The organism is Cupriavidus oxalaticus (assembly GCF_016894385.1).
GTDB classification, from domain to species: Bacteria; Pseudomonadota; Gammaproteobacteria; order Burkholderiales; family Burkholderiaceae; genus Cupriavidus; species Cupriavidus oxalaticus.
Genome location: NZ_CP069812.1, coordinates 2,367,595 through 2,595,197 on the forward strand (window position 1 = coordinate 2,367,595; position 227,603 = coordinate 2,595,197).

The 227,603-nt window shown below is 66.1% G+C and carries 210 protein-coding genes, 14 tRNA genes and 1 other RNA gene (2 of these 225 only partly in view); 91 read left to right on the forward strand and 134 right to left on the reverse strand.

Features of this window, described 5'->3' with window-relative positions:
* The 6 genes in view from hisS to ndk are tightly spaced (at most 52 nt apart) and all read right to left on the reverse strand, a layout consistent with a single transcriptional unit that may run on beyond the window.
* A protein-coding gene (gene hisS / locus JTE92_RS23315; RefSeq protein WP_063238117.1) for a histidine--tRNA ligase crosses the window boundary here: on the reverse strand, nt 1-650 show its 5' end (the start). Its footprint begins 745 nt before the window's first position; the window shows 650 of its 1,395 coding nt (coding positions 1-650); it begins with the start codon at nt 648-650; its stop codon lies off the left edge, out of view.
* A gap of 38 nt (nt 651-688) precedes the next feature.
* Nucleotides 689-1,981, reverse strand: a complete 1,293-nt coding sequence (ispG, locus tag JTE92_RS23320) for a flavodoxin-dependent (E)-4-hydroxy-3-methylbut-2-enyl-diphosphate synthase (protein WP_063238118.1) — start codon at nt 1,979-1,981, stop codon at nt 689-691.
* Between the two features lie 52 nt (nt 1,982-2,033).
* Complete coding sequence (locus JTE92_RS23325) at nt 2,034-3,014, reverse strand: RodZ domain-containing protein (RefSeq protein ID WP_063238119.1); 981 nt, start codon at nt 3,012-3,014, stop codon at nt 2,034-2,036.
* Nucleotides 3,007-3,786 (reverse strand): type IV pilus biogenesis/stability protein PilW, encoded by a 780-nt coding sequence (gene pilW, locus JTE92_RS23330; protein ID WP_063238120.1) that lies wholly within the window; start codon nt 3,784-3,786, stop codon nt 3,007-3,009. The genes JTE92_RS23325 and pilW overlap by 8 nt, the downstream gene beginning before the upstream one ends.
* Nucleotides 3,783-4,937 (reverse strand): dual-specificity RNA methyltransferase RlmN, encoded by a 1,155-nt coding sequence (gene rlmN, locus JTE92_RS23335; RefSeq protein WP_063238121.1) that lies wholly within the window; start codon nt 4,935-4,937, stop codon nt 3,783-3,785. The genes pilW and rlmN overlap by 4 nt, the downstream gene beginning before the upstream one ends.
* A gap of 37 nt (nt 4,938-4,974) precedes the next feature.
* A complete protein-coding gene (ndk, locus tag JTE92_RS23340; protein WP_063238122.1) occupies nt 4,975-5,400 on the reverse strand; it encodes a nucleoside-diphosphate kinase in 426 nt (141 codons plus the stop codon).
* A 372-nt stretch (nt 5,401-5,772) separates the two neighbouring features.
* On the opposite strand from ndk, the gene JTE92_RS23345 reads away from it, so the two are divergent.
* Nucleotides 5,773-6,477 (forward strand): Bax inhibitor-1/YccA family protein, encoded by a 705-nt coding sequence (locus tag JTE92_RS23345; RefSeq protein WP_063238123.1) that lies wholly within the window; start codon nt 5,773-5,775, stop codon nt 6,475-6,477.
* A 67-nt stretch (nt 6,478-6,544) separates the two neighbouring features.
* On the opposite strand, the gene rlmD is transcribed toward JTE92_RS23345, so the two are convergent.
* Complete coding sequence (gene rlmD, locus JTE92_RS23350) at nt 6,545-7,849, reverse strand: 23S rRNA (uracil(1939)-C(5))-methyltransferase RlmD (protein WP_232353363.1); 1,305 nt, start codon at nt 7,847-7,849, stop codon at nt 6,545-6,547.
* Nucleotides 7,850-8,085: 236 nt separating this feature from the next.
* Here rlmD and JTE92_RS23355 point away from each other — a divergent pair, with 236 nt between their 5' ends.
* Nucleotides 8,086-8,940, forward strand: a complete 855-nt coding sequence (locus tag JTE92_RS23355; RefSeq protein ID WP_063238125.1) for an endonuclease/exonuclease/phosphatase family protein — start codon at nt 8,086-8,088, stop codon at nt 8,938-8,940.
* A 30-nt stretch (nt 8,941-8,970) separates the two neighbouring features.
* On the opposite strand, the gene JTE92_RS23360 is transcribed toward JTE92_RS23355, so the two are convergent.
* The 5 genes from JTE92_RS23360 to surE are packed head-to-tail and all read right to left on the reverse strand — an operon-like array spanning nt 8,971 to nt 13,577.
* Nucleotides 8,971-9,810: a 3'-5' exonuclease gene (locus JTE92_RS23360; RefSeq protein WP_063238126.1), complete on the reverse strand. Its 840-nt coding sequence runs from the start codon at nt 9,808-9,810 to the stop codon at nt 8,971-8,973.
* Complete coding sequence (gene rpoS, locus JTE92_RS23365; protein WP_063238127.1) at nt 9,807-10,988, reverse strand: RNA polymerase sigma factor RpoS; 1,182 nt, start codon at nt 10,986-10,988, stop codon at nt 9,807-9,809. Before rpoS ends, JTE92_RS23360 begins: the two co-directional genes overlap by 4 nt.
* A 6-nt stretch (nt 10,989-10,994) precedes the next feature.
* Nucleotides 10,995-11,867 carry a peptidoglycan DD-metalloendopeptidase family protein gene (locus JTE92_RS23370; RefSeq protein ID WP_063238128.1) on the reverse strand — a complete coding sequence of 291 codons (873 nt, stop codon included), beginning with the start codon at nt 11,865-11,867 and terminating at the stop codon, nt 10,995-10,997.
* An 8-nt stretch (nt 11,868-11,875) separates the two neighbouring features.
* On the reverse strand, nt 11,876-12,796 hold the full coding sequence (locus JTE92_RS23375) for a protein-L-isoaspartate(D-aspartate) O-methyltransferase (protein WP_063238129.1): 921 nt from the start codon (nt 12,794-12,796) through the stop codon (nt 11,876-11,878).
* A 28-nt stretch (nt 12,797-12,824) separates the two neighbouring features.
* Nucleotides 12,825-13,577, reverse strand: coding sequence for a 5'/3'-nucleotidase SurE (surE, locus tag JTE92_RS23380; RefSeq protein WP_063238130.1), 753 nt, complete (start codon nt 13,575-13,577; stop codon nt 12,825-12,827).
* Between the two features lie 252 nt (nt 13,578-13,829).
* Here surE and JTE92_RS23385 point away from each other — a divergent pair, with 252 nt between their 5' ends.
* On the forward strand, nt 13,830-14,804 hold the full coding sequence (locus JTE92_RS23385) for an NADPH:quinone oxidoreductase family protein (RefSeq protein WP_063238131.1): 975 nt from the start codon (nt 13,830-13,832) through the stop codon (nt 14,802-14,804).
* A gap of 218 nt (nt 14,805-15,022) precedes the next feature.
* On the opposite strand, the gene JTE92_RS23390 is transcribed toward JTE92_RS23385, so the two are convergent.
* Nucleotides 15,023-16,081 carry a porin gene (locus tag JTE92_RS23390; protein ID WP_063238132.1) on the reverse strand — a complete coding sequence of 353 codons (1,059 nt, stop codon included), beginning with the start codon at nt 16,079-16,081 and terminating at the stop codon, nt 15,023-15,025.
* Between the two features lie 236 nt (nt 16,082-16,317).
* Here JTE92_RS23390 and JTE92_RS23395 point away from each other — a divergent pair, with 236 nt between their 5' ends.
* Nucleotides 16,318-17,010, forward strand: coding sequence for a response regulator (locus tag JTE92_RS23395; RefSeq protein WP_063238133.1), 693 nt, complete (start codon nt 16,318-16,320; stop codon nt 17,008-17,010).
* Between the two features lie 64 nt (nt 17,011-17,074).
* Nucleotides 17,075-18,463 (forward strand): sensor histidine kinase, encoded by a 1,389-nt coding sequence (locus JTE92_RS23400; RefSeq protein WP_232353364.1) that lies wholly within the window; start codon nt 17,075-17,077, stop codon nt 18,461-18,463.
* 94 nt (nt 18,464-18,557) lie between these two features.
* Here the strand turns inward: JTE92_RS23400 and JTE92_RS23405 are convergent, their stop codons facing one another.
* The 11 genes from JTE92_RS23405 to JTE92_RS23455 form a co-directional block, all read right to left on the reverse strand.
* On the reverse strand, nt 18,558-19,349 hold the full coding sequence (locus tag JTE92_RS23405; protein WP_063238134.1) for an ABC transporter permease: 792 nt from the start codon (nt 19,347-19,349) through the stop codon (nt 18,558-18,560).
* A gap of 29 nt (nt 19,350-19,378) precedes the next feature.
* On the reverse strand, nt 19,379-20,191 hold the full coding sequence (locus JTE92_RS23410; protein WP_063238135.1) for an ABC transporter ATP-binding protein: 813 nt from the start codon (nt 20,189-20,191) through the stop codon (nt 19,379-19,381).
* A gap of 116 nt (nt 20,192-20,307) precedes the next feature.
* Nucleotides 20,308-21,351 carry an ABC transporter substrate-binding protein gene (locus JTE92_RS23415; RefSeq protein ID WP_063238136.1) on the reverse strand — a complete coding sequence of 348 codons (1,044 nt, stop codon included), beginning with the start codon at nt 21,349-21,351 and terminating at the stop codon, nt 20,308-20,310.
* Between the two features lie 207 nt (nt 21,352-21,558).
* Complete coding sequence (locus tag JTE92_RS23420; RefSeq protein WP_063238137.1) at nt 21,559-22,590, reverse strand: Bug family tripartite tricarboxylate transporter substrate binding protein; 1,032 nt, start codon at nt 22,588-22,590, stop codon at nt 21,559-21,561.
* Between the two features lie 58 nt (nt 22,591-22,648).
* Complete coding sequence (locus tag JTE92_RS23425; RefSeq protein ID WP_063238138.1) at nt 22,649-23,617, reverse strand: hydroxymethylglutaryl-CoA lyase; 969 nt, start codon at nt 23,615-23,617, stop codon at nt 22,649-22,651.
* Complete coding sequence (locus JTE92_RS23430; RefSeq protein WP_063238139.1) at nt 23,614-24,810, reverse strand: CaiB/BaiF CoA transferase family protein; 1,197 nt, start codon at nt 24,808-24,810, stop codon at nt 23,614-23,616. Before JTE92_RS23430 ends, JTE92_RS23425 begins: the two co-directional genes overlap by 4 nt.
* Before the next feature lie 289 nt (nt 24,811-25,099).
* Nucleotides 25,100-26,005 (reverse strand): LysR family transcriptional regulator, encoded by a 906-nt coding sequence (locus JTE92_RS23435; RefSeq protein ID WP_063238140.1) that lies wholly within the window; start codon nt 26,003-26,005, stop codon nt 25,100-25,102.
* A 56-nt stretch (nt 26,006-26,061) separates the two neighbouring features.
* Complete coding sequence (gene recR / locus JTE92_RS23440; protein WP_063238141.1) at nt 26,062-26,676, reverse strand: recombination mediator RecR; 615 nt, start codon at nt 26,674-26,676, stop codon at nt 26,062-26,064.
* A 20-nt stretch (nt 26,677-26,696) separates the two neighbouring features.
* Nucleotides 26,697-27,029 (reverse strand): YbaB/EbfC family nucleoid-associated protein, encoded by a 333-nt coding sequence (locus JTE92_RS23445; protein WP_012353187.1) that lies wholly within the window; start codon nt 27,027-27,029, stop codon nt 26,697-26,699.
* 72 nt (nt 27,030-27,101) lie between these two features.
* A complete protein-coding gene (locus JTE92_RS23450) occupies nt 27,102-29,492 on the reverse strand; it encodes a DNA polymerase III subunit gamma/tau (protein WP_063238142.1) in 2,391 nt (796 codons plus the stop codon).
* 120 nt (nt 29,493-29,612) lie between these two features.
* A complete protein-coding gene (locus JTE92_RS23455) occupies nt 29,613-32,096 on the reverse strand; it encodes an adenosylcobalamin-dependent ribonucleoside-diphosphate reductase (protein ID WP_063238143.1) in 2,484 nt (827 codons plus the stop codon).
* A gap of 218 nt (nt 32,097-32,314) precedes the next feature.
* On the opposite strand from JTE92_RS23455, the gene ffs reads away from it, so the two are divergent.
* Nucleotides 32,315-32,413, forward strand: an RNA gene (gene ffs / locus JTE92_RS23460) — signal recognition particle sRNA small type.
* Nucleotides 32,414-32,615: 202 nt separating this feature from the next.
* Here the strand turns inward: ffs and JTE92_RS23465 are convergent.
* From JTE92_RS23465 to JTE92_RS23475, 3 genes are all read right to left on the reverse strand, one after another.
* Nucleotides 32,616-36,227 carry a UvrD-helicase domain-containing protein gene (locus JTE92_RS23465; RefSeq protein ID WP_063238145.1) on the reverse strand — a complete coding sequence of 1,204 codons (3,612 nt, stop codon included), beginning with the start codon at nt 36,225-36,227 and terminating at the stop codon, nt 32,616-32,618.
* Nucleotides 36,224-39,103: a PD-(D/E)XK nuclease family protein gene (locus JTE92_RS23470; RefSeq protein ID WP_063238146.1), complete on the reverse strand. Its 2,880-nt coding sequence runs from the start codon at nt 39,101-39,103 to the stop codon at nt 36,224-36,226. Before JTE92_RS23470 ends, JTE92_RS23465 begins: the two co-directional genes overlap by 4 nt.
* A 170-nt stretch (nt 39,104-39,273) precedes the next feature.
* Nucleotides 39,274-39,546 (reverse strand): hypothetical protein, encoded by a 273-nt coding sequence (locus tag JTE92_RS23475; RefSeq protein ID WP_063238147.1) that lies wholly within the window; start codon nt 39,544-39,546, stop codon nt 39,274-39,276.
* Nucleotides 39,547-39,997: 451 nt separating this feature from the next.
* Between JTE92_RS23475 and trxA the strand changes: the two genes are divergently transcribed.
* From trxA to JTE92_RS23505, 6 genes are all read left to right on the forward strand, one after another.
* Nucleotides 39,998-40,324, forward strand: a complete 327-nt coding sequence (gene trxA, locus JTE92_RS23480; protein ID WP_029046118.1) for a thioredoxin TrxA — start codon at nt 39,998-40,000, stop codon at nt 40,322-40,324.
* Nucleotides 40,325-40,504: 180 nt separating this feature from the next.
* Nucleotides 40,505-41,767, forward strand: a complete 1,263-nt coding sequence (gene rho, locus JTE92_RS23485) for a transcription termination factor Rho (RefSeq protein WP_042886485.1) — start codon at nt 40,505-40,507, stop codon at nt 41,765-41,767.
* A 91-nt stretch (nt 41,768-41,858) separates the two neighbouring features.
* Nucleotides 41,859-42,710 (forward strand): M90 family metallopeptidase, encoded by an 852-nt coding sequence (locus JTE92_RS23490; RefSeq protein ID WP_063238148.1) that lies wholly within the window; start codon nt 41,859-41,861, stop codon nt 42,708-42,710.
* Between the two features lie 228 nt (nt 42,711-42,938).
* A complete protein-coding gene (locus JTE92_RS23495) occupies nt 42,939-43,199 on the forward strand; it encodes a type B 50S ribosomal protein L31 (RefSeq protein WP_063238149.1) in 261 nt (86 codons plus the stop codon).
* Nucleotides 43,200-43,462: 263 nt separating this feature from the next.
* The gene (locus tag JTE92_RS23500) at nt 43,463-45,250 is read left to right on the forward strand and encodes an ArnT family glycosyltransferase (RefSeq protein WP_063238150.1); all 1,788 of its coding nucleotides are present in this window, start codon (nt 43,463-43,465) and stop codon (nt 45,248-45,250) included.
* 115 nt (nt 45,251-45,365) lie between these two features.
* Nucleotides 45,366-46,721 carry an MATE family efflux transporter gene (locus tag JTE92_RS23505; RefSeq protein WP_063238151.1) on the forward strand — a complete coding sequence of 452 codons (1,356 nt, stop codon included), beginning with the start codon at nt 45,366-45,368 and terminating at the stop codon, nt 46,719-46,721.
* Nucleotides 46,722-46,827: 106 nt separating this feature from the next.
* On the opposite strand, the gene JTE92_RS23510 is transcribed toward JTE92_RS23505, so the two are convergent.
* The 7 genes from JTE92_RS23510 to gltX form a co-directional block, all read right to left on the reverse strand.
* Nucleotides 46,828-46,904 (reverse strand) — tRNA-Asp (locus JTE92_RS23510).
* Between the two features lie 68 nt (nt 46,905-46,972).
* Nucleotides 46,973-47,048: transfer RNA gene (locus tag JTE92_RS23515), tRNA-Glu, on the reverse strand.
* Between the two features lie 107 nt (nt 47,049-47,155).
* Nucleotides 47,156-47,231 (reverse strand) — tRNA-Ala (locus JTE92_RS23520).
* 187 nt (nt 47,232-47,418) lie between these two features.
* Nucleotides 47,419-47,495: transfer RNA gene (locus JTE92_RS23525), tRNA-Asp, on the reverse strand.
* A gap of 68 nt (nt 47,496-47,563) precedes the next feature.
* Nucleotides 47,564-47,639 (reverse strand) — tRNA-Glu (locus JTE92_RS23530).
* A gap of 66 nt (nt 47,640-47,705) precedes the next feature.
* Nucleotides 47,706-47,781, reverse strand: a tRNA-Ala gene (locus tag JTE92_RS23535).
* 272 nt (nt 47,782-48,053) lie between these two features.
* The gene (gene gltX, locus JTE92_RS23540; RefSeq protein WP_063238155.1) at nt 48,054-49,460 is read right to left on the reverse strand and encodes a glutamate--tRNA ligase; all 1,407 of its coding nucleotides are present in this window, start codon (nt 49,458-49,460) and stop codon (nt 48,054-48,056) included.
* Nucleotides 49,461-49,715: 255 nt separating this feature from the next.
* Between gltX and JTE92_RS23545 the strand changes: the two genes are divergently transcribed.
* Complete coding sequence (locus JTE92_RS23545) at nt 49,716-50,645, forward strand: patatin-like phospholipase family protein (RefSeq protein ID WP_063238156.1); 930 nt, start codon at nt 49,716-49,718, stop codon at nt 50,643-50,645.
* An 80-nt stretch (nt 50,646-50,725) separates the two neighbouring features.
* Here JTE92_RS23545 and JTE92_RS23550 read toward each other — a convergent pair whose 3' ends face one another.
* From JTE92_RS23550 to JTE92_RS23570, 5 genes are all read right to left on the reverse strand, one after another.
* Entirely contained in the window at nt 50,726-51,406 is a 681-nt protein-coding gene (locus tag JTE92_RS23550; RefSeq protein ID WP_063238157.1) for a C40 family peptidase, read from the reverse strand.
* Nucleotides 51,407-51,805: 399 nt separating this feature from the next.
* Nucleotides 51,806-53,473, reverse strand: a complete 1,668-nt coding sequence (locus JTE92_RS30735) for an ABC transporter ATP-binding protein (RefSeq protein ID WP_063238158.1) — start codon at nt 53,471-53,473, stop codon at nt 51,806-51,808.
* Nucleotides 53,470-54,606 carry an ABC transporter permease gene (locus tag JTE92_RS23560; RefSeq protein ID WP_063238159.1) on the reverse strand — a complete coding sequence of 379 codons (1,137 nt, stop codon included), beginning with the start codon at nt 54,604-54,606 and terminating at the stop codon, nt 53,470-53,472. Before JTE92_RS23560 ends, JTE92_RS30735 begins: the two co-directional genes overlap by 4 nt.
* Nucleotides 54,603-55,652: a microcin C ABC transporter permease YejB gene (locus tag JTE92_RS23565; RefSeq protein ID WP_010814276.1), complete on the reverse strand. Its 1,050-nt coding sequence runs from the start codon at nt 55,650-55,652 to the stop codon at nt 54,603-54,605. The genes JTE92_RS23560 and JTE92_RS23565 overlap by 4 nt, the downstream gene beginning before the upstream one ends.
* A 52-nt stretch (nt 55,653-55,704) precedes the next feature.
* Entirely contained in the window at nt 55,705-57,603 is a 1,899-nt protein-coding gene (locus JTE92_RS23570; protein WP_063238160.1) for an extracellular solute-binding protein, read from the reverse strand.
* Between the two features lie 211 nt (nt 57,604-57,814).
* Between JTE92_RS23570 and fabI the strand changes: the two genes are divergently transcribed.
* Nucleotides 57,815-58,600: an enoyl-ACP reductase FabI gene (gene fabI / locus JTE92_RS23575; RefSeq protein ID WP_063238161.1), complete on the forward strand. Its 786-nt coding sequence runs from the start codon at nt 57,815-57,817 to the stop codon at nt 58,598-58,600.
* 111 nt (nt 58,601-58,711) lie between these two features.
* Here the strand turns inward: fabI and JTE92_RS23580 are convergent, their stop codons facing one another.
* Nucleotides 58,712-59,284, reverse strand: coding sequence for a TetR/AcrR family transcriptional regulator (locus JTE92_RS23580; protein WP_063238257.1), 573 nt, complete (start codon nt 59,282-59,284; stop codon nt 58,712-58,714).
* Between the two features lie 343 nt (nt 59,285-59,627).
* Here JTE92_RS23580 and JTE92_RS23585 point away from each other — a divergent pair, with 343 nt between their 5' ends.
* From JTE92_RS23585 to JTE92_RS23605, 5 genes are read left to right on the forward strand one after another with little or no spacing between them, the layout of a single operon-like run.
* Nucleotides 59,628-59,798, forward strand: a complete 171-nt coding sequence (locus JTE92_RS23585; protein ID WP_157096916.1) for a hypothetical protein — start codon at nt 59,628-59,630, stop codon at nt 59,796-59,798.
* Nucleotides 59,798-61,309 carry an efflux transporter outer membrane subunit gene (locus JTE92_RS23590; protein WP_084254500.1) on the forward strand — a complete coding sequence of 504 codons (1,512 nt, stop codon included), beginning with the start codon at nt 59,798-59,800 and terminating at the stop codon, nt 61,307-61,309. Before JTE92_RS23585 ends, JTE92_RS23590 begins: the two co-directional genes overlap by 1 nt.
* Nucleotides 61,306-62,376, forward strand: a complete 1,071-nt coding sequence (locus JTE92_RS23595; RefSeq protein WP_063238162.1) for an HlyD family secretion protein — start codon at nt 61,306-61,308, stop codon at nt 62,374-62,376. Before JTE92_RS23590 ends, JTE92_RS23595 begins: the two co-directional genes overlap by 4 nt.
* A complete protein-coding gene (gene rbbA, locus JTE92_RS23600) occupies nt 62,373-65,162 on the forward strand; it encodes a ribosome-associated ATPase/putative transporter RbbA (protein ID WP_275440515.1) in 2,790 nt (929 codons plus the stop codon). Before JTE92_RS23595 ends, rbbA begins: the two co-directional genes overlap by 4 nt.
* A 1-nt stretch (nt 65,163) precedes the next feature.
* A complete protein-coding gene (locus JTE92_RS23605; protein WP_063238163.1) occupies nt 65,164-66,306 on the forward strand; it encodes an ABC transporter permease in 1,143 nt (380 codons plus the stop codon).
* Between the two features lie 14 nt (nt 66,307-66,320).
* Here the strand turns inward: JTE92_RS23605 and JTE92_RS23610 are convergent, their stop codons facing one another.
* The 11 genes from JTE92_RS23610 to JTE92_RS23660 form a co-directional block, all read right to left on the reverse strand.
* A complete protein-coding gene (locus JTE92_RS23610; protein ID WP_063238164.1) occupies nt 66,321-67,571 on the reverse strand; it encodes an MFS transporter in 1,251 nt (416 codons plus the stop codon).
* A 191-nt stretch (nt 67,572-67,762) separates the two neighbouring features.
* Entirely contained in the window at nt 67,763-68,230 is a 468-nt protein-coding gene (locus JTE92_RS23615) for a nucleoside deaminase (protein WP_084254501.1), read from the reverse strand.
* A gap of 216 nt (nt 68,231-68,446) precedes the next feature.
* Complete coding sequence (locus JTE92_RS23620; RefSeq protein ID WP_063238165.1) at nt 68,447-69,511, reverse strand: 2-aminoethylphosphonate aminotransferase; 1,065 nt, start codon at nt 69,509-69,511, stop codon at nt 68,447-68,449.
* Nucleotides 69,511-70,704: a phosphonopyruvate decarboxylase gene (gene aepY, locus JTE92_RS23625; protein WP_063238166.1), complete on the reverse strand. Its 1,194-nt coding sequence runs from the start codon at nt 70,702-70,704 to the stop codon at nt 69,511-69,513. The genes JTE92_RS23620 and aepY overlap by 1 nt, the downstream gene beginning before the upstream one ends.
* A complete protein-coding gene (gene aepX / locus JTE92_RS23630) occupies nt 70,701-72,416 on the reverse strand; it encodes a phosphoenolpyruvate mutase (RefSeq protein ID WP_063238167.1) in 1,716 nt (571 codons plus the stop codon). The genes aepY and aepX overlap by 4 nt, the downstream gene beginning before the upstream one ends.
* Nucleotides 72,413-73,189, reverse strand: a complete 777-nt coding sequence (locus JTE92_RS23635; protein ID WP_063238168.1) for a phosphocholine cytidylyltransferase family protein — start codon at nt 73,187-73,189, stop codon at nt 72,413-72,415. The genes aepX and JTE92_RS23635 overlap by 4 nt, the downstream gene beginning before the upstream one ends.
* 27 nt (nt 73,190-73,216) lie before the next feature.
* Complete coding sequence (locus tag JTE92_RS23640) at nt 73,217-74,221, reverse strand: flippase-like domain-containing protein (RefSeq protein WP_063238169.1); 1,005 nt, start codon at nt 74,219-74,221, stop codon at nt 73,217-73,219.
* The gene (locus JTE92_RS23645; protein ID WP_063238170.1) at nt 74,218-75,045 is read right to left on the reverse strand and encodes a HalD/BesD family halogenase; all 828 of its coding nucleotides are present in this window, start codon (nt 75,043-75,045) and stop codon (nt 74,218-74,220) included. The genes JTE92_RS23640 and JTE92_RS23645 overlap by 4 nt, the downstream gene beginning before the upstream one ends.
* Nucleotides 75,046-75,052: 7 nt before the next feature.
* On the reverse strand, nt 75,053-75,721 hold the full coding sequence (locus tag JTE92_RS23650; protein WP_063238261.1) for a CDP-alcohol phosphatidyltransferase family protein: 669 nt from the start codon (nt 75,719-75,721) through the stop codon (nt 75,053-75,055).
* Between the two features lie 640 nt (nt 75,722-76,361).
* Nucleotides 76,362-76,438 (reverse strand) — tRNA-Arg (locus tag JTE92_RS23655).
* Between the two features lie 51 nt (nt 76,439-76,489).
* A complete protein-coding gene (locus tag JTE92_RS23660; protein ID WP_063238262.1) occupies nt 76,490-77,737 on the reverse strand; it encodes a GGDEF domain-containing protein in 1,248 nt (415 codons plus the stop codon).
* Nucleotides 77,738-78,144: 407 nt separating this feature from the next.
* Between JTE92_RS23660 and JTE92_RS23665 the strand changes: the two genes are divergently transcribed.
* Nucleotides 78,145-78,221 (forward strand) — tRNA-Pro (locus tag JTE92_RS23665).
* 99 nt (nt 78,222-78,320) lie between these two features.
* On the opposite strand, the gene JTE92_RS23670 is transcribed toward JTE92_RS23665, so the two are convergent.
* The gene (locus JTE92_RS23670; RefSeq protein ID WP_063238171.1) at nt 78,321-79,079 is read right to left on the reverse strand and encodes a DNA polymerase III subunit epsilon; all 759 of its coding nucleotides are present in this window, start codon (nt 79,077-79,079) and stop codon (nt 78,321-78,323) included.
* Nucleotides 79,080-79,233: 154 nt separating this feature from the next.
* Nucleotides 79,234-79,764 (reverse strand): hypothetical protein, encoded by a 531-nt coding sequence (locus JTE92_RS23675; protein WP_063238172.1) that lies wholly within the window; start codon nt 79,762-79,764, stop codon nt 79,234-79,236.
* A 652-nt stretch (nt 79,765-80,416) separates the two neighbouring features.
* On the opposite strand from JTE92_RS23675, the gene infA reads away from it, so the two are divergent.
* The 3 genes from infA to JTE92_RS23690 all read left to right on the forward strand — a co-directional run bounded on the left by infA (nt 80,417) and on the right by JTE92_RS23690 (nt 82,620).
* Nucleotides 80,417-80,638 carry a translation initiation factor IF-1 gene (gene infA, locus JTE92_RS23680; protein WP_008641674.1) on the forward strand — a complete coding sequence of 74 codons (222 nt, stop codon included), beginning with the start codon at nt 80,417-80,419 and terminating at the stop codon, nt 80,636-80,638.
* A 229-nt stretch (nt 80,639-80,867) separates the two neighbouring features.
* Nucleotides 80,868-81,344, forward strand: a complete 477-nt coding sequence (locus JTE92_RS23685) for a SixA phosphatase family protein (protein WP_063238173.1) — start codon at nt 80,868-80,870, stop codon at nt 81,342-81,344.
* A 436-nt stretch (nt 81,345-81,780) separates the two neighbouring features.
* Nucleotides 81,781-82,620, forward strand: a complete 840-nt coding sequence (locus JTE92_RS23690; protein ID WP_063238174.1) for a GNAT family N-acetyltransferase — start codon at nt 81,781-81,783, stop codon at nt 82,618-82,620.
* Nucleotides 82,621-82,681: 61 nt separating this feature from the next.
* On the opposite strand, the gene ppx is transcribed toward JTE92_RS23690, so the two are convergent.
* Nucleotides 82,682-84,214: an exopolyphosphatase gene (gene ppx / locus JTE92_RS23695; protein ID WP_063238175.1), complete on the reverse strand. Its 1,533-nt coding sequence runs from the start codon at nt 84,212-84,214 to the stop codon at nt 82,682-82,684.
* Nucleotides 84,215-84,401: 187 nt separating this feature from the next.
* Here ppx and ppk1 point away from each other — a divergent pair, with 187 nt between their 5' ends.
* A complete protein-coding gene (ppk1, locus tag JTE92_RS23700; RefSeq protein WP_063238263.1) occupies nt 84,402-86,489 on the forward strand; it encodes a polyphosphate kinase 1 in 2,088 nt (695 codons plus the stop codon).
* A gap of 10 nt (nt 86,490-86,499) precedes the next feature.
* On the opposite strand, the gene phoR is transcribed toward ppk1, so the two are convergent.
* The 11 genes from phoR to JTE92_RS23755 all read right to left on the reverse strand — a co-directional run bounded on the left by phoR (nt 86,500) and on the right by JTE92_RS23755 (nt 98,744).
* Nucleotides 86,500-87,876, reverse strand: a complete 1,377-nt coding sequence (phoR, locus tag JTE92_RS23705) for a phosphate regulon sensor histidine kinase PhoR (RefSeq protein WP_063238176.1) — start codon at nt 87,874-87,876, stop codon at nt 86,500-86,502.
* 133 nt (nt 87,877-88,009) lie between these two features.
* Nucleotides 88,010-88,717 carry a phosphate regulon transcriptional regulator PhoB gene (gene phoB, locus JTE92_RS23710; RefSeq protein WP_063238177.1) on the reverse strand — a complete coding sequence of 236 codons (708 nt, stop codon included), beginning with the start codon at nt 88,715-88,717 and terminating at the stop codon, nt 88,010-88,012.
* A gap of 27 nt (nt 88,718-88,744) precedes the next feature.
* Nucleotides 88,745-89,449 carry a phosphate signaling complex protein PhoU gene (phoU, locus tag JTE92_RS23715; RefSeq protein WP_029046387.1) on the reverse strand — a complete coding sequence of 235 codons (705 nt, stop codon included), beginning with the start codon at nt 89,447-89,449 and terminating at the stop codon, nt 88,745-88,747.
* A gap of 55 nt (nt 89,450-89,504) precedes the next feature.
* Nucleotides 89,505-90,293 (reverse strand): phosphate ABC transporter ATP-binding protein PstB, encoded by a 789-nt coding sequence (gene pstB / locus JTE92_RS23720; protein WP_063238178.1) that lies wholly within the window; start codon nt 90,291-90,293, stop codon nt 89,505-89,507.
* Nucleotides 90,294-90,349: 56 nt separating this feature from the next.
* Entirely contained in the window at nt 90,350-91,255 is a 906-nt protein-coding gene (gene pstA / locus JTE92_RS23725) for a phosphate ABC transporter permease PstA (RefSeq protein ID WP_063238179.1), read from the reverse strand.
* A gap of 5 nt (nt 91,256-91,260) precedes the next feature.
* Nucleotides 91,261-92,229 carry a phosphate ABC transporter permease PstC gene (gene pstC, locus JTE92_RS23730; protein WP_063238180.1) on the reverse strand — a complete coding sequence of 323 codons (969 nt, stop codon included), beginning with the start codon at nt 92,227-92,229 and terminating at the stop codon, nt 91,261-91,263.
* 118 nt (nt 92,230-92,347) lie between these two features.
* A complete protein-coding gene (gene pstS / locus JTE92_RS23735) occupies nt 92,348-93,379 on the reverse strand; it encodes a phosphate ABC transporter substrate-binding protein PstS (protein ID WP_063238181.1) in 1,032 nt (343 codons plus the stop codon).
* 231 nt (nt 93,380-93,610) lie between these two features.
* Nucleotides 93,611-94,954: a phosphoglucosamine mutase gene (glmM, locus tag JTE92_RS23740; protein WP_063238182.1), complete on the reverse strand. Its 1,344-nt coding sequence runs from the start codon at nt 94,952-94,954 to the stop codon at nt 93,611-93,613.
* A 79-nt stretch (nt 94,955-95,033) separates the two neighbouring features.
* Nucleotides 95,034-95,909: a dihydropteroate synthase gene (gene folP / locus JTE92_RS23745; protein ID WP_198065746.1), complete on the reverse strand. Its 876-nt coding sequence runs from the start codon at nt 95,907-95,909 to the stop codon at nt 95,034-95,036.
* A 134-nt stretch (nt 95,910-96,043) separates the two neighbouring features.
* The gene (gene ftsH / locus JTE92_RS23750; RefSeq protein ID WP_063238183.1) at nt 96,044-97,927 is read right to left on the reverse strand and encodes an ATP-dependent zinc metalloprotease FtsH; all 1,884 of its coding nucleotides are present in this window, start codon (nt 97,925-97,927) and stop codon (nt 96,044-96,046) included.
* Nucleotides 97,928-98,078: 151 nt separating this feature from the next.
* Nucleotides 98,079-98,744 (reverse strand): RlmE family RNA methyltransferase, encoded by a 666-nt coding sequence (locus tag JTE92_RS23755; protein ID WP_063238184.1) that lies wholly within the window; start codon nt 98,742-98,744, stop codon nt 98,079-98,081.
* Between the two features lie 198 nt (nt 98,745-98,942).
* Here JTE92_RS23755 and JTE92_RS23760 point away from each other — a divergent pair, with 198 nt between their 5' ends.
* Entirely contained in the window at nt 98,943-99,446 is a 504-nt protein-coding gene (locus tag JTE92_RS23760) for a YhbY family RNA-binding protein (RefSeq protein WP_063238185.1), read from the forward strand.
* Nucleotides 99,447-99,490: 44 nt separating this feature from the next.
* Here the strand turns inward: JTE92_RS23760 and JTE92_RS23765 are convergent, their stop codons facing one another.
* From JTE92_RS23765 to gloB, 15 genes are all read right to left on the reverse strand, one after another.
* A complete protein-coding gene (locus JTE92_RS23765; protein WP_063238186.1) occupies nt 99,491-99,994 on the reverse strand; it encodes a DUF4149 domain-containing protein in 504 nt (167 codons plus the stop codon).
* A gap of 6 nt (nt 99,995-100,000) precedes the next feature.
* Complete coding sequence (gene greA / locus JTE92_RS23770; RefSeq protein ID WP_063238187.1) at nt 100,001-100,477, reverse strand: transcription elongation factor GreA; 477 nt, start codon at nt 100,475-100,477, stop codon at nt 100,001-100,003.
* Between the two features lie 263 nt (nt 100,478-100,740).
* Nucleotides 100,741-103,989 (reverse strand): carbamoyl-phosphate synthase large subunit, encoded by a 3,249-nt coding sequence (gene carB, locus JTE92_RS23775; RefSeq protein ID WP_063238188.1) that lies wholly within the window; start codon nt 103,987-103,989, stop codon nt 100,741-100,743.
* A gap of 100 nt (nt 103,990-104,089) precedes the next feature.
* Nucleotides 104,090-104,761, reverse strand: a complete 672-nt coding sequence (leuE, locus tag JTE92_RS23780) for a leucine efflux protein LeuE (RefSeq protein ID WP_063238189.1) — start codon at nt 104,759-104,761, stop codon at nt 104,090-104,092.
* A gap of 47 nt (nt 104,762-104,808) precedes the next feature.
* Complete coding sequence (gene carA / locus JTE92_RS23785; RefSeq protein ID WP_063238190.1) at nt 104,809-105,945, reverse strand: glutamine-hydrolyzing carbamoyl-phosphate synthase small subunit; 1,137 nt, start codon at nt 105,943-105,945, stop codon at nt 104,809-104,811.
* Nucleotides 105,946-106,291: 346 nt separating this feature from the next.
* Nucleotides 106,292-106,702 (reverse strand): RidA family protein, encoded by a 411-nt coding sequence (locus tag JTE92_RS23790; RefSeq protein WP_063238191.1) that lies wholly within the window; start codon nt 106,700-106,702, stop codon nt 106,292-106,294.
* A gap of 57 nt (nt 106,703-106,759) precedes the next feature.
* Nucleotides 106,760-107,185 carry an acyl-CoA thioesterase gene (locus tag JTE92_RS23795; RefSeq protein ID WP_063238192.1) on the reverse strand — a complete coding sequence of 142 codons (426 nt, stop codon included), beginning with the start codon at nt 107,183-107,185 and terminating at the stop codon, nt 106,760-106,762.
* Nucleotides 107,182-108,879, reverse strand: a complete 1,698-nt coding sequence (locus JTE92_RS23800) for an AMP-binding protein (RefSeq protein ID WP_063238193.1) — start codon at nt 108,877-108,879, stop codon at nt 107,182-107,184. The genes JTE92_RS23795 and JTE92_RS23800 overlap by 4 nt, the downstream gene beginning before the upstream one ends.
* Nucleotides 108,880-108,929: 50 nt before the next feature.
* A complete protein-coding gene (locus JTE92_RS23805; protein WP_063238194.1) occupies nt 108,930-110,099 on the reverse strand; it encodes an acyl-CoA dehydrogenase family protein in 1,170 nt (389 codons plus the stop codon).
* Between the two features lie 14 nt (nt 110,100-110,113).
* Nucleotides 110,114-110,965, reverse strand: coding sequence for an enoyl-CoA hydratase family protein (locus tag JTE92_RS23810; RefSeq protein ID WP_063238195.1), 852 nt, complete (start codon nt 110,963-110,965; stop codon nt 110,114-110,116).
* A gap of 37 nt (nt 110,966-111,002) precedes the next feature.
* A complete protein-coding gene (locus JTE92_RS23815; RefSeq protein WP_063238196.1) occupies nt 111,003-111,806 on the reverse strand; it encodes an SDR family NAD(P)-dependent oxidoreductase in 804 nt (267 codons plus the stop codon).
* Nucleotides 111,803-114,157 carry a bifunctional salicylyl-CoA 5-hydroxylase/oxidoreductase gene (locus JTE92_RS23820; RefSeq protein ID WP_063238197.1) on the reverse strand — a complete coding sequence of 785 codons (2,355 nt, stop codon included), beginning with the start codon at nt 114,155-114,157 and terminating at the stop codon, nt 111,803-111,805. Before JTE92_RS23820 ends, JTE92_RS23815 begins: the two co-directional genes overlap by 4 nt.
* Before the next feature lie 168 nt (nt 114,158-114,325).
* Complete coding sequence (locus JTE92_RS23825; RefSeq protein ID WP_063238198.1) at nt 114,326-116,218, reverse strand: propionate--CoA ligase; 1,893 nt, start codon at nt 116,216-116,218, stop codon at nt 114,326-114,328.
* Between the two features lie 165 nt (nt 116,219-116,383).
* Complete coding sequence (locus JTE92_RS23830; protein WP_063238199.1) at nt 116,384-118,075, reverse strand: transglycosylase SLT domain-containing protein; 1,692 nt, start codon at nt 118,073-118,075, stop codon at nt 116,384-116,386.
* Nucleotides 118,076-118,207: 132 nt separating this feature from the next.
* Nucleotides 118,208-119,008: a hydroxyacylglutathione hydrolase gene (gene gloB / locus JTE92_RS23835; RefSeq protein WP_063238200.1), complete on the reverse strand. Its 801-nt coding sequence runs from the start codon at nt 119,006-119,008 to the stop codon at nt 118,208-118,210.
* A 144-nt stretch (nt 119,009-119,152) separates the two neighbouring features.
* Between gloB and JTE92_RS23840 the strand changes: the two genes are divergently transcribed.
* The 6 genes from JTE92_RS23840 to JTE92_RS23865 all read left to right on the forward strand — a co-directional run bounded on the left by JTE92_RS23840 (nt 119,153) and on the right by JTE92_RS23865 (nt 124,594).
* Nucleotides 119,153-119,884, forward strand: coding sequence for a class I SAM-dependent methyltransferase (locus tag JTE92_RS23840; RefSeq protein ID WP_174544850.1), 732 nt, complete (start codon nt 119,153-119,155; stop codon nt 119,882-119,884).
* A gap of 66 nt (nt 119,885-119,950) precedes the next feature.
* The gene (gene rnhA, locus JTE92_RS23845; protein WP_063238201.1) at nt 119,951-120,388 is read left to right on the forward strand and encodes a ribonuclease HI; all 438 of its coding nucleotides are present in this window, start codon (nt 119,951-119,953) and stop codon (nt 120,386-120,388) included.
* A gap of 59 nt (nt 120,389-120,447) precedes the next feature.
* Nucleotides 120,448-121,179: a DNA polymerase III subunit epsilon gene (gene dnaQ, locus JTE92_RS23850; protein ID WP_063238202.1), complete on the forward strand. Its 732-nt coding sequence runs from the start codon at nt 120,448-120,450 to the stop codon at nt 121,177-121,179.
* A 91-nt stretch (nt 121,180-121,270) separates the two neighbouring features.
* A tRNA-Val gene (locus JTE92_RS23855) sits at nt 121,271-121,345 on the forward strand.
* Between the two features lie 252 nt (nt 121,346-121,597).
* The gene (locus JTE92_RS23860; protein WP_232353310.1) at nt 121,598-123,631 is read left to right on the forward strand and encodes a sensor domain-containing diguanylate cyclase; all 2,034 of its coding nucleotides are present in this window, start codon (nt 121,598-121,600) and stop codon (nt 123,629-123,631) included.
* Between the two features lie 192 nt (nt 123,632-123,823).
* Nucleotides 123,824-124,594, forward strand: a complete 771-nt coding sequence (locus JTE92_RS23865; protein WP_063238203.1) for a DeoR/GlpR family DNA-binding transcription regulator — start codon at nt 123,824-123,826, stop codon at nt 124,592-124,594.
* Between the two features lie 169 nt (nt 124,595-124,763).
* On the opposite strand, the gene purU is transcribed toward JTE92_RS23865, so the two are convergent.
* Nucleotides 124,764-125,630 (reverse strand): formyltetrahydrofolate deformylase, encoded by an 867-nt coding sequence (purU, locus tag JTE92_RS23870; RefSeq protein ID WP_063238204.1) that lies wholly within the window; start codon nt 125,628-125,630, stop codon nt 124,764-124,766.
* Between the two features lie 87 nt (nt 125,631-125,717).
* Nucleotides 125,718-126,662 (reverse strand): NUDIX hydrolase, encoded by a 945-nt coding sequence (locus tag JTE92_RS23875; RefSeq protein WP_063238205.1) that lies wholly within the window; start codon nt 126,660-126,662, stop codon nt 125,718-125,720.
* A 52-nt stretch (nt 126,663-126,714) separates the two neighbouring features.
* On the opposite strand from JTE92_RS23875, the gene glpK reads away from it, so the two are divergent.
* The 4 genes from glpK (at nt 126,715) to JTE92_RS23895 (ending at nt 130,879) form a co-directional block, all read left to right on the forward strand.
* Nucleotides 126,715-128,289 carry a glycerol kinase GlpK gene (gene glpK, locus JTE92_RS23880; RefSeq protein WP_063238206.1) on the forward strand — a complete coding sequence of 525 codons (1,575 nt, stop codon included), beginning with the start codon at nt 126,715-126,717 and terminating at the stop codon, nt 128,287-128,289.
* 52 nt (nt 128,290-128,341) lie between these two features.
* Nucleotides 128,342-129,991: a glycerol-3-phosphate dehydrogenase/oxidase gene (locus tag JTE92_RS23885; RefSeq protein WP_063238207.1), complete on the forward strand. Its 1,650-nt coding sequence runs from the start codon at nt 128,342-128,344 to the stop codon at nt 129,989-129,991.
* A 54-nt stretch (nt 129,992-130,045) separates the two neighbouring features.
* Nucleotides 130,046-130,405 (forward strand): MliC family protein, encoded by a 360-nt coding sequence (locus tag JTE92_RS23890; protein WP_232353312.1) that lies wholly within the window; start codon nt 130,046-130,048, stop codon nt 130,403-130,405.
* 93 nt (nt 130,406-130,498) lie between these two features.
* Complete coding sequence (locus JTE92_RS23895; protein WP_063238209.1) at nt 130,499-130,879, forward strand: hypothetical protein; 381 nt, start codon at nt 130,499-130,501, stop codon at nt 130,877-130,879.
* 57 nt (nt 130,880-130,936) lie between these two features.
* Here JTE92_RS23895 and JTE92_RS23900 read toward each other — a convergent pair whose 3' ends face one another.
* The 6 genes from JTE92_RS23900 to JTE92_RS23925 form a co-directional block, all read right to left on the reverse strand.
* Nucleotides 130,937-131,230, reverse strand: a complete 294-nt coding sequence (locus tag JTE92_RS23900) for a hypothetical protein (RefSeq protein ID WP_063238266.1) — start codon at nt 131,228-131,230, stop codon at nt 130,937-130,939.
* A gap of 91 nt (nt 131,231-131,321) precedes the next feature.
* On the reverse strand, nt 131,322-131,546 hold the full coding sequence (locus JTE92_RS23905) for a hypothetical protein (RefSeq protein ID WP_029046345.1): 225 nt from the start codon (nt 131,544-131,546) through the stop codon (nt 131,322-131,324).
* A gap of 124 nt (nt 131,547-131,670) precedes the next feature.
* The gene (locus tag JTE92_RS23910) at nt 131,671-132,090 is read right to left on the reverse strand and encodes a YXWGXW repeat-containing protein (protein ID WP_063238210.1); all 420 of its coding nucleotides are present in this window, start codon (nt 132,088-132,090) and stop codon (nt 131,671-131,673) included.
* Nucleotides 132,091-132,217: 127 nt separating this feature from the next.
* Nucleotides 132,218-132,421, reverse strand: coding sequence for a hypothetical protein (locus JTE92_RS23915; protein WP_063238211.1), 204 nt, complete (start codon nt 132,419-132,421; stop codon nt 132,218-132,220).
* A 147-nt stretch (nt 132,422-132,568) separates the two neighbouring features.
* Nucleotides 132,569-132,844, reverse strand: coding sequence for a hypothetical protein (locus JTE92_RS23920; protein ID WP_063238212.1), 276 nt, complete (start codon nt 132,842-132,844; stop codon nt 132,569-132,571).
* Between the two features lie 53 nt (nt 132,845-132,897).
* A complete protein-coding gene (locus JTE92_RS23925; RefSeq protein WP_063238213.1) occupies nt 132,898-133,746 on the reverse strand; it encodes a D-amino acid aminotransferase in 849 nt (282 codons plus the stop codon).
* A 901-nt stretch (nt 133,747-134,647) separates the two neighbouring features.
* Between JTE92_RS23925 and JTE92_RS23930 the strand changes: the two genes are divergently transcribed.
* The 5 genes from JTE92_RS23930 to JTE92_RS23950 all read left to right on the forward strand — a co-directional run bounded on the left by JTE92_RS23930 (nt 134,648) and on the right by JTE92_RS23950 (nt 142,270).
* On the forward strand, nt 134,648-135,688 hold the full coding sequence (locus JTE92_RS23930) for a fimbrial protein (protein ID WP_063238214.1): 1,041 nt from the start codon (nt 134,648-134,650) through the stop codon (nt 135,686-135,688).
* 216 nt (nt 135,689-135,904) lie between these two features.
* A complete protein-coding gene (locus tag JTE92_RS23935) occupies nt 135,905-136,276 on the forward strand; it encodes a hypothetical protein (RefSeq protein ID WP_063238267.1) in 372 nt (123 codons plus the stop codon).
* A gap of 667 nt (nt 136,277-136,943) precedes the next feature.
* Nucleotides 136,944-137,909, forward strand: coding sequence for an SOS response-associated peptidase family protein (locus tag JTE92_RS23940; RefSeq protein WP_063238215.1), 966 nt, complete (start codon nt 136,944-136,946; stop codon nt 137,907-137,909).
* A 1,393-nt stretch (nt 137,910-139,302) separates the two neighbouring features.
* The gene (locus JTE92_RS23945) at nt 139,303-140,625 is read left to right on the forward strand and encodes a HEPN domain-containing protein (protein WP_147318571.1); all 1,323 of its coding nucleotides are present in this window, start codon (nt 139,303-139,305) and stop codon (nt 140,623-140,625) included.
* 91 nt (nt 140,626-140,716) lie between these two features.
* Nucleotides 140,717-142,270: a hypothetical protein gene (locus JTE92_RS23950; protein ID WP_147318572.1), complete on the forward strand. Its 1,554-nt coding sequence runs from the start codon at nt 140,717-140,719 to the stop codon at nt 142,268-142,270.
* Between the two features lie 56 nt (nt 142,271-142,326).
* Here the strand turns inward: JTE92_RS23950 and JTE92_RS23955 are convergent, their stop codons facing one another.
* Nucleotides 142,327-143,379: a phage portal protein gene (locus tag JTE92_RS23955; RefSeq protein ID WP_063238218.1), complete on the reverse strand. Its 1,053-nt coding sequence runs from the start codon at nt 143,377-143,379 to the stop codon at nt 142,327-142,329.
* Nucleotides 143,376-145,157: a terminase ATPase subunit family protein gene (locus tag JTE92_RS23960; protein ID WP_063238219.1), complete on the reverse strand. Its 1,782-nt coding sequence runs from the start codon at nt 145,155-145,157 to the stop codon at nt 143,376-143,378. Before JTE92_RS23960 ends, JTE92_RS23955 begins: the two co-directional genes overlap by 4 nt.
* 144 nt (nt 145,158-145,301) lie before the next feature.
* On the opposite strand from JTE92_RS23960, the gene JTE92_RS23965 reads away from it, so the two are divergent.
* The 23 genes from JTE92_RS23965 to JTE92_RS24075 all read left to right on the forward strand — a co-directional run bounded on the left by JTE92_RS23965 (nt 145,302) and on the right by JTE92_RS24075 (nt 163,724).
* Nucleotides 145,302-146,138: a GPO family capsid scaffolding protein gene (locus tag JTE92_RS23965; protein ID WP_063238220.1), complete on the forward strand. Its 837-nt coding sequence runs from the start codon at nt 145,302-145,304 to the stop codon at nt 146,136-146,138.
* 49 nt (nt 146,139-146,187) lie between these two features.
* The gene (locus JTE92_RS23970; protein WP_063238221.1) at nt 146,188-147,213 is read left to right on the forward strand and encodes a phage major capsid protein, P2 family; all 1,026 of its coding nucleotides are present in this window, start codon (nt 146,188-146,190) and stop codon (nt 147,211-147,213) included.
* The gene (locus JTE92_RS23975; RefSeq protein ID WP_063238222.1) at nt 147,210-147,932 is read left to right on the forward strand and encodes a phage terminase small subunit; all 723 of its coding nucleotides are present in this window, start codon (nt 147,210-147,212) and stop codon (nt 147,930-147,932) included. Before JTE92_RS23970 ends, JTE92_RS23975 begins: the two co-directional genes overlap by 4 nt.
* Before the next feature lie 117 nt (nt 147,933-148,049).
* Complete coding sequence (locus JTE92_RS23980; protein WP_063238223.1) at nt 148,050-148,517, forward strand: head completion/stabilization protein; 468 nt, start codon at nt 148,050-148,052, stop codon at nt 148,515-148,517.
* Complete coding sequence (locus JTE92_RS23985; RefSeq protein ID WP_063238224.1) at nt 148,517-148,720, forward strand: tail protein X; 204 nt, start codon at nt 148,517-148,519, stop codon at nt 148,718-148,720. The genes JTE92_RS23980 and JTE92_RS23985 overlap by 1 nt, the downstream gene beginning before the upstream one ends.
* Before the next feature lie 17 nt (nt 148,721-148,737).
* On the forward strand, nt 148,738-149,118 hold the full coding sequence (locus JTE92_RS23990; RefSeq protein WP_063238225.1) for a putative holin: 381 nt from the start codon (nt 148,738-148,740) through the stop codon (nt 149,116-149,118).
* On the forward strand, nt 149,115-149,456 hold the full coding sequence (locus JTE92_RS23995; RefSeq protein WP_063238226.1) for a phage holin family protein: 342 nt from the start codon (nt 149,115-149,117) through the stop codon (nt 149,454-149,456). Before JTE92_RS23990 ends, JTE92_RS23995 begins: the two co-directional genes overlap by 4 nt.
* Nucleotides 149,434-150,240: an N-acetylmuramidase domain-containing protein gene (locus tag JTE92_RS24000; protein ID WP_063238227.1), complete on the forward strand. Its 807-nt coding sequence runs from the start codon at nt 149,434-149,436 to the stop codon at nt 150,238-150,240. The genes JTE92_RS23995 and JTE92_RS24000 overlap by 23 nt, the downstream gene beginning before the upstream one ends.
* Entirely contained in the window at nt 150,237-150,749 is a 513-nt protein-coding gene (locus JTE92_RS24005) for a hypothetical protein (protein WP_063238228.1), read from the forward strand. Before JTE92_RS24000 ends, JTE92_RS24005 begins: the two co-directional genes overlap by 4 nt.
* Nucleotides 150,746-151,186 (forward strand): phage tail protein, encoded by a 441-nt coding sequence (locus tag JTE92_RS24010; RefSeq protein WP_063238229.1) that lies wholly within the window; start codon nt 150,746-150,748, stop codon nt 151,184-151,186. Before JTE92_RS24005 ends, JTE92_RS24010 begins: the two co-directional genes overlap by 4 nt.
* On the forward strand, nt 151,183-151,629 hold the full coding sequence (locus JTE92_RS24015) for a phage virion morphogenesis protein (protein WP_063238230.1): 447 nt from the start codon (nt 151,183-151,185) through the stop codon (nt 151,627-151,629). The genes JTE92_RS24010 and JTE92_RS24015 overlap by 4 nt, the downstream gene beginning before the upstream one ends.
* Nucleotides 151,630-151,713: 84 nt before the next feature.
* Complete coding sequence (locus JTE92_RS24020; RefSeq protein ID WP_063238231.1) at nt 151,714-152,331, forward strand: phage baseplate assembly protein V; 618 nt, start codon at nt 151,714-151,716, stop codon at nt 152,329-152,331.
* Entirely contained in the window at nt 152,328-152,690 is a 363-nt protein-coding gene (locus JTE92_RS24025) for a GPW/gp25 family protein (protein ID WP_063238232.1), read from the forward strand. Before JTE92_RS24020 ends, JTE92_RS24025 begins: the two co-directional genes overlap by 4 nt.
* On the forward strand, nt 152,687-153,601 hold the full coding sequence (locus JTE92_RS24030; RefSeq protein ID WP_063238233.1) for a baseplate J/gp47 family protein: 915 nt from the start codon (nt 152,687-152,689) through the stop codon (nt 153,599-153,601). The genes JTE92_RS24025 and JTE92_RS24030 overlap by 4 nt, the downstream gene beginning before the upstream one ends.
* A complete protein-coding gene (locus JTE92_RS24035) occupies nt 153,594-154,205 on the forward strand; it encodes a phage tail protein I (protein WP_063238268.1) in 612 nt (203 codons plus the stop codon). The genes JTE92_RS24030 and JTE92_RS24035 overlap by 8 nt, the downstream gene beginning before the upstream one ends.
* 6 nt (nt 154,206-154,211) lie before the next feature.
* Entirely contained in the window at nt 154,212-156,977 is a 2,766-nt protein-coding gene (locus tag JTE92_RS24040) for a phage tail-collar fiber domain-containing protein (RefSeq protein ID WP_063238234.1), read from the forward strand.
* Between the two features lie 345 nt (nt 156,978-157,322).
* Entirely contained in the window at nt 157,323-158,495 is a 1,173-nt protein-coding gene (locus JTE92_RS24045) for a phage tail sheath protein (protein ID WP_063238235.1), read from the forward strand.
* Nucleotides 158,496-158,532: 37 nt separating this feature from the next.
* The gene (locus JTE92_RS24050; RefSeq protein WP_063238236.1) at nt 158,533-159,042 is read left to right on the forward strand and encodes a phage major tail tube protein; all 510 of its coding nucleotides are present in this window, start codon (nt 158,533-158,535) and stop codon (nt 159,040-159,042) included.
* Between the two features lie 60 nt (nt 159,043-159,102).
* Nucleotides 159,103-159,432 (forward strand): phage tail assembly protein, encoded by a 330-nt coding sequence (locus JTE92_RS24055; RefSeq protein WP_063238237.1) that lies wholly within the window; start codon nt 159,103-159,105, stop codon nt 159,430-159,432.
* Nucleotides 159,414-159,530, forward strand: coding sequence for a GpE family phage tail protein (locus tag JTE92_RS24060; RefSeq protein ID WP_198065761.1), 117 nt, complete (start codon nt 159,414-159,416; stop codon nt 159,528-159,530). The genes JTE92_RS24055 and JTE92_RS24060 overlap by 19 nt, the downstream gene beginning before the upstream one ends.
* Complete coding sequence (locus tag JTE92_RS24065; protein WP_063238238.1) at nt 159,527-162,139, forward strand: phage tail tape measure protein; 2,613 nt, start codon at nt 159,527-159,529, stop codon at nt 162,137-162,139. Before JTE92_RS24060 ends, JTE92_RS24065 begins: the two co-directional genes overlap by 4 nt.
* 2 nt (nt 162,140-162,141) lie before the next feature.
* Nucleotides 162,142-162,567: a phage tail protein gene (locus JTE92_RS24070; protein WP_063238239.1), complete on the forward strand. Its 426-nt coding sequence runs from the start codon at nt 162,142-162,144 to the stop codon at nt 162,565-162,567.
* Nucleotides 162,564-163,724: a phage late control D family protein gene (locus JTE92_RS24075; RefSeq protein ID WP_063238240.1), complete on the forward strand. Its 1,161-nt coding sequence runs from the start codon at nt 162,564-162,566 to the stop codon at nt 163,722-163,724. The genes JTE92_RS24070 and JTE92_RS24075 overlap by 4 nt, the downstream gene beginning before the upstream one ends.
* Nucleotides 163,725-163,778: 54 nt before the next feature.
* On the opposite strand, the gene JTE92_RS24080 is transcribed toward JTE92_RS24075, so the two are convergent.
* Nucleotides 163,779-165,539 carry a P-loop NTPase fold protein gene (locus tag JTE92_RS24080; RefSeq protein ID WP_063238241.1) on the reverse strand — a complete coding sequence of 587 codons (1,761 nt, stop codon included), beginning with the start codon at nt 165,537-165,539 and terminating at the stop codon, nt 163,779-163,781.
* Between the two features lie 463 nt (nt 165,540-166,002).
* Here JTE92_RS24080 and JTE92_RS24085 point away from each other — a divergent pair, with 463 nt between their 5' ends.
* Nucleotides 166,003-166,572 carry a hypothetical protein gene (locus JTE92_RS24085; RefSeq protein WP_063238242.1) on the forward strand — a complete coding sequence of 190 codons (570 nt, stop codon included), beginning with the start codon at nt 166,003-166,005 and terminating at the stop codon, nt 166,570-166,572.
* A gap of 67 nt (nt 166,573-166,639) precedes the next feature.
* On the opposite strand, the gene JTE92_RS24090 is transcribed toward JTE92_RS24085, so the two are convergent.
* Both JTE92_RS24090 and JTE92_RS24095 read right to left on the reverse strand, forming a co-directional pair.
* Entirely contained in the window at nt 166,640-167,401 is a 762-nt protein-coding gene (locus tag JTE92_RS24090) for a hypothetical protein (protein WP_157096917.1), read from the reverse strand.
* Between the two features lie 12 nt (nt 167,402-167,413).
* Nucleotides 167,414-167,905, reverse strand: a complete 492-nt coding sequence (locus tag JTE92_RS24095) for a helix-turn-helix domain-containing protein (protein ID WP_063238243.1) — start codon at nt 167,903-167,905, stop codon at nt 167,414-167,416.
* Between the two features lie 328 nt (nt 167,906-168,233).
* Here JTE92_RS24095 and JTE92_RS24100 point away from each other — a divergent pair, with 328 nt between their 5' ends.
* The 12 genes from JTE92_RS24100 to JTE92_RS24155 all read left to right on the forward strand — a co-directional run bounded on the left by JTE92_RS24100 (nt 168,234) and on the right by JTE92_RS24155 (nt 175,357).
* Nucleotides 168,234-168,518 carry a hypothetical protein gene (locus JTE92_RS24100; RefSeq protein WP_063238244.1) on the forward strand — a complete coding sequence of 95 codons (285 nt, stop codon included), beginning with the start codon at nt 168,234-168,236 and terminating at the stop codon, nt 168,516-168,518.
* Between the two features lie 53 nt (nt 168,519-168,571).
* The gene (locus JTE92_RS24105) at nt 168,572-168,763 is read left to right on the forward strand and encodes an ogr/Delta-like zinc finger family protein (protein WP_371136914.1); all 192 of its coding nucleotides are present in this window, start codon (nt 168,572-168,574) and stop codon (nt 168,761-168,763) included.
* A gap of 79 nt (nt 168,764-168,842) precedes the next feature.
* Entirely contained in the window at nt 168,843-169,394 is a 552-nt protein-coding gene (locus tag JTE92_RS24110) for a BRO-N domain-containing protein (RefSeq protein WP_063238246.1), read from the forward strand.
* A gap of 22 nt (nt 169,395-169,416) precedes the next feature.
* Complete coding sequence (locus tag JTE92_RS24115) at nt 169,417-172,134, forward strand: toprim domain-containing protein (RefSeq protein WP_063238269.1); 2,718 nt, start codon at nt 169,417-169,419, stop codon at nt 172,132-172,134.
* A complete protein-coding gene (locus JTE92_RS24120) occupies nt 172,131-172,289 on the forward strand; it encodes a hypothetical protein (protein ID WP_157096918.1) in 159 nt (52 codons plus the stop codon). Before JTE92_RS24115 ends, JTE92_RS24120 begins: the two co-directional genes overlap by 4 nt.
* The gene (locus JTE92_RS24125; RefSeq protein ID WP_063238247.1) at nt 172,289-172,531 is read left to right on the forward strand and encodes a hypothetical protein; all 243 of its coding nucleotides are present in this window, start codon (nt 172,289-172,291) and stop codon (nt 172,529-172,531) included. The genes JTE92_RS24120 and JTE92_RS24125 overlap by 1 nt, the downstream gene beginning before the upstream one ends.
* Nucleotides 172,524-172,739, forward strand: a complete 216-nt coding sequence (locus JTE92_RS24130; protein ID WP_063238248.1) for a hypothetical protein — start codon at nt 172,524-172,526, stop codon at nt 172,737-172,739. Before JTE92_RS24125 ends, JTE92_RS24130 begins: the two co-directional genes overlap by 8 nt.
* 19 nt (nt 172,740-172,758) lie before the next feature.
* Nucleotides 172,759-173,085 carry a hypothetical protein gene (locus JTE92_RS24135; RefSeq protein ID WP_063238249.1) on the forward strand — a complete coding sequence of 109 codons (327 nt, stop codon included), beginning with the start codon at nt 172,759-172,761 and terminating at the stop codon, nt 173,083-173,085.
* Nucleotides 173,085-173,570: a hypothetical protein gene (locus JTE92_RS24140; protein ID WP_232353313.1), complete on the forward strand. Its 486-nt coding sequence runs from the start codon at nt 173,085-173,087 to the stop codon at nt 173,568-173,570. The genes JTE92_RS24135 and JTE92_RS24140 overlap by 1 nt, the downstream gene beginning before the upstream one ends.
* A complete protein-coding gene (locus JTE92_RS24145) occupies nt 173,567-174,013 on the forward strand; it encodes a hypothetical protein (RefSeq protein WP_063238250.1) in 447 nt (148 codons plus the stop codon). Before JTE92_RS24140 ends, JTE92_RS24145 begins: the two co-directional genes overlap by 4 nt.
* A gap of 10 nt (nt 174,014-174,023) precedes the next feature.
* Nucleotides 174,024-174,236, forward strand: a complete 213-nt coding sequence (locus JTE92_RS24150) for a DUF4224 domain-containing protein (RefSeq protein WP_063238251.1) — start codon at nt 174,024-174,026, stop codon at nt 174,234-174,236.
* Nucleotides 174,236-175,357 (forward strand): site-specific integrase, encoded by a 1,122-nt coding sequence (locus tag JTE92_RS24155; protein ID WP_174544849.1) that lies wholly within the window; start codon nt 174,236-174,238, stop codon nt 175,355-175,357. Before JTE92_RS24150 ends, JTE92_RS24155 begins: the two co-directional genes overlap by 1 nt.
* A 64-nt stretch (nt 175,358-175,421) precedes the next feature.
* Here the strand turns inward: JTE92_RS24155 and JTE92_RS24160 are convergent.
* The 3 genes from JTE92_RS24160 to acs all read right to left on the reverse strand — a co-directional run bounded on the left by JTE92_RS24160 (nt 175,422) and on the right by acs (nt 179,699).
* Nucleotides 175,422-175,512, reverse strand: a tRNA-Ser gene (locus tag JTE92_RS24160).
* A 60-nt stretch (nt 175,513-175,572) separates the two neighbouring features.
* Nucleotides 175,573-177,624: a sodium:solute symporter family protein gene (locus JTE92_RS24165; protein WP_063238252.1), complete on the reverse strand. Its 2,052-nt coding sequence runs from the start codon at nt 177,622-177,624 to the stop codon at nt 175,573-175,575.
* 92 nt (nt 177,625-177,716) lie between these two features.
* Nucleotides 177,717-179,699, reverse strand: a complete 1,983-nt coding sequence (gene acs, locus JTE92_RS24170; protein WP_063238253.1) for an acetate--CoA ligase — start codon at nt 179,697-179,699, stop codon at nt 177,717-177,719.
* A 398-nt stretch (nt 179,700-180,097) separates the two neighbouring features.
* On the opposite strand from acs, the gene JTE92_RS24175 reads away from it, so the two are divergent.
* The 4 genes from JTE92_RS24175 (at nt 180,098) to murI (ending at nt 184,351) form a co-directional block, all read left to right on the forward strand.
* Nucleotides 180,098-181,000, forward strand: a complete 903-nt coding sequence (locus tag JTE92_RS24175; protein ID WP_063238254.1) for a DMT family transporter — start codon at nt 180,098-180,100, stop codon at nt 180,998-181,000.
* A 102-nt stretch (nt 181,001-181,102) separates the two neighbouring features.
* Complete coding sequence (locus JTE92_RS24180; RefSeq protein ID WP_063238255.1) at nt 181,103-181,657, forward strand: TIGR00645 family protein; 555 nt, start codon at nt 181,103-181,105, stop codon at nt 181,655-181,657.
* A 193-nt stretch (nt 181,658-181,850) separates the two neighbouring features.
* The gene (locus JTE92_RS24185; RefSeq protein WP_063238256.1) at nt 181,851-183,374 is read left to right on the forward strand and encodes a fumarate hydratase; all 1,524 of its coding nucleotides are present in this window, start codon (nt 181,851-181,853) and stop codon (nt 183,372-183,374) included.
* Between the two features lie 167 nt (nt 183,375-183,541).
* On the forward strand, nt 183,542-184,351 hold the full coding sequence (murI, locus tag JTE92_RS24190) for a glutamate racemase (RefSeq protein WP_063238272.1): 810 nt from the start codon (nt 183,542-183,544) through the stop codon (nt 184,349-184,351).
* 22 nt (nt 184,352-184,373) lie between these two features.
* Here the strand turns inward: murI and JTE92_RS24195 are convergent, their stop codons facing one another.
* Entirely contained in the window at nt 184,374-186,674 is a 2,301-nt protein-coding gene (locus JTE92_RS24195) for an AAA family ATPase (protein WP_063238273.1), read from the reverse strand.
* 500 nt (nt 186,675-187,174) lie between these two features.
* Here JTE92_RS24195 and JTE92_RS24200 point away from each other — a divergent pair, with 500 nt between their 5' ends.
* The 4 genes from JTE92_RS24200 to JTE92_RS24215 all read left to right on the forward strand — a co-directional run bounded on the left by JTE92_RS24200 (nt 187,175) and on the right by JTE92_RS24215 (nt 189,670).
* Nucleotides 187,175-187,831 carry an energy transducer TonB gene (locus JTE92_RS24200; protein WP_063238274.1) on the forward strand — a complete coding sequence of 219 codons (657 nt, stop codon included), beginning with the start codon at nt 187,175-187,177 and terminating at the stop codon, nt 187,829-187,831.
* 88 nt (nt 187,832-187,919) lie between these two features.
* Nucleotides 187,920-188,648: a MotA/TolQ/ExbB proton channel family protein gene (locus JTE92_RS24205; protein ID WP_063238275.1), complete on the forward strand. Its 729-nt coding sequence runs from the start codon at nt 187,920-187,922 to the stop codon at nt 188,646-188,648.
* Between the two features lie 21 nt (nt 188,649-188,669).
* On the forward strand, nt 188,670-189,083 hold the full coding sequence (locus JTE92_RS24210) for an ExbD/TolR family protein (RefSeq protein ID WP_029046331.1): 414 nt from the start codon (nt 188,670-188,672) through the stop codon (nt 189,081-189,083).
* A 245-nt stretch (nt 189,084-189,328) separates the two neighbouring features.
* Nucleotides 189,329-189,670: a hemin uptake protein HemP gene (locus JTE92_RS24215; protein ID WP_063238351.1), complete on the forward strand. Its 342-nt coding sequence runs from the start codon at nt 189,329-189,331 to the stop codon at nt 189,668-189,670.
* 299 nt (nt 189,671-189,969) lie between these two features.
* Here JTE92_RS24215 and JTE92_RS24220 read toward each other — a convergent pair whose 3' ends face one another.
* From JTE92_RS24220 to JTE92_RS24230, 3 genes are all read right to left on the reverse strand, one after another.
* Nucleotides 189,970-190,377 carry a heme-binding protein gene (locus JTE92_RS24220; RefSeq protein ID WP_063238276.1) on the reverse strand — a complete coding sequence of 136 codons (408 nt, stop codon included), beginning with the start codon at nt 190,375-190,377 and terminating at the stop codon, nt 189,970-189,972.
* A gap of 145 nt (nt 190,378-190,522) precedes the next feature.
* A complete protein-coding gene (locus tag JTE92_RS24225; protein WP_063238277.1) occupies nt 190,523-190,780 on the reverse strand; it encodes a hypothetical protein in 258 nt (85 codons plus the stop codon).
* Between the two features lie 279 nt (nt 190,781-191,059).
* Nucleotides 191,060-191,392 (reverse strand): hypothetical protein, encoded by a 333-nt coding sequence (locus JTE92_RS24230; protein WP_063238278.1) that lies wholly within the window; start codon nt 191,390-191,392, stop codon nt 191,060-191,062.
* A 207-nt stretch (nt 191,393-191,599) separates the two neighbouring features.
* On the opposite strand from JTE92_RS24230, the gene JTE92_RS24235 reads away from it, so the two are divergent.
* Nucleotides 191,600-191,686, forward strand: a tRNA-Leu gene (locus tag JTE92_RS24235).
* 84 nt (nt 191,687-191,770) lie between these two features.
* Here JTE92_RS24235 and JTE92_RS24240 read toward each other — a convergent pair.
* Nucleotides 191,771-192,874: a YeiH family protein gene (locus tag JTE92_RS24240; protein WP_063238279.1), complete on the reverse strand. Its 1,104-nt coding sequence runs from the start codon at nt 192,872-192,874 to the stop codon at nt 191,771-191,773.
* 94 nt (nt 192,875-192,968) lie between these two features.
* On the opposite strand from JTE92_RS24240, the gene JTE92_RS24245 reads away from it, so the two are divergent.
* On the forward strand, nt 192,969-193,898 hold the full coding sequence (locus JTE92_RS24245; protein WP_063238280.1) for a LysR family transcriptional regulator: 930 nt from the start codon (nt 192,969-192,971) through the stop codon (nt 193,896-193,898).
* Between the two features lie 52 nt (nt 193,899-193,950).
* On the opposite strand, the gene JTE92_RS24250 is transcribed toward JTE92_RS24245, so the two are convergent.
* From JTE92_RS24250 to uvrC, 6 genes are all read right to left on the reverse strand, one after another.
* Nucleotides 193,951-195,180: a cation:proton antiporter domain-containing protein gene (locus tag JTE92_RS24250; RefSeq protein WP_084254508.1), complete on the reverse strand. Its 1,230-nt coding sequence runs from the start codon at nt 195,178-195,180 to the stop codon at nt 193,951-193,953.
* Nucleotides 195,181-195,593: 413 nt separating this feature from the next.
* Nucleotides 195,594-195,667 (reverse strand) — tRNA-Cys (locus JTE92_RS24255).
* A gap of 106 nt (nt 195,668-195,773) precedes the next feature.
* Nucleotides 195,774-195,849: transfer RNA gene (locus JTE92_RS24260), tRNA-Gly, on the reverse strand.
* A gap of 61 nt (nt 195,850-195,910) precedes the next feature.
* A tRNA-Gly gene (locus JTE92_RS24265) sits at nt 195,911-195,986 on the reverse strand.
* A gap of 173 nt (nt 195,987-196,159) precedes the next feature.
* Nucleotides 196,160-196,759 carry a CDP-diacylglycerol--glycerol-3-phosphate 3-phosphatidyltransferase gene (pgsA, locus tag JTE92_RS24270; protein ID WP_063238281.1) on the reverse strand — a complete coding sequence of 200 codons (600 nt, stop codon included), beginning with the start codon at nt 196,757-196,759 and terminating at the stop codon, nt 196,160-196,162.
* Between the two features lie 108 nt (nt 196,760-196,867).
* Nucleotides 196,868-198,910 carry an excinuclease ABC subunit UvrC gene (gene uvrC, locus JTE92_RS24275; protein WP_063238282.1) on the reverse strand — a complete coding sequence of 681 codons (2,043 nt, stop codon included), beginning with the start codon at nt 198,908-198,910 and terminating at the stop codon, nt 196,868-196,870.
* Between the two features lie 112 nt (nt 198,911-199,022).
* Between uvrC and earP the strand changes: the two genes are divergently transcribed.
* Complete coding sequence (earP, locus tag JTE92_RS24280) at nt 199,023-200,192, forward strand: elongation factor P maturation arginine rhamnosyltransferase EarP (RefSeq protein ID WP_063238283.1); 1,170 nt, start codon at nt 199,023-199,025, stop codon at nt 200,190-200,192.
* Nucleotides 200,193-200,408: 216 nt separating this feature from the next.
* Nucleotides 200,409-200,969, forward strand: coding sequence for an elongation factor P (gene efp / locus JTE92_RS24285; protein WP_029046321.1), 561 nt, complete (start codon nt 200,409-200,411; stop codon nt 200,967-200,969).
* Between the two features lie 89 nt (nt 200,970-201,058).
* Here efp and nagZ read toward each other — a convergent pair whose 3' ends face one another.
* From nagZ to JTE92_RS24400, 23 genes are all read right to left on the reverse strand, one after another.
* A complete protein-coding gene (gene nagZ, locus JTE92_RS24290) occupies nt 201,059-202,108 on the reverse strand; it encodes a beta-N-acetylhexosaminidase (RefSeq protein WP_063238284.1) in 1,050 nt (349 codons plus the stop codon).
* 14 nt (nt 202,109-202,122) lie between these two features.
* Nucleotides 202,123-202,545: a holo-ACP synthase gene (acpS, locus tag JTE92_RS24295; protein WP_063238285.1), complete on the reverse strand. Its 423-nt coding sequence runs from the start codon at nt 202,543-202,545 to the stop codon at nt 202,123-202,125.
* The gene (gene pdxJ, locus JTE92_RS24300) at nt 202,542-203,324 is read right to left on the reverse strand and encodes a pyridoxine 5'-phosphate synthase (RefSeq protein WP_063238286.1); all 783 of its coding nucleotides are present in this window, start codon (nt 203,322-203,324) and stop codon (nt 202,542-202,544) included. Before pdxJ ends, acpS begins: the two co-directional genes overlap by 4 nt.
* Before the next feature lie 34 nt (nt 203,325-203,358).
* On the reverse strand, nt 203,359-204,258 hold the full coding sequence (gene recO / locus JTE92_RS24305) for a DNA repair protein RecO (RefSeq protein WP_063238287.1): 900 nt from the start codon (nt 204,256-204,258) through the stop codon (nt 203,359-203,361).
* A 29-nt stretch (nt 204,259-204,287) separates the two neighbouring features.
* Nucleotides 204,288-205,223 carry a GTPase Era gene (gene era / locus JTE92_RS24310; protein WP_029046316.1) on the reverse strand — a complete coding sequence of 312 codons (936 nt, stop codon included), beginning with the start codon at nt 205,221-205,223 and terminating at the stop codon, nt 204,288-204,290.
* Nucleotides 205,220-205,990, reverse strand: coding sequence for a ribonuclease III (rnc, locus tag JTE92_RS24315; RefSeq protein ID WP_029046315.1), 771 nt, complete (start codon nt 205,988-205,990; stop codon nt 205,220-205,222). Before rnc ends, era begins: the two co-directional genes overlap by 4 nt.
* Before the next feature lies 1 nt (nt 205,991).
* Nucleotides 205,992-206,405 (reverse strand): DUF4845 domain-containing protein, encoded by a 414-nt coding sequence (locus JTE92_RS24320; RefSeq protein ID WP_063238288.1) that lies wholly within the window; start codon nt 206,403-206,405, stop codon nt 205,992-205,994.
* Nucleotides 206,406-206,456: 51 nt separating this feature from the next.
* The gene (gene lepB, locus JTE92_RS24325; protein ID WP_063238289.1) at nt 206,457-207,356 is read right to left on the reverse strand and encodes a signal peptidase I; all 900 of its coding nucleotides are present in this window, start codon (nt 207,354-207,356) and stop codon (nt 206,457-206,459) included.
* An 89-nt stretch (nt 207,357-207,445) separates the two neighbouring features.
* Nucleotides 207,446-209,239, reverse strand: coding sequence for a translation elongation factor 4 (gene lepA, locus JTE92_RS24330; RefSeq protein WP_063238290.1), 1,794 nt, complete (start codon nt 209,237-209,239; stop codon nt 207,446-207,448).
* A gap of 211 nt (nt 209,240-209,450) precedes the next feature.
* Entirely contained in the window at nt 209,451-209,684 is a 234-nt protein-coding gene (locus tag JTE92_RS24335) for a glutaredoxin family protein (protein WP_063238291.1), read from the reverse strand.
* Between the two features lie 82 nt (nt 209,685-209,766).
* On the reverse strand, nt 209,767-211,257 hold the full coding sequence (locus JTE92_RS24340; protein ID WP_063238292.1) for a DegQ family serine endoprotease: 1,491 nt from the start codon (nt 211,255-211,257) through the stop codon (nt 209,767-209,769).
* Between the two features lie 129 nt (nt 211,258-211,386).
* Entirely contained in the window at nt 211,387-212,466 is a 1,080-nt protein-coding gene (locus JTE92_RS24345; RefSeq protein ID WP_063238352.1) for a MucB/RseB C-terminal domain-containing protein, read from the reverse strand.
* Nucleotides 212,467-212,474: 8 nt separating this feature from the next.
* Nucleotides 212,475-213,098 carry a sigma-E factor negative regulatory protein gene (locus tag JTE92_RS24350; RefSeq protein ID WP_063238293.1) on the reverse strand — a complete coding sequence of 208 codons (624 nt, stop codon included), beginning with the start codon at nt 213,096-213,098 and terminating at the stop codon, nt 212,475-212,477.
* Nucleotides 213,099-213,229: 131 nt separating this feature from the next.
* Entirely contained in the window at nt 213,230-213,829 is a 600-nt protein-coding gene (gene rpoE, locus JTE92_RS24355) for an RNA polymerase sigma factor RpoE (RefSeq protein WP_010814682.1), read from the reverse strand.
* Nucleotides 213,830-213,940: 111 nt separating this feature from the next.
* Nucleotides 213,941-214,414, reverse strand: coding sequence for a hypothetical protein (locus tag JTE92_RS24360; protein ID WP_232353314.1), 474 nt, complete (start codon nt 214,412-214,414; stop codon nt 213,941-213,943).
* Between the two features lie 52 nt (nt 214,415-214,466).
* Nucleotides 214,467-215,699 (reverse strand): beta-ketoacyl-ACP synthase II, encoded by a 1,233-nt coding sequence (gene fabF / locus JTE92_RS24365; RefSeq protein ID WP_063238294.1) that lies wholly within the window; start codon nt 215,697-215,699, stop codon nt 214,467-214,469.
* Between the two features lie 190 nt (nt 215,700-215,889).
* Nucleotides 215,890-216,129: an acyl carrier protein gene (gene acpP, locus JTE92_RS24370; RefSeq protein WP_008644813.1), complete on the reverse strand. Its 240-nt coding sequence runs from the start codon at nt 216,127-216,129 to the stop codon at nt 215,890-215,892.
* A 180-nt stretch (nt 216,130-216,309) separates the two neighbouring features.
* Nucleotides 216,310-217,059, reverse strand: coding sequence for a 3-oxoacyl-ACP reductase FabG (gene fabG, locus JTE92_RS24375; protein ID WP_029046304.1), 750 nt, complete (start codon nt 217,057-217,059; stop codon nt 216,310-216,312).
* 46 nt (nt 217,060-217,105) lie between these two features.
* Entirely contained in the window at nt 217,106-218,035 is a 930-nt protein-coding gene (gene fabD / locus JTE92_RS24380; RefSeq protein ID WP_063238295.1) for an ACP S-malonyltransferase, read from the reverse strand.
* A gap of 78 nt (nt 218,036-218,113) precedes the next feature.
* Entirely contained in the window at nt 218,114-219,094 is a 981-nt protein-coding gene (locus JTE92_RS24385) for a beta-ketoacyl-ACP synthase III (protein ID WP_063238296.1), read from the reverse strand.
* Between the two features lie 52 nt (nt 219,095-219,146).
* Nucleotides 219,147-220,226: a phosphate acyltransferase PlsX gene (plsX, locus tag JTE92_RS24390; RefSeq protein WP_063238297.1), complete on the reverse strand. Its 1,080-nt coding sequence runs from the start codon at nt 220,224-220,226 to the stop codon at nt 219,147-219,149.
* A gap of 163 nt (nt 220,227-220,389) precedes the next feature.
* Nucleotides 220,390-220,569, reverse strand: coding sequence for a 50S ribosomal protein L32 (rpmF, locus tag JTE92_RS24395; protein ID WP_029046300.1), 180 nt, complete (start codon nt 220,567-220,569; stop codon nt 220,390-220,392).
* A gap of 117 nt (nt 220,570-220,686) precedes the next feature.
* On the reverse strand, nt 220,687-221,277 hold the full coding sequence (locus JTE92_RS24400) for a YceD family protein (RefSeq protein ID WP_063238298.1): 591 nt from the start codon (nt 221,275-221,277) through the stop codon (nt 220,687-220,689).
* 195 nt (nt 221,278-221,472) lie between these two features.
* Between JTE92_RS24400 and JTE92_RS24405 the strand changes: the two genes are divergently transcribed.
* Together JTE92_RS24405 and JTE92_RS24410 are read left to right on the forward strand one after the other, a co-directional pair.
* Entirely contained in the window at nt 221,473-222,072 is a 600-nt protein-coding gene (locus JTE92_RS24405; RefSeq protein WP_063238299.1) for a Maf-like protein, read from the forward strand.
* Nucleotides 222,073-222,088: 16 nt separating this feature from the next.
* Nucleotides 222,089-222,820 (forward strand): SAM-dependent methyltransferase, encoded by a 732-nt coding sequence (locus JTE92_RS24410; protein ID WP_063238300.1) that lies wholly within the window; start codon nt 222,089-222,091, stop codon nt 222,818-222,820.
* Nucleotides 222,821-222,888: 68 nt separating this feature from the next.
* Here the strand turns inward: JTE92_RS24410 and JTE92_RS24415 are convergent, their stop codons facing one another.
* From JTE92_RS24415 to JTE92_RS24430, 4 genes are read right to left on the reverse strand one after another with little or no spacing between them, the layout of a single operon-like run.
* Complete coding sequence (locus JTE92_RS24415; RefSeq protein WP_063238301.1) at nt 222,889-224,073, reverse strand: S49 family peptidase; 1,185 nt, start codon at nt 224,071-224,073, stop codon at nt 222,889-222,891.
* A gap of 56 nt (nt 224,074-224,129) precedes the next feature.
* Nucleotides 224,130-224,528, reverse strand: coding sequence for a Rieske (2Fe-2S) protein (locus JTE92_RS24420; RefSeq protein WP_063238302.1), 399 nt, complete (start codon nt 224,526-224,528; stop codon nt 224,130-224,132).
* Complete coding sequence (locus tag JTE92_RS24425) at nt 224,521-225,180, reverse strand: HAD-IA family hydrolase (RefSeq protein ID WP_063238303.1); 660 nt, start codon at nt 225,178-225,180, stop codon at nt 224,521-224,523. The genes JTE92_RS24420 and JTE92_RS24425 overlap by 8 nt, the downstream gene beginning before the upstream one ends.
* Nucleotides 225,181-225,210: 30 nt before the next feature.
* The gene (locus tag JTE92_RS24430; protein ID WP_063238304.1) at nt 225,211-226,215 is read right to left on the reverse strand and encodes an RluA family pseudouridine synthase; all 1,005 of its coding nucleotides are present in this window, start codon (nt 226,213-226,215) and stop codon (nt 225,211-225,213) included.
* 802 nt (nt 226,216-227,017) lie between these two features.
* Between JTE92_RS24430 and JTE92_RS24435 the strand changes: the two genes are divergently transcribed.
* Nucleotides 227,018-227,603, forward strand: partial view of an Rne/Rng family ribonuclease gene (locus tag JTE92_RS24435; RefSeq protein ID WP_063238305.1) — the beginning only. 2,555 nt of this gene lie beyond the right edge of the window; only the first 586 of its 3,141 coding nucleotides appear in the window; its start codon is at nt 227,018-227,020; its stop codon lies beyond the right edge, outside the window.

The window sequence follows — 227,603 nt, forward strand, 5'->3', positions numbered from 1 at the left end:
TGGAAGCCCTCCAGGTACTTGATCAGCTCCTCGCGGTGGGCGGCACGTTCATTGGCCTGCCCCAGCGAATTGATCTCCAGGCGCACGCCGACCAGGCCCAGGTCGTCCCACAGGCGCTGGCACATCAGGATGATCTCGGCGTCGACGTCCGGACCGGCGAAGCCCAGCGCCTCGGCGCCCAGCTGGTGGAACTGGCGATAGCGGCCGCGCTGCGGGCGCTCGTGGCGGAACATCGGACCGGTGTACCACAGGCGCTTGGGGCCGTCGTACAGCAGGTTGTGCTCGATGGTCGCGCGCACGGCGGCGGCGGTGCCTTCGGGACGCAGCGTCAGCTGCTCGCCGTTGAGCGCATCGGTGAAGGAGTACATCTCCTTCTCGACGATATCGGTCACCTCGCCGATGCCGCGCACGAACAGTTGCGTGTGCTCGACGATCGGCGTGCGCAGCTGCTGGTAGCCGTAGGCGCGCAGCATGGCGCGCGCGGCATTCTCGAAATGCTCCCACAGCGGCGCGTCGGCCGGCAGCATGTCGTTCATGCCCTTCACGCCCTGCAGGGCCTTGGCGGGCTTCCCCTTCTGCTCGGCCTTCAGTTCGGCTTTCGGTTCAGTCTTGGCAGCGCCCGTGGCGGCTGCGTTGTCGGATTGCGTCATTCTGTTCTTGTCAGCTTCTCGGGCCCGGCCGGTGCGGCTCAGGCTGCCACTTCTCTATCGGCCCGTGCAGCGCCCGGGCCGTAATGCGTGCGAACGTACTCGTCGACGATCGCCTGGAATTCCTCGGCAATGCGCTCGCCGCGCAGCGTCTTCACCTTGACGCCGTCGACGAACACCGGCGCGGCGGGCGACTCGCCCGAGCCCGGCAGCGAAATGCCGATATTGGCGTGCTTGCTCTCGCCCGGGCCGTTGACGATGCAGCCCATCACGGCCACATCCATTTCCTCGACGCCCGGATAGGCGGTTTTCCAATGCGGCATCTGCTCGCGCAGGTACGTCTGGATGCTTGCCGCAAGCTCCTGGAACACCGTGCTGGTGGTGCGGCCACATCCCGGGCAGGCAATCACCATCGGGGTGAAGTTGCGCAGGCCCATGGTCTGCAGGATTTCCTGCCCCACATACACTTCCTTCTCGCGCGGCGCGCCGGGTTCCGGCGTCAGCGAGATGCGGACCGTGTCGCCGATGCCTTCCTGCAGCAGCACCGACAGCGCCGCGGTGGAGGCGACGATGCCCTTGCTGCCCATGCCGGCCTCGGTCAGCCCAAGGTGCAGCGCATAGTCGCAGCGGCGCGCCAGTTCGCGGTAGACCGCGATCAGCTCCTGCACCTGCGACACCTTGCACGACAGGATGATCTGGTTGCCCGGCAGGCCGATCTCTTCAGCCTTCTTCGCGGAATCGATCGCCGACGTGATCAACGCCTCGATCATCACGCTCTGCGCGGGCCAGGGCTCGGCGCGCGACGCGTTCTCATCCATGATGCGCGCCAGCAGGTCCTGGTCCAGGCTGCCCCAGTTCACGCCGATGCGCACCGGCTTGTGGTAGCGGCACGCCATCTCGATCATCTGCGCGAACTGCGTGTCGCGCTTGGCGCCCTGCCCCACGTTGCCGGGGTTGATGCGGTACTTGGACAGCGCCTCGGCGCAGGCCGGATAGTCCTGCAGCAGCTTGTGGCCGTTGTAGTGGAAATCGCCCACCAGCGGCACGTCGACGCCCATGCGGTCGAGCTGCTCACGGATCGACGGCACCGCGGCAGCGGCCTCGGGCGTGTTCACCGTGATGCGCACGATTTCCGAGCCCGCGCGTGCCAGGTCCTTGACCTGGATCGCCGTGCCGATGGCGTCGACCGTGTCCGTGTTGGTCATCGACTGCACGCGCACCGGCGCGTCGCCGCCGATGGTCACCACGTTGTCGCCCCACACGACGCGCGCCTGGCGCGTCTGGCGGCGCGGCAGCGAGCCGGGCAGGACCGGGAGACAGAGCTGTTGGTTCATAGCATTACCACCTTGCAAAGACGCACTGCGCCGCACCTTTCGCCGGTCCGGATCAGGGCAGCGTGAGGCGCGCCACGTTGTTGCGGTTGGCTGCCTTCAGGTCGACCGGCGCGCCGTTGCGCGTCATCGACTCGACACCCTTGACGTTGCCGATCACCACCTTGTACGGAGCCTTGCCGCCACCGGCCACGGCCTGGCCGGCCCTGGCCGTGCCGCCCAGCACGACCTTGCCGCTGCTGTCGCGGATTTCATACCAGGTGTCGCCGGCGAAGCGGATCTGCAGATCACCCTCGCCTGCAGGCGCTGCGGGCGCCGGCGCAGGCGTTGCTGCGACCGGCGCAACAACAGGCACGACCGCCGCGGCCGATGCCGGCGCGGCAGTCGCGACCACGGCGGTGGCCGGTGTCGTTTCGGCCGAGGGCGCCGGCGAGTCGGCGGCGGCCATTACCGGCGGCAGCGCTGCAGTCACCGTGCCAGGCTCGGTCGATTGCGCAGCGGCGTGTTCTTCCGTCGTGGCAGTCTCGGCTGCGCTGCTGCGGGTCTCGATCCACTGGCGGATATGGTCCAGGCCGAACCAGCCACCGGCGGCCAGCACCACCGCCACCAGGGCCAGCCAGATCCAGCGTCCACCGCCTCCGCCGGTGCGGAAGCGATTGCGGTCGTCGAACGCCGCATTGAGGCTGCCCTCGCGCTGGCGTGCGATTTCGGTGACCGGTGCCACCGGAGGCTGGAAGCGCGCCAGCAGCGCGTCGATATCGACATGCAGCATGCGCGCGTAGGCCCGCATCACGCCCTTGGCGAACGTGACGTCGGGTAGCGCCTGCAGGTCGCCGGCTTCGATCGCGCGCAGCTTCGGCGCCGCCACTTTCAGGCGCGCGCTGACGTCTTCCACCGACAGCCGCTGCGCTTCGCGCTCGCGCGCGAGTGCCGCGCCAATCTCGCGTGCCGCAGCTTCGCGGTCTCCTTCGTGCGCGCCACCGCCGACGTATTGCGTCGGTACGGCCTGGCCTGCGGCGCGGTCGTGCTCACTCATCCCATGCTCCTTGTTCGTAGGCGGTCAACTCACGCGAATCGGGGAAGCGGCTGCGCAGTTGCGCGACCAGCGCATCCTGCGTGCGGCCATCGCCCTGGCGGTGTGCAATGCGCGCTCCCAGCCAGAGGGATTGCGCACTGGCAAATTGGCTGCTGTTGACGCGCTGGGCATACTGCCGGGCCTGCGCGAAATCGCCGCGCCGGTAGTAGACCAGCGCCAGATTGGTGTTCGCCACCGGGTTGTTGCGGTCGTAGCCGAGCGCGGCCTTCAGGTTCTTCTCCGCATCGGCGCTGTTGCCATGGCGCAGCTCGCATGCGCCCAGGCTGATCAGCGGCTTGGCCGGGCCGCCGGCCGACGGTGCCGATACCGCGCGCTGCAGCAGCGGCACGGCCTCGCCGTAGCGGCCTTGCTGGCACAGGAACCAGCCGTAGTTGTTGAGCAGGTCACCGTCGTTGCCGCGCATCGATACCGCGGTGCGGAAGCTGTCATCAGCGAGCGCGCGCTCGTTCATGTTCATGTAGATCAGCGCGCGCACGTGGTAGGCATCGGCCAGCGACGGATCGATGGCGATCGCCTGCTTGATCTCGTCAAGCGCGACGGTGTTCTGGCCGGCCTCCAGGTAACTGGTGGCCAGCTGCAGCCGGATGCCGGCGCGGCGCCTTGCATCGGTCTGGTCGGAAGCGGTCTGGAGATCCTGCCCCGGGGTCTGCGGCAGCTGGCAGCCGGACAACATCAGCAGCCCGAACAGGGCTGCAGCGATCAGACGGATCATGCAGGGCGAGCCTCCCGAGGCTGGCCGGCGCTGTTGACCGGCACCAGTGGCGTGATCTTGCCGAACTTGCCGCGCTCGGCCAGGCGGGTACGGTCCTTCACTTCCCCGGCCAGCTGCCCGCAGGCGGCGTCGATATCGTCGCCGCGCGTCTTGCGGATGGTGGTCACGATGCCGGCGTCCATCAGCACCTGCGCGAAGCGCCGGATCTGCTCGTTGTTGGAACGCTTCAGGCCCGACTCGGGGAACGGGTTGAACGGGATCAGGTTGAACTTGCACGGCACGTCGGCGACAAGCTTCAGCAATTCCCGCGCATGCTCGACGCCATCGTTGACGCCGTCCAGCATGCAGTATTCGAAAGTAATGAAATCGCGCGGCGCGAATTCCAGGTAACGGCGGCATGCCGCCATCAGTTCGGCCAGCGGGTACTTCTTGTTCAGCGGCACCAGCACGTCGCGCAAGGCGTCGTTGGACGCGTGCAGCGACACGGCAAGGGCTACCGGCAAGTCCTGCGACAGCCGGTCCATCATCGGCACCACGCCCGAGGTGGACAGGGTCACGCGGCGGCGCGACAGGCCGTAGGCGTTGTCGTCCAGCATCAGCCGCATGGCCGGCACCACGGCATCGTAGTTCAGCAGCGGCTCGCCCATGCCCATCATCACCACATTGGAGATGACGCGGTCGTCCTTGGGGCCGCGGCCCAGCTGCTCGCGCATGGCGAACTCCGCCATCCACAGCTGGCCAATGATCTCGCCCGTGGTCAGGTTGCGAGAAAAGCCCTGCTTGCCGGTCGAGCAGAAGCGGCAGTTGACCGCGCAGCCCGCCTGCGAGGAGACGCACAGCGTGCCGCGCGTTTCCTCGGGGATGTACACCGTTTCCACCGCATTGCCCTCGCCGACGTCGAGCAGCCACTTGCGCGTGCCGTCGGCCGACAGGTTGTCGGTGATGGCGGCAGGGGCGCGGATCTCGGCCCGGGTCGAGAGCTTTTCGCGCAGCGACTTGGCGAGATCCGACATGGCGTCGAAGCGGCTGGCACCATAGTGGTGGATCCAGCGTTGCAGTTGCCGCGCACGGAACGGCTTCTCGCCGAGCTCGCCGCAATAGGCGGTGAGCGCGTCCGCGTCGTAGTCGAGCAGGTTGACGAGATCGTTCATGGCGGCAAACTCGGCTTCAGTGTCAGTCAGCAGCCGATCAGCGGCTGTAGACGTTCATGCCCGGGAAGAAGAAGGCAACTTCCACGGCAGCGGTTTCGGCGGCGTCCGAGCCGTGCACGGCATTGGCGTCGATGCTGTCGGCGAAGTCGGCGCGGATGGTGCCCTTGTCGGCCTTCTTCGGGTCGGTGGCGCCCATCAGGTCACGGTTCTTGGCGATGGCGTTCTCGCCTTCCAGGGCCTGGATCATGACCGGGCCGGAAACCATGAAGTCGACCAGATCCTTGAAGAACGGGCGCTCCTTGTGGACAGCATAGAACTGCTCGGCTTCGCCGCGCGACAGGTGCACCATCTTGGCAGCAACGATCTTCAGGCCGGCGGCCTCGAAACGGGCGTAGATCTGGCCAATGACGTTCTTGGCCACGGCATCCGGCTTGATAATCGACAGGGTGCGTTCGATCGCCATGAAAAACTCCGAAAAATGAAGGGGTTACAAATGGATTAAACGTGCAATTCTAGCACGAAGACAATGGCCCTTTCGAGGGTCTGGGCCGCTTTGGCGCGGGTGTTACCGGTCCGGCGGCCCATGCGGGCGCCAAGTAGGATTGGCGGCACATTACATCCTTGTCATGTCCGGAACGCGACGCCCGACCCTCCGTCAAACGAAGGCGGCGCTGAACCGGCCGGAACAGCAAGGCGGGTGCGTGCTGGAATACACTTCCCTTGCAATTCGGCGGGCCAGATGCCACATTGACGATGGTTCCGTTCGCGGTCGATCCGAATATTCTCTTTCTTTCGGACAGGCCCGGCGCCTCACCGTTTCGAGACAGGAGTCACCATGGATAACAAGCTGAATACCTACGGTTTCGGCAATAGTGCATCGACCGTCACTGACGTCGTCGTTCGCAACCGGGTCTTGCGCAACACTTACTGGCTGCTGGCCCTATCGATGATCCCCACCGTGCTTGGCGCGTGGGTCGGCGTAGCCACTGGCTTCAGCTTCATGGCGGGCAGTCCCGGCCTGTCGCTGATCCTGTTCCTGGCCATTGCGTTCGGGTTCTTCTTCGCCATCGAGAAGACCAAGAACAGCAGCATGGGCGTGGTGCTGTTGCTGGCGTTCACGTTCTTCATGGGACTGATGCTGTCGCGGCTGATCAGTGCGACGCTGACGTTCTCCAACGGACCGGCGCTGATCATGTACGCCTTTGGCGGCACGGCCGCGGTATTCGGCGCGATGGCAACCATCGCCACCGTCAGCAAGCGCGATTTCTCCGGCCTGGGCAAGTTCCTGTTCGTCGGCGTGATCCTGCTGATCCTGGCCAGCGTTGCCAATATCTGGCTGCAGCTGCCGTCGCTGATGATCACGGTGTCGGTGATCGCGATCGGTATCTTCTCGGCATACATCCTGTTCGATGTACAGCGCGTGGTGAATGGCGGCGAGACCAACTACATCACCGCCACGCTGGCAATCTACCTCGACGTGTACAACGTCTTCGCCAACCTGCTGGCGCTGCTGGGCATCTTCGGCGGCAACCGCGAATGACGGCAAACGCCGCGGCATGAAATAAGCCGGCCTGTTGGCCGGCTTTTCGTTTGGACGCACGCGGCGATCACCCTCGGTCGAACACCGCGATCGACTCCACGTGCGAGGTGTGCGGGAACATGTTGACCACGCCGGCGCCGCTCAGGCGGTAGCCCGCCTCGTGCACCAGCAGGCCGGCATCGCGCGCCAGCGTGGCGGGACTGCACGAGACATAGACGATGCGCCGCGGCAGCACTTCGCTGCCTTGCTGCGCCAGTTCGCCCAGGGCCTTGCTCACCGCGAGCGCACCTTCGCGCGGCGGATCAACCAGCCAGCGATCGAAGCGACCCAGTGCGGCAATGTCGTCGGCCGTGACTTCGAACAGGTTGCGGCACGCGAACTCGGTCTTGGCGGCCAGCCCGTTGTATTCCGCATTGGCCAGCGCGCGCGTGGTCAACGCCTCGCTGCCTTCGATACCCATCACCGACTTGCCCTGCGTGGCCAGCGGCAGCGTGAAATTGCCGATGCCGCAGAACAAATCGAGCAGGCGGTCGCCCGGCTGCGCGTCCAGCAGGCGCAGCGCGCGGCCAATCAGCACGCGGTTGATCTGGTGGTTCACCTGCGTGAAGTCGGTCGGCTTGAACGGCATGCGGATGCCGAATTCCGGCAGCGTATAGGCCAGCTCGACGTCGGCCGGGTAGAACGGGTAGACCGTGTCCGGCCCCTTCGGCTGCAGCCAGAACTGCACCTTGTACGCATCGGCGAAGGCGCGCAGCAGGTCCTTGTCGGCATCGGTCAGCGGCTCGAGGATGCGCAACACCAGCGCCGTCACTTCGTGCCCGACGGCCAGTTCGATCTGCGGCATGCGGTCGCGGATCGACAGCCCCGCCACCAGTTCGCGCAGCGGCACCAGCATCGCCGACACGTGCGGCGGCAGGATCTCGCAGCGCGTCATGTCGGCGACATAGCTGCTTTTGCGCTCGTGGAATCCCACCAGCACGCCGCCCTTCTTCACCACATGGCGCACGGTCAGGCGCGCGCGATAGCGGTAGCCCCAGTCCGGACCGGCGATCGGGCGGAACACCACGTCCGGCTTCACCTTGGACAGGTGCCACAGGTTGTCTTCCAGCACTCGCTGCTTGATTGCAAGCTGCGCGCGCGAATCCAGATGCTGCATCGAGCACCCGCCGCAGACGCCGAAATGCTGGCAGCCCGGCTTCACGCGCATCACCGATTCCTGCAGGACTTCGCCGAGGTGCGCCTGCTCGAAGCTGGGCTTGCGGCGGTAGCTGCGATAGCTGACGGTCTCGCCGGGCAATGCGCCTTCGACGAAGATCACCTTGCCAGGCGTGCCGTCCTCGTTGACCAGGCGGCCGACGCCGCGCGCCTCCATGTCGAGGCTGTCGATCGACACCACCGGATCGGTGCCCGGAACATTGCCATTGGCGTTGCCACGGCCACGGGACTCTTTTGCGGCGGGAGCGGCACCCGGTGCGGCTGATTCGGGCGCGACGGCGGACGTTTCTTGTGGGGAGGACACGGCTTGGGACACCAGATAAAACCTGACGTATTGTTTTACGAAAGCGCGATTGTATGCCAGACCGGCCGGGTCAACGACGGAGGCGTTGCATGGAACTGATTTCGTGGAATATCCAGTGGGGCCGCGGCGCGGACGGGCGCGTGGACCTGGCGCGGCAGGTGGACACGCTGCGCGCGCTGGCGGATGCCGATGTGATCTGTCTGCAGGAAGTCACGCGCGGATTCGGTGAACTGCGCGGCGAGCCGGGCATCGACCAGGTAGCCGAACTGACCGCCCTGCTGCCGGGCTATCACCTGCTCTTTGCGTCAGGCGTGGACCGGCGCGACCGCAACGGCACACACAAGCAATTCGGCAACCTGATCGCCACGCGGCTACCGGTACGCGAGGTATTCCGGCACGGATTGCCGTGGCCTGCAGACCCGCAAGTGGCGTCGATGCCGCGCGTGGCGCTGGAAGTCACCGTCGAGGCCGGCACGCAGCCCCTGCGCGTGATCTGCACGCACCTGGAGTATTACTCGGCGCTCCAGCGCGCGGCGCAGGCCGAAGCCTTGCGCGACTGGCATGCCCAGGCCTGCGACCACGCGCGACGCCCGGGCCGCAGCGAGAAGTGGCCCGGGCCGTTCACACCGGAACCACGCCCGGCCGAAGCCATCCTGTGCGGCGATTTCAACAGCAAACCCGACGACATTGCCTATCGCCGCATGCTGGAGCCGTTCGACGACGCCACCACGCCATGGCGCGACGCCTGGCTGCTCACGCACCCCGGCCAGCCGCATGCGCCGACCTGCGCCATTCATGACAAGGAGCAATGGCCCGAACCACCATTCGCCTGCGACTTCATGTTCGTGACGGACAACCTGGCCGCACGGACCCGGCGTTGCGAGGTCAACGCGGATACCGCCGACTCGGACCACCAGCCGATCGTGCTGTCGCTCGACCTTTAGGGCCGTGGCACGCGCCGGGCGCCGGCGCGATCAGTCCTCGAAGTCGTCGACTTCGGGCGTGAGACGCTGCAGGCGGAAGGCCTGCAGGTACTCCATCCACTGTTCGCCGGGCAGTTCCGCCAGCGATTCCTGGACGAGCGCCATCTCCATGTCGAACTCGCGCGGCGACATGCCGCCGCGCATCAGCTGGAAACGGCAGTACATCAGGTAGGTGTTGACGACGTCGGTCTCGCAATAGGCGCGGATCTCGTCGAGCTGGCCAGCCTGGTAGGCGTGCCAGACCTTGCTGCCATCCATCCCCATCTTGCCCGGGAAGCCGCACAGCTTGGCAAGGTCATCCAGCGGCGCGCTGGCGCGCGGCTGGTACATCGCCAGCAGGTCCATCAGATCCAGGTGCCGCATGTGGTAGCGGCTGATGTAGTTGTTCCACTTGAAGTCGCGGCTGTCTTCCTCGCGGCCCTCGCCCATCTCCCAGTAGCGCGGCGCGGTGACGCCGTTGACCAGGCCGCGGTAATGCAGCACAGGGAGATCGAATCCGCCACCGTTCCATGAAACCAGTTGCGGGCTGTAGCGGGCGATCAGTTCGTAGAACTTCTGGATCAGCGTGGCTTCGTTGTCTTCGGTAGTGCCGAGCGAGCCCACATGGAACACCGCCGAGCCATCGCGATGCGTGCGCCGCAGCACGCAGGAAATCGCGGCGACGCGCTGCAGGTAGTGCGGCAGGAAATCGCTGCCGGTTTTCTCGCGGCGGGCGGCGAAGGCATGCTCGGCGACTTCGCCGTCGCTCATCGCGTCGGGGTGGTCATGCAAACGGCGCAGGCCGGCGACATCGGGAATGGTCTCGATGTCGAATACCAGCACAGGGGTCATAAAACGGCGTCCTTCCTGACACCTTGCGAAGCGAAATGCCGCTTGAGCTTGACCAGCGCCTCCTGCTGGATCTGGCGCACGCGCTCGCGCGTGAGGCCCATCTCCTCGGCGAGCTCTTCCAGCGTGGCTGGCTCGATATGGTTGAGGCCGAAGCGGCGCTCCACCACATAGCGATGCTTTTCCGACAGGCGCGCGAGCCAGAGCTTCATCAGCCCTTCCAGCTCGCGGTGCGCCACCTCCTGGTCAGGGGCGGCGTTGTGCTCGTCGGAGAGGAAATCCAGGAGGCTCGAGCCGGGATCGAGGTCGAACGGCGTATCGAGCGAGGTGGTGTGTTCATTGAGTGCCAGGACGTCCTGCACTTCGTCCGGCGTCTTGCCCAGCAGGTGGGCAATGTCTTCCAGGCTGGCGTCGCGCCCGTCGGTGCCGCCCTTCTCCAGATGGCGCTTGGCGCGCAGCACCTGGTTCAGTTCGCGGATCACGTGCACCGGCAGGCGAACGGTGCGGGCCTGGTTCATGATGGCGCGCTCGATGCTCTGGCGGATCCACCAGGTCGCATAGGTCGAGAAGCGGAACCCGCGCGACGGATCGAATTTCTCGATCGCGTGCATCAGGCCGAGGTTGCCTTCCTCGATCAGGTCGAGCAGCGGCACCCCCCGATTGAGGTATCCCTTGGCGATGCTGACCACCAGCCGCAGGTTGCGCTCGATCATGACCTGGCGCGCGGCAAAGTCGCCGTCCTTGGCCAGCGTGGAGAAATGCAGCTCCTCCGGCGCGGACAGCAGCGGCTTGATGCTGATGCGGTTCAGGTAATGCTGGACGGTGTCGGCAGCCAGTTCGGTATGCAGCACCGTGCGGAAGTCGTCGTGCTCGGCCGCTGCGCCGTCGCTGCCGTTCTCGCCTTCGCTGTCTTCCTCGTCTTCGGACTCGTCATCGTCGTCATCGCGCAGATGGCGGTCGTTGTCGTCGGCGAGCAGGTCCGCTTCGCGCAGGCCCACCGAAGTGGAGGTGGCGATCGGCTCGTCGGTCACGGGAATCAGGTCGGCAGCAAGATCCGGCTCGAACGCTTGCGCGTCGGCGTGCTCGTCGGGATGTGCCACACCAGCCTTCACTTCCGGCTGCTTGGGACGGCGAGCCCTACTGACAGTTGTTCCGGAGGAGACAGTTTTCTGGCGTGGCATGAACCCTCACTGTGGCGGCAGGTACCGCATCGGATCAACCGGTTTTCCGTTCTTGCGAACTTCGAAGTGAAGCTTCACCCGGTCGGTATCACTGTTGCCCATCTCCGCAATCTTCTGGCCCTTGCGGACCGCGGATTGCTCTGCCACAAGCACCTTTTCGTTGTGCCCGTACGCAGTAAGAAATGTCTCGTTGTGTTTGATGATGACAAGATTCCCGTAGCCGCGCAAGGGGCCAACGTGAATCACTCGGCCATCGTCGGCAGCCAGCACCGCATCGCCCTTCTTGCCCGCAATATCGATGCCTTTATTACCCTTGTCATCGAATTTGCCGACCATCTGGCCGGTTGCCGGCCAGGCCAGCTTCATCGCGCCGTCGGCGACCGGCGCGGACGGCGCGACAGCCGCTGCGGCAGGCGCCGCGGCCGCTGCCGGGGCCGCTGCCGGGGCCGGCGTTGCCGCTGCCGGCGTGCCCACCGGGCGCGCCTGGTCGATCGGCTGGGCCTGCACCGTGGCCGGGGCGATCGGCGTCGTGGAAACCCCGGGCGCAGCGTTGACGTCGGCCCCCGGAGGCACGATGCGCAACAACTGGCCAACTTCGATCTGGTTCACGTTGGAGAGGTTGTTCCAGGTGGCGACATCACGGTACGACTGGCCGTTTTCCAGGGCGATTCGATAAAGCGTATCGCCTCGCTTGACCCGATAGTATCCCGGCGGAGCCGGCTCCATCGACGCGGCGGCAGCGCCCGAGGTGGAGGTGCGGTCAACGACAGGGGCCGGCATCGGCGAATTGGCGCAGGCGGCCAGCAGGGCCGTCAGCGCAGAAGCCGTAAGAAGTTGACCGGCGCGTGCGAAATATTGCGATTTCACGATGTTGTGCATAGTTCGACTCAGATGGTGCCCGATTTTAAGGGCACAAAGAAAACGGCTTCAAGCGCGGTTCGGTGAAAGCGATGGCGGTTGCGCCGCTCGATCAGCAGCAGTTGCTGCGTCACGGTCTGGCCGGGCACGCCTGCCGGCGGCACCACGGCCACCGGGGCGATCAGCCGCCCACCTACTTCCAGTTGCTCCAGCAGCGCCTGTGGCACCTCCATGCCGGCTGCGGCCAGGATGATGGCCGAGAACGGCGCCGCCTGCGGCAGGCCGAGCATGCCGTCGCCATAGTGCAGGCGCAGGTTGGGCACGCGCAGCGGGCGCAGGTTCGCCTTGGCCTGCTCGTGCAGCGGCCGGATGCGCTCGATCGAGAAGACTTCGCGCGCCACCTGGCTCAGCACCGCGGCCTGGTAGCCACAGCCGGTGCCGATCTCCAGCACGCGCGCGAGCGGCGTGTCGGCGGCCAGGCCGTCGCGCAGCAGCTCGATCATGCGCGCCACCACCGATGGCTTGGAAATGGTCTGCTGGTGGCCGATCGGCAGCGCGGCGTCTTCATACGCCTGTGATGCCAGTCCCGGCTCGACGAACAGGTGGCGCGGCACCGTGGCGATGGCCGACAGCACGCGCTCGTCGCGGATGCCGCCGGCACGCAGCCGGGCCGCCAGCGCGGTGCGCGCCCGCGCGGACGCCATGCCGCCGCCGCCGGCCGTGGCCGCCGAGGCGCGCTGCTCCACTGCGCTCGCCGGTGCGGGCGCGGGCGCCGGTGCCGCCGTGCGCGGCAGCCTTGGCTTGGCCGGTTTCGGTGGCGGCGCGGACGTGCCCGTGCGCCGCGCGTCGACGGCGGGCATGCCGGCGGTGCGTGCCGGTGCGGGCTTGCGTTCGACGACCGCATCCAGCGGCAGGGGGAACTTGTTGTTGCGTCGGGGCGTGGAACTCATCGGGGGCGCGACACTGCGAAGCGGCTGCCTATTTCAGCCACTGGTCGAGCGCATCGAGCTGCCCGCGATGGGTCAGGTCGAGCTGCAACGGCGTGAGCGAGACGTAACCGGCGGCGGTGGCATGGAAGTCCGTGCCTTCGCTGGCATCGCGCGCATCGCCGGCCGGGCCGATCCAGTAGTTGGTGTCGCCGCGCGGATTCACCTGCGTGATCACCGGCTGCGAAGGATGGCGCTTGCCCAGGCGCGTGGCGCGATAGCCCTTGATATGTTCGAACGGCAGGCTGGGGATATTGACGTTGAGCAGGAAGGGCTCGGCAGGCGGCTGGCCGATGATGCGCTCGACCACCGTGCGCGCGATGCGCGCGGCTGCGTCGAGATGCTCCCAGCCCTTGTCGACCTGCGAGAAGGCGACCGACGGGATGCCGAGCAGGTAGCCTTCGATGGCGGCGGCGACGGTGCCGGAATACAGCACGTCTTCGCCCATGTTCTGTCCCTGGTTGATGCCGGACACCACCAGGTCCGGCTTTTCGTCCAGCAGCCCGGTCAGCGCGATGTGCACGCAGTCGGTCGGCGTGCCGTTGACGAAGCGGAATCCCTTCTGCACGCCTTCGCGCGCTTCGTAGATCGACAGCGGGCGCTGCAGCGTCAGGGAGTTGGAAGCGCCGCTGTGGTTCTGCTCGGGCGCAATGACCGTGATCCGGCCCAGCGGGGCGAGCGCAGCATGCAGAACGGCCAGTCCCGGCGCGAGATAACCGTCATCGTTGGCAAGGAGGATATGCATGGCGCGATTGTACCTGAGCGCGCGCCACACAAGCGCCCCGTGCGCCCCGTGCGCCGCGCCGGAATCGCGCCGGAATCGCGCCGGAATCGCGTCGGGGCGCACGCCGCGCGCCGGTATGCAGGACGCAAATAACCGCCCCCGCGGCTTCGGCATGGAACAGAACGACCGTGCTATTTGTACGCTACACTTGCCCTGCCCGCCCGCTTAAGCTTGACTGGCGCGGAATGCCATACCTATCGAAACGGAGACAAGATGAAAGCCGTACTGTGCAAAGCCTGGGGCCCCCCTGATTCGCTGACCGTGGAAACCCTGCCTGACCTGGTGCCGGGCGCGGGCGAAGTGGTCATCGACGTGAAGGCTGCCGCGGTCAACTTCCCGGATGTGCTCATCATCCAGAACAAATACCAGGCCAAGCCTGCCCTGCCGTTCAGCCCCGGCTCCGAACTCGCCGGCGTGGTCAATGCGGTGGGCGAAGGCGTCACCCACGTCAAGCCGGGCGACAAGGTCATCGCCTACCTGGGCAATGGCGCATTTGCCACGCAGGCCAAGGCGCCCGCCGCCTCGGTGGTGCCGATGCCGCCGGGCATCGACTTCGAGACCGCCGCGGCCTTCACGCTGACCTACGGCACCTCGCACCATGCGGTGATCGACCGCGGCGAGCTGAAGGCGGGCCAGACCATGCTGGTGCTGGGCGCGGCCGGCGGCGTGGGCATCGCGGCGATCGAGATCGGCAAGGCCATCGGCGCGCGCGTGATCGCCGCCGCCTCGACCGACGAGAAGCTGGCGGTGTGCAAGGAGCACGGTGCCGATGCGCTGATCAACTACAGCACCGAAGACCTGCGCGAGCGCGTCAAGGCGCTGACCGACGGCAAGGGCCCGGATGTCGTCTACGACCCGGTGGGCGGCATCTATGCCGAGCCGGCGTTCCGATCGATCGGCTGGCGCGGCCGCTACCTGGTGGTGGGTTTTGCCAACGGCGAGATCCCGAGGCTGCCGCTGAACCTGGCGCTGCTGAAAGGGGCGTCGCTGGTGGGCGTGTTCTGGGGCGACTTCGTGCGCCGCGAGCCCAAGGCCAACCAGGCCAACATGGCGCAGATGCTGGGCTGGATGAAGGAAGGCAAGATCCGCCCGCATATCTCGGCGCGCTATCCGCTGGAACAGGCGCCGCAGGCGCTCAAGGACATGGAAGCGCGCAAGGTGACCGGCAAGATCGTGATCGTGCCCTGAAGCGCGCTGAACCGTGGTTTCGGCCCACGCGCACGCCCGTTGGCCGAAAGAATTAGGGCGCAGGAAGTGCGGCTGCGTCCTGCGCCCTGCGGGGCAAACCGCCCCAAGCTACCAGCCGTCCTTGTCGGCGTACACCCTACGCCAGGACGACTGGTAGTTCCCAAAAGAGCCAGACCCCGCTCCGGCCGCTTTCTGGCTACGGTAAGAAACCGCCCCCCTCAGAAACGATGCTGCAGGCCGGCCATCACGCCGGTCTGGTTGTTGGCATAGCCGACCAGGTCGCGCGACACGCTGACGTTCTGCCCATTGCGCGCCTCCGCATAGCCCACCGACAGGTAGGCCAGCGTGCGCTTGGACAGCGCGTACTGGCCGCGCAGCGAGAACAGGATCGGGTCGGCGTTGTTGCCGCCCTTGATGTTCTGCTTGTAGACCGCGCCGTACAGCGTGAACGCCGGCGTGAAGCCGTAGCTGGCGCCGCCCCAGTACATGTCGCTGCGGTCGTCCGCAGCGCCGGTGGTGAAGGTGCGCTTGTAGTTGCGGTAGCCGGCGAACAGCTTCAGGTCGCCGAAGGCGTAGCTGGCGCCAGCGTGGATGCCCTGGATGTAGTCGGTGCTGTCGGCCGGCGTGGTGCTGGTGCCGGCACCGTTCTGGCGGTCCCACGTCGCCGCCGCGGCGAACTTGCCGGCGTTGTAGCCGACGCCGAGCGCGTACTTGGACGAGCTTTTGAAATCGCCCGCCACTTCGCCCAGCGCCACGGTCGCGCCCAGCTTCAGGCCGCCGAAGCTGCCGTCATAGCGGATCGCGTTGGACGCGCGCGAGAACAGCCCGTCCTTGCGGCCACCGGTGGCGGTCGACGACGTGGCCCACGAATAGGCCGGCGCATAGCCCATCGGGTCGAACGGCAGCATGAAGTCGTAAGTGGTGGTGAAGGTGCGGCCAAGCACCACCTGGCCATACCGGCTCGACAGCCCCACGGTGGCGCGGCGGTCGAACAGCGTGTTGTCGGTATCCAGCCGGCCGGTATCGATGGCGATGCCGCTTTCCAGGTTGAAGATGGCCTTGAGCCCGCCGCCCAGGTCTTCGCTGCCGCGGATGCCCCAGCGCGACGTGTTCTTGCCGCCGGAGGTCAGCTTCACCGCCGACCCGTCCGGGCCGGCATGGCTGACGTATTCGATGCCGGCGTCCACCAGCCCGTACAGGGTCACGTTCGACTGGGCGGATGCCGACCCGGCTGCAGCCAGTCCCATCGTCGCGATTGCCATGGCCGTACGCTTCATGATGTCTCCTTGGTTTCTGTGGTTGTTGTGGTCTTGATGCGGAACGGGGCGGATGGTAGGGGACGCGCACTTTCAGTTCGCTTTCGGAATCGGGGCAATTCGCGCTCGCCGGCCACGGGAGGGGTTGGGAGTTTCCCTAGCTTCTAAGCCGCGGCAGATCGCTGTATCAGTCTGGCCTCGGCCATCCGGACGGATAGCCGTGCCGTTTTGCCGATCTTTTCGCCCTATCCCGTTCCATGCGTATCCTGCTTGCCGAAGACAATGTGATGCTGGCTGACTCCCTGAGCCAGGCCCTGGGCCAGGCCGGCTTCACGATCGATTGCATGCACGACGGCCGCAGCGCCGACAGCCTGCTGTGCACCCAGGACTACGCCCTGCTGATCCTGGACCTCGGCCTGCCGGGACTCGACGGGCTGGAGGTGCTGCGCCGCCTGCGCCAGCGCCGCAACCCGCTGCCGGTGCTGATCCTGACCGCGCATGGCTCGGTGGAAGACCGTGTGCGCGGCCTCGACCTCGGCGCCGACGACTACCTGGCCAAGCCGTTCGACCTGTCCGAACTGGAGGCGCGCGCCCGCGCGCTGATCCGCCGCAGCCACGGGCATGACCACACGCAGCTTGCATTCGGCCCGCTCCACTACGACAGCATCAGCCGCGCCTTCATGCTGCACGGCGAGTTGCTGGCACTGACCGGCCGCGAGCGCGCGGTGCTGGAAGTGCTGCTGCTGCGCGACGGCCGGGCAGTCAACAAGGCAGCCCTGTCGGAGAAGATCTTCGGCATCGATGAATCGGTGAACCCGGACGCGATCGAGATCTATGTGCACCGGCTGCGCAAGAAGCTCGATGGCAGCGGCGTGGCCATCGTCACGCTGCGTGGACTCGGCTACCTGCTCGAGTCGCGGCTGGCGCCGGCCTGTGCCCAGCCGCAATGAGGGGGGGGCGCGCCGGCCGCCCAGCCTGCGGCTGCAGCTGTCGCTGTGGTTGCTGGTGCCGCTGATGGGCCTGCTCGCCTTCGATGCCTGGCTCACGTACCAGCGCGCCATGTCGGCCGCGCATACCGCCTTCGACCGCACGCTGGAAGCGTCGCTGCGCGCCATGCGCGAAGGCATCCGGCTGCGCGAGGGGCGGCTCGACGTGGACCTGCCCAACCTCGCCCTGGAACTGTTCGACGAGCAGGCCGGCCCGCACATCTACTACCGCATCCGCGACGAAGACGGCGCCACCGTAACCGGCTACGACGACCTGCCGATGCCGGCCGAAGCGCCGCTGCAGCTCTACCGCACCGTGTTCTACGACACCGAGTTCCGCCAACAGCCGCTGCGCATGGCGGCGCAGCGGCTGCCGGTCCACGACGTCGGCTCCGCACGCACGCGGCTGGTGTGGGTGCTGGTCGGCGAAACCATCGAGCCGCGCCAGCTGCTGGCGCGCGATATCCTGGTCGGATCGCTGCTGCAGGAACTGGTGCTGGTGACGCTGGCGCTGGGCATCGTCTGGTTCGGCGTGCGGCGCGGGCTGCGGCCGCTGCACCGGCTCTCCGACACCGTCGCGCACCGCGGCACCCAGCTTGACCCGATCGAGCAGAAGGACCTGCCTGCGGAGATGAAGCCGCTGGTGCAGGCGCTGAACCAGTACATGGCGCGGCTATACCGCATGGTGCAGGCGCGCAAGCGCTTCTTTGCCGATGCCGCGCACCAGCTCAAGACACCGCTGGCGATCATCCAGGCGCAATCCGAACTGGCATTGCGCGAACGCGATGGCGAACGCGTGCGCGAGCATGTGCGGCTGCTGCACGGCACCGTGCGGCATGCGTCCAAGGGCGTGCAGCAGCTGCTGTCGCTGTCGCGGCTGGAGCCGGATGCGGGCTACGCGCCGACGCTGCGGCCACTGCGGCTCGATACCCTGGCGCAGGGCGTGGCGCTGGAATGGGCGCCGGTGGCGCGGGGCAGCGAGATCGACCTGGGATTCGAGCACGACGGCCCGGTGCAGCTCGACGGGCAGGCAGAGCTGCTGCAGGAGATGACGGGCAACCTGATCGACAATGCGATCCGCTATGCGGGCCGTGGTGCGGTGGTCACCGTACGTGTTGCGCTGTCGGGCGGCATGCCGGTGCTGCAGGTGGTGGACAACGGCCCAGGCATTGCGCCGGCCGAACGCGATGCGGTGTTCCGCCGCTTCTATCGCGGCGAGAGCGGACGGTCCGCGGAAGGCACCGGGCTGGGCCTGTCGATCGTGCGCGAGATCGCGCGGCTGCACGGCGCCACCGTGGCGCTTGGCGATACGCCGAATGGCGGGCTGACGGTGTCGGTCTGTTTTGGGGCGACCGATTGTGTGCCCCCTCTCCCGCTTGCGGGAGAGGGTTGGGGTGAGAGCCTGGCGAATCCATGAAGTCAGGCCGCTGCCGGTATGCCAGCGCCTGCCCTCAACCCCTGCCCCTCTCCCGCGCGCGGGAGAGGGGAGCAAACCAGCGCGGACTCGGAGGTCAGAGCTTCTCCGTCTCCCCGCTCCTGGGCTGCCACTTCATCAGCCGCTTCTCGCCGATGCCGACCATCCAGTCCAGCATCAGCGCAAACGCGGTCAGCACCACGATGCCGGCGAACACGGTGTTGATGTCGAAGGTGCCCTCGGCCTGCAGGATCAGGTAGCCCACGCCGCGCGCCGAGCCAAGGTACTCGCCCACCACCGCACCGACAAAGGCCAGCCCCACCGAGGTATGCAGCGACGAAAACACCCAGCTGGTCGCGCTCGGCAGGTACACATGGCGCAGCAGCTGCTGCCGGTTGGCGCCCAGCATGCGCGCATTGGCCAGCACCACCGGGCTCACTTCCTTGACGCCCTGGTAGACGTTGAAGAAGACGATGAAGAACACCAGCGTCACCGCCAGGGCCACCTTCGACCAGATCCCCAGGCCGAACCACACCGCGAAGATCGGCGCCAGGATCACGCGCGGCATCGAGTTCATCGCCTTGACGTAGGGATCCAGGATGGCCGAGGTCAGCGGGCTCAGCGCCAGCCACAGGCCCACGCCTAGGCCCGCGAGCGTGCCGATGCCGAAGGCCAGCACGGTCTCGAGCAAGGTCACGCCCAGGTGCAGGTAGATATCGCGAGCGACGAAGAACCAGTTCCAGATCCGCTGCGCGACCATCAGCGGTTCACCGAAGAAGAAGGCAACCTGCTGCGAGCGCGTGGCCGCGTGCCACACGCCGAGGATCACCACCAGCACGAGCAGCTGCCACACACGCAGCATGCCCTTGGAGTCGTTACGGAAAGCCATCGGATTGAGGTCTCGTTGTGATCGGCGGCTCAGGCCACCTTGCGCTGCTGCGCGTAGCCCTTGAGCACTTCCTCGCGCAGCACGTCCCAGATCGCGGCGTGCAGCTCGACAAAGCGCGGATGGTTGCGGATCTCGGCCACGTCGCGCGGGCGCGGCAGGTCGATGGCGAACTCGCCGATGGGATGCGTGGCCGGCCCCGCCGACAGCACCACCACGCGGTCGCTCATGGCAATGGCCTCGTCGAGGTCGTGGGTGATGAACAGGACCGCCTTGCGCTTTGCGGCCCACAGGTCCAGCACCTCGTTCTCCATCAGCTGCCGCGTCTGGATATCGAGCGCGGAAAACGGTTCGTCCATCAGGATGATGTCCGGATCCAGCACCAGCGTCTGCGCCAGCGCCACGCGCTTGCGCATGCCGCCGGAAAGCTGGTGCGGATAGCGGTCGCCGAAGCCGCCCAGGCCCACGCGGCGCAGCCACTCCTCGCCCTGCCGCACGGCCTCGGCGCGCGCCACGCCGCGGAATTCGAGCCCGGCGACGACGTTGTCGAGCGCGCTGCGCCACGGCATCAGCGCCTCGGTCTGGAACATGTAGCCGGCGCGCCGGTTGATGCCGCGCAGCGGCTCGCCGAACACGCGCATCTCGCCGCTGGAGGGCTCCAGCAGGCCGGCGCCGACGTTCAGCAGCGTCGACTTGCCGCAGCCGGTCGGGCCGACCACCGAGACGAACTCGCCCGGCTGGATCGACAGCGTGACGTCCTTGACCGCGGTATAGCGCTGGCCGCGGTCATCGCGCGAGACAAAGGTGCAGGTGACCTTGTCGAGGGAGAGTGCGGGAATGCTCATGGTGCACCGTGTCGTTCGCCGTCCGTGCCGCTGGCGAGTGATGAGGGATTGGCTGCCGCTGCCGCAAAGCAAAGGCCCGCTGCGGGCAGCGGGCCGGTATCGTGCGCAGCGCGCTCTTACTTGTACTTGGCGTTGGCCTTCTGCACAAAAGCGTTGGTGTAGGTCTCTTCCAGCCTGATCGGCTTGCCCTTCAGTTCGGCGTCGAACTGCTGCAGCGTGTTCAGCGCGGTGCGCGGGCCGTCGGCCGGCATGGTGCCGTCCGGCGAGATCGCTTCCTTGACCTTGTCCCATGCCGCCAGGTACAGCGCGCGGTCGCCCAGCAGGTAGCTTTCCGGCACGGCCTTGACGATGTCGGACGGGCCGGCCTTCTGCAGCCACTTGAGCGCGCGCACCATGGCATTGGTCAGCGCCTGCGTGGTGTTGGGGTTCTGCTGGATAAAGGCCTGCGACGCATACAGGCAGCCCGACGGCATGTTGCCGCCGAACACCGCCTGCGTGTCCTTGAGCGTGCGCGTGTCCGAGGCGATGCGCACCTCGTTCTTCTGCGTCAGCATCGAGACCACCGGGTCGAGGTTGGCCATCGCATCGATCTGGCCCGAGCGCATGGCCGCCACCGCGCCGGCGCTGGCGCCCACGCCGATGAACGACACGTCCGACGGCTTCAGCCCATGCTTGGCCAGCACGAAGTTGGCCATCATGTTGGTCGACGACCCCGGCGCGGTCACGCCGATCTTCTTGCCCTTCAGGTCGGCGATCGACTTGAAGTCGGGCATGGTCTTGTTCGACACCACCAGCACGATCTGCGGCGCCCGGCCCTGCAGCACGAATTCCTGGTAGCGCTGGCCCTTGGCCTGCAGGTTGATGGTGTGCTCGTAGGCGCCCGAAACCACGTCGGCGCTGCCGCCCACCACGGCCTGCAGCGCCTTGGCGCCGCCGGCGAAGTCGACGATCTCGACGTCCAGGCCTTCGTCCTTGAAGTAGCCCTGGCGCTCGGCGATGGTCAGCGGCAGGTAGTAGAACAGGTTCTTGCCGCCGACCGCGATGGTGACCTTGGTCTTCTCCGGCTTGCCCTGCGCCTGCGCATGGCCGAAGGTGAACCAGCCGGCCAGGAACAGCGCCAGCGCGATCAGGAACTGCTTCCAGAATTTCTTGTTATACATGCTTGTCTCCTACCCGTTTTCTGTCCATCTGGATTCGGACGGCGATGCGCGAAAGCACGGCGTGCCGCCGTGCGGCAAGTTGCGATGCTACCGGGTGGATAAGGGGTCCGCATCGGTATCTATACCTATGCGTGCTGCCGGCGTGCTCCCCTCTCCCATAAATGGGTCATAAATGGGAAAGGGGAGACAACATTCGAGCTTCAATGCTTATTCAGCGTGAATATCGGCAGACTTGATCACCTTGCCCCAGCGCGCCAGTTCGGCCTTCTGGTACTGCGCCAGCTGCTGCGGATTCATGTACTTCGCCTCGGCGCCCAGTTCCTCGGCCTTCTTGCGGAAGGCTTCGGTGCGCATGATCTTCTCGATCTCGCCGGTCAGTTTGTCGACCACGGCCTTGGGCGTGCCCGCCGGCGCGTACATCGCGAACCACGACGACACGTCGAGGTCGGGGTAGCCGGCCTCGGGCGCCGACGGCACGTCCTTCAGGCTGGGCAGGCGCGTCTTGCTGGTCACCACCAGCGGGCGCAGCTTGCCCGCGGCGATATGGCCCATCAGCGGCGGCGGCGTGGTCATGGTCAGGTCGACCGTGCCGCCCAGCAGGTCGGTGATGGCCGGCCCGGTGCCCTTGTACGGAACGTGCGCGATCTTGGTGCCGGCCATCTGGTTCAGCAGCTCGGTCGAGACGTGCTGCAGCGAACCGTTGCCCGACGAGGCGTAGTTGAGCTTGTCCGGATTGGCCTTGGCGTACGCGACCAGCTCCTTCAGCGACTTGACCGGCAGGCTCTGGCGCACCACCAGCACCTGCGGTGCCGACAGGATATTGGCCACCGGCGCGAAGTCCTTGACCGGATCCCACGACAGGTTCTTCATCAGCAGCGGCGTGATCACGTGGAAGCCCGAGTACTGCAGCATCAGCGTGTAGCCATCCGGCTTGGCGCGCGCCACCAGCTGCGCGGCGATGCCGCCGTTGCCGCCGGGCTTGTTGTCCACCACCACCGGCTGGCCAAGCGCCTTGGACAGCGGCTCGGAAATCATTCGTGCCGCGATGTCGGTGGTGCCGCCCGCCGCAGCGGATACCACCAGCGTGACCGGGCGGCTGGGATAGGCGTCCTGCGCCAGCGCGGCAGGCGCCAGCCACGCGGCACCGAGCGCGGCCAGTGTGGCAGCGACGGCCTTGCGCCGGTTGGCGCAGGCGGTGGTAGCGGGCTTGGCAGCGATGCGTTGAAGGGCTTGCTTCATGAGGGTCTCCATTTGTATTGTCAATGTCTTGTTGTTGTCCGGGTGCGGCGCTAGTCCACTAGGCTTGCGCCGCGAAATGCTCCGCCATCCATGCCGGCGGCTGGTGCGTGCGCAGGCGCGGGCCGGCGCTGAGCAACTGGCTGTGGATGTCGCGGCCGACCAGCTCGGGCAGGCCGGCCACCGCGTCGAGCAGCGCACCGAGGTTGACGCCGGTCTGCACGCCCATGCAGTCGAACATGTGGACCAGGTCCTCGGTGCTGACGTTGCCGCTGGCGCCGGGCGCGTACGGGCAGCCGCCAAGGCCGCCGGCGGCCGCGTCGAAGCGGGTCACGCCGGTCTCCCAGGCCGCCAGCGCATTGGCCAGGCCCATGCCGCGCGTGTTGTGCAGGTGGATGGTCAGGCCGGTGCCGGGCAGTGCTGCCTGGAACCGCTCGCACAGCGCGGCCACTTGCGTGGGATAGGCCATGCCGGTGGTGTCGCACAGCGTGATGCCCGCCGCGCCGGCTTCGGCAAAGCGCGTGGCCAGCGCCATCACCGCGTCGGTTTCGACCTCACCCTCGAAGGGGCAGCCGAACACCGTCGACAGCGAGATGTTGACCGGCACGCCCGCCGTGCTGGCGGCGTCGATCATCGCCAGCAACTGCGCCTGCGATTGCTCGCGCGTCATGCGGAGGTTGGCGCGGTTGTGGGTCTCGCTGGCCGACATCACCAGGTTGACCTCGTCCGGCCGGCACGACAGCGCGCGTTCCAGCCCGCGCAGGTTGGGCACCAGCACGGTGTAGCGCACGCCGGGATAGCGCTGGATCTGGTGCATCACCGCTTCGGCATCGGCGAGCGCGGGGATGGCGCGCGCCGACGTGAACGAGGTGGCTTCGATGCGGGCGAAGCCGCAGGCCGACAGCGCGTCGACGAAGGCGACCTTGCCGTCGGTGGGCACCACCACCGGCTCGATCTGCAGGCCGTCGCGCGGCGCGACTTCATTGATTTCGACGCGGGCCGGGCCGCGCAGTTGAGCGGCGGCGCTCATGCGATCACCTTGCGCGCGCGCAGGTCGGCGATAGCAGCGTCATCAAAGCCCGCCTGCTTCAGCACGGCATCGGTATGCTCGCCCAGCGTGGGCGCGCGGTCGTGGATGCCGCCCGGGCTCGCCGACAGCCTGGGCACCACGCCCGGCACTTCCACGGTCAGGCCACCGGCCGAGGTCACCGACTCGATCACGCCGCGGGCCCGGTAGTGCGGATCCTCGGCGATGTCCTTGACGGTATAGATCCGGCCCGACGGCACCTGCGCCTCGCGCAGCACCGCCAGCACCGATTCCACCGTCTGCGTGCGGGTCCAGTCGGCGATGGCGGCATCGATCTCGTCGACACGTTTCACGCGGCCGTCGTTCTGCGCCAGCGCCGGGTCATCGGCCAGGTCGGGCCGGCCGATGGCCAGCATCATGCGCTTGAAGATGGCATCGCCGTTGGCCGCCACCAGCACGTATTCGCCGCTGCTGCAGGGATAGGCGTTGGACGGGGCGATGCCCGGCAGCGCGCCGCCGGCGGGCTGGCGCACCGCGCCGAAGGCGGAGTATTCCGGCAGCAGGCTTTCGCTCAGGTTGAACAGCGATTCGTACAGCGCCACGTCGATCACCTGGCCCTCGCCGCCGCGCGCATCGCGCTGGTACAGCGCCAGCAGCACGCCCATGGCCCCGTGCAGCCCGGCGATGGTGTCGCCCAGCGACAATCCGGCGCGCACCGGCGCGCGGCCCGGCTCGCCCGTCAGGTGACGCAGTCCCGCCATGGCCTCGGCCACCGCAGCGAAGCCCGGCTCGTCCTTCCTGGGGCCGGTCTGGCCGTAGCCCGACACGCGCAGCATGATCAGGCGCGGGTTGTCGGCATGCAGCACGTCCCAGCCCAGGCCCCATTTCTCCATGGTGCCGGGGCGGAAGTTCTCGATCAGCACATCGGCCTCGGCGGCCAGCTTGCGCACCAGCGCCTGCCCTTCCGGCTGGCGCAGGTCGATGCAGATCGATTCCTTGTTGCGCGACTGTGCTTCCCACCACACCGACGTGCCCTCATGCAGCATGCGCCATTTGCGCAGCGGGTCGCCCTGCCCGGGCGGTTCTACCTTGATGATGTGGGCGCCGAAATCGGCCAGGGTCTTCGCGGCAAAGGGGCCGGCGATAAGTTGTCCGAGTTCGAGGACGCGGATGCCCTCGAGGATCTGTTGCGCCATGGCGTGTCTCCGTGCAATGCGGGGGATTTGTTGCGCTGCGGAAATCCGATCTGGTGATCGATACCGCCGCGTCTGTCATTGGCACGGAGTGTGCCCGAGCGAGGGGCGAGCCAGGAATCGGCAATCGGAGAAGCGGGTTTTCTCGGAACGCGAAAGGCTCCACGGTCGTTCCCGCGCAGGCGGGAACCCAGTGACTTTAAAAAAGACGCTGGATTCCCGCCTGCGCGGGAATGACGGTGGTATTGGATCCCCTGCCTGGCAAAGCGCAGACGGCCTCGATGCAACGGCCTCAGAACGGCGCCTTGTCCCCGCACAGATGGGTGATCAGCAGACGCGCCGACACCGTCAGGCCCGCCGGGTCGCGCAGCCCGATCAGCAGCGAGCGGCGCGCCCACGCATCCTGCAGCGACACCAGCGACAAACCCATCGACTTGACATGCGGCTCGGCCGCGATGCGCGGCAGCACGCCCACGCCGAGGCCGGCCATCACCATGCGGCACATGGCGTCGAAGCTGCGCACCTGGATGCGCAGCCGGAACGGCCGGTCGAGCCGGCTGCTTTCCTCGAGCAGACGCGCCGCCAGCGAGGTTTCCTGCGGCAGGCTGACGAAGTCGAATTCGAGCGTATCGGCATACCGTACCGGGCCGCGCGCAGCCAGCGGATGGTTGGGCGGCGTGATGATGACCAGTTCGTCCTGGCGGTACTCGACCGTCATCAGCCCCGCCGCCGGCGTGCGGTCGGCAAAGATGCCGACATCGGCGCGGTTCTCCACCAGCGCGGCGACGATGTCGCGGCTGTTCTGCTCTTCCAGCTCGATGCGGATGGTGGGATGGCGCTGCATGAACGACGCCAGGTCGTCCGGCAGGAACTGCGTGATCGCCGACGTGTTGGCGCAGACGCGCACCTGCCCGCGCACGCCGGACGCATAGTCCGACATCACGCCGGCCATGCGCTCCACATCCTGCAGGATGGTCAGCGCGTGGTGGAAGCAGGCCTGCCCGGCCTCGGTCAGCTGCACGCCGGCGGCATGGCGGAAGAACAGCGGCGCGCCCACCGCGGTCTCAAGGTCCGAGATGCGCTTGCTGGCGGCCGCCACGGCCAGGTGCGACTGGCGCGCGCCGGCCGAGATGCTGCCTTGGCGCGCCACGGCGACGAACAAGCCAAGCGTGACGAGATCGAAGCGGGCCAGGTTCATGGGGCAGGCAGACGCGGAAAAGTCCGGCGCGGGCATGCCGCCCCGCGCCGCAGGGATCAGAGAGTGCGGCGGTCCATCACCGCGCGCGCGATAGTGCCGGCATCGACGTATTCCAGCTCGCCGCCGACCGGCACGCCGCGCGCCAGGCGCGACACCTTGAGGCCGCGCGCCTTGAGCATTTCGCCGATGTAGTGGGCGGTGGCCTCGCCTTCGCTGGTGAAGTTGGTGGCGACGATGACTTCGCCGACCGGGCCGCCCAGTTCCGGCTCGGTGGCGCGCGCCAGCAGCCGGTCCAGGTGGATCTCGCGCGGGCCGATGCCGTCCAGCGGCGACAGCCGGCCCATCAGCACGAAGTACTTGCCGCGGTAAGTCAGCGTCTGCTCGATCATGACCTGGTCGGCCGGCGTTTCCACCACGCACAGCAGCGCAGCGTCGCGGCGCTCGTCCAGGCAGGTCTCGCAGATTTCCTGCTCGGTGAAGGTGTTGCAGCGCTGGCAGTGGCGGATATGGTCCGCCGCGCCGCGCAGGGCGTCGCCCAGTTTGCGCGCGCCCTCGCGGTCGTGCTGCAGCAGGTGGTAGGCCATGCGCTGGGCGGACTTGGGCCCGACGCCCGGCAGCACCCGCAGCGCCTCGACCAGCGCCTGCAGCGAAGTCGGCGCGGAACCCTTCACACCGGCTTTCACGCCTGCCTTCAGAACGGCAGCTTGAAGCCGGGGGGCAGCGGCAGGCCCGAGGTCATCGAGCCCATCTTCTCCTGCGTGGTGGCCTCGGCCTTGCGCACGGCATCGTTGAAGGCGGCGGCGACCAGGTCTTCCAGCAGGTCCTTGTCCTCGCCCTCGGCCAGCAGGCTGGGGTCGATGGTGACGCGCTTGACGTCGTTCTTGCAGGTCATGACCACCTTGACGAGACCGGCGCCGGACTGGCCCTCGACCTCGATCTGGGCCAGCTGCTCCTGCATCTTCTTCATGTTTTCCTGCATCTGCTGGGCTTGCTTCATCAGCCCGGCGAGTTGACCTTTCATCATGATGGAACGCTCCTGGATTCGGTAAAAAATTCGGTGGTGGAAATTCGTGGCGGATGGCGCGGACTGGGGCCGTCAAGCCGCGCGCGGCTGGATCGAGCCCGGCACGATCTGGCCGCCAAAGTCGCGCAGCAGCCCTTGCACAAACGGATCGGCCTCGATCGCGGCCTCGGCTTCGCGCTGGCGCTCGGCGCGTGCCTGGGCATCGGCCGCCGCCGCGGTGACAGCGACCGCGCCGACCTCGCACAGCACGCGCACCGGCTGGCCGAAGTGGTCGCACAGCACCTGCTGCAGGCGTTCGGCAACGCCGTTCTCGCCGAGGGCGGCCACCGGGATGCGCAGGTTGAAGATATTGCCGACCACCTGCGTCAGTTCGCTCTGGTACGCCAGCTGTTGCGCCAGGCCCTTGAGCGGCAGGCCGACAGCCAGCGCCGGCCAGTCGCCGGTGAAGACCGGCGGCGAGCCGTCTTCGCCCGCTGCGGGCGGGCGTGGCGCGACGAGCTTCGCGCCCTCGGCCGATGCGGCAGGCGCGGCGGCCTCGGCTTCGCGCACGGGGGCGCTGGCGGGCCTGGCCGCGCCGTTGCGTGGATTGACACGTGCCGGCGGCTCGCTGAAACCGTTGTCGCCGAAGCCGTTGTCCCGCTCGTCCGCACGGAAACCCGGGTCGCTGTCATAGGGACCGATGACCGGCAAGTCCGGCGGCAGATCTTCCCATGGCGGCACATCGCTGCCGCCGGACATCTCCCACGGCGGTACCGATTCGGGTTCAGGCTGGCGCGCGGCCAGGGCCGGCCTGGCGGGCGCTGCCGGGGGCTGCGGCACAGTACGCTGCGCCGGTGCCTGGGCTTGCGCGGGCGGCTGCGGGGCCGGCCGGGCCGGCGCCGCGGCGGGACGGCTCACGGCAGCAGCACCCGGCGCGCGCAACGGCTGCGCGGGCGGACGCTGCGCGGGAGCCGCTGCGGCGGCGGGCGCGGCAGGGGGCGGGGCATTGCGCGCGCCCCCGCGCGCGGATGCGGCACGTGCGGCCGCCAGCGCGGCACGCGCCGGCGACATGGCAGCATCGGGCGCGGGCCGCGCCGGTGCGGCTGGCGCAACAGGCGCAACAGGCGCAACAGGCGCAACAGGCGCTGCGGGCTGGGCCGCTGGTTCGGAGACGGGTGCCGGTACGGCCGGCTTTGCCGCCGCCGGCATCGGCACTGCTACAGCAGCTACAGGGGCTGGTGCGGCTGGTGCGGCTGGTGCGGCCGCCACGGCGGCATGCCGGGCCGTGGCCGGATCGGCCGCCAGCGCCGCACTACGCGGCCGCGACGGCGCGGCGCCGCCGCCCTGTCCCTGCGCCACGGTCGGCGGCGTCGGCTCCGGCGATGCCGACGGCCGGAACGCCAGCATGCGCAGCAGCGTCATGGTGAAGCCGGCGTACTCGTCCGGCGCCAGCGCCAGTTCATTGCGGCCGAGGTTGGCGATCTGGTAGAACAGCTGCACTTCCTGCGCGTCGAACACGCCGGCGAGGCGGCGCACATCGTCCGCCTCCGGCCATTCGTCCTGCACCGAAGCCGGCACGGCCTGCGCCAGCGCGACCTTGTGCAGCAGCGAAGCCAGGTCCTGCAGCGCGCCGGCAAACGACAGGCTGCGGTCGGCCATGGCATCGGCGATGCCCAGCATGGCGGCGCCATCCTCGGCGGCGAGCGCATCGAGCAGCTGCACCAGGTAGCCCTGGTCGATCGCGCCCAGCATGCCGCGCACCGCTTCCTCGGAGACCTGCCCCGCGCTGTAGGCGATGGCCTGGTCGGTCAGCGACAGCGCATCGCGCATCGAGCCGTGCGCGGCCTGCGCCAGCAGCCGCAGCGCGTTGCCGTCATGGCCGATGCCTTCCTGCGCCAGGATATGGTCCAGGTGCGAGACGATATGCCCCGGCGGCATCTGCTTGAGGTTGAACTGCAGGCAGCGCGACAGCACCGTGACCGGGATCTTCTGCGGGTCGGTGGTGGCGAGGATGAACTTGACGTGCCCGGGCGGCTCTTCCAGCGTCTTCAGCATGGCGTTAAAGGCGTGGTTGGTGAGCATGTGCACTTCGTCGATCATGTAGACCTTGAAGCGCCCGGTGCCGGGGGCGTAGACCGCCTTGTCGAGCAGCTGCGCCATCTCGTCGACGCCGCGGTTGGAGGCGGCGTCCATCTCGATGTAGTCGACGAAGCGGCCGCTGTCGATCTCGGTGCAGGCCTTGCACACCCCGCATGGCTGGGCGGTGATGCCGCCGTTGCCGTCAGCGCCGGTGCAGTTCAGGGCCTTGGCCAGGATCCGCGACAGCGTGGTCTTGCCGACCCCGCGCGTGCCGGTGAACAGGTAGGCGTGGTGCAGCCGCTGCTGTTCCAGCGCGTGCGTGAGCGCGCGGACCACGTGCTCCTGGCCGACCAGCGTGGTGAAATCCCTGGGGCGCCATTTGCGCGCTAGAACTTGATAACTCATGGCGGCGATTGTAGCAAATGGCGACCGCCCCCAGCCCGCCGCAGGGCCGGAGTTTGCGGCCTGGAGCGCAGGCCTGCCAGCGGCGCCGCGCCGCTGACGGGTTTCAGGCGCGGGACGGCTTCAGCCGCATTCGCCCACGTAGCCGCAATTGGCGCATTTCGCACAGCCGTCGACCTTGTGCAGGGCGTGCGCGCCACACTCCGGGCAAGGCTTGCCGGTGCCCACGCCGGGGACGGCCACGCCGGCGCCGGCCTGGACCGCGATCCCGGCCTCGGCGGCCGCCGCCCCGCCGCCGTCGCGCTGCGCCAGCCGGGCCGCCAGCGCCGTCACCGGCACCTGCCCGCCTTCCGCATCGAGGAAGCCGCGCTTGATCAGGATGCGCTGCAGCGCGTAGCCGAGCGCCGCCACCTCCGAGTCATGGAAGCGCGGCACCTCGGTGCCGTCCTGCCGCACCAGCGAGCCATAGCGCACGGTGCCCTTGTCCCACACCACGTTGCGCATGTCGGCCAGCGCCTTGGCGACCGAGCCGCCCGAGCGCGCCACCATCGACAGCAGCCGCATGGTCGAGGTGATCCACTGCTGGCCCTCGCTGCGCTGCCCCGCCGGCATGAAGAACTCCACCGGCCGCTCGATCGCCACGGGCCTGCCGTCGGCGACGCCCGCCACGCGCATGAAGTTGACGGTCAGGTAGACGGTCTTGTGGCCTTCGTAGGTCAGGTATTCGACCTTGGAGGTCACCCCCTCCAGGTCGCCGACCGGCCGGCTGTTGAACGGGCGCACCAGCGGGTTGTCGTCGGCCACCGCCGCAGGCGCTGCCGCCGGGGCATCGACCGACAGCACCGCGCCAAGCACCGAATTGGGGCGATAGGTCGCCAGCCCCTTCAGCCCCGCCTGCCAGGCCTCCAGGTACAGGTGGCGGAAGGCCTCGTACGGATAGTCCTCCGGCACGTTGACGGTCTTGCTGATGCTGGTGTCGATATACGGCTGCACCGCTTCCAGCATGCGCATATGGTCCAGCGCCGACATCTGCAGCGCCGTGACAAAGCTGTCCGGCAACTGCGCCATGTCGGCGCCCATGTGACGGTAGAGGCGCCAGGCGTGGTCCGCCACCTCGAACGCGCGGTAGCTGTTGTCCGGCATCCGCTTGCGGCGGTTGTAGGTCCAGGAGAAGGCCGGCTCGATGCCATTGGAGGCATTGTCGGCAAAGGCGAGCGTGATCGTGCCGGTCGGCGCGATCGACAGCAGGTGCGAATTGCGCAGGCCATTGCGCGCGATGGCATCGCGCACGGCCTGCGGCAGCCGGCTGGCGAAGCCGCTCTGCAGGTAGGCGTCGACATCCAGCAGCGGAAAGGCGCCCTTCTGCGCCGCCAGTTCGGTCGAGGCCAGGTAGGCCTCGTCGCGCATGCGCTCGGCAATGCGCGCCGCCAGTTGCCGCGCCGGCTCGGTGTCGTAGCGCAGGCCCAGCATCACCAGCGCGCTGCCCAGTCCCAGGAAGCCCAGGCCGACGCGGCGCTTGGCGTGGGCCTCGGCCTGCTGCTCGGGCAACGGCCAGAAGGTCACGTCGAGCACGTTGTCGAGCATGCGCGTGGCCACGCGCACCACTTCGGCAAAGGCATCGAAGTCGAATTCGGCCTGCGGCGAGAACGGCTGGCGCACGAAGCGCGTCAGGTTGATCGAACCCAGGCAGCAGCAGCCATACGGCGGCAGCGGCTGCTCGGCGCAGGGATTGGTGGCCTCGATGCGCTCGCAGTAATAGAGGTTGTTGTCGGCGTTGATGCGCGACAGGAACAGGATGCCAGGCTCGGCGTGGTCATAGGTGGCCTGCATCACCTGGTCCCACAGCTGCCGCGCCGGCAGGCGGCGGTACACCCACTGGCCGTCGTCGCGGCGGTAGGCGCCGGCGGCGATCATGTCGGCGCCGGGCTCGGCTTCATGGATCAGCTCGACCTCGCCGTCGGCCTGCACCGCGCGCATGAATTCGTCGGTAACGCCGATCGAGATATTGAAGTTGGTGAGATCGCCCTTGTCCTTGGCGTGGATAAAGCTCTCGATATCCGGATGGTCGCAGCGCAGCACGCCCATCTGCGCGCCGCGGCGCGCGCCGGCGGATTCCACCGTCGCGCACGAGGCATCGAATACCTTCATGAACGACACTGGCCCCGACGCGCGCGAATGCGTCGCGCGCACCAGCGCGCCAGCGGGCCGGATCGCCGAGAAGTCATAGCCGACGCCGCCGCCGCGGCGCATGGTCTCGGCCGCCTGCGCCACCGCGGCGTAGATGCTGGGCCGGCCGTCGCGCGCTTCCGACACCGAGTCGCCCACCGGCTGCACGAAGCAGTTGATCAGCGTGGCCTGGATACCGGTGCCGGCGGCGGAGTTGATGCGCCCGGCCGGCACGAAGCCGTTTTCCTGTGCCCACAGGAAGCGCGCGCTCCAGGCCTCGCGCTCGTCCTCGGGTTCGGCCTGCGCCAGCGCACGCGCCACGCGCTGCCTGACGTCGGCAATGCTGCCTTCTTCGCCCTTGGCGTATTTTTCGATCAGGACTTCGGTGGAGATTTCCTGCGGCGCCATGGCACCGTGAATGATCTGGTCGTTTGCGTTCATGTCTGGGCTCACCACGCTCCGTGGTTGGGTGAATCAGGGGATCCGGGACGCGCATCGCCGGCGCGCCGCGCCGCTGCAATGCGACGGCCTGTCATGGTCGGGCCAGCGCGGCCCGCACTGCCTGCGCCAGATCAAGCCGGTGCCTTGCCGCATGCAATGACCCGTGGCGGACAAGGCAATTCGACGCGATGCCTCGGACTAGGTTACAATGCCGCTCGGACGGGCCTCCTCGCATGGTGGCGCGGTCAACCTGGTCAGGTCGGGAACGAAGCAGCCACAGCCGTTTTCCACCAGTGCCGAGGGTCAGGCTCGTCCACCTTCCCGCTATCCCTCCTGCTTCACCCTTCCACCGCTTCACCCCACGCTTACGCGAGCAGCTTTCCGCATCGGCATGCGCACGCGGCTTGCAGCGCAGTTCCTGCCACTTTAGTACAGCATGCCGGCTTGGGTGCGCCGCACACGGCGCACCCACGGCCCATTCTGCGCCGATTTGCGGAAGCTGTCCGGCGCGGTCTCCACTCAGAACAGCGAACCCTGCTGCGTCAGCATCGGCGGCGCCAGCCGCTCGGCGGGAATCCATTCGCCATCCGCGGTGGCCACGCCAGCCTCGATGCGCTTGCCCGGGAACAGCGGCGCGACCGCCGCCACGTAGCGCCCCAGCTGCGCGCGATAGGCCGCGTGCTCCTGCGGCAGCAGGCGCAGCTTGTAGTCGACGATGACGACGCGGTCGTCGAATTCCACCAGCCGGTCGATGCGCAGCAGCCGGCCGCGCGCGTCATACAGCTCGACTTCATTGCGCGCGCTGCCGGCCTCGTCCGACGACAGCAGCGGCGCCAGCGCCGGCGCGCCCAGCATCACGCGCACCGCTGCCAGCGCCTCATCGACCTGATCGCGCCACGCCTGCCGCGCCTCGGCGGTATGCGCGCGGGTGAGCGGGAACCAGCGCAGCACCGTATCGATGTCCGGAATGCCGGCGAAGGCTTCCGGATAGCGCGTCAGCCGCTCCAGCAGGGCATGCACCAGTTCGCCGTGGCGAGCCGCCGCGGCGTTGAAGACGATGCCGTCGTCTTCCGACGGCTCTTCATCGGACTGCGCGTCGTCCTCGAACGATGGCAGCGCCCCGGCATCGCGGTAGCGCAGGCGGAAGTCGGTGAAGCGCACCGGCTCGCTCAGGCGCGCCAGCATGGGCGCCTCGCTGTCGGCCGCTTGCGCCAGGTGTTCCGGGTACGCGGGCAACACCTCGCCCACACCCGCGCCCTGCAGCCGCACGTACCAGCTGCCGGCGATCTCCGCATTGTTCTCGCTGGCGCCGGCGCGGCTGGTGCGGCCCTTCACGCCGCTGACCAGCAGGCCTTGCTGTGCCCGCGTCATGGCAACGTACAGCAGGTTCCAGTTCTCGCGCTCGCCCAGCGCGGCCTCGGCCTCGAACATCGGCGCGCGCGCCAGTCCGCGCTCGCTGCGCTTGCCATATGCCGAGAAATGCCGCGGCACCGGCGACGACGGCGGCCAGTCGACCAGGATCCCGCCCCTGTCCGCGGCGGGATCGCTGTGGTTGGCATCGAGCAGCACCACGAACGGCGCCTCCAGGCCCTTGGCCGCATGCACGGTCAGGATGTGGACCGCATCGAGGCCGGCGAAGGCGGCATCGTCCTCGGCCGGCTCGATGTCTTCGGCGTTGTCGCCCATGCCGCCTTCGTCGGGGCTTTCGCCCTCGTCGCCACGGCGGATTTCCTGCAGCTCGTCGATGAACTTGGGCAGGCTCGGATAGCGGCCGCCGTCGAGGTCGAGCGACAGCTTCAGGAAAGCGTCGAGATTGGCCAGGACCTGCTCGCGGATATCCGGCGGCGCGGCTTCGGCATAGCGGCGCCGGACTTCGCCGCCGTGGAAGATCTGGTCGATCAGGTCGTGCACCGGCTGGTGCGGCGCGACGCGCAACCACTGGCGCAGCCGCGGCACGCCTTCGCGCAATGCCTCCGAGACGTGCCCGGGCAGGCCGCTGGCTTCGATGCGCGCCCACCAGCCGCCCTCGCCTTCCAGCTGCGCCAGGACCAGCAGGTCATCGTCGGTCGCGCCGACCAGCGGGCTCTTGAGCACGTGGGCGAGATCGAGGTCGGACTCCGGTGTCATCAGGAAGGCCAGCAAGGCCGACAGGTCCAGCGCTTCCAGCGTGGCCAGCAGGCCGCCGCGGCGCGGGCTCAGGCATGGGATGCCGGCCTCGCGCAGGGCACGCTCGTAGTCGGCGAGGTGGGTCTTGCGCCGCACCAGCAGGTGCATGTCGCTCCAGCGCGCGGGACGTGTGGCGCCGTTCTCGTGGACCGGCACGGTGTCGCGCACATGGCGCAGCCACGCGGCCACGCGCCGGCCTTCTTCCAGGCGCAGCGAATCGCCGGACTGGCGGCGCGGCTGCAGCAGCGTGTCGCGGTGTGTGGCGTCGTCCCCGGCCTGTGCTTCCGGTTCGTTGTCGCTGTCGCCTGCCTTGTCTTCTGCGGACTCCACCAGCGGCAGCAGCCACACCGGACCGCCACCTTCAGCAAGCGCCGAGGTCTGCGTCTCGTACAGCGGGTAGCGCCCCTCGACGCGCGCCGCGTCGAACACGGCATTGACCCAGTCCAGCACCTCGGCGCGATTGCGCCGCGTGCGGTTGGTGCGCAGCACCGTCGCCCCGAACGCATCGCGCAGCATCTCGCCGGCGGCGCCGAACAGGCGCGCGTCGGCGCGGCGGAAGCGGTAGATCGATTGCTTGGGGTCTCCCACCAGGAACACGGTCGGGCGCTCGCCCAGGCCCGCGTAACCGGCCAGCCAGCCCTGCAGGATGCGCCACTGCAGCGGGTTGGTGTCCTGGAATTCGTCGAGCAGCAGGTGGCGGTAGCGCGCATCGAGCCGCACCTGCAGGTAGGTCGCGGTCTCTTCATCGGACATCAGCTGTGCGGCCTGCCACTCCAGGTCGGCAAAGTCCATCGCGCGCTGTTCCTGCTTGTGCTGCTGGTAGCGCGTCAGCAACGCGTCGCCGATGCAGAACAGCGCCTGGTTGATGGCGAGCACCGCGGCCTCGCAGCAGCGGGCGCTGATCTCGTCGAGCATCGCGCAGATGGAAGCGTGCTGGTCGAGCAGCGTGTCGACCATGCCCTCGCCGCCCGCGGCCTTGACGAGGGCGTTGGTCCGGCGCAGCGAGCGCGGCTCGCCCGTGGTGGTGAAGAACGCCGCGCGCAGTTGCGCGAATACGCGTTCGGCGGCCTTGCCCGGCGCCGCGCCGGCTTCGCGCCAGGCGGTGATGGCCATCAGGGCGTCGGTGATGCGCGTGGCATGGGTCTGCTCGGTCTTGCCGCCGCCGCCCAGGCGCAGCGCCAGCGTCTCGCAGGCATCGCGCCAGCCTTCGTCGGCCAGCGCCTGCAGCAGCACGTCACCCTGGGCGTCTTCACCCAGGCAGTCGGACAGCGCCTGCAGCGGGCTGCCGCCCTCCTGCATCGCCCACCATTCGCTGCGGGCATGGAACATGGCGTCGAGCAGCGCGCGCGCCTGGAAGTCGCCCACGGTGTCGACCAGCGTTTCCCAGGCGGCGCGCAGGTCGGCGTACTGCGGCGTCGCCAGCGCGCGCCAGACCGGCGCCCACGCTTCGCGCTTCATGCGCAGCGCGTCTTCGCGCAGCGACGCGCCGGGCACGATGCCCGATGCCAGCGGTGCGCCGCGCAGCAGCGTGCCGAACCAGCCGTGGAAGGTATCGATCGCCATGCGTCCGGGCGCGGCCAGCACCTGCGCATGCAGGCGGCGCGCACGCGGCAGCGCCTCGCGCGCGGCTTCCGGGCTGAGGCCGCGCTGCACCAGCGCGGCGATGACGTCGTCGTCGGGATCGCGCGACAGTTGCGCCAGCGCTTCCAGCAGGCGGTCGCGCATCTCTTCGGCGGCCTTGCGCGTGAAGGTGATCGCAAGGATCTCGTGCGGCGCGGCGCCGGCCAGCAGCAGGCGCACCAGGCGCGCCACCAGCAGCCAGGTCTTGCCGCTGCCGGCGCAGGCCTCGACCACGACCGAGCGCGCAGGATCGCAGGCCGCACGCGTGAACTCGGCCTCCGACACGGGATGACCATCGCGCTGGTAGGGCTGGACCTGGGTATTGAGCGGATCGTGGACCATCATGTTTTCAGCACCGGCACGGCGGTGGATTCCCAGAAGCCCTTGCGGCACAGGCCGCGGGCGGTGCAATACACGCAGGCCGAGGCATCGCCGAACGCGGGCAGCCTGGCCCCCTGGCGCAGCCGCATCACGTCATGGCGCATCTGCCGCTCGAGCCAGGTGACGGCGGCCTGGAAGTCGGGCAGCCCGACCTCGCGTTGCGCCGCCGCCGAGGTGTCGCGCGCGCTTTCCTTCGCGCCTTCCAGCGACACCCAGCTGCCGTCCACCGCATCGGCGCGCAACAGCCCGTAGAACGGCAGCTGGCAATCCTCCTCGACCTCGGCCAGCTTGCGCTTGAGCCGCGTGGCACTCTGCGTCTTGTAGTCGAGCACGGCATGCGCGCCGTCCGGCCCCTGGTCGAGGCGGTCGATGCGTCCGGTCAGCCGCAAGGGCTGGCCGTCGGGCATGGGCAGGTCGATGCCGGCATCGAGCTCGCCGCCGCGCCAGAACCAGCCCTCGGCCTCGCGCGCCGACTGCCACGCGACATACGAGGGCAGCACCTCGCACCAGCGCCGGTAATAGGCAATGGCATTGCCGTCCTCGGCCATCAGCGCGCCGAACACATCGTCGGAGATCTCGCGCAGCCGCGCCAGGCGCTGGTCTTGCGACAGCGTCTCGCCGCGCTCGCGCCGTGCGTGCAGGTCCTTGTGGTAGCGCAGCAGCACGCGGTGCAGGTGCTCGCCGATCTCGCGCTTTTCCAGTTCGTCGCTGACGGTCTCCAGACCCGCCAGGCCGAGCATGCGGCCGGCGAAGAACTGGTACGGGCAGCGGCGCAGCATGTTGTAGGCCTGCGCGCTCCAGCGCTGCGGCACCAGCTCCGGCAACGCGGAGGGCGCGGGCATGCCTTGCGGTTCCGCGAAGGTTTCGTAGGCCTGCGGCACGGCGTTGCCGTCGATGATGACGCCGCTGCGCGCGCAGCACGCCGCCAGCCGCTCGATCCAGCCCGACACGTGGTGCGGTTCGCCGCGGCCGCCGTAGCGCTGCCAGGTCATCACCACATCGGCGTTGTTCAGCAGCACCTCCGCCAGGTCGCGTGCCTGCTGGGCGAAGCGCGCCTCGCGATCCTCCAGGTCCAGTTCGCGCCGCATCTGGTTGGAGAAGAACATCAGCTCCGCCGCGCTCGACGGCAATTGCGCATCGTCGCAACCCACGATCACCACGCCCTCGAAACGGCGCATGCGCGCGCCGTTCAGCGGCAGGATGGTGATGCGCGCCGGGCCGCTTGCCGAAGGCTCCTTGTATGCGACCGATTCGAGCAGCGCCGACAGCATGGCGCGGAATTCGCCCTGCGACAGCGTGGCATGGCCGCCGGTTTCGTCCTGAGGCAACTCCTGCAGCCGCGCCAGTGCATCGAGCAACTGGCTGCCCGCATCGTCGGCTGCCAGCGCGGCGCGCATGCCGAGGCCGTCGAGCATGCCGTCGAGGCGCTCCAGCCACGTCGCCAGCGGATGCTGCGCCAGGCCGCGCGGCCAGCGTGCCGCCTCGTCGGCCAGCAGCGCGACCAGCGCCCGGGCGGCGCGACGCGGCGCCTCGGCTGCCTCCTCCTCGTCGCTGCCAGGCTCGGGCGCGCTGGTCGGTGCGCTGCCGAACAATTGCCGCAGGCGCGGCCAGCCGCCGGTAATACCCTCGCGCCGCACCTGGCGCTCCAGCAGCGCGATGGCGGCGCCGCGCTCGGCGAAGCCGGGCAGGCAGAACGGGCTTTTCAGCAGGTCGAGCAGTGCCGCGGTATCGCCGTCGCGCACCAGCAGGTCGAACCAGCGCATCAGCGCCGCGGCCGCGCGCGTGGTCGACAGCTTCCAGCCGGTCTCGTCGCGCACCGGGGCACCGGCACGTGCCAGCAGCGCGCGCGCGCGCCGCGCCACCACGCGGTCATGGGCCACCAGCGCGACCTGGCGGCGGCCCTCGTTGAGCCATTGCACAAGCTGCGCCGCTGCGGCCGCGGCTTCGTCCTCGAAGCGCGCGCTGCCGATTACGCGGATGGCCGGGCGTTGCCCGGGCAGTGCCGGCATGGCGGGCGGTGGCGTAATGACATCGGCATTCTCGGCGATCCGTGCCTCGGGCCACAGCGACAGCAGCGTCTGGTACCAGTCGGCATCGGCTTCGCCCTGCCCTGCCCAGTCGTACCCGACCTGCAGCACCGGCACCAGTTCGGCGGCATCGCGCAGGAACGCGGCTTCGAGCGGCGCAGGGGGTGTCGGCGCGATCCACACCACCGGGCCGCGCAGTTGCTGCGACAGTTCGCGCAACGCGCGGCGCCGCGCCGGCAGCGGATCGTCGGGCCCGGACAGCGCCTGCCAGAATGCCAGCACGATGCGCGCCTCTTCACCGAGGAAGCGTTCGGACAGGTGCGAGTAGGTCCGTTCCAGCGCGCCCTGCAGCAGCGCGGCGCGGTCGTCGCCGTCGATGTCGTCGTCATCGCGGATGGCGGCGTCCTCGAGCCAGCGCGCATTCAGCTCGTCGCAAATCGCAAGCAGCGTCTGCGACAGGCCCCACGCCGCGGTCTCGTTCTGCGCGCCAAAGGCGCGGCGCAGCCAGTCTTGCCCGCGCACGGCCTGCTGCACCGCCAGCAAACGCGCCGCATGGCTGCGCACCGGGGTGCCGTCCGGCGGCAGGTCGAGCAGCCAGTGGCCCAGCGTCAGCACGCGCGGCAACAGGCGCGGCCGTCCGGCCGCACGGGCGGCGGCGTCGAGCGCCTCGCGCACGCCCGGAATCTGCGCCGCGGTCGGCACCACCACGTGCGCGCCGGCTTCGGGCGCGCCGCAGCGGTCCAGGAAAAACCAGGCAGCGGTGGCCGCCTGCTCGAGGAAATCAGGGCCGGGGCGGAAACTTAGCGACGTCATGGGCTCGTGGGCCGCAGCGCGGCATGGCTGCGGTAACTGCGTCGGTCGGGAAAGACGTCAGGGAACAAGGCAAAGAGAATACCGGACGCCGCCGGCCAGCACGGCGGGCGGCGATTCATGGAAGGGCCCGGTGCGCGGCGCGCGGAGCCGTTCGCGATCGGGCAGGCCGCTCAGTGCGTGCCGCCCTCCAGCCGGGCGCGGATCTCGCGCGCGGTTTCGAGCAGGCCCTCGTAGCCGGAGCGCGCATGCTCGGGGAGGTCCGGGTCGCCTACCAGGGTACCGAGCGTTTCGATGATGCTGTAGACCAGGCCCTTGGCGGCGCCGCTGGCAATGCTGTTGGTTTCGACCGCGCTGCTGAGATGGTCCAGCGCATCGCTCAGGTGGTCCACGTCCGGCGCCTGGCCGGACTCGGGCTGGGTAGGCTTGCGGGGATCGGTGTTCATATCGATGACCTTGTCGATGGCCTTCTCGGGAGAGCAGGGTTCATGAGGGTCGGCCGGCCGGTGCGCGGGCCGTGGACTCTCTTCTATTCTACGCGCACGCAACGCGGATCCGGCACTGCGCGGCGCCCGCATGTGCATGCCATGGCACCCACGCCGATTGCCTGAATCTCTTGGCGCGATTGAAAATAAGCATTTCTACTAATCACCCGATTGCAGCAGAATCATTACCGTTGCCGGCGACGTTTTCAGCCCCGTGTCAGTGCCGGTCTTGAAAATCGGCAAACTGGTAACATATCGCCAGCAACGGGCGCGGCTGCGGCCGCCAGAGCCAGCCGGCAGGCGGCAAAGGCGTCCCCGGCGGGTCCGCGCAATCTCGTGTAAGGTTACGGTTCTGCCCTACCCAGTTTCCCGGCCTTCAACATAAACAGAGCGAAACCAGAGGTTTTCCGCCATGAGCGAACAAATCAAGTATGTGAGCGACGCCTCCTTCGACGCCGACGTCCTCCAGTCCGACAAGCCCGTCCTGCTCGATTTCTGGGCGGAATGGTGCGGCCCCTGCAAGATGATCGCCCCGATCCTGGACGAAGTCGCCAAGGACTATGGCGACAAGCTGCAGGTCGCCAAGATCAACGTCGATGAAAACCAGCAGGTTCCGGCCAAGTTCGGCATCCGCGGCATCCCGACGCTGATCCTGTTCAAGAACGGCGCGGTCGCGGCCCAGAAGGTCGGCGCGCTGTCCAAGTCGCAACTGACGGCGTTCCTCGACGGCAACCTGTAAGCTGCGCGCCGGAGCGAAACCAACCGCTCCGGTTTTGTCACGATCCGACGTGCGTGCACCACACCCTGGCGCACCGGTCGGATTGTGCTAAGATGCCACCAACAACTCCCCGAGCGTTCGCTCATTTTTCCCCCTTCTCTTTCAGTCTCGCCCGTCCGGGCAAATCTGTACCCCTCGTCTATGCACCTGACAGAACTCAAATCGCTTCACGTGTCTGCGCTTCTCGAAATGGCGGCAACGCTCGAGATCGACAACGCACAGCGGATGCGCAAACAGGAACTGATGTTTGCGATCCTGAAGAAGCGCGCCAAGATGGGCGAAACCATCTTCGGAGACGGCACGCTGGAAGTTCTGCCCGACGGCTTCGGCTTCCTGCGCTCGCCGGAGACTTCGTACCTGGCCAGCACGGACGATATCTACATCAGCCCGTCGCAGATCCGCCGCTTCAACCTGCATACCGGCGACTCGATCGAAGGCGAAGTGCGCACGCCCAAGGACGGCGAGCGCTACTTTGCGCTGGTGAAGGTGGACAAGGTCAACGGGCAGCCTCCCGAAGCGGTCAAGAACCGCATCATGTTCGAGAACCTGACGCCGCTGCACCCGAACCGGCCGCTCACGCTCGAGCGCGACATCAAGGCGGAAGAGAACATCACCGGCCGCATCATCGACATGATCGCGCCGATCGGCCGCGGCCAGCGCGCGCTGCTGGTGGCCTCGCCCAAGTCCGGCAAGACCGTGATGCTGCAGCACATTGCACACGCGATCGCGAACAATCATCCGGAAGCCGACCTGTTCGTGCTGCTGATCGATGAGCGCCCGGAAGAAGTGACCGAGATGCAGCGTTCGGTCCGCGGCGAAGTGGTGGCGTCCACCTTCGACGAACCGGCCATCCGCCACGTGCAGGTCGCCGAAATGGTGATCGAGAAGGCCAAGCGCCTGGTCGAACTGAAGCGCGACGTGGTGATCCTGCTGGACTCGATCACGCGCCTGGCGCGCGCCTACAATACGGTGGTGCCGGCCTCGGGCAAGGTGCTGACCGGCGGTGTCGACGCCAATGCGCTGCAGCGTCCGAAGCGCTTCTTCGGCGCCGCGCGCAACCTGGAAGAAGGCGGTTCGCTGACCATCATCGCCACCGCGCTGATCGAAACCGGCAGCCGCATGGACGACGTGATCTATGAAGAGTTCAAGGGCACCGGCAACATGGAAGTGCACCTGGAACGCCGCCTGGCCGAGAAGCGCGTCTACCCGTCGATCAACCTGAACAAGTCCGGCACGCGCCGCGAAGAACTGCTGATCAAGCCGGAAATCCTGCAGAAGATCTGGGTGCTGCGCAAGTTCATCTCCGACATGGACGAAGTGCAGGCCATGGAGTTCATCATGGACAAGATGAAGGCCACGAAGAACAACGCAGAGTTTTTCGATATGATGCGCAGAGGCGGCTAAGCCTCGCTGCGGCGTACCGCTCAAGGACACGCCGCAAGACGAACAAAAGGGCGTGCCACGGCACGCCTTTTTGTTGTCCGATGGGTTTCCTATGCTCGGCAAACTGACTGCATTCCTGCGCACCCGCTCCAGGGCCCGCAAGCTGGAGCACTACGCGATCCCCGATGACCTGTGGGAGCGCAGCATCGCTACGCTGCCGTTCGTGCAGCGCTACAGCAGCGAAGACCTGGCCGCGCTGCGCGAGCTGGCCACGCTGTTCATCGCCGAGAAGGAATACTCGACCGCGCACGAGCTGCCGCTGGCCGACGACATGGTCGTCAGCGTCGCCGTGCAGGCATGCGTGCCGATCCTGAAGCTTGGGCTGGCGTGGTACCGCGGCTGGCACGGCATCGTGCTGTATCCCGGCGAATTCATCATCCGCCGGACCGTGCAGGACGAGATCGGCCTGGTGCACGGCGTGGTCGAGGAAGCCAGCGGCGAAGCCTGGGAACATGGCCCCGTGATCCTGTCCTGGCCGGACGTGCATACGCCGGGCGCCGGCATCGACAGCGAACACGAGTTGCCGGCCGACACCTACAACGTGGTCATCCACGAGTTCGCCCACAAGCTGGACATGCTCGACGGCGAGCCGGACGGCGTGCCGCCCTTCTCGCGCGTGCTGCATCCGGATATCGATGCGCAAGCGTGGGCGAAAACCTTCCTCGCCGAATACGACCGCTTTGCAGAGGCCTGGGAGGCACGCCACGAGTCGGACTGGGAGCATCCCGAACGGCTGCCCCCGGCGCTGCGCATCATTGACCCCTACGGGAGCGAGGCCCCCAGCGAGTTCTTCGCCGTGACGTCGGAAGCATTTTTTGTCGAACCCGGGGGACTGGCCCGCCATTGGCCGGCTGTCTACCAGTCGCTAGCGTCTTTTTACCGCCAGGATCCCGCTGCGAGGTGAATAAAATGGGAATAAAAAGGGCATAGCCAGCCACAGGGCAGGCGGTTCGCGGACATGACTTTCCCCTTCCCCAAGTTATTGTTTTTCTGCCATAATCCTTGTTTGCCCGTTACCGGCAAGTGGTTCGTTCGTCGACGCGTCGTGTTTTCAGCGGTGGATTCAGCTGCAAAGCGCAGCAGCAAAGCGCGGATCGCAACGGACTGGCTACCCAACCAGAAAGGACTCATCATGAAAGAAGGCATTCACCCGAATTACCGCGAAGTCGTGTTCCAGGACATGTCCAGCGACTTCAGCTTCATCACCCGCTCGACCATCCAGACCAAGGACACGGTCGTGAGGGACGGCAAGGAATACCCGCTGGCCAAGATCGAAGTCTCGTCGGAATCGCACCCGTTCTACACCGGCACCCAGAAGATCATGGACACGGCCGGCCGCGTCGAGAAGTTCCGCCAGAAGTTCGGCAGCAAGCTGGGCAAGGTCGCGAAGTAATCGCTTTCGGCGAACCCCGCTTCGCGCGGCCGGCGGACACATGCTCCGGGCCGGCGCGAACCAGCAAAGAGGCAGCATCGGCTGCCTCTTTTCTTTTGTGCCCGCCGTTTGCGTGCCATCGGCCGAGCGGCGCCGGCACTGTTGTATCCACCGGAATCCCTCACCCGCGTGAGGCTTCTACGGCATGTCACGGCCCTCGCGGCCGCCGCATGCGCGATACTGTGGCCTTCGCGCCATTGCGCCACGGCCCGACCTGAGCATCGATGCGTCAAGCCAATACCTCACCCGTCCAGTTGACCGCTGCCGCGACCGGCGCCCTGCCGCGCGCCCTGCTGCTGGCGATCTGCATCATCTACGGCCTGGTCGGCCTGTTCGGCCGCGATCCGTGGAAGAACGAGGACGCCGCCGGCTTCGGCGTGATGTGGCAACTGGCCACCGGCGGCCTGCATGACTGGCTGATGCCGAACATCGTCGGCCGGCCGTTCACGGAGGACGGCCCGCTGGTGTTCTGGATCGGCGCGCTGATGATCCGCGGCTTCGGCGGCTGGCTGGGACCCACCGACGCCGCGCGCCTGGCCACCGCCCTGTTCTTCTTCTCGACCTGCGCCTGCATCTGGTACAGCACCTACCTGCTGGGCCGGCGCGACGAGGTCCAGCCGTTCGCCTATGCGTTCGGCGGCCAGCCCAATGCGCGCGACTATGGCCGCACGCTGGCCGACGGCGCGCTGCTGATCTTCCTGGCCTGCGTCGGCCTGGCCATGCGCGGACACGAGACCACGCCGCAGGTCGGCCAGGTGGCCTTTATCGCGCTGGCGCTGTACGCGCTGGTGCGCAGCCTCGACAAGCCGCTGATGGGCAGCCTGGTCTATGGCGCCGCGCTCGGCGGCCTGGCGCTGGCCAGCGGCCCCATCCTGCCGCTGGCGCTGCTGTTCGGCACCGCCGTCTGCGCGCTGGCGTGCAAGCCGCTGCCGTGGCAGCGGCTTGCCGCCATCGGCATCCCGCTGGCGTTGCTGATCGTCGCGGCCTGGCTGGCCGCGGCGTATTTCGGCGCGGCGGACCGCACCGAGGCCGTCACCTTTATCCGCGAATGGGCGCGCTACGACCGGCGCAACTATGGTTCGCCGAACATGCAGACGTTCGGCTTCAACATGCGCAACCTGTTCCTGTACACGTGGCCGGTCTGGCCGATCGCGGCATGGGCATGGGTTGCCTGGGCCGGCATGCGCCGTGCCGCCCACGTGGCGATGCCGCTGGCGCTGCTGCTGCCGGTGGTGGTGCTGCTGTTCCTGCAACGCAGCGGCGGCGACGTGCAGTTCATCCTGCTGCTGCCGCCGATGGCGGTGCTGGCGGCCTTCGCGCTGCCCACGCTGGCGCGCGGCGTGATCAACGCGATCGACTGGTTCGCGCTGCTGTTCTTCACCATCTTCGGCGGCACGGTCTGGTTCATGTGGATCGCCAAGACCACCGGCTGGCCGCCGCGCATCGCGCGCAACGTGTTCCGCCAGCTGCCCGGCTACCAGCATGAGTTCACGATCACCGCGGTGCTGATCGCGCTGGCAGCCACCATTGCCTGGGTGCTGGTCGTGCGCTGGCGCCTGTCGCGCGCGCCCAAGCAGATCTGGCGGCCGGTGGTGATCTCGGCCGCCGGCACCACGCTGATGTGGGTGATGGCGATGACGCTGTGGTTGCCGTCGATCAACTACGGCAAGACCTACCGCGACGTGGCCCAGGCCGCGGCGATGGCGCTGCCGCCGGCATACCGGTGCGTGCAGCCGATCCGCATGGGCGACGCGCAGCTGGCATCGTTCGCCTACTTCGGCCATATCCGCTTTGGCGGCCCCAGCGACGGCTGCGACGTGCTGCTGCGCCACGATGCGGTGGACTACGGCGAGCCCGGCAATATCTCGCATTTCGAATGGCGGCTGATCTGGGAAGGCCGCCGTCCCGCGGACCGCGACGAGCGCTTCCGCATGTACCGGCTGGTCGATACCGCGCGCGCCGTGCACCCGCGCCCTGACCTGCCCCGCCGCCGCCTGCCGCGGCAGCCCTGATCCACCACCGGGACGAGCCCCGCAGCGCACCGCAGCGCCATCGAACCATTCCGGCCGCAGGCGGCTGCGGGCATCGTGCCCGGCCTACGCCCCTGATATTGCCCCTGAGGCCTGAATGACCCTGCTCCAAGACCTTCGCCGCATCTTCGGCCTGGCCGCGCCGGTACTGGCCGGCCAGCTGGCCGTGATCGCCTTCGGCGTCATCGACACCGTGATGGCCGGCCGCGCCTCCGCCACCGACCTCGCCGCCGTCGGCCTGGGCGGTTCGATCTACATCACCGTCTATATCAGCCTGATGGGCGTGCTGCAGGCACTGGCGCCTGTCGCCGGCCAGCTCTATGGTGCCGGCCGCGTCGAGGCGATCGGCGCCGAGGTGCGGCAGGCCGCGTGGCTCGGTGCCGCGCTGGCGCTCCCCGGCGTGCTGCTGCTGGCCTTCCCGGCGCCGCTGCTGGCCTTCGCCAAGGCGCCGCCCGAGCTGGTCGACAAGGCCACGGCTTACCTGCATTTCGGCGCCTTCGGGCTGCCCGCGGCACTCGCCTTCCGTATCTATTCGGCGCTCAACAACGCGATGTCGCGCCCGATCATGGTCACGATGCTGCAGGTCGGCGGACTGGCGCTGAAGATCCCGCTCAATGCCTGGTTTATCCACGGCGGCCTGGGTGTGCCCGCCATGGGTGGGCCCGGCTGCGGGCTGGCCTCGACGCTGATCAGCTGGACGTGGTGCATCGCCGGGCTGCTGATCCTGCGCTACAGCGCCGCCTACCGGCCGCTGCGGATCTTCGCCGCCTGGAGCTGGCCGGCAGCGGCGCCGCTGCGCGCGCTGCTGCGCCTGGGCGTACCAATGGGGCTGACCTACCTGATCGAGATCACCTCGTTCACGCTGATGTCGATCTTTATCACGCGGCTGGGCACGGTCACGCTGGCGGGGCACCAGATCATCGCCAACCTGGGCGCCGTCGCCTACATGCTGCCGCTGTCGCTGGGCATCGCCACCTCGACGCTGGTGGCGCAGCATATCGGCGCACGCGACCTCGCCGGAGCCAGCCGCATTGCCTGGCGCGGCATCCGCGCGGCCGTGGCTCTGGCCATGCTGACCGGCGTGCTGCTGTGGCTGCTGCGCGAGCCGATCCTGCACGCCTATGCGAGCGACCCCGCCGTGGTGGCGGCCGCGCTGCCGCTGGTGCTGTTCGTGGCCTTCTACCAGGCGTTCGATGCCGTGCAAGTGCTGACGGCGTTTATCCTGCGCGCCTACAAGATCGCGGTGATTCCGACGCTGATCTATGCGGGATCGCTGTGGGGCATCGGGCTGGGCGGCGGCTATGTGCTCGGGTTCGGACTGATCGAAGGCCTGCCGGCATTCACGCACGGGGCCAGCGGGTTCTGGCTGGCCAACAGCATAAGCCTCGCCATTGCCGGCGGATTGCTGGTGCGGTATTTCGCGCGGGTAAGCAGCGCCGACGTGAAGCACTGAACCCTGCGCTAAGCGCCTGCGCTTGCCGCAGGCGCGCCACGCTACCGATGTGGGTGAAAATCCTGGAGCAGAAAAGAAAAACGCCCGCTTGCGCGGGCGTTTAATTTGGCGGAGTGGACGGGACTCGAACCCGCGACCCCCGGCGTGACAGGCCGGTATTCTAACCGACTGAACTACCACTCCTTAGTCGGCTGCCACCTCGAGCAACGCTCTTGGCGACGCGCTGGACGTTTGATTACGCCCTGCTATTTTGGCGTCCCCTAGGGGATTCGAACCCCTGTACTCACCGTGAAAGGGTGATGTCCTAGGCCTCTAGACGAAGGGGACAGAAACTTGTTTTACAACGCGTTTTCTGTCTTGCGCTGGAAAGTCCGAGATTCTAACAGACTTTTTCGCGCCTGGGAAGCATCTTTTTTTGACGCCTCCCGAATCCTTGGTGGAGCTAAGCGGGATCGAACCGCTGACCTCTTGCATGCCATGCAAGCGCTCTCCCAGCTGAGCTATAGCCCCATACGGGTAACTGCCTGATACTGCTTTCGCGGCTTTCACAAACTGCTGTGTTTGCAGCGAAGTTAGGATTATATATCGATTTCGGCAACGATTGCAACATTTTTTACTGTTGCCGCGGCGATTATCAACATAATCCCTCACACTAAAAGAAAAACCCGCATGGCGATTAACCATGCGGGTTTAGTTTTGGCGGAGTGGACGGGACTCGAACCCGCGACCCCCGGCGTGACAGGCCGGTATTCTAACCGACTGAACTACCACTCCTTAGTCGGCCGCCACCTCGAGCAAAGCTCTTGGCGACGCGCTGGACGTTTGATTACGCCCTGCTATTATGGCGTCCCCTAGGGGATTCGAACCCCTGTACTCACCGTGAAAGGGTGATGTCCTAGGCCTCTAGACGAAGGGGACAGAAACTTGTCTTTCAACACGTTCCGTCTGGCGCCACCCGATACTGACTGGATGCCACCTGAATCTTGGTGGAGCTAAGCGGGATCGAACCGCTGACCTCTTGCATGCCATGCAAGCGCTCTCCCAGCTGAGCTATAGCCCCATGGTACTGCCATTTACTGCAACTTGCGTTATTTTCGCTTGATTTAACTACCGTTTCAAGCGAAGCCAAGATTATATATGAACCGTTAATCTTTGCAAGCTCCCCTTTTAACTTTTTCGCTTCTCTCTTTGCTTTCGAAAAGCACCGAAACCGCGAAGATCCTTTCGGATCCGTCAGCCCGCTTGGTCAGGGACCGCGCCGCAGGGAGAACGAGATTATGCGCAACTCCGACCCGGAGCGCAAGCCCCAGGCGCGGATTTTTGCGAGATTTTTTACGCGGCGGCACCGGCGCCCAGGCGGCGCAGCACCGTGTCGCGGCCGAACAGTTCAAGCACCGCGTCAATGCTCGGCGTTTGCAGCTGGCCCGCCACCAGCAGGCGCACCGGCATGGCCAGCTTGGGCATCTTCAGGCCGAACTCGGCCAGCACCGCCTTGAAAGTTGCATTGATGGCCTCGCGCTTCCATTCAGGCAACGCGGCCAGCTGGCTGGACAACGCGGCCAGCGCGGGCCGGATCTCCGGCGTCAGGTGCTCGGCCTTGAGCGCGGCATCCGCCTGCGGCTCGCCGCGATAGAACAGCAGCGCGGCCTGCGCGACTTCCTTCAGCGTGTTGGCGCGATCCTTCACCAGCGCCACCACGCCGACAAGGTCGGCGCCTTCCACCTTGCCGCCGAGCGCCTCAATGAACGGCTGCGTGAGCCCCGCCAGGCGCTGGTTGTCGCCGACCTTGATGTAGTGATTGTTCAGCCAGGCCAGCTTTTCCGGGTTGTACTGCGCCGGCGACTTGCCCAGGTGCTCGAGGTCGAACCACTCGATGAACTGCTCGCGCGAGAAAATTTCGGCATCGCCATGAGCCCAGCCCAGGCGTGCCAGGTAGTTCAGCACGGCTTCGGGCAGGTAGCCCTCGTCGCGGTAGCCGGTCACGGCCATGGCGCCGTGGCGCTTGCTCATCTTCTCGCCCTGCTCGTTCAGCACGGTCGGCAGGTGCGCGTACACCGGCGCGGTGCCGCCCAGCGCGCGGATGATGTTGATCTGGCGCGGGGTGTTGTTGACGTGGTCGTCGCCGCGGATCACGTGCGTGATCTTCATGTCGAGGTCGTCCACCACCACGCAGAAGTTGTACGTGGGCGTGCCGTCCGGGCGCGCGATCACCAGGTCATCGAGCTCGTCGTTGGAGATCTCGATGCGGCCCTTGACCGCGTCGTCCCACACCACGCTGCCGCCGATCGGGTTCCGGAAGCGGATCACCGGATCCACGCCGGCCGGCGGCTCGGGCAGGACCTTGCCCTCTTCCGGGCGCCAGAAGCCGTTGTAGCGCGGCTTCTCGCCGCGCTCGCGCTGGGCCTCGCGCAGTGCGTCGAGTTCCGCGGTGCTCATGTAGCAGCGGTAGGCCAGGCCGGCATCGACCATCTGCGCCACCACCTCGCGATAGCGGTCCATGCGCTGCATCTGGTAGAACGGGCCTTCGTCGATGTCCATGTCCAGCCAGGCCATGCTTTCCAGGATCACGTCGACCGCCTCCTGCGACGAACGCTCGACGTCGGTGTCTTCGATGCGCAGGATGAAGTCGCCCTTCATGCGGCGGGCGAAGGCCCAGGGATAGAGCGCGGAGCGGATATTGCCGAGGTGGATGAAGCCGGTCGGGCTCGGCGCAAAGCGGGTGCGGACGCGTTGGGTCATGGTCAGGGGCAGAAACAAGAAAGCCCGCGCGCAGCGGCGCGCGCAGGCTGGTATGTGCAGGCTTTGCATTATACAAGCACGTTCCGCCGCCCTCCGCGTGGGGCGGGCGTGAGCGGAATCATTTATGCTTGCGCCGGTCTGAGATCGTGCAGGCCCTCGGGCAAGCCGACGCAAGCCGCGCAAAGCAGCGCCGGCATCACATGCCGCCCCCCCTCCGATACCGGCAGGCCACACCTGATTTACTGATCCCGCTTCATGCAACGACGTCATTTCCTCGGCCTCTCCGCGGCCGCCCTGCTGGCGGGCTGCGCCTTCGGCCCGCGCCCTGCGCCGCCGGTGGCAACCGCCCCCGCCGCCCCGCCCACTCCGCGCCCGGTCAAGATCGGCCTGGCGCTTGGCGGCGGCGCCGCGCGCGGCTTTGCCCATATCGGCGTGATCAAGGCGCTGGAGGCGCAGGGGATCCATGCCGACCTGGTGACCGGCACCAGCGCCGGCGCGGTCGTGGCCGCGCTGTACGCGAGCGGCCTGGACGGCTTCAGGCTGAACAAGCTGGCGCTGACCATGGACGAGGCGTCGATCGCCGACTGGGCCCTGCCCTTCGGCACCCGCTTCGGCGGCTGGCTCAAGGGCGAGGCGCTGCAGAACTACGTCAACCGCCAGGTGCAGAACCGGCCGATCGAAGCGATGAAGCTGCCGCTGGGCATCGTCGCCACCGACCTGAAGACCGGCGAAAAGATCCTGTTCCGCCGCGGCAATACCGGACAGGCCGTGCGTGCATCGAGCAGCGTGCCGGGCGTGTTCCAGCCGGTGTCGATCCAGGGGCATGACTACGTCGACGGGGGCCTGGTCGAGCCGGTGCCGGTCGACTCGGCGCGCGCCATGGGTGCCGACTTTGTCATCGCGGTAAATATCTCCGCCGACCCGTCGGCACAGAAGAACGCCGGCCAGAGCGGCGTGCTGCTGCAGACCACCGCGATCATGGGGCAGTCGATCAACAAGATGGCGCTGTCGCGCGCCGACGTGGTGATCCGCCCCGAACTGCCGGACATGGGCGGCAGCGACTTCAACGCCCGCAACCGCGCGGTGCTGGCGGGCGAACAGGCGACCGCCGCGGTAATGGCCACGCTGCGGCAGAAGCTGGAGCAGGCGCGGCTGCAGCCGGCCAGCACGGTGGCGGCGCAATAGCGGCGCATGGCGACGCCGGACGCGGAAAACAAAAGGACTGCCGCGGCAGTCCTTTCTTGTTGGTGGCGTTGCTGTGAAGCTCAGCCGCCGTACATGGTGGCGCGTACGGCCTTGGGATCATAGCGCTTGAGCGTCTCGACCATGTCGCCGAGGCTTTCGCTGCGGCGGTTGCCATCGTCCTCGATACGGCGCGCGCCGTTGTAGCGCGTCACCCAGTACGCGGCGCGCATGTCGTCGACACGGATCTTGCTGCCCGTCGAGGGAGCGTGCACGAACTTGTTGTCGCCGATATAGATGCCGACGTGCGAGAAGGTCTGGCGCATGGTGTTGAAGAACACCAGGTCGCCCGGACGCAGGTCGCTGGTCGCCACATTGGTGCCGACACGGCTGATTTCGACAGAGCGGCGCGGCAGCATGAAGCCGAAGGTGTCATGGAACACGTAGCGGACAAAGCCGCTGCAGTCCAGGCCGGATTCGGGGCTGTTGCCGCCGAAGCGGTAACGCACGCCGATCAGGCCCAGCGCGTTCATGACCAGGTCGCCAGCCTTGCTGGCAACGTTGCTGGTGGAATTCACCACCGACGACAGCAAGCCACGCCTGCCTTCCGCATGCGAGTCCGCGGCCGGGGCCGTGGCATCGATACGGGCGTCGGCGTCCTTGAACACCGTGTCCGCCAGCACTCCATTCGACACAGTCGCACCGCAGGCAATGGCAATTCCGACGGCGGCGCGCGCCAGGGAATGAAGTACCGATCGCTGCATTGGTTCTCCCGTTGATCGTTTCCAAAGCAAGCCCCGGCACAAAGTCCGGGGCGGCTGGGTATCTGCGTACGGCGTGTGCACCACGCCGGCACTACGGGGAGGACATAACGCAACATCCGCGCCAGGCAGAAAGGACGCTATTGCGTCACGATCGGCCCCGGCGATGGCACCGTCAACGTGCAGTGCACGATTCAATGCGCCGGAGACACCACCCCCAAAAGTAGTACTCGCGGGATGGTAAAGGGTTGTCATTCACCTGTCAAAGTTCGTTACAAATTCGCCGGATTTGACTTGCGAATCAACGATATAGGCCGAATTTTGCATCTTGTTTATCGGATTGCGCATATGAACACGCCGCCGGTCCGGCGGCGTGAAAAGCGATGCTGCCACGCACCGCGTTCAGGCTGCGCCAACCTGCGCCGCGGCCATCAGCTTGCGGGTATACGGATGCTGCGGCGCACCGAGCACCGCCTCGGTGTCCCCGGTTTCGACCACCTCCCCCGCCTTCATCACGATCACGCGGTGGGCCATGGCCCGGATCACCGCCAGGTCGTGGCTGATAAAGAGGTAGCTGAGGTTGTACTTGTGCTGCAGCTGGGACAGCAGCGCCAGCACCTGCTGCTGGATCGAGACGTCCAGCGCCGAGGTCGGCTCGTCCAGCACCAGCACCTGAGGCTTGAGGATCAGCACTCGCGCGATCGCGATGCGCTGGCGCTGACCGCCGGAGAACTCGTGCGGATAGCGCCCCAGCGCGGTGCGGTCCAGCCCGACTTCGCGCAAGGCGTCGATCACGCGCTCGCGTGTGGCCTCGCGCGACAAACCCGGCTGGTGCAGCGCCAGGCCCTCGCCGACGATCTGTTCGATGGTCATGCGCGGCGACAGCGAACCGAACGGATCCTGGAACACCACCTGCATGCGCGAGCGCAGCTGGCAGCGGTCCTTGCGCGTGGCGTCGTCAAAGCTGCGGCCCAGGAAATGGATGGTGCCGGCGCCCTTGCGCTGCAGCGCCAGCACGGTATGCGCCAGCGTGGTCTTGCCCGAGCCGGATTCACCGACGATGCCGATGGTCTCGCCCTCGCGCAGCTGGAAATCGACATCCTTGACCGCCGCGAACTGGTCCTTGCCGAACCAGCCCGCCATCCCGCGGCGCTTGCGCGCGTAGTTGACGCTGAGGTTGCGTGCCTCCAGCAGCACCGGTGCCAGCGGCACCAGCGGCAGCACCTCGCGCTTCGGGCGGCTGTCGATCAGCTTGCGCGTGTACGGGTGCTGGGGCGCGGCGAACACCTGCGCGGTCTCGCCGGTCTCGACCAGCACGCCCTTCTCCATCACGCCCACGCGCTGGGCAAAGGAACGCACCAGGTTCAGGTCGTGGGTGATCAGCATCACCGCCATGCCGAACTCGGCCTGCAGGTCGCGCAGCAGGTCCATGATCTGGGCACGGATGGTCACGTCCAGCGCCGTGGTGGGCTCGTCGGCCAGCAGCAGCTTGGGCCGGCAGGCCAGCGCCATGGCAATCATGGCGCGCTGGCGCTGGCCACCCGAGAGCTGGTGCGGAAAGCTGTCGAAGCGGTGTTCGGCGTCGCTGATGCCGGTGCGCTCCAGCAGCGCGATGGCGCGCTCACGCGCGGCGCGGCGGTCCAGGCCTTCGTGCAGCGCCAGCGTTTCGACGATCTGGTTGCCGATGGTGTACAGCGGGTTCAGCGCCGTCATCGGTTCCTGGAAGATCATCGCGATCTCGGCACCGCGGATTGCCCGCATCTCGCGGTCGGAAACGTCGAGCAGGTTCTTGCCTTCGAAGCGGATCGCGCCATCGTAGTAGGCATCTTCCACCAGGCGCAGCATGGCCAGCGCGGTCACGGTCTTGCCCGAGCCGGATTCGCCGACCAGCGCGTAGCGCTCGCCAGCGCGCAGGTCGAAGCTGATCTCGCGCACCGCGCGGGTGGCATGTTCGCCATGGCCGAAGGTGACGGACAGCTTGTCCACGCACATCAGCGTGGAGCCCGGGGCCGGCACGGCGGCGGGCGCGAGGCCGGTCGCGGCCTGCAGCAGCGGCGACACGGCGCTCATGGCGTCACTCCCGGCGCCGGCGCCGCCGGCGCGCCGGCGGGAACCTTGGGTTCGACCCGGCCACGCAGCGCGGCCAGGCCCAGGCGGGTGTCGAAGGCATCGCGCAGCGCATCGCCCATGAAGGTCAGCAGCATCAGCGTCACCACCAGCACGGTAAAGGTCGACAGCGAAATCCACCAGGCATCGAGGTTGCCCTTGCCCTGCGCCAGCAGTTCGCCCAGGCTGGGCGTAGTCGGCGGCACGCCCAGGCCCAGGAAGTCCAGGCTGGTCAGCGCCAGGATCGCCGCGCTCATGCGGAACGGCAGGAACGTGATCACCGGGGTCAGGCTGTTGGGCAGGATATGGCGCCACATGATCTGCACATTGGACAAGCCGAGCGCCCGCGCCGCCTTGACGTAGTCAAGCGAGCGGTTGCGGTAGAACTCGGCGCGCACGTAGTCGGACAGCCCCATCCAGCCGAACAGCGACAGCAGGATGATCAGCAGCGCCAGGCTGGGCTCGAAGATCGAGGCGAAGATGATCAGCAGGTACAGCTCGGGCATCGAACTCCAGATCTCGATGGCGCGCTGCGAGAACAGGTCGAAGCGGCCGCCAAAGAAGCCCATCAGCGCCCCGGTCAGCGTGCCGATCACCACGCCGATCACGGTCAGCGCCAGGCTGAACAGCACCGACACGCGGAAGCCGTACAGCAGCCGCGCCAGGATGTCGCGGCCGCGGTCGTCGGTGCCGAGCCAGTTCTCGGCCGAGGGCGGCGCCGGATTGGGCTCCTTGGCGAAGTAGTTCAGCGAGTCGTACGAATAGTGGTTGAGCGGGAAGACCGCGAAGTTGTCGCCGGTGGTGATGCGGTCGCGGATATACGGGTCCAGATAGTCGGCCGGCGTCGGGAAGTCGCCGCCGAAGGTGGTTTCGGGATACGTCTTGACGATCGGGAAGAAGTATTCGCCCTGGTAGCGCACCATCAGCGGGCGGTTGCTTGACAGCATCTCCGCGCCAAGGCTCAGCACGAAGATAGCGACGAAGATCACCAGGCTCCAGTAGCCGCGGCGGTTGCGCCGGAAGCGCTGCCAGGCGCGCTGGCGCGGCGAGGGCGAGTGCGGCAGGCCGTTGGGCACTGCGTGCGAGAACGGTTTCATCGGTGCAGGCCCTCGAAATGGATGCGGGGATCGACCAGCACGTAGCAGACGTCGGAAATCAGGCGCGTGACCAGCCCGATCAGCGTGAACAGGTAGAGCGTGCCGAGCACCACCGGGTAGTCGCGCCGCAGCACGGCCTCATACGACAGCAGGCCCAGCCCGTCGAGCGAGAACAGGGTCTCGATCAGCAGCGAGCCGGTGAAGAAGGCGCCGATAAAGGCCGCCGGGAAGCCGGTCACCAGCGGGATCAGCGCGTTGCGGAACACATGCTTCCACAGCACGCGGCGCTCGCCCAGCCCCTTGGCGCGCGCGGTCAGCACGTACTGCTTGCGGATTTCCTCCAGGAAGGCGTTCTTGGTCAGCATGGTCACCACGGCAAAGCTGCCCACCACCGAGGCGGTGATCGGCAGCACCAGGTGCCACAGGTAGTCCATCACCTTGCCCATCAGCGACAGCTGCTCCCAGTTGTCCGAGGTCAGCCCGCGCAGCGGGAACCACTGCACGAAGGTGCCGCCGCCGAACAGCACCAGCAGCAGCACGCCCAGCACGAAGCCGGGAATCGCATAGCCGACCAGCACGATGATGCTGGTGACCACGTCGAAGCGGCTGCCCGCCCGGATCGCCTTGGAGATGCCGAGCGGCACCGATATCAGGTAGGTCAGGAAAAACGTCCACAAACCCAGGCTGACCGACACCGGCAGCTTGGACTTGACCAGCTCCCAGACGCTGCGGTGCTGGAAATAGCTCTGGCCCAGGTCGAACTGGGCGAAGCGCTTGAGCATCAGGAAGTAGCGCTCCAGCGGCGGCTTGTCGAAGCCGTACAGGGCCTGGATCTCCTTGATCTTCTCCGGGTCGACGCCGCGGCGGCCGCGATATTCGGCGCCGCCGCCGCTGGCTTCGCCGGCGCCGCCCCGCCCTTTCAGTTCCATCATCATCTGCTCGACCGGGCCGCCCGGCACGAACTGGATGACGACAAAGGTCAGCGTGATGACGCCGATCAGCGTCGGGATCATTAGCAGGATGCGCTTGAGCAGGTAGGCAAGCATCGGCCGGTCCTTGTTTCGTGCGTCAGGGCATGTGCAGGCGTGCGCAAGTGCATCAGCGCGCTTGCGGCTTGAGATCCTTGCGCCACCAGTGGCTCAGGATCCAGCCTTCGGCCGTGTAGTAATAGGGCAGCCGCTCCGGGTACGCCAGCTCCTTGCGGTACGAAACGCGGTGCGACGCACTGTACCAGTTGGGAACGATGTAGTAGCCGTGCATCAGCACCCGGTCAAGCGCGCGCCCGGCGGTGATCAGCTCCTCGCGGGTGTGGGCATGCAGCAGGTTGTCCACCAGCTTGTCGACCACCGGCGACTTCAGCCCGAAAAGATTGTCCGAGCCCGGCGTCGTGGCGGCCTCGCTGTCAAAGCGGTCGCGCAGCTCATTGCCGGGGCTCTGCGAGTCGGGGAAGCGGATCGACACCATGTCGAAATCGAAGTCTTCCAGCCGCTTCTGGTACAGCGCAAAGTCGGTGGTGCGCTGGTGCACCTGGATGCCGAGCTTTTCCAGGTTGCGCACATAGGTGGTGATGACCCGGCTCATGGCGCCGCCATCGTCCAGGAACTCGAATACCAGTGGCTCGCCCTTGGCGTTGCGCAGCGCGCCGTCGGTATAGGTCCAGCCGGCCTGTGCCAGCAGGCGCCTGGCCAGGCGCAGGTTATCGCGCAGCGACCGGGGCGGTGCGGTGCTGGGCTGCACCACGTCGGGGCCGAAGACCTCGGGCGGCAGTTCGGCGCGCAGCGGCTCCAGCAGCGCCATCTCCGCGGGGCCGGGCCGGCCGTCGAAGGTGGCGCTGGCGGCCAGCTCGCTGTTGGAGAACCAGCTGTCCAGGCGCTTGTAGGCGCCGTAGAACAGCTGCCGGTTCAGCCATTCGAAGTCCAGCGCCAGGATCAGTGCCTGGCGCACGCGCACGTCCTGGAACACCGGCTTGCGCATGTTCATCACGAAACCCTGCATGCCGGCGCCGTTGCGGTGCGGGAATTCGGTCTTGATCAGATCGCCGTTGCGGAAGCGCGTGCCCTGGTAGCTCTTGGCCCAGTTCTTGGCGCGGTATTCGACGATGGCGTCGAACTCGCCCGCCTTGTAGGCCTCCAGCTTGGCGGTCTCGTCCTTGTACAGGCGGTAGACCACGCGCGCGAAATTGAAGGTGCCGCGGCGCACCGCCAGGTCCTTGCCCCAATAGTTGGGATCGCGCTTGAAGATGATGCCGCGGCCGGCATCGTAGCGCTCGATCAGGTAGGGGCCGCTGGTGATGGGCGGCTCGAAGGTCAGCTTCTCGAACGGCACCTTGGCGGTCCACTTCTTCGAGAACACCGGCAGCGCGCCGACAATCAGCGGCAGCTCGCGGTTGCGCTGCTTGAAGTCGTAGCGCAGCGTGCGCTCGCCGGTCACCACCACTGCCTTCACGTCGGTGCACATGCTGCGGTAGCCGGGGCTCGACGCCTTGCTCATCAGCATGTCATAAGAGTGCTTGACATCCGATGCCAGCACCGGGTCGCCGTTGGAGAAGCGCGCCTGCGGGCGGATGCGGAAGGTGACCGACAGCTCGTCCGGCGCGACCGTGACGTCCTCGGCCAGCAGGCCGTAGGCGCTGGCAGTCTCGTCGGCGCTGCTGACCAGCAGCGATTCGAACATCAGCGCATTGAGCCCGGGCGCCGAGGTGCCCTTCAGCGTGAACGGGTTGAACTTGTCGAAGCTGGTGCGCCGGTCCGGATTGGCGAGCGTGAGCGTGCCGCCGACGGGGGCGTTGGGATTGACATAGTCGAAGTGCGGGAAATTCCCGGCGTACTTCAGGTCCCCGTGCAGCGCGAACCCATGCGCCGCCATGGCCGGAGAAGAGACCAGAGAGACCAGGGAGATCCCCGCCGCCAGCATGGTCGCCAGCCCGAACCGCAGTACCGCATCCCGCCGGAAGCACTGCCATGCCGCCTGAAGCGGCCAACGTGCTTGAATAGGCATCCCGTTGGATTCCTCCACTATGACCTCTGGGGTCCCGGCGTTCTGCGGCCGGGCCAAGTATGAGACAATTTTACATGCGTCCGGGGTGGCGCCAGCCATCCGGACATTCCCTCTGCGCGGCGCAATAAAACGGCCGCAGAACAGCCAGGGCACGCGCACGGCCGCACGGCGGACGCAGGAAGCGTGCCTGATACACCACCTTGGAGAACTTATGGGATTTCTGGCAGGTAAGCGGATCCTTATCACGGGCTTGCTCTCGAACCGCTCGATTGCCTATGGCATTGCGTCCGCGTGCAAGCGCGAAGGCGCCGAACTCGCCTTCACCTATGTCGGCGAACGGTTCAAGGACCGGATCAGCGAGTTTGCCAAGGAATTCGGTACCGACATGGTGTTCGAGTGCGACGTCGGCAGCGACGAGCAGATCGCCGCGACCTTCGCTGCGCTGGGCCAGCGCTGGGAGAAGTTCGACGGGCTGGTGCACTCGATCGGCTTCGCGCCGCGCGAAGCCATCTCCGGCGATTTCCTCGAGGGCCTGTCGCGCGAAGGTTTCCGCATTGCCCATGACATTTCCGCCTACAGCTTCCCGGCGCTGGCCAAGGCCGCGCTGCCGCTGCTGTCGGACAAGGCCTCGCTGCTGACGCTGACCTACCTGGGCGCCGAGCGCGTGGTCCCCAACTACAACACCATGGGCCTGGCCAAGGCCGCGCTGGAAGCCAGCGTGCGCTACCTGGCCTCGTCGGTCGGCCCGCGCGGCATCCGCGCCAACGGCATCTCGGCCGGCCCGATCAAGACGCTGGCCGCCTCCGGCATCAAGGACTTCGGCAAGCTGCTGGGCCACTTCGAGCAGGCCGCTCCGCTGCGCCGCAACGTGACCATCGAGGAAGTCGGCAACGTGGCCGCGTTCCTGCTGTCCGACCTGGCCAGCGGCGTGACCGGTGAGATCACCTACGTCGACGGCGGCTTCAATATCGTCGGCGCGAGCGTCGCGGACGCCTGACGGCGAGACTCCCGGCGGCTTGTGTGCCGGGAAAGAAAAAAAGGGTGCCAGCGCTGGCACCCTTTTTTTCTGCTGACAGACTGCGCGCGCTGCCAACGGTACCGGCCGGCATCAGGCCAGCAGCTCGCGCACCAGCGCGATATGCTCGCGCCGCCGCGACTGCAGCGCGGCGTCATCGGCCTTGCCGAACACCAGTTGCCACAGCACCTGGTAGGCCACCGGCGCCAGCAGCAGCCACGGGTGGCGCGTGGCGACGCCGGCGCGGCAGTTCCCCTCCGCCACGCAACGCGCCAGCACGCGCTTGAGCTGCGCCACCAGCGCCTCGACCGTATCGTGCTGCCATTGCGCGGTCAGGTGCGGGATGCGCGCGCCTTCGGCCACCAGCAGGCGCTGCACCGCCAGGGCGTCGGGCCGCATCAGGTCGTCGTAGAGGCGGTTGACGAAAGCCTCGGCAAAGTGCCGCATGTCTGGCGACGCGGCCCGCAGCGCGGCAAGGTCGAGGTCTGACGGGCTGAGCGCGCGACGCAACAGCGCTTCGAAGATTTCATCCTTGCTGCGGAAGTGGGCGTAGAGCCCCCCCTTGGAAAGCCCGGCGCGGGCGGCGATATCGTCCATCCGCGCGGCCTCGAAGCCGCGTTCGGAAAACACCGCCAGCGCGGCGTCGAGGATCTGGCGGTTGCGCACGTCGGCGGGCAGGCGCTGGCGCGCCCGCGTGGCGGCAGGATCCTGGGAATCTTGGCGACTTTGGCGATCCGGGGGATCTTGGGGAAGCGGGTTCGGCATGGCAGGCAACCTTGATGCAATGGACTCGGCCTGGCCATGCCGGGGGCGGCCGCTTCCCGGCAGTCCGACCGCGGCCGGGTGCAGGGAAAGCGTCATGGCAGACATCGCTTCCGACTCTACACCGCCGGCTTGCGGCAAACCAGCGGATAACTACCGACTGGCCGGTCGTTAGTTGATGTCGATCAAGCTCCGGGTGTATTCGGCTCGATACAGTGTTCCTGTACGCAATCACTGGGAGAAGCCAATGACCACCCTGGAACTTGTGCCGCTGCTGGGTTACCTGACGGCGTATGCGCTGGCGACCGCCGTGCTCGGCAGCCTGGCGCTGGCCGCCATGCTTCGTTGCCGCCGCGGCGCGCGCCGGCCGGTGCCGGTCCGCAGCCAACGACTTCCGGAACGCCGCAGGACGGAGTAATGGACACGCCCGTCCGCCTGGCTCCCACCTCAGCGCACCCGCGCCGCCGGCATCCGGCCTCTCCTTCCCTCCTTGCACTGGCCGCGGTCGCGCTGGCCGGATGCGTCTCGATGGCGCCGCCGCTGGAGCGGCCCGCCGCACCCGTGCCGGCCACCTTCGCGCAGGCCGGCAGGATCGACACCCAGGCCACTGCCAGCGCTGCCACCGGCTGGCGCGACTACTTCACGGATCCGGCGCTGCAGGCGCTGATCGGCCAGGCGCTGGACAACAGCCGCGACCTGCGCGCCGCCGTGCTGCGCGTGGAGGAAGCGCAGGCGCTCTACGGCATTCGCCGCGCCGACCGGTTTCCCACGATCGGCCTCGACGCCGCCGCAACGCGTTCGCGCACCCCGCGCGACTTCAGCCTGACCGGCCAGCCGATGACGGCGAACGACTTCCAGGTCGGGCTTGGCATGACCGCGTGGGAACTCGATTTCTGGGGCCGCGTGCGCAGCCTCGAGGACGCCGCGCTGCAGAACTTCCTGGCCACCGACGCCGCGCGCCAGGCCACCGCGACCAGCCTGGCAGGCCAGGTCGCCAACAGCTACCTGGTGCTGCGCGAACTCGACGAGCGCATCGCGCTGACCAACGAAACCATCGCCACGCGCGCGGAATCGCTGCGTATCTTTCGCCGGCGCTACGAGCTGGGATCCACCTCCAAGTTCGACCTGACCCAGGTCGAGGCACAATGGCGGCAGGCGCGCACGCTGGGCGCGCAACTGGAGCAGGAACGCACCGCGCAGGCCAATGCGCTGGCATTGCTGGTCGGCGCACCGGTGGAACTGCCGCCCGCGGCGCACCGCTTCGATGACGACCACGTGCTGCGCGACGTGCGGCCCGGCCTGCCTTCCGACCTGCTGGCCAACCGGCCCGACATCGTCGCCGCGGAACACCAGCTCGCCGCGGCCAACGCCAATATCGGCGCGGCCCGTGCGGCGTTCTTCCCGCGCATCGCGCTGACCGGCTCGATCGGCACGGCCAGCCTCGAGCTGGACAGCCTCTTCACAGGCCCCAACCGCGCCTGGAGCTTCGGCCCCACCCTGTCGCTGCCGATCTTCGACGGCGGCCGCAACCGCAGCAACCTGCAGCTGGCCGAAGTGCGGCGCGACCAGGCCGTGGTGCAGTACGAGAAGGCGATCCAGTCCGCCTTCCGCGATGTCTCCGATGCGCTCAATGCGCGCGCCCAGCTGGCCCGGCAAGTCACCGACCTGCAGGCCACGCTGGACCTGCAGGCCGAGCGCGCCCGGCTGGCCAAGCTGCGCTACGACAACGGCGCCACGCCCTACCTCGAAGTCCTCGATGCGCAGCGCGACCTGCTCGCCGCGCAGCAACTGCTGGTGCAGACGCGCCGCGCGCTGCTGTCGAGCCGTGTCGCCCTCTACACCGCGCTTGGCGGCGGCGCGGCGGATTTCGCCGGGCCGGCGGCAGCCGATGCTTCCGTTTCAACCTCTTCCGACAGGCCCGCATCATGAAGGTCCAGGCCAAGACACTCATCCCCCTGCTCGCCGTGGCAGCGGCCATCGCTGCCGGCGCCTATGGCTGGCGCGCGCTGCGCGACACCGGTCCCGGCCCCGGCTTTGCCAGCGGCAACGGCCGCATCGAAGCCACGCAGATCGACGTGGCGACCAAGCTGCCTGGCCGCGTCGACAGCATCCTCGTCAACGAAGGCGATTTCGTCTCCGCCGGCACGCCGCTGGCGCGCATGCAGATCCAGACGCTGGAAGCGCAGCGCGACGAAGCGCGGGCGCAACAGCAGCAGGCTATCAATGCCGCGACCAGCGCGGAGGCGCAGGTCGCGGTGCGCCGCAGCGACACGCTCGCGGCGCAGGCCCTGGTGGCGCAGCGCGAAAGCGAACTCGATGCGGCGCAGCGGCGCCTGGCGCGTTCGAGCACGCTGTCGCGCGAAGGCGCCTCGTCGATCCAGGAACTGGACGACGACCGGGCCCGCGTGCGCAGCGCGCAGGCTGCGGTGGCCGCGGCGAAGGCCCAGGTCGCTGCGGCACAGGCCGCCGTGGAAGCCGCGAAGGCCCAGCTGGTCGGCACGCGCTCGGCAATCACGGCCGCCGAGGCCACCGTCGCACGCATCCAGGCCGATATCGCCGACAGCCAGCTGACCTCGCCGCGCGACGCGCGCGTGCAGTACCGCATCGCACAGCCCGGCGAGGTGCTGGGCGCCGGCGGCAAGGTGCTCAACCTGGTCGACCTGTCCGACGTCTACATGACCTTCTTCCTGCCCGCCACGGTCGCCGGGCGGGTGCCACTCGGCGCGGAAGCGCGCATCATCCTCGACGCCGCGCCCGGCTACGTGATCCCGGCCAGGGTGTCGTTCGTCGCCAGCACCGCGCAGTTCACACCCAAGACCGTCGAGACCGCCAGCGAACGCGAGAAGCTGATGTTCCGCATCAAGGCGCAGATCGATCGCGACCTGCTGCAGAAGCACCTGAAGCAGGTCAAGACCGGCGTGCCGGGCGTGGCATGGGTCAAGCTCGACCCCGACACGCCGTGGCCTGACAGCCTCGACATCAAGGTGCCGCGGTGACCATCCGTGCTGCCGGCCTCCCTGCCCCTGCCGAGGTCGCACGCCTGGCTGGCGTCAGCCTGAAGTACGGCCGCACCGTGGCGCTGGACGCGATCGACCTGGAAGTGCCGGCGGGCCGCATGATCGGCCTGATCGGGCCCGACGGCGTGGGCAAGTCCAGCCTGCTGTCGCTGGTGGCCGGCGCGCGCGCGGTGCAGGCGGGCACGGTGCAGGCGTTCGGCGGCGACATGCGTTCGCGGCGCCACCGCGACGCGGTGTGCCCGCGCATCGCCTACATGCCGCAGGGACTGGGCAAGAACCTCTATCCGACGCTGTCGGTGGAAGAAAACCTGCAGTTCTTCGGCCGCCTGTTCGGCCACGGCGCCGACGAGCGCCGCCGCCGCATCGACGACCTGACCCGCAGCACCGGCCTGCACCCGTTCCTGGCGCGGCCGGCGGGCAAGCTGTCCGGCGGCATGAAGCAGAAGCTGGGCCTGTGCTGCGCGCTGATCCACGATCCCGACCTGCTGATCCTCGACGAACCCACCACCGGCGTCGACCCGCTCGCGCGGGCGCAGTTCTGGGACCTGATCGCACGCATCCGCGGCACGCGCCCCGGCATGAGCGTGATCGTCGCCACGGCGTACATGGACGAGGCGCAGCGCTTCGACTGGCTGGTGGCCATGGATGCCGGCAGGATCCTCGCCACCGGCACGCCCGCCGAGCTGCTGGCGCGCACCGGCAGCGACACGCTCGAAGCCGCCTTCATCGCCCTGCTGCCCGAAGCGCGGCGGCGTGGCCACAGCCCGGTATCGATCACGCCGCTGGTCGCCGATGAGAACGCCAAAGTGGCCATCGAAGCGCAGGACCTGACCATGCGCTTCGGCGACTTCGTCGCGGTCGACCATGTCAGCTTCCGCATCCGCCGCGGCGAGATCTTCGGCTTCCTCGGCTCCAACGGCTGCGGCAAGTCCACCACCATGAAGATGCTGACCGGGCTGCTGCCTGCCAGCGAAGGCAAGGCCTGGCTGTTCGGCCGCGAGATCGAGCCGGACGACATCGATACGCGCAAGCGCGTGGGCTATATGTCGCAGGCGTTCTCGCTGTACGGCGAGCTGACGGTGCGGCAGAACCTGGAGCTTCACGCGCGGCTGTTCGCGGTGCCGGCCGGCGAGATCCCGCGGCGCGTGGATGAGATGGTGGCCCGCTTCGGCCTGGAAGATGTGCGCGACACCCTGCCCGCCAACCTGCCGCTGGGCATGCGCCAGCGGTTGTCGCTGGCGGTGGCGATGGTGCACAAGCCCGAGCTGCTGATCCTGGACGAGCCGACCTCCGGCGTCGACCCCGTGGCGCGCGACGGCTTCTGGCGGCTGCTGATCGAGCTGTCGCGACGCGACCGCGTGACCATCTTTGTTTCCACCCACTTCATGAACGAAGCCGAGCGCTGCGACCGCATCTCACTGATGCATGCCGGGCGGGTACTGGTCAGCGATACGCCGGCGGCACTGGTGCGCGGCAGCGGCGCGGCTTCGCTGGAGGCGGCCTTCATCGGCTACCTGGAGCAGGCCAGCGGCGCCACCCCGGCGGACGGGGCCGCGCCGGTACAGGCACCGGCACAGGCACCGGTACAGGCGCCTGCACGAGCACCGGCCGCGCCCGAGCCGGCCCCGGCGCGCCGTCCCCGCTTCAGCCTGCGCCGCGCGCTGACCTACATGTGGCGCGAGACGCTGGAGCTGCGCCGCGACCCGGTGCGCGGCACACTGGCGCTGGTGGGTTCGGTGATCCTGCTGTTCGCGATGGGCTATGGCATCGGCATGGACGTGGAAGACCTGCGCTTCGCCGTGCTCGACCACGACCAGACCGTGACCAGCCAGGAATATGCGCTGAACCTGTCGGGATCTCGCTATTTCATCGAGCAGCCGCCGCTGTCGGGCTATGACGACCTCGACCGTCGCATGCGCAGCGGCGAACTGGCGCTGGCGGTGGAAATCCCCGCCGGCTTTGCGCGCGACGTGCAGCGCGGCGCCGGCGCGCAGGTCGGCGTCTGGATCGATGGCTCGATGCCCGCGCGCGCCGAAACCGTGCAGGGCTACGTGCAGGGCATGCACCAGGGCTGGCTGCTCGACCAGATGCGCCACCGCTACGGGCAGGACGCCGTCAGTGCCGCCACGCTGGAAACGCGCTTCCGCTACAACCCCGACGTGCGCAGCCTGCCGGCGATGGTGCCGGCGGTGATCCCGCTGTTGCTGATGATGCTGCCGGCCATGCTGACCGCGCTGGCGGTGGTGCGCGAGAAGGAAATGGGCTCGATCACCAACCTGTACGTGACGCCGGTCACGCGCACGGAATTCCTGCTCGGCAAGCAGCTGCCCTATGTCGGGCTGGCGCTGTTCAATTTCCTGCTGATGTCGCTGCTGGCGGTGACGGTGTTCGGCGTGCCGGTCAAGGGCAGCTTCGCCGCGCTCACGCTGGCGGCGCTGCTGTACGCCTTCTGCGCCACCGGCATCGGCATGCTGGCGTCCACCTTCACGCGCAGCCAGATCGCGGCGATGTTCTTCGCCATGATCGGCACGCTGATCCCGGCGGTGCAGTTCAGCGGGCTGCTGGTGCCGGTGTCGTCGCTGGAAGGCACGGCGCGGCTGGCCGGCGAGATCTATCCGGCCACGCATATGCTGGCGATCAGCCGCGGCGTGTTCAACAAGGCGCTGGGCCTGCATGACCTGGCCGGCGCGTTCTGGGCGCTGCTGGCGGCGGTGCCGGTGATCTTCGGCGCCACCGCGGCGCTGCTGAAGAAGCAGGAGACCTGAGATGCGCCAGCGCGGATTCGTTACCCATCTCGCGCATATCTACCGGCTCGGGATCAAGGAGCTGTGGAGCCTGCTGCGCGACCCCACGCTGCTGGTGCTGATCGTCTACGTGTTCACGGTGTCGGTCTACACCGGCGCCACCGCAACGCCCGAAACACTGCACATGGCGCCGATCGCGGTGGTCAACGAGGATTCGTCGCCGCTGGCCGAGCGCATCGTGTCGGCTTTCTATCCGCCGCAGTTCGCCGTCCCGAAGATGATCTCGCCCGACCAGATGGACCGGGGCATGGACGCCGGCGACTATACCTTTGCACTCGACATCCCGCCCGGCTTCCAGCGGGATGTGCTGGCGGGACGCGCGCCGCAGGTGCAGCTCAACGTCGACGCCACGCGCATGACGCAGGCGTTCAGCGGCAGCGGCTATATCCAGCGCATGTTCACGGATGAAGTGACCGAGTTCGTGCAGCGCTACCGCGACACGCCGTCGCTGCCGGTCGAGCTGGCGCTGCGCGCGCGCTTCAACCCCAACCTGACGCAATCGTGGTTCGGCGGGCTCACGCAGATCATCAACAACGTGACCATGCTGTCGATCATCCTGACCGGCGCCGCGCTGATCCGCGAGCGCGAGCACGGCACCATCGAGCACCTGCTGGTGATGCCGGTCACGCCGACCGAGATCATGCTGGCCAAGGTGTGGTCGATGGGGCTGGTGGTGATGCTCGCCGCCATGCTTTCGCTGGTGCTGGTGGTACGTGGCGCGCTGCACGTGCCGATCGAAGGCTCGCTCGCGCTGTTCATGTGCGGCGTGCTGCTGCACCTGTTCGCCACGACCTCGATGGGCATTTTCCTGGCCACGCTGGCGCGCAACATGCCGCAGTTCGGCATGCTGGTGGTGCTGATCCTGCTGCCGCTGCAGATGCTTTCCGGCGGCACCACGCCGCGCGAAAGCATGCCGCAGCTGGTGCAGGGCATCATGCTGGCCGCGCCCACGACGCATTTCGTCGCGCTGGGCCAGGCCATCCTGTTCCGCGGCGCGGGGCTGGACGTGGTCTGGAAGCCGTTCCTGGCGCTGCTGGGCATCGGCGCGGTGCTGTTCGGCCTGGCGCTGAACCGCTTCCGCAAGACCATCAGCCAGATGGCGTAGCGCCAGGCGCGGCGTCAGGCCGTCGCGGCAGCGCCGCGGCGGTCCATGTCGAGCACCGACCAGGCATAGATCGCCAGGCCGCCGAGCGCCAGCAGCAGGCCGACCCAGCCGGTCGAGGTCCAGCCATAGCCGGCGGCGATGGTCACGCCGCCCAGCCATGCCCCGAGCGCATTGGCCAGGTTGAACGCCGAATGGTTGAGCGCCGCGGCCAGCGCCTGGGCATCGCCGGCCACGTCCATCAGCCGGATCTGCAGCGCCGGACCCAGGGCCACCACGGTGCCGACCAGCAGCACGTTGGCGGCGGCGAGCCACGCATGCGGTGCGGTGAAGGTGAAAGCGCCCAGCACCAGTGCGGTCCACACCAGCACGCCGCCGATGGTCGGCATCAGCGCCTTGTCGGCCAGCCGCGCGCCGGCGAGATTGCCCGCCACCATGCCGACGCCGAACAGCGCCAGCACCACGGGGATGCCCGCCGCCGGCATGTGCGCCAGTTCGAGCATGGTCGGCTTGATGTAGCTGAACACCGAGAACATGCCGCCAAACCCGATCGCGCCGATGCCCAGCGTCAGCCACACCTGCTTGCGCCTGAGCGCCGACAGCTCGCGCAACGGGCTGGCGTGCCGGTCTGCGGGCACGAACGGCACGCAGTGCCAGACCAGCAGCGCCGTCAGCGCGCCGAGCGCGCCGACGATCACGAACGCGGAACGCCAGCCCAGCCAGGTGCCAACCGTGGCGGCGATCGGCACGCCGACCAGCGTCGCGCTGGTCAGGCCCAGCATCACCAGCCCCACCGCCTGCGCGCGCCGCTCGCGGGGCACCAGCCCGGCGGCGACCAGCGCCGCCACGCCGAAGTAGGTGCCGTGCGGGAAACCGGTCAGCAGCCGCGCCACCAGCATCGACAGGTAGGCCGGCGCCATCGCGCTGGCGAGATTGCCCGCCGCGAACACCGCCATCAGCGCCACCAGCAGGTTGCGCCGCGGCCAGCGCGCGCCGAGCACCGCCAGCAACGGCGCACCGATGACCACGCCCAGCGCGTAGGCACTGATCAGGTGGCCGGCTTCGGGGATGGAGATGGCAAGGTCGCGCGCGGCATCGGGCAGCAGGCCCATGATGACGAATTCGCCGGTGCCGATGGCAAAGCTGCCGACACCAAGCGCCAGCAGCGCGAGGCGGCCGGAACGTGCCGGCGGTTCAGCGGAGGTGGGAACGGAAGCGTCAGGCGCGCGGACGGCGTCCGCGGCGGCGTGTGCATAGGGGGCGGCCATGTACAGGATTGCAGAGGGTTCTACGGAATGCCGCCCGCTGCCGGGCGGGTCGATGACCCCGCCTCTGGTGATCCAGCGTGCTCCTGTGCGGCGCGCAAGACCGTATTGTGCGGCAAAACGCCGAAACGTGCCGGCGCACCGGCACGTTTCCCGGGCGCTCAGCCCTGCGGCGGTGCGGCTTCCCCCCTGCCCTAGCGGTCCTGCCGTTCGCGCCACGCCTCATAGAGGTCGGGGCCTTCATCGCGCGCCGGCTGGTAGACCAGCTTCATCTCGCGCTGCTCGACCGGCCGCGCCAGCTCGACATAGCCGCGCTCCGCGGACAGGTCGTAGGGCGCGCCGTCTTCGTTGGAATAGGCGTAGTAGACCGCCCCGACGCCGGCAAGATACATCGCGCTCAGGCACATCGGGCAGGGGTAGCCGCTGGCGTAGACCGTGCAGCCGCTCAGGTCGGGCTTGCCCAGCGCCCGGCTCGCGGCGCGCACCGCCTGCATTTCGGCGTGTGCGCTGGGATCGCAGGCGGCTTCCACCTCGTTGACCGCGCGCGCCAGCACCTTGCCATCCTTGACCACCACGGCGCCGAATGGCCAGGTGTTGCGCTCCCGCACGTTATCCATGGCAAGGCGGATGGAATCGATCAGATAGGTTTCCGTGGTCGACACGCGTTATCTCCGGTAAGGGCATCGGCCCCGAGCGGGCCGATGCGGTGGATGGCTGACAGACTATAGGCCAGCGTGCGTGCGCGGCGTGCTGCAAGTTGTTATACGGCGTATTTGATGCCAGCCATGCCGGGCCCGATGGGGTGAGTCCGGTTGACCCGGACGGTGCCGATGTTGAGCCGCAGCACAGTTCGGTCCCTGCAGCAGGCCGACGTGCCATCAGGTGATCAATGCCGCAAACCCCTGCAGCAGGCGCTCGATGTCATGCGCCTGAATATGTCCCATCGTGGAGATCCGGAATAGTTCGTCCGACAGTTGTCCCTGCCCGGCATAGATCACGAAGCCGAGCGCTTTCAAGCCGTCGTGCAACTGCGTGTACGACAAGCTCGCCGGCAAACGGTATGCGCGCAGGACGACGGAGGACTGGTCCGCCGGCAACGCGCTTGCGATGCCACGCAATGCAAGTCCCGCGCGCACTTGCTCTGCCAGGACCGCATAGTGCGCGTGCCTGGCAGGCTGGCCGCCGCTGTCGTCGAGCTCGCGCAGCGCTTCCACCAGGGCGTAGTAGGCGTGCACGGACGGGGTGAAAGGGGTGTTGCGCTGATCCTGCAGGCGTGCCAGCCGGCCAAGATCCAGGTAGTAGGTCCGGCTTGCTGCCTGGGCCAGCGCATCACGCCGCGCGATCACGAAGGCGGCCCCCGGCACGCCGTGCAGGCACTTGTTGGCGGTGGCGGCCACGGCGGCAATGCTGCCGCCGAAGTCGATCGGCTCGGCGCCGAAGCTGCTGACGGCGTCGACCAGCAAGCGAACGCCTCGCTGGCGGCAAACGACGTCGAGCGCGTGCAGATCGTTCAAGCGCCCGGTCGTCGTTTCATGGTGGATCACCGCCACGTGGCCGATGGCCCGGTCCGCGTCGAGCACGGCGGCCAGCCGGTCGGGATCCGGCGCCTGCATCCAGTCATGCCTGATCACCTCATGGTCGATGCGGTATTGACCCGCAATCTGCGTGATGCGCTCGCCGTACACGCCATTCTCGACAATGAGCAGCTTGCCGCGCGCCGGCACCAGCGCGGCTATCATGCTTTCGACTGCCGCCGTGCCGGACCCGGTCATCAATATCGCGGTCCACTCGGCAGGGTTCAGCCGGTAGACATCGAGCAGCCGCGCGCGCGCCTCGTCCTGCAAATCGAAGAATTCACTTTCGCGATGGCACAGGTCGGGCTGCAGCAGGCTGCGGCGGACGCGCTCGGTCAAGGTAACCGGGCCGGGGTTCAGCAATAGCATCAGTTCTCTCCGTGATCAGCGCCGATGTGGCGCGCGAGGCGGGACTTCACTTCCGCGGGGGTGATGGTGGGCCGGGGCAGGCCGTCCGGGGTGCCGGCCCGTATCATCAGCCGCACGAAGCGCGATCCGGGAGCGGCGCCCGGCTCGCCCGGCACAGCTGCCGCGAGCACCTCGTCAAGCAGTTCGAGGCGGTCGCCTTCGGCCGCCGAGGCATAGCCGCAAGCCGCCGCCACGCCGGCGAATGACACATTGGGCGACACCGTGGCCTGTGCGCCGGTCGAGTCGTGCGCGCCGTTGTCGAGCAGCACGTGCGTGAGGTTCGACGGGCCGTATGCGCCCAGCGTGGCGAAGTTGCCCATGCGCATCAAGGCGGCACCGTCGCCGTCGATGGCGACCACATGCAGGTCCGGGCGCGCCAGCGCGAGGCCGAGGGCAAACGAAGCCACGCAACCCATCGAGCCGACCATATAGAGCTGGTTTGGCCGGTCATCGAGCGCATACAGTTCGCGGCCGCAGAAACCGGTCGATGCCAGTACCACCGTCGAAGCGGCCGGCGTATGCGCAATCACGCGCTGCAAGGCATCGCGACGCGAAGGCAGCGCATCCGGCGCGCCCCCCCGCCATTGCGTGCGCGCCGCGCATCGCGCACGCGGCGCGGGTCGATCCTGCGGCTTGAGCGCACAGGGCGCGACACTGCCCTTTTGCATGACGAGCGCGTAAGGGCGTCCGGTCGCGTCCATATGCGCCAGCGCGCGATCGAGCGCCGGGCCGATGGCAGCCGCGTCGGTCGGGAACAGTTCCCAGGGTATCTCCATGGTGTCGAGCATCGCCGGCGTGACCGGGCCCATCAGCGCGTGCTGCGGCTCGTCCGCGGTGCCCGGTTGCCCTCGCCACGTCACGACCAGCAATTGCGGCAGGCGAAACGTCCAGGTCAGCGAAGTGAGCGGGCTCACCGCATTGCCAAGGCCGGAGTTCTGCATCATCGTGATGCCGCGCTGCCCTCCCCTGGCCCCGAGCGTCACGCCAGCGATCAGCGCTACCGCGTCGCCTTCGTTCGCCGACGAGACGTAGTGCAGCGATGGATCCTGCTGCACGTAGTTGATGAAGGGAGTGAGATACGAGCACGGCACCCCCGCATACCAGGAGAAGCCACGCGCCAGCGCCGCCTCGATAAACTGAGCCGCTTCGATCATCGGCGTTTCTCGCTGCCGGGTGTGTCGGGTGCACCCTGGACGAACGGCAGCCGGGCATGCGCGAACTCCCCCGCGCGCTGGTAGTCCTCCAGGTCGTTCACGCTGCGCCAGTGGCCATGCACATACTTCACGTCGATCTCCTCGCCCGCATCGATCAGGGCGTTGAGCAGGTCAGGCATATCCAGCGTGTCGAAATCCGCTCGCGCGCGCAGGCCGGCAAGTGTCTGCTGCAAGGCCTCACGCCCGGCGCCACGCACGCACAGCAGGCCGATCCAGCGCCCCTGCGGCGCCTGCCCGCCGGTAACGGCCACTTCCCGCGCCTTGTTCGACACATGCCGCAGCAGGACCTTCTGGCCGAACAGGGCGCGATCGTCAGGCGCGGAGCAGTAGGCGAAATCGCGTACGCTTTGGTTCGACGGTTGCGTCTGCGACGAGTCGACCACCACGCTGAAGCGGCACTCGCTCTCGAACAGGTCGCGCAGGAAGTAGCTGCGAAAGAGCAGGTCACCGTAGGCGATCACGGTATCCGTATGCAGGCCGTCGGCCGCGCACGCAAGCGACGCCAGCTCGCCGGTACTCGCGTGGCGCTCGTTGCGCACCAGCGTGACACCCGCGCACTGGATCGCATCGGCACGATAGCCGCCGACCACGGTGATGTCGTGGATGCCCTGCATCTTGAAGGCGTCCACCAGCCAGCGCAGCAGCGGCTTGCCCGCGACCGGCAGCATGACCTTGGGCCGCTCGGCGGTCAGCGCGTCAAGCCCTTCACCCCGGCTCGCCGCCAGCACAACCGCCGCGCCGGGCGCCTCGGAGCCAGACAGGTACAGCCGTTCGGCGGCGGAATACTCGTCGGCGTCCTGCAGGCGGAAGATCTCGCTCACCGGCGCGATACGGTCCTCGACATGGACCAGCGTCTGGGTGTCGTGGATCTCCCTGGCCACCGCCTGCATCGCCGATGCCGCCGCCCGGACCAGGTGGTTGGCCCAGATCACGAGGCTGATGCCGGCCTGGCGGAATACCTCGGTGGGGGTGCTGTAGTACTTGGTCGGCACGATCACCAGCGGCGCGCGGCCGGCCCACTCGCGTGCGAACTCGAGGATCTCATCCGGCCGCGACAGCTTGCTGTGGATCAGGATCGCGTCGGCGCCGGCCTGCCGATAGGCTTCGGCCCGGCGCAAGGCCTCGTCCATGCCCCAGCCAGCGATCAGTGCTTCCACGCGCGCGACGATCGAGAAATCGGCATCCGTCTGCGTATCCTTGCCGGCCTTGATCTTGCCGCAGAACTCGTCGATCGTGGCCAGCGGCTGGCGTTCGCCGTCGATAAAGCTGTTGGTCTTGGGGAACTGCTTGTCCTCGATGCACAAGCCCGCGATGCCGCGCTGTTCGAGCTTCCGTACCAGCCGCCGTACATTGTTGAAGTTGCCGTAGCCGGTATCGCCGTCGACCAGGATCGGCAAGCCGCTGGAATCGGCCATGAATTCGAGCGTGTCGACCACCTGTGTCCAGCTTGCCTCGTTGTTGTCGCGCACGCCGAATTGCGCCGAGATCGCCAGGCCGGAGGCCCAGATGGCCTTGAAACCCGCTTCGCGCACAATCCGGGCCGAGAGCCCGTTGTGGGCCTCCATCATGAATTCAAGTTCGCTGCTCACCAGCAACTGGCGCAGCGTGGCGCTGCGCGACGCAGTGGACAAAGCCGGAGTGCGGGCGTTCATGGCGTGACTCCCGAGGGGACCCCAGACCAGCGCTGGAGTTGCGGCAACACTTCATCGCGCGCGCGCGCGACGTCGCCCGGGAAGTCGATCTCGAGCCAGGGCGCACCGGTCACGTCCGCGATCTCGAATGCATGGCCGCCCTCCAGCAGCAGATCGCGCACCGCTTCCTCATGCGGCATCTTCTCCTGATTGCGCTCGACATACCCCGCGACGATCTGCGCCAGGCGGCGCGCGGTCTGCTCGCTAAAACGGAAGAAGCCGACCGACTCGCCGATCGTGTCATATTCCAGGCCCACCGCGACCTGCTTGCGCAGCTCGACCGGAAGGCCGTCCCGCAGGCAAAGCTTGACCGGCTCGTCGCCGGTTTCGAAGTCGCGGTCGATCAGCAGGCGGTTGACGCTGTCGCCGGCGACCAGCGCGGCGAGAATGCGCTCGTCGTAGAGCACGTCGGCGTCCATCAGCAGCACGTCGCCGCCGCGCGTGAGCGCATCGGCGACGGTGTGCACGGTCAGCACGCTGCCGAGCTCGTAGCGCTGATTCAGAACGATTTCAGGATGGGGCGAATGTCCGAGCCGGTCGAGTTCGGCCTTGACCTGTTCAGGCTGGAAACCAAGCGCAAGCACGATCTCCGTGACGCCCGCCGCGTCCAGCATGCGTAGATGCCGTTCCAGCAGGGTCATGCCATCGAAGCGCAACAGGCACTTCGGGAATTGTTCTCCGGGCGGTTGCTGCAAACGCAGGCCAAGACCCGCGGCAAGAATGATCGCTCGCATATTTTCTCCGCTCCATGCAAATCGCCATCAATCGGTAGTCGGCACACCCCCCAAGCTTCGCCGCCGGTGGTTTCGTTCACTCCAGTACAAGTACAGAAGCCCGGGCGCGCCAAGCACGATTTCCCGGGCGCGCTTGATCAGCGACAACGCCAGCGCCGCGTCGGCAGGCAGGCCTACCAATGGCGCGAGCAGCAGGTAGCCAGCCTCCTGGACACCCAGCGAGCCGGGAATCGCAAACGCGGCGCCGCGGATCGCCTGCCCGGCGCTCTCCAGCAGCAAGGCGTCGAGCCAGCTGACGGGATGGCCGAGAAACCGCAGGGCCAGCCACACCTCCCCGGTGCCGACCAGCCAGCCCGCCAGGCTCAGTGCGAAGGTCGCGGCGACCTTGCCGGGCGCACGATATATCTGCCGCACGGCTGCGTCCACGGCATCGGCGCGCGTGGTCAGCGCAGACCAGTCGCGCTTTCCTGACAATTTCGACAGCAAGCGCAGCACGCGCCCGAACAGGCCGCGCCGCTGCGCCACATAGAACCCGAACAGGCACAGCGCCAGCACCGCGGTGACGGCAATGACCGGCAGCCGCACATCCTCGCCCGCGCCGCTCGCCGTTGACGCGCCGAACAGCACGAGTCCAAGCACCGCAAACACCAGCTGCGCGATCGCCTGCATCGTCGTGCTGACGGTGATGGCCGCGGCAGCGTCGCGCATGCGCGCACCGCGTTGCGCGAGATGGCGCACCATCAGCACCGGCCCACCCAGCTGTCCGGCGGGCAGCAGGCTGTTCACGGACTCGCCCACCCAGCGCGCAAGCAGCGCGTCTCGCATGGTGCGATGTCCGGCGTGGCGATCGAACAGTACGAAAATGGCACCTGCATCCAGCGCCAGCGGCAGCAGGTGGAACGCCACCACCAACAGGCTCAGCCAGCCCGCCGACATCAGCGTCGACGCCACCGGGCCGAAGCCGGTAAAGGCAATCAGGGCGACAAAGAGCGCCGCACCGACCGACAGCGAAATCATCGCCGCACGCGTCATGCCCGGAGCTGCTGGCCCCTGGCCAGCCGCTTGAATACTTGCCGGAAGCCGAAATAAGCGAGCGCGTCCTTCATGTTGGAGACGAAACGCAGCCAGGGCCGCATGCCCGGGTCGGTGACGTATTCGAAGGTCAGCGACACCCGCATCTGGTTCGCCCCGAGTGGCGTGATGCGGTGGCGCAGCTTGTCGCCATCGAAGAAAACGAGGCCACCGGGGGGAATCTGTACCGACCCCGCCTGCACGGGCACGCCGGACTCGCGCGTGTGCAATTCATAGTCGAGACGGCACGACGATTCGTCGATCACGCCGAACAGCAAGGTATAGCGCCGGCCGTTGTAGTAAGAGGTGTCGTAATGCCAGCCGATATGATCGCCCTCGCGTGTGTAGTAATAGAGCGCGTAGGCATGCGGATCCTGCTCCGGCGAAGGCAGCAGCTGCTCGCCGCAGATCTGTTCGAGCCAGCCGATCAGCGCCTTGGACCGATAGAGTTGCGCGATAAAAGGCGCGTGCTGGTCGATCGTATGGCGGCTGACGCTGCCGCCCTGCTTGTGGCCCGGGAGATAATTGCGATTGATCCGGTCTTGCAAGGCCAGGGCGCTGGCAACCAGCCCTTCGGTGACTTCGGCTGGCAAGAATTCACCCACATGCAGGAACGCACCCTGGCGGTCGAATTCCGCGCGCAGCGCGCTGTGCCCGAGTGTGCCAACACGGGCGGCCACACCTGCATCGGGATCGGCACGCGCGTCGGCAGGGTCGACGAACGGCTGCTGCCGCTCGCCAGACAGGGTGAGAAGATCCCGGTCCGCTTCGGCTTGTTCGCTCATCGGCGCCTCATGGTCTGGTAGCCGCTGTAACGGGGCGGGCGCGCCGCACGGCGCGCCAGTAGTCGATGACCACCCATGCCGCGAACAAGGGCGCGCCGATCGACGCCACCGTCAGGAACGGGCTGATGGCACTGCTCAGGGTCACAAGCGGCAGGAGGTAGAGCACATCCTCCGTCTCGAAGCCACCGGCCGAGGCCTGTTTCGTGGCGGTCTTGCCAGCGAGCGCTTCGATGCGCATGCGCAGGAAGAAGATCAGCGCCACGGCCACGCCCGCCACGCTGCCGCGCACGACCGCTGGCACCGCAGCGTCCTGAAACTGGCCCGAGACGCCGATCCCCATGCTGACGAAGAGCAGCATGGTGACCAGTGCGTCGCTGGCAAGATCGTAGAAATGGCCAAACTTGCTGGATTTCCCGCTGATCCTCGCGAGTTCTCCGTCAGTGTGGTCAATAAAATTGGAAAGCACGATCAGCAGCGCACCGCCATTCGCCCAGGCGAAGCCGCCTTGCGCGAGGCACGCCGCGCCGGCCAGGCCGGTCAAAAGCCGGACTGTGGTCAGATGATTGGGCGTAACCCAGGAATCCTTGAGCGGTTCGACAAGCCGCCGCGCCAGACGTGCGTCCCATGTGCGCGGAGATGGCGGCTGCGCATGCGGCTCCATTGGATGGCTGCTCATCTTGCAAATACCCCGCGGCAGGAAATGCGACATGGCCAGGACTGCAGGGCCTGTTCGCGTGCTTTGCTTGGCATTGTTTCAATCTGAAGGGCCAAGGTCGATCGCGCGCCGGATTCCGCGCCGGATTCCGCGCTGCAGTCGCGTTCATGCAGTTGCGTCCAAACAGTGCGACCGCAAGCCCCGCGGCAAGGCGCCGTCTCTTGCGTGCACAGACAACTGCACTTCGGCCTTCATTGCGTCAATAATAGACGTGATTCCGACAAGCTGTCGAGGCAGCGAACGTCTCAGCCTCGAACACCGGATCACCGCTACAAGCTGGGTAAGATCGAGCAGGCCTGGGCGCTGTTCGCCAATCAGCGCGAGGCGCTCTGGAGGGTGGCTATCACGCCCCGACGGCCGCCGGAACGGGAACAAGGTGGTGGTGTGTGTCCCCGACTGCGGGGGAGGCCTCCCGCAAATTGCCCCATGGCGACGAAAATGCGATCTGCCCCGAATGGGGTGTGATGCCTGAGATTCCCGATGGATTCGCCATACCCACAGCGGGGGACAGATGCGCTCCCGCGATTGCCCTCGCCTTGCCCTGGGCGTCTCCCGAGACCGCTTCGGTGGCCAGGCCGCGCGGGCGATCGCCCGCAAACCGTGGCGCGTCCTAGAGGATTCGAACCTCTGACCGCTCGCTTAGAAGGCGAGTGCTCTATCCAACTGAGCTAAGGACGCGAAGGCGTGCATTCTACCGCAGCGCCGGCCCGCAGTGCGGATCCGCGGCGTTCAGGATGCCAGGCGCTCGCTCCCGCGGGTGGCGTAGCGGCCCACCGCCGGCGCATGATTGCCGGCAACCGGGTGCATCGACACGCCGTTGCGGCCTTTGAGCTTGGCGTCATACAAGGCGCGGTCGGCACGGCGCATCAGCGCGTCGGCGCCCTCCCCGGGGTTGCGCGTGGCCAGGCCGATGCTGACGGTGTAGGCGATCGCATCGGGCTCGGAAGGACACGGGCTCGCGCGCACGGCGGTCGCCAGCCGCATGCAGGCCAGCCGGCCATTTTCCATTCCGGTATCAGGCATGACGATGGCAAATTCTTCTCCGCCCAGTCGCCCGATCACGTCCTGCGGGCCGCTGGTACGCCGCAGCAGTCCGGCGAAGTGCCGCAGCACGCTGTCGCCAGCCAGGTGGCCGTAGACATCGTTGATCGCCTTGAAGTGGTCCAGGTCCACAAAAGCCACGGTCAACGGCTTGCGCTGGCGCTCGGCCTGCAGGCAGGCTTGTTCGAGCGCTTCCCAGAAGGCCCCGCGCAGCAGCACGTCGGTCAGGTCGTCATGCCGCGCGCGCCGTTCCAGCATGCGCCGCAGCCGATCGTGCACCATCAGCGCAACGCTGACCGAGAGACCGACCAGCGCGAAGACGTTGAGCAGGGCCAGTTCGCCGTCCCACGGCAATGGCTGCGGCCAGGCGCCGTCCTGCACCAGCTCGGCAACCGGCAATGCCATGGTCCATGCGTTGGTCGCGGCCACGGCAATGGCGATCAGCACCAGCGATGCGGCCGCGAGGCGGCCGATGCCGCGGGCAGTCCGCACCGACGGGCCGATGCTGCGGGTCACGTCGAGCAGCAAGCCGATATGGCATGCCGTCAGCAGCGGCGCCATCTGCAGCCCTGCCAGCGGCGCATCGGGGATGCCCGGCGCCGCCATCTGCCATGCCACGCCGACCGCGGCAGCCAGGCAGGTTCCCAGCAGCAATCCGGTCCTGCCTGAGCGACCCGCAAAATGACGCGCCCCGATCGCCATCAAGGCGAGCGCAGCCAGCAACGCGAGGTCGGTTGCCTCCGGCGCCAGCCACGCGGGGCGCGAGTCCTGCACCGCAGCCAGCACCGAGGCGATCGCCGCCGCGACATTGCCCAGCGCCCATGACGTCAGGCCACTGCGGCCCATGCCCGCGGACCGACGCAGTACGACGCAAACCACCGCCATCTGCAAGGCAAACAGCCCTGCGATGAGCACCACAATATGCGACTGAAACATCTTCATTCCCGTCCAAGGCGACAAGCAGCGCTCCGCCAGGCGCCGCCTTTCCCTTTCTTATGCCGGTCCTGTGCCGGACCGTTGTCATCGATTGCCGCATATCCTGTGTCGGGCCGCCGAGGCGTTGCCAGAGGCAATGCCAACGCGCCGAGGCGCTCGCCAGGACAGGGAGCGCCGTTCTTGTTATGGTGATCAGGTCAGTCCGGCAGGAATCTGCAACCAGCATTCCCAACATCACGCCGGTCGGACTAAAGCGGTGTGCGGGATTATCGCAGCGCGCAAACCCAAGTCAAGCCAAAGCGCCCCCGCCAAAAGGGGGAGCGCGCCCTTGGACGGCTCGCGCCCCACCATGTGTCGGGTACGCCAGATTGACCGCACCTGTCGGTGCACGCTACAATAGCCGGCTTCGGGGCGTAGCGCAGCCTGGTAGCGCATCTGATTTGGGATCAGAGGGTCGCATGTTCGAATCATGTCGCCCCGACCAGTTTTGATTTTGGCTTCAAGGAACACGGCCTGGACAGCAATGTCCGGGCCGTTTTTCTTTTCTTTCCCGCCCTCCCCTGCGCGACTGCATCGGCCCCGCTCACCAGCGCGGCATCATGTCGGGCCAGATCAGCGCGGCCGCGGTCAGCAGCAGCACCACGGCCGCCAGCACGAGGCCGCGGCTGGCACCATCGTGTTGCTTGTCGACCTGCGGCAGCCAGCCGGGGCCGCCGTCCCGTTGTGGCGGTACAGGCGGTGGCGGCGCCACATTGGCAGGGGAAGCCGCCGCGCCTTGCGCGACCGTCCGCGGCACATAGTCCGGCTGCGCGAGCAGGAAGCCCATCGGCGTGGCCTGGCCTACCGCCCCCATCTGCTGGAACAAGAGCCTGGACAGCGCCAGGCAGTCGTCCAGCGCGATCTGCGGCCGCGGCCGGAAGATGCGCAGGTGCTCGCACAGCGTATCGAGCTTGTGGTTGGGCGCATGGAAATACTGGGACCAGCGCACCTGGCGCACCGAGCAGCGCCAACGCTTGCCCTGTATGTCGGGCAGCACTTTCTCCAGCATGCGGACATTGAATTCGGCGCCGTGGGCGACCAGCACGTCGGCATCTTCGACGATGGCGCGGATCGCGCCGACGTCGAAGCGCTGCCCGCGCAGCATCTCGGCGGTCAGGCCGTGCATGCCGGTCGCAGCCTCGCTGATCGGCACGGTGGGCTCCTGCGAACCGTAATAGTCAGTGATTTCGCGCACGAGACTGCCCGCCCTCGGCGCCACTTCGACAAGCAGCAGGCCGATGCTGACAGGCTCGTCCGCTGGCGTGAGCCCGGTTGTCTCGGTACTGACGATTGCGACCCGCATGGGCACTCCGGTGTGACCGTCCGCAAGGCACGTTGGCGGCGGCCGCTATGGTCGTTTGCCTCTAGCGTAGTGCGGGGGTGCCAAACGTCATATCAACCAGATGGGCTAGCTGAAGACGCCAGCCGGTTGGAGACGGCCGACGCGCCAGTACAAGCTAACCATTTCCGCCCGGCTGCGGGCCGGCGGTGTCGCCGCCGCGCCGCTCGAGATTGACATACACATCCGCAGCGACCAGCCCGAACAGTGCGTGCGCGAACAGACTCTCCCACCCGCGCGCCTCGTCGAACCAGTTGAAATAGCGGCCGAACACATAGAAATTGATCAGGTAGATCACGGCGCCAAACACGATGCCAGCCAGCGACGCCAGCCCCATGCTGGAATCGAGCCGGAACGACGACAGGATCATCGCCAGCACTGCCGAAAGTATGATCGACAGTGCGAAATGCACCGTGCCGGCTGACAGCACTATGGTCCAGTTGAAGGCATCGGCGGAAAGCGCTTCGCGGCCCAGGATAATGGCCGCCACCATTTTCACCGTGCCCCAGGCGCCCTGGTACATCAGGAAGCGCGCCGTCAGCAGCTCAAGCACCATGTAGACAGCGCCGGCGATCAGCCCAGCCACCACGGCAGCCCGCCAGTCCGGCGTGCAGCGGACGTAGCGGTGCGAGTCCAGATGGAGTTCCATGGCAAGTCTCCTTGCGAGATTTCCGGCCCCGCTGGCTTCCGGTGGCCGTACGAGTTAGTTCTAGCCCATACGGGGCAAATACCAAGGCATGCCGGACACGTAAAGTTACTTACAAATCACTGAAATTCGCGCAGATCGTGCACCGCACAAAGCACCATCGCCCGGCCGCGTGCCCGTGTTCGCGCGGCAATGCTGCAACTGCGTACGTGATACAATACAAGAGCAAGTAGCCCCGGGGTGTCCGTGCATCCCTGTAACCGGGCGTTCTCACCAGCGCGCTCTTGCGAGCGCTCAGCAGCAGCCGGCGCGGCCATCCGCGGCGACACCAGAACTGGCGAACCACCGGGTACACCTGCCCGCCCTGCTCCGCGTAGCGAACGGCCGCCCAGGCCGTCACCGGCAGCGTCCACGCCAGGCAATCCGCGCCCGCCTGGCCGGGGCGCGACCGGCATGGATCGAGTATCTGGCGCCACGCGTGGCGCCGCGCGGGACCGTCCGCTGGCGCCTGCCCCGAACGACTTCAATGGCGCGGTTCGCCAGCATGGCGAATGTGCGCTGGTTTGCGCCCTGCCTTCGGGCGGGACGAAACCGGACCGGAATTTTTGATAACCCAACCATGCAGCCTTCGCGGGCTGCCGAAAAGGAAAGCAGATTGGCTAAGGAAGAACTCATTGAATTTGGCGGCGTGGTGTCGGAAGCCCTGCCTGACAACCGCTATCGTGTCACGCTGGAAAACGGCGTGGAAATCTGGGCATACGCTTCGGGCAAGATGCAGAAGCACCGCATCCGCATCCTGGCCGGCGACCGCGTGACCCTGGAAATGTCGCCCTACGACCTGACCAAGGGCCGCATCAACTTCCGCCACAAGTCCTGAGTCTTCGCACGGCCGGAGCCCGCCGCTCCCGCCGTCACAAGTGGACTCCGGGGCGCTGCCGACGCGCTGTCACGCAGCTGACACCGCGCCCGGACACACTTGCGGGCTGCCCGAGGGGCGGCCCGATTTCGTTTACGATCCTCAACGGCGCCAGCCTATCCGCTTGCGCCCGCTTGCGCCGGTCGGGCAGCTTCACCATACTCGAAGCATCACCATCGCCTCGCCCGACATGAACCTGATCCTCTGGCGCCACGCCGAAGCCGAAGACCTCCCCGACGCCCTCAGCCTGAGCCGCCACGCCGACCTGCAGCGGCCCCTGACGCGCCGCGGCCGCAAGCAGGCGGAGGCGTCCGCCAAATGGCTGCGTGCGCATCTGCCGTCGGATACGCGCGTGCTGTGCAGCCCCTCCGTACGCACCCTCGAGACCGCGGCGGCGCTGACGGGGGACGCGCAAGTCGTCGAAGCGCTGGCCCCCGGCGCCGACGTCAGCGCAGTCCTTGCCGCGGTCCAATGGCCCGAACGCACCGAGCACGTGGTGGTGGTCGGGCACCAGCCATGGATCGGACGCGTCGCCAGCCTGCTTCTGGCCGGCAACGAGATGGACTGGAGCGTGCGCAAGGCAGGCATCTGGTGGCTGACCGGACGGACCCGCGAAAGCGAGCCGCAGACCGTGCTGCGTGCGGTCATCAACCCTGAATTTCTCTGACACAGCCCGGATATTTCCGAGCCCGCCAGTGCAGCCGGCCCGCGCGGGCCGGCTGCGGCTTCTGGCATGGCCGGCCATGATCGCGCCCGGCAAAATCTGAAATAGCTGATGGCAGCCGGAATCTCCGCTCCCTAGAGTCGCTACGGCGCCGCCTCCCTGGCCGCGCCGCCCTAGCCATGCCAGGCACGGGCATCGACCGCAGGTGTCACGGAGATTTCCCATGGATTGCCCGTCAGACCCCCATCGTCCCCGCCAGCCCGCGAGCGCGCCGGCGGACCCGCTCCGCGAAGCCACCCGGCCGCGCAATGGCAGCACCGGCACCACCGGCACCAGCGGCCCGCCGGACGTCACGGAAGCGTCATCGCCGGGTCACGGCACTGTCACCGCGCCTCACTACATTGCATCGCAACAGTTTCGTCACCAAAAGGACATACTGATGCGAGACCTCCCCACGCCGACCCAGCCGCTCTTCGACTCTTTGCCCAATGGCCTTGGCGGCCAGACGGCGCGGAGCCGTCTTCATCGCCAATCGGATAAGGCAAGTGAGTCGCCTGCTCTCAGCGTGGCGTGGGCGCGCCACCAGGACGAAATAGTCGAGGCGCAGCGCCTGCGCTACAAGGTGTTCGCCGAGGAGATGGGCGCACGCCTGACGTCTTCGGTGCCGGAGCTGGACATCGACATGTTCGATGGCTACTGCGACCACCTGATCGTGCGCGACATGGCCACGCTGCGCGTGGTCGGCACTTACCGCGTGCTGCCGCCGCACCAAGCCAAGCGCCTGGGCTGCCTGTACGCGGAATCGGAATTCGACCTGGTGCGCCTGTCCCACCTGCGCCCCAAGATGCTGGAGCTGGGCCGCTCCTGCGTGCACCGCGCCTATCGCTCGGGCAGCGTCATCATGGCGCTGTGGGGCGGACTGGGCGAGTACCTGCAGCGCTGGGGCATCGAGTCGATGCTGGGCTGCGCCAGCGTGCCGATGAGCGACGGCGGCCACTATGCGGCCAGCCTGCACCGGTTGTTCAGCGAGCGCTACCTGGCACCGATCGAATACCATGCCTTCCCGCGCCTGCCGCTGCCGGTCGAGGACCTGAACCAGCAGCTCGAGGTCGAGCCGCCCGCGCTGATCAAGGGCTACCTGCGCCTTGGGGCAAAGATCTGCGGCCAGCCGGCCTGGGATCCGGATTTCAACGTGGCCGACTTCCTGACGCTGCTGCGCGTGAACGACATGAACCCGCGCTACGCCCGCCACTTCCTCGGCTTGAACCAGGCTGTATGATCCAGGGCGCATGATCCAGGCCGCCCGAGCGGCGGCCCCTTCCGCCACGCTCGGCCGTTCGTCAGTCGTAGACGACCTTGTAGCGCTTGCCGACCCGCTGCCACTCGTCGGCCTCCTGCGCGAGGCTGTATTCGATCAGCGGGTTGGCATCGATCCAGGTCTTGGGCAGGCGCACCTCGAAACCTTCGTCGAGCGCCTCGGCCAGCTGGCTGACGCGGATGTCGGGCAAGCCGACGTCCGACCGGCGCCGGCACAGCACGAAGGCCAGGCGCAGGCTGAACAGCATGCGCCAGTCGACGAACTTGCCGCTGCCCGACAGCTTGCCGAGCTTGCCCGCATGCCCCAGCAGCAGCGTGGCCAGCCGCGCCTGGTCGGTCTTGGAGAAGCCCGGCATGTCCGCATGCGTGGAGATATACGCCGAATGCTTGTGGTAGCCGCTGTGCGAGATCGACATGCCGATCTCATGCAGGCTCGCGGCCCAGCCCAGCAGCGCCAGGTTGTCTTCGCGCCGTTCGTTGGCGGGCTCCGGGAACTGTGACAGCAGCGCCTGCGCGGTGCCGCGCACGCGCCCTGCCTGGGCACGGTCGACGCCGTAGCGGCGCATGAACTGGTCGACCGTGACGGTGCGCATGTCCTCATGGTGGCTGCGCCCCAGCAGGTCGTAGAGCACGCCCAGGCGCAACGCGCCGTCGGTGACGTCCATGCGGTCGATGTCGAGTTCGGCGAACACGCCCAGCATGATCGACAACCCGCCCGGCAGCACCGGGATGCGGTCCGGCTTCAGCCCGGTAAGCTTGACGCGGTTGGTGTTCTCGGCCTTGATCAACGCGCGCTTCAGGCGCTCCAGCCCTTCGCGCGTGATGCCATGGTCGGCCGGGTTGTCGTTCATGCCGTTGAGCTCGATCAGCTCGGCCAGCGCGCGCGCCGTGCCCGACGAACCGACCGCCTGCTCCCAGCCGGCGGCGCGGTACTGGCGCACCAGCACCTGGATCTCGCGGCGCGCGGCAAGCTCGGCCTGCTTCATCGCGTATTCGTCGACATTGCCGCTGGGAAAGAACTGCCGGCTATGCGATACGCAACCGATGTACAGGCTCTCCATCAGCTTGGACTGGTAGCCGCTGCCGATGATGAACTCGGTCGAGCCGCCGCCGATGTCCACCACCAGCCGGTTGCCCTGGCAGGCCGGCGCATCGTGCGAGGCGCCCAGGTAGATCAGCCGCGCTTCTTCGCGCCCGGCGATGACTTCGATCGGGAAACCGAGCGCGTTCTCGGCCTCGATCAGGAACTCGGATGCATTCCTGGCGACGCGCAGCGTATTGGTGGCCACCGCGCGCACCTGGTCCGGCGCGAAGTCGCGCAGGCGGTCGCCGAAACGCCGCAGCGCATCGATGCCGCGCCGGCGTGCGGGCTGGTCCAGGTACTTGTCGGGCGTCAGGCCAGCCGCCAGCCGCACGGGCTCACGCAGGGCGTCGACCTGGAAGATCTGGCTCGCGGTGCCGTTGGCCGTGGTGGTCTCGTCCACCCGCCCGATCATCAGGCGGAAGCTGTTCGAGCCCATGTCGACGGCGGCGAGCAGGCGTGGAGTGTTGTTCATCGTGTGCTAGGAAGGCTGGTTCGCGTTCGTGCTGCGTGGCTCGGCCCGGGCAGGTGTCCCGCTGCCGGCGTTCACGCCCCGGAAAAATATGTCCTTGTCATGTCCGCCTCATGACAAAATCAAACTGTCATGAAAGTGACATGATTCTATGAAAAAGTCGCCACATTACCCAAAGAAGGTCATGACCATGTCGACGACGCCGTCCAGCACGCTGCTCAATCGTGAGCTGGGCATCCTGGAATTCAATGCCCGCGTGCTGTCGCAAGCCGCGGACCCTAAAGTACCGCTACTGGAGAGGCTGAAGTTTATCTGCATCGTGTCCAGCAACCTGGACGAGTTCTTTGAAATCCGCATGGCGGGCCTGAAGGAACAGATGCGCGACAACGCCTCGGGGCTGACGCCGGATGGCCTGTCCTTCCAGCAGACTTACCAGCTTGTCACCGAGCGCACGCAGCGGCTTGTTGCTTCGCAGTATGACATGCTGCAGAACACCATTTTTCCACTTCTTGAAAAAGAAGGTGTCTTTTTCCACCTGACCACGACCTGGACCGACCCGCAGCGCGAATGGGCGCGCGAGTTCTTCCAGCGCGAGCTGGCGCCGGTGTTGACGCCGATCGCGCTGGACCCCGCCCACCCTTTCCCGCGCGTGCTCAACAAGAGCCTGAACTTCGTGGTCGAGCTGTCCGGCAAGGATGCCTTCGGCCGCGAAGCCGACCTCGCCATCGTGCAGGCGCCGCGCGCGCTGCCGCGCGTGGTGAAGATGCCGGAGAAGCTGTCGGGCTACCCGTTCGGCTTCGTGATGCTGTCGTCGTTCATGCAGGGCTTCGTGCACGAGCTGTTCCCGGCGATCGCGGTGCACGGCTGCTACCAGTTCCGCGTCACGCGCAACTCCGACCTGTTCGTTTCCGAGGACGAGATCACCGACCTGCGCGAGGCGCTGCAGGGCGAACTGCCGACGCGCCATTTCGGCGACACGGTGCGGCTGGAGGTGTCCTCCGATACCCCGATGCCGCTGGCACGCCGGCTGCTGCTGGAATCGGGCCTGAGCGAGCAGGACGTGTACCGGGTGTCCGGCCCGGTGAACCTGGTGCGGCTGATGCAGATCCCCGACATGGTCGATCGTCCCGCACTGAAGTACTCGCCGTATGTGCCGGCGCCGGTGAAGGCCTTCGCCAGCGGCATGTCGATGTTCGACGTGATGCGCCAGCAGGACGTGCTGCTGCACCACCCGTACGAGAGCTTCAGCTCGGTGCTGGACCTGCTGCAACTGGCCGCCACGGACCCGAACGTGGTCGCGATCAAGCAGACCGTGTACCGCACCGGCAACGAATCGCTGGTGATGGAAGCGCTGATGACCGCCGCGCGCAACGGCAAGGAAGTCACCGTGGTGGTGGAGCTGCTCGCGCGCTTCGACGAAGAGACCAATATCAACTGGGCCGAGCGGCTGGAGTCAGCCGGTGCGCACGTGATCTACGGCGTGGTCGGCCACAAGTGCCACGCCAAGATGCTGCTGATCGTGCGGCGCGAGCCAACCGGTCCCAAGGCCAAGCAGGTCAAGCTGCGCCGCTACGCCCACCTGGGCACCGGCAACTACCATCCGCGCACCGCGCGCCTCTATACCGACTTCGGGCTGCTGACCGCCAACGAGGCGATCTGCGAAGACGTGCACCACGTGTTCCAGCTGCTGACCGGCACCGCCGGCACGATCCGGCTGAACCACCTGTGGCAATCGCCGTTCACCATGCAGACCAACTTGGTCGAGCATATCCGCGCCGAAGCCCGCCACGCGCGCGCCGGCAAGCCGGCGCGGATCATCGCCAAGATGAATGCGCTGCTGGAACCGTCGATCATCGACGAGCTGTACAAGGCCTCGCGCGCGGGGGTGAAGATCGACCTGATCGTGCGCGGCGTCTGCGCGCTGATGCCGGGCGTGCCGGGCATGTCCGAGAACATCTCGGTGCGGTCGATCGTCGGACGGTTCCTGGAACACCATCGCGTCTACTATTTCCGCGCGGGCGGCGAAGAGGTGCTGTACCTGTCCAGCGCCGACTGGATGGATCGCAACCTGTTCCGCCGCGTCGAGGTGGCCTTCCCGGTGCTGGACAAGGCGCTGAAGGCGCGCGTGATCAAGGAAAGCCTGCAGGTGCACCTGCGCGACAATGCTTCCGCGTGGATCATGCAGCCGGACGGCAACTATGTGCGCAAGCAGACGCGCTCCAGGCATCCGCGCATCAGCCAGAACGACATGCTGGTGATGTTCGGCGGCAATCCGTGAGTCGAACCGCTCAGGCGGCCCGGCGCGACGAATCCGGTGCCTGCGGCGATGCCGGCACGGCGGCAGTGGCGGTGGAGGCGGCATCGCTCAGGCTGCGCACGCTGCGCTCCAGCGGGAAGATGATGCGAAACACACTGCCGCGCCCTTCCTCGCTGGTCACGCGCAGGTCGGCATGGTGGCGCGACAGCACGTGCTTGACGATGGCCAGGCCCAGCCCGGTGCCGCCGGTATCGCGCGAACGGCTGCGGTCGACGCGGTAGAAGCGCTCGGTCAGCCGCGGGATATGTTCGGCGGCGATGCCAAGCCCGGTATCGGCCACCGAGAACACGGCATGGCCCTCTTCCCAGCCCAGCCGCAACGCGATGCGCCCGCCCTCCGGCGTGTAGCGCACTGCGTTGGACACCAGGTTGCCCAGTGCCGACAACAGCTCGGTGTCGGCACCGCGGAATCCCACCGTGGGGTCGATCTCGGCCGCAATCTTGTGCCGGCCTTGCGACAGCGCCTCGGCATCATGCATCAGGTGCGCGACCATCGCCTGCACGGCCACCGTGTCGTTGCCCGGCGGCTGCGCGTCGCTTTCCAGCCTGGCCAGCGCCAGCAGGTCATCGACGATGCTTTGCATGCGCATCGACTGCACCAGCATCATGTCGACATAGCGGCGGCGATCGTCTTCCGACACCGGCAGGTCGCGCACGGTTTCCAGGAAGCCGGTCAACACCGTGAGCGGCGTCTTCAGCTCATGCGAGACGTTGGCAACGAAGTCGCGGCGCATCGCTTCGGTGTTTTCCAGCTTGGTGATGTCCTGCGTGATCACAAGCTTGCGGTTGTCGCCGTAGGGCAGGATCTGCACCGCGATCACGCTGTGCTTGTGTTCGCCCATGTCGCGCATCACCAGCGGATCGTCGAAACGCTGCCGCGTCAGGTAGTGGACAAACTCGGGCCGGCGAATCAGGTGCGTGATGCGCTGGCGCACGTCGCGGCGCGCGTTCAGGCCGAAGTGCTGCTCGGCTACGTCGTTGCACCATTCGATCTGGTCGGCGTCGTCCAGCATCAGCACGCCGTTGGGCGAGGCCTGGATGGCCTGGATAAAGCGGGTGTGCTGTTGCTCGACCTGCAGCACCTGCGTGCGCCAGCGCTTGACCAGTCGGTGCAGACGGTAATACACCTCGCCCCACAGGCCCACGGCGCTCGGGATCTCGCCATAGACCGGCGCGTCGAGCACTTTCCACAGGCGGTTGATCTGGTACAGGTAGAAGCAAAGCAGCCCGAGCAGCACCGCGCATGCGAGTGCCAGCGCGGCGATCGGGCCGAAGGCGAGGTAGACGCCGGCGGATACCACCACCAGGCTGATCAGGATAGCCGCGGAACGGGCCCAGATGACATTCATGCGCAGGGTTCATGCTAGCGGCCGGCAGCGGCCGCATCGGTTGCGACGGAGTGTGCCACGATTTCGCCGCGCCCCGCCAGCAGCGTGGGGGATAGCGCGGGGCGGAATGGCGCCGCCCCGCGCCGCCGGCCGCTCAGGCGCCGGGAACGCGCGCGAGGCGGTAGCCGCTGCCGCGCACGGTTTCGATCATGTTGCTGTAGCCACCCGGGGTAAGCGCTGCGCGCAGGCGCTTGATGTGCACGTCGACGGTGCGCTCCTCGACAAAGACGTGGTCGCCCCAGACCTGGTCGAGCAGCTGTGACCGGCTGTGCACGCGCTCCGGATGGGTCATCAGGAAGTGCAGCAGGCGGAACTCGGTCGGACCCAGGTCCAGCTTGATCGGGCCGCTGTCGTCCTCGCCGGTGACGCGATGCGTGGCCGGGTCCAGCCGCAGGCCATTGATCGCCACCACGTCGTCGGTCAGCTGCGGCGCGCGGCGGCGCAGCACCGCCTTGATGCGGGCCAGCAACTCCTTGGGCGAAAACGGCTTGGTGACGTAATCGTCGGCACCGGCTTCCAGGCCCATTACCTTGTCCTGCTCCTCGCCGCGGGCGGTCAGCATGATGATCGGGATCTGGCGGGTGCGATCGTTCGTCCGCAACTCCTTGGCGAAGGTCGCGCCCGACTTGCCCGGGAGCATCCAGTCCAGCAGCACCAGATCGGGCAACACGTCGCTCATCAGCGACAGCGCTTGCTCGGCGTTATAGGCGCGGATCGGATAGTGCCCCGCGTGCTGCAGGTTGACGGCGATCAGTTCGGCGATCGCCGGTTCGTCTTCGACAACGAGAATACTGCTCGGCATGTGTATCGTTCTCCGCAATCAGGCGGCTCAGCTCAGGGCTTCGCGCTCCATGTCCTCGCGCGAGACATGGCGGACGTCCGTTCCCTTGACAATGTAAATGATAAATTCCGCGATGTTCTTGGCGTGATCGCCGATGCGCTCCACCGCCTTGGCGATAAAGAGGAAATCCAGCGCGACCGAGATCGTGCGCGGGTCTTCCATCATGTACGTGATCAGCTTGCGCACGAAGCCGCGGAATTCCTCGTCGATGGCCTTGTCGTCCTTGACGATGCGCGCCGCCGCCACGGTATCCAGGCGGGCGAAGGCATCCAGCGCCTGGCGCAGCAGCGAGATCGCCATCTCGCCCGACAACTTCACCTCGGCGTAGTTGATGCTGTGCGCCGATGCGTCTTCCATGATGTGCTTGGTGCGCTTGGCGATCTTCTCTGCCTCGTCGCCGGCGCGTTCCAGGTTGGTGATGGTCTTGGAAATGGCCATCACCAGGCGCAGGTCGCGCGCGGTCGGCTGGCGCCGGGCGATGATATTGCCGCAATCGGCATCGATCTCGACCTCCAGCGCATTGAGCTGCTGCTCGCGTGCGATGACCTGGTCGGCCAGGTCGGCGTCGAAGTCGGCCAGCGCGCGCATGGCCACTTCGATCTGCGACTCGACCAGCCCGCCCATCTGCAGCAGCTTGGTGTTGATCGCGTTGAGGTCGGCGTCGAACTGGGTCGACAGGTGCTTGTCTGGCATGGGTTTCTCCTGGCCGCTGTTGGTATGCTACGCCCTGCGGTAACGATCGGCCGAATCAACCGAAGCGGCCGGTAATGTAGTCTTCCGTTTCCTTGCGGTGCGGCTTGATGAAGATCTTCTCGGTCTCGCCGAACTCGATCAGCTCGCCCAGGTACATGTAGGCGGTGTAGTCCGAGCAGCGCGCGGCCTGCTGCATGTTGTGGGTCACGATCACCACGGTGTACTCGTCCTTCAGCTCGGCGATCAGCTCTTCGATGCGGCCGGTGGAGATCGGGTCAAGCGCCGAGCACGGCTCGTCGAGCAGCAGCACTTCCGGGCGGATGGCGATGCCGCGGGCGATGCACAGGCGCTGCTGCTGGCCGCCCGACAGGCCGTAGCCCGACTGCTGCAGCTTGTCCTTGGCCTCGTTCCACAGCGCCGCCTTGGTCAGCGCCCATTCCACGCGGTCGTCCATCTCCGAGCGCGACAGCTTCTCGAACAGGCGCACGCCGAAGGCAATATTGTCGTAGATCGACATCGGGAACGGCGTCGGCTTCTGGAACACCATGCCGACCTTGGCGCGCAACAGGGCGATGTCCTGGCGCGCGTGCAGCAGGTTGTCGCCGTCCATGTTGATCTCGCCCTCGGCACGCTGCTCGGGATAGAGCGCATACATCTTGTTGAAGGTGCGCAGCAGCGTCGACTTGCCGCAGCCCGAGGGGCCGATGAAGGCCGTGACCTTGCGGTCGGGGATCGACATGTTGATGTTCTTCAGCGCATGGAACTGGCCGTAGTAGAAGTTCAGGTTGCGCACGTCGATCTTGGCGCGTACCGAATCAGGAATGTCGATGACGGTGGAGGTCATTGCGTTCTCTCGCTTGCAGTCTTCATGGCGAAACGTGGGATAGGTCGTCCCGCCGCTTATCTCTTCTTGAACAGGATGCGCGCCAGGATGTTCAGGGCCAGCACGCCGAGCGTAATCAGGAACACGCCCGCCCAGGCCAGTTGCTGCCATTCGGTGAACGGGCTCATGGCGAAGCGGAAGATGGTCACCGGCAGGTTGGCCATCGGCTTGTTCAGGTCGGAGGTCCAGAACTGGTTGGACAGCGCGGTGAACAGCAGCGGCGCGGTTTCACCGGCAATGCGCGCCACCGCGAGCAATACCCCCGTCACAATGCCGGCGTACGATGACTTCACCGTGATCGACAGCACCATCTTCCACTTGGGCGTGCCCAGGGCGAAGGCGGCCTCGCGCAGCGAGTTGGGCACCAGGTTCAGCATGTTCTCGGTGGTGCGCACCACGATCGGAACCTGCAGCAGCGCCAGCGCGCAGATGCCGGCCCAGCCCGAGAAGTGGCCCATGCGAGTCACCACCAGCGCGTAGACAAAGAGGCCGATCACGATCGACGGCGCCGACAGCAGGATGTCGTTGATGAAGCGGATAAAGCTGGCCAGCGGCGAGCGCTGGCCATATTCGGCCAGGTAGATGCCGGCCAGGATACCCAGCGGCGTGCCGAACAGCGTGGCCATGCCCACCATCACGAAGCTGCCGAAAATGGCGTTGGCCAGACCGCCGCCGGCGGTGTTGGGTGCCGGCGTCATCTGCGTGAACAGGTCCAGCGACAGGCCGCCCACGCCCAGCGTGACAGTGGTCCACAGGATCCACGCCAGCCAGAACAGGCCAAAGGCCATCGCCACCAGCGAAGCGGTCAGCGCATACAGGTTGACGCGGCGGCGGCGGCCCTGCAGGCGCGCGCGCACGGCATCGGCATCGGGACGGACGGCGGGGATCGATACGGAAGACACAGCCCGGCTCGCTTGGGTCATTTGGCTCATTTGGCGCCCTCATTCTTGGCGAGGCGCAGCAGCAGCAGCTTGGACAGCGCCAGCACCACGAAGGTAATGAAGAACAGGATCAGGCCGAGCTCCATCAGCGCGGCTGTATGCAGGCCGACGCCGGCTTCGGCGAACTCGTTGGCGAGCGCCGAGGTGATGCTGTTGCCCGGCGAGAACAGCGAGGCGCTGTCCAGCAGGTTGGTATTGCCGATCACGAAGGTGACGGCCATGGTCTCGCCCAGCGCGCGGCCGAGGCCCAGCATCACGCCGCCGATGACGCCGGCGCGGGTGTAGGGCAGCACAACGTTCCACATCACTTCCCAGGTGGTGCAGCCCACGCCGTAGGCGGACTCCTTGAGCAGCACCGGGGTGACTTCGAACACGTCGCGCATCACCGAGGCGATGTAGGGAATGATCATGATCGCCAGGATCACGCCCGCGCACAGCAGGCCGATGCCCAGCGGCGCGCCCTGGAACAGCTTGCCGATCACCGGCAGCTGGCCCACCGTGGCGGCCAGGGGCTTCTGGAAATACTCGCCGAAGATCGGCGCGAACACGAGCAGGCCCCACATGCCGTACACGATCGACGGCACCGCGGCGAGCAGCTCGATGGCGGTGCCGAGCGGGCGACGCAGCCAGGCGGGCGACAGCTCGGTCAGGAACAGGGCGATGCCGAAGCTCACCGGCACCGCGATGATCAGCGCAATCAGCGAGGTCACGATGGTGCCGTAGATGGGCACCAGCGCGCCGTAGACATCGGCGGGAGGATCCCACTCCGCGGACCACAGGAAGCGCACACCGAAGGCCTCGATCGAGGGCCAGGCGCTGATCGCCAGCGAGACGATGATGCCGCCCAGCAGCAGCAGCGTCACGATGGCGGCGCCGCGGGTCAGGCCGCCGAACAGGAGGTCACCGAGCCGGCTCGGTGGCTGGACGCCGCGGGTGTCGGAGGAGAGAGTCGCCATGTCGGAGAATTCAGGGTGGATCGCCACTCCCGCCTGGGCGGGAGCGCAGTGTCCGGGCAAGAATCAGGCTGCCCGGACACCGGCCCCGCGCTCACGCGGGGCCGGCGATGCCGTCAGATCAGTACAGCGCCTTGCCCGAGGCGTCCTTCACGCTGGTCTTCCAGGTCGAGCGGATCTGGTTGACCACGCTCTCCGGCAGCGGCACGTAGTCCAGGTCGGCGGCCATGTTGGCGCCGCTCTTGTAGGCCCAGTCGAAGAACTTCAGCACTTCCGCGCCTTGCGCCGGCTTTTCCTGGCTCTTGTGCACCAGGATGAAGGTGGCGCCGGCGATCGGCCAGGCATCCTTGCCCGGCTGGTTGGTCAGGATCTGGTAGTAGCTCTTGCTCCAGTCCGCGCCGGCGGCGGCGGCCTTGAAGGCATCGTCGCCCGGCTTGACCACGGCACCCGACGCGTTCTTCATGTTCACGTGGGTCATCTTGTTCTGCTTGGCGTAGGCGTACTCGACGTAGCCGATGGCGCCGTTCAGGCGCTGCACGAAGGCGGCCACGCCCTCGTTGCCCTTGCCGCCGGTGCCGCCGCCCGGCCAGTTGACCGTGGTGCCCTCGCCCACCGTGCCCTTCCAGTCAGCGCTGACCTTGGACAGGTAGTTGGTGAAGATGAAGGTGGTGCCCGAGCCGTCGGCGCGGCGCACCGGCAGGATGTCCTGGCTCGGCAGCTTGGCTTGCGGGTTCAGCGCCTTGATGGCAGGGTCGTCCCACTTCTTGATCTTGCCCAGGTAGATATTGGCCAGCACGTCACCGGTGATGGTCAGTTCGCCCGGCTTCACGCCTTGCAGGTTGATCACCGGCACCACGCCGCCGATCACCGTCGGGAACTGGACCAGGCCCTGCTTGTTCAGTTCCTCGTCCTTCAGCGGCGCGTCCGAGGCGCCGAAATCGACCGTCTTGGCACCAATCTGCTTGATGCCGCCCGACGAACCGATGGATTGATAGTTGACCTTGTTGCCCGTTGCTTTGTTGTATGCGTCGGCCCACTTGGAATACACGGGCGCCGGGAAGGAAGCGCCTGCACCGGTAATTTCCGCCGCGAACGCAGTACCCGCTACGACCATCGAAACGATGCCTGCCACGGCAGTCTTGACCAGCTTCATATGTCCTCCAGAGAACATTGGTTGGGAATGACAAATTTTTGACAAGACGAACTGTATGCTCCCGATATGACAATTCCGTGACATCTTTGAATCTTCTTGAAAGCCGCTGCCAGCTTGGGTTTCAAGCCGCCATCGGATTGTCATGCGGGCGCAATGTGACAGCGGTTAATTGCGAAATTGCGTTAAAAAACGCCGGGACCAGCCCGGCGTTGGTGTCACAAATGCGCCGGATCAGGCGCCCAGCGCTTCGGCCAGCGTCTTCGCGGCGCGCTCGGCCATTTCGGCCTGTTCGGCCTCCACCATCACCCGCACCACCGGCTCGGTGCCGGAGGCACGGATCAGCACCCGGCCGCGGCCTTCAAGTGCCGGCTCGACCGCCGCGCGCGCGGCTTGCAGGCCGGCATGCGACTGCCAGTCGAAACCCTTCTGCACGCGCACGTTGATCAAGGTCTGCGGGAACAGCGAGACACCCTCCAGCAGTTGCGCCAGCGTGCTGCCGCTACGGCGCAGTGCCGCCAGCACCTGCAGCGCAGAGACGATGCCGTCGCCGGTGCTGTGGCGATCGAGGCACAGCAGGTGGCCCGAGCCCTCGCCACCCAGCGTCCAGTTGCGCTTGTTCAACTCTTCCAGCACATAGCGGTCGCCAACCTTGGCGCGCACGAATTCCACGCCCTGGCGCTGCAGCGCCAGTTCCACCGCCATGTTGGTCATCAGCGTGCCCACTGCGCCTGGCACCACCTGTCCGTTGGCCTGGCGGTCGCGCACGATCAGGTACAGCAGCTCGTCGCCGTTATAGAGACGGCCGTCGGCATCCACCACCTGCAGCCGGTCGGCATCGCCGTCGAAGGCCAGGCCCAGGTCGGCGCCGTTGGCCTTGACCGCCTCGATCAGCCTGGCGGGCGCGGTGGCGCCATAACCTGCGTTGATATTGCGGCCGTCCGGCTGGTTGCCGATCGAGACCACGTCGGCGCCCAGCTCGTGGAAGACGTGCGGCGCGATGTGGTAGGCGGCGCCATGGGCGCAGTCGACTACCAGCTTCAGGCCGTGCAGGTCCTGCTCATGCGGGAAAGTGCTCTTGCAGAACTCGATGTAACGGCCCGGGGCATCGTTGATGCGGCGGGCGCGGCCCAGGTCGTCGGAGGGCGCGCACAACATCGGCTCGTCGATGGCGGCCTCGATCTCGGCCTCGACCGCGTCGGGCAGCTTGTCGCCGTCGGCGGAGAAAAACTTGATGCCGTTGTCGTAGTACGGGTTGTGGCTGGCCGAGATCACCACGCCGGCCGACAGGCGCAGCGCGCGCGTCAGGTAGGCAATGCCCGGCGTGGGCAGCGGGCCGGTCAGCAGCACGTGCACGCCGGCCGAAGTAAAGCCGGCTTCCAGCGCAGCTTCGAGCATGTAGCCGGAAATGCGGGTGTCCTTGCCGATCAGCACGGTCGGGCGGCCCTGCCCGGTCCTGGCGCCGTGCGCCAGCACCTTGCCGGCCGCATGGCCCAGGCGCATCACGAAGTCGGGGGTGATCGGCGCCTCGCCAACGCGCCCCCGGATGCCATCGGTCCCGAAATACTTGCGTGTCATTCGCTGTTCCCTTTCTGTTCTGTCTTGCGTTGCGCTGCCTGGCGCTCTGCGGCGCCTGCCTTGGGTGGACGGCGGCGGATCAGGCTGCCGTGACGGATTCATTGCGCACGGCCCACCAGGTCTTGACCGCGTCCACGGTCTGCTCCACATCATGCACGCGTACGATAAATGCACCGCGCTCTACCGCACACACCGCGGCAGCAATACTGGCGGCAATTCGTTGCTGTGGCGGGCGGCCGCCCAGGATCGCGCCCAGGGTGGACTTGCGCGAGATCCCCGCCAGCACCGGCAGCCCTTCCAGCGCCATCCGCGGCAACTGGCCGAGCAGGCGCAGATTATGATCCGGCGTCTTGCCGAAGCCAAACCCCGGATCGAGGGATATGCGCGCGTCGTCGATGCCGGCGGCGCGCAGCACCGCGATGCGTTCGGCCAGGAAGCCCGCCACTTCGCCGACCACATCGTCGTAGTGCGGGTCCTCCTGCATGGTCTGCGGATCGCGCTGCATGTGCATCACGCACAGCCCGGCCTGTCCCGCCTGCGGCGCCGCCAGTGCCTCCACCGCGCCTGGCATGCGGAAGCCCCAGATATCGTTGATGAGATCCGCACCGGCCGCGAGCGCGGCGCGCATGACCTCGGGCTTGTAGGTGTCGATCGACAGGGGCTTGCCGCAGTCGCGCAATGCCTCGACCACCGGGATCACGCGCGCCAGTTCATCCTCGAGCGGCAACGCGGCCGAGCCCGGGCGGCTGGATTCGCCGCCGATATCGATGATGTCCACGCCCTCCGCAAGCATCTGCTCGGCGTGGCGCACAGCGGCATCGCGGCCGGCGTGCTGGCCGCCGTCCGAGAAGGAGTCGGGGGTCACATTGAGGATGCCCATCACGAGCGGGCGCTGGTCGAGCGCAAAGCGGAAGCGTCCGCACTGGAAATACCGGGTCTGTGGAGTCTGCTGCAAGGTCGGAATACTCAATCAAGCGGTGCGCGAGCCCGGCCGCGCAAAAGGAAAAGCCGGTGCACCAGGCACCGGCTTCAGGGTCATGCATTACACAGCCAGCATGCAGGCGTCGTCAGGCCGACGAACTGATCCGATCAGGCCGTGGCAGGCGCGTTGGTCGGCGCCACCGGCGAGCCGCCCGAAGGCGTGCTGCCGCCACCGTTCGGACCCGACGCGCTGCGCGGCGGGCGCGGCGGCTTGCCGGCCATGATGTCGTTGACCTGGTCGGCGTCGATGGTTTCCCACTCCATCAGCGCGTTGGTCATGGCCTCGACCTTGTCGCGGTTATCTTCGAGCAGGCGCTTGGCCAGCGCGTATTGCTCGTCGATGATGCGGCGGATCTCCGCGTCGACCTTCTGCTGCGTGGCTTCCGACACGGTCTTCGACGACAGCTTGCCGAACATGCCATCCTGCTCGGTATCCACGTAGACCATGGCGCCGAGCGAATCGCTCATGCCGAAGCGGGTCACCATGTCGCGGGCGATCTTGGTGGCACGTTCGAAGTCGTTGGAGGCGCCGGTGCTCATGGCATTGAGGAAGACCTCTTCCGCCGCGCGGCCGCCGAAGAGGATCGCAACCTCTTCCAGCATGCTGTCCTTGTACTTCGAATACTTGTCATGCTCGGGCAGCTGCCAGGTCACGCCCAGCGCCCAGCCACGCGGCATGATGGTGACCTTGTGCACCGGGTCGGCCTTGGGCAGCAGCTTGGCAACCACCGCATGGCCCGACTCGTGGTAAGCCGTGGCACGGCGCTCTTCCTCGCGCATGACCGTCGACTTGCGCTCCGGACCCATGTAGATCTTGTCCTTGGCGTCCTCGAAGTCCTGCATGTCGACCACGCGCTTGTTGCGGCGGGCGGCGAACAGCGCGGCCTCGTTGACCAGGTTGGCCAGGTCGGCGCCCGAGAAGCCCGGGGTACCGCGCGCGATCACGGAGGCATCGACGTCGTTGCCGATCGGCACCTTGCGCATATGGACCTTCAGGATCTGCTCGCGGCCGCGGATATCCGGCAGGCCCACGTAGACCTGGCGGTCGAAACGGCCCGGACGCAGCAGCGCCTTGTCCAGCACGTCGGCACGGTTGGTCGCGGCGATCACGATCACGCCGGAGTTGGCCTCGAAGCCGTCCATCTCGACCAGCATCTGGTTCAGGGTCTGCTCGCGCTCGTCGTTGCCGCCGCCCATGCCGGCGCCACGATGGCGGCCGACCGCGTCGATTTCATCGATGAACACGATGCAGGGTGCCTGCTTCTTGGCGTTCTCGAACATGTCGCGGACACGCGCCGCGCCCACGCCGACGAACATTTCAACGAAGTCGGAACCCGAGATGCTGAAGAACGGCACCTTGGCCTCGCCGGCGATGGCACGCGCCAGCAGCGTCTTGCCGGTACCCGGAGGACCGACCAGCAGCACGCCGCGCGGGATGCGGCCGCCCAGCTTCTGGAATTTCTGCGGATCCTTCAGGAAGTCGACCAGCTCGACCACCTCTTCCTTGGACTCGTCGCAGCCGGCCACGTCCTGGAACGTGACGGCGTTCTGGTTCTCGTCGATCAGGCGCGCACGCGACTTGCCGAATGAGAACGCGCCGCCTTTTCCGCCGCCTTGCATCTGGCGCATCATGTAGAACCAGAACACGATGATCAGCATGGTCGGCCCGAGGTAATACAGGGCCTGGACCAGCACGTTGGGTTCATCATCCGCCTTGCCGGTCACCTGGACGCCGTACTTCATCAGGTCGCCGACCATCCAGATGTCGCCCGGCGAGATGATGGTGTACTTGGCGCCTTCCTTGGGTGAGACCACCAGGTTGCGGCCCTGCACGTCGACACGCGACACCTTGCCGTTCTTGGCGTCATCCATGAACTGCGAATAGGTGACGCTGTCCTGCGCACGGGGCTTGTCGAACTGCTTGAAGACGGTAAACAACACCAGCGCGATCACGAGCCAGATTGCCGCCTTTTGAAACAGGTTGTTATTCAAGGCCGAACTCCTTTGCAATTGCCTTGCCAACGGATAACTGCATTGTAATGCAGCGCCCGCCCTCGGGGGGAAACAGAGAAACTATGACGCCGATAGCTGCGGGTGGGGCACTTTTCCCTTCTTATTTCGCCCTGGCTTGTCTCGAAATCGGTCAATTCACCGTCTTGAGGTAGCGCCCAAGGATAAAGGTTTCGGAAGATTTGTCGCGTGACGCCTTGGGCTTGCGCTTCGCGACCACTTTGAACTGCCGTTTGAACTTCTCCACGATCTGGCTGTAGCCGCTCCCGTGGAAACACTTTACCAGCAATGCGCCTTCCGGCTTCAGGTGGGCCTGCGCAAACTCAAGGGCCAGATCGCACAGGTACTCGATCCGGGCCGAATCGGCGGAGGCCACACCGGACAAATTGGGGGCCATGTCGGAGATAACAAGATCGATCTTGTCGCCGCCGGATGCTTCCAGCACCAGGCTTTCAAGTTGCCGGAACACCTCTTCCTCACGGAAATCGCCCTGAATGAAAGTGACGTCTGCGACAGGTTCCATCGGCAGGATATCGATCGCCACCACCGCGCCGTCGATTTTTCCATCCCTGGCCCGGTTCGACGCAGCCAGCTTGTTGCGCGCGTACTGGCTCCAGCTGCCCGGGGCGGCGCCCAGGTCGACGATAACCTGGCCCGGCTGGATCAGCTTGTCCTGCTCGTCGATTTCCTTGAGCTTGTAGGCGGCGCGGGCACGGTAGCCCTCCCGCTGCGCCATCTTCACGTACGGGTCGTTGATGTGGTCGTGCAGCCACGAATGGTTGAACTTGTTCTTTGCCATGCCAGATCCAGCCTGTTCCCTGCCCCGGCACGCGGCGCGCGCCGCATGCCCAAGGTTTTTCTACTGTTTTGATGATTTTGCCGCCCGACAGTGCCGGATTGACGGATAATACGCGCCAATTCGCGCTCCGCCCGCCTGCCGAACCGGCACCTGCCGGGCCCGCCGCGCACCAAACCCCAGCGCCCCCGGCGCCAACCTATGCCCGCACTACAACTGATTCCTGCCCAGCGCTCCGAACTGCGCTCCCGTGCCCATGCCCTGAACCCGGTCGTCATGGTCGGCGCCGAAGGCCTTACCCGCGCCGTCCTGGCCGAAATCGACCGCAGCCTGGCCGCGCACGACCTGATCAAGATCCGCGTGTTCGGCGATGACCGCGACGCGCGCGTTGCCATCTACGAAGAAATCTGCGACGCGCTGCACGCCGCGCCGATCCAGCATATCGGCAAGCTGCTGGTGGTCTGGCGCCCGGGCGAGGCACGGCTGAAGGAAAACCAGCCGGATAGCCTGGGCCGGCTTGCCCCGGCCCGCCGTGGCGGCGCCGCGCCGCGCACGGTGACGGTCAAGAAACCCAGCGCCGCACCGAATCGGCGCCCGACGCGCAAGGAAGTGACCGTACTCGGCAACGAGCGCGTCACCGCGGGCGGCAACGTCAAGCGCGCGCGCTCGCGGCCGACCAGCCAGAAGAAAAAAGCCCTGGGCTGACCGCCCGCAGCATCGACGCGGCCACCGCCCGGTGGCCGCAGCACTCACTCCCCGGCCGAACGCGGCGCCGAAGCGCGCCACACCAGCACCAGCGCGAGCAGGCTTTGCAGCAGGTAGAAAGCGCTCGACACGCCGTGCAGCATGCCGAACTGCGCCTGGTAAGGCGATTCCGAAACCCCCAGCCCCAGCGCCTGCGCCTTTTCCTTCAGGCTGCCCATGAACGGCTGGATGCCGAAATAGCCGACCAGCACGCAGCACAGCATGCCGAGCACCACCCAGCGCAGGCTGCGATAGCGATTGGCGCCGCGGCGGATCATCACGTTGCACAGTACCAGTTGCAGCACGCCGATGGTCACGCCGACGATGGCTTCGGTATGGAACAGGTGACCGGCGATCATGCCGGCCATCTCGCGGCTGGGCAGCACCGAGAACAGCGTCGGTGCCACCATGTAGCCAACCGTCCACAGGCTACCCGCCCACATCACCGTCAGCAGCAGGAATAGCCGGTGCGGCAACGGCGGCAGGCTGTTATAGGAAGAGGAGAACAAGCGGCCTCAGATATAGCGGACGGTAATGACTTCGTACTCGCGCTCGCCCCCAGGGGCCAGCACGGTGGCGACGTCGCCTTCGAACTTGCCGATCAGCGCACGCGCGATCGGCGAGCTGACCGAGATCTTGCCGGTGTCGAGGTCGGCCTCGTCATCGCCCACGATCTGGTAGCTGACCGGCCTGCCGGACTCCAGGTCTTCCAGGTCCACGGTCGCGCCGAAGACGATGCGGCCGTCGGTATCCAGCTGGGTCGGGTCGATGACCTGCGCAGTCGACAGCTTGGACTCGACTTCCAGGATGCGGCCTTCGATAAAGGCCTGCTTTTCCTTGGCGGCATCGTATTCGGCGTTTTCGGACAGGTCGCCCTGCGCACGCGCTTCGGAGATGGCATTGATCACCGCCGGACGCTCGACAGCCTTGAGGCGCTGCAGCTCTTCCTTGAGCAGCTCGGCGCCACGCTTGGTAATCGGAATGGTGCTCATGTCTTCTTCAACAAAAAAATGAGCCGCAGCGGAGCTGGAGCCATCCTGGCCATACCTGCCAGGGCACTTCCGCTCAACCGCGGCTTTCAGACAGGACCGAAGGGCCTCACACTGCTTAGCTGGTGTGCCAGGCCGATTCGATCGACGAATTTGACGTAGTTTAGGCCAGGAAGCCCGCCGGCATCAACACCGGCGGGCTTCCGGGCGCTGCCGCCCCTTGACCGGGCGCAAGCGCCCGGCGGGATGGCAATGTGCAGCGTGGCTTACGCCAGCGTGCCGTGCAGGCCTTGCAGGTCATAGACCTCCAGGCTCTGCATGTGCTTCAGTCCCTCCACCGCGGCGCTGGCGCCGGCGATGGTGGTGTAGTAAGGCACGCGGTTGGCCAGCGCCGAGGTACGGATCGAACGCGAATCCGCGATCGCGCCGCGGGTCTCGTCGACGGTGGTGAACACCAGCGCCAGTTCGCCGTTCTTGATCATGTCGACGATGTGCGGACGGCCGTCCTTGACCTTGTTCACCACCTTGACCGGGATGCCGGCGGCCTCGATGGCCGAGGCCGTGCCGCGGGTGGCGACGATCGGATAGCCCAGGTCGTGCAGCATGCGGGCCACGGCTACGGCGCGCGGCTTGTCGCTGTCCTTCACGGTGATCAGCACGGTGCCCTTTTCCGGCAGGCGCGAACCGGCGGCCAGCTGGCTCTTGAACAGTGCCTCGCCGAAGGTCTTGCCCACGCCCATCACTTCGCCGGTGGAACGCATTTCAGGTCCGAGGACCGGATCGACGCCCGGGAACTTATTGAACGGGAACACGGCTTCCTTGACGCTGTAGTACGGCGGCACCACCTCGTCGGTAATGCCCTGCTCGTCCAGCGACTGGCCGGCCATGCAGCGCGCGGCGATCTTGGCCAGCTGCATGCCGGTGGCCTTGGACACGTACGGCACGGTGCGCGAGGCGCGCGGGTTCACTTCCAGCACGTAGACGGTGTCGACACCGTTGTTCTGCTGGATGGCGAACTGCACGTTCATCAGGCCGACCACGTTCAGCGCGCGGGCCATCGCGGCGGTCTGGCGCTTCAGTTCGGCCACGGTCTCGGCCGACAGCGAGTACGGCGGCAGCGAGCAGGCGGAGTCGCCCGAGTGCACGCCGGCCTGCTCGATGTGCTCCATCACGCCGCCGATGTACACGCGCTTGCCGTCGCTCAGGGCGTCGACATCGCACTCGATGGCGTCGTTCAGGAAGCGGTCCAGCAGCACCGGGGAGTCATTCGACACCTTGACCGCTTCGCGCATGTAGCGCTCGAGGTCGCGCGGCTCATGCACGATCTCCATCGCGCGGCCGCCCAGCACGTACGACGGGCGCACCACCAGCGGGTAGCCGATTTCCTCGGCCAGACGCAGCGCTTCATCCTCGGCGCGCGCGGTGCGGTTGGGCGGCTGGCGCAGACCCAGGTCCTGCAGCAGCTTCTGGAAGCGCTCGCGGTCTTCCGCGGCGTCGATCATGTCGGGGCTGGTGCCGATGATGGGCACGCCGTTGGCTTCCAGGTCCAGCGCCAGCTTCAGCGGGGTCTGGCCACCGTACTGCACGATCACGCCGACCGGCTTCTCGATCGCCACGATCTCGAGCACGTCTTCCAGCGTCACCGGCTCGAAGTACAGGCGATCCGAGGTGTCATAGTCGGTCGACACGGTTTCCGGGTTGCAGTTGACCATGATGGTCTCGTACCCGTCTTCGCGCAGCGCCAGCGCGGCGTGCACGCAGCAGTAGTCGAACTCGATGCCCTGGCCGATCCGGTTCGGGCCGCCGCCCAGCACCATGATCTTCTTCTTGTCGGTCGGGTTGGCCTCGCACTCGCCATGCTCGGCCTCGTAGGTCGAGTACATGTAGGCGGTGTTGGTGGCGAACTCGGCCGCGCAGGTGTCCACGCGCTTGTAGACCGGGCGCACCTTGTTGGCGATGCGCGCTTCGCGCACGGCGCGGGCGTCGGTCTTCAGCAGCCTGGCCAGGCGGCGGTCGGAGAAGCCCTTCTGCTTCAGGTAGCGCAGTTCGGCAGCCGACAGGCTTTCCAGCGTGCGTGCCTTGATCTGGGCCTCGGTCTTGACGATGTCCTCGATCTGGGCCAGGAACCACGGGTCGATGGCGGTCTCGGCGTGCACCTCTTCCAGCGACATGCCGAGGCGGAACGCGTCGCCCACGTACCAGATGCGGTCCGGGCCCGCCTCGCCGATCTCCTCGACGATCTCGTCGCGGTCGGTCGACTTATCGTCCAGGCCGTCCACCCCGACTTCCAGCCCGCGCAGCGCCTTCTGGAACGATTCCTGAAAGGTGCGGCCCATCGCCATCACCTCGCCCACCGACTTCATCTGCGTGGTCAGGTGGCTGTCGGCCTGCGGGAATTTCTCGAAGGCGAAACGCGGCACCTTGGTGACCACATAGTCGATCGACGGCTCGAACGACGCGGGGGTCGCGCCGCCGGTGATCTCGTTCTTCAGTTCGTCCAGCGTGTAGCCGACGGCCAGCTTGGCCGCGACCTTGGCGATCGGGAAGCCGGTGGCCTTCGACGCCAGCGCCGACGAACGCGACACGCGCGGGTTCATCTCGATGACGATCATGCGACCGTCCTTCGGGTTGATCGAGAACTGCACGTTGGAACCGCCGGTGTCGACACCGATCTCGCGCAGCACGGCCAGCGAGGCGTTGCGCAGGATCTGGTATTCCTTGTCGGTCAGGGTCTGCGCCGGGGCCACGGTGATCGAGTCGCCGGTGTGGATGCCCATCGGGTCCAGGTTCTCGATCGAGCAGATGATGATGCAGTTGTCCTGCTTGTCGCGGACGACTTCCATCTCGTACTCTTTCCAGCCCAGCAGCGATTCCTCGATCAGCAGCTCGCGCGTCGGCGACAGGTCCAGGCCGCGCTTGCAGATCTCTTCGAATTCCTCGCGGTTGTAGGCGATGCCGCCGCCGGTGCCGCCCAGCGTGAACGAGGGGCGGATCACGATCGGATAGCCGGCAGTGCCGGTTTCCTGGGCGATGCGGCCCTGTACGGCCACGGCTTCGTCCATCGAGTGGGCGATGCCGGACTTGGCCGAGCCCAAGCCGATCCTGGTCATCGCGTCCTTGAACTTCTGGCGGTCCTCGGCCTTGTCGATGGCCTCGGGCGAGGCGCCGATCAGCTCGACCTTGTACTTGTCCAGCACGCCGTGGCGGTGCAGGTCCAGCGCGCAGTTCAGCGCGGTCTGGCCGCCCATGGTCGGCAGGATCGCGTCCGGGCGCTCCTTGGCGATGATGCGCTCGACCACTTCCCAGGTGATCGGCTCGATGTAGGTCACATCGGCCGTGTTGGGGTCGGTCATGATGGTCGCCGGGTTCGAGTTGACCAGGATGACCTTGAAACCTTCTTCGCGCAGGGCCTTGCAGGCCTGGGCGCCGGAGTAGTCGAACTCGCACGCCTGGCCGATGATGATGGGGCCGGCGCCGATGATCAGGATGCTCTTGATGTCTGTGCGTTTTGGCATTGCACGCTCTCTTTATGGGCCGGCCCGCTTGCATGCGGGCCGCGCCGGTAATCAGGGAATCCGTCGGGATTCGAAAATGTCAGTCTGTCCGCTGTTGCCGCTAGTTCATGGTGGCCGTCGCCAGCTTGGCGCCGAAGCCGATAAACATCGCCCCGACCCCGCTCGCCATCCCGGCCGACAGGCGCCGGCGGCGCCGGAATGCATCGGCCAGCCTGGCACCCACGAAAATGATCGTGGTCAGGTAGGCGAAGCTGCATAGCTGGGCAACCACACCCAGCACGGAGAACGACAGCACCGGGTAGCCGAAGGCCGGATCAACGAACTGGATGAAGAACGAGATGAAGAACAGGATCGCCTTCGGGTTCAGCAGGCTGATCAGCAACGCCTTGCGGAACGGGTCGGACTGGTCGGCCTTGCCCACCGACGCCGCGGCGGCCGCATCGCCGCGCGCGGCCCAGTTGCGCACCGCGCCGCGCAGCATGCTCAAGCCGATCCACGCCAGGTAGGCCGCGCCGATGTACTTCACCACGTAGAACAGCGCCGGGCTGGCCTTCAGCAGCGAAGCCACGCCCGCCGCCGACAGCACCATCAGCACGAAGTCGCCCAGGAACACCCCGCACGCGCCCTTGTAGCCGGCGCGCACGCCGCGCTGCGCCGCCACCGACAGCACGTACATCGAGTTCGGCCCCGGCAGCAGCACGATAAAGATCGTGCCGAGCAGGTAGGTCCAGAAATCGGTGATGCCGAAGGCGGTTTGCATGAAGGCGTTCATGGGATGTCCCGTGGTCCAGCGCTGTCCGGGCGCGCTAATTTGCAAGCTTACTTGCGCGCGTCGGTCATGTGCTGGATGAAGCGGTCGAACAGGTAAGCCACGTCGTTCGGGCCAGGCGAGGCTTCCGGGTGACCCTGGAAGCAGAACGCCGGCTTGTCGGTCAGCGCGAAGCCCTGCAGCGTGCCGTCGAACAGCGACACGTGGGTCACGCGCGCGTTGGCGGGCAGCGTGTCGGCGTCGACCGCGAAACCGTGGTTCTGCGACGTGATCATCACGCGGCCGTCCTCCAGGTCCTTGACCGGGTGGTTGGCGCCGTGGTGGCCGGCCTTCATCTTCAGCGTCTTGGCGCCGACGGCCAGGGCCATGATCTGCTGGCCCAGGCAGATGCCGAAGGTCGGGATGCCGCGCTCGATGAACTCGCGCGTGGCGGCGATGGCGTAGTCGCACGGCTCGGGGTCGCCGGGGCCGTTGGACAGGAACACGCCGTCCGGATTCAGCGCCAGCGCGTCGGCGGCGCTGGCCTGGGCCGGCAGCACCGTCACCTTGCAGCCGCGCTCGGCCAGCATGCGCAGGATGTTGAACTTGACGCCGTAGTCATAGGCGACCACGTGAAACTGCGGCTTGTCCTGCTTGCCGTAGCCCTGGCCCAGCGCCCATTCGGACTGGGTCCACTCGTACGGCTCCTTGACCGAGACCACCTTGGCCAGGTCCATGCCGGCCAGGCCGGGGAAGGAGCGGGCCAGGTCGATGGCCTTCTGCACGTTGTCCTCGCCAGCCAGGATGCAGCCGTTCTGGGCGCCCTTCTCGCGCAGGATGCGGGTCAGCTTGCGGGTATCGATGCCGGCGATCGCCACCACCTTTTCCTGCTTCAGGTAGTGCGCGAGGGTGTGTTCCTTGCGGAAATTGGAGGCCAGGATCGGCAGATCCTTGATGATCAGGCCGGCGGCATGGACTTTCGTGGCTTCGACATCCTCAGGATTGACACCGTAGTTGCCGATATGCGGATACGTCAGCGTGACGATCTGCCGCGAATAGCTCGGGTCGGTGAGGATTTCCTGGTAACCGGTGATGGCGGTGTTGAACACCACTTCACCGATGGTATGGCCGGAAGCGCCAATGGAATAGCCACGAAAGACCGTGCCGTCTGCTAGCGCGAGAATGGCGGACGGAAAAGACGGTAACACGGGTAGGCTCCTGCTGGACTCACCCCGTGACCGACCAATCGACGCCTCGTGCCTCCCAGGCTGGATCCATGACGGCGGCAGCGGCATTGCGCCGATGCGGTCGGATCCGGTCGCGGCCTGCTCTTTGCATCACATCAAGTGCGAACGGCAAAGGCGGCGCGGATGGGGGCGGCGGAAGGTGGAAAGCGGTTGGCGCTAGGGTGAAGGGTTCTGAAAGCGAAACTTTCGAATTATATCCCGCGCCACCCAATTTCTCAAGTTTTCAAGGACTTGCATCACGCGGGCGCCGCCGCGGGCACCTGCCGCACCGGTGCCCGCGCCACCATCCGGCGGTGTGCAGAGCCCGTTACGCAGCCGGCGGAACGACCGCCGTCACCTCGATTTCCACCTTGGCGCGCGGCTCGACGAGGTCGGCCACTTCGACCGCCGTCATCGCCGGAAAGTGCCGGCCGATGATGGCGCGGTAGTGCTGGCCGATCGCCCCATAGGCGCCGACATATTCCGCCTTGTCCTTCACATACCAGGTCATGCGCGCGATATGTTCCGGCCTGGCCCCGCCGGCGGCCAGCACGTCGACCACGTTGCGCAGCGCCTGCGCCACCTGCAGGCCGAAATCGTCGGTCTCGAACTCGCACTTGCCGTTCCAGCCGATCTGGCCGCTGACAAGGAGCAGGCGGCTGCCGGCCTGGATCTCGGCCATCATGCCGTTGGCGTAGCCACGCGGGGGCGCCCAGTCGGGCGGCTGCAGGATTTTCATGGTGGATGTCCCTGTTGCGATCTGTATCAATGGATTGGAAATTCAGTCATGGGGCGGTCAGGCCGCGCTTACCAGGTAGGCCGCCATGGCCTCGCGCACGGCCTCCGGCAACGGCTGTGGCGCGATCGAGCCGGTGTCGACGCAGACCAGCCGCTGCGTCACTTCCATGCGGGTATCGTCGTGAGGGCCGGCAAAGCGGATCGCCAGCGTGAAGCTGGACTGGCCGAGCTTGAGCACGCGCAGCTCGCGCGTGAGCACCTCGCCCAGCCGGCTCGGCGCCAGGAAGCGGCATTCCAGCTCCGCGGTCGGCACGCCGGCCCGGCCTTCGCCGTGCATGACGTCGAAGGGCCACCCCAGCGCTTCGCCGAACCAGTCTTCGATGAAGTCGTTGAGCATCTCGAAGTAGCGCGGGTAGAACACGATCCCGGCCGCGTCGCAGTGCTTGAAGCGCACCAGGACGGTGCTGCGGAAGACCGGGCTCATGATTGGCTCCCACCGTGGTTAGTGCCAGCGTGGTTAGTGCCATTGCCCTCCTCCGCCATCTGGCGCAGCCGGAAGCGCTGCAGCTTGCCGGTCTCGGTGCGCGGCAGCGCCGGCACGAACTCGATGCGGCGGGGATATTTGTACGGCGCGATCTGGCGTTTCACGTAGTCCTGCAGCGCGGTGCGCGTGGCGTCGTCCGCGGGCACGCCTTCGCGCAGCACCACGTAGGCCATGACCACCTGCCCGCGCCCGTCGTCGGGTGCGCCGACCACGCCGCACTCGGCCACCGACTCGTGCTGCATCAGCGTGCTCTCCACCTCGGGGCCGGCGATGTTGTAGCCGGCCGAGATGATCATGTCGTCGGAGCGCGCCTGGTAGAAGTAGTAACCGTCTGCATCGACCGTGAAGGTATCGCCCGGCAGGTTCCAGCCCGCCTTCACGTAGTTGGCCTGGCGCGGATCGTCCAGGTAGCGGCAGCCAGTCGGGCCCTGCACCGCCAGCTTGCCGACCTGCCCCGGCGGCAGCGGCCGCATCTCGTCGTCGACGATCTGCGCCACGTAGCCGGGCACCACCTTGCCGATCGCGCCCGGCCTGACCTCGGCACCGGCACTCGAGATAAAGATATGCATCATCTCGGTGCCGCCGATGCCATCGGTCATCTCGATGCCGGTGGCGGCTTTCCAGCTCTGGCGCGTGGCGTCGGGCAGCGCCTCGCCGGCCGACACGCTGTGCCTCAGGCTGGAGATATCGAAGCGCGGCGCCAGCGCCGCCATCTGCCGGTAGAAAGTGGGGGCGGTGAAGACGATGGTGGCGCGGAAGTCGTGGATCAGTTCCAGCAGCGCTTCCGGCGTCAGCTTCTCCGCCAGCACCGTGCTGGCGCCGATGCGCAGCGGGAAGCACAGCATGCCGCCCAGCCCGAAGGTGAAGGCGATCGGCGGCGTGCCGCAGAAGATATCGTCCGGCACGGAGCGCAGCACATGGCGCGGGAACAGGTCGCACATGGCCAGCACGTCGCGATGGAAATGGACCGTGCCCTTGGGCTGTCCGGTGGTGCCGCTGGTGAAGGCGATCAGGCAGATATCGTCGCTGGCGGTGTCGCAGGCATCGAAGCTGTCGGGCTTGCCCGCCATCGCGGCTTCCAGCGAACCCTCGCCGGTGCCGTTGAAATACAGCGCGCGCGCCAGGCTCGGGCAATGGAATTCCCCGCCGGCCCGCTGGTTGGCATCGAGATCCTCGCGCAGCCGCGCATCGCACAGCGCCGCGGTGACCTGCGCCTTGTCGACGATCTGCTTCAGCTCCTTCGCGCGCAGCAGCGGCATGGTCGGCACGGCAATCAGGCCGGCCTTGATGGTGGCGAGCCAGCTTGCCGCCATCATCAGGTTGTTGGGGCCGCGCAGCAGCACGCGGTTGCCGGGCACCAGCGCCATGTCCTCGACCAGCACATGGGCGATGCGGTTGACCAGCGCCGCCACCTGCGCATAGGTGACCGTCTCGACCTTGCCCGTCTGACCGTTGCGATGGCGGATGGCGATGCGCTCGCCGCGGCCTTCGCGGACGTGGCGGTCGACCAGCTCCACCGCGCAGTTCATCCGCGCCGGGTAATCGGTGTCGGCATTGAAGCGGAACACCGGCCACTGCTCGGGCGGCGGCAGGCGGTCGCGGGCGAAGGTATCGAGATGGGCGGTGGTCGCCATGGCTTGTCTCCTGTCTGCTCTGTCGGTACGGCAGTTCCGGGGCGGACGGCTCAGCCCTTCCGGCCGGCCAGTGTTTCGCGGGCGATGATCAGCTTCTGCACCTCGGTGGCGCCTTCGTAGATGCGCAGCGAGCGGATCTCGCGGTACAGGCTTTCCACGCGCGTGCCGACCTTGACGCCGAGGCCGCCGAACATCTGCACCGCGCGGTCGATGACCTGCTGCGCGTTCTCGGTGGCGACCATCTTGGCCATCGCCGCTTCGCGCGTGGTGCGCTCTTTCCTGACGTCCCGCAGCCAGGCCGCGCGATAGGTCAGCAGCGCGGCCGCGTCGATTGCGGTCGCCATGTCGCCGATGGCGGCCTGCGTCAGCTGCAGGTCAGCCAGCACGCCGCCGAACATCGGCCGCTCGCAGGCCCGCGCCAGCGCGTCATCCAGCGCGGCACGGCCGAAGCCCAGGGCCGACGCCGCCACCGAGGCGCGAAAGATGTCGAGCGTCATCATCGCCACCTTGAAGCCCTGCCCCGCCTCGCCCAGCCGGTTGCCGACCGGCACGCGGCAGTTGTCGAAGCGCAGCGTGGCCAGCGGGTGCGGCGCGATCACGTCGATGCGCTCGGCGATGGCCAGGCCCGGCGTATCGGCGTCGACCACGAAGGCCGAGATGCCGCGCGCGCCGGGCGCTTCGCCGGTGCGCACGAACACGCAATAGAAGTCCGCGATGCCGCCGTTGGAAATCCAGGTCTTGGCGCCGTCGATCACATAGTGCTTGCCGTCTTCCGACAGCCGCGCGCTGCATTGCATCGCCGCGACATCGGAACCGGCCTCGGGCTCGGACAGCGCAAAGGCGGCGATAGCCTCGCCGCGCGCCACACGCGGCAGGTATTGCGCGCGCAGCGCCTCGCTGCCGGCAATCGAGATCGCACCGGAGCCCAGCCCCTGCATCGCGAAGGCAAAGTCGGCCAGGCCGTCGTGGCGCGCCAGCGTCTCGCGCAGCAGGCACAGCGAGCGTGAGTCGAGCGCGGGCAGCGCGCCGCCGTGCGCGGCCGGCACGCAATAGCGCAGCCAGCCCGCCTCGCCGAGCTGGCGCACCAGCGCGCGGCAGGCGGCGTCGGTATCGCCGTGGTCGACATGCAGGTGTTGCGCGCACCAGGCGTCGAGCTCGCGCTCCAGCGCGCGGTGCGCGTCGTCGAACAGCGGCAGGTCGAGATAGGTCTTGTCTGACATCGCGGCTCCCTGGCTCAGTCGCCTTCGAACACCGGCTTGGATTTGGCCACGAAGGCCTCGTAGGCGCGGCGGAAATCGCGCGTCTGCATGCAGATGGCCTGCGCCTCGGCTTCGGCTTCGATGGCCTCGTCCAGCCCCATGTTCCATTCCTGGTGCAGCAGCTTCTTGGTCACGCCATGGGCGAAGGTCGGCCCCGCGGCGAGCTGGGCGGCCAGTGCCTGCGCCTGTGCCAGCACGGCTTCGGACGGATGCAGCGCGTTGAAGAAGCCCCACTGCAGGCCCTCGTCCGCGTTCATGGCGCGGCCGGTGTAGAGCAACTCGCTGGCACGCCCCTGCCCGATCACGCGTGGCAGCAGCGAGCACGCGCCCATGTCGGCGCCAGCCAGGCCCACGCGTACGAACAGGAACGCGGTCCTGGCCTGCGCCGTGCCCAGCCGCATGTCCGAAGCCAGCGCCATCATCGCGCCCGCGCCCGCGCAGATGCCGTCGACCGCGCTGATCACCGGCTGCGGGCACGCGCGCATCGCCTTGACCAGGTCGCCGGTCATGCGCGTGAAGTCGAGCAGTTCGGGCATGGTCATCTGCGTCAGCGGCCCGATGATCTCGTGCACGTCGCCGCCCGAGCAGAAATTGCCGCCGGCGCCGGTGACCACCACTGCCTTGATGTCGCTGGCGTAGCACAGCGCGCGGAACAGGTCGCGCAGCTCGGCATAGGAGTCGAACGTCAGCGGGTTCTTGCGCTCCGGCCGGTTCAGCGTGATGGTGCCGACCTTGCCGTCGTCCGACACCGACCACAGGAAATGCCGCGGCTCGTAGCCGGCAAAGCTGCGCTTGTGGTGGCGCATGTCGAGTGCGATTTCAGTCATGGTTGTCTCTCAGGTCCTTGCTCAGGTTCTTGCCTTGTCAGCCCGCCATCACTTCGCCGCCGGCCACCGGGATCGCCTGCCCGGTGATTGCGCCGGCGGACGGCTGGCACAGCCATGCCACGGCGTCGGCCACTTCCTCGGGCTGCACCAGACGGCGCTGCGGATTGCGCGCGGCCAGTTCGGCGCGCGCCTGGTCCTCGGTGCGGCCGGTCTTGCCGACGATGTTGGCGACGGCGTCGCGCACGATATCGGTTTCGGTGTAGCCGGGGCAGACCGCGTTGACGGTCACGCCCTTGGCCGCGGCCTCCAGCGCCAGCGCGCGCGTCAGTCCGATCACGCCATGCTTGGCCGCGCAATAGGCGCTGACGTAGCCGTAGCCGATCAGCCCGGCGGTGCTGGCCACGTTGACGATGCGGCCCCAGCCGGCTTCGAGCATCGCCGGCAGCGCGGCCTGCGTGCACAGGAAGGTGCCGGTCAGGTTGACGTCGAGCATGCGCTGCCACAGCGCGGCATCGGTCTTCATGAAGGGGGCGCTGTGCGCCTGCCCGGCGTTGTTGACCAGCATCGATACCGGACCGGCCTGCTCCGTGGCCGCGGCAAAGGCGCGCGCCACGCTGCCGGCATCGGCAATATCGGCCGTGACGAACGACACGATGGCGCCCGCCGGTGCCTGCTCGCGCAGGACTTGCACCGTCGCTTGCAGCGTGCCGGCATCGCGCCCCAGCAGCGTGACGCTGGCGCCGTCGGCCAGCAGACGCCGCGCGATCGCGGCGCCGATGCCGCGCCCGCCGCCGGTGACCAGCGCGTGCCTGCCGGCCAGTGTTGCCGTGCTGCCGGTCATGCCTGCTTCTCCTGCGCCGCGGCGCGTTCGAGATTGGTTTCCAGTTGCCGCTTGCCCGCCAGGTATTGCTTGGGCCAGGCGATGTCGCGGTAGCCGATGCGCGCGGCTTCCTGCAGCGTCCACGCCGGGTTGGCCAGGTGCGGACGCGCGATCGCGCAAAGATCGGCGCGGCCGGCGGCGATGATCGAGTCGACATGATCGGCCTCGAAGATCGCGCCGACGGCAATGGTGGCAATGCCCGCCTCGTTGCGGATGCGATCGGCGAACGGGGTCTGGTACATGCGGCCATACACCGGCGCCTGGTCCGGGCTGACCTGTCCCGACGAGCAATCGATCATGTCGGCGCCGGCGGCCTTGAAGGCGCGGGCGATCTCGACGGCGTCGTCGGGCGTGATGCCGCCTTCGACCCAGTCGTGCGCCGAGATGCGCACCGACATCGGCTTGTCCTGCGGCCATACCGCGCGCACCGCTTCGAACACCTCCAGCGGATAGCGCAGCCGCGCCGCCAGCGAGCCGCCGTATTCGTCGTTGCGCGTATTGGTCAGCGGCGAGATAAAGCTCGACAGCAGGTAGCCGTGGGCGCAGTGCAGCTCGAGCCAGTCAAAACCCGCTTCGGCCGCGCGGCGGGCACTGGCCACGAAATCGTCGCGCACGCGGTCCATGTCGGCGCGCGTCATCTCGCGCGGGGTCTGCGACTCGCCAGGCAGGTACGGCAACGGCGAGGCCGACATCACCGGCCAGTTGCCCTCCGGCAGCGGATGGTCCATCGCCTCCCAGCCGAGCTGCGTCGACCCCTTGCGGCCCGAGTGGCCGATCTGCATGGCGATGCGCGCATCGCTGCTGGCATGCACGAAATCGACGATGCGCTTCCATGCGTCGCGCTGCTCATCGTTCCACAAGCCCGGGCAGCCCGGCGTGATGCGCGCATCGGGCGACACGCAGGTCATTTCCGCCACCACCATGCCGGCGCCACCCAGCGCGCGCGAACCGAGGTGAACCAGGTGGAAGTCGCCCGGCATGCCATCGGTGCAGGAGTACATGGCCATCGGCGACACCACCACGCGGTTCTTCAGCGTGACGCCGCGCAGCCGGAACGGCGTGAACATCGGCGGCAACGGCTCGGGCTCGCGCAGCTTCAGGCTTTGCTGCGGCACGCCGGCCCGTTGCGCCAGCCAGTGCTCGAACTGCGCCACATAATCGGCGTCGCGTACGCGCAGGTTCTCGTGCGAGATGCGCTGCGAACGCGTCAGCAGCGAATAGGCGAACTGCTCCGGCGGCAGGCTGCCGGCGTAGCGCTCGACGTTCTCGAACCACTCGGTCGAGTTGCGCGCGGCATTCTGGATCTTCAGCACTTCCACGCCGCGCGTAGCTTCATAGCGTGCCAGCGCATCGGGCAGGCCGTCGTGGCCGCTGCCGCGGATCTCTTCGGCCAGGTCGATCGCATCTTCCAGTGCCAGTTTGGTACCGGAGCCGATCGAGAAGTGTGCCGTGTGCGCGGCATCGCCCATCAGCACCACCGGCACGCGACGGCCGTCCGGCAACGTATTCCAGTGCACCCACTGGCGGCAGATCACGCGCGGGAAGCGGATCCAGATCGCCGAGCCGCGCAGGTGCGACGCATTGGTGATCAGCTTGTTGCCGTCGAGGTAGCGCGCAAACAGCTTCTCGCAATACGCCACGCCCTCTTCCTGGCTCATCTGGTCGATGCCGGCGGCTTGCCAGACCGATTCCGGCGTCTCGACGATAAAGGTCGAGGTGTTGTCGTCGAAGCGGTAGGCATGCGCCTGGAACCAGCCGTGCTCGGTCTTCTCGAAGGCGAAAGTGAAGGCGTCGAACAGCTTGTGCGTGCCCAGCCAGACAAAGCGGCACTGGCGCGTGTCGATGTCGGGCCGGAAGGTCTCGGCGTAGCGGGTGCGGATGCGGCTGTTCAGGCCATCCGAGGCGATCACCAGGTCGGCCTGGTATTGCATCGCCAGCGCCTGGTCGTCGGTGACATCGTTCTCGAATACCAGCCTGACGCCGAGCGCTTCGCAGCGCGCCTGCAGGATATTGAGCAGGCGCTTGCGGCCGATGCCGATAAAGCCGTGGCCACCGGAGCGGATGGTGCGGCCGCCGATATGGATGTCGATATCGTCCCAGTGATTGAAGGCGGCGTTGATCTCGGCGGCGCTGTCCGGATCGGCCTGCTTGAGGTTGTCCATGGTGGCGTCGGAGAACACCACGCCCCAGCCGAAGGTGTCATAGGGCCGGTTGCGCTCGACCACGACGACCTCGTTGGCCGGATCCTGCAGCTTCATCAGCAGGCCGAAGTACAGCCCGGCCGGTCCGCCGCCAATACAAAGCACTCGCATCTGTTGCCTCCTGCTGGGGCCGCGCCCGGCAATGCTGCCCGGCGGCATCACGATCTAGATCAGACCTAAATATTTTATGCTTCAAATATTAGACTGCATCACGAGCCGTGGCAAGCCCGCGGTGCGAAGTGTCCGGTTCGACACCTCACACCGCCTGGCGCACCCGCGTCAGCCCTTCAGCGCGGCCTGGACCTGCTCCAGCGCCGCCGGATCCTCGATCGTGGTCAGGTCGCCGGGATCCCGCCCTTCCGCCACCGCCTGCATCGCGCGCCGCAGCAACTTGCCGGAACGCGTCTTCGGCAGCGCATTGACAAAGAATACGCGCGCCGGACGCGCCACGGCGCCGAGCTGCTGCTCGACGGTCTTCATCAGTTCGCCCTCCAGCGCCAGCCGGTCCGCCTCGGTGGCGGTGCGCCCCGGGTCGCGCGCGATGCAGAAGCCCATCGCCACCTGGCCCTTGAGCGCGTCCTGCACGCCGACCACCGCCACTTCGGCCACGGCCGGATTGGACGACAGGCTTTCCTCGATCTCGCGCGTGCCCAGCCGGTGGCCGGCGACATTGATCACGTCGTCGGTGCGCCCGAGGATAAAGACATAACCGTCCTCGTCGCGCACGCCCCAGTCGAAGGTGGAATAGCACAGCCGGTTCGGCACCGCCTGCCAGTAGGTGCGCACGAAGCGGTCGTCATCGCCCCACACCGTGCTCATGCAGCCCGGCGGCAGCGGCCCGTCGATCGCGACCACGCCTTTCTGGTTGGACGGGCATTCCTCGCCGGTGTTCTCGTCGACGATTTTCAGGTCGTAGCCGTAGGCCGGCACCCCCGGCGAGCCCAGCTTGGGCGGCAGCGGGTCGATGCCACGCTGGATCGCGAGAATCGGCCAGCCCGACTCGGTCTGCCAGTAGTTGTCGACCACCGGCTTGCCCAGGCCGTCCTGGATCCAGCGCGCGGTGGGTTCATCCAGCGGCTCGCCGGCCAGGAACAGCAGGCGCAGGCTGGACAGGTCGTAGCGGGTCAGCCAGGACGGGTCCTGCTTCTTCAGCACGCGGATCGCGGTGGGCGCGCTGAACATCAGGTTGACCTTGTATTGCTCGACCAGCCGCCACAGGATGCCGCCGTCCGGGCGGATCGGCGTGCCCTCGTACATCAGCGTCGCCATGCCGGCCAGCAGCGGGCCGTAGACGATATAGCTGTGGCCGACCACCCAGCCGATGTCGGAGGCCGTGAACATGGTGTCGCCCGGCTTGCCGCAGAAGATGTATTCCATCGACGTGGCCAGCGCCACCGCGTAGCCGCCGGTATCGCGCTGCACGCCCTTGGGCTTGCCGGTGGTGCCGGAGGTGTAGAGCACATACGAGGGCTCGCTGGACTCCAGCCATGCGCACGGCACCTGCGCGCCGGCCACGCGGTCGCGCCAGGCGGCATAGTCTTCATCGCGGCCTTCGGTGCGCGGCATGTCGGCCAGCCGGCGGTCGACCAGCAGCACCTTCTCAGGCTGGTGCGACGACAGGCGGATGGCCTCGTCCAGCAGCGGCTTGTACGGCACCACCTTGCCGGCGCGCGAGCCGGCGTCGGCGCTGACCACCACGCGCGGGCGGGCGTCCTCGATCCGTGCCGCCAGGCTCACCGAGGCAAAGCCGCCGAACACCACCGAATGGATCGCGCCGATGCGCGCGCACGCCAGCATCGCAAACGCCGCTTGCGGGATCATCGGCATGTAGACCAGCACGCGGTCGCCCTTCTGCACCCCCAGCCCCTGCAGGATCGCCGCCATGCGGTTGACCTCGTCGTGCAGCTCGGCATAGGTGTAGGTGCGGGACTGGTCGACTTCGGTCGAGACCCAGTGCAGCGCCGGCTGGCTGGCGCGCGCCGCCAGGTGGCGGTCGACCGCGTTGTGGCACAGGTTGGTGCGCCCGCCCACGAACCAGCGGGTAAATGGCGCGCGGCTGTTGTCGAGCACCTGGTCGAACGGGGTTTCCCAATCGATGCGCGCCGCCTGTTCGGCCCAGAACCCCTGCGGGTCGGCCAGCGAACGGGCATGCACGGCATGGCTTGCCGTCATGGCAGTCTCCTCCGCGTCTGCGGTCGTTGTGATGATGACGGTAGTTTGCCACCGGCGCGGGCTCGGGGGAAACGGGATTCGGGGGGCGCCGCCCGCTGCCGATGCCCACGGCAGATGTAAGAAAGGCGTGCCGCCGGCACGCCTTTTTGCTCTCGGGCACTGCGCTCAGCGCGTCTTGCTGCCCTTGCTGCTGGCCTTGACGCTGGATTTGGCCGATGCCTTCACCACCGGGCCCGCCTTGGCCTCGCGCGCCACCCTGGCCGGTGCCGCCTTGGCACCGCGGCGCGCGGAGGCTTCCACCGTGATGCGCTTGCGCGGCTCGGCCTTGCCCCTGGCCCCCTGCGCCGACACGCGCACGATCCCGCCCTTGCTGCCGCGCGCGGCGCGCTCTTCGCGCTCGGCCCGGTCCGCCCGTTCGGCACGCGCCGCACGCACCGCGCCGGCGCCGCGCACCGGCACCATCAGCACCAGGCTCTGACCTGCCACCAGCTTGGTGCCGGACAGCTTGTTCCACGACTGCACCTGGCCCTGCGACACGCCGTAGCGCCGCGCCACCGACGCCACCGTATCGCGCCGGCCTGCGCGCACCACCACGCGGCGCGCATCGGGCAGGTCGGGCTCCATCGCCAGCATGGCGGTGTCGGCCAGGCTCGCGCTGATGTCCTGGTCGTGGCGGCCCGAGCGCGGGATCATCACGGTCGAACCGGCCTTGAGGCGCATGCCCTTGGGAATGCTGTTGATTTCGCGCAGCGTGTCGGCATCGACATTGAGCCGCGCCGCCAGCGACTCGACGCGCTCGCGCCCGTCCACCGTGACCGCGGTCCAGCTCGACAGCCCGCCGCGATAGGTGTTCAGGTTGTACTGGAAGCGCTCGGCATTGTCGAACGGCAGCAGGATCTGCGGATTGGACGCCCCCAGGATCACCGGCCGGTTGAACGACGGGTTCAGCGCCTTGAAATCTTCCAGCGTCATGTCCGCCAGCTTGGCGGCGAGGTTCACGTCGATATCGCGCGACGTGGTCACCGTGACGAAGTACGGATGGTCCGGGATCTCCGGCAGCCTGACGCCATATACCGCCGGGTTGGCGATGATGTTCTTGACCGCCTGCAGCTTCGGCACGTAGTAGCGCGTCTCGTTGGGCATGGTCAGGCTGGCGTAGTCGGTCGGCAGCCCGCGTGCCTGGTTGCGCGCGATCGCACGCGACACCGCGCCCTCGCCCCAGTTGTAGGCGGCCAGTGCCAGGTGCCAGTCGCCGAACATGTCATAGAGCCGCTGCAGGTAGTCGAGCGCGGCATCGGTCGAGGCCAGCACGTCGCGGCGCTCGTCGCGGAACATGTTCTGCTTCAGGTTGTACGACTTGCCGGTGCTGGGAATGAACTGCCACATGCCGGCGGCCTTGGCGCTGGACTGGGCCTGCGGGTTGAACGCGCTCTCGACGAACGGCAGCAGCGCCAGCTCGGTCGGCATCTTGCGGCGCTCCAGCTCCTCGACGATGTGGTACAGGTAGCGGCTCGACCGCCCGACCATGCGCTCCATGTATTCCGGGCGCTGCGCATACCACTGGGTCCGGTCATCGACCAGCGTGCCCTCCAGGTCCTCCATGGCAAAGCCGCGCCGGATCCGGTCCCAGATGTCGTTGGACGGCCCGCGCAGCCAGTCCAGGCCGCCCTGGTCGACATTGATGGTGGTGGTGGATGACAGCGCCGACTTGTCGCTGAGCGAATTGAGCGGATCCTGGCGCCTGGCGGTCTGGGCGGTCGCGCCGTTGGCATCGGCGTCAGGCGGCGTAGGGGTGCTGGCGCAGGCTGCAAGCAGCGCCGCACACGCAACTACCGCCAGTAATCGACCAATTTTCATTAAATTCTCGAATCGTGACGCTAAAAGGATGCGTGATGCTAAAAAAAACGGCCTATCGCGTCAATCAGATTTTCCAGGTGGCAGCCCGAAAGCCTTGACTCACAAGGGTTTTCGGCCGGGCCTGCCTTCAATTTAGCGGAAATTGTCCTTCCACCCGCGCAGCGCCCCGAACGCTTTGGCGTCGCTGTCGGTGGCACCGCCGTGCGCCGACACCGCGGCACGCACCGCCGGCTCGCGCGAGCGCAGGAAGGGGTTGACCTCGCGCTCGTGGGCGATGGTGGTCGGCAACGTCGGCGTGTCCGCGGCACGCAGCGCATCGACGCGCTGCTCCCACGCCGCCAGCGCGGCATTGTCCGGCTCGACCGCCCGGGCGAAGCGCACGTTGCTGCGCGTGTACTCGTGGGCGCAGTAGACGCGGGTGTCGCCCGGCAGGGCCGCCAGCTTGTCCAGCGACGCCAGCATCTGCGCCGGGGACCCCTCGAAGAGGCGCCCGCAGCCGCTGGCGAACAGCGTGTCGCCGCAGAACACGGCGCGGCCCGCTTCGCCCAGGTCGCCCACGTAGGCGATATGGCCGGCGGTATGGCCGGGTACGTCCAGCACCCGCAGCGTCACCGCGGGCTCGGCCAGCGTCACTTCGTCGCCTTCGCGCAGCGCCCGGGTGCGCCCGCCGATACGTTCGCCGGCGGGCCCGAGCACCGGCATCTGCGCGCCCGAGGGCGTGCTCGGGTGTGCCGCCAGCAGGTCGGCGACGCCGCCCTGGTGATCGCCGTGGTGATGGGTGATTACAATAGCGCCCAGAGCCAGCCCCCGCTGCGCCAGAAATTGCTCCACCGGCGCCGACTCGCCGGGATCGACCACGGCGGCGTGATGCCCGTCGTGGATGGCCCAGATATAGTTATCCTGGAACGCCGGGATCGGCTCAACCTTCAACATGCGCATGCTCCTATGTCCAATCGTCCCAATCGCCAGAACGGCGAGTACGGCCAACGCGACCAGCGCCGCCTGAATGGCCCGAATGGTCCCAATGGCCCGATTGTAAGCTGGGAAGACTGGCTGGCCTCGCCACCCGGCCAGTACATGCTGCGCTGGGAGGCGCAGCAGTACGACCGCACCGTGGCGGACATCTTCGGCTACCACGCCGTACAGCTGGGCATGCCGCACGTCGATACCCTGCGCGAAAACCGGATGCCGTTCTCGGCGCTGGCGCTGGATCCGGCCAGCGGGCCGCACGGGCCGCGCGCGGCACATCCGGACGCGCGCCAGCTGCTGTGCCGCTTCGACGAGCTGCCGTTCGACACGCAGAGCGTCGACCTGGTAACCCTGCCCCATATCCTGGAATTTGCCGAAGACCCCCACGAAGTGCTGCGCGAAGTCTCGCGCGTGCTGATGCCCGAAGGGCGCGTGGTGGTCACCTGCTTCAACCCGATGAGCCTGTGGGGCGCGCGCCAGGGCATGAACCGGCTCGGCGCCACGCCCTTCCTGCCGACCGATGCCCAGCAGATCGGCTTCGTGCGCATCAAGGACTGGCTCAAGCTGCTCGGCTTCGATATCATCCGCGGCCGTTTCGGCTGCTACTGCCCGCCCTACCGCACCGAGCGCTGGCTGCAGCGCACCGCCTTCATGGAAAAGGCCGGCGACCGCTGGTGGCCGATCTTCGGCGCGGTCTATATGATCTCGGCGATCAAGCGCGTGCGCAACATACGGCTGGTCGGCCCGGCGTGGAAAGCCAAGCCGGCGCTGGCACCGGTGGCAACGCCGGTGGCAACGCCCACCGGTACCCACGGCAAGACGCCCGGGGACGATCACTGAGCCGGCAGCACGGCGGCACAACCCATGCGCCGGCCGCGCTGCGCGGCCGGCCCCCAACGGAATTCCATGCAAGAAGTCACGATCTACTCCGACGGCGCCTGCAAGGGCAACCCTGGCCGCGGCGGCTGGGGTGCGGTGCTCGTCGCCGGCACCAATGAAAAAGAACTGTTCGGCGGCGCGCCCAACACCACCAACAACCGCATGGAAATGACTGCGGTGATCGAAGCGCTGCGCGCGCTCAAGCGGCCGTGCACCGTGCGCGTCTATACCGACTCGCAATATGTCCAGAAAGGCATCAGCGAATGGCTGCCCGGCTGGAAAGCCCGCGGCTGGAAGACCGCCGACAAGAAGCCGGTGAAGAACGCCGACCTGTGGCAGGAGCTCGATGCGCTGACCCAGGGGCACCAGATCTCCTGGCACTGGGTGCGCGGCCACAATGGCCATCCCGGCAACGAACGCGCCGATGCCCTGGCCAACCGCGGCGTCGAATCGATCGGCCGCTGAACCGCCGCAACGCCACAACAAGAACCGCGGGGCAATGCCGCTCCGCTAGAATGCCCGCCATGCGACAAATCGTTCTCGATACCGAAACCACCGGCCTGAATGCCGCCACCGGCGACCGCCTGATCGAAATCGGCTGCGTGGAGCTGCTCAACCGCCGCCTGACGGGGCGCCACCTGCACTTCTACGTCAACCCGGAGCGCGACATCGACGAAGGCGCGATCGCCGTCCACGGCATCACGGTCGAGTTCCTGGCGGACAAACCCCGCTTTGCCGAGGTCGTGCACGAGATCCGCGAATTCGTCGCAGATGCCGAGCTGATCATCCACAACGCGCAGTTCGACCTGGGCTTCCTCGACATGGAATTCCAGCTGCTGGGCATGCCGCCGTTCCGCGAGCATGTCGGCAATGTGATCGATACCTTGCGCGAAGCGCGGCAGATGTTCCCCGGCAAGCGCAACTCCCTTGACGCCCTCTGCGATCGGCTGGGGATCAGCAACGCGCATCGCACGCTGCACGGCGCATTGCTCGATGCGGAATTGCTGGCGGAGGTCTACCTGGCGATGACCCGCGGCCAGAATTCGCTGGTGATCGACACGATGGACAGCAGCACCGGCGCAGGCGGAGCCACCGCTACGGCCGACCTGTCGCGTTTGGTATTGCCCGTGCTGCGCGCCACCGACGCAGAACTTGAAGCCCATTTCGACGTGCTCAAGGGCCTGGACAAGGCCAGCGGCGGCAAGACGGTATGGCAGGAAGCCGCCGCCGGGGAACCTGGCACGCTGGCTGCCTGAGCAAAAAGTTTGGAAAAGGGCTTTACAAGATACAGAGAGCCCTGCATAATCTCATTTCTCCGCTGCACGCCGGCAACGACGAAGCAGAAAGGGGTGGTTAGCTCAGCGGTAGAGCACTGCCTTCACACGGCAGGGGTCACAGGTTCAATCCCTGTACCACCCACCAGCATTCAGGAAAAGCCAGCTTCGCGCTGGCTTTTTTCTTTTCCGCGTCGTTTCCATCCCCACGCCTCACTTCTCGAGGGACGCATGCACCCTCCGCACATCTGCAACAGCGCCTCGATTTCTGTTGCAAACAGTTTCGAATTCGCCCTTGACATCTGCTAATCTTGAACGCACGCCTCGGCAATGGGCGAGGCGGCAAGACACAGCGCCGTGACCGGGACACGGGTCAGTGCGCACAAGAAAGACGTCAATCATGCAGCACTCTTTGAAGTACCGGATGGCGTTCGCCACGGCGGGTGTGGTGACGCTGATCATCGTGCTGCGCGCCTTGTACGCCCAGTACTACGCCTACGAGAGCCTCAGGCACCTGCGGCAGCAGCAGCAGGACACGCTGGTTGCACTGGTGGCGGAGCAACTGGACGAAAAGGTGCAAAGCCGTGCCGCGATGTTGCGCCGTGTGGCCCGGCAGCTGTCGCCGATGCTTGCCGCCAGGCCGGCCGAGCTGCGACGTGCCGCCGAAGGCATGGTCGACATGCCGGACCAGTTCAACGCCGTCTTCCTTGCCGCCCCGGACGGCCAGCTGGTGTTCAGCACCGCCGTGCCGGACGGCGTGCGCCTGCGGGTAGACGACCGCGACTATTTCCGTGATGTCCTGCGCGGCCAGCCGCTCGCGGTGTCGGACCTGATCCAGGGCAAGCTGACCAACGCGCCGGGCATGGTGCTGGCCGTGCCGCTGCACGGGCCCAACGGCGAGTTGCGCGGCGTGGTCGGCGGCGTGCTGAACCTCTCTGCCCACAATTTCCTGCGCGAGCTGGCGCACAGCCGGGTCGGTGTCACCGGCAGCGTCTGCCTGGTGTCGGCCGGCACCAACCCACGCTACGCCATGCATTCCGATCCCACCCGCGTGCTCACGCGGGCGCGCGCGGTCGACGAGGCCTGCGGTGCCGAACGTCCCGCCTCGATGCTGGAAGTCGCCAGGCCGACCCAGCCCATCGTGGCGCGCTACCTGCTGCAGTCCAACGGCTGGGAAGTGGTGGCCGTGCTGCCGGCGGCGGAGGCCTACGCCGCGCTGGTCAATGTGCGCCAGCGCACGATTGTCGTTGCCGGGGTATCGCTCCTGTTCGCCGCCGCGCTGATGTGGCTGGTGATGCGCCGGCTGCTGGCGCCACTGCAGCGGCTGCACCGCGCCGTGCGCCAGATGGCCGCCAACCCGTCGGCACTGGCGGACCTGCCCACCGGCCGGGTCGACGAAATCGGCGAGCTTGCCACCAGTTTTGCCGAGGTGGTGGCGCAGCTGTCCGAGCGCGAGGCCGCACTGCAGGCCGCCAAGGACCGCGCCGCCGAGAGCGAAAAGCGCATCGAGGCCATTGCCAACCACGTGCCGGACTTTGTCTCGTTCATCGACCGGCAACAGCGCTACGCCTTCGTCAATCAGGCCTACGCGCAGCACTATGGGGTGCCCGCGGCGCATATCGTCGGGCTGTCCTTGCGCGAACTGTGGGGCACCCAGGAATACATGGCCTGCCAGCCGTACCTCGAACAGGCCTTTGCCGGCCGCGCGGTGACATTCACGCGCGAAAGCCCCGATGGCAACGAGTGCATGGAAATCACCTACCAGCCAGCCTGGAACGATGCCCAGGACACCGTGGTCGGCCTCCACATGTTTGCGCGCAATGTGACGCACGAGCGCCAGAAGCTGCGCAACCTGGAGGCACAGACCGTCTCCGACCATCTCACCGGCCTGCTCAACCGCAAGGGCTTCGACCGGCGCCTGGCGGAATGCATGGCACGCACCAGCGCCGGCGGCCGCGCCCTGGCCCTGCTGCTGGTCGACCTGGACGACTTCAAGGCGGTCAACGACAACTACGGCCATCCGGTCGGCGACCGCCTGCTGGTGGCCTTTGCGCAGCGTTTGCGTGCCTGCGTGCGCAAGGGCGACGCGGTCGCGCGCATCGGCGGCGACGAGTTCGCGGTGATCCTCGACGGGGTACCCGGCCGCAGTGCGATGGATTCGGTGGCCAACGCCATCGTGCAGGCCGCGCGCATGCCGCTTGCGATCGACGGGCATTCGCTGTCTGTCACCGCCAGTGTCGGCTCGGCGCTGCATGACGGACGCCATGTCATGACCATCAGCGAGCTGTTCATGCACGCGGACATGGCGCTGTACGAGGCCAAGCGGCACGGCAAGGCGCGCTATGCCGCCCAGCCCGCTTGCACCCCTGCGGCCGATGCCGGATCCGGGGTGGTAGCGGCGCCCTCCCAGGAGCCTGCCGGCTTGCCCGCCTAGCGACCAAAGTTGCTGCCACGGCGCATGGCCGCCGCCCGGCCTTCCTGTTCGAAATGCTTTCCGCATCACCGCATTCCGCGCGATGCAGGCGCACGATCCTTGGCTTCAGATTCGCTTTAGCAATTAAACGAAAATAAAACAAGTGTGCACCGCATCATTTGTTTTCGTTTCTGTCTGAACTAGAATCCCGGCATGACGCTCAATCCCCGCCAGACCGCCCTGCTCGAAGAAGTCCGCATGCAGGGCTTTGCCTCTATCGATGAACTTGCGCGGAAGTTCGGCGTCACGCTCCAGACGGTGCGGCGTGACGTCAACCTGCTGGCCGAGAACGGCATGCTGGCGCGCTTCCATGGCGGCGTCCGGGCGGAGGGCTCCACCACCGAGAACATCGCGTACCGGCAGCGGCAGGTACTGAACGCCGAGGGCAAGGCGCGCATTGCGCGCGCGGTGGCGACGGCGGTGCCGGAGGGCTGCTCGCTGATCCTGAACATCGGCACCACGGTGGAAGAGATCGCGCGCGAGCTGATGCAGCACCGGGGGCTGCGCGTGATCACCAATAACCTGAACGTGGCCAATATCCTGGCGGACAACCCCGACTGCGAGGTCATCGTCGCCGGCGGCGTGCTGCGCTCGCGCGACCGCGGCATCGTCGGCGAGGCCACGGTCGAGTTCATCCGGCAGTTCAAGGTGGATATCGGCCTGATCGGCATCTCGGGCATCGAGACGGACGGCACGCTGCGCGACTACGACTTCCGCGAGGTCAAGGTGGCGCGGACCATCATCGAGCATTCACGCGAGGTCTGGCTGGCGGCGGATACCAGCAAGTTCAACCGCCAGGCCATGGTTGAGCTGGCGCATGTGTCGCAGGTGGACCGGCTGTTCACCGATGAGCCGCTGGCGGCACCGTTCGACCGGATCCTGGCCGACAGTGGGGTGAAGTGTGTGGTGGCGGAGCGGGAGTGAGCGTGCCGGATGTCCGGCTGCCGCTGCCGCGCTGGCGGGAGCGGGGCCGGTGTTGATGGCGGGGGGCGGGGCGGGGCGGGACGTGTCGGCATTGCGACGCGCCCGCCCTCTCCCCCGGCCCCTCTCCCGCGGGCGGGAGAGGGGAGCAAAACTTCGGGGAATCGAAGGCTTACTTGAAGACGACGGTCTTGTGGCCGTTCAGCAGGATGCGGCGTTCGGCGTGCCACTTGACCGCGCGGGCCAGCGCCACGCATTCCACGTCGCGGCCCACGGCGGTGAGCTGGTCCGGGTCCATGCTGTGGTCGACGCGCTCGATTTCCTGCTCGATGATGGGACCTTCGTCCAGGTCGGCGGTGACGTAGTGCGCGGTCGCGCCGATCAGCTTCACGCCGCGGTCGTGCGCCTGGTAGTAAGGCTTGGCGCCCTTGAAGCTCGGCAGGAACGAGTGGTGGATATTGATGGCGCGGCCGGCCAGCTTGCGGCACAGATCGTCGGACAGCACCTGCATGTAGCGCGCCAGCACCACCAGGTCGATCTTCTGCTCCTGCACCACGTCGAACACGCGCGCCTCCTGCGCGGCCTTCTGCTCGGCCGAGGCGTTCATCAGCGGCAGGTGGAAGAACGGCACGTCGTACGACGCCGCCAGCTGGTAGAAGTCGCGGTGGTTGGACACGATCGCCGCGATCTCGACCGGCAGGCCACCCACCTTGGCGCGGAACAGCAGGTCGTTCAGGCAGTGGCCGATCTTGGACACCATGATCATCACGCGCGGCTTGACCGAGGCGTCGTTCAGCTCCCACTGCATGCCGAACTGGTCGCCCACCGGCGCGAACGCCGCCTTCAGCGTGCCCAGGTCCGGGCCGCCGGCAGCCGCGCTGAAGTGCACCCGCATGAAGAAGCGTCCGGTGTACGCGTCGCCGTACTGGTCCGAGTCGACGATATTGCAGCCGTGCTGGAACAGCAGGCCCGAGACGGCGTGAACGATGCCCGGCTGGTCGGGGCACGAAAGGGTCAGGATAAATCCGGTGGTGCTCATGGTGTGTGGTTCTGTCGGAGGGGCGCGGTGTACGAGCGCAAAGGGCATGAAGGCCGTGAAAGCGCGGGCCAGGCCCGCGGCGCAAGCTCAAGCGCGACGGTCTTCGGTGCCCGGCCAGCCGCGCCGGCGAAGGGCATCCAGCGTCACCAGCGTGGCGTCGACCGTCATGGCGCCGCTCGACATGATATCAAGCAATGCGGCCAGTCCCACGCGCCTGTGTTCGCTGACCTCGCCATCCTGGTTGCGTGGGACGAATCCCGGCGGCAGCATCAGGTCATAGACATAGACCTGTTCCCACTGCACGCCTTCGGGCAGGTCACGCAGCACCTCGATCATGCCGTGCGGCTGCACGCGCCCGGCCAGCGCCGGCGGGATGCCGGACTCTTCCTCGCACTCGCGCACCAGCGTGGACAGCGGATCGCTGCCGTGCGGCATGCCGCCGGCGACCAGGTTGTCCCACATGCCGGGGTCGACCGACTTGGCGGGGCTGCGCCGCGAGATCCACAGCACGGGGCCGCCACCGGCATCGTCGCGCTCCACGATCCCGTTCATGTGCGAGGCAAAGGTCAGCAAGCCCAGGAAGCGCGCGGCCGCGCGCTCGACCACCGCCAGCGCGGGCGCATCCAGCGCCGCGGTGACCGCGAACAGTTCGTGGCGCCAGCCGCGCACGTGCCCGGCATCGGCCAGCTGGTGCGCCAGCGCGGCCAGCGCGGCGCTCAGCACGTCGAAGCCGGAGCGCCCCGGCAGCAATGCCACCGCGGCGGTGCCATCCGCGGCGCCCTCCTCCGGGCCGAGGATGCAGCCCATGCCGCGCAGGATCGCGGCATGCGACCGGGGCAGCCAGCCGACCTGCCGGCCGGCCACCATCAGGCGCAGCTTGCCGGCGGGATCGAAGCCGGTGCGCGCCGCCAGCGAGGCGGCGATGCGTGCCATGTGGCTGGCGTCGGCGCTATTGTTGGACGGATTGTTGGACGGATCGCCGGAAGGATCGCCGGGCGGCACAGCGGGCGGCAGGGAAAAGATTTCGACCATGATCGGGGCGCCGGCCGGGCCGGCGCATCTTGTCATTTTCAGGATTGAACGCATGAACCAGGCAGCAACGCAAGCCCAGGCGCAGCACGCCGGCACAGGCCGGCATGGCTCCGAACCGCACTATGTGCTGGCGCTGGACCAGGGCACCAGCAGCTCGCGCGCCATCCTGTTCGACCACACCGGCAACGTGGTGCGGCTGGCGCAGCGCGAATTCCGCCAATACTACCCACATCCGGGCCACGTCGAGCACGATCCGTACGAAATCTGGCAGTCGCAGCTTGCGGTCGCGCACGAAGTGCTGGCCGACGCCGGCATCCCGGCCACGCAGGTGCGCGCCATCGGCATCACCAACCAGCGCGAAACCACGGTGCTGTGGGACCGCAAGACCGGCGAGCCGGTCGGCCGCGCGCTGGTCTGGCAGGACCGCCGCACCGCGCCGATGTGCGAGGCGCTGCAGGCCGCCGGCCATGGCGAGCTGTTCCGCGAGAAGACCGGGCTGGTCGTCGACGCGTATTTCTCCGGCACCAAGCTGCGCTGGATGCTCGACAACATCGAAGGCGCCCGCGCACGCGCGCAACGCGGCGAACTGGCGTTCGGCACGGTCGACAGCTGGCTGGTCTGGCAGCTGACCGACGGCGCGCGCCATGTCACGGACGTGTCCAACGCCTCGCGCACGATGCTGTTCAATATCCACCGCTTCGAGTGGGACGACGCGCTGCTGGCGCTGCTCGACATCCCGCACGCGCTGCTGCCCGAGGTGGTGCCGTCCAGCGGCGAAGTGGCGCGCACCGCGGCGCGGCTGTTCGGCGTGGAGATCCCGATCGCGGGCGTCGCGGGCGACCAGCAGGCGGCCACCTTCGGCCAGGCCTGCCTGTCGCCCGGCATGGCCAAGAACACCTACGGCACGGGCTGCTTCCTGCTGATGAACACCGGCACCGAGCCGGTGACATCGCGCAACCGGCTGCTGACCACCATCGGCTGGCAGTTCGGCGGGCAAACCCAGTATTGCCTGGAGGGCGGCGTCTTCATGGGCGGCGCCACCATCCAGTGGCTGCGCGACGGCCTGCAGATCATCAGCAGCGCGCCCGAGGTCGAGCCGCTCGCGCGCCAGTGCGACGACACCGGCGGCGTGGTGCTGGTGCCAGCCTTTGCCGGCCTGGGGGCGCCGCACTGGGACGCCTTCGCGCGCGGCACGCTGGTCGGCATGACGCGCGGCACCGGGCGGCCGCAGCTGGCGCGCGCGGCGCTGGAGTCGATCGCGCTGCAAAGCGTCGACGTGCTGGAAGCCATGCAGAAGGACGCCGGCATCGCACTGGCCGAACTGCGCGTGGACGGCGGCGCCTCGCGCAGCGACCTGCTGATGCAGATGCAGGCCGACCTGCTCGGCACGGCGGTGGTCCGCCCGCGCGTGACCGAGACCACCGCGCTGGGTGCGGCCTACCTGGCCGGCCTGGCCACCGGCTACTGGAGCGAGCCGGCGCAGATCGCGCAGCAGTGGCAGGTGGAGCAGCGCTTCGAGCCCAACCTGTCCGCCGACGAACGCGGCCACCGGCTGGCGCGCTGGCACCGCGCCGTCGAGCGCTCGCGCGACTGGGCGCGCGAGGACGAGGCCGGCGGCCACGGCTGAGGGCCGGCCGCTCCCGCTCCGCCAAGACCATACACACTCCGAACCAAGCGCCATGCAGAAAGTCTCCACCCCGATCCAGCCCCCCAGCCGGGCCGCCCTGCTTTCCACCCTGGAGCGCGAGCCGCGCTGGGACGTGATCGTCATCGGCGGCGGCGCCACCGGCCTCGGCACCGCGGTCGATGCCGCCTCGCGCGGCTACCGCACGCTGCTGGTCGAAGCCGCAGATTTCGCCAAGGGCACCTCGAGCAAGGCCACCAAGCTCGTGCACGGCGGCGTGCGCTACCTGGCCCAGGGCAATATCGGCCTGGTGCGCGAAGCCCTGCACGAGCGTGGCCTGCTCGCGCGCAATGCGCCGCACCTGGTGTGGCCGCTGGGCTTCGTGGTGCCGGCGTACCAGATGTTCGACCAGCCCTTCTACGGCATTGGCCTGAAGGTCTACGACATGCTGGCGGGCAACCTCAACCTGGCCGGCAGCCGCTGGCTGAACCACCGCGAGGTGCTGGCCGCCGCGCCCAACCTGGCCGAGCACGTCAGCGGGCGCCCGCTGCGCGGCGGCAACCTGTACTTCGATGGCCAGTTCGACGATGCGCGGCTGGCGGTGGCGCTGATGCGCACGCTGTTCGACGTGGGCGGCACCGCGGTCAACTATATGCGCGTGACCGGCCTGAGCCAGCAAGGCGGCGTGATCAGCGGCGTCACGGTGCAGGACGCGCTGGGCGACGCCACTTTCCGGCTGCGCGCGGATTGCGTGATCAATGCCACCGGCGTCTGGGTCGACGCGGTGCGCCAGATGGAAGACGGCCATGCCCGCACCCTGGTAGCCCCGAGCCAGGGCGTGCACCTGACGCTGCCGCGCCGCTTCCTGCCGGGCGAGCACGCCATCCTGATCCCCAGGACCGACGACGGCCGGGTGCTGTTCGTGGTGCCCTGGAACGGCCATACCATCGTCGGCACCACCGATACGCCGCGGCGCGACCTGCCGCTCGAGCCCGATGCCGGCACCGACGATGTCGATTTCATCCTCGAGACCGCGTCGCGCTACCTGGCCAGGGATCCCACCCGCGCCGACGTCACCAGCGTCTGGGCCGGGCTGCGGCCACTGGTCAAGGCCACCGGCGAAGCGTCCACCGCATCGCTGTCGCGCGAGCATACGATCCTGGTCTCGAAGGCCGGGCTGATCACGGTCACCGGCGGTAAATGGACCACCTATCGCAAGATGGCGGAAGACGTGATCGACACCGCGATCCAGCGGCAGATGGTGCGCGCCGCGCCATGCGTGACCGCCGAGCTGCCGCTGCACGGCGCCGCCGGGCTGCCGGCGGAACTGCCGCTGGCGGATGCGGCTGCGCCGGACCGCTACTATGGCAATGAGCTGGCCACGCTGCGCGCGCTGCCCGGCCATGACCGCGTGCTGGCGGCGGCATCGGGCCTGAGCGAAGCCCATGTCCGTTTCGCGGCCCGGCACGAACTGGCACGGCGCGTCGAAGACGTGCTGGCGCGCCGCAACCGCGTGCTGTTTCTCGACGCGCGCGCCGCGCTGCAAGCCGCGCCGGCAGTGGCCGCGGTCCTGGCCGAAGAACTCGGGGAAAGCGAGGCCTGGCAGGCGCGCGAACTCGACAGTTTCCGCACGCTCGCCGCCGGCTACATGCTGGAGGGCGCTGCGCAGCCCGAGGAGCCCACCGCCGCCACTGCCCGCGCCTGACCTGGCTGGCACAAACCATCAAGAAGAGGTCCATCAACCATGACTCGCCCGCCCTTGAACGCAACCCGCGGCGCGGTGCTGCTTGCATTGCTGGCCGCCCTTGGCAGTGCCAGTGCCGCGCGGGCCCCCGGCATCGACGGCGTGCGCTTTACCGACGTGCGTACCGTGCGCTACCAGTGCGACGGCGACAAGACGCTGACCGTGCGCTACTTCAACAGCGGGGACAACCAGGCCGTCGTGTTCCGCCTGGACGGCAAGCCGGTGCTGGCGGTGACCACGGTCTCGGCGTCCGGCGCGCGCTATGTCGGCGGGCGCTACGAGTGGTGGACCAAGGGCGATACCGGCACGCTGCGCGACCTGATGCAGCCGGAACATGCCGCGGCGGCGCTGTCGAATTGCCAGTCAAAGCCCTAGCCGGCGGGCATGCCGCGTTGCCGACTCCGACGCCGGCATTTGAGGCAACGGCGTTCCGGGCGATAATGCGGGGATTGAATCAGGGAGAACACCATGGACGAGATTGAAGATCTGTCCGATCTGCCGATGCCCCGCTTTATCTGGGGCTTCGCCGTTATCGCCGGCAAGAGCGGCGAGGTCATGCACGACGAGTTCGAGTATCTGACCCACACCCGCAGCCCGCGCTTTACCTGCCGCGTGGTCGAGTTGGAAGACATGCCGGCCGAAAGCGATGAAGACGCCATCGACGGCCGCATCGTCCATCATGACGATCCGCGCCGGATGTTCTATATCACCGACGCCGGCATGGCGCTGGTCAACTTCCAGCTGTCCGACAAGATGCCGGACAAGCAGAAGTTCAAGCGCATCTGCGACGAAGCCATCGCCAACTGGATGCTGCGCCGCGAATTCCTCGACGAGGAGGAAGAGGACTGACCTACCCGTATCCGGTTCCGCCGGATCGTTGCGGCCGCCTGCGCGGCCGCGCCTTTATCAGGCCTGGTCCTGCTCCGGCGGCAGCGCGCCCGCCAGCAGTTCATTGAGCAGGCCGGTCATGCCACCGGGATGATTGACGGCCAGCGCCTGCAGGCGCCGCGCCAGCGTACCGTCCAGCTTGCACGCAAACGGCACCAGGCCCTGCTCCTGGTCCAGCCGGCGCTGCTCACGGCGATCCGGCCGCGCCCCGGCGCCGCCAGGAATCCCGCCCCGGGCCGCGGAGGCCTGTTTCAGGCTGTTGGCGATTTTCAGGCCCTTGTTCTTTTCCAGGTCCGTCTTCTTCACGGCAATTTCCGAAAGTCTGTCGAGGCCGGCATTGTACGCGCAGGCTGGGGCCGGGCACGGCAACGCCTGCGCGCTGGAACACGCCACGAGTGGCGCGCTACGTGTCGCTGACCTCGATCAGTTCGGCCGCCACACGCTGGATTTCCGCGTAGACCGGGATGGCATCCATCGGGCCGGTGCAACCTACCGCCGTCGCCTGGCTGGCATCCGCACCCGGCGGCAGGAAGACGAAGGCCATGCCGGGCTGCCAGCCGGGATGCTTGCGCAGGCTGTCATTGAGGATGTCGAGATACTGCGCGCGCGTGAAGACGTGCCTTGCCATCGCTACCTCCGGATCCACTGCCGATGCGCCCTGCGGGCGCGGAGTCATGGCGGGGATCGTAGCATGCCAACCATGGCCGGCGTCACGTGCAGCGCCGGCCCGTGCACGCCTCAGCGCACCCGCCTCAGCATTCGCCTTTCTTGGCGTGGCCCGGCGGGCAGTGGTAATCCTTGCCCTTGTTGCCCTTGCCGTTGCCCTTGCCTTTTGAACCGCCCTGGTCCCAGCGGCCCGGCACCAGCACCCAGCCATCGCGCGACTGGATCCAGCGCGGCGACTCATAAACATAGCCGGGCCGCTCGCGTTCCCAACGGCCCTTCTTCCACGCGTGCTTATGGTAGTGGTCGTCCCAGTCCCAGTAGCCCGGCATCCAGACATAGCCAGGGCGCGGGGCGGGAATGGCCTCGTACATCGGAGCCGGCGGCGGCACGCCGATGGCAATGTTGACCGACACCTGGGCCATCGACGCCGCACTGAAGGTGAGGCAGGAACCCAGCACGGCCGCCAGCATAACGGTCCGTACCGGCCGGAGCGTGAGATGTGTCATGGAAGCCCTTTCTCGTGGAGGAACACGCGCACAGTCTAGCGCGCGCCCAACGCGGCGCGATGTAAGAAAGGGTGTCGGTTGATCACAAAGATGCCGGCGCGCAACACTCGCTTGCACGCCGGCGGCATCAGTGATCCTCTGCCATCGCCTTGAGCTGGGCTTCGCCGGCATCGCGCGCGGCATCAGCAGTGGTAAAGGTGTCGTCCGAGACGATGGCGCGCCGGACCTGCTGCGCGTCGAAGTCGACCAGCGCGACCACCCAGACATAGCGCCCAGCCTGTGGGGCGGTCTGCACGAAAGCTTTCAGGTTCGGCCGGGATTCACTCGCCATGATCCATCTCCTTGAGAAACGTTCCGGAAACGTCGTTGAGGGATGTGCCGCAACACAAAGGTGTCTGGGAACTCTAGCACACGGTCCGCGCCCTTACCCGGTTACGCTGTGAGCCTCCGCATGAAGGCTCGGGCACCCGCTCACCGCTCACTCGCCGAACGGATTGGGCGCGCGGTTCTCTAGCGACTCGTTCAGGTCGAACTCGTCGCGCACCTTGTCGACCACCGCGCGGATGCTGCCCTCATAACCGGTTGCGTTACCGAAGCCGCTCATGTCCCAGTTGCGGCCGCGGGCATCGCGCGCATGCGGCACCGGCGCGGGCACGCGGATTCTGGCCCCGTCCTCGCCGACTTCATAGATTTGCTGGATGCGCCGGCTGACCTCGTCCTGCAGGGCACGCCGGCCACGCTCGCGCTTGGCCATGGCTGACTCCTCGATGCATGCGCTGGCATGCTAGCACGGCGCGCCGGCGTGCTTCAAAGTGCCGCGATCGCGTCCTGGTAGGCCGCGTAGAGCCGCGCGAAAACCGGTCCCGGCACGCCGGGGCCGATGGTGCGGCCGTCGATGGCGACCACCGGCAGCAGTTCCTTGCTTGCTGACGACAGCATCACTTCGTCCGCCGCGAACAAGTCTTCCCTGGCGATCCGGCGCGCCTCCAGCGGAATCTCCAGCGCCGCGCAGACCTCTTCCATCAAGCCGTAGCGGATGCCTTCCAGGATCAGGTTATCCTTCGGCGGCGCCAGCACGCGGCCATCGCGCACCACCCAGACGTTGGACGACGAGGCTTCGGTCAGCCAGCCGTCACGGAACTGGATCGCCTCGGTCACGCCATGCTCCGCGGCGTGCTGCGCGGCCAGCACGTTGCCCAGCAGCGAGGTCGACTTGATCTGGCAGTTCAGCCAGCGCCGGTCCTCCATCGTCACGCAGGCCACGCCCTGCTCGCGCATGCGCGCGGGCGGCAGCGCCATCGGGTTGGCCATGATCAGCACCGTCGGCACGACTTCCTTCGGGAAGGCATGCGTTCGCCGGGCTACGCCGCGCGTCACCTGGATATAGATCATCTGGTCCGACATCCCGTTGGCACGGACCACTTCGTCGATCAGTCCCTGCCACTGCGCGTCGCTGTGCGGGTCGGGAATCCCGATCGCCTCCAGGCTGCGGTGCAGGCGCGCAAGATGCTGCGCACCGCGGAATGGCTTGCCGCCGTAGTACGGGATGACCTCATAGATGCCATCGCCAAAGATAAAGCCGCGGTCGAGGACCGGGATGCGGGCTTCGGACAGCGGAGTCAGGGAACCGTTGAGGTGGACGACGGGGTCGGTCATGGGGGTTCAGGCCGTGAAGAGAATGAAACAATTCTTCCACAGGCCCCAAGGCCAGGTTATGCGCAATTTGCATGGATTGATTCACAGGCGCCGGCACCGCCGTAAAGCAAGGATTCCGGTCACCCATGTGGGGGTGTGCGCTGCAGCACTTCAAGCCCAGAATCAAGGGGTCGTGAGTTGACCCCTCTCGGCATTTCCCGCAGCCCGCCTTCGTGCGGGCTTTTTTTCGCATCACCAGAACTGGGGATGCGCGCCGAACCGGCAGCGACGAAGATAAGGCCGGGCGGACTGCGACCCGCCCAACGCCACTTCAAGCCCTCGCCTACCCTGGCCGAGGGCTTTTCTTTTGCCTCCGCCAGCGCGCGATCCGTTGAGCGGTGCCTGTCGTCCAGGGACAACACCTCTATTTAGAGGGATGCGCGATCCCATGCGGCTATACGACCATCGTCACGGGCGGTTCCGCGACTCGCCCACCACTACTTCAAGCCCTCGACTACCCTGGCCGAGGGCTTTTTCTTTGCCTGGCGCAAAGAGGCTGTGGCGCATCCGCACCGCAACAAATCCTTACAACTGAGCCCGTGAATTCCCGCAGGGTTGCCCTAGCCTTTCCCCATGCTTTCCGAAGGAGACGGCCATGCCTTCGTCACGGGACACATTCAAGTTGCGCCGTCCTGGGCGCCGGACGATGAACTGGCATGACGTTGCCTTGATTTCGGCGGCATGGATCGGATTGTGTCTGGGGCTGGGGTGGACGCTCTCCAAGGCGGCCGGGACCTTTGAGTAAGGGCAAGGTCACCCGCTTCAAAGCCCGATCGAGGGAATCTGCCTGCTATCAAATCCGATTTTTCCGATGCCTTGCTCTCCCCCCTGCTGAAACAATGATGTCTTTTTCAGCAGCCTCATGAGGCATGACATTTACCCCCGCTCATTGAAATCTGCAGCGCAATGGATTGTCGTCGTCCGGCAGTGCGCAATCATGCTTTGGGGCATGGGCCTTTCTTTGCCAGCACTCGCGGCGTGCGTCTTCACCACCGGCAACACGTTGGGCACCGCGACACTCTCTTTGCCGGTCAAGGTCAACGTACCGCGCAACGCCCCGGCGGGAGCCATTCTCTACGATAGCAATTGGGTCACGGCCGGACCCACGACCGTTAGCTGCGCCGGCACAGGCGAATTCCAGCTCACCCGAGGCTACGCCACTCCAATGCAGGTAGCCCCGGGGTATACCAACGTGTACCAGACCACCGTCCAAGGCATAGGCGTCAAGGTGGCGTGGATCAACTGGCTGCAAGGCGGGTCTATCAATGACGCGTTGCTGGCATCGCCGCCATTGTCAGAGACTGCTTGGTCAACAACGATGCCGTACGGACCCATGGGGCAGTTCCGGGCGCAACTGATTGTGACGGGACCGGTCGCCACCGGAGTTATCACGCTACCGAGCCCGCTGGCGCAGGCATCCTATGGTTCGCTGATCGTAAATCAGCTTGTGATAGCCGGGAGTACGCAAATCGTTGCTCCGGCCTGCTCAGTGCAAAACACCTCCGTGGCCGTCAGGCTGCCAACAGTCAGTGCCGCCTCCATGTCTGCGGTGGGATCGACGGCCGGCCAGACCGCATTTCATCTCTCCCTCAATTGCTCCGGTGATACCGCCGTCGCCATGACCATCACCGATGCCACGCAGCCTGGCAACGCCGGGAGCAACTTGGCGCTGGGAAGCGATTCGACGGCTTCCGGCGTGGCATTTCAAATTCTCTACAACAATACGCCGGTCAGGTTCGGAGCAGACTCTGCGGCTTCGGGCAATCCAAGCCAGTTTGCTGTTGGCAACTCAGGTGGTGTTGGTAGCATGCAAATCCCCCTCGCCGTGCGCTATATCCGTACCGGCACCGTGACACCGGGCGTGGCGAATGGCTACGCTACTTTCACAATGAGCTATCAATGATCTGACCCCGCTTCGATGCTCATTATCAGCGTCTGAATCGCTCTGAGGTACCGGCCCGCCACGCCTTGGCAATATCGCCTTGCGGGAAGAGTGTTCGGGAAGAAGGTGTAGCCCCCCCCCCGAAAGGGGTATTGCTCGTCGACCTGCCCGGACTCGACAGTTGCTCTGCGGAGCGGGCACACGCTCTTGGACACGACCACTCTGGGGGGAGAAATCATGCTGACGAGGATCATCAGCGGCGTACTATGCGCTGCTGCATTGGCAGGCTGCGCTACCAAGAACTACGGCCGCCAGGGAACGTTGACCGATTACGAGAAGACGACCATGACCTGCCGGGAAATACAACTTGAGCAGGCGAAGGTCCAGGGATTCGTCGATCACGTGAACAAGGAGAGTGAATTCGATGGACGCTCGGTGCTCTCATTCCTCGGCGATTTTGGAATCGGCAACCTTATGGAGAAGGACAGCGCCATGAAAAGTGCCACCGATCGAACGGCACAACTTCAGACTGCAGCGAATCAAAGAGGCTGCACCTCCGCTGCGCCTGATCAGAAGGCCCAGTCCGCCCCCACTAGCCAGGCTCGATAGCGACACCGGAGCTTTCACCGCTTACCCCGCTTTTTCGCTGGCTGCCGGTGGACGCCTCTGGATGCCACAGGACAACTCATTCACCCAAAAGATCGAGTAAAAACAAGGGACTAGAAACAAAAAGCCGTCCCTATGGGGACGGCTTCAGATTGCTTTGGACGTTGTTCTGGCGGAGAGAGGGGGATTCGAACCCCCGATAGGCTATTAACCTCTTCATGACAACGACGTATTCCAAATATAAATCAACGAGTTAAAGCGAAAAACTTGGGTCATTGTCCTGCAGGGGTCTGCTCGCTAAGGTCTTGATTTATATGACATCGCCGTTACGCCTATGACCCCAAGCGGAGCCTTGGGACAATCCGATGAGCGGCGGGCTTAGTACCTGCAGGGGCCCCGAACGACGCTAACTGCCTAGCTGGCACCCGAAGCCTGATGAGCACTGCCTTCGGAGTTTTGGTGGTGAACCAGAACGCTTTATAAATCAATGCCTTGCGCAACTCGCAAATTGCAAAACCAAGGCTAACCAAGGTCACCAAGGGCCAATCCAGCCTGCCCTAGGTGCAATTTAGGTGCAGTGCCGCGCGACGCGCCGCACATGCCTGCGACCGAATTCCAGCACCCGGTGTACCCTCGCTCTGGTGGGCAACCCTGCGAAAAGGGGAATCCGATGTGCTACTCATCCATGATCCGGGCCGAGCACCGCCACTTCGTGAAGAAGTACGGCGTCCACATCAGCCTGCGGCGCTACTACGAAATGTTCTGGAAGAAGCGCCAGGACGGTGGCTTGCTGAGGATCCCCAAGGCGATGCGTGCCGACTTTGCCCTGCCGGACAATGACCAGGAGCGCAAGCTTGCAGAACTGGTCGCCGAGGGCGAGCGCGAGCAGGCCAATGTTCTCGAGGCCAGGCTGTTCGAGCAGCGGGCGCGCCTGGCAGAAGCGGAGCGCGCCCTGGCCACCAGGCCGACGAAGAAGGCTGAAAACGACCGGCGCATTGCCACCGACAAGATTGGCCAGGTCCAGCGCATCCTGGCCGACCTGCAGCGCATCGAGCTGCTCGATCGGGACTTCCGGATATTCCCGGGCCACTACGCCCCTGTCATGATCGAACACGACGGCCAGCGTCTGCTGGTGCCGATGCGCTATCAGTGCCGGCTGCCCGGCTGGACCGAGGCCGACGAGCGGCGGAAGCCTGGCACCTACAACGCCCGGCGCGACAACCTGGAGCAGGCCTGGCGCAAGCTGTTTGGTCGGCATCACGGCGTCATGGTGGCGACGTCCTTCTTCGAGAACGTGCCGCGGCATCGGGTCGAGCACCGCGAGCTGGGCCCTGATGAGCCTGTGGAAAACACTGTGCTGGAGTTTCGTCCGCGGCCGCCGCAGGACATGCTGGTGGCCTGCCTCTGGTCCTTCACCAAGGGTGCGGACGAAGAAGGCGACCTGTTTTCCTTTGCCGCGATCACCGACGAGCCGCCCCCGGAAGTGGCTGCCGCCGGCCACGACCGCTGCATCATCCCGATCCGAGAGGAAAACCTCGACGCCTGGCTCCGGCCCAATCCGAAGGACCTCGACGCCCTCTATGCCATTCTGGACGACCGTGCGCCGACGTACTTCGAGCACCAGCTGGCGGCCTGATAGCTACCCGTTGCGGCGCTGGCGCCCCCCCGTCTGCCATAGCCGGGCGGCGCAGCCGAGATGAGCAGGGCCTCGTCGTCGGGCGACAGGCCTGACGGCCGCTGCCCAGGCGACGCAACACAGACTTCCCGTTCCAGAGCCCGCCGCAAGGCGATCAGGCTTTCCCTCAGACCGCTCACGGCCAGCTGGTCGAGCAAGTCCAGCGGAAGGCTGTCGGCGACCTCCCTGGCTCGCCTGGCCAAGGCGTGCAATTTCCCACAACAGCCGGCGCACTTCGGGGGAAGGGTTGCGCTCGTACGCTGCGTGCAACTCCGTCGCGGTCAGGGCTCGCGGAAAGGGGCGCGCTCGCGGATTCTTGCCGGCCGGCTGATCCGGGGAAGCGTGCGACGGTGTGGTGTTTGGGCCTCGGGATGTCACGCGCGTTTCTGGGACGACCACTGTATAAAAACACAGTATATCCAAGGGGTGCCGCTAAAATTCGTGGGGGGTCGGGAAAAAGGTAACCTTGGTAACCTGAGACCAAAAATCTCCCGCAAAGCCTTGCCAGATAAGGGATTGCGGGCTTCGGCAAAAAGGTAACATTGCGGTAACTTTCAGGTAACCAAATTACCTCTTCCAAATGTAACCTCCATGGAAATGGATCTTCAATAAAATCAATGACTTATCGACAGGTTACCTTTTTGGTTACCTCAGATTACCTTTTCAAGGTAACCAAACCATCCTTTATAAATCAATGACTTAGCGACGCTTTTCGGGGCTGGTTACCAAGGTTACCTTTTTCCCGACCCCTCCCGGGTTCTTAACTTGCCGAGTGCGCCATGTGCGGCGAATAGCGCACAACCGGAATGCGTTCCTAGCCACCCTACCTGGCAACCTCCTGCGGCCTCGCGTAGGTGCATAAATCTGCATAAGTCGCTGCACCCCGCTGACCGCCCGCCACGCCTGTACTGGCGCGGTGCTGGGCCATCCTTGCAGGTGCATAAAAACCACTCGACGAAGCGGGCAGGTGAGGCGGGGTCTCCACCGCGCGCCGAGGGGTGGAGATCGGCCTTGGCTGACAAAACTGGCAGGCGACCGGGGCGCTTTGCCCTCACTGAGGGTTAGGCGGCCCGTGACACCTATCGAGATGCAGGGAGACCCTCCTCAGGAGGCTTGGGTTTCGGAAACGAACAGAGGGGCTCTATGCGCCTCTATGTGGATCGAGCCTGCAGGCGCGACCGCGGTCAGGAGATCAGTCAAGCTGCTGGGGGGTGTCGAGTGGCCGTGGCGACCGTCTCGTGCATGTGCCGGAGCAGTTTGCCGCTGTCATCCCGTTGTGTCGGTTCTAAAGCCCGAGCGACGTGTAAGCGTGACTGCTACCATCCCTTAGGTCCAAGACAACAAAAAAGCGACAATGGCAATCGAACTTCATCCAAACTGCAAGGCCCGAATCGGGGCTATCTTGGAAGAGGCGTTAGCGGACGTGCGGGTTACAAACTCGATGTTCATCGAGCCGACTTCGATACAGAACCTACGAGCTGCCGACGCTGCGCTTCCCGCAAATGATGCGATACGAGCCAGGCTGGATGCCTTCATTAGCGAAGATCCCGTCTCAGACTTCGTTCGCGAAACCCTTAGTCGAGAATTGGGGTTCAATCAATACACGAAGGACGGGGCAACGCCACTATCTTCATTCCAGGAGTACGCAGATATACCGGCACTGGCGCGTCGCCTTGTCGACGAATTCTGCTCTCTGCCTTGGACCTATAGCCTGATGGTGGAATTGCCGGAGAGCTTGCAGCAACCTGCCTTTTCGCTTCCCCCAGAGCATCGGGCCATCTCAGATCAACTCGCTATATATGTGCCGGATGAAAATAGCGATGCACTGTATCCGTTGACTACGGGTGATGCACAGCGAGACGGGCGCCTACTTAGCAAGAGTCTTCTCTCCCTCGCGTTAGGGGTTGACGGTACCCAACCTGAGAAATGGGACAAAACAAAAGCCTATCTGCAAGTCAAGGTCAGTGGCTTTTTTGGCGAATATCAATCCACCTCGGCGGCACACGAAGCGATCTCGCTCGTGAAAGCCTTTTGTGGACTGGCTGTGGCTCTGCGTCTAGTCGTCCTGAACTCTAAATGGCGCGGAGCCGAGACACGCATCAGATCAATATCGCACCGAAACGTTGAAGGGCGGTGGCAACTTCACAAGGGGCTAGAGCTGGAAAGCAGCGACTCCCATGCCTATCAGGACCTAGCCTTCGAAGATTTTAACGGCGCCATTGCGACAGACGAGCAAAAGGTATTGCGACTCGCTTCAGTGCTGAGCAGAATGCGAGCGGCGCTTGCGTCTTCGTACAGCAGCAGACTATCGCTTGCGGCGCAATGGCTGTTCGATAGCGTCGCCGCATCTGGCGAGCTTCTGTCGTTCGTTCAAGCAACTGTAGCGATCGAGATCCTATTGGGCGACAAGGCGGTTTCTGACCTCATGGGGCTAGGCGAGCTGCTTCGGAACAGATGTGCATACCTCATCAGCACAGGCCAAGCACAGCGCGACGAAATCATGAAAGACTTCCGGTTGATTTATGACGTCCGGTCGAAGATCGTCCACACGGGAAAGCAAAAGCTCAACCGCGGCGAGCAGGAGCTTTTGCAGAAGCTGAGATGGATGTGCGCACGCGTCATACAGCGAGAAATCGAGCTCCTCATCGCCGACAATGCAAACGGTCAGAGACCGTAATTTTCAAACCGAACAACCTGTTGTCCCATCCATTCGTTGGCTTTGGGCGCAGAACTTGGCGCTGAGACAACGCGCCGTAACGGAGATTCAATTGGTCGAGGGAGAAGTAAAAAGACAGCGCGGTGCCCTAGCGATAGGCACTACTAGGGAGACAATTCAGCGACTAAAGCAGCGTCTGCGGTGGAAAGCGTATTGGCGCTTTCCGAATTTGATTAAGGCGCCAGACGCTGACCCGAAATATGAAGAGGAGCGTGACCGCAAGAAGAACGCCGCTACTCAGGTGCCGAATGACGAAGAGCTCAGTGTCCCGATGCTGTTCGGTGCTGAGCTCTATGGACCAGCCGAGATCGATCGTTTGTATGCAGACTTGAAACGTTTGGGCTGGGACACTCCGCGCTTCCGTTCAACTTTGCCGAATGTCATACAGTGGATACGTGACCAGAGGTTGTACGGCTCCGAAGGGCACTTCAACGTTGGCATCGTTGTTCGAAAGACCGACAAGCGCTTTTTGCACCCGTCCTATCTGTTGGAACTTCCCGAAGAATTTGACTACCTGACCGTAACAATCTACCAGCTTTCCGCCTCACTTACGTGTGTTCTTGTAGGGATGGCCCTCACCGAGCAAAGCGCATCCTGGTACAACGACGAACTCGCCAAACTTCGCAAGACAAAGAGCGTCCGAAACCCGAAGGACCGGTTCATCTCCATTCTGGGCGCGGATCACCAAAAGCGCCGCTCGATCGAAGAGGCCAGGGAGCGCTATCGGGGACTCGTGACAAACTGGTTTAAGAGGGAACTGCCCGGTTTCTTCTCGAACGAGGCTGGGGTCTCGAGACTGCCAACTGCTGAGGTCATCACGACGATTCGTCAGCACATGTTTGCCCCACCAAACGAATTCGTTCGAGACGAATGGCGTCGCATGATTTGGGACCGGGGGTATCGAAGAATCTGGACCGATTCCGGTTGCCCCGGCTTGCAACTTGCAATCGGCGAACTGGAAGACGAAGCGCGACATCACTCGGTTATCGGCTTTCGCACAAGCGATGTAGCCGACAGTGACTTGCAACACTTTGGAGGACGCACAAAGTATGCGCTACTCACCTTCTGCTACGAACGGATCGAAGGTGTGCTTGTCCACTATGCATGCACCGCCTTCCTGCAGGAGGCATCTCGGACGCTCAAGCTCAGCAGAGAGCAGCTCTTTGCCAAGAAGGGCCGCAAGGAAATACTTGTGGTCCTCGAGCGGATAAGTGATTTCTTTCGCGCGTCAACTGGCAACCCTGCTGTCGCTACGGACCTCCTTAAGAACAAACCTCTGATCTCGTACAAGCACCATTGCAACGGATTTGTCGGCAGCAGTCTGTTTGCTAACGACAAAGACCTCGACCTTGCCGAGGTGTTACACAGCCGAGTAAGACACTTAGCCGAAGAGTTTATCGAGGACGAGGAAGCAACAAGGCAGCAGTTCGATCAGTTGTCCTCAATCCTCAGTACGAAGGAAAGCATCAGGACGCAGAGGCGTATGGAGGTTATCACTGTCATTGCTCTTGTGGTCGCGTTGGCATCGCTCGTTGCGGCACTTCCTCCGATCACGGCATGGGCTAAGTCGATAGAATCGCTCCGCAGCGCAATAGTGAAGATGTAACACGGCTCCGAGAGTCAGTGATCAAGGCGCGGCAACAGTTCCCAACGGGCATTGAGCTACGCTCTATTGTCGCCAAGAGAGTACGGCTCGAACCGGATAACCTCTTGGCCTAGCCAGGAGTTCACTTCCATGAGCCGGTCCTGCAACGGCTTGACTTCATTGCGTGCGAAGACCATAGCGGCCTTCTCCGCGTCGCCGAAGCCGCCGGTGTTGTTTGGGATGATGCCCATCAGCTGCGGTGGCACTCGGTGCGCGGCCAGCTGGTCGTCGCGGGTCACGTTCTTGATGTTCCAGAACTCGTCTTTGGCCGCCACCTCGGAGACCGGCAGCAGCTGGATGCCATCCTTCTTGCCGTTGGGCGCGTACATGAACAGGTTGCGGAAATTGCCCGGGCCCTTGCTGTTCTTGAGCGCCTCGCGCAGTTTGTCGACGTCTTCCTGCTTCTGCGCGGCGTCGGTCATGTAGAGGATGAAACCGGCGTGGCTGCCGTTTTTGTAGTAGCGTCGCCGGAAAAGCGTGGCGGCCTCGTTGAGCCAGGTGGCATTGAGCGCCGATAGGTATTCGGGCAGCCCGTACACCTCCTGGTTGATGTCCGGCTCCAGCAAGTGAAAAACGCTGCCCCGCTTGAAGGCGTGCTTGTCCTGCCAGTTCTGCACGAAGAAGTAGCTCCCCATATCCACGCCGCGGCGCATGTATTTGGCTAAAGCCGGCTCCAGGCAGATGGGCCGGCCCAGCACGTTGTCCCGTCGTTCCAGATAGCCGTTGCCGAACACCAGGAAGTCCTGCACCCAGCGCGCGAATGCCGAGCGCGACAGCAGCTTGTGCGGAATGAAGGTTGACACCAGGATGTTGCGCTTCACGTAGATGGGCGAGCTGTTATGCACCGCGGCCCGGAAGCTGCGCGCCAGGCCATCGAAAGGCAATGGTGGCTCGAACCATTCCCCCACGCGCATGCACTCCACATAGTCGAGCAGCTCCCGGCGATCGAGGACGGCGACCGGATCGCCAAAGCTGAATGTCTCAGCCCCAGCTGCGGCGGGTGTCTGCGCGGCCCCCCCATTGACATGGTTTGCAACAGCCGCATCGCGGCGCCTCTTCTTGCGGGTCATGAGAACTCCATGATGCTGGTGTTGGTCGTGGTCACGCCTTCGATCGGCTCGTGGGCCAGTGCGTGCATGCAGGCCCAGGCCAGATCGGCGTGGCTGGTTTCTTCCGAACGGCCGGCTTGGTAGGTCACGCGGCCGCCGGCGGCAGTTGTGGTCTTGCGGATGGACATGAACGAGGAGGAAAAGTCCGTCCAGCCGGCATCGAACTCCAGCCGGCCCTTGCTGATGACGTCGGTGGCCTTGAGGACCAGGCTGGTCTTCACGTCCACGGAATAGGTGAAGCCCTGCGTGTCCGGGCGGGAGACGAGGACCTTCTTGTAGACGGCATCACCCACCCCTGTGCGGTCGATGCCGATGTAGGTCACGTTGTAGCGCTCGCAGACCTTCAGGATTGCGCCGGCCTGCTCTTCGTAGTCGATGCCGCGGAACTGGTGCTTCTCCAGCACCCGGAACTTGCCGCCCGGCACCAGCGGCGGCGCGACGACGACCAGCGCTGCGCTGTCCCCACCCCCGCCGTTGGGGTCGTATCCGATCCAGACTTCGCGGTTGCCCAGAGGCCGCGGCGACCAGTGCCGGAAGTCTTCCCACACCTCCCAGCTGTCGACCATGCACCGCATCAGCATCGACAGCGGGAACACCGACGCCGTGTCATCAATGAACCCGCACATCAGCAGGTTCTCGAAGTCCGCATCGCTGTACTCGCGGCGAAGCTGTTCAAGGTCGAATAGGTTGCAGCCCCCGCGCACCGCATCCTCGACGGTCACGACCTGGCGCCATTGCCCGTCGGCGCAGCGCCGGCCAGCCTGCAGGTGCGCATGGCTCACGTCGACCTGTACGTGCTGGTCTTTCCTTCGGCCGCGGTTGAACAGTGCGCCAGACCAGAACGGATAGGCCTCATGTGCAAGGCTTGATGGCGTCGAGAAATACGTCTGTCGCCACTTCGCATGGATGGCCATGCCGGAGGCCACCTTGCGCAACTCCTGGAAGCGCTGGATCCAGAAGTACTCGTCCAGATAGAGGTTGCCGTGGTAGCTCTGGGCCGTGCGCGCGTTGGTGCCGAGGAAGTACAGCGTGGCGCCGTTGGGCAGCACCATCGGATCGCCTTTCAGCTCCACGCCGGCGGCATCCTTGGCGAACTGGATGATGTAGTGCTTGAAGACGTGGGCCTGCGACTTGCTGGCGGACAGGAAGATCTGATTGCGGCCGGTAGTCAGCGCATCAATGAAGGCTTCGCGCGCGAAGTACCAGGTGGCGCCGATCTGCCGGCTCTTCAGGATGTTGCGGATGCGCTCGACAAGGCCGGCCTCGTACCAGGTGCGCTGGTAGTCGAACATCGAATCCATGAAGGCGTCGACCAGCTGCTCTTGCTGTTCGTCGCTGATCGCGTTGCGCTCAGGTTGCTTGCGCGGCCCGCGGTTTCGGTTGGCCACCTTCGGGTTGAGATCGGCCTCATTGGCACTGTCTTCATAGCGGCGCACGCGCGCCAGACGCTCCATCTGCCGGCCCAGCAGATCGATCTCCTTGTAGTCCTTGCCCTCCTTGACATCCTTCGCCACCAGTCGCGCCATGCGCGTCTCGATGCTGGTACCAATGCGCTCGACGGCATCAGCCTCGTCCCATCGCTCTCGGCGCTTCCAGCTGTGAACGGTCGCTGGCTTGACGCCGAGCACCTCAGCGATACGAGCGACGCGGTAGCCCTGCCAGTAGAGCGCACGCGCAATGCGGCGCGGCCCCATTTCTGGATCGAATGACAGCAGGGACAGAGGGGGAAGCGTAGTCATGCCGCAACGCTACCGTTCGCGCGCGCGCGTGCCACCTCGCCTGTGTTGTGTCAGGGATGCCGACAACAGCCCATCGTTGCCCGCGCGTGACACGGCGCCGAAGATGGCAACACCAACACGGAACCACGCCAATATGAGGACACCATGGCCGGCAAGAACCCGAAGTTTTTCCGCATTGCCACCGAAGGGGCGACCAGCGACGGACGCGTGATCGACCGCGAGATGCTGGTGCAGATGGCGGTCAGCTATGACCCCAGCACCTACGGCGCACGCATCAACCTGGAACACATCCGCGGCATCGTGCCCGATGGCCCATTCAAGGCGTATGGCGACGTGCTCGCACTCAAGACTGAAGAGGAAGGCGGCAAGATGCGCCTCTATGCGCAGCTCGACCCGACTGCCGAGCTGATCGCCTTCAACAAGGCCCGGCAGAAGGTCTTCTGCTCGATGGAAGTGCAGCCCGATTTCGCCGATACCGGCGAAGCGTATCTGGTTGGCCTGGCCGTCACGGACAACCCTGCCAGCCTGGGCTGCGAGATGCTGCAGTTCAGCGCCAAGGCCAAGGCGAACCCGCTGGCCGATCGCAAGCAGGACCCGAGCAATCTGTTCTCCGAAGCCGTGGAAGTCGACCTCGACTTTGCCGACGAGCCAACGACGACCACCGTGCCCGGCGCCGGCTTCGCCGCCAGCATCAAGAAGCTCTTCGCCCGCCAGGACAAGTCCGAGGCAGGCAACGATGCGCGCCACGCCGACACGCAGGAAGCCGTTCAAGCCATCGCCAAGGAGGTGCAGTCGATGGGCGAGACCTTCACCAAGGCCATGGACGGTGTGACGAAGCGTCTGGATGCGCTGCAGGCCGACCAGACCAAGGGCAAGGAAGATTTCAGCACGCTCAAGAGCGCGCTGGAGAGGAAGGAAGACTTCAGCCGCCGCCCCCCCGCCACCGGCGGCGACGGCAAGGTCATCGAAACCGACTGCTGAGCCGGCCCCCGGACAGCGACAACACCCCCTCTAACCCGGAGCCAACTCAATGCGTAACGATACCCGCCAGAAGTACGCGGCATACGAGGCCAAAGTGGCCGAGATCAATGGCGTCGATCGCGTGGACCGCAAGTTCAGCGTGCAGCCGAGCGTCCAGCAGAAGCTGGAGACCAAAGTGCAGGAATCCAGCGAATTCCTCGGCCGGATCAACGTCTATGGCGTGACCGAGCAGGAAGGCGAGAAGATCGGACTCGGCGTGTCCGGTCCGGTGGCCAGCACCACTGACACCGCTGCCCAAGATCGCCAGACCAGCGACATCGCCGCCCTGGACGACCGCCGCTACCGCTGCGAGCAGACCAACTCGGACACCCACATCACCTACCGCATGCTGGATGCCTGGGCCAAGTTCCCCGATTTCCAGACCCGTATCCGCGACGCCATCCTGCGCCGCCAGGCGCTGGACCGCATACTGATCGGCTTCAACGGCGTGAGCCGCGCCGCCACGTCCAACCGCGCCACCAACCCGATGCTGCAGGACGTCAACAAGGGCTGGCTGCAGCACCTGCGCGAAGAAGCCCCGGAGCGCGTGATCGATTCGGGCAAGGCTGTCGACAAGATCGTCGTCGGCGGCCCCGACTCGAATGTCGCGCGCGACTACGCCAGCCTGGACGCCCTGGTCTTCGACCTGTGCAGCCACCTGATCGCGCCGTGGTACGCCGAGGATCCGGACCTGGTGGTGGTGTGCGGTCGCCAGCTGCTGGCCGACAAGTATTTCCCGCTGCTGAACAAGGACCGCGACCCGACGCAGAAGCTGGCCGCCGACATCATCATGAGCCAGAAGCGCATCGGCAACCTGCCGGCCGTGCGGGTGCCCTACTTCCCGCCGGATGCCCTGCTGGTGACGCGCCTGGACAACCTGTCGATCTACTACCAGGAAGGCTCGCGCCGCCGCACGATCGTGGACAACGCCAAGCGCGATCGCATCGAAAACTACGAGTCCAGCAACGATGCGTATGTAATCGAGGATCTGGCTTGCGCTGCCATGGCCGAGAAGATCGAGGTGGCCGCCGAATGACGAGTCCCGCCCGCAACCATTTTCTGCGCGTGAGCGCCCAGCGGGCAGCCGCCTCAGCCGAGGCGGAGAACCCGCTGCGCCACGCCTCGGGCCACGAGCTGATGCTGGCGCAGTTGGCCGAGCACAAGCGGCAGCTCAAGCTGATCCAGTCGATCGAACGCAAGGCCGAAGCCAAGCGCGCCATGCTTCCCGCCTACGCGGCTTGGGTGCAGGGGGTGCTGGAGGCGGATGCCGGCGTGCAAGACGAGGTCTTCATGTCGGTCATGGTCTGGAATATCGACGTGGGCGACTTCGCCGGCGCGCTGCCTCTGGCGAGCTACGCCATCCGGCACGGCCTGGTCATGCCTGACCAGTACCAGCGCACCACGGCCTGCCTGATAGCGGAGGAGTACTCCGCCATGACGCTGAAGGCCGTCGAGGCCGGGCAACCGGTCGACGTGGAGACCCTGGGCCATGTCGGCATGCTGGTTAATGACCAGGACATGCCCGACGAGGTCCGCGCCAAGCTGCACAAGGCGGTGGGCTATGCGAACGCCGCCCTGGTCGACAGCACGCCGCCGGACCGGCAGCAGGACCGGCGCGAGTTCGCACTGCGCAACCTGCGCCGCGCCCTGGAGCTGCACGACAAGGTCGGCGTGAAAAAGGACATCGAGCGCCTCGAGCGCGAGATCAAGAACGCAGCCCAGGCCGGCGCTAAGGAGGGCGACGGCCGCGGCTGACACCGAGCGTGACCCCGCGCATCAGGCGGCACGGGGCAACCCAGCGGCGCGCCCGGCCTCACGGCCAGCAGACCAACCCGGTTGCCCCGTCCACCGCCTCCAGATTCCAGCGAACCCATGTCTTCCTTCATCGCCACCGCTCCCGCCAGCACCGGCCAGGCGCCGATCGCCAACGACGGCTTCTTCCCCGAGCTGGATTTCGCGCAGGCCCTGGCCACGATGCGCCAGGACGGCACCGTGACGCCGGATCGGCTGCGCGCCGCGCTGGTCGAGGCCGCCCTGTCGGTCAATGAAGAGCTGGCCACCTGGCAGGCAGACCAGCAGGCCGCTGGCCACGCCACCCTGGAAGCGGTGCCGGCGCCAAGCGTGGACGGCAAGTCGGCCCATGTGCATCGCTACCTGCGGGCCGTGTACTGCCAGGCACGCGCGGGCTTGATCGAACGGTACCGCGACTATGACGCCACTGCCAGCGGCGACCGCCAGGCGGAAACCATGATGCTGGCCGTTGACGACCTGCGCCGCGACGCGCGCTGGGCCATCAGCGACATCCGTGGCATCACGCGCACCACCGTGGATCTGATCTGATGCGCGTCCGCACTGTCCAGGGCGACACCGTAGACAGCGTATGCCAGCGCATATACGGGCGCACCGCCGGCGTCACCGAGGCAGTCTTCGAAGCCAATCCCGGCCTGGCCGACCTCGGCCCGGTCCTCCCTCACGGCACGGTCATCGATCTGCCGGACACCCCTCCACAGCCCGCCGTACAGCGCGTGCAGCTGTGGGACTGAACCCCAAGGACTTGACCATGGCTGAACCCAGCACCACCGCCGCGCTCGCGGTTACCAGCGTCGGTGCCATCACCCTGCTGCCAGGCGTGGATGCCGCGACCGTGCTCGGCGCTTTCGCCGGCGCGGCTGTGTTCGTGCTGAACGCAGATGAGATGTCGACGCCCAAGAAGCTGGCCTTCCTGGTGCTCTCCATGGTGGCCGGTTGCCTGGCCGCGCCGCTGGCCGCCGCCCTGATCGCCAAAGCCCTGCCCACGGATACCGCGGTCAGCCATGGCGTGGGCGCCCTGGTCGCGTCCGCGGTGCTTGTCAAGATCCTGCTGGCGCTGATCCGGCTGGCCGGCAACAGCGACAGGCTGATCACGATCATTCGAGGCAACAGCCAAGGAGGCAACAAGTGACCCTGCTCTTCCTCATCCAGGCGGCCTTGTGCGCACTGATCGCCGCCCGCTTGCTCCTGTTCCGGCGCGACGGCGCCGCCCACCGGCCCTGGGCCTCCCGGCTGGCCTACCTGCTGATCGTGCTGGCCGGGTCCGTCACCATCGGCGTGCTGTTCGGGCGTTACGAGTGGGCGCTGCTGGCGCAGAACGGCATCACCGCCGTGATGTGCCTGGCGGTCTATGCCGTGCGCGGCAATATTGTGGAGCTGTTCCGCATGACCGGCGTGTCCGATGGCGGCAGTTCCTGGCTGGTGCGTTTCCTTCGGAGTTCCTGCCATGACGATCCTGCGACGCGGTGATGTGGGCGCCGAGGTGCGCGAGCTGCAGCGCTTGCTGCGCCTGCGCGGCGCCGCCCTCGACCTGAATGCCGAGTTCGATGCGGCCACGCTCGCGGCCGTGATGGCCGCCCAGTCGCGCTATGGCCTGGTGGTGGATGGCGTCGCCGGCCCCAAGACGCTGGCGGCCTTACAGCGCGATCGAAAGCAGGCCGAGCACCTGACGGCGGCGGATCTGCAGCGAGCCGCGGACAAACTGGGCGTGCCGGTAGCGGTGGTGCGCGCGGTCAACGAGGTGGAGAGCCGCGGCAGCGGCTTCCTGCCGGACGGTCGGCCGGTGATCCTGTTCGAGCGGCACATCATGTACCGCCAGCTGCGGGCCGCCGGCCACGACGCCGACGCGCTGGCCCGGCAGTATCCGAACCTCGTCAATCCGGTGCGCGGCGGGTATGTGGGGGGCGCCGGCGAACACATGCGCCTCGCGCAGGCTGCAGCCATTGACCAGGCGTGCGCCCTCGCCTCGGCCAGCTGGGGCCTCTTCCAGATCATGGGGTACCACTGGGAGCTGCTCGGCTTCACCAGCGTGCAGGAATTCGCCGAAGCCATGCGCATGTCCGAAGCGGCCCAGCTCGATGCCTTCGTGCGCTTCATCCTGGCCGATCCTGCCCTATTGCGTGCGCTGCGCGCCAAGCAGTGGGCCACCTTCGCGCGGCTCTACAACGGCCCGGCCTACAAGGAAAACCTGTACGACGTGAAGCTGGCGCGTGCTTTCGCGCGCTACGACGTCGAGGAAAAGGAGCCGGCATGAATCGCACCCTCGCCCTTGTCCTCGCGGCGCTCGCCGCTCTGCTGACTGCGGCCGGCGCCGCTTCCTGGGTAACCCACCGCTACCACGCCGCCGTCAAGCGCGCCGACGATGCAGTGGCGGAAGCGGCCAGCCTGCGCATGCAGATCGACAACACCGACAGCAGCATCGTGACCGTCACCGAATACGTCGACCGTGTCCAGACCATCCGGGTCAAGGGCGACACCATCATCAAGGAGGTTCCCCGCTATGTCACCGTTCAAGCTGATGCCGCCTGCACTGTTCCTGTTGGCTTTGTGCGCTTGCACGACGCCGCCGCCACCGGTGACGTGCTCGACTCGGATCCCGGCGATTCTGATGCGGCCCCCTCAGGCGTTGCACTCTCTGCCGTCGGCAGTACCGTCGCAGCCAATTACACCGTCAACAACGAAACAGCCCAGCAGCTGAGCGCGCTGCAGGCGACACTGCGCGCCCAGGGCGTGACCATCATCGGGGAGGATCCTGCGCCATGATGAAGCCAGCCAGCCTGCGCGAGGCGCTCACTGCCGCGGTGCCCGACTTGGCGCGCAATCCCGAAAAGCTGCACATCTTCGTGGACGAGGGCCGCGTCGTCGCCACGGGCGCCCGGTCCCTGTCCTTCGAATATCAGTACACACTCACGATGATCGTGGTGGACTTCGGCGACAGCTCGAACGCCATCATGGTGCCGCTCCTGGCCTGGCTGCGGGTCAACCAGTCCGAGCTGTTCTTCAATCCCGACCTGCAGCGCAACGGCGTCAGATTCGAAGCGGACATCCTCAACCATGACACCGTCGATCTGGCCATCAAGGTGCCGCTGACTGAGCGCGTCACCGTCAAGGTGGCCGACGGTGGCTACCAGGTCACCCACCAGCCGGAGCCCGTCAACGAGGGCGACGACCCCGCGAGCTGGTTTCCGCCTGCGCCATGAACGATCTGGACGAGCTCACCGCGTGGGCGAGTGCATTGCTGGTCAAGCTGGAGCCGGCTGCCCGCCGATCCCTTCTCCGCGAGGTGGCCACCGAGATGCGCCGACGCCAGTCGGCGCGCATCGCCGAACAGCGCAACCCGGACGGCACCGTTTTCGAGCCGCGGAAGCCGCAACTGCGCCTGCGCCCGGGCCGCGTGCGTCGCACGATGTTCAACCGGCTACGCACCACGCGCTTCATGAAGGTCCAGTCAGACCCGAACTCGGCAGTGGTCACCTTCGCAAGCCGGGCGCTTCGCATCGCGGAGGTCCACCAGTACGGGCTGCGCGACCGTGTGAACAAAGCAGGCATGGAGGTGCAGTACGCGCGCCGGGAATTGCTTGGCTTCGCCGACGGCGACGTGGAGCGCATCACGGACCTGGTACTGGCCCATCTCGCTGCGTAGCGCTGCGGCCCCTTCTGTTGTGAGCCAGCGGGCCACAACACCCTTTGCGTGACCGGCCCGCGCGCGCACGGCACTCTGGCAGGCATGGACCTCGCCGAAATCCTCCGTCTGATCGAGAACCTGCTGCGCGTCGGCACCGTTGCCGAAGTTCAGCACGGCATGCCGCCGCGCGTGCGCGTCACGGCTGGCGGCATCACCACGACCTGGCTTCCCTGGGTAGAGCGCCGCGCTGGTGCCACGCGCACCTGGAACCCGCCGACCGTCGGCGAGCAGGTGCTGCTGTTCTGCCCGAGCGGAGATCCGGCCAACGGCGTGATCCTCGCGGGCATCCCCTCCGATGCTAAGGACGTCCCCAGCCACGACCCCAGCGAGACCGTCACGCAGTACCCGGACGGCGCCATGACCCGTTACAACCACGCCGCAGGCGCGCTCTTCGTGGGCGGCTTCAAGACCGTGGTCCTGGAAGCTGACACCAGCGTGCTGGTGAAGTGCCCCAGCACCACCTTCGACGGCGACGTGACCGTCAAGGGTCTGTTCTCTTACCAGAACGGCATCGCCGGCCAGGGCGGCAGCAATGGCAACGCCATCAAGGGAGATTTCACGCACCAGGACGGCGCCCTCTCCTCCAACGGCGTGGTCCTGGACGACCACGATCACGGCGCCGTGCAGCGCGGAGGAGATTGGACGGAGGGCACCCGATGACCTATGCCGGCCTGAACAGCGCCACTGGGCTCGCCATCAGCGATCTGGCGCACATCTGGCAGTCCATCCGCGACATCCTCACGACGCCTGTTGGGACGCGCGTCATGCGCCGCGCCTACGGATCGGAAGTGCCGATGCTGATCGACCAACCCTTGAACGGCATGACCCGCCTGCGCGTGATGTCGGCGGCTGTGGCAGCCATTGTCAGATGGGAGCCGCGCGTTCAGGTGAATGCCGTGTCTTTCGTCGTTGATGGCGAAGGATCTATGTCGGTGGATCTGGACGCGGATCGCATCGACGGTCCCCGCAGCAGCCCCTTGGGCAAGCTGTCCATTCCTCTGCGCGAGGCAAAACAATGAGCGGACCGATCGACCTTTCACGCCTCGCCACACCAGACGTTGTCGAGACCATTGATTACGAAACGATCATCGCCGAACGGAAGGCGCGGTACATCAGCTTCTATCCTGTCGACCAGCAGGCCGAAGTCGCCAAGACGCTACAGCTCGAATCCGAGCCGGTGGTCAAGCTGATTCAGGAGAACGCTTACCGCGAGACGGTATTGCGTCAGCGCGTCAATGACGCCGCACGCGCGCGCATGCTTGCCTATGCCAAGGGCAAGGACCTTGAGCACATCGCAGCGAACTACAACGTGGAACGACTGGTGGTCACGCCTGCAGATGACACCACAGTGCCGCCAACGGCCGCCGTCATGGAAGATGACGATTCCCTTACTGAACGCACCCAGCTTGCATTCGAGGGGCTTTCCACGGCAGGTCCGCGCGAGGGCTACAAGTTCCATGCGCGAAGCGCAGACGGCCGTATCGCCGATGTCAGCGCTATCAGCCCCGAGCCGGCCGAGGTTGTCGTGACGGTGCTCGGCAAGGATGGCGACGGATCCGTCGGGGCCGATGTCCTGGCCAACGTGGAGGCTGCGTTGAGCGACGAGGACGTGCGGCCGCTGGCTGACCGCGTGACCGTCCAGCCGGCGAGCATCACGCACTACCAGATTGACGCGACGGTATACACAAAGACCAGCGGCCCGGAGCGGGAGCTGGTCCTTGCAGAGGCCGCGAGGCGTATTGATGCGTACCGGAAAGAAAGCCGTCGCCTGGGCCGCGACATCGACCGTTCTGCGATCAACAACGCGCTGTTTGCCGAGGGTGTCTCCCGTGTCGAGATTCGGCTGCCGGCCGAGGATGAGGAACTGGATGAGACGCAGGCCGCGTATTGCACGGGCGTGAACATCATCGATGGGGGCGCACGTGAGTAGCCTGCTGCCACCCAACGCCACCCCGGTCGAGCGCAATCTCGCCGCGGCCGGCGCCGCCATCGATGCCATCCCTGTCCCGGTCCGTGACATTGGCGACCCGAAGAAGTGCCCTGCGGGCGTATTGCCCTTCCTCGCTTGGGAGCGCTCAGTCGACCGATGGGATCCGAAGTGGCCGGAATCGATAAAACGTGCGGTCATTGACACCTCCTTCTTTGTGCATGAGCGCAAGGGGACGGTCGGTGCAATCCGTCGCGTGGTCGAGCCGCTTGGTTACCTGCTCAGCGTGGTGCCCTGGTACCAGATGGTTCCGCCAGGCCGGCGCGGCACATTCCAGCTGGAAATCGGTGTGCTCGATATCGGAATCACCGAGCAGATGTACGAGGAGCTGGAACGCCTTATCGATGACGCGAAACCGCTATCGCGGCATATGACTAGCCTGGTCATCAGCATGGTGACGCGCAGCTCGATCTACCACTCTGCGGTTGCCTTGCTCGGCGAAGAGCTGACCGTCTATCCCTATATCCCTGAAGAAGTCGTTGTCAACGGGATGATTGGCGCCGTGGGTTCGGCGCACACCATTGACACGCTCACTGTTTCCCAATAGGACGCTATGTCTCAGACCTTCTTCATCATCCCGACCGCCGCAGGCGAGGCCAAGATCGCGCGTGCTCAGGCATTGGGCCTGCCCCTCAAGTTCACCCACATGGCCGTTGGCGATGGCGGCGGCGCTCTGCCTGTCCCGAATCGAGAGCGCAGCGAATTGGTCAACGAGCAGCATCGCGCCCCGTTGAACACCTTGAAGGTTGACCCGACGAACAGCAGCCAATACATCGCCGAACAGGTGATCCCCGATAGCGTCGGCGGCTGGTGGATTCGAGAACTCGGCCTGTACGACGAAGACGGCACGCTGTGCTACTACGGCAACTGTCCCGAGACATACAAGCCACAGCTCGCCGAGGGCTCTGGCCGTACTCAGGTGATGCGCATGGTCGTTCTCGTCTCGTCCGGCGTGTGCGTTGAGATCAGGGTCGACCCTTCGATCGTCCTCGCCACGCGCCAGTATGTCGACGATGAGATTTTGGTCATAGAGAAGGCACTGCTCGATGCCAGCCAGGGAGACTCTTTGGTCGCCGTACAGCAGCCTTACGAGGGGGCGGTTCCCCGCACTCAGCACGACAAGAACACCGAGCGCGTGACCTTTTTCGATTTCATGAATGTCTTCGAAAGAGCTGATGCGCTATCGCCGGCGCCAAAGCTCGACCATACACGTGCGATCGATAGTGCGCTTGAGGCAATGGCGCTGGGCGCCAAGCGAATTGGCGCGAACGCTGGCCGCTTCAACTACAGCGGTACGGGTTTTGAAGTGCTTCAGGGGTGCATCCTGGAGGGCGAAGGCATCGACTATTGGGATACCTTCCGCCCCGACCCAATCAACCTGATGAAGTCGGATCAGGCCGGTACAACGATCTACTTCTGTGGTACTGGACCGAAGGTCCATACGCTACAGAACATCACCAACTACCGAGAGCCGAAGACGCTGAATGATCGAACCTTCAGCTTCACGGAGTTCACGCTCAACGACTCTGCCAACGGCTCACCCGCGACGCCGAAGCCATTTAGCGCTGCAGTCATCATTAACAAGAACTCGCAGTTGCGGAACATAAGGTTGGTTGTCAACTGTGATCAGCTTGCCGGCTACAACGACCCAAGCCGTCTGGCACTCGGAGACGACTGGGACATCGGCGTTTGGGCTAGGGGTGCGAATGACTGCGTCGTGCACAACGTTCAGGCCGTTGGCTATTGGAGGATGGGTGCGTGGTTGCTGACGGAGAACGATGGCACCTTCAGCGAGGTCGGAAATGCCGAGCGCTGCAGCTTCACGAAATGTATGGGCCAGGGTCGACGTGGGCTCCTGATCCGCAACGCACCACAAGTTCCTGTCGTATCCAACACCGACCACACTGTCACCGTCAAGTACAACCCGTCGTGCCGCTTCACGGCTGTCGACAGCTTCCGAATCACGGAAACCAAACAGACCTATACCTACTCAGGGTATGAGGTCATTGGCGATGACTTGCGCCTGACAGGTGTGACGCCGGCCTTGCCTGCAGCGGTGTCGGTACTGCGCGCTCCGAACCAGGGGTGCGGCTTCAGTGCCTCCGTGTTTAACGATTGCTTGTTTGCAACGCTGGATCACGCCAGCAGGATGCCGTCTTCGTTCTTTGGCATCGGTGAAGCCGCTGCGGTAGAAGCTGACGGATTTCCCATCCGAGCGGTATCCTTCAACAACACGAAGTGGCAGACAACCCGGGACGCTGGCCTCTGCCTGCTTGGAGACATCAGGGACTGGAAGCTTACATCAACGTGCCAGTGGGAGAACGGTGCAGCTATTGCGTACCACAATAGCGAAGGCGTCGGTTACACAGAAAACTTCCGCATGGAAGGAGAGATCGGGGCGAGCGTTGATCTGACGCACTTCAACCCCCGGTCTGCGTGGCTGCCGTATTTGCAGATACCCACGCAACTGACAGATGGCAGCTATGTGTCCAGGCCATGGCGGGAAGCGTCTGTGCGCCTGGAATCCGCCGGTGGCATTCACCTGTACGAGTATCGGCTGGCTGACCGCTCCGTTCGCATGCGTAATGCGAACAATTTTGAATTTGTCCATTCAAATGGCGCGACGGATGAAACGGTCTTTGCCGGCAACAACATCTCGTTCAAGAACTCCGTCGGCACACCGCTGCTTTCGATGTTCAACACGTCACTCAATGCCAGCTTTGCAGCGAATGTGACAGCCGGCAATGACCTGGTGTCAACGAACAACACGCGACCGGCATCCGACAACACAAAGAGTTGTGGTACGCCTGCTCAGCGCTACAGCGTCATGCATGCCGGGACCGCCGCCATCAGCACATCTGACGAGCGGCAGAAGAGCTTCATTGAGGAAATCGATGATGCTGCGCTTGATGCCTGGGAACAGGTTCACTTCCAACAGTTCAAGTTCCTGGACGCTGTTGCACGAAAAGGTGAGGACGGTGCCCGCTGGCATTTCGGGGTGATCGCACAACGAGTGAAGGATGCCTTTGAAGAGGCGGGCCTGGACCCCTTTGCATTCGGTCTACTTTGCTATGACGAATGGCCAGAGCAATACGAGACCATCGCCGTCACCGAAGCCATTGAGGTGGTGGACAAGGACGGAGAAACGCGCATCGAGAATCGCTCTCGCGAGATCGAAACCTTAGTCAAGCCAGCCGGCAACGCATATGGGATCCGATATGAGCTGGCGCTCTGTCTTGAGGCTGCGGTGCAACGTAGGCGATGTGCGCGGCTTGAGCATCGTGTCGTTCAACTCGAAACTCGCGCGGGGTTGCAATGAAGAAGCGGTACTGCACCTTATGGAGCGGCGCCCCGGACGGCATAAATGACTGTTGTCACCAGCATGATCGCGACTACGGCATAAACGGAACGGTCACGCGTGCCGTGGCAGATCGGCGGCTAAGAGAATGCGTCACGGCGGGTGGTGGCCCGCTGCCCTGGCTCAGGGGCTGGATGATCTGGGGCATTGTGCGCTGCGTGGGCTGGGTTCGATACATACCAAAGCCACCATCTTGATCCGTGTTGTGCAGAGACTTGGCACAACACCTTGCACACGACAGACACGCGCGTGCGAGACATCCTACCGAGAGCATCTTGCAAATGGCGGGCTTTCCCGGAGGATTACATGCCAACCGACTACCATCACGGCGTTCGTGTCATCGAGATCAACGAAGGCACTCGCCCCATCCGCACCATTGCCACCGCAGTGCCTGGCATCGTCTGTACCGCTGAGGACGCCGATGCCACGATGTTCCCTCTCAACACGGCTGTCCTGCTGACCAACCCGATGAACTCCATCGGCAGGGCTGGGGACGAAGGCACGCTGGCGAAGACGCTCGACGCCATCACCGACCAGGCCAACCCGCTGACCGTGGTGGTCCGTGTGGCCGAGGGTGCCAGCGAAGCGGAGACCACCAGCAACCTGATCGGCACCACGACGGTCGACGGGCGCTATACCGGCATGAAGGCATTGCTGGCAGCCAAGAACCGCTTTGGCGTGACGCCGCGAATCCTGGCCATCCCCGGCCTGGACAGCCTGCCCGTGGCCACCGAGCTGGCCGGTATCGCCCAGAAGCTGCGCGCCTTTGCCTACGTGTCGGCGTTCGGCTGCGAGACCAAGGAGGAAGCGGCGGCCTACCGCGACAACTTTGGCCAGCGCGAACTCATGACGATCTGGCCTGAGTTCGTCGGCTGGGACACCGTAGCCAACGCCGAAAGAACGCTGTGGGCAACCGCCCGTGCTGCCGGCCTGCGCGCCAAGCTGGACGAGGAAGTGGGCTGGCATAAGACCTTGTCCAACGTCGCAGTCAACGGCGTGACCGGCCTGTCGAAAGACGTGTTCTGGGATCTGCAGGATCCCGCCACCGATGCCGGCTATCTCAACAGCAACGAGGTGACCACTCTGGTCAATATCCAGGGCTTCCGCTTCTGGGGCTCGCGTACCTGCTCGGCAGATCCGCTCTTCGCGTTCGAGAACTACACCCGCACTGCCCAGGTTCTTGCTGACACCATGGCCGAAGCCCATGCCTGGGCCATGGATCTGCCCATGACGCCCTCCCTGGTGCGCGATCTGCTGGAAGGCATCAACGCGAAGATGCGCAACCTGGTGCGCAATGGCTACCTGCTGGGTGGTGAAGCGTGGTTCGACGGCGACGTCAACACCAAGGACACGCTCAAGAACGGCGAGCTGGCCCTCGATTACGACTACACGCCGGTGCCGCCGCTGGAAAACCTCAAGCTGCGCCAGCGCATCACCGACCGCTACCTGATGCAGTTCGCGCAGGCCGTCACGGCCTGACCGTAGCAGCCCCGGCCAACCCGACAAGGACAACCCCATGGCACTGCCAAGCAAACTAAAGCATTTCAACGTTTTCGCCGACGGCGTCTCCCACGCCGGCGAGGCTGAGGAAGTCACCCTGCCGAAGCTCACCCGCAAGCTGGAGGAGTACCGGGCGGGCGGCATGAACGGCCCGATCGACATCGACCTGGGCAACGAGAAGCTGGAACTGGAGGCCACCTATGGCGGGCTGATGCGCACGATCCTGAAGCAGTACGGCGTCACCAGTGCCGATGCTGCTTTGGTCCGCTTTGCCGGTGCCTATCAGCGCGACGACACCGGTGCAGTGGATGCGGTGGAGGTCGTCGTTCGCGGCCGCCACACCGAACTGGACTTCGGCAACGCCAAGGCGGGCGACAACAGCCAGTTCAAGGTCAAGTCGTCGCTGAGCTACTACAAGCTGACGGTGAACGGTGAAGTGTGGATCGAACTCGATCACATCAACTTTATCGAGGTCGTCTTCGGCGTCGACCGCATGGCCGAGCAGCGCCGCGCGATCGGCCTTTAACGCCGCCCTTGGCCGGCGCATTGCCGGCCGTGTCCACTTCATTCTTCCGGACTGACCACCATGAATACCCCTGTGACCACCACCGTGCCGCTGGAAACCCCGATCAAGCGCGGCGAGCAGACCATCACCGAACTGACCGTCCGCAAGCCGTCCGCTGGCGAACTGCGCGGCTGCAGCCTGATGGACCTGATGCGCATGGAAGTTACCGCGCTGCACACCGTGCTTCCGCGCATCACCACCCCGACGCTGACGCAACACGATGTCAGTCAGATGGATCCCGCCGACCTGACGCAGCTGGCCACCACGGTGAGCAATTTTTTGCTGCCGAAGGCGGCGAAGGGCGAGGAATTCCCGACCGAGTCGAAGACGCCATCGCCGACGTTGCAGTGATCTTCCACTGGCCTCCCGAGCACCTGTTTGGGATGGGCCTTGCCGAACTGATGGACTGGCGCGAGCGCGCCAGAGAACGAAGCGGAGCGGATGAATGAGCACCCCACGGAACCTGAAGCTTGAGGTGCTGCTGCAGGCCGTGGACCGGGTTACCCGCCCGTTTCGTTCGATGGCGGGCAGCAGCACCGAGCTGGCGCGCGCGGTCAAGGCCACGCGTGATCAACTCAAGGAGCTGAATCGGGCCCAGGCCAACATCGACAGCTTCCGCAAGCTGTCCAAGGACGCGGCCATCACCGAGAACCAGCTGCGCGCGACGCAGGCCAAGGTGAAGGCCCTGTCGCAGGAGATGGCGGCAGTGGACAAGCCCACGGCGGCCATGGCCCGAGGGTTCCAGGCTGCCGTGCGCGAGGCCCAGGCGCTCAAGCAGCGCGGCGGCGAGCTGCAGCAGAACCTTGCCGCTGTTCGGGGGCGGCTCGAAGCTGCCGGCATCAGCACCGCCAGCCTCGGACAGGCGCAGCGCGACCTGCGCGGGCAGATCACCAGCACATCGCAGGCACTGGCGCAGCAGGAAGCCCGCTTACGGGCAGTTGGCGAGCGCCAGCGGCAGATGGCTGCCGCCCATGCGCAATACCAGAAGGGCATGGCGGCACGAAATGCCGTGCTTAACACCGGGGTGTCCACGATGGCGGCCGGTGGCATCACCCTGACGCCCATCTCCAAGGCGGTGAAGGACTATGTCAGATTCGAGGACGCCATGCTGGGCATCGCCCGCCAGGTGGACGGCGCCCGGGACGATGGCGGCAAGCTCACGCAGGTCTATTACGACATGGCGCGCCAGATCAAGCGCCTTGGAGAAGAGCTGCCAATCCCCACCACGGCCATCGCAGAGATGGTCACCGCCGGCGCCCGCATGGAGGTGCCCCGCAATGAGCTGATCGCGTACACCCGCACCGTGGCGATGATGGCCACGGCCTTTGATGCCGTGCCGGACGAGATCGCCGAGAGCATGGGTAAGGTGGCCAAGAACTTCCGGATCCCGACCAACGCGATCATGGGGCTGGCCGACACGATCAACTACCTGGACGACGACGCGATCAGCAAAGGCAGCGACATCATCAACGTCCTCAACCGCATCTCCGGTGTGGTGTCCACCGTGGCGATGCCGGCCGCCGACGCCGCAGCCCTCGCCTCTACCCTGCTGACGCTGGGCGAGCGCACCGAGACCGCCGGCACCGCCATCAACGCCATCACCCAAAAGTTCGCGGCGGCCGAGAAAGGCACCAAGAAGTTCCACGCCGCGGTGGCCGAGATCGGCCTGACCACCCAAGAGATCCAGAAGGGCATGGCCACCGATGCCACCGCGACCATTTTCAAGGTGGTAGACGCCGTCCGGAAGCTGCCCAAGGACAAGCGCATCGGCGTCATGGTGGAGCTGGTCGGTATGGAGCACTCGGACACCCTGGCCAAGCTGGTCGACAAGCCTGATGAGTTCCGCCGGCAGCTGGAGCTGGCCAACGGGTCGAAGGCCCAGGGGTCGATGAAACGCGAGTTTGGCGCACGGCAAGAGACGGTGTCGGCCCGCTGGGCGCGCTTGCAGAACCAGGTGTTCAATTCGAGCAGCGCCAGCGGCGAGGTCCTGCGCGCGACGCTGGTCGGCCTGATGGATACCTTCGGCAACCTGATGCGCCGCTTCGACGCCTTCACTGAGGCCAATCCTGCCCTGATGGGTTGGCTCATCAAGGGCGCCGCAGCAGCTGGTGTGCTGCTGACCGTGCTGGGGGCCCTTACCGTTGCCATGGCCGCTGCCCTGGGGCCGATGGTGATCGCCCGGTACGGGATGGCCATGCTCGGGATCCAGTTGGGCGGCGGTGCCGGCATCGTCGCGCGCCTCGCCTCTTCCTTCAAATTCCTGATGGGCGTCGCCGGTACTGTTGGCCGTCTCTTCCTGCTGAACCCGATCGGGCTGGCAATTGCGGCCATCGGCGTGGCGGCGTACTTGCTCTACAAGTACTGGGAGCCGGTCAAGGGCTTCTTCACTGGCCTGTGGAACCAGGTGACCGCGGCATTCCAAGGCGGGCTGACCGGCGTGCTGGCCCTGGTGGCGGACTGGTCGCTGATGGGCGCGCTCTACAACGTAGTGGCGCCCGTGCTGCGCTGGTTCGGCTTCGATCTGCCGGCGCGGTTCAGCGAATTCGGCGCCAACCTGCTGCAGGGCCTGGTCAACGGCATCACCAGCCGGCTGGGCAGCGTCCGGGACACCATCGTCGGCATCGGCGACAGCGTGGTCGGCTGGTTCAAGGAGCGGCTGGGCATCCACTCCCCGAGCCGCGTGTTCGCGCTGCTGGGCGGCTTCACCATGGCCGGGCTGGAGCAGGGTCTGGAAGGCAACCAGGCCGGCCCGCTCGGCGTCGTTGCGCAGGTGGCCAAGGTGCTGGCCGGCATCGGCGCCGGCATCGGCGCCGGCATGGTCATCGGCACCGGGCAGGCCGCCGCCAAAGTCGCCATCGACACGCGCCCGCCGATTTTCGCCGGAGGCAGCACCGGCGCCGCGGCACCGGCTGCCGCGCTGGGACCGATCGTGATCCACATCCACCCCCCGGCCGGGAGCAGCGAACAGCTGATTGCCCGCATGGTGGCCGAGGAGATCCGGCGGCTTGAAGCCCAGCGCGGCGCCCAGGCACGCTCGCGCTTCACCGACAGGGATTGACCATGATGATGGCCCTCGGGCTGTTCGTCTTCGCACTGGAGACAGCGCCCTACCAAACCTTCCAGCAGCAGATCGGGTGGCGGCACCCGTCCAATAACCGGGTCGGCCGGCGCCCTGCGCGCCAGTTCCTCGGCCCCGACGACGAGACGATCACGCTGTCCGGAGTGTTGCTGCCGGAACTGACGGGCGGCGACAACACCATCGACGTGCTGCGCGGCATGGCCGATGCTGGCCTGTCCTACGTGCTGATCGAGGGCTCTGGCCGGTACTACGGCATGTTCGTCATCGAGAACTTGGAGGTCACCCGTACCCTCTTCTTTCCCGACGGTAAGGCGCGGCGGCTGGAGTTTTCGCTCAAGCTGGCCCGCGTCGACGGCGGCATGGAGGCGCTTGGGGAGAAGCTCATCTCCGGAGTGCTGGCGTCATGACCTTCACCGCGACGGACCTGGGTGAGGCCCTGATCTCTGACGTGCCGCAGCCGGCATACACGCTCGCGCTCAACGGCCAGGACATTTCGGGGCGCTTCCGGGGCCGACTGATCGGCCTGACGCTGGTCGACAACCGCGGCTTCGAAGCTGACCAGCTGGACATTGAGCTGGACGATCACGACGGCATGCTGGAGCTACCGGAGAAGGGCGTGCATCTGTCGCTCGGCCTCGGCTGGGCCGATACCGGGGTAGTCGACAAAGGCCGGTACAAAGTAGACGAGCTGGAGCACACCGGCCCGCCCGACCGGCTGACCATCCGGGCGCGCAGCGCGGACCTGGGCAGCGACCTGACCACGCGCAAGGAGCGCTCGTTCCGCGACAAGACCATCGGCGCCATCGTGCGGGCGATCGCCGGCAAGAACGAGCTGGTGGCCGTCATCGCCGCGAAGCTGGCCAACCAGGTCGTGGAGCACCTGGACCAGACGGGCGAGTCCGACGCCAACCTGCTTACGCGGATGGCGAAGGACTATGACGCGATCGCCACGGTCAAGCAGGGGAAGCTGCTGTTCATCAAGGCCGGCGAGGCCCTCAGCGCGTCAGGCATCCCCTTGCCCACCGTGCTCATCACGCGGGCCAGCGGCGACACGCACAGCTTCATGGTGGCCGACCGCGACAACTACAACGGGGTCAAGGCCTTCTACCAGGACACGCGCCTGGCCAAGAAGGGCGAGGTGGTGATCGATGCCTCCAACGCCGTGGCCGTGAAGGAAGCCCCCGCCCCTAGCAAGGGCCGGAAAAAGAGGCCCACGGCAAAGCCGCGTGTCACCGCCTATCCGAACCCGGACAACGTGAAGGTGCTGCGCCACACCTACGCCACGAAGGCCAACGCCGAGCGCGCTGCGCGCGCCGAGTGGGCGCGCATGCAGCGCGGCGTGGCGAATTTCAGCATCACGCTGGCACGGGGGCGGCCAGACCTGTTCCCCGAGCTGCCGGCGGTGGTATCTGGGTGGAAGCCGCAGATCGACAATACCGGCTGGACGATAACCAAGGTCACGCACCATTTGACCGAGCGCGGCTATATCACGACTCTGGAGCTGGAGATCAAGCCCGCGGAACTGCAGGAAGAGGCCGCCAGCGATGCGCCGTGGCGGCCTTAGGAGGCCCCGAAAGCACTGTCGATCAATACACTGCCGGAGCTTCCACGGCAACCCTTAGGCGCCGGCTTGTGGCTGATCTGGCAAAGGAGTCGCCGCAGCCACCGGAGCAATCTGCGGAGGGGTAGGAGGCTCAAGTAAGCTGGAGATCTTCGAGCTGGAGAACAACGATCTAATCAGGTTGCCAAGCCGGGGGGAACTCGTATCCTCGGCGATGCAACGGCAAGCTGCGGCGAAGTTGTCCATGGCGGTTCCGAAGTGGTTCACGTAGGCCCCTTTGTTCGCGCACAGCTCCAGCATTTTGGCCATAAATCGGCGAAGGTCTTTGATAGAGACGGTGCGAATCGTGGACTCGAAATCTCCAACGGTCGCCGACTGCATTGCCAGCTCCTGCCGGGTTCCCCAGCCACTGTTCTTCACGATGAATTCGCATGCATCGAAGACTGAAGTGCCGGCCTGAGCCTTGGCGTTGATCGCATTGAATTCCGCCTCGATCCGAGGATGGATGCTTCGGCCAAGCACATTGTTCAGTTCAGCCTCTTGGAGGTCGCGAGCTCTGAAAGCTTCAACCCAACGATCCAGTGCTTGGTCGGCAAGCACTTGGCCGCCGGGGATCTCTGCAAGGATGTTATGCAAGGAGGTAGCCATGTAGGGGTCAATGAGGTTCGCCTTGGCCACCACAGGCGCGGCCTCTTCCAACAGCTGTTGCTCCGTCAACCTGTGATCCCAGACTGACTTTTCGAAGAACTTGTTGCATTTGTCGCGCGCATCCATAGCTTCCGCTTCCGCGACAAAGCGGTCGATGAGTGCCGCCAGCGTCGCGACATCGAACAAGCCCGACTGGAGAAACTCGACGACCAGCAGCTCAAACTCGTCGCAGGAATAAATGCCCAGGTCGTTCAGCAGGATCTTCCACTTGGACTTGCGCTTATGCTCGTCCGTTTCGGGCTCCTTCTCGCCAAGGAAGATGCCCCAGTCGCTGGGGGTACCTTGAGCCAGGACGAAGTCGAAATCGGGCGCATCCTCGATGCCCTTGTAGTGAATCGACGCCAGCAGGACCGTTGACGGGATCACGCGCGTCATTACGGCGTCGCCGAGCGATGGCCTGTTGCCGAGAATGCGATTGACGGTCTTGATGACTTTGCAGACGATGCGGATGTTGGTTACCCCGCAGCGCTCGATGTTGGGCTGGATCTGAGTGGCCCACTGAGACGGGACGAGTCTGATGCCGATCTCGAAGGCCTCCGAGGTCGAGGTGGTGAGCCTCAGCTCTTGGTCAATGACCTTCTCTCGAAGAGTATTCCAAACCTCGCGCTTGTCGAGTTGGTCATCATTGAGGATGAGTATCACGCGCGACCCATGCTGCTTTGTGAACTCGTCAATGAAGCCCAAGACCTCATCGATGCCCAATTTCTCATGCTTGCGTTCGATGTCATCAAGGACGAGGACTTTCTGCCGCAGCAATGCCGGCGCGAGAAGCAAACCGATGTCGTTGAGCGCGGCAAATCCTTTGTTAATGCCCTCCAGAGCCTTGACGGTCGTCTTATAGGCCTGCTGGACACCTCTGAACAGTGCCGGGTACGACTCTGCTGATTTGGCTGAGCTCTGGATTAGCTTGAGCTTGATCTGTTCCACGGATGATGCGCCGAAGAGCGATGCGTACAGTGCGCCTTTGATCTTCTCGTCCGTAGCTTCCTGCTTGACCTGTTCCCACATGTGGCTCTTGCCGGTGCCCCACTTCCCCGACAAGGCGATAACTTTGGTGTCGTCGTCGGTCAGCAATTGGACGAGCTGTTCCTTGGTGGATTTGAGAGACATCCATGTTCCCTTTGTAGTTTCTTAGCTTTGTTCACATGCGCTGACCATCTCGGACGAGTGACCAACTTGCTTGATCGTACACCTCTTCCCAAATACCAGAGAGGCCGCTTTCAGCAAGTCAGCCAATTCCCCCTTATGACTGCATTGAGGTTGCTTCCGTTCGTACCTGGATGGAGATCGTCCAGTCCTCGGACAAAAGAGGCTGGGCGTCAGCGGATTGGCTGCGAACTAGAACCGGCGTACCACCAGGCAGCGAATGAGCGCTTGATGCACGGTACGCCGCAAGTGTCGTTGCGACCAGGCCACCCGCGTTGACAATAAGCGCCAAACGATTCGCATGCTGCAAACACCATCGTTGACATTACTCAGACGAATAGATGGATCGGAACGGTCCTATCGACTGGGCGGCGCCCCACTGCTAGCTTTTGCGAGAGCATTGTGGCTGGCTGCATAGGATGCGTCTGTGGATGAAGGGAAGAAGAGAATCGATCAGTGCATGGGCGACGGAAGCGGAAACATCCAGATCGGGACCATCGTCATTCACCGCTACCGTAGTGCTCAGCCCGTGCCTCCCAAGTCGCCAGCGCAAGCCGACGAGGACCTCATGTCACTTGAAGAACGCAGAGACCTTACAGACATCATCCTCGAAATCGAAATGGCGGAAGACGACCTGATCGATGCGGCATCCATCTGGCAGGCACTCACGCGCCACCTCAATGGCCGGGGACTTAATGAAGTCGGCCTGGAAGAAAGCCTGACACATGCGCAATACTGGAGCGCTCGATCGTATCTGGTCAGTTGGCTGTCGTGCCGTCGCGGCGAAAAGCTACCGCGTAACGCGATGGTGCGGCAGATACTGAGGATGTGGGAAATCTGTCCAGGCCTGAAGCCATCGACCCACAAACTGTGCCGTGAGCACTTCCAGATGTCTGATTTGAGTACGCTCAATGAGGTGCAACTGCGCGCCGCGCTTTGGGTCACGCTGGCGGACTGGCAACGCTTCTGGGATGCTCGTGCCGAGCAAGAGCCGTGATTCGCGGTGCATCTGTCATGACAACCGTTAGCCGAGGAATCGGGCCAACTATCCTGCACCGGCCCAGCTATCTGGCCAGCTCCTCGGCTTGATCTCTCCATTCATTGCAAGACAGAAGCTCACCGGTGTCCATGCGCGTGATGAGTCCATCAACGCGGTCATAGCGGAAAGTGCGAGTGGCCTTGCGCAGCAAGCAATAGCCTTCGAAATGCTCTTGCGCCATTTCGGTAACGATTACGCGGCGTTTACTGGGGGCACCTTCAAAGTCTCGATATTCGAACTCGATCTCATCTCTAATTTCTGTTCGATGCTCACGGGACCACGTTGTCGTGACATGCACTGAAGCGGACACGCTACCAGCCTGGGCTGCTTTTCCCCATTTCTCGAACGTCCGACGCTCCGCTTCTACCGGGGAGAGCTTGGCGGCACCCTGCTTCCGAACATCACCGGTTACATCGACAAGAGACTGTTTTAACCTTGCGAGTATTGCCTTCAATGGTCGCGCCGACGAGGGCAGATCTGCCGGGGATGGCATTGCCGTGCCGTGGGGTGCGGGGCTGCGTGTGAAGTGCCACATCATGGCAATGGAAATCGCGCAAATTATCCATAGCACTGAAAGTTCTGTTGAAGTGCCCTGCCTATGGCCGGCAGCTGGGAATGTGACAGCGATCGCCACAACAAAGAAGATGGAGGGCAAGCTTCCAAGACATAGCCCGAGGCCATGCCCTAGCCAGCGAGATCTTCCTTTCGCGACTGCGGCATTCACAAGTCGACGCCATGCCCATATGTAGAGGCCAACCATCCCTCCCAAGCCGAACAGCGCGTCCATTGTTACTGCCCCCTACGTTGTCGATTTCTTCTGGCTGACCTTAACGCCGCTTCCGATCTGGACGTTGTTCGACCCTGCGCCAATTCTCTGCACGACCTTGTGTACGCCCTTGACCTCTGGCTCGGGCCCCGACGCTTTTTGAGCCTCTTCCCTTGCCGCGGTGGTGTCACACAAAGTGACAAATAGCCTCTCGAACTGTTCGACTGACAAGTCGTTGCCCAAAGCCTGAGCGGCCTTGTATGCCTGGCCAGCCGCGACGCGAGCAGCGTCCAGAGAGATCGCGTTTTCTGGAAGTCGTTTGCCGGTTAGGACGTAGAGCACATCGACGCCGGATCTGGCAATAGCTGCTAGGTAAACCGGATCAGGAGAACGATCCCCTCTCTCGTACCGGCTTTGCACGTTCTTCGCAACACCAAGCGCCTCGCCGAACTCGGCCTGAGTCAGGCCAAGACGTAGCCTTTCGGCCTTCAAACGCTCGCCAATAGTCTCCATTTCGGTTGACATATGTCAATAAAGTCTCCAAATTGGAGACTAAGATGATTAGCGCACACTAACGAAACCCAATCATATCGTATGCCTACTAAGCCTCCTGCCCTGCGCGCGCCCCGCCAGCCAGACACGGTACCCGTGGCCATTCGACTTACCCCAGCCGAGGTCGCAAAAGCGGACCGATACGGCGCGGCGGAATTCCGCTCCCGTGCGGCATTTACCCGCCTGATGTTCCTCCGTGGCATGGCAGCTTACGAGCGTGAATTTGGGCTCGATACCGCTGGTTCCCAGCATAGAATTGCCGAACCGCATCTGCACGCAGATGCGATTGCGGGGTGATGCGATGCGAAAGCCCGTGCGCATAGAGCAGACCCTGCGCGAAGCGCTGACCGGCCCAGGCCGCGTGGACGTGCAACGCGCCATCGGTTGGGATGACTCCAACATCAGCCGGTTCCTAAGCGGGAATCAGGGCGTAGTGATCGACAAGCTTGACGCCATGGTGTCCGCTGTCGGCTATGTGCTGATCACACGCAAGTACCTGGACGCCGTAACCACCCTCGGCGAAGTCGGCATGCACTGCGAATGCGCCCGGGAGGGCCTGGGCGAGTGCGGGAGATCCTGCAAATGAAGATGACCTGTCCACACTGCGGGACGCAGCTCCACATTCGCACCAGCCGCGCTGTGTCCTTGCTCACTCGCGAACTGTACGTGCAATGCCACAACGTGGAGTGCGCATACACCTGCAAGATGCTGCTCTCCCCGGTCCACACCATTGCGCCCAGCATGAAGCCGAATCCGAAGGCTTACCTGCCGCTTGGGAAGCCGCGGCCAGGACCGCGCGACGAGCGGCAGATGGACCTGCTGCCGACGTAGCGGACTAACTTCCTTCCTCCGATCGACTTACCGATTCATGCCCCTGTCGGGGCGTGAGGGACTCCTTTTGCCTATTGCCATGAAGAACCATCCTGAAACCGCGGTCCTCGTCTTCGAAAACATCGAATTCGATGTAGTCGACATCCACAACGTGCCATGGCTAAGGGGCCCGCAGATTGCGGGAGCCTTGGGCTACAACCGCACTGATCGAATCGCCGACCTTCACGCGCGCAACGCCGACGAGTTCACTACCGAAATGACTCAGCTCGTCGAGCTCGACACCGCAGGCGGGCGCCAGCAGGTCCGCATCTTCAGCCCGCGCGGCTGCTACCTGCTGGGCATGCTGGCCCGCACGGAGCGCGCCAAAGTGTTCCGCCGTTGGGTTCTGGACGTGCTGGAGGGCCGGCAGCCGCCGCGCAAGGTGGGCACGCTGACAGTGCCGCAACACCTGGCCGCGCTGCGCTACCGCGGCGCGCTGGTGAAGGAGCTTTCCGGCATCCGAACGCGTGCCGTAGCGCTGGAACTGCATGCCAATTTGATTCACGTCTCACGGCTGCTGGGCATGCCGGTGGCCGACCTGGAATCCCTGGCGCCAGGGCTCAAGCAGCAGTCGATCGAGGGCGTCGCCTGAGCCAGCAAAGATGCGCAGCGCCATGAACCCATCCCTGCACGCCGAAGTTACCAGCCGCCTGCTGCGTGACTATGCGTTTAAGCAGAAGCGCGGCGGCGAGAAGCTGGAGGACGGCAAATGCCCGGCCTGCGGCAAGAAGACCCTGTGGGCCTTCGGTAACGACCCCTGGGTCGTTCGCTGCAACCGCCTGAACCACTGCGGTGCCGAGCTGCACATCAAGGACCTCTACGCCGATCTGTTCGAGAGCTGGAGCGACCGCTTCAAGGCCACGCCCGAGAATCCCAAGGCCGCTGCCGACGCCTACATGCGCGACAGCCGCGGCTTCGACCTGGACAAGGTGCGCGACTGGTACACCCAGGAGAGCTACTACAGCCATGACCTGAAGATCGGCAGCGCCACCGTGCGGTTCGCACTGGGCAGCGGCATCTACTGGGAACGCATCATCGACCAGGCCCACCGCTTCGGCAAGCGCAAGGCAACGTTCCACGGCCCCTACGGCGGCATGTGGTGGCAGCCACCGGTGTTGGAAACGTCTGGCGCGGCCGAGCTGTGGATCGTGGAAGGGATCTTCGACGCGATCGCGCTCTGGCACCACGGGGTGCCGGCTGTCTCGGCGCTTTCCTGCGCCAACTATCCGGGCATGGCATTGGCCGCGCTGGCCGAACAGTGCGCCGCCACGGGGCGGGCACGACCGAAGCTGGTGTGGGCATTGGATGCCGACCATGCCGGCACGCGCTACGCCACGCAGTGGCTCAAGCGCAGCCGCGAAGCCGGATGGGAAGCCTCGGTCGCGCTGCCCAAGCAGGTCGGCGCAAAGAAGCGCGACTGGAACGACCTGCACCAGCTCGGCAAACTGTCCGCGCAGGACCTTGACGAGTACCGCTACCTGGGCGACCTGATGGCTGCCCCAAGCGCGGCCGAGAAGGCGCGGCTCGTCTATGGCCGCACCGGCTTGAGCCAGTTCGCCTTCGACTTCGACAGCAAGCTGTACTGGTTCAAGGTCGATCTGGAAGCGCTCAACCGCGAGATGGACGCCGTGCGCAGCGCCCACAACGACATGACCGAGGCGGAGATCCGCGACGAGGCCATGCTCAAGGCCGGCGTGGTGACCAACATCGCCACCTGCCTGCCCACGGTCCTGTACTACCAGGCCAATGCTGCTACCGACGAGGCCTGGTACTACTTCCGCGTCGCGTTCCCCCACGACTCGCAGCCGGTCAAGAACACCTTCACCAGCTCGCAGATCGCCTCCGCTGGCGAGTTCAAGAAGCGGCTGCTGGGGGTGGCGCCGGGTGCTTTCTACACGGGCACCAACGGGCAGCTGGACGCCTACCTCAAGGAACAGATGCACCGCATCAAGAGCGTGCAGACCATCGACTTCGTGGGGTACACCAAGGAGCACGGCTGCTATGTCTACGCGGATGTGGCGGTCAAGGACGGCAAGCTCCACATGCTCAACGACGAGGACTTCTTCGACGTGGGCCGCCTGTCCATCAAGACCATCGGCGGCTCGGCCGGCCTCTCGCTGAACATGGATCTCAAGGCATTCCGCCACGACTGGCTGGAGCTGATCTGGCGCGCCTTCGGCGCCAAGGCGATTGTGGCACTGGCCTTCTGGCTGGGCAGCCTGTTTGCAGAGCAGATCCGCGAGGGCGAAGGGATCAAGCAGAAGAGCTTCCCGTTCCTTGAGGTCGTGGGCGAGCCTGGCGCGGGCAAGTCCACCCTGATCGAGTTTCTGTGGAAGCTGTGCGGCCGCCGTGATTACGAGGGTTTCGACCCCTCCAAGTCTTCGCTGGCGGCGCGCGCACGCAATTTCGCCCAGGTGTCCAACCTGCCAGTGGTGCTGATCGAGGGCGACCGCGGCGAGGACGGCGCCAAGGTCAAGGGCTTCGACTGGAACGAGCTGAAAACCGCCTACAACGGGCGCAGCACCCGGGCGCGCGGCGTCAAGAATGCCGGCAACGAGACCTACGAGCCGCCCTTCCGCGGTGCCGTGGTGATCAGCCAGAACGCCGAGGTCAACGCCAGCGAGGCCGTGCTGCAGCGGATCGTCCACCTGTACTTCGATCGCGCCGGCCAGAACCCCGACACCTTTGCCGCGGCGCGCGCGCTGGAGCAGATGCCAGTGGAAGACGTGTCCGGCTTCCTGCTGACCGCCATCCTCAAAGAGCGCGAGATCCTCGCCTCCTATGTGGAACGTATGCCGGCGTACCAGGACCATCTGGCCAAACACCCCGACGTCAAGCACCAACGCCTGGTGAAGAACCACGCCCAAGTGATGGCGCTGGTCGACTGCCTGGGCCACGTGGTGCCACTGCCCAAGGAATACCGCGATGCGGCGATCAAGCAACTGGTGACCATGGCTGTGGAACGCCAGCAGGCCATCGGCGCCGACCATCCGCTGGTTCAGGAATTCTGGGAGCTGTACGACCACATCGAATCGGCGGAAGAAGACCACGCCGTGCTCAATCACGCCCGGGGGGATGGCGGAACCATCGCTATCAGCCTGCGGCACTTCGAACAGGTGGCGAACGACCGCCGCCTCAATCTCCCTCCGCTGACCGATCTGAAGCGTGTGCTGCGCACCTCTCGGCATCGCAAGTTCGTGGAGCTGAGGGTTGTCAACAGCGCTATCAACGCGCGTCACAACGCCGAGTATCCCCACGCGCCAAAGCGCCCCACCACGGTCAAGTGCTGGGTCTTCGAGGATCGCTCGGGCAACAAAGGAGCGCGAGCATGAGTGCCTTTCTCGTTTTCATCGTTTCGCACACCGGCGTGCGCATGCGGTTCACCGCCATCGCCCGCACGCGCCTGGATGCCCAGCTGGGCGCCCTGGAGCACCTGACCGAGCCGCCGCGTTTCTGCTGCGCGCGGGCCATAGGGAGGGCTGCCTGATGCTCGCGCTGCTCAACCTTTGGATGATCGCCACCGCCGTGGGCTCCATCTACCTGCTCAACGCCGGCACCGCGCGTGCCCGCTGGGGCTCCCTGGTGGGTCTGCTCGGTCAGCCGGCCTGGCTGTACCTGACCGCCGCGACGGGCGAACCCGGCATGTTCTGGGTGAGCCTGTTCTTCACCGTCTGCTACGGCCGCGGCGTGTGGGACGGGTTCCTTCGCCCGGGAGCCCGCCGTGCGTAAGCCCGCCATCACCGACGCCGATCTGCGCCGCGCCCATCGCGCCCTGCGGATCGCCACCCCCTTCGACGCCATGTCCGACCTGCTGCGCACCGCCCTGGCGGCTGCGGCCCGGGCCATGGCCAGCCGCGAGCAGCAGCTTGCGGCACGCCGCCCCGTCGGCGGCACCTCCGACCTGAAGCGCCGCGCTGCCGGCGACTTCGACGACTGATCTCCTTTGGAGCTAAACCATGGAACACCTCGTCACCTTCCACATCGATACGGAACAGCTGCAGAGCTACAACGATAGCCATCTCGCGTCCCTCTGGCACATCGCACAAGCGAATCCCGCTCCGCTCAACGATCACGGCGCCGGCGCACTGGCCGAGGCCATTGGCCGCGAGATCATCAGGCGCTGGCTGCGCTGGGCCGGTGCGCCGCTTTGGGACCGGCAGGGCAATCACCATTACTGGGACGCACTGAAAGCACATTGCCAGTGGGATGGAGAGCGCTGGGTTCCGAAAGTCCAGGAGGCGGCTGCTGATGCATCTGCGAACACCTCGCAGGAGGTGCAGTGATGCCAGCCAGCAAGCACCGCAAGACCCGCCGGCCACGCCCCGCGCGCGCCTGCGTTCTGCCCGTGATGTTCCGCTTCAGCAGCAACGCCGAGGTGGACCTGCAGCTCATCCCCCATGTCGAGCTGAGCAAGATCCTCGATGGGACCGCCACCGAAGCCGCCTGGCACACCCTCGCCTTCCGAATCAACGTCGGCCAGGTCGTAGCCACGCTGTACTTCGCCGACAACCAGGAGCTGCGCGACGCCATGGACGCGGCAGTGGCCGCGGTCGCCGACGTGGGCAAGCGCTTTCGCCTGCGCGGCCGGCTCGGCGTCACCGGCGACGAGTTCCGCGCGATCGGTCAGGGCCTGAACCTGACCGACGACATGCAGCGCGCCTGCACCCGCCGCCAGTTGCTGGTGGCCACCCTGCAAGTCGAAAACCGGGCAACCGCCCAAGGCCCGGTGGAAGCCGGCCAGATCGTTCACCTCGCAGAAGCAACATGACCGACATCACCACACCCCAGCAGCACCCTGTGCCCTATGTCCAGCGCGTGGCGCAGATCATTTGCACGGGCCTCTATCCCGAGGCAAACGTGGCCGGCAAGCGGCTGGTGGATTTCCCGAAGACAACGCGCGAGAACCTGCTGACGATCGCCGAGGCAATCCTGATGGAACCCGCTACGGAAGCGCAGTCGGCACAACGGTACGCCTGGTGGGTGACCGGGCGGGACGAGCTGGACGGCCAGGCGCCGGCGCAGCTCATCATCGGCGGCGCCCTAGATACCGCCGCCGGCGTACCGCTGGCAGTTGACGCGCATCAGTCCAAGCACCTCGTGAAGCCGTGGCGAGAACGCCTTACGATGCTGCTGCTTGCGCTCAACCTCAGTGCAAGCGAAATTACGCCATGCATCTCCATGAGGTTGAAAGGTGAGACCGCAGGTATTTGAGGCCAAAGGCATGCTCCTGACCACAGAAGAGTTGCGCGAACTGACGAATCGCGTTCGGCGGCACGCACAGGCCTCGGTGCTGAACTCGCTCGGCGTGGCGCACCGGATCCGCCCGGACGGTAGCATCATTGTCCTGCGAGCCCACGTCGAGCATTTGCTCGGCGCCAGCACGCCGGTCCACCGTCACGAACCAGAATATGAGATCGACCGGAGCATCATGTAATGCCGAAGCCTCGAAAGACCGAGAACCGAGGGCTGCCCGCGAGGTGGCAGTTGCACCATGGCGCCTACTTCTATCGCGTTCCGCCCGGGCTCGAAGCGCATTGGGATGGCAAGAAGAAATTTCGGCTCGGCAGCACGCTGCCCGAAGCGTATAAGACCTGGGCCGAGCGCATCGGCACACTGGAGAAGGCCAACACGGTGGGCCAACTGCTGGACCGTTACCTTCTGGAAGAGGTGCCAACGAAGGAGCCGACGACTCAAAGCCACCACCGGCTTTGTATCAAACGCCTGCGCCTGCAGTTCGAGAAGTGGCCGCTGATTGCCATCAAGCCGCGGCACATCTATGCCTACGTCGACGCACGCACGAAGGAGAAGAAGCTGCCCGACGGCACCATGATCAAGGTGAAGGCACTGACCGCAGGGCGCCGCGAGGTCGAGGTGTTGTCACACGCCTACACCAAGGCGGTCGAATGGGGCTACCTGGACAGGCACCCGTTCCTCGGCGAGACGCGGATGAAGGGGCAGAAGCCGCGCGACCGGTACGTCGATGACTGGGAGATAGCAGAATGCCTGGCGCTGCCGTCGCGCCGGAAGAAGGGAAGCGTGAGGGCGGCTCAGGCCTATATCCGGATCAAGATGCTGACCGGCATGGCGCGCGGCGACCTGCTGCGCCTGCGGCCGGCCCAGGACTTCAAGGACGACGGGATCCACATCCAGCGGCACAAGACAGCCGGCAGCACCGGAAAACGGACGATCTACACGTGGAACGACGATCTGCGCGCCGCGGTATCCGATGCTCTGGCGGCCCGCCCGATCGACATCAGCCCGTGGCTTTTCTGCACGCTCAGGGGCGAGTGCTACATCAACGAGGAAACGGGTCGCGCTGGCGGCTGGGAATCGCTATGGCGGGGCTTCATGGAGCGCGTTATGGCCGAGACCAAGGTAAACGTGCCCTTCACCGAGCACGACATCCGAGCGAAGGCCGGCAGCGACGCGGACGACCTTGAGCATGCGCGCGCCCTGCTCTCGCATGCCAGCAGCGCTACCACTCAGCGCGTGTACCGGCGCAAGGCAGAGGTCGTCGCCCCTCTGCAGGCAAACAAAAAGCGCCAGGGGGAATGACCCACATGGCGCTTTATGACCCAGCGGTTAGCTCTTACTAACCCGCTAAGCCTTACAGAATAACTGGCGGAGAGAGGGGGATTCGAACCCCCGATAGGCTATTAACCTATACACGCTTTCCAGGCGTGCGACTTAAACCACTCATCCATCTCTCCGGGAAGTCCGCGATTATAGCAGAGTTGCCCGACGAATCCACAAGTTCGTGCGGCACCGCCCTATCCCCTGCGCAAATACGTCACCAGCCTGTCGATCACCGGCGCATTGCGCGGCGTGAGCAGGCTGACGATGATCGCCACGGCAAACCCCGCGGGCACGCCGAAGGCGCCGGAGGCGATCGGGTCGACACCGAACCAGCGGTCGCCGAAGATGCCGGTCATGCGGGTGAAGAACGGATAGTTGACGAAGATGTAGTACACCGCGACGCCAAGCCCCGCGGCCATGCCCGCGACGGCACCCGCCGCGGTGGTCCGGCGCCAGAAGATGCCAAGCACCAGTACCGGGAAGAAGCTGGACGCGGCCAGCGAGAAGGCGGCGCCGACCAGGAACAGGATGTTGCCGGGACGCAGCGATGTGACGTATGAAGCGAACAAGGCCACGCCCAGCAGCACGATCTTGGCCGTCGTGACGCGGCGCTGATGGCTCGCCTGGCGGTCGACCATGTGATAGAAGACGTCGTGCGACAGCGCGTTGGCGATGGTCAGCAGCAGGCCGTCGGCAGTCGACAGCGCCGCGGCCAGCGCGCCGGCGGCGATCAGGCCGGAGATGACGTAGGGCAGGCCGGCGATCTCCGGGGCGGCCAGCACGATCATGTCGGGCTGCAGCAGGATCTCGGCCCATTGCACGATGCCGTCGCCGTTGACGTCGCGAATGCCGAATACCGGCGGATCGACCTTGCGCCATTGCACTACCCATTGCGGCAGTTCCGCATACGACGTGCCGACCAGGTGCTCGAAGAACTCGTACTTGACCAGCGCGGCCAGCGTCGGTGCGGACACGTACAGCAGCGCGATGCAGAACACGGCCCAGGCCACCGAGTTGCGGGTCTCCTTGACGGAGGGCGTGGTGTAGAGGCGTGTCAGGATATGCGGCAGGCTGGCGGTGCCGACCATCAGGCAGAACACCAGCAACACAAAGTTGAGCCGCTTGGTCTTGCGCTCCTCCTCCGACGCCGCGGGATATGGCTCGGTGGACGACCTCGAATGCCGGCTGCGCGCAAGCGCGTCTTCGCGCTGCAGGCTCCACTGCTGCTGCGCGGCGGCGGGATCGCGCGGGAACTCCAGGCGCTCGCGCTCCAGCGCCTTGATTTCGCGCAGCGGCGCATTGCGCGCACGAAGGTCCTGCAGGCGTGCGTCCAGCGCATCGCGCTCCTGCTGGAAGGACTCCGGCAGGCGCGCAATGCGCTCCTGCAGCAGGATGGCCTGCTGCTTGTAGTATTCGCGCACGGCCTGCTCGGCGGGCGCGCGCTCCAGCTCCTGCTCGCGCGCATCAAGCTGCGTCAGCAGCGTGCCGTAGCTGAGCTGCGGCACCACGTCCCGGTGATGCTTCCACGCGATCATCGACACCGTGACCAGGAAGGCCACGATCATCATGATGTACTGCGCCACCTGCGTCCACGTGACCGCGCGCATGCCACCCAGGAACGAGCACACCAGGATGCCCGCCAGCCCGAAGAAGATGCCGACGGCGAATTCCACGCCGATGAAGCGCGTCACCACCAGCCCTACCCCCTGGATCTGTGCCACCAGGTAGACGAACGAACACAGCGACGCCGCCAGTACCGCGATGGCGCGCACCGGCAGGTTGCCGCCGGGCTTGCCGTTGCCGTAGCGCGCGGCGAGGAAATCCGGGATGGTATAGCCGCCGTACTTGCGCAGGTAGGGTGCCAGCAGGAAGGCCACCAGGCAGTAGCCGCCGGTCCAGCCCATCACGTAGGCCAGGCCTTCGTAGCCAGAGGCGAACAGGATGCCGGCCAGGCCGATGAACGAGGCCGCGCTCATCCAGTCGGCGGCGATTGCCATGCCGTTGAACATGGCCGGCACGCGCCGCGAAGCCACGTAATACTCGTTGAGATCCGAGGTGCGGCAGATCAGCCCGATGCAGGCATAGATCGCGATGGTGACGAAGAGGAAGACGTAACCGAGCCACAGCGCGTCGGCATTGGAGCGCTCCAGCAGCCCCATCATGCCGACGAAGCCGAACAGCCCCAGCGTGAACAGGCCGTAGTACAGCAGCAGCCGACGGCGGAAGCGCGACTGGGCATCTGGCATGGGCGACGATCCGTGGTCGGTGGGGCGCTATCGTAACAAACCCGCCGGCGCGCGGGAACGCGGCGGCGGGTTCTGGGGGCAAGGCTACGGGATCACTGCGCCTGCTTGAGCTGCTCCAGGATCGCGGGGTTCTCCAGCGTCGAGGTGTCCTGCGTGATTTCTTCGCCCTTGGCCAGCGAGCGCAGCAGGCGCCGCATGATCTTGCCCGAGCGCGTCTTGGGCAGGTTGTCGCCAAAGCGGATGTCCTTGGGCTTGGCGATCGGGCCGATTTCCTTGCCGACCCAGTTGCGCAGCTCGGTGGCAAGCTTGATGGCCTCTTCGCCGTTGGGGCGGGCGCGCTTGAGCACGACGAAGGCGCAGATCGCCTCGCCGGTCATGTCGTCCGGGCGCCCCACCACCGCGGCTTCCGCCACCAGCGGGTTGGCCACCAGCGCCGACTCGATCTCCATCGTGCCCATGCGGTGGCCCGACACGTTCAGCACGTCGTCGATGCGGCCCATGATGGTGAAGTAGCCGGTGTCCTTGTCGCGGATCGAGCCGTCGCCGGCGAGGTAGAGCTTGCCGCCGAGTTCCTCGGGGAAGTAGCTCTTCTTGAAACGCTCCGGGTCGCCCCAGATGGTGCGGATCATGGCCGGCCACGGGCGCTTGACCACCAGGATGCCGCCGTTGCCGTTGGGCACGTCATGGCCGGTCTCGTCGACGATGGCGGCCATGATGCCCGGCAGCGGCAGCGTGCACGAACCCGGCACCAGCGGCGTCGCGCCCGGCAGCGGCGTGATCATGTGGCCGCCGGTCTCGGTCTGCCAGAAGGTGTCGACGATCGGGCAGCGCTCGTTGCCGATGTTCTTGTAGTACCACATCCACGCCTCGGGGTTGATCGGCTCGCCCACGGTGCCGAGCAGGCGCAGGCTCGACAGGTCGTATTGCTTCGGATGGATTTTCTCGTCGGCCTCGGCGGCCTTGATCAGCGAGCGGATCGCGGTCGGCGCAGTGTAGAAGATGCTGACCTTGTGGCGCGCGATCATGTCCCAGAAGCGGCCGGCATTGGGGTACGTCGGCACGCCTTCGAACACCACCTGCGTGGCGCCGGCAGCGAGCGGGCCGTAGGCGATGTAGGTGTGGCCGGTGACCCAGCCGATGTCGGCGGTACACCAGAACAGGTCATCGGGCTTGACGTCGAAGGTCCACTGCATCGTCATCAGCGCCCACAGCAGGTAGCCGCCGGTGCTGTGCTGCACGCCCTTGGGCTTGCCGGTGGAGCCCGAGGTGTAGAGCACGAACAGCGGGTGCTCGGCACCGACGGGCTCGGCTTCGCAGGTGTCGGGCTGGTTGGCGCAGACGTCGTCGAGCCAGCGGTCGCGGCCCTCGGTCCAGCCGACATTGCCGCCGGTGCGGCGGTACACGATCACGTTCTTGACCGCCTCGCAGCCGCCCAGCGCCAGCGCATCGTCGGCGATGGCCTTCAGCGGCAGCGCCTTGCCGCCGCGCATCTGCTCGTCGGCGGTGATCAGCGCCACCGCGCCCACGTCGACCAGCCGCTCCTGCAGCGACTTGGCGGAGAAGCCGCCGAACACCACCGAGTGCGTCGCGCCCAGGCGCGCACAGGCCTGCATCGCGGCCACGCCTTCGACCGACATCGGCATGTAGATCACGACGCGGTCGCCCTTTTTGATGCCCAGCGTCTTCAGGCCGTTGGCCAGGCGGCACACCTTGGCATGCAGCTCGCGGTAGGTGACGCGCGTCACGGTGCCGTCGTCGGCCTCGAACACGATCGCGACCTTGTCGGCGTTGCCGTTCTCCAGGTTGCGGTCCAGGCAGTTGTAGGAGGCATTGAGCTGCCCGTCCTCGAACCACTTGTAGAACGGCGCGTTGCTCTCGTCCAGCACCTTGGTGAAGGGCTTGTTCCAGTGCAGCAGCTCGCGGGCGTGGCGCGCCCAGAAGCCTTCGTAGTCGCGCGCGGCTTCCTCGCACAGCGCGCGGTAGGCGTCCATGCCGGGAATCGCGGCCTGGCTGGCGAACGACTCGGGCGGGTTGAACACGCGGCTCTCTTGCATCACCGATTCGATGGCGGACATAGACTCGTCTCCTGATTTTGGAATGGCTTTGGCTGCCAAGTTACGCCCGACGGCTTACTTAAACCTGACGGTCGGCGGCTGCTGCCTGTGGTGACGGGCGGTGTCCGAGGTCGCCGCATGCTGCAATGCAGCGGGAAACGTCCTGCCATCGGGGGCGAAAGTGCAGCCTTCTCCATTAGGCTAGCACAGCTATAATCCCGCGAGCCCTATACCTGAACGCGGTGCTTACCCTTGCCGCGGCCCCCCACGCTTGCACCGGCTTGCCACGCCATCGCGCGACCCGCGATCGTGGCCGCCGGCTGACCGAGGCATCGACCGTGCCCGCCAACACCTCCACTTCAGCCTCTGCCCACTCTCAGCTTTTCTCCCCGGTCCACGCCCTGTTCCTGGTCGCCTCGATGGCGCTGGTCGGCAGCAATGTGGGACTGGGCAAATCGATCATCGCCCATGTGCCGGTGCTGCTGTTTGCACTGCTGCGCTTCGTCATCGCCATCATCTGCCTGGCGCCGTGGTATCGGCCCGCGCGCATGCGCCAGGTGTCGCGCGCCGAATGGCTGAACCTGTTCCTGCAGGCGTTCTTCGGCACCTTCCTGTTCACGCTGCTGATGCTCAACGGCGTGCGGCTGACCAGCGCCATGGCCGCCGGGGTCATCACCAGCACCATTCCCGCCACGGTGGCAATCCTGTCCTGGCTGGTGCTGCGCGAACGGCTGTCGCGCCGCACCGTGGCCTCGGTGTTGCTGGCGGTGGCCGGCATCGCCGTGCTCAATATCGCGCGCGGCGATTCGCACGGCGCCGGCGAAAACAGCCAGGCCTGGCTCGGCAACCTGATGATCCTGGGCGCGGTGGTGTGCGAGTCGATCTACGTGATCCTGTCGCGCCGGCTCACCCAGACGCTGGCCGCGATCGAGATCTGCGCCTATACGCACCTGATCGGCGGCCTGCTGATGCTGCCGCTGGGGCTGGTGCCGCTGCTGAGCTTCGATGCGTCGACGGTGCCCGCGCCGACCTGGCTGATGCTGCTGTGGTATGCGCTGTCGGCCAGCGTGTTCTCGTTCTGGCTGTGGATGAAGGGCATCCGCCATGTGCCGGCGCAACTGGCGGGCGTGTTCACCTCGGTGCTGCCGGTGGCGGCGGCCACCTACGGCATCGTGTTCCTGGGCGAGAAGCCGGGCTGGCCGCACGGCGTGGCGCTGGCCTGTGTGCTGGCGGGCATCGTGCTGGCCAGCTGGCCGGGCCGGCTTGCACGCGAGGCCTGGCGCCGCAAGGCGGCTGGCACCGACCCTGGCGCGACGGGCTGAGCGGCGCGGGACCGGGGCCAGGCCAAAGGCACATGTCACCGGGCGGCCCCGCCCGCTTGGTACAATCCTCGCCGTTTTTGACTCGCCGATACCGCCCCGCCTATGGCCTCCAACCCGCTGAACACGCAGCCGCCCACGATGCGGCCGATCCCGCGCATCATCTTCGCGTCGCGCTGGCTGCAGTTGCCGCTCTACCTCGGCCTGATCGTGGCCCAGGGCGTCTATGTCTACCACTTCATGATCGAGGTCTGGCACCTGCTGTCGCACGTGACCGAGTACGACGAGAACAAGATCATGCTGGTGGTGCTCGGCCTGATCGACGTGGTGATGATTTCCAACCTGCTGATCATGGTGATCGTCGGCGGCTACGAGACCTTTGTTTCGCGCCTTGGCATCGACAACCACCCGGACGAGCCGGAATGGCTGGACCACGTCAACGCCGGCGTGCTCAAGGTCAAGCTGTCGATGGCGCTGATCGGCATCTCGTCGATCCACCTGCTCAAGACCTTTATCGACGCCGAGCAGCGCTCCACCCACACCATCATGTGGCAGGTCGCGATCCACCTGGCGTTCCTGCTGTCGGCACTGGCGATGGCGTGGGTCGACAAGATGGTTTCGCATGGCCCCGGCCATCATGCGAAGCATGAATCACATTAAGAGGCGCGCCTTGCGCCAGCCTCAACCAGAACCGCGGCCTTGTGCCGCGGTTTTTTGTTTTGGGCGCTGTCGCGGCCGCTTAGTGGCCCCCAAGACACAATTCGCCACTGTAGACGCATGTATGCAGCCGGGCAGAGCGCCCCGGCTCGGTGTATGATTTCGGGCTGTGTTTCACCGCTGCCCACCCCACAAAATGACAGTCATCAAGCAAGAAGACCTCATCCAGAGCGTCGCCGACTCCCTGCAGTACATCAGCTACTACCACCCGATGGACTACATCACCAGCCTGGGCCGTGCCTATGAGCTGGAGCAGAGCCCGGCGGCCAAGGACGCGATCGCGCAGATCCTGACCAACAGCCGCATGTGCGCGGAAGGCAAGCGCCCGATCTGCCAGGACACCGGCATCGTCACGGTCTTCGTCAAGGTGGGCATGGACGTGCGGTGGGATGGTGCCACCATGGGCCTGACCGACATGATCAACGAAGGCGTGCGCCGCGGTTACACGCACCCCGACAACGTGCTGCGCGCCTCGATCGTCAGCCCGCCCGAAGGCGGCCGCAAGAACACCAGGGACAACACCCCGGCCGTGATCCACTATGAAGTGGTGCCGGGCAACACCGTCGACATCCAGGTCGCGGCCAAGGGCGGCGGCTCGGAGAACAAGTCCAAGTTCGTGATGCTGAACCCGTCGGACTCGATCGTCGACTGGGTGCTGAAGACCGTGCCGACCATGGGCGCCGGCTGGTGCCCGCCGGGCATGCTGGGCATCGGCATCGGCGGCACCGCCGAAAAGGCGATGGTGATGGCCAAGGAATCGCTGATGGAATCCATCGACATCCAGGACATCATCGCCCGCGGCCCGAAGGACTGGGTCGAGGAACTGCGCGTCGAGCTGTACGAGAAGGTCAACGCGCTGGGCATCGGCGCGCAGGGCCTGGGCGGCCTGGCCACCGTGCTGGACGTCAAGATCATGGCCTGCCCGACGCACGCCGCGTCCAAGCCGGTCGCGATGATCCCGAACTGCGCCGCCACCCGCCACGTGCACTTCACGCTGGACGGCAGCGGCCCGGCCAGGCTGGAAGCGCCGGACCTGTCGCAATGGCCGAAGGTCGAATGGGCGCCGAACACCGAAACGTCCAAGCGCGTCGACCTGAACACGCTGACGCCGGAAGAAGTCGCCTCGTGGAAGCCGGGCCAGACCCTGCTGCTCAACGGCAAGATGCTGACCGGCCGCGACGCCGCGCACAAGCGCATCGCCGACATGCTGGCCAAGGGCGAGAAACTGCCGGTGGACTTCAAGAACCGCGTGATCTACTACGTCGGCCCGGTCGATCCGGTGCGCGACGAGGCGGTCGGCCCGGCCGGCCCCACCACCGCCACGCGCATGGACAAGTTCACCGAGATGATGCTGGCCGAAACCGGCCTGATCTCGATGATCGGCAAGGCCGAGCGCGGCCCGGCAGCCATCGAGGCGATCAAGAAGCACAAGTCGGCCTACCTGATGGCCGTGGGCGGCGCCGCCTACCTGGTGGCCAAGGCGATCAAGGAAGCCAAGGTGGTCGGCTTCGAAGACCTCGGCATGGAAGCCATCTACGAGTTCGACGTCAAGGACATGCCGGTGACGGTCGCCGTGGACAGCGAAGGCACCTCGGTGCACAAGACCGGCCCCGCCGAGTGGCAGGCCAAGATCGGCAAGATCCCGGTTGCCGCGCTGTAACCGACCGCAAGCAGTACTCCCCTCTCCCGCTTGCGGGAGAGGGGTTGGGGGTGAGGGCCGGCGCTTGCAAGAGCGACGGCCCTCACTTCGTTGAAGCGCCCGCCCTCACCCCCGGCCCCTCTCCCGCCAGGCGGGAGAGGGGAGAAACCCCTCTCCTCTCCGCTTACGTGAACCCCGCATCCATCGGCGTCTTCGATTCCGGCCTTGGCGGCCTGTCCGTGCTGCGCGAGATCCGCGCGCTGCTGCCGCATGAATCGCTGCTGTATCTGGCCGACTCGAAATACGCGCCTTATGGCGAAAAACCCGAGACGTTCGTCGAGGCGCGCACGCTGCAGGCGTGCGAATGGCTGCTCGGCCAGGGCTGCAAGGCGCTGGTGATCGCCTGCAATACGGCGACCATGCACGCGGTGCAGACGCTGCGCGAACGGTTGCCGGTGCCGATCATCGGCGTCGAGCCCGGCCTCAAGCCCGCCGCCGCGGCGAGCCGCAGCAAGGTGGTGGGCGTGCTCGCCACCGCCAATACCCTCAAGAGCGCCAAGTTCGGGCGGCTGCTGTCCTCGCTCGCGGGTGAAAGCCGCTTTATCTGCGAGGCGGGCCTTGGCCTGGTATCGCTGATCGAGCAAGGCGATCTCGACGGCCCCGCCGTGCGCGAGCGCCTCGATGCCTACCTCACTCCCATGCTCGAAGCCGGTGCCGACACGCTGGTGCTGGGCTGCACCCACTACCCTTTCCTGTCCGGCACGATCCGCGAGATGGTCGGAGACCAGCTGGCGCTGGTCGACACCGGCAGCGCCATTGCGCGCCAGCTCGCCCGCAAGCTGGCCGAGCACGGCCTTTGCGCGGACGCCGGCGCGCTGCCGCGCGACCGCTTCGTTTCCACCAAGGACGCCGCGCACTTGCACGCGATGGCGGCAGCGCTGCTGCGGGTGGACGCGGATGCGGAAACAGCGGTGATCGAACCGGCGCCAGCCTTCTAGCCGGCGCCGGCCCTGCTGCAGGCTATTGCAGGAAGCCCAGCGGCCGGTGCGCCCGCACCTCCGGCTTGATGGCATGTTCCTGGCGCAGCTGCGCCAGGAACTCCTCCGGCGTCAGCGCCTCGCCCAGCAGCACGCACTGGCGCTTGACGGTGGCGAAATCGCCCGGCGTCAGGCAATCCATCGCATCCAGTTCGCGCCGCATGCCATCGCTCAACAGGGTCGCGTCGCTGCCCAGCGCTTCGTCGACGAACATCGCCGCCCGCTGCTCCGGCTTCAGCGCCAGGAAACGGATCTTGAACGAGAAGCGCCGCAGCGCGGCCTCGTCGATGCGGTCGAACAGGTTGGTGGTGCAGATGAAGATGCCGTTGAAGCGCTCCATGCCTTGCAGCATCTCGTTGACCTCGGAGATCTCGTAGTTGCGCACCGCCTGCTGGCGGCTCTGCATGAAGCTGTCCGCCTCGTCCAGCAACAGCACCGCGCCGTCTTCCTCGGCGCGGGCGAACATCGCCGCGATCTGCTGCTCGGTCTCGCCCACGTACTTGCTCATCAGGTCCGAGGCACGCCGGATCATCAGCGGCAGGTCCAGCTCGGCGGCGATATGCTCGGCCAGCGCGGTCTTGCCGGTGCCGGGCGGCCCATAGAAGCACAGCGTGCCGCGCTGGCGCACGCGCAGTGCGTCGACGATCTTCGCCACCTCGTAGCGGGTTTCCAGGTGCAGGTTTTCCAGCCGGTAATGCGTGACGATGGGCCGGGCCTCGGCCTCGGGACGCAGGCCCATGGCGCGGTCGGCATGCTCCAGCTGGCGCAGGATCAGCGCTTCGACCGGCTCCTGCACATCGGGCCGCGCCAGCTCGACAAAGCGCGCCGCCGACTGCACCTGCGCCGGCGTCAGCGTCTTGCGCGCGGCCAGGCCGCTGATGAAGGCATCGCTGACATCCAGCCCGCCCAGGTGCTTGCGGATGATGTTTTCGCGCACCAGCGGCGGCGGGATCTTCAGCTCCAGGTGGAACTGGAAGCGGCGCAGGTAGGCCGGGTCGATCTGCCGGATCGAATTGGAGATCCAGATCACCGGCACCGGGTTCTGCTCGAGCGTCTGGTTGACCCACGCCTTGCCGTTGACCGACGCGCGCGTATCTTCCTGGCCGAACAGGCTCATCAGCTCGCGCGCGCTGCCGGGGAAAACGTCTTCCACTTCATCGAACAGCAGCGCGGTATGCGCACGGCCGCGCAGGAAGGCCTGCGAGACCTGCAGCGAGCGATAACGATCCTTGCCCGACAGGCTGTTGCCGTCGCGGTCCAGGCAATCCACCTCGTACAGCTCGCAACCGGCTTCGCGCGCCAGCAGGCGCGCGAATTCAGTCTTGCCGGTGCCGGGCGGGCCGTAGATCAGCACGTTGACCCCGCTGGCGTGCTGGCGCGTGGCGTTGGCGAGCAGCGCGCACAGGTAGCGGGCATCGGTCTCGACATGCGGGTAGTCGGCGACGGTCAGCGTAGGCGGCGCGGCCGGGCGGGTGAACACCGCCATCATCTCGGCCTCGTTGGCGTAATTGCCCAGCAGCACGTGCAGCAGGCGGTCGGACAGGCGCATCAGGTCGCCCAGGTCGGTCACGCTGTTCTCGGGCAGCGGCTGCTCGATCAGGTTCAGCGTTTCCAGCCGCGAGCCCGGGCGCAGCGACGCCGCCACATCGGCGGCCCCGGCGCCGGTCAGGCCGGCCAGGATCTGGAAGGCTTCCTGGCTGTGCGCCACCTTGCAATCGACCATGACCGCGCGCAGGTCGCGCTTGTACTTGGCCAGCGCCGCGTACAGCAGCAGCTTGCGCTCGTGGTCGGGCAGGTCCAGCACGCGGCTGAGCATGTCGATATTGCGCACCAGCAGCACGCGCTCGCCGTCCAGCCGCTGCGCGATGGCGGCGGCCGAGGCGTCGAACACGGCGAACATGTCCTTGGCGTGGTGCTTGACGTACTCGTCGAGGTAATAGAACAGCGCGCTTTCGTCGAAGGCGCTGTTCCACTGGCCGTGGCGGTCCAGGAATTCCTCGGGCGTCAGCCGCGCCGCCCCCTTCCACGCGGGCATGTCGGCGCAGCGGGCGGCCAGGAAGCGCTGCACGCGCAGCACCACCCCATATGGCCACACCATTTCCTGCGCGCTGACGGTCAGCACATCATTGATATTGCTGCGCAGGTTGAAGCGCGGTCCCAATGCGCATACCACGCGCAGGGCAAACTGCGCGCACATCCAGTCCAGCGCGGAGCTGGACGACACCCCGGGCATGGAGCGCAGGAGCGTCGATCGGTCATCTTCAGCGGAACGTGTGAAATCCATGGACGGTTCCCCGAGCTCGCCGTGGCGGGGCCGACCGACCGGCGCACCGCCTCGTCTGCAGTTTCTTCCTATGCTAGCGCGCTTTGCCGCCCTCCGCGCATGCGCGAGCGAACCGGTCGCCAGCGACCGTGGCCTGGGCCACCGAAGCCTGTGGATCCATGCGGGCGCGCAAACCCGCGCAAGATAGCGCCAACCGCTCCACCATGCAGCCTGATCTGGCGGTATAACTTGCCGCGACAGAAAATTCCAGCTGCGGCGCACAAATCACAACAAATAAGAATCATTATCGTTTATACTAGCCAGCTGACACGCTGCCCCAGAGTGGCGCTCCCACGGCAACCCAGTTGAAGGAGCGTTTATCATGGAATTGCTGCTTAGCCTGCTGGTCGGTTGCGGCATCTCGCTGATCCTGTTCTACCGCAAGTGACGGCGCACGGTTGCTGCTGCTTGTTCCGAGCCAGGCCACATTGCGCCTGCCGGCAGACTTTTGTTGTTGACACATGTTCGACCAACGCTTCTTCAAGATTACGCTCGCCGTCCTGCTGTTCCATGCCGGCCTGCTCTACCTGATCCAGAGCGGCCTGGCCCGCAAGCTGACCGAGGCGGTGATCGCTCCCGAGATCATCGCGCGCATCATCCCGCTCGAACCGCCCAGGCAAGAGGCCCCGCCCGAGCCACCCAAACCCAAGCCCAAGCAGGAAACGCCGCCGAAGCAGGTCAAGGTGGCCCCGCCCAGGCCGACGCCGCCGCAGCCCAAGCCCACGCCGCAACCGGTAGCCGACCTGCCGCCGACGCCGAACGCGCCGGAAGCGCCGTCCGCACCGCCGGCTCCGCCCGCGCCGGCTGAACCCGCACCGGCACCGGTTTCCGCCGCGCCGCGCGCGGTTGGCATCGGCGAAATCCAGTGCACGCCGCCGCAACCGAAGTATCCTTCTCAATCGCGCCGCATGGGCGAGACCGGCAAGACCGTGGTGCGCCTGACCACCGATGAAAGCGGCAAGGTCATCAAGACCTCCGTGGTGTCATCGAGCGGCTCGTCGCGCCTGGACCAGGCCGCGGTGGAAGCCGTGCAGGCCATGCGCTGCAAGCCTTACATGGACAGCGGCCGCGCCGTCGCCGTCACGGCGCAGCAGCCGATCGGCTTCGAACTGAACTGATCGCCGATCCGCTGCGCACCATCCCGGCTACCCGATTTCCGATCATCCGATCTGACCTAAACCAAGCGAACTCACCAGGAACCCACCCATGCAGGACCTCGGACTCTCCCACCTCTGGACGCAAGGCGACTTCGTCATGCGTGCGACCGCCATCATTCTGCTGATCATGTCGCTCGCCTCTTGGATCGTGATCTTCACCAAGGCCTGGGATCTGGTGCGCCTGAAGAAGATGGCGCAAGGCGCCGAAAAGCGCTTCTGGCACTCGGACGACTTCGACCATGCGCTGGAAACCCTGGGCGCCAATGATGCCAACCCGTTCCGCACGCTGGCCATCGCCGGCAAGGAAGCCGCCCAGCACCACCGCGCCAGCCAGCCGCAGCTGCACGATGTGATGGACATCTCCGACTGGCTGACCCGCTCGCTCAAGAGCTCGATCGACGAGGCCGTGGCGCGCATGCAGTCGGGCCTGGCTGTGCTGGCTTCGGTCGGCTCGACCGCGCCGTTCGTCGGCCTGTTCGGCACCGTGTGGGGCATCTACCACGCGCTGATCGGCATCGGCGCCTCGGGCGTGCCGACCATCGACAAGGTCGCCGGCCCGGTGGGCGAGGCCCTGATCATGACCGCCTTCGGCCTGGCCGTGGCAATCCCCGCGGTGCTGGGCTATAACGCACTGACACGTGGCAACAAGGCGGTGATCTCCAAGCTCAACCGCTTCGCCCACGACCTGCACGCCTACTTCGTGACCGGCGCCCGCGTGCGCCCCACCGGTGCGCGCGCTGACGACAGCACCGTGCGCCTGGCCGCGGCCCAGCGCTAATCCGCAAGCAAGGAAGTCATCATGGCATTCGGTACTCTCGACGGTGACGACGACGAGGTGATGAGCGAGATCAACATGACGCCGCTGGTCGACGTCATGCTGGTGCTGCTGATCATCTTCATCATCACCATCCCCGTGATCAACCACGCGGTGAAGATCGACCTGCCGCGCGCCACCAACTCCCCGAACGACCCCAAGCCGCAGAACATCAACGTCTCGATCGACGCCAGCGGCAAGGTGTTCTGGAACCAGGTGGAAGTGGACCAGGCCACGCTGGAAAGCAATATTTCGCTGGCCGCGCAGCAGCAGCCGCAGCCTGAGCTGCATCTGCGCGCCGACCGCGACGTGCGCTATGAGCGCGTGGCCGAGGTCATGGCCGCTGCGCAGCACGGCGGCCTGGGCAAGATCGGCTTTATCACCGAACCCAAGCAGTAGGACACGCGCCGGCAGGCGCTGTGCGCAACAGGAAGGGCATCCCGCGGGATGCCTTTTTTCGTTTACCGGTTGCTTGCCAATGCTGATCGCTGGTCCGGACCGCTGTGGGTCGAATCTTTGGTTCAGACTATTGTAATGATAACAATTCTCATTTAATATTCTTCCATCGACTGCGCCATCGGTGGCGCGCCCCTGATGCCTTTCCCCTGCGCGCCCCGAGCGCCAGGCAGACCCGGAGCCAGATGATGAGCACACTTTCCCTGCCGCTGTCGCAACCGCGTGAAGTCACCCGCCGCCGCCTGTCACTGCGCCGTGTCGAGGTGGCCCAGTCGCACCGCGAGACGGCAGCCGCGAAGGAAGCCGCAAAGACAGCCCCGTCGACGATTGCATCGATGAAATCGGCCGTGGCCGCCCTGCCCGCCCGCCTGGAAGCGTTGGTGCGCGACAGCCTGTCGTCGGCACCCGCTGGCGAGCCGGTCGCACTGGACGCGATCATGCGCGGCAACAGCACGCTGCCGATCCTGCATAACGGCGAGGTCTACACGCTGCGCGTGACGCGCTACGGGAAGCTGATCCTGACCAAGTGACGCATCCCGGCGGCAAGGCTATGCGCTGAAGCCGAAGGGAACAGTTTGAGAACGTTTCAGGACCCGCGGCTGCCGCGGGTGCCACGCAAGTGGCAGCAAAGACTTTTGTGGGGACCACCTCGGAACGAGGTGTTGGGCAGTAGCCAGGTGCCGGCGCCGCGGCGGGAATGCCAGACTCCTCGCCGTATCGGGCTCCCCCGGAGCCGCACCCAGCCATGCCCTCTTTTATTCCGCCCCGCAGGCCAGGCCTGCGGGGCTTTTTCATGCGCGGCTTGGCGCCGCGCAACGGCATCCTGTTATTACAGGCCCAGAGCGGCGATGCCGGCGCGGGCAACCTGCGCGTCTTCGGTCGACTTCACGCCCGACACGCCGACGGCACCGACCACCTGCTCGTTGGCAACGATGGGCACGCCGCCCTCCAGCATGCCCTGCAGCACCGGCGCGGTCATGAACGAATAGCGGCCGTTGTTGATCATGTCTTCGTAGATCTTCGATTCACGACGGCCCAGGGCGGACGTACGGGCCTTCTCCGCGGCGATTTGGGCCGAGATCGGCGCAGCGCCATCCAGGCGCTGCATGGCCAGCATATGGCCGCCGTCATCGACCACGACGATGGACACGGCCCAGTGATGGTTCTTCGCTTCGGTTTCCGCCGCGGCCATGATCTTCTTCACATCGTCTGCCGTCAGAACCGTCTTTTGCTGCATGCCACTCTCCTGGTCATTCATTTGGTTGGAGATCGAAGTATACCCCGCACCCCACGCCATCGTCATCGCGCCACACAGCAAGCGGCGCACCCAACGAAAATGGCCCGCATCAGGCGGGCCATTCATCATGCAGACACTGCGGCGATCAGGCGCCGTCGGTGTACGGATCCGGCCTGGCGATACGGGCACCGTCGGTGTAAGGGTCAGGCTTGCCGATGCGCGCGCCGTCGGTGTACGGGTCGGTCTTGCCGACGCGGGCGCCATCGGTGAACGGATCGGCCTTGCCCATGCGAGCGCCGTCCAGGTACGGATCCGGCTTGCCGGTCGCGGCAAACGAGGCGGTGGACACGGCGCACAGCGCGGCCAGTACGGAGGCGGCGGCAATCGATTGTTTGAGCTTCATGAGGTTCCCCTTGCAATTCTGGTCGGTATGGGCACCGCGGCGGGCAACTCCGGAAACAAAAACCCCCGTGTGTCATCGCGATGTCATGCCTGTAGTTTAGGGAAAACCCTTATGACGCTAGACGTGATGCTTTGAGCAGTCCGTTCAAATATTTTGACCCGAATCAAGGTAGGGAGTCGTTCCGGGAACCGTCGCCCACGGCTGGTGTCGTGATACGCCACCGCAAAAGGAAAGGGCCCCGCGGGGCCCTGTCTTTCACAGCGTTTCGGCGCTTGCCGGTCAGTCGTGGCGCCAGCGGCCATGACCGCGATAGCCCGGCGGACCATAGTAGCCGTGGTGATGGCCATGGTAACGCGGCGGGCCATAGTAGCGCGGGCCATAGTAGACCGGGCGCGGACGCACCACCACGGCCGGCGGGCCGTAGTAGACCGGCGCCGGGGCCACCACCACCGGCGGGGGCGCGTAGTAGGCCGGAGCGGGCGGATAGTAGGCCGGTGCGCCAATCACGACGCCCGGAACGCCGATCGCGACGCCGACGCTCACATGGGCCATCGCGGCCCCGGATGCCAGCCCGGCTGCGACACCAAATGCTGCGAGCCACCAACGTTTCATATCCGCCTCTCAAAGTTGAGCCTTCTCTCACCCGGTATTGTAGAGGGTCGGAATTTTCCAGGTGCAACCGAAGGCACGACATTGTTACCAGCCGTAACAGTGCGTCACTTTTTCCTTCCGCTTCGCCATCTGCCTGGCGAAGCGAATTTAAGCCTGCGGCGCGCTTGCATCCGGATTGCGAAGCCACCACAATACCGGGCTTGCCGTGCGGCCGTGGAGAAATTGGTAGACTCAGCAGACTTAAAATCTGCCGCCTTTCCAGGCTTACGGGTTCGAGTCCCGTCGGCCGCACCAGGGCCACCGCAGCGGCAACCTTGCACCAAATACAAAAGAGGAGGCTCTCGCCCCCTCTTCAGAACCTTCGCGCTGCGCCGTGCTTTACGCCATCACGTAGCACATCAGCGCGCCAACCCCCATCAGGAATACAAACAGCACCCCGGCCAGTGCCAGCGGCTTGCGTCCGGCGCGCACCAGGTCGCCGATGCGGGTATGCAGTCCGATCGCCAGCATCGCACAGGCCAACAGCCAGTTGTCCAGCGCGATCAGCGGGGCCTTCAACGCGGCAGGCACCGTGCCGGCCGAGTTGAGCGCCATCACCGCGACAAAGCCCACCGCAAACCACGGCACCGACTTCAGGATCCCGGCAAAGCGGCCCTTGCCGGCGGGCGCCTGGCCTGCCTCGGCCTTGCCTTGCGGCCACAGCGCCATCACCAGCAGCAGCGGCCCCAGCGCCAGCACGCGCACCATCTTGGCCACCACCGCGGCATCGGCGGTCGGCTCGCTGATCATCTTGCCCGCGGCGATCACCTGTGCCACCTCATGCAGCGTCGCGCCGGTGAAGATGCCGAACATGCGCTCGCTGACCGCCCAGTGCCAATGGCCGTTGGCCAGTTCGAACAGGTAAGGATAGAGCAGCATGCCGACCGTGCCGAACAGCACCACCGTGGCGACCGCCACCGCGGTCTGGCGGTCGTCGGTGCGCACCACCGACGACACCGCGATGGCCGCGGCCGCGCCGCAGATGGCGCTGCCGGAACTGACCAGGATCGCTTCGCGGCGGCTCAGCCCGAAGAAGGTCGTGCCGACCCAGGTACCGAACAGCAGCGTGGCGACCAGCATCGTCAGCGGCACGACGATGCCCGGCAGGCCCAGTGCGACGATGGACGCAAACGTCAGCCGCAGCCCGTACAGTGCCACGCCCAGCCGCAGCAGGTAATGGCGTGCCACCTGCATCCCGGGTGCCAGCGGCGCCAGCCAGTGTTTCGGCAGCGTATTGGCAGCGACCATGCCTGCGCACATGGCAAGCGTCAGTGCGCTCAGGCCATAGCGGGCGATCGCCGGATGCTCGGCCAGCGCCAGTGCCAGCCAGGCAATGCCGCCCAGCGGCACAAGCGTCAGCAGGCGCTGGGACCAGGGCGGGGAAACCGCTGCCGGCGTGGCGGCAGCGGTGCGGGGGGCATTGCTGGAGGTGGCGGAAGACATGGCAGTTCACTTGTTCTGTAGTGACTCCAGCGTACTGGCCCGCCCTTAACCCGTAAAACGGGTAATATCGCTATGCGTTATCTATTCTTTCGATATGGAATACCGTCCAGAACACCGCCCCGAGCAGCGCCCCCTGCGCCTCACGTTGCGCCAGCTGTCTGTCTTCGTCGCCGTCGCCCAGCATGGCAGCACCATGGCAGCCGCGCACGCGCTGGCGATGTCGCAGTCGGCCGTCAGCGCTTCGCTGGCAGAACTGGAACGTGCGCTGGACAGCCCGCTGTTCGATCGCATCGCACGCCGCCTCAGCATCAACGAGACCGGCCGCCAGTTCTTCCCGCGCGCGCTGGCGCTGCTGGACCAGGCGCACGAGCTGGAGCGCTTTGCCACGCAGACCGGCGTGCAGCTGCGCATCGCGGCCAGCAACACCATCGGCAGCTATATCCTGCCGCCGCTGCTGGCGGGTTTCCGTCATTCGCGCAGCGGACCCTGCACGCTGGACCTGCGCATCGGCAACACCCGCGAAGTGCTGCAATCGCTGCTGCAGTTCGAAGCCGACATCGGCCTGGTGGAAGGCGCCAGCCACGAACGCGACCTGCGCAGCATGCACTGGTGCGATGACGAGATGGTGGTGGTGGTCGGCCCGTCGCATGCGCTGGCGCTCGCGCCGGACGACCTGGTGGCATTGCGCGATGCCGAGTGGATCGTGCGCGAACCGGGCTCGGGCACGCGCGAGGTGATCGAGGAACGACTGGTACCGTTACTGGGCGAACTGCGCTTCGCCCTGGAACTGGGCAACGCCGAAGCGATCAAGCGCGCGGTGATGAGCGGCTTCGGCGTCAGTTGCCTGTCGTTACACGTGGTGCGCGACGAACTCGCGCAAGGCACGCTGGTGGCGATCCGCGAAGGCTTGCCGCGCATCGTGCGGCCGCTGCAGCTGGTCGTGCACCAGGACAAATTCCCGACGCAAGGCCTGCTGGCCTTCACCGAATACCTGCGCACCATGGCGCCGCGTATCGGCGCATGATGCGTGGCGCATCCGGGCGCATGATGCGTGGCGCGGACCAACAGGCGGACAGCTAGGCCGCCTGCGGCTCGCGGCGCTTGCTGCGCGCAGTGTACAGGTCGAGCAGCTGGAACAGCACGGGGTTGAGCATGATCGACAGCAACGCGCCCGCCAGGATCAGTGCCTGGCCGCGCTCGGGCAAGATGTTCAGGTAGACGCCCAGGCTCGCCAGGATGAAGGAAAACTCGCCGATCTGCGCGAGGCTGACGGCAATCGTCATGCCGGTCTGCCCGGAGTGCCCGAACACCCGCACGATGCCCATCGCCGCCAGCGATTTGCCGACCACGATGATAAACAGCGTCGACATCACGCCCCACGGGTCGTTGACCAGCACCATGGGATCGAACAGCATGCCGACCGAGACGAAGAACAGCACCGAGAAGGCATCGCGCAACGGCAACGACTCTTCGGCCGCGCGATGACTGAATTCGGATTCGGCCAGCACCATGCCGGCAAAGAATGCGCCCAGTGCGAAGGAGACGCCAAACAATGAATACGCGCCGTAGGCCACGCCCAGCGCAGTCGCCAGCACGCCCAGGCGGAACATCTCGCGATTGCCGGTCCAGACGATGCGCTCGAGCATCCACGGGATAAAGCGACGCCCGATCAGCAGCATCACCGCGACAAAGGCGGCGACCTTGCCCAGCGTCGAGAACACCGCCAGCAGGACTTCGCCGGTACTCGGACCGCCTTCGCTGCCGGTATCTGCAGCGCCGGCAAGGAGTCCTGCCATCGCCGGCAACAGCACCAGCGCCAGCACCATGGCCAGGTCTTCGACGATCAGCCAGCCTACCGCGATCCGCCCCTGGGGCGACTCCACCAGGTCGCGCTCCTGCAGCGCCTTGAGCAGCACCACGGTACTGGCCACCGACAGCGCCAGCCCGTAAACCAATCCCTGCCCCCAGGACCAGCCGAAACCCCACGCCACCAGCATGCCAAGAAAGGTCGCGATACCGATCTGCACGACTGCTCCGGGGATCGCGATGCGCTTCACCGCCATCAGGTCCTTGATCGAGAAATGCAGCCCGACGCCGAACATCAGCAGGATCACGCCGAGCTCGGCCAGTTCCGGCGCGAGCGCCTGGTCGGCCGTGTAGCCCGGGGTATGCGGTCCTACCACGATCCCCGCGCACAGGTAGCCAATCAGCGGCGGCAGCCGCAGCTTGCTGGCGATGGCGCCAAGAACGAAGGCCAGGACGATACCGCCGACGATGGTGCTGATGAGCGGGGTGGCGTGATGCATGCGTGCGGGGTTCCTCGTGTCAGGGGCTGGACGGCGATGGCTGGATCCCACCCGCCTCTCCCACACGCGCGCCACGATGCCGCGGACCACCCTGCGGCGCGCACCAGCGGTCGGTGCGGCACGATCGGCAACCTCGGAACGGGGACAAGCAGGGAAAGAACGGGAAGTGCCGCAGCGGCCCCGGACACGCTGGAGGCGCGCCACGGATCGGGAATGGCGTATGACATGCTGCGCCGCGATCCATCACGCGGCGCACCCCGAAAAGCGTACGACAGGAGTAATGTAACATGCCCGCCACGCGCTCAAAGCGCCGAAATGCGAGGCAATTCCTGGCAACGGCAACCTAATTCGATGGCGTAGCGGATTGCGTAAAGCAAAAGCGGCGCCTTTGGGCGCCGCTTTTGCTTTACAACTGGAGGCGGAGGTCGGAATCGAACCGGCGTACACGGCTTTGCAGGCCGCTGCATAACCACTCTGCCACCCCGCCAGGTGACGTGATGCTGGATTGTAGCTGCATTCAGCCAGTGCTGCCGGCGTGCCTGCAGAGCAATTCAACCCAAACAAAAAGGGAAGCGGTGCTTCCCTTTGGGGATTGGAGCGGGAGACGAGTCTCGAACTCGCGACCTCAACCTTGGCAAGGTTGCGCTCTACCAACTGAGCTACTCCCGCGTACAACTTTTTGCTGCCAGCCCGGCAGGGTGCCATGCACGATGCCGAACCTTCGATAACCTGGAGCGGGAGACGAGTCTCGAACTCGCGACCTCAACCTTGGCAAGGTTGCGCTCTACCAACTGAGCTACTCCCGCAGGGTACTGCTTCAAAAACTTTTCAAGGCATTTTGTTTCGCAATTTGCCGCTATCACACAACATCTTGCGCCAAACTCGCCTTATCTCGCTGCTTTCGTTTGCATCGTCAGCAACGAGAATGAGATTATGCAAAAAGCTCCTCTCTGCGTCAACACCTTTTTGGAATTTCTTTTCACTTCCGGGCGCCGGCACTCGCCACGACATTGCTGCGCTCGCGGATCTGCGGCCAGGCCAGCTTCATGTAATAGATCATCGACCACAGCGTCAGCACCGCCGCCAGATAGATCATCCACGTGCCCAGCAAGTAGGCGTCGAAGCCGAACAGTTGGCCGCTGAACAGCAGCAGCGGGATCGCGATCATCTGCACGGTGGTCTTCAGCTTGCCGAGGAAATTCACCGCCACGCTCTTGGACGCGCCGATCTGCGCCATCCACTCGCGCAGCGCCGAGATCGTGATCTCGCGTCCGATGATGACCAGCGCGATCAGGTCGGTGACCCGGTCCAGCGCCAGCAGCGACAGCAACGCGGCCGTCACCATCAGCTTGTCGGCGACGGGGTCGAGAAATGCGCCGAACGACGAGGTCTGATTCCAGCGCCGCGCCAGGAAGCCGTCGAGCCAGTCCGTCACCGCGGCGATGATAAAGAACGCCGCCGCCGTCAGGTTCTTGGTGTGCATGGGAAGCCATGCGTCGGGCAGGTAGAACACGCCCACCACCAGGGGAATCATGGCGACACGAAGCCAGGTCAGCAGGATCGGGATATTGAAAGGCATGGAGCTCGGGCGGCGGGGGAACGTGACCAATCCCGCGATTGTCGCCGATTTCGGGACCAATCGACCATCATTGGTCATTTTCCTGCCCGCGCCAGCAACTGCCGCGGGTCAATGCAGCTGCCGGTAGATCTCCTCGGCCAGCCCGCGCGAGATGCCCTCGACGCTGGCCAGCTCGTCGATGCTGGCGGCCATCACGCCGCGCAGGCCGCCGAAACGGGTCAGCAGCTTCTGCCGCCGGCGCGCGCCCACCCCTTCGATTTCTTCCAGCCGCGAGGTCGTGCGCGCCTTGGCCCGGCGCGCGCGCATGCCGGTGATGGCGAAGCGGTGGGCCTCGTCGCGGATCTGCGCCACCAGCATCAGCGCCGCGCTGCCCTGCCCCAGTTCCAGCGAGGACCGGCCATCGGCGAACACCAGTGTCTCCAGCCCGACCTTGCGCCCTTCGCCCTTGGCCACGCCGACCAGCAGGCCGATATCCAGCCCCAGCTCCTCGAACACCTGGCGCGCCACTTCGACCTGGCCCTTGCCGCCGTCGATCAGCACGATCTGCGGCAGCAGCGCGGCGGCTTCGCTGCCCGCCTGCGCGCCGCCGTCTTCCTGGATCTGCTCGACCAGCTTCTGGTAGCGCCGCGTCAGCACCTGGCGCATGGCGGCATAGTCGTCGCCGGGGATGATGTCCTGGATGTTGTAGCGGCGGTATTCGCTGTTCTGCATGTCATGGTGGTGGTACACCACGCACGACGCCTGCGTCGCCTCGCCGGCGGTATGGCTGATATCGAAGCACTCCACCCGCAGCAGCGCCAGGTCTTCCAGGTCCAGTCCGATGGTTTCCGCCAGCGCGCGCGTACGCCCCTCCTGGCTGCCCTGCTCGGCCAGCCGGCGCGACAGCGCCAGCGCCGCGCCCTGCTGCGCCATCTCGAGCCACACCTTGCGCTGGCCCTGCGGCTGGCGCACCAGCGCTACCTTGCGGCCGGCGTGCAGCGACAGCGCCTCCAGCACCGCGCCGTCGTCCGGCACATGGCTGACGACGATGATGGGCGGCGCGGCTTGCTCCAGGTAATGCTGCACCATGAAGGCGGACAACACCCGGGCGGCGATCCGCTCGACGGTGAGCGGTAGCGTGGCCTCGGCGGCGCCGGCTTCGTCCAGCGTGTCGCGCTGGTCGGCATCCTCGACGATCATCGCGGCCTCGTCGGCATGGGCCGGGAAATAGGCCTTGTCGCCCAGATGGCGGCCGCCGCGCACCATGGCCAGGTTGACGCAGGCGCGCCCGCCTTCCACCGCCACGGCCAGCACGTCGATATCGCGCGCCTGCCCGCCCACTTCCTCCACCGCCTGGCGCTTGAGCACGGTCGACAGCGCCGCGATCTGGTCGCGCACCGCGGCGGCCTGCTCGAATTCGAGCCGCTCGGCATGCTGTTCCATCTTGCCCTGCAGGCCTTCCAGCACTTCGGTCTGGCGGCCCTGGAGGAAGCGCGCCGCGTTGGCAACGTCGCGCGCGTAGTCCTCTTCGCTGATGGCATTGACGCACGGGCCCGTGCAGCGATGGATCTGGTGCAGCAGGCAAGGCCGGGTGCGGTTGTTGAAGACGGTGTCCTCGCAGGTGCGCAGCTGGAACACCTTCTGCAGGATCTGCATGCTCTCGCGCACCGCATAGGCGCTCGGGAACGGGCCGAAGTACTGGTGCTTGCGGTCGGTGGCGCCGCGGTAGTACGCCATGCGCGGAAAGCGGTGCCCGGTCAGCTTCAGGAACGGATACGACTTGTCGTCGCGGAACAGGATGTTGTAGCGCGGCGCCAGCGCCTTGATCAGGTTGTTCTCGAGCAGCAGCGCCTCGGCCTCGGTGCGCACCACCGTGGTCTCGATGCGGACGATGCGCGCCACCATCATCGCGATGCGCGGCGACAGCTGGGTCTTGGTGAAATAGCTGGAAACCCGCTTCTTCAGGTCGCGCGCCTTGCCGACATACAGCACGTTGCCGGCGGCATCGAAATAGCGGTACACGCCGGGCAGGCCCGGCAGGCGCGAGATGACCGGCTTGGGGTCAAAGGGCTGTGGCGGCAGTTCGCCCGGCGCTTCGGCCGGAACTTCGGCCGGCGCTTCGGCCGCCACATCGGCCTCGGGTTTCGGTGAATCGGATTGCTGGTCGGACATTGGGGGACGGTGACCGCTACACGACCCGCGCGCAACAAAGTGGCGCGGCCTCTAAAATCGCAAGTTTAGAGCAATTCAGCGCGCGTCCCGCCCGCGCGCGCCTTTACCCGCCATGCCTATCCGCTCCTGGGACATCTTCTGCACCGTGATCGACAATTTCGGCGACATCGGCGTCTGCTGGCGTCTGGCCCGCCAGCTTGCGCAGGAGCACGGGCACGCGGTGCGGCTATGGGTCGATGACCTGGCGAGCTTCGCACGGCTGGCGCCGGAGCTCGATAGCGGCGCCATCGTGCAGCGCCTGGCGGGGGTTGAAATTCGTCCGTGGCGGCCGGCAGACCCGGGGGATGATAGCGACGTGGATGACACCGCCGGGCTAACGCCGCACGATGCCGTCATCGAAGCCTTCGCCTGCGAAGTGCCGCAAGCCTTCCTGGCCCGCATGGCCGCACGTGACCCCAAGCCCGCCTGGATCAACCTGGAATACCTGAGCGCCGAGCCATGGGTGCGGGAGCACCATGCGATGCCCTCGCCCCACCCGCGGCTGCCGCTGGTGAAGCATTTCTTCTTCCCCGGCTTCGAGCCCGGCACCGGCGGCCTGCTGCGGGAATCGATGCTGGGCGCGCAGCGCGCCGCCTTCCTCGGCGGCACGGCCGCCCAGGCGGCCTTGTGGCACCGGCTGAGCGTGACGCCCAGGCCCGGCGCGCTGCGGGTGAGCCTGTTTGCCTACCGCAACCCGGCCCTGCCCGCGCTGCTGGAGCAATGGCGCGATGCCGCCGAACCGGTCCATTGCCTGGTGCCCGCGGGCCTGGCCGCCGACCAGGCCGCCGAATGGCTGGGCGTGCCGCTGCGGATCGGCGACCCGGTGGAGCGCGGCAGCCTGTGCGTGCAGATGATCCCGTTCGTGCGCCAGGAGCACTTCGACGAACTGCTGTGGGCCTGCGACCTGAACTTCGTGCGGGGCGAGGACTCGTTTGTCCGCGCGCAGTGGGCAGCGCGGCCGCTGGTCTGGCATATCTATCCCCAGGACGATGCCGCACACCGGGTCAAGCTCGACGCCTGGCTCGCCCTGTTCGGCCAAAGCGGCGTGGCGCCCGACGCAGCTGCGGCGTTGACCGATTTCTGGCACGCCTGGAACGGCTACGGCAATCCCGTCGACTGGCCGCGCCTGCGAGCGCATCTGCCGGCACTTGGCGCCATCGCGCCGCGCTGGGAGCGGCGCTTGCAGCATCCCGGAGATCTTGCCGCCAACCTGGTAGCGTTTTGCGAAAATCAGGTAAAATAACCGGTTGATCCAAATGGCGACCGGGCCGGAGAACCAGGTCCTCTCCCATGCGTCAAACGCAGTGGGATGAAGACCTGAATGCAAGCTGAGCACGGGGTCGCGAGCGCGTGGATACCGGCTTTCGGCAGAGTTCATCTGGCCTATCGCAGCGGTAATGCCGGCAGCGCGCCTTCGCCATTCCAAATTCCTACTTTCTTATTCAGGAAAACAGTTCAGATGAAAATCGCACAGGAACTCCGCGTCGGTAACGTGTTCATGATCGGCGGCGATCCGATGGTCGTGCAGAAGGCCGAGTACAACAAGTCGGGCCGCAACGCAGCCGTGGTCAAGATGAAGTACAAGAACCTGCTGACCGACGCCCCGGGCGAGTCGGTGTTCAAGGCAGACGACAAGTTCGAAGTCGTGGTGCTGGAGCGCCGCGAGTGCACCTACTCGTACTTCGCCGACCCGATGTACGTGTTCATGGACACCGACTACAACCAGTACGAAGTCGAGAAGGACAGCATGGGTGACTCGCTGAACTACCTCGAAGACGGCATGAACGTCGAAGTCGTGTTCTACAACGACAAGGCCATCTCGGTCGAGATGCCGACCACGCTGGTCCGTGAAATCGTCTACACCGAGCCGGCCGTCAAGGGCGACACCTCGTCGGGCAAGGTGCTCAAGGGTGCCAAGATCAACACCGGGTTCGAGCTGCAGGTGCCGCTGTTCTGCAACATCGGCGACAAGATCGAAATCGACACCCGTACCGGCGAATACCGCAGCCGCGCCAACTAAGGCGTGCGCAAGGTCCCGGCTGGTATAGCGGGACCGGCAAAGAAAAAGGCAGCCTGGGCTGCCTTTTTCTTTTTTTGTCCGCGCGCGGATCAGGCGATCAACTCGTACTCGCGCAGCGTGCGCAGCGCGGCGCGGTATTCGCCTTCGCCCTGCAGCTTGTTCCAGTCCATCGGCTTGCGGCGCGGAAAGAGCTTGCGGACGCGGCGCTGCGAGGCCTTGTCGATGCCAACGTCGAGTTCGGTCAGCAGTTGGTCGGCACGATCCGGGTGGTTGCAGATCAGCACCATGTCGCAGCCCGCCGCCAGCGCGGCGCGCGCGGCCTCGGTCACGTTGCCGGCCACGCTGGCGCCCTCCATGCTGAGGTCGTCGCTGAAAATCACGCCTTCGAAGCCCAGTTGCGTGCGCAGCACGTCCTGCAGCCAGTAGCGGGAGAAGCCGGCCGGATTCGGGTCGACCTTGGGATAGATCACGTGCGCGGGCATCACCGACGACAGGCCCAGGCCCAGCCATTCGTACGGACGCGCGTCCTGTTCGAGGATCTCGTCCAGCGTACGCTCGTCGACGGGGATCGCCACATGCGAGTCGGCCTCGACATAGCCGTGGCCGGGGAAGTGCTTGCCGCAGTTGCTCATGCCGGCCAGCAGCAGGCCGTGATTGAGGTGGCCGGACAGCATCGTCACCACGCGCGGGTCGGCGTGGAAGGCGCGGTCGCCGATCACGGCGCTGCGCCCGTAGTCGAGGTCCAGCACCGGCGTGAAGCTGAAATCGATGTCGCAGGCACGCAGCTCGGCCGCCAGCACGTAGCCGCATGCCACCGCGGCGCGCGTGGCCGCCAGGACATCGCGGTCCCACAGTTCGCCCAGCCGGTGCATCGCCGGCAAATGGGTAAAGCCATCGGTCTTGCAGCGCTGCACGCGGCCGCCTTCATGGTCGATGCAGATCAGCACGTCGTCGCGCACCGCGCGGATCGCGCGCGTCAGCGCCTGCAACTGCGCGCGCGATTCGAAGTTGCGCGCGAACAGGATCACGCCGCCGGTCAGCGGATGCGCGATGCGGCGCGCATCTTCCGTATCGAGCTGCTTGCCGACGACGTCGAGGACCACCGGGCCCGGCCGCTTGCCGGAGTTCTTCTTGGACATGGAAGGGGTGTTATTCACAAGGCTGTGGTTTGGGAAGCCGCCCCGCCGGTGCGCTCGGCAATGGCGAAGGCGACCGCATAGTCATGTTCGTCACTGACACTGACCCGCACGGTGAGGCCACGTTCCGCCAGCCATGCCGCCAGTTCGCCATGGCATACCGGCGACGGCTCGCCCGAAGGCAGGTTCATCAGCTCCATTGCGCGCCACGTCATCGGCCAGCGCATGCCCAGGCCGATGGCCTTGGAAAAGGCTTCCTTGGCGGCGAAGCGCGTGGACAGGAAGGCGAGGCCGCGCCTCTCGGAACGCGCCTTGCGCGCGTGATACTTGGCCAGCTCGCTGGGGCCGAGCACCTTTTCCGCGAAGCGGCCGTGCGTGCGTTCCATCACGCCCTGCACGCGGGCGATCTGGATGATGTCGGTGCCGACGCCGTAGATCACGCCGGCGCGCCTGCGACGGGATAACGCGTGCCGAGGCGCGCGGCGACCATGATGGCCTTCATCTCGCGCACCGCGTTCTGCCAGCCGACGAACACCGCATGCGCGACGATGGCATGGCCGATGTTCAGTTCCTTGATGCCGGGCAGCGCCGCGATGGGCTGGACATTGGTGTAGTGCAGGCCGTGTCCGGCGTTGACCACCAGGCCGTGCTTCACTCCCGCGTCGACACCCTCGGCGATGCGGCGGAATTCCACCGCCTGCTGGTCGGGCGACTGCGCATCGGCATAGGCGCCGGTATGCAGCTCGATCACCGGCGCGCCGCACGCGGCCGCCGCGGCGATCTGGTCGGGGTCGGCATCGATGAACAGCGACACGCGGATGCCGGCGCCGGCCAGCTGCGCGCAGGCCGCCTTGACCTGCTCGAAGCGCCCCGCCACATCGAGGCCGCCTTCGGTGGTCACTTCCTCGCGGCGCTCGGGCACCAGGCACACGTCCTGCGGGCGGATCTCGCAAGCGATATCGAGCATCTCCTGCGTGATCGCGCACTCCAGGTTCATACGCGTGGCCAGTTGCGGGCGCAGCGCGCGCACATCGGCGTCGCGGATATGGCGGCGGTCTTCGCGCAGGTGCAGCGTGATCAGGTCCGCGCCGGCTTCCTCGGCCTGCAGCGCAGCCTGGATGGGGTCGGGATACACGGTGCCGCGCGCGTTGCGCAGCGTGGCCACGTGGTCGATATTGACGCCAAGGTCGATGACGCCCGGATTTGCGTGGAAGATCATGCCAGCAGGAGAGATTCGGATTGGATTGGTTCGGTCACAGATACTGCAGGTCGATCAGTATCTGACGCGTTTTCAGCGGTTCGCCTTGCAGATAATAATGCAGCAGGAAGCGCATCAGCGCCCGGCTTTGCGCCGCGGTCTGCGCGCGGCCATAGTCGTCCTGCGCCATGTCGAGCAGCGTCTGGCCCGACACCACCGGCCAGGACGACGGGTCGCTCGGCTGGGCGCGGCGCACGCCGCGCTCGGGCTGGTAGACATAGTCGAGCCCCGGCTGCACGCGCTCACCGGTGCTCAGGCACTGGTCGAAGGCCACCGCGAAACCGGTGTCCTGCAGCAGCACGCGCTCGAAGCTGCGCAGCACCAGCCCGGCGGGCTCGCCATGCGCCAGCCGCGTGAGCGTGGCCAGGTAATGGCGGAACAGCGCGGGATACGCATCTTCGCGCGGGCAGAAGCGCATCACCAGTTCGTTGAGATAGAACGCGGACAGCAGCGCATCGCCGGCCAGCGGCGGCATGCCGCCGACCCATTCGGCCTTGGTCAGCGTCTTGACCTCGCCGCGGCCGCTCCACGACACCGAGACCGGATGGAAATGCTGCAGCACCGCGCGCAGCGCCGAATGCGGGCGCTTGGCGCCCTTGGCCACCATCGAGATGCGGCCATGGTCGCGCGTAAAGACATCGAGGATCAGGCTGGTCTCGCGATACGGCCAGGCATGCAGCACAAAGCCCGGCTGGTCGGCAACGCGCGACTCGGGCCGGGCCGGCACGATGCGCATGGCGCGGTCCATCATGGCGCGTGCCGCCGCCACATCGCCAACACCAGCCATGCCGGGCAGCGCCTTGCTGTCGAGCAGTTCGGCCGCCTCGTCCACCACCGGATCGGCGCGGCGGGCGCGGGGCGCCGGCGCGCGCGCGATGTCAGCCGTCTTGCTCAAGGGTCGCTCGCCTTTCGCTCGCAGTGCGCTCACTCGTAGCCGTAGGCCCGCAGTCCGGCTTCATTGTCGGCCCAGCCGCTCTTCACCTTGATCCACATTTCGAGGTAGACCTTGCCGTCGAACAGCTTTTCCATATCGAGGCGCGCCTCGGTGGAGATCTGCTTGAGCTTGCTGCCCTTGTTGCCGATGATCATGGCCTTGTGCGCGTCGCGCTCGACCAGGATGGTGGCAAAAACGCGGCGCAAGCGGCCCTCGGTCTCGAACTTGTCGATGACCACGGTGCTGGTGTACGGCAGCTCGTCGCCGGTCCAGCGGAACACCTTCTCGCGAATGATCTCGGAGGCGAGGAAGCGCTCGCTGCGGTCGGTCATCGCATCGGCGTCATACATCGGCTCGCCCTCCGGCAGGTAGGGCCGGATGATGTCGAACAGCCGCGCGATATGGTCGCGGGTCTTGGCCGACATCGGCACCACTTCGCGGAACGGGAACAGCTGCCCCATCTTTTCCAGGAAGGGCATCATCACTTCCGAGCGGTTCTCGCCGATGCGGTCGAGCTTGTTGGTCACCAGCAGCACCGGCGTGTTCTTCGGCAGCAGTGACAGCACCTTCTCGTCGTCGGCGCCGTAATAGCCGGCCTCGACCACGAACAGGATCAGGTCGACCGACGACAGCGTCGAGGTGACCGCGCGGTTCAGTGAACGGTTCAGCGCGCTGGCGTGGCGGGTCTGGAATCCGGGCGTATCGACGAACACATACTGCGCGTCATCCGTGGTCTGGATGCCGACGATGCGGTGCCGCGTGGTCTGCGCCTTGCGCGAGGTGATGCTGATCTTCTGGCCGACCAGCGCGTTCATCAGCGTGGACTTGCCCACGTTGGGGCGGCCGACGATGGCCACGGTGCCGCAGCGGAACGCCGCGGCCGGGGTATCCGCCGCGTCTTGCTGCGGATGGGTAGATTCGGTCATTCCTTCAACCTGAGAGACAGCTGCGGGTCCTGCGGCTGGGGTTGCTTGCGGGTCTTGCCGGTGCGCTCGGCGCGGCTGCGCTTGAGCAGCTGCGGCACCAGCTTCTGGACTTCGTCCAGCGCCAGCTTGGCGGCGGCCTGCTCCGCGGCGCGCCGCGAGGCACCGGTGCCGAACACCCGGACTTCCAGTTTAGGCACCGTGCACTCGACTTCAAACTGCTGGCTGTGCGCGGCCCCATGAGTGGCGATTACGTTATATTGCGGCAGGGCAATCTTGTGGCCCTGCAGGTATTCCTGCAGCAGGGTCTTGGCGTCCTTGCCCAGCGTGCGCGGGTCCACCTGCTCCAGGATCGGGATATAGAGCTTGCGGATCAGCGCGCGTGCGGCCTCGAAGCCGGTATCGAGGAAGACCGCGCCGACAATGGCTTCGAGCGCGTCGGCAAGAATCGACGGACGGCGGAAGCCGCCGCTCTTCAGTTCGCCCTCGCCTAGGCGCAGCGTGTCGGACAGCTGCAGCATCTGGGCGATCTCATACAGGGCCTGCTGCTTGACCAGGTTGGCGCGCACGCGCGACAGGTCGCCTTCGTCGAGCTTGCCGAACATGCCATAGAGCATGTCCGCCACGGCGCAGTTGAGCACCGAATCGCCCAGAAACTCGAGGCGTTCGTTGTGCTGGGCGCTGTGGCTGCGGTGCGTCAGCGCCTGCTGCAGCAATTCTGGCTTGCTGAATCGGTAGCCGAGTCGTTGCTGCAAGGCGTCGAGGTTCATATCAGTGCTGCGTTCCCGAATAGGTGATCAAAAGACTCAGGGGTCCGTAGACGGGCACTTCGGTCCGGTACGAAAAATCGACCGAGCGGATGTTGCCGTTTTCGTCCTCGCGAACCAGCAGGTCTTCGCCCTTGACTGCGGCAATCCGGTCGATGACTGCCTGTTTGTCGAAATACTCGACGACTTCACGTTTGTTGACTGCGCGCTGCTTCGCATAGCTGGCGGCGCGCTTCACCGAAAAATACTCCACCAGGCTCGGGATCGAGCGCACGGCCGGCAAGGCCACGCCGATCACGAAGACCACGACCACCAGTAGCGTCCAGACGGAAAAACCGCCCTGCCCGCGGCGCCGCGACCCGGCCTGCCCGTACTCCCGGCCTTGTTCTTTCCCCTTACCCTTCCCGGTCTGACCCATTTGCGCCTGTCCTCTATTGTGTTGAGTGTTCTTGCGCCGCGTGGAATTGTCTTATTTGAACGAGCCCACGCGTCCGAAATTGCCCAGGTTCATCCAGATGACAAAGGCCTTGCCAACGATATTCTCGTCCGCCACGAATCCCCAGTAGCGGGAGTCGAGGCTGTTGTCCCGGTTGTCGCCCATGACGAAATAGTGACCCGCAGGTACCTTGCACGTCACACCCTGCTGATTGTAAGTGCAGTTTTCCCGGTACGGGAAATCCGGGTCGGCGCCCGCCACGAACGCCGGCCGGTCGGCATCGTTAAGGATGCCATGGTCTACGCTGCCGGGCAGCTTTTCGCGAAAATGCTTGGAATACGCCAGGCGCTCTTCGTCCAGGAAATCCGGCAGCACGGTGTATTCGGCCGGCTTGCCGTTAATGGTCAGCCGCTTGTTGAAATACTGAACCGTGTCGCCCGGTATGCCGATGACGCGCTTGATGTAATCGAGCGACTGGTCCTTCGGGTAGCGGAACACCATCACGTCGCCGCGCTGGGGCTCGCGCATGTCCATGATTTTCTTGTTCACCACCGGCAGCCGGATGCCGTATTCGTACTTGTTGACCAGGATGAAGTCGCCGATCAGCAGCGTCGGGATCATCGAGCCCGACGGGATCTTGAACGGCTCGACCACGAACGAGCGCAGCACGAACACTGCCAGGATCACCGGGAAGAAGCTGGCCGAGTATTCCAGCCACCACGGCTGGCGCAGCTTCTCTTCGGCCAGGCGCTTGCGCGTGGCGTCCGCATCGGTCGCGCCAAAGCCGCCTTGCAGCGCCGCCTGGCGGGAATCGAATTCAGCCAGCGCCAGCCGCGCCGAGGCGCGGCGCTGCCGCTCGAACACGAGCTTGTCCGCGACCCACGCAACACCCGTAATCACCACCAGCACAAAAAGGATCAGTGCAAAATTCATGACGGCTTCTGGTTCTTGGAAATCCTGGTACAGCCTGTTCTGTTATCCGCGCGGCGAAGCGCCGCGCGTGGCATCGTGCTGCCGGTGCCTTACTTGTCGTCCACCTGCAGGATGGCCAGGAAGGCCTCTTGCGGGATCTCGACCGTACCGACCTGCTTCATGCGCTTCTTGCCGGCCTTCTGCTTTTCCAGCAGCTTCTTCTTGCGGCTGATATCGCCGCCGTAGCACTTGGCCAGCACGTTCTTGCGCAATGCCTTGACGTTCTCGCGCGCGATGATATTCGAGCCGATCGCCGCCTGGATCGCCACGTCGTACATCTGGCGCGGGATGATCTCGCGCATCTTGGCGGCAACTTCGCGGCCGCGGTACTGCGAGTTGGAGCGGTGCACGATCACCGACAGCGCATCGACCTTGTCGCTGTTGATCAGGATATCGACCTTGACCACGTCCGACGGGCGATATTCCTTGAACTCGTAGTCCATCGACGCATAGCCGCGCGACACCGACTTCAGGCGGTCGAAGAAGTCCATCACGATTTCCGCCATCGGGATCTCGTAGGTCAGCTGCACCTGCTTGCCGTGGTAGCTCATGTTGATCTGCGTGCCGCGCTTCTGCGTGCACAGCGTGATCACCGAGCCGACATATTCCTGCGGCATGTACAGGTTGACGGTAACGATCGGCTCCAGGATCGCCTCGATCTTGCTGGGGTCCGGCATTTTCGCCGGATTTTCCACCGTGATCATGGTGCCGTCGCGCATCTCGACCTGGTACACCACCGTCGGCGCGGTGGTGATCAGGTCCATGTCGAACTCGCGCTCCAGGCGTTCCTGCACGATTTCCATGTGCAGCAGGCCCAGGAAGCCGCAGCGGAAGCCGAAGCCCAGCGCCTGCGACACTTCCGGCTCGAACATCAGCGAGGCGTCGTTCAGGCGCAGCTTTTCCAGCGATTCACGCAGCGCTTCGTATTGGTTGGCCTCGACCGGATACAGGCCGGCGAACACCTGCGGCTTGACTTCCTTGAAGCCCGGCAGCGGCGCCTCGGCCTTGCGCTGCACGGTGGTGATGGTGTCGCCGACCTTGGCCGCCTTCAGTTCCTTGATGCCGGCGATGACAAAGCCCACCTGGCCTGCGGTCAGCGAATCGCGCTGGATCGACTTGGGCGTGAACACGCCCACCTGCTCGACCAGGTGCTGCGCGCCGGTGGCCATCAGCAGGGCCTTGTCCTTGGTGCGCAGCGTGCCGTTGACCACGCGCACCAGCATCACCACGCCGACGTAGTTGTCGAACCACGAATCGATGATCAGCGCCTGCAGCGGTGCGTCCGCGTCGCCCTTGGGCGGTGGCACCTTGGCGATCAGGGCCTCGATCACGTCCTGCACGCCCTGGCCGGTCTTGGCCGAGCACGGCGTGGCGTCCTGCGCGTCGATGCCGATGACGTCCTCGATCTCCTGGATCGCGTTGTCGGGGTCGGCCTGCGGCAGGTCGATCTTGTTCAGCACCGGCACCACTTCCACGCCCAGCTCGATCGCGGTGTAGCAGTTGGCCACGGTCTGCGCCTCAACGCCCTGCGAGGCGTCGACCACCAGCAGCGCGCCTTCGCAGGCGGACAGCGAGCGGCTGACTTCATAGCTGAAGTCGACGTGCCCCGGGGTGTCGATCAGGTTCAGGTTGTAGACCTGGCCGTCGCGCGCCTTGTAAGACAGCGCGGCGGTCTGCGCCTTGATGGTGATGCCGCGCTCTTTCTCGATATCCATCGAGTCGAGGACCTGCGCTTCCATCTCCCGATCCGACAGCCCTCCACAGAGCTGAATGATCCGGTCGGCCAGGGTGGACTTCCCATGGTCGATATGGGCAATGATCGAGAAATTACGGATATGGTCCATCTAGTGTTCAGGGGAGCGCCGGCAACAGGGCCCGGGCGGCAACAAACGGTTCGTCACAGTTCGAAAATGGCCCGGCGCCGCGCGCCGGCAGGCGTGCGCGGGCGTGCCGCAAAGGTCAGGGGTGCAATTTTTGCGCCAATCCGCAATTTTACCGGATTTTCAAAGGCTTCCGGGTCGTGAAATGGCCACGCCATATGCGTGCCAGGCGCATTCAGCGGCTGGCGCGGGCACCGCCGTGTGCTGCAAGCCACTCCCGCACCGCGCCGTCATCGACGAAATAGTGGCAAAGCTGCACGGCACCGCTGTCGAGCGCCTCCGGAGGCCCTGGCATCAATACCGGGACCAGTTCGCCGAAGCGGTCTTCCAGGCCGGCGTCGCTGTCGACATCCACCTCATGCAGCACGAAAGAAAAATCGCGCCGGAGGGATTCCAGCGCGACCTTCATGTCGTCGCACAGATGGCAGTATGCCCGGCCGTAAAGTGTCAGCGCGGGCGTCGGCACGGACACGCCATCAACGGCGAGCGGATCAACGGTTGGCGGTGGCACCCGGGCGCAGCGTCAGCACCTGGGTGGCGTCGCCGCGCCGCACGAACACCGCGGCGATCCGGCTCTTGTCCAGCCCGCGCACCAGCTCGTTGAACTGGCGGGCGTTGGTCACGTCGGTGTCGCCCAGGCGCAGGATGATGTCGCCCGGACGGATGCCGGCGCGCAGCGCGGGGCCGTCGGCCAGCTCCACCTCGACACCCGACTTGAGCTTGAGCTCCTTCAGGCGCGTATCGGGCAGGTCGTTGACCACCAGCCCCAGCGCGTTAGGCTTGCTGGCCTGTGCGCTGTCTTCCTTGGGCGCCGCGCTGCGGCTGGCGCGCGCCTTGCCGTCCGGCTCCAGCTCGGCAACGGTGATGGTGACCTCGCGCGTCGCGCCCTTGCGCCACAACTGCAGCGGCACGCGCGCGCCCGGCTTGGTATCGCCGACCATGCGCGGCAGGTCCGAAGCGCGCTCGATATCGCGGCCGTTGAACTTCAGGATGATGTCGCCGGCCTCGATCCCGGCCTTCTCGGCGGGGCCGCCCGGCTCGACGCTGCCAACCAGCGCGCCGCGCGCACGGCCCAGCCCCAGCGAGTCGGCCACTTCCTTGGTGACATCGCCGATCGCCACCGCGATGCGGCCGCGGGTCACGCGCCCGGCCGTCTTGAGCTGCTCCGACACGCGCATCGCCTCGTCGATCGGGATCGCGAAGGAGATGCCCATGTAGCCGCCGCTGCGGCTGTAGATCTGCGAGTTGATGCCGATCACTTCGCCGCGCAGGTTGATCAGCGGGCCGCCCGAGTTGCCGGGGTTGACCGCCACGTCGGTCTGGATAAACGGCACATAGTCGCCGGTATCGCGCCCCTTGGCCGAGACGATGCCGGCGGTCACGCTGTTATCCAGCCCGAACGGCGAGCCGATGGCCAGCACCCACTCGCCGGCGCGGACTTTCTCCGAGTCGCCCAGCGGCAGGCGCGGCAGGTTGTTGGCATCGACCTTCAGCAGCGCCACGTCGGTACGCTTGTCCGAGCCGATCAGCCTGGCCTTGAACTCGCGCTTGTCCGGCAGCGTCACGTAGATGGTCTCGGCGTCCGCCACCACATGCGCATTGGTCATCACATAACCATCGGCACTGATGATGAAGCCCGAGCCTACGCCGCGGCTCTGCTCTTCCTGTTGCGGCGGCTGCGGCTGCCCGCGGCGAGGCGGCGTGCCCGGGGCCGGCGCGCCCGGCATGGGCACGCCAAAGAAGCGCCGGAAGAACTCGGCCATCTCATCGTCGCCGGGGGCGCCGCCGCGCTGGCGCACGCGCTCGGTGGTGCGGATATTGACCACCGCTGGGCTGGCCTTTTCCACCAGGTCGGTGAAATCAGGCAGGTTGTAGCCGGTGGCGGCAGCCTGGGCGTGGCTGACTTCGGCCACGGTCGGACCGAGCACCAACATGGCAGCCATGACCACGGCACGCGCCAGGGCTGGAGATCTGAAAGTCATCGACAACTCCCGGGATTCAGCGAAAGAAGAAAAACCGATACGATCCCGTGGCTGGGACCCCTCGCGCAGGTTTCATGGGCCGGCACCCGGAATGGGCATTCCGAGGCGCCGGCTGCACCCGCGTCAGGCTCAGTGTACCGCCTTGGGCGGTCGGTACTCTACGGCCGTCGCAAACTGGCGCACGGTGCTCGCCGGCACCTCGCCGACCACGGTGATCCAGTAGTCGGCAATGCGGCGCACCACGACCTGGGTCGCGCCAAGCGCGGCCACGCCTTCCCGGCGCACGCGCTGCTCGGAAACCGGCTCGATGAAGACCGACAGGCCGGTCAGCCCGTCACTGTAGACCACCTGCAGGACCTCGAAGACCTGGCCGCGGCTGTTGCCGGGCGCCGACGCACGCAGCTCACCCAGCGGACGTCGCACCTCGCGGATCTTCTGGAAACCCTTCAGCGGCACGGTGATCGTCCAGCCTTCGTCGGCGATATTGGTCGGCTGGTAATTCACCTCGTAGTGGTTCCAGCCGCTGGCACTCTTGATGGCAGCAAGGATGCGCTGCTTTTCAGACGGCACCCCGATCTGGACTTGCGAGAATGCCACCTGCTCCAGCACCTTGCCGCCGTCGCCAACGGTCTGCGCACGCATCAGCAGGCCGGAATTCTTCTCGGCCCACAGGCGCACCGCATAGCGCGCGGCATCGTGCGGCTCCAGCGCGAACACCTCGCAATCCATGCCGGCCACCCGCTCCGCCGGCATCCTGCGCATGTCGTAAAGCTCGAGCACATCGTTCTTGTTGGTGGCAAGCAGCGCCGGGAAGCGGTCCTTGGCTTCCTGCTTCTCCACCACCACGAGCCTGGCTTCCGGAATCAGGCTATGCACCACGTCATTCTGGCGCAGCACCTCGCGCGGCTTGCCGTCCAGCGTTTCCAGGCGCTCGTACTCGTTGTTGACCAGGTCGCTGTAATGCTGGATGCGCGACGCATGCATGACGCTGCCGCGCTGGTAGATCAGCGTGCCAACGTAGTTTTCGCGTTGCGCGGCTTTGTGGATCTTGTTGAGCCAGGCGGTGGCGTCGCGTCGGTTCAGCGTACTGTCCGACGGCTGCGCGGTTGCCGCTGCAGCAGTCAGACACAAGGCCAGAAAAAGGGACCTACGCAGGGCCCCAATTCTCTGTGCGCCCGCTACATAGGCGGACGACCGTCCTTTATGCATGTCCGGCATTATTCCTGCGTATTTTCCTGAGAGAAGCTGGCGCCGTTGGCAACCGTGCGCATGGTCGGCACGAACGCATCCGTTGCCACCGACGTGCGATGGGCACGCAGGTATTCGTCCAGGCGCGGGTCGCGGATCATCTGGGTCTCGGCCACGGTAACAATGCCGGCAGCCGGCGCGGCTGTGGGCGCATCGGCGCGCGCCACCACGGCTTCGGGCGCGGCCAGGCCGGCGGGCCCGCGCATCTGCGGCACCACCACCCAGCTGACCGCCGCCACGGCAGCCGCGATCGCGGTACCCGGCAACGCGCGGCGCACCCACGACGGCCTGACCAGCAGGCGATGGCGGGCGCTGGCTTGCGCCACCGCCGGCACCAGCACGTGCGGCTCGGCTTCCAGGCGCGCGGAGAAGCGAGAGAGGAAATCGGCGGTGGAGCCCGCGTGCGTCAGGTCTTCCGAGCGCAGCGCATCACCGATCAACTGGTATGTGCTCCAGTCCGCCATGCCGGCATCGCCCTTCGCGAGATCGAGCACGGCATCGACTTCGTGCGGCGCGAGTTCGCCATCCATCAGAACGGAGATCTGCTCCGCTGCTTCCACTACATGAACCGACTGCTTATGAGCCTGACCCATTTCCCACCCCAAGACATTCCATTGAACACCGATAATCCCGTCTACTGCTGTCGCTTATCGATGCAGGAATAGGCTGCAACGCTGGCCGCACGACATCGTTCTTTGCTACCGAACTACTACCACCGGAACCACTACCACCGCTTGCCCTCTGCCGTTCCCAGCAGCGGACGCAATTTTTCGGCAATCGCCTCGCGCGCACGGAAGATCCGCGAGCGCACCGTGCCGATCGGACATCCCATCGCCTCCGCGATTTCCTCATAGCTGAGGCCCTCGATCTCGCGCAGCGTGATGGCGGTCCGCAATTCCTCCGGCAGTGCTTCCATCGCGCGGTTCACCGTCTCGGCAACCTGGCGCGTGTGGAGCATCGACTCCGGCGTATTGATATCCCTTAGTTGCTCACCGTCCGCAAAAGTTTCAGCCTCTTCCGCATCGATGTCGCTCGACGCTTCCGGGCGGCGGCCCTGGGTAGCAAGGTAGTTCTTGGCCGTGTTGACGGCGATCCGGTACAGCCACGTGTAGAAGGCGGACTCCCCGCGAAACTGGGGCAAGGCGCGATATGCCTTGATAAAGGCATCCTGCGCCACATCCTCGACTTCGGCGGGGTCCCTGACCAGGCGCGAAATCAGGCGAATGATCTTCCGATGGTATTTGGTCACCAGAAGTTCAAAGGCCCGCTTGTCGCCCTGCTGGACGCGTTCAACTAGGAGCTGATCGGCTTCGCGTTCGCTCACGTATGGCTCACCTGCAGTGTATCTCTTGGTTTGGTCGTCACGACAAACGTTGTATTTTACCTACGATCTCCGCCCCGCCCCGTCGAGCAACGCGCACCCTGTGACCGCGAATTAACAAACTCGTTCCCTTGCCGCCGTCTCCGGTTGCACCTGCAGTGCAACTCTGGCGGCCCGTTGCAACCGCCGCGAGAGCTCCGGCGACACAGCTTGCCAGGGGAGGAAAAGGGCGCCCGGCAGGCCGGACACACGGGAAGCCAGGCGCAAGACAGAGACGCCGCCCGCTTGCCAGAAGCCGCTCACCACGACTTCGTGGCGGCCGGCACCGGGTGCTTCAATACGGACCCGCAGCGGACCTTTGCCGTCGGGCGCCGGCAGCATCGCCGTGCAGCGCCAGCGCAGCCCACGCGTCCATCGGCGCCAGCTGCCCACAACTGCCACGCCGGCGACAACGGGCAGCAGCGCCAGCACGCCATGCCACCACAGCATGCCGGCAGGGCTGGCGGCAACGGTGTCGGCCAACGTGGAGGCGAGCAGCCCCACCGCAGCCGTTTCACCGGCGCAGAACACGAACAGGGCCCACCGCAACGGGTGGACCCTGTCCTGGCGCAGCCCGCGCAGGGCCCGCCTCAACCACGGATCAGACGCGGCGGAAGACAAGCGTGCCGTTGGTACCGCCGAAACCGAAGTTGTTCTTCACCGCAACGTCGATCTTCATCTCGCGCGCCGTGTTGGCCACGTAGTCCAGGTCGCATTCCGGATCCTGGTTGTCAATGTTGATCGTCGGCGGCGACACCTGGTTGTGCACGGCCAGCACGGTGAAGACCGATTCCAGGCCGCCCGCGCCGCCCAGCAGGTGGCCGGTCATCGACTTGGTCGAGTTCACCACCATCTTGTAGGCCTGGTCGCCGAACGCTGCCTTGATGGCGTCGGACTCGTTCTTGTCACCGAGCGGCGTGGAGGTGCCATGCGCGTTCAGGTAATGGACCTGGTCCGCATTGATGCCTGCGTCCTTCAGCGCGTTGACCATGCAGCGGCGCGGGCCGTCCATGTTCGGCGCGGTCATGTGGAACGCATCGCCGCTCATGCCGAAGCCGATCAGTTCGGCATAGATGCGCGCGCCGCGTGCCTTGGCCGACTCGTATTCTTCCAGCATCATCACGCCGGCGCCCTCGCCCAGCACGAAGCCGTCGCGGTCCTTGTCCCACGGGCGCGAGGCCGCGGCCGGGTCGTCGTTGCGGGTCGACAGCGCGCGGGCCGCGGCAAAGCCGCCGATACCCAGCGGCGACACCGTCGACTCGGCCCCGCCTGCCAGCATGGCATCGGCGTCACCGGCCTGGATCAGGCGGGCGGCCAGGCCAATGCTGTGCAGGCCGGTCGTGCACGCGGTCACGGCCGCCAGGTTCGGGCCCTTGATGCCGTGGATGATCGACAGGTGGCCGGCGATCATGTTGATGATCGAGCCCGGCACGAAGAACGGCGAAATGCGGCGCGGACCGCGCTCGGTCAGCACCGCTTTGGTCTCTTCGATCATCGGCAGGCCGCCGATGCCCGAACCGACCAGTACGCCGATGCGCTCGGCATTGGCTTCGGTCACTTCCAGGCCGCTGTCCTTCAGGGCCTGTGTACCCGCGGCGATGCCGTAATGGATAAACGTATCCATATTGCGGGCTTCCTTGGCCGGGATGTAGTCCTCGGCATTGAAGCCCTTCACTTCACCGGCGAAGTGCACGGAAAGCGCGGAGTGATCGAATTTGGTGATGGTGGCGATGCCGGACTTGCCGGCTACCAGGTTGGCCCAGCCTTCGGCAACCGTGTTTCCGACCGGAGACACAAGGCCAAGCCCAGTGACGACGACGCGACGACGGCTCACTATGTTTTCCTACGGGTGCGTGAAGAGGCAACGGAACGACGGATCAGCCTGCCACCGCGCCACGGGCGCGGCGTCCAGGCGCATTCCATTCTGCGTCTTCGAACAGACGAAAGCCACAGAAAACAGCAAGGCGAGGCCGCGACGGCCCGCCCACCTGCCTTCTGTGGCTCGGAATTCAGATACGACGGGCTCAGGCCTTGACGTGCGCGGTGGCGTAGTCGATAGCCTGTTGCACGGTCGTGATCTTTTCGGCTTCCTCATCGGGAATTTCCATGCCGAATTCATCTTCCAACGCCATCACGAGTTCAACCGTGTCCAGCGAGTCCGCACCGAGGTCGTTCACGAACGAGGATTCGTTCTTGATGTCTGCCTCGGCCACGCCAAGCTGTTCTGCCACGATTTTCTTGACGCGTTGTTCGATATTGTCCATGTAACCCTCCAGGGAAGTTCGACAAAAAGTGGGCGCATTTTAGCAGGTTTGGGACGACAGAAATGCCGCTCGCCAACCTTTGCAAGAATCGCGCCCGTTTGGTTCGGAAAACTACGACTTCACTACGGCTTCAGGCGGCTTCTTCCGGCTTTTTTCCGGAAAACCGCCACCCAAAACCGATTAATTCATGTACATCCCGCCGTTCACATGCAGCGTGGTGCCGGTGATATAGGCGGCTTGCGGACCGGCCAGGAAGGCCACCGCATTGGCGATATCCTCGGGCTGGCCCAACCGGCCCAGCGGGATCTGCTGCTTGAGCGAAGCATGCTGCTCTTCGGACAGCGCCTTGGTCATGTCGGTGTCAATGAAACCCGGCGCGACGCAGTTGACGGTCACATTGCGGCTGCCGATCTCGGCGGCCAGCGAGCGGGTCATCCCGGCCACGCCGGCCTTGGCGGCCGAGTAGTTCATCTGGCCGGGGTTGCCGACCGAGCCGACCACCGAAGTGATATTGATGATACGGCCCTGGCGGGCCTTCATCATCGGGCGCAGCACCGCGCGCGACAGCCGGAAGACCGAGGTCAGGTTGGTCTGGATGACCGCGACCCAGTCCTCGTCCTTCATGCGCATCGCCAGCTGGTCCTGGGTGATGCCGGCATTGTTGACCAGCACGCCGATGCCGCCATGGGTCTTCACGATCTCGTCGATCAGGGCATCGCAAGCGGCCGCGTCATTGACGTTCAGCACCGCGCCCTTGCCGTTCAGGCCTTCCGCGCCGAGGTATTCCGTGATGCCGGCAGCACCGGACTCGCTGGTGGCGGTGCCGATCACGGTGGCGCCCTGGCGGGCTAGTTCCAGCGCGATGGCGCGGCCAATGCCGCGCGAGGCGCCGGTGACCAGCGCAACCTGCTTGTCGAGAAGTTTGGTCATGCAGAATGTCCTTTCGTGCTCTTTTGTCCTGGCTTATTTCCCTGGCTTATTTCAGCAGCGCCAGCGTGTCCTGCAGCGAGGCCGGATCGAAGATCGCGCCGCCGGTCAGGTTGCCGTCGATGCGCTTGGTCATGCCGGCCAGCACCTTGCCCGGGCCGCATTCGATCACATGGGTGACGCCTTCGGCAGCCATCTTCTGCACACACTCGACCCAGCGCACCGGCGCCGCGGCCTGGCGCACCAGCGCGTCCTTGATCGCTTCCGGATCATCGACGATCGCAACGTCAACGTTGTTCACCAGCGGGATCGACGGCGCCGAGAACGCCAGCCCGGCCATCCGCTCGCGCAGGCGGTCCGAAGCGGGCTTGAGCAGCGACGAGTGGAACGGCGCTGACACCGGCAGCGGCAACGCGCGCTTGGCACCCTTGGACTTGGCGATCTCGCATGCCTTCTCGACCGCGCCCTTGTGGCCGGCGATCACGACCTGCAACGGGGCGTTGAAATTGACGGCTTCGACCACGCCGGAGGCAGCCGCTTCGGCGCACGCGGCACGGACGTCGTCATCGGACAAGCCCAGGATTGCAGCCATGCCGCCCTCGCCCACCGGCACGGCTTCCTGCATGGCCTGCGCGCGGAAACGCACCAGCGGCACCGCTTCGGCAAACGGGATCACGCCTGCAGCCACCAGGGCCGAGTACTCGCCCAGGCTGTGGCCGGCCACCAGTGCCGGAGCCGGGCCGCCGGCGTCCAGCCACGCGCGGTATAGGGCCACGGCAGCGGTCAGCATCACCGGCTGGGTATTGGCGGTCAGGTTCAGTTCTTCGGCGGGACCTTCGGCGATCAGGCGGCCGAGATCCTGACCCAGCGCGGTGGAGGCTTCTTCCACGGTGGCGCGCACGACGGCGTTATCCGCAAAGGCATTGAGCATGCCGACCGACTGCGAACCCTGGCCGGGAAATACGAAAGCGAATTTCATCGGATTGAAACCCTTTATGGAACGGGAAGCCGGCGCGGCGGCGCGCGGCGTTGGCGCGCACCGGGCACCGGCTGCGAATTACATGCGCAGCAGCACCGCGCCCCAGGTGAAGCCGCCGCCGACGCCTTCCATCAGCACGGTCTGGCCCGGGCGGATACGGCCGTCGCGCACGGCGACGTCGAGTGCGAGCGGGATCGACGCGGCCGAGGTATTGCCGTGCTCGTGCACGGTGGCGACCATGCGCTCGGCGGGCAGGCCGAGCTTCCTGGCCGTGCCCTGCATGATGCGGATATTGGCCTGGTGCGGAATCAGCCAGTCGATCTGCTCAGGCTGCATGGCCGCCAGTTCCATGGCTTCGCGCGCAACCTTGTCGAGCACGTTCACGGCAAGCTTGAACACAGCCTGGCCATCCATCTGCAGGAAGGCGTTGCCGGTGATATTGCCGCCCGAGACATTGCCCGGCACGCATAGGATGTCGACGTGGCTGCCGTCCGAGTGCATGGCGCTCGACAGGATGCCCGGCTCTTCCGAAGCGGTCAGCACCACTGCGCCGGCGCCGTCGCCGAACAGCACGCAGGTGGTACGGTCGTTGAAATCCAGGATGCGCGAGAACACTTCGGTGCCGATCACCAGCACGTTGCGGTGTGAGCCGCTGCGGATGAACTTGTCGGCCGTGGCCAGCGCAAAGACGAAGCCCGAGCACACCGCCTGCAGGTCGAACGCCGCGCAGTGGTTGGTGATGCCCAGCTTCTCCTGCACCATGCAGGCGGCGCTGGGGAAGACGAAGTCCGGTGTCGAGGTGGCGACGATGATCAGGTCGATGCTCTGCCGGTCGATGCCCGCGGCCTCGATGGCCTGCTCGGCGGCCTTGACCGCCAGGTCGCTGCTGGTCACGTCGGGCTCGGCCCAGTGGCGCGCCGAGATCCCGCTGCGCGAGACGATCCACTCGTCGCTGGTCTCGATGCCCTTTTCGGCAAGCTGCGCCGCCAGATCATGGTTGGTCACGCGCCGCGGGGGCAGGTAGCTCCCGGTACCGATGATTTTTGCGTACTTGGTCATGTAGTGTCGGATCGTATGGACCGCAGTTCCCGCTGGCTGGCGCGCAAGGCGCTCAGGCGGCGTGGGTACTGGGATGCGCGCTGGGCGCGTCTGTCTCCGGGGCGGCATGCGCCACGCCAGCGGCGCTGGACTTATCGGCGAAAGCCCGTGCGATACGGGGAATCACGCCATTCTTGGCGGCATCATACCCGCGTTTGATTGCCCACTCAAAGGAATGGGCATCGGCCGAACCGTGGCTCTTGATCACCAGGCCGCGCAGGCCCAGCAGCGACGCACCGTTATAGCGCGCCGGATCGAGCCGCTTGGCGAGCCGCGACAGCACCGGCATGGCCACCGCCGCGAGCAGCTTGGTGAACCACGAGCGGGTGAATTCTTCCTTGATCATGCCGCCGATCATCTTGGCGAGGCCCTCGGTGCTCTTGAGCGCCACATTGCCGACAAAGCCGTCGCAGACGACGATATCGGTCGTTCCCTTGAAGATGTCGTTGCCTTCCACATTGCCGTAGAAATTGAGCTCGGAAGCGCGCAGCAGCTCGCCGGCGCGCTTGACCACCTCGTTGCCCTTGATGACTTCCTCGCCGATGTTCAGCAAGCCGACGCTCGGGCGGTCCTTGTGGTCCACCACGGCTACCATGGCCTCGGCCATGCGGGCGAACTGCAGCAGGTGTTCGGGCTCGCAGTCGGCGTTGGCGCCGAGGTCCAGCACGGTGGTGCCCCAGCCTTCCTGGTTCGGGATGGTGGTGGCAATGGCCGGCCGCTCGATGCCTTCGAGCGTTTTCAGCACATAGCGCGACACCGCCATCAGCGCACCGGTATTGCCGGCGGAGATGCAGGCGCCGGCCTGGCCTTCCTTGACCTGGGTGATGGCCACGCGCATCGAAGAATCCTTCTTCTTGCGCAGCGCCACCTCGACCGGGTCATCCATGGTGATGACCTCGGTGGCCTCGACGATGCTCACACGCGGATGATCCAGCGCATGCAGCTTTTTCAGCTGCGCCCGGATGGCGTCCGGCAGGCCCACCAGCACCATCTCGGCATCGTCGTGGCGGGAAAGAAAACTGATCGCCGCGGGCACGGTCACGGACACGCCGTGGTCGCCGCCCATGCAGTCGATAGCGATTTTGATCGTCATTGTTCCTGGTACGGATAGCGCGGCGGCGCACACCACGCCCGGCGGTTATCCCGAGCGCCCAACAAAAAAGCGGCAACGATCTTGCCGCTTTTTTGTGTCTGACCGTCTTGTGTCCGACTTACAGGCATGCGCGAGCGAGACGCAATGTCACGCCACGATGCTATCAGTCGTTCTTGGTCTTGATGACCTTGCGGCCACGATAGTAGCCGTTCGGGCTGACGTGGTGGCGCAGGTGGGTTTCGCCGGTGGTCGGCTCGACAGCCAGCGGGGCGACCGTCAGGTGGTCGTGCGAGCGATGCATGCCGCGCTTGGACGGCGACTTCTTGTTCTGTTGAACAGCCATGATGACTCCTTCGAGAATTTTTCAATATTAACACACGCATCCCGCCCAAGGCGTAGCCGGGGCCCGGCCGGATGCTTCAACTACCACCTGCGGAACGCGCCATCGGCCCGGTTGGCCTCAGTGCTTGTTCTTCAGGCCGGCCAGCGCCGCAAAGGGCGACGGCCGCTTTTCTTCCTCTGGCTCAGCCTCGGGCTGGGCCTCGCCGTCCGTGCCGGTCACGAGACTTTCGTGCACCGACGGGCAGGCGTCATGCTTGGGGGCCACCGGCAGCGCCAGCAGCACTTCATCTTCAATCAGTTCCAGCAGCGAAAAGCGCCTGGAGCCGGCAATCACGTCGACTTCGTCGTCGTCCATCGGCGCGGCGTCGGCCGCTTCTTCGCTCTCCACCACCTCGAAGCGCGTGGCCGTATCGATCGGCTCGGCATAAGGCGTCAGGCAGCGCTGGCAATCCAGCCACATCCGGCCCTTGACGGTCACATCGAGGAACAGCCGCCGCGCCACCGGGGCGCCCGGCTCGGCCGCCTCTTCGCGCACGAAGCCGGTGGCCGTGTAGGCAAACGTCTCTTCGGGTGCCGAGGCTGGCGCTTGCGCGGCGGTCTCGGCTAAGATGCGCGGCAAATCCCGCACTGCCACGTCGCCGCTCAGGCTTTCGCTCTTGCGGCAGAACGCGAAGAGATCGAGCGCGCGCAGGTCAATTGGCTGGGTCATGTGCGTGGCTCCCGTCGTATTGCAATGACTGGCTCGCCACATTCCACGCCTGCGCTGACAGCGGCCGCGCACATTGGCGGCACAGCGCCCGGATGCGGATGCGGCAAAGCGCGCGATTATACGACGTAAACCTTGCGGAGGTCAAAGGTCTTGCCAGGCAAGCCCTGCCTCATTCCTGTTATGCTTCAATCACTTATGCATCAAGACCCCCGCCCCAGGCTGATCCTCGGCTCCGGCTCGCCCTACCGCCGCGAGTTGCTCGAGCGGCTGCACATCCCCTTCGAAGTGGCCACCCCGGACATCGACGAAACCCCGCTCGCCGGCGAAGCACCGGAGGCTACCGCCCTGCGCCTGTCGCAGCGCAAGGCCGAGGCCATTGCCGCGCACCACCCGGCTGCGCTGGTGATCGGCTCGGACCAGGTACTGACGCTGGACGGGGCGCAGATGGGCAAGCCCGGCACGCACGACAAGGCCGTCGCCCAGCTGCGCCGCATGCGCGGGCGCACCGCCACCTTCCATTCGGCGCTGTGCCTGCTGGACGGGCGCACCGGCACCGTGCAGCTGGCCGACGTGCAGACGCGCGTGACCATGCGCGACCTGAGCGATGCCGAGATCGAAGCTTACCTGCAGCTGGAACGTCCCTATGACGTCGCGGGCAGCGCCAAGTCCGAAGGACTCGGTATCGCGCTGCTCGCGCGCGTCGAGTCCGACGACCCCACGGCGCTGGTCGGCCTGCCGCTGATCGCGCTGACCGGCATGCTGCGCCAGGCCGGCTACCCGCTGCTCGCGGCATGACGCACCGGAGCCAACCATGAGCGGCAATCTTTTCCTGATCCCCAATACCCTCGGCAAGCGCGACGAAGCCGATCCGCTGGCCGAAGTCATTCCCGCCGGCGTGCAGCAGATCGCTGCCGACCTCGACTACCTGGTCGCCGAGAACGCCAAGACCGCGCGCGCTTTCCTGAAGAAGCTCGGTGAAAGCACCCCGCTGGCACGCCCGATCCAGCAGATCGAGATCCGCGAGCTGAACGTCAACACCCGCGCCGACGCGCTGGCCGAACTGCTCGCGCCGATCCAGGCCGGCCGTGACGGCGGCCTGCTGTCCGAAGCCGGCGTGCCGGCGGTGGCCGATCCCGGCGCCGAACTGGTGCGGCTGGCGCATGCGCGCGGCATCCGGGTGCGGCCGCTGGTCGGGCCCAGCTCGATCCTGCTGGCGGTGATGGGCTCGGGCCTGAACGGCCAGAGCTTTGCCTTCAACGGCTACCTGCCGGTCGATGCCGGCGAACGCGCGCAGCGGCTGCGCGAGCTGGAACAGCGTTCGCGCAAGGCCAGCCAGACGCAGGTGTTCATCGAAACACCGTACCGCAACGCGGCGCTGCTCGAAGCGATGCGCCAGCATTGCGCCGGCACCACGCTGCTGTCGGTGGCGGTGGACCTGACATTGCCGACCGAAACCATCGTCACGCTGCCGCTGTCGGCGTGGCGCGCGGACCAGATCGCGCTGCAAAAGCGGCCGGCGATCTTTTCGCTGCTGGCGACCTGAACACGCCGGCCATGTAGAAAGGGGCGCAACGGCGCCCCTTTGTCATCTGCCGAATCGAGCCGCCTGCCTCAGTGCATGCCCTGCATGCGCGTGCTCCACAGCATGGTCTTCATCGCCGCGGTGCCGACCGCGGCACCGAAGCGCTTGGCCACGCGCTCGGCGATGTTTTCCTTGATCGTGTAGTCGACGATATCCTCGGCCTTGAGCACGTCGCGCGCGACGGAATCGGCGGTCCCCAGCGCGTCGGCCAGACCCAGTTCGATGCTGCGCTCGCCCGACCAGAACAGTCCGGAGAACAGCTCCGGGTCATCCTTGAGCCGGTCCCCCCGGCCTTCCTTGACCACGCCGATGAACTGCGCGTGGATTTCCTTGAGCATCTCTTCGGCATAGGCCTTCTGCCTGGGCACCTGCGGCGAGAACGGGTCGAGCATGCCCTTGTTGGCGCCCGAGGTGTACAGCCGGCGCTCCACGCCGAGCTTGTTCATCAGGCCGGTAAAGCCGAAGCCGTCCATCAGCACGCCGATCGAGCCCACGATGCTGGCCTTGTTGACATAGATATTGTCGGCCGCCGCAGCCACGTAATAGCCACCCGAGGCACAGATTTCCTCGATCACCACATGGAACGGCTTGGACGGATAGAGTCCGCGCAGCCGGTGAATCTCGTCGCTGATGATGCCGGCCTGCACCGGCGAGCCGCCCGGCGAGTTGATCTTGAGGATCACGCCGGCGGCATTGGCGTCGGCAAATGCCGCCTGCAGGGAGGCATTGATCGACTCGGCGCTGGCCGGCGTACCGGCCGCGATCTCGCCCTCCAGCGTGACCATCGCGGTATGGCGGCCGGACGTACTGACGCCGTCGCCCTTGAAATCGAACAGCGCGACGACGACCAGCGCCAGCAGGCCCAGTCCGACGAAGCGGAAGAAGATGCGCCAGCGGCGCGCGGCGCGCTGCTCGCGCAGCGATGCCGTCAGCACCCTTTCCAGGACGTCGCGCTCCCAGCCGGCCGCGCCTACCGGACCGCTGCCGGCCGCTGCGCCCCCCCCGGCCATGCGGGCCTTGCGTTCGCGCTGCTCGCGCCGCGCCGCGTCGTCGCCGGCGCGCAGTTCGTTTTCCAGTGGATAGTCGGCTTGCTTCGCGGCAACGAGGCCTTCGGAGGCGGGCCGGTTCGTATCGCCCTGCCCAGGTTCACGCGATTCGCCCGATGCTCCCGATGTTCCCGGTTGACCGATAGGCGGCTTCTGTTCTTCTGTCATGCAACTCGCTCGTGGAAAGCTTGGAAACAAGAACGGGCGGCCAGGCCGCCCGTCATTCAGGTGCCGTCCGCTTGCGCGGCGGCCCGGTACGGACCTTCAGGGAACCAGAAGACCTGGCCATCGCGCTCTTCGACGCGCAGCTTGGCCAGCGCCGCGCCGCGGCAGGGACCGCCGACGCACTCGCCGCTATCCGGTGCATAAACCGCGCCATGTGTGGCGCACATCAAGTATAGGCCCGAGCTATCGAAGAACCGCCCCTCCTGCCAGTCGAGCTCCATCGGCACATGCGCGCACTGGTTCAGGTAGCCATGCGCAGCACCGTCGAAGCGCACAACGAAGGCGCCGATCTCGCGGCTGTCCACCACCACTGAGAAGCGCACCCCCAGGCCGCCCTCCTCCAGGTCTGCCGCGGCGCACAGCCGCACCGCACCCTGGCCGGCCGCGCGCTCAGGCATGGGCCAGCAGCCAGTCGGTCAGGTCGGCGATCGACGTGGCGCAATGCACCGGCGCCATCGCCCGCAGCGAGTCGCCAGGATGTGCACCGTAGCATACACCAATGCCTGCAGCGCCGGCATTGACCGCCATCTGCAGGTCATGGGTGGTGTCGCCCACCATGACGGTGCGCTCCATGTCCTGGCCCAGCTCGCGGGTCAGTTCCTGCAGCATGGCCGGATGCGGCTTGGAGAAGGTTTCGTCGGCACAGCGGGTGGCGTCGAAGAGCTGCGTCAGGCCGCTGGCGGCCAGCGCGCGCTGCAGGCCGACGCGGGTCTTGCCGGTGGCGACGCCGAGGAAATAGTGCTCGCCGCGCAGCGTTGCCAGCATCTCGCGCACGCCGTCGAACAGCACCAGGTCGGCGTCGCGGGTCAGGAAGTGGTAGCGGTAGCGTTCCGCCAGGCGCGGGTAGTCGACGGGGTCGAGCGTCGGCACGGCGTACGACAATGCATCCTTCAGCCCCAGCCCGATCACATGGCTGGCCGCGCTGTCGTCCGGCACGGGCAGCCCCAGGTCGCGGCTGGCGAGCTGGATGCACTTGGCGATGGTCGGGGTCGAGTCCATCAGCGTCCCGTCCCAGTCGAAAACGATCAGGTCAAATTGTTGCCTGGCCATGGTTGTCCTTGTGGCGTTGATCGCGCGGCCTTACTCCGGGGCGCGCAGCTGTCGCAATTGTTGCAGGAATCCGACGCATTCGTCTGGCAGCGGCGCCTCGACGGCCAGCGGCGCGCCCGTCGCCGGGTGGATGAACACCAGCCGGTGGGCGTGCAGGAACATGCGCTTGATGCCGGGATTGGCGGCGGAACGCGCCAGCGACTTGTTCAGGGGGAAATCGCCGTACTTCTCGTCGCCGACGATCGGGAATCCCGAATGGGCCAGGTGGACGCGGATCTGGTGCGTCCGGCCGGTCTTCAGTTCGGCTTCCAGCAAGGTAAAGCCGGGAAACGCCTCGATCCGGTTGAATACCGTGTGCGACGCCAGCCCGTCGGCCTGTACCCGCACGCGGCGCTCGCCGTCGGGTGTGGTGTACTTATATAGAGGCAGCTTCACGTGCTGGCGGTTGTTCGGGAATTCCCCGGCCACGCAGGCGAAGTACCGCTTGTCCATGCTGTTGCCGCGGATCTGCTCATGCAGGTGGACCAGGGCCGAGCGCTTCTTGGCCAGCATCAGGATGCCCGAGGTCTCGCGGTCGAGCCGGTGCACCAGCTCCAGGAACTTGGCCTGGGGCCGCGCCTGGCGCAACTGCTCGATCACGCCGAAGGCAACGCCCGAGCCGCCATGGACCGCCACGCCGGCGGGCTTGTTCACCACCAGCAGTTGCGCATCCTCGAACAGCACGGGAAATTCGCTGGCTGGCACCGGCTGCGCGCCGGCGGATTGAGACGAAGACGCCACCCGCATCGGTGGAATTCGCACCACGTCGCCCGATTGCAGGCGATAAGTGGCATCGATACGCCCCTTGTTGACGCGCACTTCGCCCGACCGCAGTACCCGGTAGATATGGCTCTTGGGTACGCCCTTGGCCACCTTCAGCAGGAAGTTGTCGATGCGCTGGCCTTCGGAGCCTTCGTCGATCGTGACATACGCCACCTGCGGGCTTGCCGGCGCTACATCGGCAGGCTTTTCAATTTGATGGCGTAACTCATTCATTTTCAATATAATTTCCTCGCTGTTCCGGCCGGGGGCCGGCAGCGCAAGACCTGTGTAAGCGATCAATCCCGTGATTAATCTCGGATTGACCGCATTCTACACTTGGGGTCGCCGCCAGCCCGGCCCGTCTTCCGCCCTGCGCCGCTTCATTGCGTGATCCGCGCGGGCGCCAGACGGCCAAATGGCAGTAAAAGCAGCACGCACGATATCGCCGGCACGCAGGAAGTCGCCCAAAGGAGGCTTCGGCGCAGCAGGCGATGACGTGGGAACAGAGTGTTCAGGTAAAACAGAATTCAAGAGCGGATGCCCCATAGGCATCCGCTTCGGTGAGAGAAGTCCCGCCTGCACCGGGAAACGGTGCCGGCCGGCAGGCCAGCCTGCCGCCTGACTGGAAATACCGGCGCCCGGTCGCAGAACTCCAAGAAGTAGTAGGTGCGCCCGCCAGGAGATGTCAGGCAGCATCGGCAGCCCTGCCGTGTCCGAAAAATTTGCTCTTTGACGCGTCTAGGCCTTCCGCGGCCCGGCCGCGATGCCGCCGGTGCCAGTTGCGCTGGCGTCCAGCATCGCCTCCGGAACGGGAACGCGCCAGTGTCTGCAGAGCAGCCGCCGGCGCCCTCTCCCGCCCCGCGGACGTTACCCCGACGTCATCGCCTCTCTTTCACCCGCGCCCAGCCGCTCGCCTTCGCGCGAAACGGCGCTTTCCGGCAATTCTCGCGCCTTCGCTCGCTCCCTAGCGTGCTCCATGGATCGCCGCGGACACCGCCAAGACGGTGCAACCGCGGCTCTGGAGTGAGGTATTGCGATGAAACGCATGCTGTTCAACGCGACGCAACAGGAGGAATTGCGCGTCGCCATCGTCGACGGTCAGAAGCTGATCGATATCGACATCGAGACTGCCGGGCGCGAACAGCGCAAGGGCAACATCTACAAGGGTGTCATCACCCGTATCGAACCCTCGCTGGAGGCCTGCTTCGTCAACTACGGCGAAGAGCGCCACGGTTTCCTGCCATTCAAGGAAGTGGCCCGCGCCTTCTTCAAGGAAGGCATCGACGTGCGCAACGCGCGCATCCAGGATGCCCTGCATGAAGGCCAGGAACTGATCGTCCAGGTCGAGAAGGAAGAGCGTGGCAACAAGGGCGCGGCCCTGACCACCTTCATCTCGCTGGCCGGCCGCTACCTGGTGCTGATGCCCAACAACCCGCGCGGCGGCGGCGTGTCGCGCCGTATCGAGGGCGAAGACCGCCAGGAACTGCGCGAAACGATGGCGCAGCTGACCGTGCCGGAGGGCATGAGCATCATTGCCCGGACCGCGGGCATCGGCCGCTCGGCCGAGGAACTGCAGTGGGACCTGAACTACCTGCTGCAACTGTGGAAGGCCATCGACGGCG

Coding starts and splice junctions, on each gene's coding strand:
- rlmD (WP_232353363.1), bottom strand. CDS start 7,849: ATGGAGGCGCGCGGCGTCGGCCGCCTGGTCAACGAGGACGGCACGCCT.
- carB (WP_063238188.1), bottom strand. CDS start 103,989: ATGCCAAAACGCACAGACATCAAGAGCATCCTGATCATCGGCGCCGGC.
- JTE92_RS23795 (WP_063238192.1), bottom strand. CDS start 107,185: ATGAGCCCGGTCTTCCGCAGCACCGTCCTGGTGCGCTTCAAGCACTGC.
- JTE92_RS23570 (WP_063238160.1), bottom strand. CDS start 57,603: ATGCCTATTCAAGCACGTTGGCCGCTTCAGGCGGCATGGCAGTGCTTC.
- rpmF (WP_029046300.1), bottom strand. CDS start 220,569: ATGGCTGTTCAACAGAACAAGAAGTCGCCGTCCAAGCGCGGCATGCAT.
- lepA (WP_063238290.1), bottom strand. CDS start 209,239: ATGGACCATATCCGTAATTTCTCGATCATTGCCCATATCGACCATGGG.
- JTE92_RS23755 (WP_063238184.1), bottom strand. CDS start 98,744: ATGGCAAAGAACAAGTTCAACCATTCGTGGCTGCACGACCACATCAAC.
- JTE92_RS23610 (WP_063238164.1), bottom strand. CDS start 67,571: ATGGCCGCCCCCTATGCACACGCCGCCGCGGACGCCGTCCGCGCGCCT.
- JTE92_RS24210 (WP_029046331.1), top strand. CDS start 188,670: ATGGCATTCGGTACTCTCGACGGTGACGACGACGAGGTGATGAGCGAG.
- JTE92_RS24095 (WP_063238243.1), bottom strand. CDS start 167,905: ATGTCAACCGAAATGGAGACTATTGGCGAGCGTTTGAAGGCCGAAAGG.
- JTE92_RS23970 (WP_063238221.1), top strand. CDS start 146,188: ATGCGTAACGATACCCGCCAGAAGTACGCGGCATACGAGGCCAAAGTG.
- JTE92_RS23500 (WP_063238150.1), top strand. CDS start 43,463: ATGCGTCAAGCCAATACCTCACCCGTCCAGTTGACCGCTGCCGCGACC.
- JTE92_RS23590 (WP_084254500.1), top strand. CDS start 59,798: ATGGACACGCCCGTCCGCCTGGCTCCCACCTCAGCGCACCCGCGCCGC.
- JTE92_RS24135 (WP_063238249.1), top strand. CDS start 172,759: ATGGAACACCTCGTCACCTTCCACATCGATACGGAACAGCTGCAGAGC.
- JTE92_RS23865 (WP_063238203.1), top strand. CDS start 123,824: ATGACGCTCAATCCCCGCCAGACCGCCCTGCTCGAAGAAGTCCGCATG.
- rlmN (WP_063238121.1), bottom strand. CDS start 4,937: ATGAACGATCTCGTCAACCTGCTCGACTACGACGCGGACGCGCTCACC.
- JTE92_RS23370 (WP_063238128.1), bottom strand. CDS start 11,867: ATGCACAACATCGTGAAATCGCAATATTTCGCACGCGCCGGTCAACTT.
- ppk1 (WP_063238263.1), top strand. CDS start 84,402: ATGTCGACGACGCCGTCCAGCACGCTGCTCAATCGTGAGCTGGGCATC.
- pilW (WP_063238120.1), bottom strand. CDS start 3,786: ATGATCCGTCTGATCGCTGCAGCCCTGTTCGGGCTGCTGATGTTGTCC.
- JTE92_RS24215 (WP_063238351.1), top strand. CDS start 189,329: ATGAGCACACTTTCCCTGCCGCTGTCGCAACCGCGTGAAGTCACCCGC.
- JTE92_RS23385 (WP_063238131.1), top strand. CDS start 13,830: ATGAAAGCCGTACTGTGCAAAGCCTGGGGCCCCCCTGATTCGCTGACC.
- JTE92_RS23920 (WP_063238212.1), bottom strand. CDS start 132,844: ATGGCCAAGCGCGAGCGTGGCCGGCGTGCCCTGCAGGACGAGGTCAGC.
- JTE92_RS23820 (WP_063238197.1), bottom strand. CDS start 114,157: ATGCGAGTGCTTTGTATTGGCGGCGGACCGGCCGGGCTGTACTTCGGC.
- JTE92_RS24425 (WP_063238303.1), bottom strand. CDS start 225,180: ATGGCCAGGCAACAATTTGACCTGATCGTTTTCGACTGGGACGGGACG.
- JTE92_RS24090 (WP_157096917.1), bottom strand. CDS start 167,401: ATGGACGCGCTGTTCGGCTTGGGAGGGATGGTTGGCCTCTACATATGG.
- JTE92_RS23410 (WP_063238135.1), bottom strand. CDS start 20,191: ATGAGCATTCCCGCACTCTCCCTCGACAAGGTCACCTGCACCTTTGTC.
- acpP (WP_008644813.1), bottom strand. CDS start 216,129: ATGGACAATATCGAACAACGCGTCAAGAAAATCGTGGCAGAACAGCTT.
- JTE92_RS23910 (WP_063238210.1), bottom strand. CDS start 132,090: ATGACACATCTCACGCTCCGGCCGGTACGGACCGTTATGCTGGCGGCC.
- JTE92_RS23940 (WP_063238215.1), top strand. CDS start 136,944: ATGTGCTACTCATCCATGATCCGGGCCGAGCACCGCCACTTCGTGAAG.
- rpoS (WP_063238127.1), bottom strand. CDS start 10,988: ATGCCACGCCAGAAAACTGTCTCCTCCGGAACAACTGTCAGTAGGGCT.
- JTE92_RS23400 (WP_232353364.1), top strand. CDS start 17,075: ATGGGCCTGCTCGCCTTCGATGCCTGGCTCACGTACCAGCGCGCCATG.
- JTE92_RS23955 (WP_063238218.1), bottom strand. CDS start 143,379: ATGACCCGCAAGAAGAGGCGCCGCGATGCGGCTGTTGCAAACCATGTC.
- JTE92_RS23430 (WP_063238139.1), bottom strand. CDS start 24,810: ATGGCGCAACAGATCCTCGAGGGCATCCGCGTCCTCGAACTCGGACAA.
- JTE92_RS24410 (WP_063238300.1), top strand. CDS start 222,089: ATGAGCGGCAATCTTTTCCTGATCCCCAATACCCTCGGCAAGCGCGAC.
- JTE92_RS23465 (WP_063238145.1), bottom strand. CDS start 36,227: ATGATGGTCCACGATCCGCTCAATACCCAGGTCCAGCCCTACCAGCGC.
- JTE92_RS24075 (WP_063238240.1), top strand. CDS start 162,564: ATGACCTTCACCGCGACGGACCTGGGTGAGGCCCTGATCTCTGACGTG.
- JTE92_RS24070 (WP_063238239.1), top strand. CDS start 162,142: ATGATGATGGCCCTCGGGCTGTTCGTCTTCGCACTGGAGACAGCGCCC.
- JTE92_RS24220 (WP_063238276.1), bottom strand. CDS start 190,377: ATGCAGCAAAAGACGGTTCTGACGGCAGACGATGTGAAGAAGATCATG.
- JTE92_RS24155 (WP_174544849.1), top strand. CDS start 174,236: ATGCCGAAGCCTCGAAAGACCGAGAACCGAGGGCTGCCCGCGAGGTGG.
- fabG (WP_029046304.1), bottom strand. CDS start 217,059: ATGACCAAACTTCTCGACAAGCAGGTTGCGCTGGTCACCGGCGCCTCG.
- JTE92_RS23905 (WP_029046345.1), bottom strand. CDS start 131,546: ATGGCAAGGCACGTCTTCACGCGCGCGCAGTATCTCGACATCCTCAAT.
- JTE92_RS23990 (WP_063238225.1), top strand. CDS start 148,738: ATGGCTGAACCCAGCACCACCGCCGCGCTCGCGGTTACCAGCGTCGGT.
- JTE92_RS23975 (WP_063238222.1), top strand. CDS start 147,210: ATGACGAGTCCCGCCCGCAACCATTTTCTGCGCGTGAGCGCCCAGCGG.
- JTE92_RS24205 (WP_063238275.1), top strand. CDS start 187,920: ATGCAGGACCTCGGACTCTCCCACCTCTGGACGCAAGGCGACTTCGTC.
- JTE92_RS23425 (WP_063238138.1), bottom strand. CDS start 23,617: ATGAGCGCCGCCGCTCAACTGCGCGGCCCGGCCCGCGTCGAAATCAAT.
- JTE92_RS24030 (WP_063238233.1), top strand. CDS start 152,687: ATGAGCGGACCGATCGACCTTTCACGCCTCGCCACACCAGACGTTGTC.
- glmM (WP_063238182.1), bottom strand. CDS start 94,954: ATGACACGCAAGTATTTCGGGACCGATGGCATCCGGGGGCGCGTTGGC.
- JTE92_RS23985 (WP_063238224.1), top strand. CDS start 148,517: ATGCGCGTCCGCACTGTCCAGGGCGACACCGTAGACAGCGTATGCCAG.
- ispG (WP_063238118.1), bottom strand. CDS start 1,981: ATGAACCAACAGCTCTGTCTCCCGGTCCTGCCCGGCTCGCTGCCGCGC.
- JTE92_RS24080 (WP_063238241.1), bottom strand. CDS start 165,539: ATGTCTCTCAAATCCACCAAGGAACAGCTCGTCCAATTGCTGACCGAC.
- JTE92_RS24320 (WP_063238288.1), bottom strand. CDS start 206,405: ATGGGTCAGACCGGGAAGGGTAAGGGGAAAGAACAAGGCCGGGAGTAC.
- JTE92_RS23475 (WP_063238147.1), bottom strand. CDS start 39,546: ATGAACACCGATCCCCGCAAGCCTACCCAGCCCGAGTCCGGCCAGGCG.
- JTE92_RS24140 (WP_232353313.1), top strand. CDS start 173,085: ATGCCAGCCAGCAAGCACCGCAAGACCCGCCGGCCACGCCCCGCGCGC.
- uvrC (WP_063238282.1), bottom strand. CDS start 198,910: ATGTCCGACCAGCAATCCGATTCACCGAAACCCGAGGCCGATGTGGCG.
- JTE92_RS24245 (WP_063238280.1), top strand. CDS start 192,969: ATGGAATACCGTCCAGAACACCGCCCCGAGCAGCGCCCCCTGCGCCTC.
- JTE92_RS24340 (WP_063238292.1), bottom strand. CDS start 211,257: ATGACTTTCAGATCTCCAGCCCTGGCGCGTGCCGTGGTCATGGCTGCC.
- pdxJ (WP_063238286.1), bottom strand. CDS start 203,324: ATGATCTTCCACGCAAATCCGGGCGTCATCGACCTTGGCGTCAATATC.
- JTE92_RS23470 (WP_063238146.1), bottom strand. CDS start 39,103: ATGACGTCGCTAAGTTTCCGCCCCGGCCCTGATTTCCTCGAGCAGGCG.
- aepX (WP_063238167.1), bottom strand. CDS start 72,416: ATGAACGCCCGCACTCCGGCTTTGTCCACTGCGTCGCGCAGCGCCACG.
- JTE92_RS24225 (WP_063238277.1), bottom strand. CDS start 190,780: ATGAAGCTCAAACAATCGATTGCCGCCGCCTCCGTACTGGCCGCGCTG.
- JTE92_RS23960 (WP_063238219.1), bottom strand. CDS start 145,157: ATGACTACGCTTCCCCCTCTGTCCCTGCTGTCATTCGATCCAGAAATG.
- JTE92_RS24015 (WP_063238230.1), top strand. CDS start 151,183: ATGAACGATCTGGACGAGCTCACCGCGTGGGCGAGTGCATTGCTGGTC.
- JTE92_RS23420 (WP_063238137.1), bottom strand. CDS start 22,590: ATGAAGCAAGCCCTTCAACGCATCGCTGCCAAGCCCGCTACCACCGCC.
- JTE92_RS24045 (WP_063238235.1), top strand. CDS start 157,323: ATGCCAACCGACTACCATCACGGCGTTCGTGTCATCGAGATCAACGAA.
- gloB (WP_063238200.1), bottom strand. CDS start 119,008: ATGTTGAAGGTTGAGCCGATCCCGGCGTTCCAGGATAACTATATCTGG.
- JTE92_RS24120 (WP_157096918.1), top strand. CDS start 172,131: ATGAGTGCCTTTCTCGTTTTCATCGTTTCGCACACCGGCGTGCGCATG.
- JTE92_RS24125 (WP_063238247.1), top strand. CDS start 172,289: ATGCTCGCGCTGCTCAACCTTTGGATGATCGCCACCGCCGTGGGCTCC.
- JTE92_RS23435 (WP_063238140.1), bottom strand. CDS start 26,005: ATGAACCTGGCCCGCTTCGATCTCGTCACGCTTGGCTTGTTCGTCGCC.
- JTE92_RS23395 (WP_063238133.1), top strand. CDS start 16,318: ATGCGTATCCTGCTTGCCGAAGACAATGTGATGCTGGCTGACTCCCTG.
- JTE92_RS23815 (WP_063238196.1), bottom strand. CDS start 111,806: ATGACCGGCAGCACGGCAACACTGGCCGGCAGGCACGCGCTGGTCACC.
- JTE92_RS23450 (WP_063238142.1), bottom strand. CDS start 29,492: ATGAGTTATCAAGTTCTAGCGCGCAAATGGCGCCCCAGGGATTTCACC.
- JTE92_RS24110 (WP_063238246.1), top strand. CDS start 168,843: ATGAAGAACCATCCTGAAACCGCGGTCCTCGTCTTCGAAAACATCGAA.
- JTE92_RS23635 (WP_063238168.1), bottom strand. CDS start 73,189: ATGCGAGCGATCATTCTTGCCGCGGGTCTTGGCCTGCGTTTGCAGCAA.
- JTE92_RS23875 (WP_063238205.1), bottom strand. CDS start 126,662: ATGGTCGAAATCTTTTCCCTGCCGCCCGCTGTGCCGCCCGGCGATCCT.
- JTE92_RS23685 (WP_063238173.1), top strand. CDS start 80,868: ATGAACCTGATCCTCTGGCGCCACGCCGAAGCCGAAGACCTCCCCGAC.
- JTE92_RS23545 (WP_063238156.1), top strand. CDS start 49,716: ATGCAACGACGTCATTTCCTCGGCCTCTCCGCGGCCGCCCTGCTGGCG.
- JTE92_RS23360 (WP_063238126.1), bottom strand. CDS start 9,810: ATGACCCCTGTGCTGGTATTCGACATCGAGACCATTCCCGATGTCGCC.
- aepY (WP_063238166.1), bottom strand. CDS start 70,704: ATGATCGAAGCGGCTCAGTTTATCGAGGCGGCGCTGGCGCGTGGCTTC.
- JTE92_RS23860 (WP_232353310.1), top strand. CDS start 121,598: ATGCAGCACTCTTTGAAGTACCGGATGGCGTTCGCCACGGCGGGTGTG.
- JTE92_RS23375 (WP_063238129.1), bottom strand. CDS start 12,796: ATGAGTTCCACGCCCCGACGCAACAACAAGTTCCCCCTGCCGCTGGAT.
- JTE92_RS24415 (WP_063238301.1), bottom strand. CDS start 224,073: ATGACAGAAGAACAGAAGCCGCCTATCGGTCAACCGGGAACATCGGGA.
- JTE92_RS23935 (WP_063238267.1), top strand. CDS start 135,905: ATGCTGACGAGGATCATCAGCGGCGTACTATGCGCTGCTGCATTGGCA.
- JTE92_RS24165 (WP_063238252.1), bottom strand. CDS start 177,624: ATGCCAGATGCCCAGTCGCGCTTCCGCCGTCGGCTGCTGCTGTACTAC.
- JTE92_RS24150 (WP_063238251.1), top strand. CDS start 174,024: ATGCTCCTGACCACAGAAGAGTTGCGCGAACTGACGAATCGCGTTCGG.
- JTE92_RS24400 (WP_063238298.1), bottom strand. CDS start 221,277: ATGACCCAGCCAATTGACCTGCGCGCGCTCGATCTCTTCGCGTTCTGC.
- JTE92_RS23830 (WP_063238199.1), bottom strand. CDS start 118,075: ATGAAAATTGGTCGATTACTGGCGGTAGTTGCGTGTGCGGCGCTGCTT.
- JTE92_RS23690 (WP_063238174.1), top strand. CDS start 81,781: ATGCGAGACCTCCCCACGCCGACCCAGCCGCTCTTCGACTCTTTGCCC.
- efp (WP_029046321.1), top strand. CDS start 200,409: ATGAAAATCGCACAGGAACTCCGCGTCGGTAACGTGTTCATGATCGGC.
- fabD (WP_063238295.1), bottom strand. CDS start 218,035: ATGAAATTCGCTTTCGTATTTCCCGGCCAGGGTTCGCAGTCGGTCGGC.
- JTE92_RS24345 (WP_063238352.1), bottom strand. CDS start 212,466: ATGCATAAAGGACGGTCGTCCGCCTATGTAGCGGGCGCACAGAGAATT.
- trxA (WP_029046118.1), top strand. CDS start 39,998: ATGAGCGAACAAATCAAGTATGTGAGCGACGCCTCCTTCGACGCCGAC.
- nagZ (WP_063238284.1), bottom strand. CDS start 202,108: ATGTCCAAGAAGAACTCCGGCAAGCGGCCGGGCCCGGTGGTCCTCGAC.
- JTE92_RS24050 (WP_063238236.1), top strand. CDS start 158,533: ATGGCACTGCCAAGCAAACTAAAGCATTTCAACGTTTTCGCCGACGGC.
- JTE92_RS23645 (WP_063238170.1), bottom strand. CDS start 75,045: ATGAGCGAACAAGCCGAAGCGGACCGGGATCTTCTCACCCTGTCTGGC.
- JTE92_RS23945 (WP_147318571.1), top strand. CDS start 139,303: ATGGCAATCGAACTTCATCCAAACTGCAAGGCCCGAATCGGGGCTATC.
- JTE92_RS23760 (WP_063238185.1), top strand. CDS start 98,943: ATGCCCGCACTACAACTGATTCCTGCCCAGCGCTCCGAACTGCGCTCC.
- JTE92_RS24000 (WP_063238227.1), top strand. CDS start 149,434: ATGACGATCCTGCGACGCGGTGATGTGGGCGCCGAGGTGCGCGAGCTG.
- JTE92_RS23325 (WP_063238119.1), bottom strand. CDS start 3,014: ATGAGTGAGCACGACCGCGCCGCAGGCCAGGCCGTACCGACGCAATAC.
- JTE92_RS23560 (WP_063238159.1), bottom strand. CDS start 54,606: ATGAAACCGTTCTCGCACGCAGTGCCCAACGGCCTGCCGCACTCGCCC.
- JTE92_RS23605 (WP_063238163.1), top strand. CDS start 65,164: ATGCGCCAGCGCGGATTCGTTACCCATCTCGCGCATATCTACCGGCTC.
- phoB (WP_063238177.1), bottom strand. CDS start 88,717: ATGCCGAGCAGTATTCTCGTTGTCGAAGACGAACCGGCGATCGCCGAA.
- pstC (WP_063238180.1), bottom strand. CDS start 92,229: ATGGCGACTCTCTCCTCCGACACCCGCGGCGTCCAGCCACCGAGCCGG.
- phoR (WP_063238176.1), bottom strand. CDS start 87,876: ATGAATGTCATCTGGGCCCGTTCCGCGGCTATCCTGATCAGCCTGGTG.
- JTE92_RS24115 (WP_063238269.1), top strand. CDS start 169,417: ATGAACCCATCCCTGCACGCCGAAGTTACCAGCCGCCTGCTGCGTGAC.
- phoU (WP_029046387.1), bottom strand. CDS start 89,449: ATGCCAGACAAGCACCTGTCGACCCAGTTCGACGCCGACCTCAACGCG.
- pstS (WP_063238181.1), bottom strand. CDS start 93,379: ATGAAGCTGGTCAAGACTGCCGTGGCAGGCATCGTTTCGATGGTCGTA.
- JTE92_RS24185 (WP_063238256.1), top strand. CDS start 181,851: ATGACAGTCATCAAGCAAGAAGACCTCATCCAGAGCGTCGCCGACTCC.
- JTE92_RS23565 (WP_010814276.1), bottom strand. CDS start 55,652: ATGCTTGCCTACCTGCTCAAGCGCATCCTGCTAATGATCCCGACGCTG.
- JTE92_RS23925 (WP_063238213.1), bottom strand. CDS start 133,746: ATGACCGACCCCGTCGTCCACCTCAACGGTTCCCTGACTCCGCTGTCC.
- lepB (WP_063238289.1), bottom strand. CDS start 207,356: ATGAATTTTGCACTGATCCTTTTTGTGCTGGTGGTGATTACGGGTGTT.
- rnhA (WP_063238201.1), top strand. CDS start 119,951: ATGCAAGAAGTCACGATCTACTCCGACGGCGCCTGCAAGGGCAACCCT.
- JTE92_RS24025 (WP_063238232.1), top strand. CDS start 152,328: ATGACCTATGCCGGCCTGAACAGCGCCACTGGGCTCGCCATCAGCGAT.
- JTE92_RS23915 (WP_063238211.1), bottom strand. CDS start 132,421: ATGGCGAGTGAATCCCGGCCGAACCTGAAAGCTTTCGTGCAGACCGCC.
- JTE92_RS23345 (WP_063238123.1), top strand. CDS start 5,773: ATGGATAACAAGCTGAATACCTACGGTTTCGGCAATAGTGCATCGACC.
- JTE92_RS23355 (WP_063238125.1), top strand. CDS start 8,086: ATGGAACTGATTTCGTGGAATATCCAGTGGGGCCGCGGCGCGGACGGG.
- JTE92_RS24005 (WP_063238228.1), top strand. CDS start 150,237: ATGAATCGCACCCTCGCCCTTGTCCTCGCGGCGCTCGCCGCTCTGCTG.
- JTE92_RS24420 (WP_063238302.1), bottom strand. CDS start 224,528: ATGCCTGAGCGCGCGGCCGGCCAGGGTGCGGTGCGGCTGTGCGCCGCG.
- JTE92_RS23595 (WP_063238162.1), top strand. CDS start 61,306: ATGAAGGTCCAGGCCAAGACACTCATCCCCCTGCTCGCCGTGGCAGCG.
- JTE92_RS24230 (WP_063238278.1), bottom strand. CDS start 191,392: ATGAAACGTTGGTGGCTCGCAGCATTTGGTGTCGCAGCCGGGCTGGCA.
- JTE92_RS30735 (WP_063238158.1), bottom strand. CDS start 53,473: ATGAGCGCCGTGTCGCCGCTGCTGCAGGCCGCGACCGGCCTCGCGCCC.
- JTE92_RS23980 (WP_063238223.1), top strand. CDS start 148,050: ATGTCTTCCTTCATCGCCACCGCTCCCGCCAGCACCGGCCAGGCGCCG.
- JTE92_RS24240 (WP_063238279.1), bottom strand. CDS start 192,874: ATGTCTTCCGCCACCTCCAGCAATGCCCCCCGCACCGCTGCCGCCACG.
- JTE92_RS23825 (WP_063238198.1), bottom strand. CDS start 116,218: ATGACGGCAAGCCATGCCGTGCATGCCCGTTCGCTGGCCGACCCGCAG.
- purU (WP_063238204.1), bottom strand. CDS start 125,630: ATGAGCACCACCGGATTTATCCTGACCCTTTCGTGCCCCGACCAGCCG.
- JTE92_RS24020 (WP_063238231.1), top strand. CDS start 151,714: ATGGACCTCGCCGAAATCCTCCGTCTGATCGAGAACCTGCTGCGCGTC.
- JTE92_RS23415 (WP_063238136.1), bottom strand. CDS start 21,351: ATGTATAACAAGAAATTCTGGAAGCAGTTCCTGATCGCGCTGGCGCTG.
- JTE92_RS23885 (WP_063238207.1), top strand. CDS start 128,342: ATGCAGAAAGTCTCCACCCCGATCCAGCCCCCCAGCCGGGCCGCCCTG.
- gltX (WP_063238155.1), bottom strand. CDS start 49,460: ATGACCCAACGCGTCCGCACCCGCTTTGCGCCGAGCCCGACCGGCTTC.
- glpK (WP_063238206.1), top strand. CDS start 126,715: ATGAACCAGGCAGCAACGCAAGCCCAGGCGCAGCACGCCGGCACAGGC.
- acs (WP_063238253.1), bottom strand. CDS start 179,699: ATGTCCGCCATCGAATCGGTGATGCAAGAGAGCCGCGTGTTCAACCCG.
- JTE92_RS24100 (WP_063238244.1), top strand. CDS start 168,234: ATGCGAAAGCCCGTGCGCATAGAGCAGACCCTGCGCGAAGCGCTGACC.
- JTE92_RS23840 (WP_174544850.1), top strand. CDS start 119,153: ATGCTGCGCTGGGAGGCGCAGCAGTACGACCGCACCGTGGCGGACATC.
- JTE92_RS24200 (WP_063238274.1), top strand. CDS start 187,175: ATGTTCGACCAACGCTTCTTCAAGATTACGCTCGCCGTCCTGCTGTTC.
- JTE92_RS24335 (WP_063238291.1), bottom strand. CDS start 209,684: ATGAAGGTCGCGCTGGAATCCCTCCGGCGCGATTTTTCTTTCGTGCTG.
- earP (WP_063238283.1), top strand. CDS start 199,023: ATGCCTATCCGCTCCTGGGACATCTTCTGCACCGTGATCGACAATTTC.
- JTE92_RS24065 (WP_063238238.1), top strand. CDS start 159,527: ATGAGCACCCCACGGAACCTGAAGCTTGAGGTGCTGCTGCAGGCCGTG.
- rho (WP_042886485.1), top strand. CDS start 40,505: ATGCACCTGACAGAACTCAAATCGCTTCACGTGTCTGCGCTTCTCGAA.
- pstA (WP_063238179.1), bottom strand. CDS start 91,255: ATGACCCAAGCGAGCCGGGCTGTGTCTTCCGTATCGATCCCCGCCGTC.
- greA (WP_063238187.1), bottom strand. CDS start 100,477: ATGAGCACCATTCCGATTACCAAGCGTGGCGCCGAGCTGCTCAAGGAA.
- JTE92_RS23895 (WP_063238209.1), top strand. CDS start 130,499: ATGGACGAGATTGAAGATCTGTCCGATCTGCCGATGCCCCGCTTTATC.
- JTE92_RS23585 (WP_157096916.1), top strand. CDS start 59,628: ATGACCACCCTGGAACTTGTGCCGCTGCTGGGTTACCTGACGGCGTAT.
- JTE92_RS23965 (WP_063238220.1), top strand. CDS start 145,302: ATGGCCGGCAAGAACCCGAAGTTTTTCCGCATTGCCACCGAAGGGGCG.
- ppx (WP_063238175.1), bottom strand. CDS start 84,214: ATGAACAACACTCCACGCCTGCTCGCCGCCGTCGACATGGGCTCGAAC.
- JTE92_RS24195 (WP_063238273.1), bottom strand. CDS start 186,674: ATGGATTTCACACGTTCCGCTGAAGATGACCGATCGACGCTCCTGCGC.
- JTE92_RS24180 (WP_063238255.1), top strand. CDS start 181,103: ATGGCCTCCAACCCGCTGAACACGCAGCCGCCCACGATGCGGCCGATC.
- JTE92_RS24145 (WP_063238250.1), top strand. CDS start 173,567: ATGACCGACATCACCACACCCCAGCAGCACCCTGTGCCCTATGTCCAG.
- JTE92_RS23930 (WP_063238214.1), top strand. CDS start 134,648: ATGAGGCATGACATTTACCCCCGCTCATTGAAATCTGCAGCGCAATGG.
- leuE (WP_063238189.1), bottom strand. CDS start 104,761: ATGAACGCCTTCATGCAAACCGCCTTCGGCATCACCGATTTCTGGACC.
- JTE92_RS24055 (WP_063238237.1), top strand. CDS start 159,103: ATGAATACCCCTGTGACCACCACCGTGCCGCTGGAAACCCCGATCAAG.
- JTE92_RS23390 (WP_063238132.1), bottom strand. CDS start 16,081: ATGAAGCGTACGGCCATGGCAATCGCGACGATGGGACTGGCTGCAGCC.
- JTE92_RS23490 (WP_063238148.1), top strand. CDS start 41,859: ATGCTCGGCAAACTGACTGCATTCCTGCGCACCCGCTCCAGGGCCCGC.
- JTE92_RS24350 (WP_063238293.1), bottom strand. CDS start 213,098: ATGGGTCAGGCTCATAAGCAGTCGGTTCATGTAGTGGAAGCAGCGGAG.
- JTE92_RS23550 (WP_063238157.1), bottom strand. CDS start 51,406: ATGCAGCGATCGGTACTTCATTCCCTGGCGCGCGCCGCCGTCGGAATT.
- rnc (WP_029046315.1), bottom strand. CDS start 205,990: ATGAACCTCGACGCCTTGCAGCAACGACTCGGCTACCGATTCAGCAAG.
- JTE92_RS23650 (WP_063238261.1), bottom strand. CDS start 75,721: ATGAGCAGCCATCCAATGGAGCCGCATGCGCAGCCGCCATCTCCGCGC.
- JTE92_RS23670 (WP_063238171.1), bottom strand. CDS start 79,079: ATGCGGGTCGCAATCGTCAGTACCGAGACAACCGGGCTCACGCCAGCG.
- JTE92_RS24010 (WP_063238229.1), top strand. CDS start 150,746: ATGATGAAGCCAGCCAGCCTGCGCGAGGCGCTCACTGCCGCGGTGCCC.
- JTE92_RS24175 (WP_063238254.1), top strand. CDS start 180,098: ATGGCGCTGGTCGGCAGCAATGTGGGACTGGGCAAATCGATCATCGCC.
- JTE92_RS23660 (WP_063238262.1), bottom strand. CDS start 77,737: ATGTTTCAGTCGCATATTGTGGTGCTCATCGCAGGGCTGTTTGCCTTG.
- JTE92_RS24040 (WP_063238234.1), top strand. CDS start 154,212: ATGTCTCAGACCTTCTTCATCATCCCGACCGCCGCAGGCGAGGCCAAG.
- surE (WP_063238130.1), bottom strand. CDS start 13,577: ATGCATATCCTCCTTGCCAACGATGACGGTTATCTCGCGCCGGGACTG.
- JTE92_RS23810 (WP_063238195.1), bottom strand. CDS start 110,965: ATGACTGAAATCGCACTCGACATGCGCCACCACAAGCGCAGCTTTGCC.
- JTE92_RS23445 (WP_012353187.1), bottom strand. CDS start 27,029: ATGATGAAAGGTCAACTCGCCGGGCTGATGAAGCAAGCCCAGCAGATG.
- plsX (WP_063238297.1), bottom strand. CDS start 220,226: ATGACGATCAAAATCGCTATCGACTGCATGGGCGGCGACCACGGCGTG.
- era (WP_029046316.1), bottom strand. CDS start 205,223: ATGACCGAATCTACCCATCCGCAGCAAGACGCGGCGGATACCCCGGCC.
- fabI (WP_063238161.1), top strand. CDS start 57,815: ATGGGATTTCTGGCAGGTAAGCGGATCCTTATCACGGGCTTGCTCTCG.
- JTE92_RS23455 (WP_063238143.1), bottom strand. CDS start 32,096: ATGAACGCAAACGACCAGATCATTCACGGTGCCATGGCGCCGCAGGAA.
- dnaQ (WP_063238202.1), top strand. CDS start 120,448: ATGCGACAAATCGTTCTCGATACCGAAACCACCGGCCTGAATGCCGCC.
- JTE92_RS23790 (WP_063238191.1), bottom strand. CDS start 106,702: ATGAAAATCCTGCAGCCGCCCGACTGGGCGCCCCCGCGTGGCTACGCC.
- JTE92_RS24405 (WP_063238299.1), top strand. CDS start 221,473: ATGCATCAAGACCCCCGCCCCAGGCTGATCCTCGGCTCCGGCTCGCCC.
- pstB (WP_063238178.1), bottom strand. CDS start 90,293: ATGACCTCCACCGTCATCGACATTCCTGATTCGGTACGCGCCAAGATC.
- JTE92_RS23620 (WP_063238165.1), bottom strand. CDS start 69,511: ATGCTATTGCTGAACCCCGGCCCGGTTACCTTGACCGAGCGCGTCCGC.
- JTE92_RS23805 (WP_063238194.1), bottom strand. CDS start 110,099: ATGTCAGACAAGACCTATCTCGACCTGCCGCTGTTCGACGACGCGCAC.
- JTE92_RS23495 (WP_063238149.1), top strand. CDS start 42,939: ATGAAAGAAGGCATTCACCCGAATTACCGCGAAGTCGTGTTCCAGGAC.
- JTE92_RS24385 (WP_063238296.1), bottom strand. CDS start 219,094: ATGACCAAGTACGCAAAAATCATCGGTACCGGGAGCTACCTGCCCCCG.
- JTE92_RS24250 (WP_084254508.1), bottom strand. CDS start 195,180: ATGCATCACGCCACCCCGCTCATCAGCACCATCGTCGGCGGTATCGTC.
- JTE92_RS23675 (WP_063238172.1), bottom strand. CDS start 79,764: ATGGAACTCCATCTGGACTCGCACCGCTACGTCCGCTGCACGCCGGAC.
- JTE92_RS23405 (WP_063238134.1), bottom strand. CDS start 19,349: ATGGCTTTCCGTAACGACTCCAAGGGCATGCTGCGTGTGTGGCAGCTG.
- JTE92_RS23505 (WP_063238151.1), top strand. CDS start 45,366: ATGACCCTGCTCCAAGACCTTCGCCGCATCTTCGGCCTGGCCGCGCCG.
- ndk (WP_063238122.1), bottom strand. CDS start 5,400: ATGGCGATCGAACGCACCCTGTCGATTATCAAGCCGGATGCCGTGGCC.
- JTE92_RS23800 (WP_063238193.1), bottom strand. CDS start 108,879: ATGGCGACCACCGCCCATCTCGATACCTTCGCCCGCGACCGCCTGCCG.
- pgsA (WP_063238281.1), bottom strand. CDS start 196,759: ATGCCTTTCAATATCCCGATCCTGCTGACCTGGCTTCGTGTCGCCATG.
- JTE92_RS24430 (WP_063238304.1), bottom strand. CDS start 226,215: ATGAATGAGTTACGCCATCAAATTGAAAAGCCTGCCGATGTAGCGCCG.
- JTE92_RS23640 (WP_063238169.1), bottom strand. CDS start 74,221: ATGACGCGTGCGGCGATGATTTCGCTGTCGGTCGGTGCGGCGCTCTTT.